At 45.1% G+C, this 230,686-nt stretch carries 192 protein-coding genes and 10 tRNA genes (2 of these 202 only partly in view); 127 read left to right on the top strand and 75 right to left on the bottom strand.

Annotated elements, in window-relative coordinates:
* The 20 genes from alaS to luxS all read left to right on the top strand — a co-directional run.
* Window positions 1-1,633: the 3' portion of an alanine--tRNA ligase gene (gene alaS / locus L3V31_RS06690; RefSeq protein WP_237315326.1), read on the top strand. Its footprint begins 950 nt before the window's first position; only the last 1,633 of its 2,583 coding nucleotides appear in the window; its start codon lies off the left edge, out of view; its stop codon occupies window positions 1,631-1,633.
* A 196-nt stretch (window positions 1,634-1,829) separates the two neighbouring features.
* Window positions 1,830-3,017 carry an aspartate kinase gene (locus L3V31_RS06685; RefSeq protein ID WP_237315325.1) on the top strand — a complete coding sequence of 396 codons (1,188 nt, stop codon included), beginning with the start codon at window positions 1,830-1,832 and terminating at the stop codon, window positions 3,015-3,017.
* A 91-nt stretch (window positions 3,018-3,108) separates the two neighbouring features.
* Window positions 3,109-3,306, top strand: a complete 198-nt coding sequence (gene csrA / locus L3V31_RS06680; RefSeq protein ID WP_237315324.1) for a carbon storage regulator CsrA — start codon at window positions 3,109-3,111, stop codon at window positions 3,304-3,306.
* 243 nt (window positions 3,307-3,549) lie between these two features.
* Window positions 3,550-3,642 (top strand) — tRNA-Ser (locus L3V31_RS06675).
* A 28-nt stretch (window positions 3,643-3,670) separates the two neighbouring features.
* A tRNA-Arg gene (locus L3V31_RS06670) sits at window positions 3,671-3,747 on the top strand.
* A gap of 20 nt (window positions 3,748-3,767) precedes the next feature.
* Window positions 3,768-3,860: transfer RNA gene (locus L3V31_RS06665), tRNA-Ser, on the top strand.
* A 67-nt stretch (window positions 3,861-3,927) separates the two neighbouring features.
* Window positions 3,928-4,004: transfer RNA gene (locus L3V31_RS06660), tRNA-Arg, on the top strand.
* Between the two features lie 81 nt (window positions 4,005-4,085).
* Window positions 4,086-4,162, top strand: a tRNA-Arg gene (locus L3V31_RS06655).
* A 63-nt stretch (window positions 4,163-4,225) separates the two neighbouring features.
* Window positions 4,226-4,302, top strand: a tRNA-Arg gene (locus tag L3V31_RS06650).
* Window positions 4,303-4,364: 62 nt separating this feature from the next.
* Window positions 4,365-4,441 (top strand) — tRNA-Arg (locus tag L3V31_RS06645).
* A 62-nt stretch (window positions 4,442-4,503) separates the two neighbouring features.
* Window positions 4,504-4,580, top strand: a tRNA-Arg gene (locus tag L3V31_RS06640).
* A gap of 552 nt (window positions 4,581-5,132) precedes the next feature.
* Window positions 5,133-5,390 carry an oxaloacetate decarboxylase subunit gamma gene (locus tag L3V31_RS06635; protein WP_237315323.1) on the top strand — a complete coding sequence of 86 codons (258 nt, stop codon included), beginning with the start codon at window positions 5,133-5,135 and terminating at the stop codon, window positions 5,388-5,390.
* Between the two features lie 31 nt (window positions 5,391-5,421).
* Window positions 5,422-7,209, top strand: a complete 1,788-nt coding sequence (oadA, locus tag L3V31_RS06630; protein WP_237315322.1) for a sodium-extruding oxaloacetate decarboxylase subunit alpha — start codon at window positions 5,422-5,424, stop codon at window positions 7,207-7,209.
* 9 nt (window positions 7,210-7,218) lie between these two features.
* A complete protein-coding gene (locus L3V31_RS06625) occupies window positions 7,219-8,349 on the top strand; it encodes a sodium ion-translocating decarboxylase subunit beta (protein WP_237315321.1) in 1,131 nt (376 codons plus the stop codon).
* A gap of 137 nt (window positions 8,350-8,486) precedes the next feature.
* On the top strand, window positions 8,487-9,437 hold the full coding sequence (locus L3V31_RS06620; protein ID WP_237315320.1) for an NADP-dependent oxidoreductase: 951 nt from the start codon (window positions 8,487-8,489) through the stop codon (window positions 9,435-9,437).
* A complete protein-coding gene (locus L3V31_RS06615) occupies window positions 9,431-9,892 on the top strand; it encodes a YqaA family protein (protein WP_237315319.1) in 462 nt (153 codons plus the stop codon). The genes L3V31_RS06620 and L3V31_RS06615 overlap by 7 nt, the downstream gene beginning before the upstream one ends.
* A gap of 9 nt (window positions 9,893-9,901) precedes the next feature.
* Complete coding sequence (locus L3V31_RS06610; RefSeq protein ID WP_237315318.1) at window positions 9,902-12,745, top strand: pitrilysin family protein; 2,844 nt, start codon at window positions 9,902-9,904, stop codon at window positions 12,743-12,745.
* Between the two features lie 156 nt (window positions 12,746-12,901).
* Window positions 12,902-14,467 carry a glutamate--cysteine ligase gene (gene gshA / locus L3V31_RS06605; RefSeq protein WP_237315317.1) on the top strand — a complete coding sequence of 522 codons (1,566 nt, stop codon included), beginning with the start codon at window positions 12,902-12,904 and terminating at the stop codon, window positions 14,465-14,467.
* A gap of 16 nt (window positions 14,468-14,483) precedes the next feature.
* A complete protein-coding gene (locus L3V31_RS06600; RefSeq protein ID WP_237315316.1) occupies window positions 14,484-15,089 on the top strand; it encodes a hypothetical protein in 606 nt (201 codons plus the stop codon).
* 68 nt (window positions 15,090-15,157) lie between these two features.
* The gene (gene luxS / locus L3V31_RS06595; RefSeq protein WP_014232962.1) at window positions 15,158-15,676 is read left to right on the top strand and encodes an S-ribosylhomocysteine lyase; all 519 of its coding nucleotides are present in this window, start codon (window positions 15,158-15,160) and stop codon (window positions 15,674-15,676) included.
* A gap of 84 nt (window positions 15,677-15,760) precedes the next feature.
* Here luxS and L3V31_RS06590 read toward each other — a convergent pair whose 3' ends face one another.
* Window positions 15,761-17,038 carry a CNNM domain-containing protein gene (locus tag L3V31_RS06590; RefSeq protein ID WP_237315315.1) on the bottom strand — a complete coding sequence of 426 codons (1,278 nt, stop codon included), beginning with the start codon at window positions 17,036-17,038 and terminating at the stop codon, window positions 15,761-15,763.
* Window positions 17,039-17,157: 119 nt separating this feature from the next.
* Window positions 17,158-17,952: an inner membrane protein YpjD gene (locus L3V31_RS06585; RefSeq protein WP_237315314.1), complete on the bottom strand. Its 795-nt coding sequence runs from the start codon at window positions 17,950-17,952 to the stop codon at window positions 17,158-17,160.
* A 224-nt stretch (window positions 17,953-18,176) separates the two neighbouring features.
* On the opposite strand from L3V31_RS06585, the gene ffh reads away from it, so the two are divergent.
* The 5 genes from ffh (at window position 18,177) to rplS (ending at window position 21,779) form a co-directional block, all read left to right on the top strand.
* Window positions 18,177-19,559, top strand: coding sequence for a signal recognition particle protein (gene ffh, locus L3V31_RS06580; protein WP_237315313.1), 1,383 nt, complete (start codon window positions 18,177-18,179; stop codon window positions 19,557-19,559).
* A 208-nt stretch (window positions 19,560-19,767) separates the two neighbouring features.
* Complete coding sequence (gene rpsP, locus L3V31_RS06575; protein WP_005379962.1) at window positions 19,768-20,016, top strand: 30S ribosomal protein S16; 249 nt, start codon at window positions 19,768-19,770, stop codon at window positions 20,014-20,016.
* 30 nt (window positions 20,017-20,046) lie between these two features.
* Window positions 20,047-20,595 (top strand): ribosome maturation factor RimM, encoded by a 549-nt coding sequence (gene rimM / locus L3V31_RS06570; RefSeq protein ID WP_237315312.1) that lies wholly within the window; start codon window positions 20,047-20,049, stop codon window positions 20,593-20,595.
* A 27-nt stretch (window positions 20,596-20,622) separates the two neighbouring features.
* A complete protein-coding gene (gene trmD, locus L3V31_RS06565) occupies window positions 20,623-21,384 on the top strand; it encodes a tRNA (guanosine(37)-N1)-methyltransferase TrmD (protein ID WP_237315311.1) in 762 nt (253 codons plus the stop codon).
* A gap of 41 nt (window positions 21,385-21,425) precedes the next feature.
* Window positions 21,426-21,779 carry a 50S ribosomal protein L19 gene (rplS, locus tag L3V31_RS06560; protein WP_038870475.1) on the top strand — a complete coding sequence of 118 codons (354 nt, stop codon included), beginning with the start codon at window positions 21,426-21,428 and terminating at the stop codon, window positions 21,777-21,779.
* A gap of 445 nt (window positions 21,780-22,224) precedes the next feature.
* Here rplS and yacG read toward each other — a convergent pair whose 3' ends face one another.
* From yacG to nadC, 8 genes are all read right to left on the bottom strand, one after another.
* Complete coding sequence (gene yacG / locus L3V31_RS06555; RefSeq protein ID WP_237315310.1) at window positions 22,225-22,419, bottom strand: DNA gyrase inhibitor YacG; 195 nt, start codon at window positions 22,417-22,419, stop codon at window positions 22,225-22,227.
* Between the two features lie 85 nt (window positions 22,420-22,504).
* Window positions 22,505-23,245 (bottom strand): cell division protein ZapD, encoded by a 741-nt coding sequence (gene zapD, locus L3V31_RS06550; protein ID WP_237315309.1) that lies wholly within the window; start codon window positions 23,243-23,245, stop codon window positions 22,505-22,507.
* A 26-nt stretch (window positions 23,246-23,271) separates the two neighbouring features.
* Complete coding sequence (gene coaE, locus L3V31_RS06545) at window positions 23,272-23,886, bottom strand: dephospho-CoA kinase (protein WP_237315308.1); 615 nt, start codon at window positions 23,884-23,886, stop codon at window positions 23,272-23,274.
* A complete protein-coding gene (locus L3V31_RS06540; protein WP_237315307.1) occupies window positions 23,887-24,756 on the bottom strand; it encodes an A24 family peptidase in 870 nt (289 codons plus the stop codon).
* A gap of 67 nt (window positions 24,757-24,823) precedes the next feature.
* A complete protein-coding gene (locus tag L3V31_RS06535) occupies window positions 24,824-26,047 on the bottom strand; it encodes a type II secretion system F family protein (RefSeq protein ID WP_237315306.1) in 1,224 nt (407 codons plus the stop codon).
* Between the two features lie 30 nt (window positions 26,048-26,077).
* Entirely contained in the window at window positions 26,078-27,763 is a 1,686-nt protein-coding gene (pilB, locus tag L3V31_RS06530) for a type IV-A pilus assembly ATPase PilB (protein ID WP_237315305.1), read from the bottom strand.
* The gene (locus tag L3V31_RS06525; RefSeq protein ID WP_237315304.1) at window positions 27,763-28,224 is read right to left on the bottom strand and encodes a prepilin-type N-terminal cleavage/methylation domain-containing protein; all 462 of its coding nucleotides are present in this window, start codon (window positions 28,222-28,224) and stop codon (window positions 27,763-27,765) included. The genes pilB and L3V31_RS06525 overlap by 1 nt, the downstream gene beginning before the upstream one ends.
* Before the next feature lie 258 nt (window positions 28,225-28,482).
* A complete protein-coding gene (nadC, locus tag L3V31_RS06520; RefSeq protein WP_237315303.1) occupies window positions 28,483-29,370 on the bottom strand; it encodes a carboxylating nicotinate-nucleotide diphosphorylase in 888 nt (295 codons plus the stop codon).
* Window positions 29,371-29,742: 372 nt separating this feature from the next.
* On the opposite strand from nadC, the gene ampD reads away from it, so the two are divergent.
* The 5 genes from ampD (at window position 29,743) to lpdA (ending at window position 37,812) form a co-directional block, all read left to right on the top strand.
* Entirely contained in the window at window positions 29,743-30,288 is a 546-nt protein-coding gene (gene ampD, locus L3V31_RS06515; protein WP_237315302.1) for a 1,6-anhydro-N-acetylmuramyl-L-alanine amidase AmpD, read from the top strand.
* Window positions 30,289-30,696: 408 nt separating this feature from the next.
* Window positions 30,697-31,464, top strand: coding sequence for a pyruvate dehydrogenase complex transcriptional repressor PdhR (gene pdhR, locus L3V31_RS06510; protein ID WP_237315301.1), 768 nt, complete (start codon window positions 30,697-30,699; stop codon window positions 31,462-31,464).
* 49 nt (window positions 31,465-31,513) lie between these two features.
* The gene (aceE, locus tag L3V31_RS06505) at window positions 31,514-34,174 is read left to right on the top strand and encodes a pyruvate dehydrogenase (acetyl-transferring), homodimeric type (RefSeq protein WP_237315300.1); all 2,661 of its coding nucleotides are present in this window, start codon (window positions 31,514-31,516) and stop codon (window positions 34,172-34,174) included.
* 19 nt (window positions 34,175-34,193) lie between these two features.
* A complete protein-coding gene (gene aceF, locus L3V31_RS06500) occupies window positions 34,194-36,104 on the top strand; it encodes a pyruvate dehydrogenase complex dihydrolipoyllysine-residue acetyltransferase (protein ID WP_237315299.1) in 1,911 nt (636 codons plus the stop codon).
* 277 nt (window positions 36,105-36,381) lie between these two features.
* The gene (gene lpdA, locus L3V31_RS06495) at window positions 36,382-37,812 is read left to right on the top strand and encodes a dihydrolipoyl dehydrogenase (RefSeq protein WP_237315298.1); all 1,431 of its coding nucleotides are present in this window, start codon (window positions 36,382-36,384) and stop codon (window positions 37,810-37,812) included.
* A 145-nt stretch (window positions 37,813-37,957) separates the two neighbouring features.
* Here the strand turns inward: lpdA and L3V31_RS06490 are convergent, their stop codons facing one another.
* The gene (locus tag L3V31_RS06490) at window positions 37,958-38,572 is read right to left on the bottom strand and encodes a LuxR/HapR/OpaR family quorum-sensing transcriptional regulator (protein ID WP_237315297.1); all 615 of its coding nucleotides are present in this window, start codon (window positions 38,570-38,572) and stop codon (window positions 37,958-37,960) included.
* 316 nt (window positions 38,573-38,888) lie between these two features.
* Here L3V31_RS06490 and hpt point away from each other — a divergent pair, with 316 nt between their 5' ends.
* Window positions 38,889-39,419, top strand: a complete 531-nt coding sequence (gene hpt / locus L3V31_RS06485) for a hypoxanthine phosphoribosyltransferase (RefSeq protein WP_014232942.1) — start codon at window positions 38,889-38,891, stop codon at window positions 39,417-39,419.
* Between the two features lie 88 nt (window positions 39,420-39,507).
* Here the strand turns inward: hpt and can are convergent, their stop codons facing one another.
* A complete protein-coding gene (can, locus tag L3V31_RS06480) occupies window positions 39,508-40,176 on the bottom strand; it encodes a carbonate dehydratase (RefSeq protein WP_237315296.1) in 669 nt (222 codons plus the stop codon).
* A 280-nt stretch (window positions 40,177-40,456) separates the two neighbouring features.
* On the opposite strand from can, the gene L3V31_RS06475 reads away from it, so the two are divergent.
* The 3 genes from L3V31_RS06475 (at window position 40,457) to L3V31_RS06465 (ending at window position 44,123) form a co-directional block, all read left to right on the top strand.
* A complete protein-coding gene (locus L3V31_RS06475) occupies window positions 40,457-42,127 on the top strand; it encodes a SulP family inorganic anion transporter (RefSeq protein WP_237315401.1) in 1,671 nt (556 codons plus the stop codon).
* A 307-nt stretch (window positions 42,128-42,434) separates the two neighbouring features.
* Window positions 42,435-43,352 (top strand): ABC transporter ATP-binding protein, encoded by a 918-nt coding sequence (locus L3V31_RS06470; RefSeq protein ID WP_237315400.1) that lies wholly within the window; start codon window positions 42,435-42,437, stop codon window positions 43,350-43,352.
* Window positions 43,353-44,123: an ABC transporter permease gene (locus L3V31_RS06465; protein ID WP_237315295.1), complete on the top strand. Its 771-nt coding sequence runs from the start codon at window positions 43,353-43,355 to the stop codon at window positions 44,121-44,123.
* Between the two features lie 121 nt (window positions 44,124-44,244).
* On the opposite strand, the gene panC is transcribed toward L3V31_RS06465, so the two are convergent.
* The 7 genes from panC to sfsA all read right to left on the bottom strand — a co-directional run bounded on the left by panC (window position 44,245) and on the right by sfsA (window position 50,162).
* Complete coding sequence (gene panC / locus L3V31_RS06460) at window positions 44,245-45,147, bottom strand: pantoate--beta-alanine ligase (protein WP_237315294.1); 903 nt, start codon at window positions 45,145-45,147, stop codon at window positions 44,245-44,247.
* An 11-nt stretch (window positions 45,148-45,158) separates the two neighbouring features.
* The gene (gene panB / locus L3V31_RS06455) at window positions 45,159-45,953 is read right to left on the bottom strand and encodes a 3-methyl-2-oxobutanoate hydroxymethyltransferase (protein ID WP_237315293.1); all 795 of its coding nucleotides are present in this window, start codon (window positions 45,951-45,953) and stop codon (window positions 45,159-45,161) included.
* 24 nt (window positions 45,954-45,977) lie between these two features.
* A complete protein-coding gene (gene folK, locus L3V31_RS06450; RefSeq protein ID WP_237315292.1) occupies window positions 45,978-46,463 on the bottom strand; it encodes a 2-amino-4-hydroxy-6-hydroxymethyldihydropteridine diphosphokinase in 486 nt (161 codons plus the stop codon).
* Entirely contained in the window at window positions 46,460-47,824 is a 1,365-nt protein-coding gene (pcnB, locus tag L3V31_RS06445; protein ID WP_237315291.1) for a polynucleotide adenylyltransferase PcnB, read from the bottom strand. Before pcnB ends, folK begins: the two co-directional genes overlap by 4 nt.
* A 100-nt stretch (window positions 47,825-47,924) precedes the next feature.
* Complete coding sequence (gluQRS, locus tag L3V31_RS06440; RefSeq protein WP_237315290.1) at window positions 47,925-48,788, bottom strand: tRNA glutamyl-Q(34) synthetase GluQRS; 864 nt, start codon at window positions 48,786-48,788, stop codon at window positions 47,925-47,927.
* Window positions 48,789-48,862: 74 nt separating this feature from the next.
* Entirely contained in the window at window positions 48,863-49,309 is a 447-nt protein-coding gene (gene dksA, locus L3V31_RS06435) for an RNA polymerase-binding protein DksA (protein ID WP_014232932.1), read from the bottom strand.
* Window positions 49,310-49,433: 124 nt separating this feature from the next.
* Window positions 49,434-50,162, bottom strand: a complete 729-nt coding sequence (sfsA, locus tag L3V31_RS06430) for a DNA/RNA nuclease SfsA (RefSeq protein ID WP_237315289.1) — start codon at window positions 50,160-50,162, stop codon at window positions 49,434-49,436.
* A 67-nt stretch (window positions 50,163-50,229) separates the two neighbouring features.
* Between sfsA and hrpB the strand changes: the two genes are divergently transcribed.
* The 4 genes from hrpB (at window position 50,230) to acnB (ending at window position 60,384) form a co-directional block, all read left to right on the top strand.
* On the top strand, window positions 50,230-52,698 hold the full coding sequence (gene hrpB, locus L3V31_RS06425; RefSeq protein ID WP_237315399.1) for an ATP-dependent helicase HrpB: 2,469 nt from the start codon (window positions 50,230-50,232) through the stop codon (window positions 52,696-52,698).
* Window positions 52,691-55,063 (top strand): penicillin-binding protein 1B, encoded by a 2,373-nt coding sequence (gene mrcB, locus L3V31_RS06420; RefSeq protein ID WP_237315288.1) that lies wholly within the window; start codon window positions 52,691-52,693, stop codon window positions 55,061-55,063. Before hrpB ends, mrcB begins: the two co-directional genes overlap by 8 nt.
* 137 nt (window positions 55,064-55,200) lie before the next feature.
* Window positions 55,201-57,519 (top strand): patatin-like phospholipase family protein, encoded by a 2,319-nt coding sequence (locus L3V31_RS06415; RefSeq protein ID WP_237315287.1) that lies wholly within the window; start codon window positions 55,201-55,203, stop codon window positions 57,517-57,519.
* Between the two features lie 267 nt (window positions 57,520-57,786).
* Window positions 57,787-60,384 (top strand): bifunctional aconitate hydratase 2/2-methylisocitrate dehydratase, encoded by a 2,598-nt coding sequence (gene acnB / locus L3V31_RS06410; RefSeq protein WP_237315286.1) that lies wholly within the window; start codon window positions 57,787-57,789, stop codon window positions 60,382-60,384.
* Between the two features lie 79 nt (window positions 60,385-60,463).
* On the opposite strand, the gene L3V31_RS06405 is transcribed toward acnB, so the two are convergent.
* The 3 genes from L3V31_RS06405 to L3V31_RS06395 form a co-directional block, all read right to left on the bottom strand.
* A complete protein-coding gene (locus L3V31_RS06405; protein ID WP_237315285.1) occupies window positions 60,464-61,597 on the bottom strand; it encodes a glycerate kinase in 1,134 nt (377 codons plus the stop codon).
* Between the two features lie 17 nt (window positions 61,598-61,614).
* Window positions 61,615-62,880, bottom strand: coding sequence for a GntP family permease (locus L3V31_RS06400; protein WP_237315284.1), 1,266 nt, complete (start codon window positions 62,878-62,880; stop codon window positions 61,615-61,617).
* A gap of 102 nt (window positions 62,881-62,982) precedes the next feature.
* Window positions 62,983-64,158 carry a sugar diacid recognition domain-containing protein gene (locus tag L3V31_RS06395; protein WP_237315283.1) on the bottom strand — a complete coding sequence of 392 codons (1,176 nt, stop codon included), beginning with the start codon at window positions 64,156-64,158 and terminating at the stop codon, window positions 62,983-62,985.
* A gap of 119 nt (window positions 64,159-64,277) precedes the next feature.
* On the opposite strand from L3V31_RS06395, the gene L3V31_RS06390 reads away from it, so the two are divergent.
* The 6 genes from L3V31_RS06390 to L3V31_RS06365 all read left to right on the top strand — a co-directional run bounded on the left by L3V31_RS06390 (window position 64,278) and on the right by L3V31_RS06365 (window position 70,447).
* Window positions 64,278-64,646 (top strand): YacL family protein, encoded by a 369-nt coding sequence (locus L3V31_RS06390; RefSeq protein ID WP_237315282.1) that lies wholly within the window; start codon window positions 64,278-64,280, stop codon window positions 64,644-64,646.
* Window positions 64,647-64,834: 188 nt separating this feature from the next.
* Window positions 64,835-65,173, top strand: a complete 339-nt coding sequence (locus tag L3V31_RS06385) for a P-II family nitrogen regulator (RefSeq protein ID WP_005386570.1) — start codon at window positions 64,835-64,837, stop codon at window positions 65,171-65,173.
* A 28-nt stretch (window positions 65,174-65,201) separates the two neighbouring features.
* Window positions 65,202-66,431, top strand: a complete 1,230-nt coding sequence (locus L3V31_RS06380) for an ammonium transporter (RefSeq protein WP_237315281.1) — start codon at window positions 65,202-65,204, stop codon at window positions 66,429-66,431.
* A 154-nt stretch (window positions 66,432-66,585) separates the two neighbouring features.
* Window positions 66,586-67,599 (top strand): Fe(3+) ABC transporter substrate-binding protein, encoded by a 1,014-nt coding sequence (locus tag L3V31_RS06375; protein ID WP_237315280.1) that lies wholly within the window; start codon window positions 66,586-66,588, stop codon window positions 67,597-67,599.
* Between the two features lie 191 nt (window positions 67,600-67,790).
* The gene (locus tag L3V31_RS06370; RefSeq protein ID WP_237315279.1) at window positions 67,791-69,416 is read left to right on the top strand and encodes an iron ABC transporter permease; all 1,626 of its coding nucleotides are present in this window, start codon (window positions 67,791-67,793) and stop codon (window positions 69,414-69,416) included.
* Window positions 69,416-70,447, top strand: a complete 1,032-nt coding sequence (locus L3V31_RS06365) for an ABC transporter ATP-binding protein (RefSeq protein ID WP_237315278.1) — start codon at window positions 69,416-69,418, stop codon at window positions 70,445-70,447. The genes L3V31_RS06370 and L3V31_RS06365 overlap by 1 nt, the downstream gene beginning before the upstream one ends.
* Window positions 70,448-70,551: 104 nt before the next feature.
* Here L3V31_RS06365 and L3V31_RS06360 read toward each other — a convergent pair whose 3' ends face one another.
* The 14 genes from L3V31_RS06360 to hemL all read right to left on the bottom strand — a co-directional run bounded on the left by L3V31_RS06360 (window position 70,552) and on the right by hemL (window position 93,404).
* Window positions 70,552-71,964: a phosphoglucomutase/phosphomannomutase family protein gene (locus L3V31_RS06360; protein WP_237315277.1), complete on the bottom strand. Its 1,413-nt coding sequence runs from the start codon at window positions 71,962-71,964 to the stop codon at window positions 70,552-70,554.
* A gap of 53 nt (window positions 71,965-72,017) precedes the next feature.
* A complete protein-coding gene (locus L3V31_RS06355; protein WP_237315276.1) occupies window positions 72,018-74,423 on the bottom strand; it encodes a N,N'-diacetylchitobiose phosphorylase in 2,406 nt (801 codons plus the stop codon).
* Between the two features lie 85 nt (window positions 74,424-74,508).
* A complete protein-coding gene (locus L3V31_RS06350) occupies window positions 74,509-76,428 on the bottom strand; it encodes a family 20 glycosylhydrolase (protein ID WP_237315275.1) in 1,920 nt (639 codons plus the stop codon).
* An 8-nt stretch (window positions 76,429-76,436) separates the two neighbouring features.
* Window positions 76,437-77,327, bottom strand: a complete 891-nt coding sequence (locus L3V31_RS06345) for an N-acetylglucosamine kinase (protein WP_237315274.1) — start codon at window positions 77,325-77,327, stop codon at window positions 76,437-76,439.
* A 5-nt stretch (window positions 77,328-77,332) separates the two neighbouring features.
* Window positions 77,333-79,069, bottom strand: a complete 1,737-nt coding sequence (locus tag L3V31_RS06340; RefSeq protein ID WP_237315273.1) for a glycoside hydrolase family 9 protein — start codon at window positions 79,067-79,069, stop codon at window positions 77,333-77,335.
* A gap of 62 nt (window positions 79,070-79,131) precedes the next feature.
* A complete protein-coding gene (locus L3V31_RS06335) occupies window positions 79,132-80,127 on the bottom strand; it encodes an ABC transporter ATP-binding protein (protein ID WP_237315272.1) in 996 nt (331 codons plus the stop codon).
* A gap of 48 nt (window positions 80,128-80,175) precedes the next feature.
* On the bottom strand, window positions 80,176-81,159 hold the full coding sequence (locus L3V31_RS06330) for an ABC transporter ATP-binding protein (protein WP_237315271.1): 984 nt from the start codon (window positions 81,157-81,159) through the stop codon (window positions 80,176-80,178).
* A 2-nt stretch (window positions 81,160-81,161) separates the two neighbouring features.
* On the bottom strand, window positions 81,162-82,187 hold the full coding sequence (locus tag L3V31_RS06325) for an ABC transporter permease (protein WP_237315270.1): 1,026 nt from the start codon (window positions 82,185-82,187) through the stop codon (window positions 81,162-81,164).
* A gap of 2 nt (window positions 82,188-82,189) precedes the next feature.
* Entirely contained in the window at window positions 82,190-83,176 is a 987-nt protein-coding gene (locus L3V31_RS06320; protein ID WP_237315269.1) for an ABC transporter permease, read from the bottom strand.
* A gap of 170 nt (window positions 83,177-83,346) precedes the next feature.
* Window positions 83,347-85,029 carry an ABC transporter substrate-binding protein gene (locus L3V31_RS06315; RefSeq protein ID WP_237315268.1) on the bottom strand — a complete coding sequence of 561 codons (1,683 nt, stop codon included), beginning with the start codon at window positions 85,027-85,029 and terminating at the stop codon, window positions 83,347-83,349.
* 776 nt (window positions 85,030-85,805) lie between these two features.
* Entirely contained in the window at window positions 85,806-89,192 is a 3,387-nt protein-coding gene (locus L3V31_RS06310) for a response regulator (RefSeq protein WP_237315267.1), read from the bottom strand.
* Window positions 89,193-89,418: 226 nt separating this feature from the next.
* Window positions 89,419-90,444, bottom strand: coding sequence for a 16S rRNA (guanine(1207)-N(2))-methyltransferase RsmC (gene rsmC / locus L3V31_RS06305; protein ID WP_237315266.1), 1,026 nt, complete (start codon window positions 90,442-90,444; stop codon window positions 89,419-89,421).
* Window positions 90,445-90,520: 76 nt separating this feature from the next.
* Entirely contained in the window at window positions 90,521-91,606 is a 1,086-nt protein-coding gene (locus L3V31_RS06300; RefSeq protein ID WP_237315265.1) for an AI-2E family transporter, read from the bottom strand.
* Window positions 91,607-92,108: 502 nt separating this feature from the next.
* Window positions 92,109-93,404, bottom strand: a complete 1,296-nt coding sequence (hemL, locus tag L3V31_RS06295; RefSeq protein WP_237315264.1) for a glutamate-1-semialdehyde 2,1-aminomutase — start codon at window positions 93,402-93,404, stop codon at window positions 92,109-92,111.
* Window positions 93,405-93,645: 241 nt separating this feature from the next.
* Between hemL and erpA the strand changes: the two genes are divergently transcribed.
* The 3 genes from erpA (at window position 93,646) to L3V31_RS06280 (ending at window position 98,401) form a co-directional block, all read left to right on the top strand.
* A complete protein-coding gene (gene erpA / locus L3V31_RS06290; protein ID WP_014232903.1) occupies window positions 93,646-93,987 on the top strand; it encodes an iron-sulfur cluster insertion protein ErpA in 342 nt (113 codons plus the stop codon).
* 203 nt (window positions 93,988-94,190) lie between these two features.
* Window positions 94,191-95,273, top strand: coding sequence for an efflux RND transporter periplasmic adaptor subunit (locus L3V31_RS06285; RefSeq protein ID WP_237315263.1), 1,083 nt, complete (start codon window positions 94,191-94,193; stop codon window positions 95,271-95,273).
* Between the two features lie 11 nt (window positions 95,274-95,284).
* On the top strand, window positions 95,285-98,401 hold the full coding sequence (locus tag L3V31_RS06280) for an efflux RND transporter permease subunit (protein ID WP_237315262.1): 3,117 nt from the start codon (window positions 95,285-95,287) through the stop codon (window positions 98,399-98,401).
* A gap of 26 nt (window positions 98,402-98,427) precedes the next feature.
* On the opposite strand, the gene L3V31_RS06275 is transcribed toward L3V31_RS06280, so the two are convergent.
* Window positions 98,428-99,717 (bottom strand): peptidoglycan DD-metalloendopeptidase family protein, encoded by a 1,290-nt coding sequence (locus L3V31_RS06275; protein ID WP_237315398.1) that lies wholly within the window; start codon window positions 99,715-99,717, stop codon window positions 98,428-98,430.
* 129 nt (window positions 99,718-99,846) lie between these two features.
* Between L3V31_RS06275 and tyrS the strand changes: the two genes are divergently transcribed.
* Window positions 99,847-101,034 carry a tyrosine--tRNA ligase gene (gene tyrS / locus L3V31_RS06270; protein WP_237315261.1) on the top strand — a complete coding sequence of 396 codons (1,188 nt, stop codon included), beginning with the start codon at window positions 99,847-99,849 and terminating at the stop codon, window positions 101,032-101,034.
* 71 nt (window positions 101,035-101,105) lie between these two features.
* On the opposite strand, the gene dacB is transcribed toward tyrS, so the two are convergent.
* Window positions 101,106-102,527: a serine-type D-Ala-D-Ala carboxypeptidase gene (gene dacB / locus L3V31_RS06265; RefSeq protein ID WP_237315260.1), complete on the bottom strand. Its 1,422-nt coding sequence runs from the start codon at window positions 102,525-102,527 to the stop codon at window positions 101,106-101,108.
* Window positions 102,528-102,721: 194 nt separating this feature from the next.
* Entirely contained in the window at window positions 102,722-103,738 is a 1,017-nt protein-coding gene (locus L3V31_RS06260) for a porin (protein ID WP_237315259.1), read from the bottom strand.
* A gap of 535 nt (window positions 103,739-104,273) precedes the next feature.
* Here L3V31_RS06260 and greA point away from each other — a divergent pair.
* The gene (greA, locus tag L3V31_RS06255; RefSeq protein WP_237315258.1) at window positions 104,274-104,747 is read left to right on the top strand and encodes a transcription elongation factor GreA; all 474 of its coding nucleotides are present in this window, start codon (window positions 104,274-104,276) and stop codon (window positions 104,745-104,747) included.
* A 76-nt stretch (window positions 104,748-104,823) separates the two neighbouring features.
* On the opposite strand, the gene yhbY is transcribed toward greA, so the two are convergent.
* Entirely contained in the window at window positions 104,824-105,120 is a 297-nt protein-coding gene (yhbY, locus tag L3V31_RS06250) for a ribosome assembly RNA-binding protein YhbY (protein WP_005380066.1), read from the bottom strand.
* Between the two features lie 138 nt (window positions 105,121-105,258).
* On the opposite strand from yhbY, the gene rlmE reads away from it, so the two are divergent.
* The 16 genes from rlmE to L3V31_RS06170 all read left to right on the top strand — a co-directional run bounded on the left by rlmE (window position 105,259) and on the right by L3V31_RS06170 (window position 122,980).
* Window positions 105,259-105,888: a 23S rRNA (uridine(2552)-2'-O)-methyltransferase RlmE gene (gene rlmE, locus L3V31_RS06245; protein ID WP_237315257.1), complete on the top strand. Its 630-nt coding sequence runs from the start codon at window positions 105,259-105,261 to the stop codon at window positions 105,886-105,888.
* 108 nt (window positions 105,889-105,996) lie between these two features.
* Window positions 105,997-107,976 carry an ATP-dependent zinc metalloprotease FtsH gene (ftsH, locus tag L3V31_RS06240; protein WP_237315256.1) on the top strand — a complete coding sequence of 660 codons (1,980 nt, stop codon included), beginning with the start codon at window positions 105,997-105,999 and terminating at the stop codon, window positions 107,974-107,976.
* Window positions 107,977-108,028: 52 nt separating this feature from the next.
* The gene (gene folP, locus L3V31_RS06235; RefSeq protein ID WP_237315255.1) at window positions 108,029-108,862 is read left to right on the top strand and encodes a dihydropteroate synthase; all 834 of its coding nucleotides are present in this window, start codon (window positions 108,029-108,031) and stop codon (window positions 108,860-108,862) included.
* A 20-nt stretch (window positions 108,863-108,882) separates the two neighbouring features.
* A complete protein-coding gene (gene glmM / locus L3V31_RS06230) occupies window positions 108,883-110,223 on the top strand; it encodes a phosphoglucosamine mutase (protein ID WP_237315254.1) in 1,341 nt (446 codons plus the stop codon).
* 225 nt (window positions 110,224-110,448) lie between these two features.
* Window positions 110,449-110,787 carry a preprotein translocase subunit SecG gene (secG, locus tag L3V31_RS06225; protein WP_237315253.1) on the top strand — a complete coding sequence of 113 codons (339 nt, stop codon included), beginning with the start codon at window positions 110,449-110,451 and terminating at the stop codon, window positions 110,785-110,787.
* Between the two features lie 16 nt (window positions 110,788-110,803).
* Window positions 110,804-110,887, top strand: a tRNA-Leu gene (locus L3V31_RS06220).
* A 56-nt stretch (window positions 110,888-110,943) separates the two neighbouring features.
* A tRNA-Met gene (locus tag L3V31_RS06215) sits at window positions 110,944-111,020 on the top strand.
* Window positions 111,021-111,246: 226 nt separating this feature from the next.
* A complete protein-coding gene (rimP, locus tag L3V31_RS06210) occupies window positions 111,247-111,702 on the top strand; it encodes a ribosome maturation factor RimP (RefSeq protein WP_005456065.1) in 456 nt (151 codons plus the stop codon).
* A 36-nt stretch (window positions 111,703-111,738) separates the two neighbouring features.
* On the top strand, window positions 111,739-113,226 hold the full coding sequence (gene nusA / locus L3V31_RS06205) for a transcription termination factor NusA (RefSeq protein ID WP_237315252.1): 1,488 nt from the start codon (window positions 111,739-111,741) through the stop codon (window positions 113,224-113,226).
* A 20-nt stretch (window positions 113,227-113,246) separates the two neighbouring features.
* A complete protein-coding gene (gene infB / locus L3V31_RS06200; RefSeq protein WP_237315251.1) occupies window positions 113,247-115,964 on the top strand; it encodes a translation initiation factor IF-2 in 2,718 nt (905 codons plus the stop codon).
* 114 nt (window positions 115,965-116,078) lie between these two features.
* Window positions 116,079-116,474: a 30S ribosome-binding factor RbfA gene (rbfA, locus tag L3V31_RS06195; protein ID WP_237315250.1), complete on the top strand. Its 396-nt coding sequence runs from the start codon at window positions 116,079-116,081 to the stop codon at window positions 116,472-116,474.
* The gene (gene truB, locus L3V31_RS06190; RefSeq protein WP_237315249.1) at window positions 116,474-117,418 is read left to right on the top strand and encodes a tRNA pseudouridine(55) synthase TruB; all 945 of its coding nucleotides are present in this window, start codon (window positions 116,474-116,476) and stop codon (window positions 117,416-117,418) included. Before rbfA ends, truB begins: the two co-directional genes overlap by 1 nt.
* A gap of 148 nt (window positions 117,419-117,566) precedes the next feature.
* Window positions 117,567-117,836, top strand: coding sequence for a 30S ribosomal protein S15 (gene rpsO / locus L3V31_RS06185; RefSeq protein WP_005380094.1), 270 nt, complete (start codon window positions 117,567-117,569; stop codon window positions 117,834-117,836).
* Between the two features lie 332 nt (window positions 117,837-118,168).
* Entirely contained in the window at window positions 118,169-120,304 is a 2,136-nt protein-coding gene (gene pnp, locus L3V31_RS06180) for a polyribonucleotide nucleotidyltransferase (protein WP_237315248.1), read from the top strand.
* Window positions 120,305-120,501: 197 nt separating this feature from the next.
* The gene (gene nlpI, locus L3V31_RS06175) at window positions 120,502-121,419 is read left to right on the top strand and encodes a lipoprotein NlpI (RefSeq protein WP_237315247.1); all 918 of its coding nucleotides are present in this window, start codon (window positions 120,502-120,504) and stop codon (window positions 121,417-121,419) included.
* Window positions 121,420-121,633: 214 nt separating this feature from the next.
* On the top strand, window positions 121,634-122,980 hold the full coding sequence (locus L3V31_RS06170) for an MATE family efflux transporter (protein ID WP_237315246.1): 1,347 nt from the start codon (window positions 121,634-121,636) through the stop codon (window positions 122,978-122,980).
* A gap of 54 nt (window positions 122,981-123,034) precedes the next feature.
* Here the strand turns inward: L3V31_RS06170 and L3V31_RS06165 are convergent, their stop codons facing one another.
* The 3 genes from L3V31_RS06165 to L3V31_RS06155 form a co-directional block, all read right to left on the bottom strand.
* Entirely contained in the window at window positions 123,035-123,913 is an 879-nt protein-coding gene (locus tag L3V31_RS06165; protein WP_237315245.1) for a U32 family peptidase, read from the bottom strand.
* Window positions 123,914-123,933: 20 nt separating this feature from the next.
* Complete coding sequence (locus L3V31_RS06160; RefSeq protein WP_237315244.1) at window positions 123,934-124,947, bottom strand: peptidase U32 family protein; 1,014 nt, start codon at window positions 124,945-124,947, stop codon at window positions 123,934-123,936.
* Window positions 124,948-125,065: 118 nt separating this feature from the next.
* Window positions 125,066-127,105 (bottom strand): bifunctional diguanylate cyclase/phosphodiesterase, encoded by a 2,040-nt coding sequence (locus L3V31_RS06155; RefSeq protein WP_237315243.1) that lies wholly within the window; start codon window positions 127,103-127,105, stop codon window positions 125,066-125,068.
* A 352-nt stretch (window positions 127,106-127,457) separates the two neighbouring features.
* On the opposite strand from L3V31_RS06155, the gene L3V31_RS06150 reads away from it, so the two are divergent.
* The 12 genes from L3V31_RS06150 (at window position 127,458) to deoD (ending at window position 138,968) form a co-directional block, all read left to right on the top strand.
* Window positions 127,458-127,985, top strand: a complete 528-nt coding sequence (locus L3V31_RS06150; RefSeq protein WP_237315242.1) for an SCP2 domain-containing protein — start codon at window positions 127,458-127,460, stop codon at window positions 127,983-127,985.
* Window positions 127,969-128,472, top strand: coding sequence for an N-acetyltransferase (locus tag L3V31_RS06145; protein WP_237315241.1), 504 nt, complete (start codon window positions 127,969-127,971; stop codon window positions 128,470-128,472). The genes L3V31_RS06150 and L3V31_RS06145 overlap by 17 nt, the downstream gene beginning before the upstream one ends.
* Before the next feature lie 222 nt (window positions 128,473-128,694).
* A complete protein-coding gene (locus tag L3V31_RS06140) occupies window positions 128,695-129,093 on the top strand; it encodes a DNA polymerase III subunit psi (protein WP_237315240.1) in 399 nt (132 codons plus the stop codon).
* Between the two features lie 71 nt (window positions 129,094-129,164).
* A complete protein-coding gene (gene rimI / locus L3V31_RS06135; RefSeq protein ID WP_237315239.1) occupies window positions 129,165-129,620 on the top strand; it encodes a ribosomal protein S18-alanine N-acetyltransferase in 456 nt (151 codons plus the stop codon).
* 165 nt (window positions 129,621-129,785) lie between these two features.
* On the top strand, window positions 129,786-131,375 hold the full coding sequence (gene prfC / locus L3V31_RS06130; protein WP_237315238.1) for a peptide chain release factor 3: 1,590 nt from the start codon (window positions 129,786-129,788) through the stop codon (window positions 131,373-131,375).
* 153 nt (window positions 131,376-131,528) lie between these two features.
* Complete coding sequence (locus tag L3V31_RS06125; protein ID WP_237315237.1) at window positions 131,529-131,711, top strand: DUF5363 family protein; 183 nt, start codon at window positions 131,529-131,531, stop codon at window positions 131,709-131,711.
* Window positions 131,698-132,471: a TatD family hydrolase gene (locus L3V31_RS06120; RefSeq protein ID WP_237315236.1), complete on the top strand. Its 774-nt coding sequence runs from the start codon at window positions 131,698-131,700 to the stop codon at window positions 132,469-132,471. The genes L3V31_RS06125 and L3V31_RS06120 overlap by 14 nt, the downstream gene beginning before the upstream one ends.
* Before the next feature lie 204 nt (window positions 132,472-132,675).
* The gene (locus tag L3V31_RS06115) at window positions 132,676-133,959 is read left to right on the top strand and encodes a NupC/NupG family nucleoside CNT transporter (RefSeq protein WP_237315235.1); all 1,284 of its coding nucleotides are present in this window, start codon (window positions 132,676-132,678) and stop codon (window positions 133,957-133,959) included.
* Window positions 133,960-134,473: 514 nt separating this feature from the next.
* Window positions 134,474-135,250: a deoxyribose-phosphate aldolase gene (deoC, locus tag L3V31_RS06110; RefSeq protein WP_237315234.1), complete on the top strand. Its 777-nt coding sequence runs from the start codon at window positions 134,474-134,476 to the stop codon at window positions 135,248-135,250.
* 239 nt (window positions 135,251-135,489) lie between these two features.
* The gene (deoA, locus tag L3V31_RS06105) at window positions 135,490-136,818 is read left to right on the top strand and encodes a thymidine phosphorylase (protein WP_237315233.1); all 1,329 of its coding nucleotides are present in this window, start codon (window positions 135,490-135,492) and stop codon (window positions 136,816-136,818) included.
* A 67-nt stretch (window positions 136,819-136,885) separates the two neighbouring features.
* Window positions 136,886-138,106 (top strand): phosphopentomutase, encoded by a 1,221-nt coding sequence (locus L3V31_RS06100; protein WP_237315232.1) that lies wholly within the window; start codon window positions 136,886-136,888, stop codon window positions 138,104-138,106.
* 142 nt (window positions 138,107-138,248) lie between these two features.
* The gene (deoD, locus tag L3V31_RS06095; RefSeq protein ID WP_237315231.1) at window positions 138,249-138,968 is read left to right on the top strand and encodes a purine-nucleoside phosphorylase; all 720 of its coding nucleotides are present in this window, start codon (window positions 138,249-138,251) and stop codon (window positions 138,966-138,968) included.
* Between the two features lie 84 nt (window positions 138,969-139,052).
* Here the strand turns inward: deoD and L3V31_RS06090 are convergent, their stop codons facing one another.
* Entirely contained in the window at window positions 139,053-139,658 is a 606-nt protein-coding gene (locus tag L3V31_RS06090) for a YtjB family periplasmic protein (protein ID WP_237315230.1), read from the bottom strand.
* 91 nt (window positions 139,659-139,749) lie between these two features.
* On the opposite strand from L3V31_RS06090, the gene serB reads away from it, so the two are divergent.
* Window positions 139,750-140,730, top strand: a complete 981-nt coding sequence (serB, locus tag L3V31_RS06085; protein ID WP_237315229.1) for a phosphoserine phosphatase — start codon at window positions 139,750-139,752, stop codon at window positions 140,728-140,730.
* 63 nt (window positions 140,731-140,793) lie between these two features.
* Here serB and L3V31_RS06080 read toward each other — a convergent pair whose 3' ends face one another.
* Entirely contained in the window at window positions 140,794-143,142 is a 2,349-nt protein-coding gene (locus L3V31_RS06080) for a PilZ domain-containing protein (protein WP_237315228.1), read from the bottom strand.
* A 121-nt stretch (window positions 143,143-143,263) separates the two neighbouring features.
* Here L3V31_RS06080 and radA point away from each other — a divergent pair, with 121 nt between their 5' ends.
* Window positions 143,264-144,643 (top strand): DNA repair protein RadA, encoded by a 1,380-nt coding sequence (radA, locus tag L3V31_RS06075; RefSeq protein WP_237315227.1) that lies wholly within the window; start codon window positions 143,264-143,266, stop codon window positions 144,641-144,643.
* Window positions 144,644-144,848: 205 nt separating this feature from the next.
* Window positions 144,849-146,936, top strand: a complete 2,088-nt coding sequence (fusA, locus tag L3V31_RS06070) for an elongation factor G (RefSeq protein WP_237315226.1) — start codon at window positions 144,849-144,851, stop codon at window positions 146,934-146,936.
* Window positions 146,937-147,028: 92 nt separating this feature from the next.
* Here the strand turns inward: fusA and L3V31_RS06065 are convergent, their stop codons facing one another.
* Window positions 147,029-147,955, bottom strand: a complete 927-nt coding sequence (locus L3V31_RS06065) for a LysR substrate-binding domain-containing protein (RefSeq protein ID WP_237315225.1) — start codon at window positions 147,953-147,955, stop codon at window positions 147,029-147,031.
* Window positions 147,956-148,053: 98 nt separating this feature from the next.
* Here L3V31_RS06065 and L3V31_RS06060 point away from each other — a divergent pair, with 98 nt between their 5' ends.
* Window positions 148,054-148,263: a DUF1127 domain-containing protein gene (locus tag L3V31_RS06060; RefSeq protein ID WP_237315224.1), complete on the top strand. Its 210-nt coding sequence runs from the start codon at window positions 148,054-148,056 to the stop codon at window positions 148,261-148,263.
* 55 nt (window positions 148,264-148,318) lie between these two features.
* Here L3V31_RS06060 and L3V31_RS06055 read toward each other — a convergent pair whose 3' ends face one another.
* On the bottom strand, window positions 148,319-150,013 hold the full coding sequence (locus tag L3V31_RS06055) for an AMP-binding protein (protein ID WP_237315397.1): 1,695 nt from the start codon (window positions 150,011-150,013) through the stop codon (window positions 148,319-148,321).
* A gap of 146 nt (window positions 150,014-150,159) precedes the next feature.
* Window positions 150,160-150,888, bottom strand: coding sequence for an AraC family transcriptional regulator (locus L3V31_RS06050; RefSeq protein WP_237315223.1), 729 nt, complete (start codon window positions 150,886-150,888; stop codon window positions 150,160-150,162).
* A gap of 398 nt (window positions 150,889-151,286) precedes the next feature.
* Here L3V31_RS06050 and L3V31_RS06045 point away from each other — a divergent pair, with 398 nt between their 5' ends.
* The 14 genes from L3V31_RS06045 to L3V31_RS05980 all read left to right on the top strand — a co-directional run bounded on the left by L3V31_RS06045 (window position 151,287) and on the right by L3V31_RS05980 (window position 163,967).
* On the top strand, window positions 151,287-151,493 hold the full coding sequence (locus L3V31_RS06045; protein ID WP_237315222.1) for a hypothetical protein: 207 nt from the start codon (window positions 151,287-151,289) through the stop codon (window positions 151,491-151,493).
* 21 nt (window positions 151,494-151,514) lie between these two features.
* Complete coding sequence (locus L3V31_RS06040) at window positions 151,515-152,000, top strand: A24 family peptidase (protein ID WP_237315221.1); 486 nt, start codon at window positions 151,515-151,517, stop codon at window positions 151,998-152,000.
* Window positions 152,001-152,101: 101 nt separating this feature from the next.
* Window positions 152,102-153,409, top strand: coding sequence for an AAA family ATPase (locus tag L3V31_RS06035; RefSeq protein ID WP_237315220.1), 1,308 nt, complete (start codon window positions 152,102-152,104; stop codon window positions 153,407-153,409).
* Between the two features lie 15 nt (window positions 153,410-153,424).
* Window positions 153,425-154,162 carry a Flp pilus assembly protein CpaB gene (gene cpaB, locus L3V31_RS06030; protein ID WP_237315219.1) on the top strand — a complete coding sequence of 246 codons (738 nt, stop codon included), beginning with the start codon at window positions 153,425-153,427 and terminating at the stop codon, window positions 154,160-154,162.
* 7 nt (window positions 154,163-154,169) lie between these two features.
* Complete coding sequence (locus L3V31_RS06025) at window positions 154,170-155,636, top strand: type II and III secretion system protein family protein (protein WP_237315218.1); 1,467 nt, start codon at window positions 154,170-154,172, stop codon at window positions 155,634-155,636.
* 13 nt (window positions 155,637-155,649) lie between these two features.
* Window positions 155,650-155,871: a hypothetical protein gene (locus L3V31_RS06020; RefSeq protein ID WP_237315217.1), complete on the top strand. Its 222-nt coding sequence runs from the start codon at window positions 155,650-155,652 to the stop codon at window positions 155,869-155,871.
* Window positions 155,872-155,897: 26 nt separating this feature from the next.
* On the top strand, window positions 155,898-157,271 hold the full coding sequence (locus L3V31_RS06015; RefSeq protein ID WP_237315216.1) for a Tad domain-containing protein: 1,374 nt from the start codon (window positions 155,898-155,900) through the stop codon (window positions 157,269-157,271).
* 1 nt (window position 157,272) lies between these two features.
* Complete coding sequence (locus L3V31_RS06010) at window positions 157,273-157,758, top strand: TadE family protein (RefSeq protein WP_237315215.1); 486 nt, start codon at window positions 157,273-157,275, stop codon at window positions 157,756-157,758.
* Window positions 157,755-158,312, top strand: coding sequence for a TadE family protein (locus tag L3V31_RS06005; protein WP_237315214.1), 558 nt, complete (start codon window positions 157,755-157,757; stop codon window positions 158,310-158,312). Before L3V31_RS06010 ends, L3V31_RS06005 begins: the two co-directional genes overlap by 4 nt.
* Before the next feature lie 2 nt (window positions 158,313-158,314).
* On the top strand, window positions 158,315-159,538 hold the full coding sequence (locus L3V31_RS06000; RefSeq protein ID WP_237315213.1) for an AAA family ATPase: 1,224 nt from the start codon (window positions 158,315-158,317) through the stop codon (window positions 159,536-159,538).
* A gap of 12 nt (window positions 159,539-159,550) precedes the next feature.
* Complete coding sequence (locus tag L3V31_RS05995) at window positions 159,551-160,996, top strand: CpaF family protein (protein WP_237315212.1); 1,446 nt, start codon at window positions 159,551-159,553, stop codon at window positions 160,994-160,996.
* Window positions 160,997-161,004: 8 nt separating this feature from the next.
* On the top strand, window positions 161,005-161,973 hold the full coding sequence (locus L3V31_RS05990; protein WP_237315211.1) for a type II secretion system F family protein: 969 nt from the start codon (window positions 161,005-161,007) through the stop codon (window positions 161,971-161,973).
* A gap of 2 nt (window positions 161,974-161,975) precedes the next feature.
* Window positions 161,976-162,917, top strand: a complete 942-nt coding sequence (locus L3V31_RS05985) for a type II secretion system F family protein (RefSeq protein ID WP_237315210.1) — start codon at window positions 161,976-161,978, stop codon at window positions 162,915-162,917.
* Window positions 162,918-162,950: 33 nt separating this feature from the next.
* Window positions 162,951-163,967 carry a tetratricopeptide repeat protein gene (locus L3V31_RS05980; protein ID WP_237315209.1) on the top strand — a complete coding sequence of 339 codons (1,017 nt, stop codon included), beginning with the start codon at window positions 162,951-162,953 and terminating at the stop codon, window positions 163,965-163,967.
* A gap of 78 nt (window positions 163,968-164,045) precedes the next feature.
* On the opposite strand, the gene chrA is transcribed toward L3V31_RS05980, so the two are convergent.
* Window positions 164,046-165,176: a chromate efflux transporter gene (gene chrA / locus L3V31_RS05975; protein ID WP_237315208.1), complete on the bottom strand. Its 1,131-nt coding sequence runs from the start codon at window positions 165,174-165,176 to the stop codon at window positions 164,046-164,048.
* Between the two features lie 115 nt (window positions 165,177-165,291).
* Between chrA and L3V31_RS05970 the strand changes: the two genes are divergently transcribed.
* A complete protein-coding gene (locus L3V31_RS05970) occupies window positions 165,292-166,209 on the top strand; it encodes a LysR family transcriptional regulator (protein ID WP_237315207.1) in 918 nt (305 codons plus the stop codon).
* 6 nt (window positions 166,210-166,215) lie between these two features.
* On the opposite strand, the gene ebgR is transcribed toward L3V31_RS05970, so the two are convergent.
* The 3 genes from ebgR to L3V31_RS05955 all read right to left on the bottom strand — a co-directional run bounded on the left by ebgR (window position 166,216) and on the right by L3V31_RS05955 (window position 169,047).
* Window positions 166,216-167,208 carry a transcriptional regulator EbgR gene (gene ebgR / locus L3V31_RS05965; RefSeq protein ID WP_237315206.1) on the bottom strand — a complete coding sequence of 331 codons (993 nt, stop codon included), beginning with the start codon at window positions 167,206-167,208 and terminating at the stop codon, window positions 166,216-166,218.
* 62 nt (window positions 167,209-167,270) lie between these two features.
* Complete coding sequence (locus L3V31_RS05960; RefSeq protein ID WP_237315205.1) at window positions 167,271-168,269, bottom strand: substrate-binding domain-containing protein; 999 nt, start codon at window positions 168,267-168,269, stop codon at window positions 167,271-167,273.
* A gap of 226 nt (window positions 168,270-168,495) precedes the next feature.
* Entirely contained in the window at window positions 168,496-169,047 is a 552-nt protein-coding gene (locus tag L3V31_RS05955) for a gamma-glutamylcyclotransferase family protein (RefSeq protein ID WP_237315204.1), read from the bottom strand.
* 186 nt (window positions 169,048-169,233) lie between these two features.
* Between L3V31_RS05955 and L3V31_RS05950 the strand changes: the two genes are divergently transcribed.
* On the top strand, window positions 169,234-170,418 hold the full coding sequence (locus L3V31_RS05950) for an NnrS family protein (RefSeq protein WP_237315203.1): 1,185 nt from the start codon (window positions 169,234-169,236) through the stop codon (window positions 170,416-170,418).
* A gap of 56 nt (window positions 170,419-170,474) precedes the next feature.
* Here L3V31_RS05950 and L3V31_RS05945 read toward each other — a convergent pair whose 3' ends face one another.
* The 5 genes from L3V31_RS05945 to L3V31_RS05925 form a co-directional block, all read right to left on the bottom strand.
* Window positions 170,475-171,434: a CorA family divalent cation transporter gene (locus L3V31_RS05945; protein ID WP_237315202.1), complete on the bottom strand. Its 960-nt coding sequence runs from the start codon at window positions 171,432-171,434 to the stop codon at window positions 170,475-170,477.
* Between the two features lie 149 nt (window positions 171,435-171,583).
* Window positions 171,584-173,143: a glycerol-3-phosphate dehydrogenase gene (gene glpD / locus L3V31_RS05940; protein WP_237315201.1), complete on the bottom strand. Its 1,560-nt coding sequence runs from the start codon at window positions 173,141-173,143 to the stop codon at window positions 171,584-171,586.
* Window positions 173,144-173,323: 180 nt separating this feature from the next.
* The gene (locus L3V31_RS05935) at window positions 173,324-174,115 is read right to left on the bottom strand and encodes a DeoR/GlpR family transcriptional regulator (RefSeq protein ID WP_237315200.1); all 792 of its coding nucleotides are present in this window, start codon (window positions 174,113-174,115) and stop codon (window positions 173,324-173,326) included.
* A gap of 189 nt (window positions 174,116-174,304) precedes the next feature.
* Window positions 174,305-175,822 (bottom strand): glycerol kinase GlpK, encoded by a 1,518-nt coding sequence (glpK, locus tag L3V31_RS05930; RefSeq protein WP_237315199.1) that lies wholly within the window; start codon window positions 175,820-175,822, stop codon window positions 174,305-174,307.
* A 59-nt stretch (window positions 175,823-175,881) separates the two neighbouring features.
* Window positions 175,882-176,733, bottom strand: coding sequence for an MIP/aquaporin family protein (locus L3V31_RS05925; RefSeq protein WP_237315198.1), 852 nt, complete (start codon window positions 176,731-176,733; stop codon window positions 175,882-175,884).
* Between the two features lie 752 nt (window positions 176,734-177,485).
* On the opposite strand from L3V31_RS05925, the gene glpT reads away from it, so the two are divergent.
* Both glpT and glpQ read left to right on the top strand, forming a co-directional pair.
* The gene (gene glpT / locus L3V31_RS05920; protein WP_237315197.1) at window positions 177,486-178,850 is read left to right on the top strand and encodes a glycerol-3-phosphate transporter; all 1,365 of its coding nucleotides are present in this window, start codon (window positions 177,486-177,488) and stop codon (window positions 178,848-178,850) included.
* A gap of 56 nt (window positions 178,851-178,906) precedes the next feature.
* Entirely contained in the window at window positions 178,907-179,962 is a 1,056-nt protein-coding gene (gene glpQ, locus L3V31_RS05915; RefSeq protein ID WP_237315196.1) for a glycerophosphodiester phosphodiesterase, read from the top strand.
* Window positions 179,963-180,040: 78 nt separating this feature from the next.
* Here glpQ and dapD read toward each other — a convergent pair whose 3' ends face one another.
* From dapD to L3V31_RS05900, 3 genes are all read right to left on the bottom strand, one after another.
* Window positions 180,041-181,072, bottom strand: a complete 1,032-nt coding sequence (gene dapD / locus L3V31_RS05910) for a 2,3,4,5-tetrahydropyridine-2,6-dicarboxylate N-succinyltransferase (RefSeq protein ID WP_237315195.1) — start codon at window positions 181,070-181,072, stop codon at window positions 180,041-180,043.
* A gap of 468 nt (window positions 181,073-181,540) precedes the next feature.
* A complete protein-coding gene (locus L3V31_RS05905; RefSeq protein WP_237315194.1) occupies window positions 181,541-181,837 on the bottom strand; it encodes a YebG family protein in 297 nt (98 codons plus the stop codon).
* A 128-nt stretch (window positions 181,838-181,965) separates the two neighbouring features.
* Window positions 181,966-182,871, bottom strand: a complete 906-nt coding sequence (locus tag L3V31_RS05900) for a LysR family transcriptional regulator (protein ID WP_237315193.1) — start codon at window positions 182,869-182,871, stop codon at window positions 181,966-181,968.
* Window positions 182,872-182,980: 109 nt separating this feature from the next.
* Here L3V31_RS05900 and L3V31_RS05895 point away from each other — a divergent pair, with 109 nt between their 5' ends.
* A complete protein-coding gene (locus L3V31_RS05895; RefSeq protein WP_237315192.1) occupies window positions 182,981-183,955 on the top strand; it encodes a TDT family transporter in 975 nt (324 codons plus the stop codon).
* A 102-nt stretch (window positions 183,956-184,057) separates the two neighbouring features.
* Here L3V31_RS05895 and L3V31_RS05890 read toward each other — a convergent pair whose 3' ends face one another.
* Window positions 184,058-185,368 carry a mechanosensitive ion channel domain-containing protein gene (locus tag L3V31_RS05890; RefSeq protein WP_237315191.1) on the bottom strand — a complete coding sequence of 437 codons (1,311 nt, stop codon included), beginning with the start codon at window positions 185,366-185,368 and terminating at the stop codon, window positions 184,058-184,060.
* Window positions 185,369-185,679: 311 nt separating this feature from the next.
* On the opposite strand from L3V31_RS05890, the gene recC reads away from it, so the two are divergent.
* The 3 genes from recC to recD all read left to right on the top strand — a co-directional run bounded on the left by recC (window position 185,680) and on the right by recD (window position 195,336).
* On the top strand, window positions 185,680-189,183 hold the full coding sequence (gene recC, locus L3V31_RS05885; protein WP_237315190.1) for an exodeoxyribonuclease V subunit gamma: 3,504 nt from the start codon (window positions 185,680-185,682) through the stop codon (window positions 189,181-189,183).
* A 319-nt stretch (window positions 189,184-189,502) separates the two neighbouring features.
* Complete coding sequence (gene recB, locus L3V31_RS05880) at window positions 189,503-193,177, top strand: exodeoxyribonuclease V subunit beta (RefSeq protein WP_237315396.1); 3,675 nt, start codon at window positions 189,503-189,505, stop codon at window positions 193,175-193,177.
* Window positions 193,177-195,336, top strand: coding sequence for an exodeoxyribonuclease V subunit alpha (gene recD / locus L3V31_RS05875; protein WP_237315189.1), 2,160 nt, complete (start codon window positions 193,177-193,179; stop codon window positions 195,334-195,336). The genes recB and recD overlap by 1 nt, the downstream gene beginning before the upstream one ends.
* A gap of 39 nt (window positions 195,337-195,375) precedes the next feature.
* Here recD and argA read toward each other — a convergent pair whose 3' ends face one another.
* On the bottom strand, window positions 195,376-196,713 hold the full coding sequence (argA, locus tag L3V31_RS05870) for an amino-acid N-acetyltransferase (protein WP_237315188.1): 1,338 nt from the start codon (window positions 196,711-196,713) through the stop codon (window positions 195,376-195,378).
* A gap of 264 nt (window positions 196,714-196,977) precedes the next feature.
* Here argA and L3V31_RS05865 point away from each other — a divergent pair, with 264 nt between their 5' ends.
* The 5 genes from L3V31_RS05865 (at window position 196,978) to L3V31_RS05845 (ending at window position 201,253) form a co-directional block, all read left to right on the top strand.
* Entirely contained in the window at window positions 196,978-197,334 is a 357-nt protein-coding gene (locus L3V31_RS05865) for a DUF2850 domain-containing protein (RefSeq protein ID WP_237315187.1), read from the top strand.
* A gap of 238 nt (window positions 197,335-197,572) precedes the next feature.
* The gene (gene mltA / locus L3V31_RS05860) at window positions 197,573-198,676 is read left to right on the top strand and encodes a murein transglycosylase A (RefSeq protein ID WP_237315186.1); all 1,104 of its coding nucleotides are present in this window, start codon (window positions 197,573-197,575) and stop codon (window positions 198,674-198,676) included.
* A 102-nt stretch (window positions 198,677-198,778) separates the two neighbouring features.
* Window positions 198,779-199,588 carry a tRNA cyclic N6-threonylcarbamoyladenosine(37) synthase TcdA gene (gene tcdA, locus L3V31_RS05855; protein WP_237315185.1) on the top strand — a complete coding sequence of 270 codons (810 nt, stop codon included), beginning with the start codon at window positions 198,779-198,781 and terminating at the stop codon, window positions 199,586-199,588.
* Window positions 199,589-199,609: 21 nt separating this feature from the next.
* Window positions 199,610-200,038 (top strand): cysteine desulfurase sulfur acceptor subunit CsdE, encoded by a 429-nt coding sequence (csdE, locus tag L3V31_RS05850; RefSeq protein ID WP_237315184.1) that lies wholly within the window; start codon window positions 199,610-199,612, stop codon window positions 200,036-200,038.
* Window positions 200,039-200,335: 297 nt separating this feature from the next.
* Window positions 200,336-201,253, top strand: a complete 918-nt coding sequence (locus L3V31_RS05845) for a sensor domain-containing diguanylate cyclase (RefSeq protein WP_237315183.1) — start codon at window positions 200,336-200,338, stop codon at window positions 201,251-201,253.
* Between the two features lie 35 nt (window positions 201,254-201,288).
* Here L3V31_RS05845 and csdA read toward each other — a convergent pair whose 3' ends face one another.
* The 4 genes from csdA to L3V31_RS05825 all read right to left on the bottom strand — a co-directional run bounded on the left by csdA (window position 201,289) and on the right by L3V31_RS05825 (window position 204,887).
* Complete coding sequence (gene csdA, locus L3V31_RS05840) at window positions 201,289-202,500, bottom strand: cysteine desulfurase CsdA (protein WP_237315182.1); 1,212 nt, start codon at window positions 202,498-202,500, stop codon at window positions 201,289-201,291.
* Window positions 202,500-203,099 (bottom strand): DJ-1 family glyoxalase III, encoded by a 600-nt coding sequence (locus L3V31_RS05835; protein ID WP_237315181.1) that lies wholly within the window; start codon window positions 203,097-203,099, stop codon window positions 202,500-202,502. The genes csdA and L3V31_RS05835 overlap by 1 nt, the downstream gene beginning before the upstream one ends.
* Window positions 203,096-203,986: a 2-dehydropantoate 2-reductase gene (gene panE, locus L3V31_RS05830; protein WP_237315180.1), complete on the bottom strand. Its 891-nt coding sequence runs from the start codon at window positions 203,984-203,986 to the stop codon at window positions 203,096-203,098. Before panE ends, L3V31_RS05835 begins: the two co-directional genes overlap by 4 nt.
* 109 nt (window positions 203,987-204,095) lie before the next feature.
* On the bottom strand, window positions 204,096-204,887 hold the full coding sequence (locus L3V31_RS05825) for an outer membrane protein OmpK (RefSeq protein ID WP_237315179.1): 792 nt from the start codon (window positions 204,885-204,887) through the stop codon (window positions 204,096-204,098).
* 323 nt (window positions 204,888-205,210) lie between these two features.
* Here L3V31_RS05825 and L3V31_RS05820 point away from each other — a divergent pair, with 323 nt between their 5' ends.
* The 4 genes from L3V31_RS05820 to L3V31_RS05805 are packed head-to-tail and all read left to right on the top strand — an operon-like array spanning window position 205,211 to window position 208,446.
* Window positions 205,211-205,807, top strand: coding sequence for an LON peptidase substrate-binding domain-containing protein (locus L3V31_RS05820; RefSeq protein ID WP_237315178.1), 597 nt, complete (start codon window positions 205,211-205,213; stop codon window positions 205,805-205,807).
* Entirely contained in the window at window positions 205,804-207,162 is a 1,359-nt protein-coding gene (locus L3V31_RS05815; protein WP_237315177.1) for a DUF4397 domain-containing protein, read from the top strand. The genes L3V31_RS05820 and L3V31_RS05815 overlap by 4 nt, the downstream gene beginning before the upstream one ends.
* A 43-nt stretch (window positions 207,163-207,205) precedes the next feature.
* Entirely contained in the window at window positions 207,206-207,790 is a 585-nt protein-coding gene (locus tag L3V31_RS05810) for an RNA polymerase sigma factor (RefSeq protein ID WP_237315176.1), read from the top strand.
* Window positions 207,787-208,446, top strand: a complete 660-nt coding sequence (locus L3V31_RS05805; RefSeq protein WP_237315175.1) for a ChrR family anti-sigma-E factor — start codon at window positions 207,787-207,789, stop codon at window positions 208,444-208,446. Before L3V31_RS05810 ends, L3V31_RS05805 begins: the two co-directional genes overlap by 4 nt.
* A 74-nt stretch (window positions 208,447-208,520) precedes the next feature.
* Here L3V31_RS05805 and L3V31_RS05800 read toward each other — a convergent pair whose 3' ends face one another.
* The 4 genes from L3V31_RS05800 to L3V31_RS05785 form a co-directional block, all read right to left on the bottom strand.
* Window positions 208,521-209,873 carry an MFS transporter gene (locus tag L3V31_RS05800; RefSeq protein WP_237315174.1) on the bottom strand — a complete coding sequence of 451 codons (1,353 nt, stop codon included), beginning with the start codon at window positions 209,871-209,873 and terminating at the stop codon, window positions 208,521-208,523.
* 68 nt (window positions 209,874-209,941) lie between these two features.
* Window positions 209,942-210,487, bottom strand: a complete 546-nt coding sequence (locus L3V31_RS05795) for a peptidylprolyl isomerase (protein ID WP_237315173.1) — start codon at window positions 210,485-210,487, stop codon at window positions 209,942-209,944.
* On the bottom strand, window positions 210,487-211,056 hold the full coding sequence (locus L3V31_RS05790) for a YajG family lipoprotein (RefSeq protein WP_237315172.1): 570 nt from the start codon (window positions 211,054-211,056) through the stop codon (window positions 210,487-210,489). Before L3V31_RS05790 ends, L3V31_RS05795 begins: the two co-directional genes overlap by 1 nt.
* A gap of 42 nt (window positions 211,057-211,098) precedes the next feature.
* The gene (locus L3V31_RS05785) at window positions 211,099-212,253 is read right to left on the bottom strand and encodes a methyltransferase (protein ID WP_237315171.1); all 1,155 of its coding nucleotides are present in this window, start codon (window positions 212,251-212,253) and stop codon (window positions 211,099-211,101) included.
* A gap of 277 nt (window positions 212,254-212,530) precedes the next feature.
* On the opposite strand from L3V31_RS05785, the gene bolA reads away from it, so the two are divergent.
* From bolA to dinB, 11 genes are all read left to right on the top strand, one after another.
* The gene (gene bolA / locus L3V31_RS05780; RefSeq protein WP_237315170.1) at window positions 212,531-212,839 is read left to right on the top strand and encodes a transcriptional regulator BolA; all 309 of its coding nucleotides are present in this window, start codon (window positions 212,531-212,533) and stop codon (window positions 212,837-212,839) included.
* Between the two features lie 469 nt (window positions 212,840-213,308).
* Window positions 213,309-214,649 carry a Na(+)-translocating NADH-quinone reductase subunit A gene (locus tag L3V31_RS05775; RefSeq protein WP_237315169.1) on the top strand — a complete coding sequence of 447 codons (1,341 nt, stop codon included), beginning with the start codon at window positions 213,309-213,311 and terminating at the stop codon, window positions 214,647-214,649.
* Between the two features lie 5 nt (window positions 214,650-214,654).
* On the top strand, window positions 214,655-215,899 hold the full coding sequence (locus tag L3V31_RS05770) for an NADH:ubiquinone reductase (Na(+)-transporting) subunit B (RefSeq protein WP_237315168.1): 1,245 nt from the start codon (window positions 214,655-214,657) through the stop codon (window positions 215,897-215,899).
* Entirely contained in the window at window positions 215,889-216,674 is a 786-nt protein-coding gene (locus L3V31_RS05765) for a Na(+)-translocating NADH-quinone reductase subunit C (protein ID WP_237315167.1), read from the top strand. The genes L3V31_RS05770 and L3V31_RS05765 overlap by 11 nt, the downstream gene beginning before the upstream one ends.
* Window positions 216,674-217,306, top strand: a complete 633-nt coding sequence (locus L3V31_RS05760) for an NADH:ubiquinone reductase (Na(+)-transporting) subunit D (RefSeq protein ID WP_237315166.1) — start codon at window positions 216,674-216,676, stop codon at window positions 217,304-217,306. The genes L3V31_RS05765 and L3V31_RS05760 overlap by 1 nt, the downstream gene beginning before the upstream one ends.
* Window positions 217,307-217,313: 7 nt before the next feature.
* Complete coding sequence (gene nqrE / locus L3V31_RS05755) at window positions 217,314-217,910, top strand: NADH:ubiquinone reductase (Na(+)-transporting) subunit E (protein WP_053396733.1); 597 nt, start codon at window positions 217,314-217,316, stop codon at window positions 217,908-217,910.
* Between the two features lie 33 nt (window positions 217,911-217,943).
* Window positions 217,944-219,167, top strand: coding sequence for an NADH:ubiquinone reductase (Na(+)-transporting) subunit F (gene nqrF / locus L3V31_RS05750; RefSeq protein WP_237315165.1), 1,224 nt, complete (start codon window positions 217,944-217,946; stop codon window positions 219,165-219,167).
* Between the two features lie 144 nt (window positions 219,168-219,311).
* Complete coding sequence (locus L3V31_RS05745) at window positions 219,312-220,316, top strand: FAD:protein FMN transferase (protein WP_237315164.1); 1,005 nt, start codon at window positions 219,312-219,314, stop codon at window positions 220,314-220,316.
* 22 nt (window positions 220,317-220,338) lie between these two features.
* Window positions 220,339-220,572, top strand: coding sequence for a (Na+)-NQR maturation NqrM (nqrM, locus tag L3V31_RS05740; RefSeq protein WP_005436655.1), 234 nt, complete (start codon window positions 220,339-220,341; stop codon window positions 220,570-220,572).
* A 120-nt stretch (window positions 220,573-220,692) separates the two neighbouring features.
* A complete protein-coding gene (locus L3V31_RS05735) occupies window positions 220,693-220,926 on the top strand; it encodes a DUF2789 domain-containing protein (RefSeq protein WP_237315163.1) in 234 nt (77 codons plus the stop codon).
* A 123-nt stretch (window positions 220,927-221,049) separates the two neighbouring features.
* Window positions 221,050-222,123: a DNA polymerase IV gene (gene dinB, locus L3V31_RS05730; protein ID WP_267135899.1), complete on the top strand. Its 1,074-nt coding sequence runs from the start codon at window positions 221,050-221,052 to the stop codon at window positions 222,121-222,123.
* A 44-nt stretch (window positions 222,124-222,167) separates the two neighbouring features.
* Here dinB and L3V31_RS05725 read toward each other — a convergent pair whose 3' ends face one another.
* Window positions 222,168-224,093 carry a RecQ family ATP-dependent DNA helicase gene (locus L3V31_RS05725; RefSeq protein WP_237315162.1) on the bottom strand — a complete coding sequence of 642 codons (1,926 nt, stop codon included), beginning with the start codon at window positions 224,091-224,093 and terminating at the stop codon, window positions 222,168-222,170.
* A 76-nt stretch (window positions 224,094-224,169) separates the two neighbouring features.
* On the opposite strand from L3V31_RS05725, the gene L3V31_RS05720 reads away from it, so the two are divergent.
* From L3V31_RS05720 to L3V31_RS05710, 3 genes are all read left to right on the top strand, one after another.
* On the top strand, window positions 224,170-224,649 hold the full coding sequence (locus L3V31_RS05720) for a GreA/GreB family elongation factor (RefSeq protein ID WP_237315161.1): 480 nt from the start codon (window positions 224,170-224,172) through the stop codon (window positions 224,647-224,649).
* Window positions 224,650-224,710: 61 nt separating this feature from the next.
* Window positions 224,711-225,454 (top strand): YggN family protein, encoded by a 744-nt coding sequence (locus L3V31_RS05715; protein WP_237315160.1) that lies wholly within the window; start codon window positions 224,711-224,713, stop codon window positions 225,452-225,454.
* Window positions 225,455-225,753: 299 nt separating this feature from the next.
* A complete protein-coding gene (locus L3V31_RS05710; RefSeq protein WP_237315159.1) occupies window positions 225,754-227,118 on the top strand; it encodes a sodium-dependent transporter in 1,365 nt (454 codons plus the stop codon).
* Window positions 227,119-227,198: 80 nt separating this feature from the next.
* Here L3V31_RS05710 and L3V31_RS05705 read toward each other — a convergent pair whose 3' ends face one another.
* The 4 genes from L3V31_RS05705 to tsaA all read right to left on the bottom strand — a co-directional run bounded on the left by L3V31_RS05705 (window position 227,199) and on the right by tsaA (window position 230,517).
* Window positions 227,199-227,390: a DUF4250 domain-containing protein gene (locus L3V31_RS05705; RefSeq protein ID WP_015297152.1), complete on the bottom strand. Its 192-nt coding sequence runs from the start codon at window positions 227,388-227,390 to the stop codon at window positions 227,199-227,201.
* The gene (locus tag L3V31_RS05700) at window positions 227,390-227,596 is read right to left on the bottom strand and encodes a YaeP family protein (protein ID WP_237315158.1); all 207 of its coding nucleotides are present in this window, start codon (window positions 227,594-227,596) and stop codon (window positions 227,390-227,392) included. The genes L3V31_RS05705 and L3V31_RS05700 overlap by 1 nt, the downstream gene beginning before the upstream one ends.
* Before the next feature lie 383 nt (window positions 227,597-227,979).
* Window positions 227,980-229,695, bottom strand: coding sequence for a proline--tRNA ligase (locus L3V31_RS05695; RefSeq protein ID WP_237315157.1), 1,716 nt, complete (start codon window positions 229,693-229,695; stop codon window positions 227,980-227,982).
* A gap of 111 nt (window positions 229,696-229,806) precedes the next feature.
* Complete coding sequence (gene tsaA, locus L3V31_RS05690; protein ID WP_237315156.1) at window positions 229,807-230,517, bottom strand: tRNA (N6-threonylcarbamoyladenosine(37)-N6)-methyltransferase TrmO; 711 nt, start codon at window positions 230,515-230,517, stop codon at window positions 229,807-229,809.
* A gap of 123 nt (window positions 230,518-230,640) precedes the next feature.
* Between tsaA and L3V31_RS05685 the strand changes: the two genes are divergently transcribed.
* Window positions 230,641-230,686: the 5' portion of a type B 50S ribosomal protein L31 gene (locus L3V31_RS05685; RefSeq protein WP_237315155.1), read on the top strand. It continues 209 nt past the right edge of the window; the window shows 46 of its 255 coding nt (coding positions 1-46); its start codon is at window positions 230,641-230,643; the stop codon falls past the right edge of the window.

Genomic DNA, 230,686 nt, shown 5'->3' with positions numbered 1-230,686 from the left:
TCGTCACGGTAACAAGCTAGGTGCACAAGGTACTTTCTTCTACAAACTGGTTGGCGTGCTTGCAGAAGTCATGGGTACCGCTGGTGAAGAGCTGAAACGCCAGCAAGCGGTGGTAGAAAAAGTTCTGCGTATCGAAGAAGAAAACTTCGGTCGTACGCTTGATCGCGGTATGACGATCCTGAACGAAGCTTTGGATAACTTGGATGGCAAAGAGCTAGACGGTGAAACCGTATTTAAACTTTACGACACCTACGGCTTCCCTGCAGATTTAACTAACGACGTCGCTCGTGAGCGTGAGTTCACTATCGACGAAGAAGGTTTCGAAAAAGCAATGGAAGAGCAGCGTCAACGTGCTCGTGAAGCTGGCCAGTTTGGTACAGACTACAACGCGACAATCAAAGTGGACGCGGAAACTGAGTTCTGTGGTTACACAGGTACAAACGGTTCAAGTTCAGTAGAAGCAATGTTCGTTGAAGGTAACGAAGTTGAATCACTGTCTGCAGGCGACAAAGCAATCATTGTATTAGGTGAAACGCCATTCTACGCTGAATCAGGTGGTCAGTGTGGCGACGCTGGTGAGATTCGTACTGAATCAGGTGTATTCCGCGTAGAAGATACTCAGAAGCTGGGTAACGCAATCGCACACTACGGTGTCATGGCTGAAGGTGTACTGGCGAAAGGTGATGATGTTGCAACTATCGTCGATGCTGAGCGTCGTGCCGCAACTTCATTAAACCACTCTGCTACGCACTTACTGCACGAAGCGCTTCGCCGAGTGTTGGGTGAGCACGTGTTACAGAAGGGCTCTCTAGTTCGACCTGAAAGCCTACGTTTTGACTTCTCGCACCTTGAAGCGGTGACCGCAGCAGAGCTAAAAGAAGTGGAACGTTTGGTTAACGCTCAAATTCGTCGTAACCATGTCATCGAAACCAATATCATGGACATCGAATCTGCGAAGCAGAAAGGTGCGATGGCGTTGTTTGGTGAGAAATACGACGATGAAGTTCGCGTTCTGTCGATGGGTGACTTCTCTACGGAGCTTTGTGGTGGTATCCACGCTTCAAGCACTGGTGACATTGGCTTGTTCAAGATTACGTCGGAAAGCGGTATTGCAGCGGGTATCCGTCGCATTGAAGCCGTAACTGGCGAAGCGGCTCTAGACGTGATCGAAACTCAAACGGCTAAGTACGAAGAGAAGCTGGCTGAGTCTGCGCAAAAATCGAAAGCGCTTGAAAAAGAAATTCAAAAGCTGAAAGACAAGATGGCTGCGGCAGAAAGTGCAAACATCATGGGTAAAGCGGTAGAAGTTAACGGTACAAAAGTATTGGTTGCGGCTCTCGAAGGTGCTGACAGCAAAAACCTACGTACTATGGTTGATGATATCAAGAACCAAATGGGTTCTGGCGTTGTACTTCTGGCTAACATCACGGGTGACAAAGTTGGTTTGATCGCTGGTGTAACTAAAGATCTGGTTGGCAAAGTCAAAGCGGGTGATTTAGTTAAAATGGTTGCAGAGCAGGTTGGTGGTAAAGGCGGCGGTCGTCCAGATATGGCGCAAGCTGGCGGTACTGATGTAGCGGCACTTCCTGAAGCAATCAAAACGGTTCAGCCTTGGCTGGAAGAGCGCTTATAACAAGCAATAGATAACAAATATACGCTCAATCAATTTGTTTTGATTGGGCGTAATTTTTTTACGTTGACCAAGTGGTTTAATGGACCAGAGATTAAGCTGGCCCTCTAAGCTGCTTGGTTTTTCTTGTAACTACCACTTATATAAACAGAATGTATGTGGTCCGAATGAGACTTTGGTCTTGGGAAGGTGAAGACTGGTGAAAAAGCCCCTTATCGTGCAAAAGTTTGGCGGAACCTCTGTGGGTTCAATTGAAAGAATCCACCAAGTTGCTGAACACATCATTAAGGCGAAAAATGATGGTAATCAAGTTGTTGTAGTTGTGTCTGCTATGTCAGGCGAAACCAATAGGCTTATGGACCTAGCTAAACAGGTAGATAGCGTTCCTACAGCCCGAGAACTTGATGTTTTGCTCTCTGCTGGTGAGCAAGTGTCGATGGCACTGCTGGCGATGACACTCAACAAAATGGGTCATCCTGCACGCTCACTTACCGGAGCACAGGCGAACATTGTGACGGATAACCAGCACAATGACGCAACGATTAAGCACATTGATACCACGAGAGTGATGGCATTGCTTGAACAAGAGCATGTCGTTATCGTCGCGGGTTTTCAGGGTGTGAATGAAAATGGGGATATCACCACATTAGGTCGAGGAGGCTCAGATACGAGCGCAGTGACACTGGCTGGTGCACTACGCGCAGATGAGTGTCAAATCTTTACCGACGTTGATGGTATTTATACTTGTGACCCACGTGTAGTAAAAACGGCAAAAAAAATGGCAGTGATTGACTTTCCTTCAATGGAAGCAATGGCAAGCCGTGGTGCTAAAGTTTTACATTTACCTTCGGTGCAATATGCATGGAAGAACAATGTACCGCTACGCGTGCTTTCTACATTCGATGTGAATGAAGGTAGTTTAGTTAAGGGAGAGACGGGCACACAAGCCATCTCTGGTATAGCTATTCAACGAGACCTTGCCATTATTGAAGTAGATAAAGAACATTTGTCCAGTGCTACAAAGCAATGCCAGATGCTAGGTATCGACATCTGGAATGTGATCGAGGATACAGAACGGACAGGTATCATGATAAAACAAGATGCATGTGCCAAGTTCGATCTGGTGTTCAGCGATAAAATCCGTAATAGTGAAATGGTAAGCCTGTTGACCGCAGTAGGGCTGGAGGCCAATGGAATGGTAGAGCATGCATGCGATTTGCTGGCTGAGCAAGATATTGCGATCAATTTCTGCGCAACGAATGCTCTCACTATGATGCTCGTATTATCACCTGACTGTGTGGATTTAGCGGCAAACATTCTTCATGATGCTTACATTACGTCTAATGAAGCGTTAAGCATCCAACAAAAACATGCCCTATTAGGGTGATTTCGCTAACAAGGTAGTTTACGAAAATATAACTTTTGTTGGATAATAGCGTGATAGCAAGAAAATTTAGAGATTACTCAAGGAGCATAGAATGCTAATTTTGACTCGTCGCGTAGGCGAAACACTGATGATTGGTGATGAGGTAACTGTAACTGTACTAGGTGTTAAAGGTAACCAAGTGCGCATCGGCGTTAACGCACCGAAGGAAGTGTCAGTTCATCGCGAAGAAATCTACATGCGCATTCAAGCTGAAAAAGGTAGCGGTAACGTTGCTTCAGGTAACTACTAAGTATCATCTGTTTACAGAGCTTAGTTTGAATGAAAAAGGCTAGCCAAAGGGCTGGCCTTTTTAGTTTATGATAAATGTCTTTTTTTCCGCGAAGATTCTCTTTTTTTCATCATAATAGGGTGATAAAGTTCGTTTAATAGTCACTTTGATTAAATCGACAACGGTTAAGTGTTTTTAGCGGATTTTTTCAAAGAAAGTGTTTGACATATTTTCGGTAAAACGTAATATGTGCCTCCGCAAGACGGTGAGGTGGCCGAGAGGCTGAAGGCGCTCCCCTGCTAAGGGAGTATACGGTTTGTAGCCGTATCGAGGGTTCGAATCCCTCCCTCACCGCCATTCTTGCGACACAACTAAAGTGTATTGCGCGTCCTTAGCTCAGCTGGATAGAGTACCTGGCTACGAACCAGGCGGTCGGAGGTTCGAATCCTCCAGGACGCGCCACTCTTTAGAACAAATAAAACGGTGAGGTGGCCGAGAGGCTGAAGGCGCTCCCCTGCTAAGGGAGTATACGGTTTGTAGCCGTATCGAGGGTTCGAATCCCTCCCTCACCGCCATTTATTGACGTAGCTGTCAATTTTTTTGTTCTTAAAGAAAGTCAATGTGATACGCTTCACAAATTGTGCGTCCTTAGCTCAGCTGGATAGAGTACCTGGCTACGAACCAGGCGGTCGGAGGTTCGAATCCTCCAGGACGCGCCACTTTCAAATAAGTCTGACTTTTTTGAAAAAAGAATTTAGGGTATTGCCCTGATATTGACTAAAGTTGATATCGAAACGTGTGCGTCCTTAGCTCAGCTGGATAGAGTACCTGGCTACGAACCAGGCGGTCGGAGGTTCGAATCCTCCAGGACGCGCCACTTATTGAAGGGTAATGCCCTGATATTGATAACCTGTTTACAGGTATTGATGTCGAAAACTGCGCGTCCTTAGCTCAGCTGGATAGAGTACCTGGCTACGAACCAGGCGGTCGGAGGTTCGAATCCTCCAGGACGCGCCACTTATTGAAGGGTAATGCCCTGATATTGATAACCTGTTACAGGTGTTGATGTCGAAAACTGCGCGTCCTTAGCTCAGCTGGATAGAGTACCTGGCTACGAACCAGGCGGTCGGAGGTTCGAATCCTCCAGGACGCGCCACTTATTGAGGGTAATGCCCTGATATTGATAACCTGTTACAGGTATTGATAATCGAAAACTGCGCGTCCTTAGCTCAGCTGGATAGAGTACCTGGCTACGAACCAGGCGGTCGGAGGTTCGAATCCTCCAGGACGCGCCACTTATTAGAAAGCCTCGCTTATGCGAGGCTTTTTTGTATCTGCTATTTCACTCTTTCTTCGATCGCGATTCACCGCGATTTGGTTTCTGCTTTTACTGATTTATTCAAAAAATTGCCTATACTGACTGTCTTGTTCTTTGACGCATTTCTAGCGCTGAAAATGAAACTTTTGTTCTGATTAACCTATCGGTCACTTCTTTACTATTCTCGCGTAAACGTCTTGTTTTATTTATGTTTATTAAATGTTAAATTAATATATCTTATTGTTTCTTTTTAATTTTTCTAACTTTGTCTATTTCGGTTTTGAAATCCTAATCGCGGTTTTTATATTTGCTTTCATTTAGTCTGTTTATGAATTTATCATTCACGTTGCCTACATTAATTACATACAAACTGTGATCTAGGTAGTGAATGAATAATCATTTGTAAGGATTACGACAAACCTTCCTTAAACAAAATTGACAAAGTTTAACCAGTCGAGATAATCCTTTGGTCGGGATATAACACAATTAAAGTCCTGCGCCTGTCAGGATGACAAAGAAAGGAAGCAACATGACTAATATAGGAAGCCTGCTAGTAGATGCGGCCACTCTCATGATTACTGGGATGGCGGTCGTGTTTATTTTCCTCACTATTCTTGTTTTTCTCGTTCGGCTCATGTCGAGATTAGTACCAGAAGAAGTACTAGAGCCGATCGCTGCACCAAAAATAAATACCAATAATCAATCAACCTCTTCCGCTGTTAGTCCACAAGTAGTGGCGGCGATATCAGCTGCGATTCATAAACATCGCACCTCTGTCGCGAAGTAGCCGAAATAGGATTAAAAAGGAGTTTAAGAGTATGTCTAAACCACTAGCGATTACAGATGTGGTCCTTAGAGACGCCCATCAATCACTGTTTGCTACGCGTATGCGTATCGACGATATGCTGCCTATTGCAGCTGAACTGGATAAGATTGGTTATTGGTCTCTAGAGACTTGGGGTGGGGCAACGTTTGATTCGTGCATTCGATTCCTCGGAGAAGACCCGTGGGAGCGTTTGCGAGAGCTGAAAAAAGCGATGCCAAATACACCAATGCAAATGCTACTGCGTGGTCAGAATCTTTTAGGATACCGCCATTATGCTGATGACGTAGTAGAGAAGTTTGTTGAGCGAGCACATGCAAATGGTATGGATGTTTTCCGTATTTTTGATGCGATGAATGATGTGCGAAATTTCCAAAAAGCGGTTAAAGCGACCGTGGATGTAGGCGCTCACGCACAAGGGACGTTGTCTTACACAACTAGCCCTGTACACAACGCAGATACGTGGGTTGATCTAGCAAAACGCCTGGAAGACTTAGGCTGTCATTCGTTATGTATTAAGGATATGTCAGGTCTTCTAAAACCTTATGAAGCCGAAGAGCTGATTACTCGTATCAAAGCATCGTGTGATGTGCCGCTTGCACTGCACTGTCATGCAACTACGGGTCTATCAACTGCCACTGCAATTAAAGCGGTTGAAGCGGGTATAGACATTCTTGATACTGCGATTTCATCAATGAGTAGTACCTACGGTCATACGCCAACAGAAACTGTGGTAGCGATGCTTCAAGGTACAGAGCGTGACACTAACCTGAAACTGGAAGAGATAGAGCCAATTGCCGCGTACTTCCGCGAGGTTCGCAAGAAATACGCGAAGTGGGAAGGTCAATTGAAAGGCGTGGATTCTCGTATCCTGATTGCTCAAGTGCCAGGCGGTATGTTAACCAACATGGAAGGCCAGCTTAAAGAACAGGGCGCTGCTGACCGTCTTGATGAAGTACTAGAAGAGATCCCTCGTGTTCGTGAAGATCTTGGCTTCATTCCATTGGTAACACCAACTTCGCAAATTGTTGGTACTCAGGCTGTTATCAACGTGCTAACAGGTGAGCGCTACAAGAGCATTACCAAGGAAACGGCGGGTCTGTTGAAGGGAGAGTATGGTCAAGCACCTGCTTCAATCAACGCAGAGCTACAAGCTAAAGTGCTTGAAGGCAAAGAGCCAATCACATGCCGTCCAGCTGATTTGCTAGAGCCAGAAATGGAAGCCCTGACGGTTGAGTTGATGGATAAAGCGCAATCAGAAGGCATTAAACTGGCGAGTGAACGAGTTGATGACGTATTAACTTACGCACTATTCCCTCAAGTTGGTCTTAAGTTCCTGAAGAACCGTGGTAATCCAGAAGCGTTTGAACCAGCGCCTACCTTAGAATCCGCTAAACCAGCTCCGGCACCAGCGACTCAAACACCTGCAGGCGGCGTGGAAACATATAGTGTTCGTGTTGACGGACAAGTTTATGAAGTAGAAGTTGGGCCTCAAGGTGAGTTGACGTCGGTTACACCATCAACATCGCCAGCAAAAGCAGCGGCTCCTGCTGCACCAGCCAACACTTCTGCGGAGTCAGTTCCTGCTCCACTTGCGGGCAACATCTTTAAAGTCAATGTACAACCTGGTGCTGAAGTGGCTGAAGGTGACGTACTGCTGATCTTAGAAGCGATGAAGATGGAAACGGAAGTTCGAGCTGCGCGCGGTGGTATCGTTCAGGAATTAAATGTGAAAGAAGGTGATGCCGTGACCGTAGGCGCACCTCTTCTTAGCCTGGCATAAGGGAGTATCATGGACGGATTGATGACCCTATGGTTAGAAACAGGGATCGCTAACTTTGAGTTTGGCCAAATCTGTATGATGTTGGTTGGTTGTACTCTGTTGTTCTTGGCGATCCGAAAGGGTTTTGAACCACTACTGCTACTGCCAATCGGTTTTGGTGCCATTTTAGCCAACATTCCTAATGCAGGTTTCACAGAGCCGGGTGGTTTGCTGTACTACGTCTATTACATCGGGATTGAGTCGGGTGTATTCCCGCTGTTGATCTTTATGGGCGTCGGCGCAATGACGGACTTTGGCGCGTTGATTGCGAACCCCAAAACGCTTTGGTTAGGTGCTGCGGCGCAGTTTGGTATTTTTGCAACGCTATTTGGTGCGATTTTGCTTAACTATGTGCCGGGCATGGAGTTCTCCATGGCAGATGCATCGTCAATTGCGATTATCGGTGGTGCTGATGGCCCAACCGCTATTTTCCTGGCAAGTAAACTGTCTCCAGACTTACTTGGTGCGATTGCGGTTGCGGCATATAGCTACATGGCATTGGTGCCGATTATCCAGCCACCTATCATGAAAGCGTTAACCACTCAGGAAGAGCGTCAGGTGAAAATGGCTCAGTTACGCCATGTTGGTAAGTGGGAAAAAGTGATTTTCCCGCTAGCTGTACTGCTGATGACGATTCTATTTTTGCCTTCTGCAACGCCTCTGGTAGGGATGTTCTGCTTGGGTAACTTGATGCGTGAAGCGGGTGTTGTCGATCGTTTATCGAAAACAGCACAGAACGAGCTGATCAATATCGTGACCATCTTCCTTGGTCTTGGTGTTGGCTCTAAGTTACAAGCGGATCAGTTCCTAAACTTGGAAACGCTTGGTATTTTGGCTTTGGGCGCGGTTGCTTTCAGTATCGGTACGGCAGCAGGCGTTCTAATGGCTAAGTTACTCAATAAGTTCTCGAAAGAAGACATCAACCCACTTATCGGCGCAGCTGGGGTTTCTGCAGTGCCTATGGCGGCGCGAGTGGTGAACAAAGTAGGCTTGGATGCCAATCCACAAAACTTTTTGTTGATGCACGCTATGGGTCCTAACGTGGCTGGTGTTCTTGGCTCTGCAGTAGCGGCAGGTATTCTACTTGCACTGGTCGGCTAGTGTGTCAGTAGCCTACGAACGCAGTGACTGTGCTAGGGATTAAATTATCCACTTACAGCCATTAACTTCGCTAAACAAAATGGTTTATAGTCAAAGGGATGCTTCGGCATCCCTTTTTGTCTTTCAAGGAATGGTTTATGGAACACAAACAAATAGTTATCACGGAATTTGGAGACGCAAGCGTACTTGCGATTCAACACGCCCCAACACCGTCACCAAAGTCAGGTGAAGTGTTAGTTAAGGTCTCTTTTTCCGGCATTAATCCTATTGATGTCAAGACTCGTGCAGGTCTGGGCTGGGCTGCGGCGCAAAACAAAGATAACCTGCCTTGGGTTCCGGGATATGACATTTCGGGCGAAGTCATATCATGTGGCGAGCAAACTTCCCGTTTTGCTGTTGGAGAGAAGGTAGCTGGTTTCATTGGTTTTCCTGTAAAAGGTGGCGGATACAGTCAGTATGTCTGTGTGTCTGAATCAGAACTGAGCCACGTACCAAGTAATGTTCCTTTGGAATCGGCTGCTGTCCTTCCTCTTGCCGGCCAAACCGCGGCTCAGGCACTGGAGAAAGCCAATGTCACAGAAAGCGATCGTGTTTTAGTGCTTGCTGGTGCTGGTGGTGTCGGTCACATCGCGGTGCAACTGGCTGTCGCAAGCAAAGCTGAGGTTTTTACAACTTGTAGTGAGCGAAATGTCGATTATCTCACCTCACTTGGTGCCCATGCAGTGAACTATCAATTAGGACCAGTGTCAGAACGTGTTGAAGATATAGATGTTTTAATTGATTTAGTGGGTGGAGATGCGGCTTTGGACGCTCTCAAATGTCTAAAGCCTAATGCAAGGATTGTTACTATTCCTACGATTACTGCTGAGAAGATTTGCGAACAAGCAAAACAGTTGGGCTTAGAAGCGAACGGTATGTTAGTTGAGCCTAAGCCAGAGCAGCTGGATTCTTTACTGTATATGGCTGATGTAGGTTTACTAAAAACAGAGGTTCAACATGTCTACCCAATGGACGAGGTTGTCGCAGCTCACGAACAAGTGGAATCGGGGCGCACTCGAGGCAAGGTTTTGCTTGATATGACATGTTAGAAACATTCAATGCTGGCTTTGAGAACATCGCGCTTTTGTTTTCTGGGTCAGCATTGTGGGTGCTTTTTATGACCGGCTTTCTCAGTGCTACCTTACTTCCTGGTGGCTCTGAGGCTGGTCTCATAGCGACCCTCTCTCTAAATCAATATTCCGTCTTTTCCATCATCACCGTAGCGACCATTGGTAATACCCTTGGAGGTTTGACCAATTACTGGCTTGGATTATGGATCCCAAATAAAACCCAGGATGAAAAACATGGCCATACCGCGTTAAAGTGGTTATCAAAATATGGTTACTGGGCTTTATTTTTCAGTTGGCTACCTATAATTGGTGACCCGCTGTGCTTAGCGGCAGGATGGTTACGGATGAAATTCCTGCCGTGTGTAATGTTAATATTTTTTGGAAAGGCCGCTAGATACAGCCTTCTAGCAGCCATCTATCTCGGATTATTTTAAGGAAAGTTCATGAGAATGTTTTGGGTAGGCGCGTGTTCACTGCTAGTGATCACGGGTTGTGCATCACAATCCCCTGTTTCTTCATTGCCAGAGGGGATCACTTTCGTAGAGTCATCACAAGCGGAAGAAGGCAAAGTTAAAATCCCATACCAAAAATACAAACTTGATAACGGATTGACCGTCATCCTCGCGCCAGAAGATTCAGATCCGCTGGTGCACGTTGATATGACTTATCATGTTGGTTCTGCCCGTGAAGAGATCGGTAAGTCTGGGTTTGCGCACTTCTTTGAGCACATGATGTTCCAAGGGTCGGAGAATGTTGGTGATCAAGAGCATTTTAAAATCATCACTGAGGCTGGTGGTACACTCAACGGGACGACCAACCGAGACCGCACTAACTACTTTGAAACTGTACCTGCCAATCAGCTAGAAAAAATGCTTTGGCTCGAATCTGATCGTATGGGTTTCTTGCTTGATGCTGTTTCACAGCATAAGTTTGAAATTCAACGTTCTACGGTTAAAAACGAACGTGCTCAACGTTACGATAACCGCCCATATGGTTTGATTTGGGAGCGCATGTCAGAAGCGTTATACCCTGAAGGTCATCCATACTCATGGCAAACAATCGGTTATGTGGAAGATTTAGATCGCGTTGACGTGAATGATCTGAAGGCGTTTTTCTTACGATGGTATGGCCCAAATAACGCAACTCTGACGATAGGTGGCGATCTGGATGTTGAAAAGACGCTGAGTTGGGTTAACAAATACTTTGGCTCTATTCCTCGTGGCCCAGAAGTTGAGAACGCCCCAAAACAACCAGCAACGCTGACCGAAAGCAAATACATTACGTTAGAAGACCGTATTCAGCAGCCAATGGTGATGATCGCGTGGCCAACGACGTACGATGGTGAAGCAAGCCAAGCGTCACTGGATACCTTATCCGAAGTGCTTGGTGGCGGAACCAACAGCTTACTTTATCAAGACCTGGTGAAAACACAGAAAGCGGTTGATGCGGGTTCATTCCATGACTGTGCGGAGCTGGCATGTACATTCTTTGTCTATGCGATGGGAGATTCTGGCGACAAAGGCGATTTATCTAAGTTGTATGATGACGTTATGCAGTCTTTGAATAAATTTGCTGAAACGGGTGTAACGGAAGATCGTTTGGAGCAGCTTACAGGTAAGGCTGAAGCCGACGCGATTTTTGCGCTGGAAAGCGTAAAAGGCAAGGTGACACAGTTAGCCTCCAACGAAACTTTCTTTGGTCAACCCGATTTAATTGAAAAGCAGCTAGAGCAAATTCGAGCTGTGACCCCCGATTCTGTCGATAAAGTGTACCGTGATTTTATTCAGGGTAAATCAAAAGTGACCTTAAGTGTGGTGCCAACGGGTAAAACTGATCTGGCCGTTAAACCTGCTACCTTTGTAACGCCTGAGCGCACACTACCTGAATACAAGAAGATCACTGAAGATCAGCTTGCTTACCGCCGAGCAACTGATAACTTTGATCGTTCAGTTCAGCCACCAATTGGTGATCCTGTGAAGGCCACTATGCCGGATTTGTATGATGTGCATTTTGACAATGGATCTGAGCTCTTAGGCGCAGTTAGCAATGAAACGCCAACCGTTATGATGCAGTTCAGTTTGCCAGCAGGCACTCGTTTTGTTGAAAAAGGTAAGGAAGGACTAGCACAACTAACCGCTTCGATGCTTCAGGAAGGCACGACCAAACGCAGCACGGAAGAGATTCAGGCTGAGCTAGATAAACTCGGTAGTGTTATTTCTGTCGATGCAACGGGATATACGACCAACATCAGCGTCTCGGCATTGGAAAAAAACTTAGAGCCAACCTTGAAGATTGTCGAAGAGATGTTGTTATCACCTGCGTTCAAACAAGAAGACTTTGAACGTGTGAAAGAGCAAGCTCTGGAAGGGTTGGTTTATGAGCACCAAAGCCCAAGCTGGATGGCTTCTCAAGCAAGCCGCCAGGTACTTTACGGTGATTCCATTTTCGCTCGCCCTAAAGATGGCACACAAGCCGGAATGAAAGCACTGACTCTAAATGATATCCGTGAGTTTTACGCAACACACTACACGCCACAAGGTGCACAGATCACCGTGGTAGGTGATGTGAGTAAACAAGATATCGAGCAAAAGTTAGCGTTCTGGGCTAACTGGCAGGATGACGCTGCTCCTCTGTATGCACCGCAAAATATTCCTGCATTGGGTAAGCAAAAAGTTCACCTTGTCGACAAACCGGGAGCGCCGCAAAGCGTGGTGATGATGGTTCGCCAAGGGGTGCCATACGATGCTACGGGAGAGTTCTTCCTTGGTCAGTTGGCTAACTTCAATCTAGCAGGTAACTTCAATAGCCGTATCAACCAAAATCTGCGTGAAGACAAAGGTTACACTTATGGCGCATATGGTTACTTCTCTGGCAATCCGGAAACAGGCTCGGTTGTATTCACCGCACAAGTGCGTGCTGACGCAACTATTGCTTCAATCATGGAAATGAAGACTGAACTGAATGAATTCTCTCAAGTTGGTATAACGGACGATGAATTGAAGTTTATGCGCCAGGCGGTGGGACAAAAAGATGCTCTGAAATATGAAACTCCAACTCAAAAAGCGGAGCTTATCAGCAATATCTTTAAGTATAACCTCGATAAAGACTATATTCAGCAGCGTAATGCGATTGTAGAAACAGTGGACAAGCAGACGCTTAACACGCTGGCACAAAAGTGGTTTGACCCTAATGACTACCAAATCATTGTGGTTGGCGATGCAAAATCACTTCGCCCTCAATTAGAAAAATTGGGGAAAGACGTAGAAGAGCTTGAAATCATTCGATAGAGTACACATCTAATAGCGGAGGGCGTGCTCTCCGCTATACATCTAGATAAGTGACTTTTCATGGGTTCTTTATCTAGATGAACTAAATATCAACAACTTAGCTTTCACTTGCTTCGGATGGCAAGTGGCCTGCTCCTAATATAAGCGAACCTCATTTTGACTGATTTTGCTGCGCGACTGGAAAAAGTTGCATCAAACCCGGAAGTATTTAAGCAGTTTGGACGCGGTGTTGAGCGTGAAACTTTACGCTATCGTCAGGATGGACAGCTAGCAACAACACCTCATCCAGAGGGGTTGGGCTCAGCGTTCACAAACCAGTGGATTACCACGGACTTTTCAGAGTCGCTACTGGAATTCATTACCCCGGTTTCTCATGATGTTCCGGAGCTAATGGCCCAACTGAAAGATATTCATCACTTTACTCAAACGAAAATGGGTGAAGAAAAAATGTGGCCGCTTTCGATGCCATGTTATGTAGCCAGTGAAGACAATATTAATCTGGCACAGTACGGGTCGTCTAACGCAGCGCGAATGAAAACCCTCTACCGAGAGGGGTTAAAACGCCGTTACGGTAGCTTAATGCAGATTATTTCGGGCGTGCACTTCAACTTTTCATTCCCTGAATCGTTTTGGGATGCCCTATATGGCGAGCAGGATGAAGAGGCTCGTCAGGAAACGAAATCCGATGCCTATTTTGCCCTTATTCGTAACTACTACCGTTTTGGTTGGATGATTCCCTATTTCTTTGGTGCATCGCCTGCGTTGTGTGGTTCGTTTATTCAAGGCCGAGAAACGAGTTTACCTTTCGAGAGCTTGGGGGGAACGTTATTCTTACCGAAATCAACGTCTTTGCGTCTGAGTGACCTTGGTTACACGAATCATGCCCAGAGCTCGCTAAAGATTGGCTTCAATAGTATTGGCCAGTATCTAGAAGGTTTAAGTGATGCTATTCGTCGTCCGTCAGAAGAGTTCGCAAAAATTGGTGTGAAAGTGGATGGCGAGTACCGTCAGCTTAATTCGAATGTTTTGCAAATAGAAAACGAATTGTACGCGCCAATTCGCCCTAAACGCGTGGCTAAAAGTGGTGAGAAACCATCAGAAGCGTTAAAGCGTGCGGGTGTGGAATATATTGAAGTTCGTTCATTGGACGTGAACCCATTCAGCCCGGTAGGCATAACTGAAGAACAAGTTCGCTTCCTCGACCTGTTTCTCACTTGGGCAGCATTGTCAGACTCAGAACCAATGGATAACTGTGAACTGGAGTGTTGGCGTGATAACTGGAACAAGGTCATTGTGTCTGGTCGTGAAAAAGGCTTGATGCTTCAGATCGGTTGCCAAGGTGAACGCTTGCCTCTACAAGAGTGGGCTCACCGCGTGTTTGCAGATCTACGCCAAATTGCTGTGGTGATGGATGAGGTGAACGGTGATAATGCTTACCAAGAGGTTTGTGATAAGTTAACTGGCTGGATTGACGAACCTGAATTGACGACTTCTGGTCAATTGTTGGAACTGACTAAAGAGCTGGGCGGTTTAGGTAAAGTAGGTTGTTCACTAGGTATAAAGCATCGTGAAGATAATCTTAATCACGGCTACCAGCATTACTCACAAGAAGTGATGGAGCAGGAAGTGTCAACATCTATTGAGAAGCAGAAACAAGCAGAGCTGAGTGATACGATGTCTTTTGATGACTTCCTAGAAGATTATTTTTCTTATTTAAAATAATAAGGATTGGGTGGGATTGAATATTAAGCCTCTAGTCGTATCGGTGTTAGGTAGTGTGTTGCTCTCTGGATGTGCGACGGCACCACCGCAGCAGCAAGATAATCTATGCGAGATATTCCGAGAAAAATCTGGCTGGTATGATGATGCTAAAGATATGGAAGAAGAGTGGGGAACTCCGATCCATGTCGCAATGGCCATTATCAAGCAAGAGAGTTCATACCGACACGACGCAAAACCACCCAAAGATTATGTGCTGGGTTTTATCCCTTGGGGAAGAGTCAGTAGCGCATATGGCTATGCCCAGGCGCAAGATCCCGCTTGGGACGATTTTCAGGATTCGACCGGGCAAGGTGGCTCGCGTACTAACTTTGACGACGCTATGATGTTTGTCGGTTGGTATACCCACGAAACCCGTCGTCAGCTTGGTATCTCTTTATGGGACCCATATAACCAATATCTTGCCTATCATGAAGGGAGAGGTGGATATCAGCGTGGAACCTATAAAAGGAAGCCTAGCTTAGTTAAAGTCGCAAGACGTGTAGAACAAACCGCGAAGAATTATGGCTGGCAGCTGAAACAATGTCGTCAGGAACTGGAAGACAACAGCAGCTGGTTCTTTTAACCCAACAGGGATAAACAGAAATCAAACCAATACCGTAAGGTGTTGAGATTACAATCAGGAGAGATGTAATGCCTTTACTCGATAGTTTTACTGTGGATCACACTCGTATGAATGCACCCGCTGTGCGAGTTGCGAAAACCATGCAAACCCCTAAAGGGGACACCATTACTGTCTTCGATTTACGCTTTACTGCACCAAACAAAGATATCCTTTCAGAGAAAGGTATCCACACACTAGAGCACCTCTACGCAGGCTTTATGCGTAGCCACCTAAACGGTGACAGTGTTGAGATCATTGATATCTCGCCAATGGGATGTCGTACAGGCTTTTACATGAGTCTGATCGGTACGCCTTCAGAACAACAAGTCGCAGACGCTTGGATTGCATCAATGGAAGATGTGCTGAAAGTAGAAAGTCAGAACAAAATTCCTGAGCTGAATGAATACCAATGTGGCACAGCTGCAATGCACTCATTGGATGAAGCAAAACAAATTGCGAAAAACATTCTGGATGCGGGTGTGTCAGTGAATAAAAATGATGAGCTAGCTCTGCCTGAGTCGATGTTAAAAGAGCTTCGTATCGACTAAGCCCCTGAGCTATCTCACAAACGCTGTAAATAAAATAGCCTGACAATGTCAGGCTATTTTTATAGGTCAGTAAACAGATTGGTGTTAGTTACTGCCTTTCTTTCGTTTCGGATAAACGCGAACTAACTTAATTCGGTTCTCTTCAATCTCGACAATTTCCATCGGATGTCCGGACACTTGCACGCTCAAGTGGCTTTCAGGAATGTCTTCTAAGTGCTCCAAGATCAATCCATTTAGTGTACGAGGTCCATCAGTTGGCAGATGCCATTTCAGACCTTTATTGATGTCGCGAATGTTTGCGCTACCCTCGATTAAGAAACTGCCATCGCCTTGTGGGCTAATTTCATCGGACAAACTAGGTGAGATGGACGTCGTAAACTCGCCAATGATTTCTTCCAAGATATCCTCAAGCGTTACCAGACCAATAATGTCACCATACTCATCAACGATAAGACCAATACGCTGTTTGTTGCGCTGGAACTTCAACATCTGCACGTTCAGAGGTGTGCCTTCGGGAATGTAGTACACTTCGTCAGCGGCACGCAGTAATGTCTCTTTCGTGAACTCGTTCTTTTCAAGCATCAGACGGTAAGCTTCTCGCAAACGTAGCATGCCTACCACTTCATCTATTTGGTCGCGGTAAAAAACGATACGTCCATGCGGTGAGTGCGTTAACTGACGAACGATAGACTTCCAGTCGTCGTTGATGTCGATACCGGTAATTTCATTACGTGGCACCATAATATCGTTTACGGTGACGTGCTCGAGATCCAAAATGGACACCAGCATGTCTTGGTGGCGACGAGGTATAAGGCCGCCAGCTTCATTTACTACCGTGCGTAATTCTTCTGAACTGAGGTGATCTTCAACAGAGTGATCGGCTTTTACGCCAAGCAGACGAATAAAGCCATTGGTAATGAAGTTAACTAACAGCACAAGTGGTGAAAGTAACTTCATCAGAATGGTTAACAGAATGCTACTTGTATAAGACACGCGTTCTGGATACAGAGCGGCGATGGTTTTTGGCGTCACTTCTGCGAATACCAACACAACCATGGTGAGAGCACCTGTCGCAATAGCGACACCCATGTCACCGTACAGACGCATACCTAAAATAGTAGCGATCGCCGAAGCGAGAATGTTCACAAGGTTATTGCCGATAAGAATAAGACCAATCAGGCGATCTGGACGGTCTAATAACTTTTCGACACGCTTCGCACCCTTATGCCCATTTTTGGCTAAGTGTTTCAAGCGATATCGGTTCAGTGACATCATCCCTGTTTCTGAACCGGAAAAGTAACCTGATATGACGATAAGACACGCGAGTAGCGCAAATAAGATACCCGTAGATATGTCGTCCAAAACGTTGCTGTTCCTTGTAAGTATTGGGTTATTTTTAACAGCTATGTATAACTGTTAAGTCATAGATTTTAAGGTACTGTATTTGATTTGACTTTGAATATAAAGGGCTTGTGGACGCCTTAATTCAAAATGATCTCTTTTACAAAGCGGCTACCGAAATAAGCCAGAGTGAGTAACGTGGCTCCTGCAACTGCAAACCAGGTTACTTTTCTTCCACGCCAACCTTTTTGATAATGGCCCCACAGTAATATTGAATAGACCACCCAGGCGATGAAAGAAAGAATGGCTTTATGCGCTTTTCCTTCCGCGAACATATCTTGAACAAACACATAGCCTGTAATAAGCGTAGCTGTCAGAAGTAAATTACCAATCAAAATAATTTTAAACAACTGACGCTCAACCATGAGTAGTGGCGGTAAATTAGGGTTGATTGCTAGGGACTTTTTGGTTTTCAGTTTGTGGTCCAGCCAAGCTAGTTGCAACGCATACAACGCGCCAATACTTAGTGTGGCATAAGAAAATAAAGCAAAAGAAATATGAATGAGTAGCTTAGGATCGTTTTCTAAATGCTTAATGAAGGTGCTTGGTAAAAAAGCCGCAGCAGATAAGTTGATGGCAGCAAAGCTATAAATGACGGGCAACAGAAACCAAAGCCGATTCTTTAGCATCGCAACACTCATCACCAGCGAGATGATGAAACTGATAAGAGAAGCGACATTAAGAATACTAAAGTTCTGACCCGAACCATCAAGGATCAGATCACTCAATAACCACGCATGGAAAACAAGCGCACAGGCAGCGCTGGCAAATACGGTTTTTGCTTTGATGACTGACTGTTGTGAAAGTCCGGGTATGATCGTCGCAATCGCCAATATGTAAAGTATGGCGGCCGCGATGGCAATTACGCTATCCATGAATCCTAAATGATGTTGTGCACAATAGAGAAATTATACCTTGCATTACTCTTTGCGGCTACGCTCTATACGACAACAATCGCGATAGATGAGATATTGAAATTAATAAGTTACCCCACCATATAGAAATAGAGATAAGAATAGAGCAGCGGTACGGGTATGACTCAGACCTTGGCTAAGGTATACTCACCCTAATTAATCGCCATTTTAGCGAAGAGACAAAGATGTTTGAGAATTTAACGGATCGATTATCCAAAACGCTGAAAAATATCAGTGGCAAAGGTCGTCTGACAGAAGACAACATAAAAGAAACCCTACGTGAAGTACGAATGGCACTTTTGGAAGCGGACGTTGCGCTTCCTGTTGTTCGTGAATTCGTAAACCGCGTTAAAGAAAAAGCAGTTGGTGTAGAAGTTTCTAAATCTCTGACTCCGGGTCAAGAGTTTATTAAGATCGTTCAAACCGAGCTTGAGGCGGTAATGGGTGAGTCTAACGAGGCTCTTAACCTAGCCGCTCAGCCGCCAGCAGTACTTTTGATGGCAGGTCTACAAGGTGCGGGTAAAACCACATCGGTAGGTAAGCTATCTAAGCTTTTAAAAGAGCGTGATAAGAAGAAAGTACTGGTTGTGTCTGCCGACGTTTATCGTCCTGCGGCGATCAAACAGCTAGAAACTCTCGCATCAGACATCGGTGTCGATTTCTTCCCGTCGTCACCAGACCAAAAGCCAATTGATATTGCGAATGCAGCAATCGATCACGCGAAGAAGAAATTCTACGATGTTCTGATTGTCGATACCGCTGGTCGTTTGGCGATTGATGAACAGATGATGGGTGAGATTAAAGAACTTCACGCTGCGATTAACCCGGTTGAGACGCTGTTTGTTGTTGATGCAATGACAGGTCAGGATGCGGCGAATACCGCTAAAGCCTTTGGTGATGCACTGCCACTTACGGGTGTGGTTCTAACCAAAGTTGACGGTGACGCACGTGGTGGTGCGGCGCTATCGGTTCGCCATATCACGGGTAAACCAATCAAATTCCTAGGTGTTGGTGAGAAAACTGACGCACTGGAACCATTCCACCCAGACCGCGTAGCATCACGTATTCTTGGCATGGGTGACGTTCTGTCTTTGATTGAAGACCTGCAACGTAACGTTGACCAAGAAAAAGCAGAAAAACTGGCGAAAAAGTTCAAAGAGAAGAAAGGCTTCGATTTGGAAGACTTCCGTGAACAGTTGGGCCAAATGCAAAACATGGGTGGCATGATGGGCATGATGGATAAACTTCCAGGCATGTCTCAGCTACCTGACAATGTCAAAGACAAAGTCGATGACAAGATGTTTAAGCAGATGGAAGCGATCATCAGTTCTATGACGATGAAAGAGCGTCAACGCCCTGAAATCATCAAAGGTTCGCGCAAGAAACGTATTGCAGCGGGTTCAGGTGTGCAGGTTCAGGACGTAAATCGTCTGCTCAAACAGTTCACCCAAATGCAGAAAATGATGAAAAAGATGCAAAAAGGCGGCATGAAAGGCATGATGCGCAACATGCAAGGCATGATGGGTGGCATGGGCGGAGGTGGTGGTTTCAACCCATTTGGTCGATAATCACCCGCTCACACTATAGTTTCAGGGTGTTAGCTACATCACAAACTTTAATTTCAATTTATGTTGGTGAAAAAGTAACTAAATCCCTTGCATTGCTCCGGTATAAGAGTAAAATTCCGGAGCTTTATTTTGGCACGAGCCCCAAATTGTTCATTTACTGAATGGTTCTTGGGGTTAATTTTATTTTTGAGAAAGCAAAGAGGACGACATGGTAACCATTCGTTTGGCACGTCACGGCGCTAAAAAGCGTCCATTTTATCAAATCGTAGTAGCGGACAGCCGCAACGCTGCAACTGGCCGTTTCATCGAGAAAGTTGGTTTCTTTAACCCAACTGCTAAAGGTCAAGAAGAAGGTCTACGTCTAGACCTAGACCGCGTTAACCACTGGGTTGGTCAAGGCGCGTCTGTATCTGACCGCGTTGCTAAGCTAGTTAAAGACGCTCAAAAAGCGGCTTAATTTTTTTACTTTAGAAGTAGAAACTAGTTTATGTCGATGAAAGGTAAAGAAACAATGAGCAACGAAAAGATTGTTGTAGGCAAGTTTGGTGCTACTTACGGCATTCGAGGTTGGCTTAAGGTTTTTTCCTACACAGACAATGCTGAAAGCATTTTCGATTACAGTCCTTGGTACATTAACCAAAAGGGCACATGGGTTGAGTACAAAGTAGAAAGCTGGAAGCGCCATAACAAAGGTATGGTGGCTAAGCTGGAAGGCATGGATGTTCGTGAAGACGCGCATTTAATGACTAACTTTGAAATTGCTATTGACCCTGCGGTACTACCTGAATTGTCAGAAGATGAGTTCTACTGGCGTGAATTGTTTGGGATGCAAGTGGTAACCACTAAAGGTTACGATCTGGGTGTCGTTACTGACATTCTAGAAACTGGCTCAAACGATGTTCTGGTGGTTAAAGCAAATCTTAAAGATGCTTTCGGGCAAAAGGAACGATTAATTCCGTTCCTTGAAGAGCAAGTGATCATTAGTGTTGATCGCGAAGCTCAACGGATCGAAGTTGACTGGGATCCTGGATTCTAATCTCCAAAATTACAGAGCGAGATAAACATGTGGGTTGGCGTTATTAGCCTTTTTCCTGAAATGTTCCGTTCTGTTACTGATTTTGGAGTAACAGGTCAAGCGGTTAAAAAAGGTCTTTTGTCTATTGAGACATGGAATCCTCGAGATTTCACTCACGACAAACATCGAACTGTCGATGACCGACCTTACGGTGGTGGTCCTGGTATGTTAATGATGGTTCAGCCTTTGCGCGATGCCATTCATACCGCTAAGCAAGCATCACCGGGTAAGACGAAAGTCATTTACCTTTCTCCTCAAGGTCGCAAGCTCGACCAAAAAGGGGTTGAAGAGCTGGCAACAAATGAGAATTTACTTCTTATCTGTGGCCGCTATGAAGGGGTGGATGAGCGCATCATTCAATCTGAAGTCGACGAAGAATGGTCGATTGGGGATTTTGTGATGACGGGTGGTGAGATACCAGCCATGACGTTAATTGATTCTGTCTCTCGGTTTATTCCGGGGGTACTAGGTGATTTTTCGTCAGCAGAAGAAGACTCTTTTGCCAATGGCTTGTTAGATTGCCCTCACTATACGCGTCCGGAAGTGTTGGATGACAAAGAGGTACCTGCGGTACTGATGTCAGGCAATCACAAGGACATTCGTCGATGGCGACTCAAGCAGTCGCTGGGCCGAACTTGGTTAAGAAGACCAGAGCTCCTGGAAAACCTAGCTCTGACTGACGAACAGGAACAATTACTTGCCGAGTTTGTTAATGAGCATAAAGCCGTTAACGAACATAAAGCAAAGTAACCTAATTTATTTAGTATCAGTTTATTCTAGGAATTTTAAAAATGAGTAATATCATCAAAGCTCTTGAAGAAGAGCAAATGAAATCAGACCTACCTAAATTTGCACCAGGTGACACTGTTGTTGTTCAAGTTAAGGTAAAAGAAGGTGAACGTGAGCGTCTACAGGCTTTCGAAGGCGTTGTAATCGCAATCCGTAACCGTGGTCTACACTCTGCTTTCACTGTACGTAAGATCTCTAACGGTGAAGGTGTTGAGCGTACGTTCCAAACACACTCTCCAATTGTTGATAGCATCGAAGTTAAACGCCGTGGTGCAGTACGTCGTGCCAAGCTGTACTACCTACGTGAGCGTTCTGGTAAGTCTGCTCGTATCAAAGAGAAACTTGCTAAGAAGTAATGCTATAACTAGCGTTCTCATTAAACGGAGTCCTATGGGCTCCGTTTTTTTATGTTTGCTCATAACTGGCTATTTTCCTTTCTACCGTTGTCATCGGTGCTCATTTACTGGCGTAAACTCCGCGCCTCTTCCTAGATAGAAAGGAAAATATCTGCGTTATGAGCTAAACATATTGCTGATGTGTGTGAAACTTTCAATTCACTTAACCGTCGGAAAATAAGCCGAATCTTAAATGGATTGGCTCTTAACCCGAGAGTGGTAGAAAAGCGACAGAGGGCTCATTTTCGACAGACAATAAAAAAGTTGACACTCTCACGCCAACTTCCTCAATCTTTAGAACCTAGAACCTAGAACCTAGAACCTAGAACCTAGAACCTAGAACCTAGAACCTAGAACCTAGAACCTAGAACCTAGAACCTAGAACCTAGAACCTAGAACCTAGAACCTAGTATGGATCTTCTGACCAGCCGTCACTGTCCGACATATCCGGTGCACCTGGAATGGTATTCTCTTCATCTGCCCATTCTCCAAAATCAATCATCTGGCATTTCTTGCTACAGAATGGTCGATTAGGGCTCTGTTCTCCCCATTCTACGTCGGCTCCACATTGAGGGCATTGAACGATAGTAAATTTAGACATGGATGGTTCGTCCCTTTGTATTCTAGTACTAACAAATATCTGGATGATAAGAAGGGTATAAAAATTGTAGTAGAGTGAGTTGCGGCTAGCTACAAACCGCTAATTCAAACTCGACATCTTGGGTGCAGGCTTGACCACTTTCAAACGACATAAACTTAATCGCAAAACGGTTTTTATGCCCTGAAATCATTGGGTAAACACCGTGTTCCATAGGGATATGGAGCCTCAGGATATTAGCTTCATCAGCATCGCTTTGGAAGAAGCCAGCACGGCCGATTTGAGCTTTAAACTGCCCGGTTTCACGGGTTAACTTTAGCCATAAGTTCAACGCATCAGAAAGCGGCTTCAGGCTTTCCAGCCATTTTTGCGCATCCTGCTTTTTACGCTCAAGCGGTAAATGCAGCCAGTAATGTAATGCTGGTAAATCAAAGCAACAAGAACCACCAGGCAGATTAAATCTTTGTCTGATCGAACTTAAAAATCGATCATCTTTTAGTGCCTGACCAAATCTTTCCGCTCGCATTAACTGTTTGTGCACAGCATCGATATCATTGAGTAAGGATGTCAGTGCATCTTGGTCTACGCCTTCCACATTCAGCCAGTGTCGATAAGTCAGACGTTGCTTTTCAATATCTTTGGCGAGTTCACTTTTTAGCTGTAGCTGCTCGAAAATCTCGACCATATCAAACAACGCACGGAAAAATAGTTGGTACTGGTGATTTTCAGCAAAACCAGAGGCCAAGTGAGCCTGACGCATTAGAGACTCTACTCTTAGATAAATACGAGTTTTCTCATTTAACGGATGTTCAAATTTGTGCGTGGTCATCGACATAAGCCTTGGTGAATTTCATTCTAATTTTGCAGATTTTTCTTACACATGGCTAGGTACTTTTCATGCAAATCTGTGATTTGAAGCAAAAGATCTTGGTCATCCGGGTTATTTTTAACCACATCGTCTGCCATATCGAGTCTTTGCTGTCTTGATGCCTGGGATACAAGTATCGCACGGGCTTGTTCTTCGCTGACATTATCACGTTTCATCGTACGGGATATTTGCGTTTCAGGATCGACATCCACCACCAGAACACGGTCGCACAGGCTTTCCAATTGGTTTTCTACCAGTAGCGGCACAACCAGAAGCGCATAATCAGAGGTGACTTGCTGTAAGTCTTCTACCATTTTTTCGCGAATGATCGGGTGTAATAGTTTATTAAGCCAGTCTTTTTCATCTGGGTTTGAAAAGATCTTTTCTCTTAACTTCGCCCGATCGAGCATTTGATCGTCACGAACAATATCGCTACCAAAGTGCTCAATAATCGCTGCCAGTCCCGGTGTTCCGGGCTCGACGACTTCTCTTGCAACAATATCTGCATCAACGATGTCGATTTTAAATTGCTGCTTGAACAGATTCGCCACGGTGGTTTTACCGCTGGCGATACCGCCTGTTAAGCCAATAACCAAAGCCATTTACACTCCTAGAATTGATGTGAAATACCAATTTAGAATTTGATCACCCCAGAGCAAACTTACCCATCCGGCAATCGCTAAGTAAGGACCGAAAGGGAAAGCCTTTTCGATCCCTTTCTTCTGCAATCGTAGCTGAATTATTCCAAATATGACGCCTACGATGGAAGAAAGCAAAATGATCATTGGTAAAGCTTGCCAACCCAGCCATGCGCCAAGCGCTGCGAGTAGCTTAAAGTCGCCATAGCCCATGCCTTCCTTGCCAGTAAGCAGCTTAAAGCCCCAATAAACAGACCAGAGACATAAATAGCCAGCGATTGCACCGATTACGGCATCTTGCAGACTAACAGGACTGACTTCGAACAATGCTAGAGCAATGCCAGCCCAAGTTAATGGCAATGTTAATTGATCGGGCAGAAGCATGGTATCGAGATCGATAAACGTCGCAGTAATCAGAATGAAAGTAAAGAATATCAGCGCAATAGTGAAATAGCTGAATCCAAAATGAAACGCAACATAGCCGGAGCAGGCAGCAGTCAGTATTTCTACAAGTGGATATCTGGCGCTAATCGGTGTGCTACAGTTGTGGCATTTACCTTTTAGAAGTAGCCAACTGATAACTGGGATGTTATCGCGAATGCGAATCGGAGTACCACACTGTTGGCAAGAGGAGCGAGGTACGCTTAATGTGAGTACTTCTTTGGGTGGAGCAATATTGTATTCAGGAAATGACTCAGCACATTCACGGCGCCATTCCAGCTCCATGATTTTTGGTAGTCGATAGATAACGACATTGAGAAAACTTCCCACGATCAAACCAAAAACCACGGCGAATACAACGAATAACCATGGGTAGTACTGAAATACTTCCATATTTGTCTCTTGAGCGGTGCATCAAACGGCAAGGTGCTGTTTTAATGATTAATTTACAGCCTCCATTTTAGCCTAATACACTCATTAAGTTAAAGATTGGCAGGTACATTGCTGTCACTAATCCACCAACGACCACACCAAGAAAAACGATAATCAGCGGTTCAAGAATCTTACTTAAGTTATCGACGGTATTATCTACTTCGAATTCATAAATGGTTGCGACTTTATTGAGCATCTCATCGAGCCTGCCTGACTCTTCTCCAATCATCACCATTTGTAGCACTAATTCAGGGAAAACATCACAGTTACGCATCGCGACATACATTGGCATACCAGCGGCGGTATCACGATAGACCTCTTCTACTGCCAGTTGATAGTGCAGGTTTCCTGACGTCTTGGAGGTGGTTCTTAAACTGGTCAGGATTGGAATGCCAGCACTAAAGCTGGTGGCCAGGGTTCGGCTAAATTTAGCAATTGCTGCCTTGGACAACACTGAGCCAAGTACGGGAATCCTCAATATGGCTCGATCCATCATCAAGCGAAAGGAATCAGAACGTTTTACCAGAATTCTTGCTGATATAACAAGACTTAGTGTCCCAAGAGCAATGAATGAGCTCCAATTTTGCATCCACGCAGACAAGTCGAGTACTTGTCGGGTGAACCAAGGTAAGTCAGCACCAAATCCGGAAAACATTTTTTCAAACTCGGGGATAACTTGTGTGAGCATGAGATAAGATACGCCAAGCGCAACCAGAATGACCATGGCTGGATAGATTAGGGCTTTAATTACTTTTGCTCTGAGCTCTTCGCTTTTTTCTCGATAAGTGGCCAGTCGTTCAAACACTTCTGCCAGATTACCTGACAGTTCTCCGGTTGCAATGAGGTCCGTATAAAGTGCGTCAAAATGTGTGCTGGCGGTGCGCATTGCTTTCGACATCGGCGTGCCCGCTTCAACCGCTCGAGTTACGCTCATTAAAATAGACTTCATCTCGGCTTTTTTATGGTTATTGGAAACCAATTTTAAAGCCTGAACGAGTGGGACGCCTGTAATAAGCATGGTAGAGATCTGGCGAGTAAAAACGGTGATGTCTTTACCTTTTACGCGATGGCTCAGTTTGGTCAGAAAGGAAATACTGCCTTTTTTGAGCTTTTTTATTTTTATGTGCTGAGCGTTGAGTCGTTCGCGTACTTCCACTTCGCTCATGGCCAGAGTTTGTCCTGAGGTTTTTTTTCCTGAGCTATTAATGCCTTTCCAGCGGAAGTTTTTTAGTTGTGGGGTCGTCGTTTTCATAGGCTAAATGGCTGCTAGTTCAAAGTGAAATTAAAAGTAAAGCACGCGCTGCAGTTCGCTAAAGCTTGTGACGCCTTGCTTAAGTTTTTCAATACCTGACATTTGTAGTGTGCTCATCCCGTGACGGATGGCGAGCTTTTCCAGTTGATGTACCGAGGCACCCTTAATCAGTGCTTCGGACAGCGATTCATCGAAACGCATCACCTCATAGATGCCAGTTCTTCCCGAATAGCCGTGTGTGCAATGGTTGCAGCCATTAGGATTGGCTTGATAAACCTGGTCTGTCGCGCAGATGCCAATATGTTGTAATGGTGCAGTAAGTTCTTGAGGCTGTTTACAGTGGGGGCAAAGTTTACGAGCCAAGCGTTGGGCAATAATAAGGCTGAGCGAAGAGGCGAGGTTAAAGCTTTCAACCCCCATATTCGTTAAGCGGATAACGGTTTCAGCGGCTGAATTAGTGTGCAGTGTCGAAAGGACTAAATGTCCGGTTTGTGAGGCTTTAATCGCGATTTCTGCCGTGTTCAGATCGCGGATTTCCCCAACCATCACCACATCAGGGTCTTGGCGTAAAAAAGAGCGCAGTGCCTCAGCGAAACCAAAGCCTATCTTAGGCTGAACCTGAACCTGATTAATTCCGCAGAGGTTGATTTCGACCGGATCTTCAGCCGTGGAAATATTAATCTCTGGTTTATTGAGAATACTTAGCCCAGTGTACAACGAGACGGTTTTGCCGCTGCCGGTAGGGCCTGTCATTAAAATCATCCCCTGTGGTCGACGCAGAGCATCTAAGTACAACTGCTTTTGCTGTTCGCTATAGCCCAGTTTATCGATGTCCAGAGAGGCCGAACTGCTGTCGAGCAGTCGTAATACGATTTTTTCACCAAACAGAGTTGGCAAGGTTGACACTCGCATATCAATCGCTGTGTCTTGATTAAGCTTTAACTTTATTCGACCGTCTTGCGGCATACGCCTTTCGGCAATATCGAGCTTTGATAGAATTTTGATTCGAGCAGATAAACGTCGACTTAAATGGCTTGGTGGTTGTTGGGTTTCAATCAAAATACCGTCGCAACGCAGTCGGACTCGGTACATCTTTTCATAAGGCTCAAAGTGGATATCAGATGCCCCTTTACGGACCGCATCGAGCAAAATCTGGTTGATATAGCGACTAACCGGTGATTGGTCCTGACTTAAATCTTCGATGTTATCGATTTCATCAGCACCTACGTCGACAAGGTTGGCGAGCTCTTCTTGGTTGATTTCTTTTAAGCCCGATCTCTCCTGACCTAACGTGCGACCGTATAAACGGCGAATCGCAGCATCAAGTTCAGAAAAATCAGCGATAACTAAGTCGACTTGTAATCCGGTAGCAAAGCGAAAATCATCTTCAGCTTGTTGGTTCGTGGGGTCGGCAATCGCCAGAGTTAACGTCGAAGGCGTTCGCCCCAGTGGCAGGGCATGGTGACTGGTGATCAGCTCACGCAGTCCCATCTTCTGGCACAGGGCGGTGTAATCATTGTTTGATAATGATTCGCAGGGTAAACCAAAGATTGAACTAAGGTGAGTAGCGAGTTCACTAGAGGTGAATATGCCAGAGTTAACTAACGCTTCCGGCATCGAAATACCGGAAGCGTTGACTTGCTCTATTAACGATTCTTCTTGGGAAGGCTTAATCAATCTTGCTTGACGAAGAATCGTTGGGAGGTTGGTATACATTAATTTTTAGGACACCAATCTGCGACGTTAGCTGTCTGACTGGAGCCATTAGTACAAGCAATAACCCAAGTTACCCCGGCAGTTGTTAGGGTTGGGGTAATTTCAATTGTGTCACCTGCGACTAGTTTTCCTTTTGTCTGATCTGTATCTACGCTTGCTTTTATTGTCGGTAAAGCATCGGCGCTCCCGCCGTCCGCTTTAACTGTAAAGCTACCTAGATCTTGCTGTGAAGGTACTCCACCATTGCCAGAGTTACAGTTTGAACTTCCATTGATAATACAGATCCCTAACGAAGTTTTCATTGCTGAGGAAGCACTTAGCATTTCGCTCGCATGTGCTTTCATAGTGTAGTTTTGATACGCAGGAACAGCAAACGCTGCCAAAATCCCAATAATCGCCACCACAATCATTAATTCAATCAGCGTAAAACCTTGTTGTTTTTTCTGTTTATTTGACTTCATTTTTCTTCCTTCTCATAACATAGATAATGCTTTTGCATTGGCACAAGATTATGGAGAGTCGGAAGTGGTGAAAACTGGTTGGCAGCGGGTGATCGAGTCAGATAGATATCTTTAATGCTCAATTACATTTTATATGCAACGAATTGCGATAGGTTTGGCTTTTTATAGATAAAAATAAAGGGCCCCAAAGGCCCTTTATTTAATGTTTTTTCTGTAAGTAACTTAAACAACAAGCTTATCTTGTATTTGTTCAGTTAGCTATTTGAAGCGCATCGAAAGATCCATTGCTTTCAAGTGCTTGGTCAGCGCGCCGACAGAGATGTAATCTACGCCTGTTTCCGCGTATTCCGCGATAGTCTCTAAGGTGATGTTGCCAGAGTTTTCTAATGCTGCACGACCTGCGTTGATTTCTACTGCTTCACGCATCATCTCTTTGCTGAAGTTATCCAGCATGATGATATCCGCACCGGCTTCAATCGCTTCTTTTAACTCGTCTAAGCTTTCTGTTTCCACTTCGACTGGTTTGCCTGGGTTTAACTCTTTTGCTGTTGTGATCGCTTGCGTAATGCCGCCGCAGGCAATGATATGGTTTTCTTTAATGAGGTATGCGTCGAATACGCCAATACGGTGGTTGAAGCCACCGCCACAAGCGACGGCGTATTTTAGAGCGCTGCGCAGGCCCGGAATAGTTTTGCGTGTATCTAACAGACGGCATTCAGTGTGCGCGATCTTTTCCGCGTACACTGACGTTGTGGTCGCGCAACCAGAAAGCGTCTGAATAAAGTTCATCGCGTTACGCTCGCCAGTGAGCAAGTCACGGGCAGGTCCTGACAATGTACAAAGTGTCTGGTTTGGTTCAACCTTGTCACCGTCTTGTACATGCCACTCGACAGTGACTTTACCGCCCAACTGTTTAAAGACTTCATCTGCCCAAGCTTGACCGCAGAACACACCGTGCTCACGAGTGATGATCGTCGCAGTATTCACGGCATCTGCAGGGATAAGAGATGCGGTGATATCGTTGTTGATATCCACTGTGCCGCCGAGGTCTTCTTTTAAGGTATCGGCGACGGAGCGAGTGATCTCCAAAGGAAGTTGTTGTTTCAGGTATTCCAGGCGTTCTTGGCTGTTGTGTGTGTTCTTCATCGCAAATCTAGTCTTGAAAGGGAGATGGCAACGAATGATACTCTCCGATGTCAATAATTTCAGCAGTTAATTTAGGGTCTGTTGATCTTTTGAGCTGATTTTTGCAGCAGTTTGTGGGTTATTTATACAAGGCAGAGGCTTTGAAATGTAGTTGACCTACCTGATAAGCCGATAACGCAGTAGAAAGGAGCCACAAACGCTGCCCGGCGGGTTCGGCTAAAAGCGTTTTACTCTTTGTTGAGAGGTGTTTTGCTTAGAGTGACTAGGCTACAAACGACTAGCCGTCCGCCACTCGCCGCGATTAAAACGCTTTTATCTCGAACAAAATTTAACCGCAAAAGGTCAACAGACCCTACAACTATAGAGGTTGATATGTCCCCAATAATCGAGAATGGCTGGTTGACGCAAGCAAAGCATGTTCCGTCGCCTTTTTTTGATGCTCGTTCAGATACAAATGATATCTCTCTGCTTGTCGTTCATAACATCAGTTTACCGCCCGGCCAGTTTGGCGGTCCTTATATAGAGGACTTTTTCTGTGGCAAATTAGACCCGAAAGCACATCCATTTTTTGAAGTAATTCACAAAATGGGCGTTTCGGCTCATTGTTTAATCAAGAGAAATGGCGAGGTTGTTCAGTTTGTATCCTTTCTTGATAGAGCATGGCATGCGGGGCAATCAAGTTTTGCCGGAAGAGCTGGATGCAATGATTACTCAATAGGTGTTGAACTGGAAGGGACTGAGTTTGTCGCATACACAGACGAGCAATATCAGTCACTTGCGGATTTGTCTCACGCAATCATGTCGCAATACCCTAAGGTTACCCCCCAACGAATTACTGGCCACCAATACATCGCCCCGTTGAGAAAAAGTGATCCCGGCTTAAGTTTTGACTGGGTCAAGTATCGACGACTAATTTGAAATTAAGTTGTGATAAATATGTAAATTATAAAAGCTAGAATCAATAAGGCATGGTTTCAACCATGCCTTTTTGTATACAAAAATAATTACTTTTGTTGAAAATTAACTACATTTTTGTGTGTACCACGAGGGAAGTGGCCTATATTTGCCCTGATCTTTTTGTCATTTTATGTTTTTACTTTCAAAATGCTCAGCACGTCATTTCCCCACTTGTTTTGTTATTGTAATTGGTAAGACCAATTTTATTGCTGTTTTAACCGTCAATTGTTATCAGAGTGTTTTGGCTAGGCTTGTTCTATGATTTAGGTCAATTTTTGGCTGGACAGTGACGTTTTAATTATGTTAATTTCTGCACCAACTTAAAATTGGTATTACCAATTACCTGCAAGAGTAGAAGAATAATAAATTATGGCTTATCAAAGGATTCGTCAGCCAAAGCTCTCTGATGTTATTGAACAAGAGTTAGAAAGGCTGATTGTGGAAGGAACATTGGCTCCGGGGCAGCAGTTGCCACCAGAGCGCGAACTGGCAAAACAGTTTGATGTTTCTCGTCCGTCGATCCGTGAGGCAATTCAACGCCTTGAAGCTAAGCGTCTTCTTACTCGCCGTCAGGGTGGTGGCACTTTTGTTAGTGAGAACATCTGGAAAAGTTTTTCCGATCCTCTGCTAAATTTATTGTCTAGTCACTCTGAAACACAGCTGGATTTACTGGAAACGCGTCACGCGATGGAAGGTATTGCCGCTTACTTTGCAGCCGTTCGTGGTACCGACGAAGATTTTGCTCGAATCCAAGCCAGTCTTGAACGAATCAGCCAAGCACAATCCAATGATGATGTCGCAGCTGAATCGGCGGAAGTCATGCAATTCTTAATTGCTTTAACTGAAGCGGCTCACAACGTAGTACTCCTGCACATTGTGCGCAGCCTGGCACCGTTGCTTGAGCAAAATATTCTACAGAATTTTAAATTATTGCATCGCCGCCCTGAGGCGGTCGAGAAAGTAAGTAAACACCGAGCTAATATTGTGGATGCGATTGTATCTGGTCAGCCAGAAAAGGCGCGTGAGATGTCACATTCACACTTAGCTTATATTGAAGAAACATTGTTGGATTTGACCAGAGAAGAGTCTCGTCGTGAACGCTCTTTACGTCGAATGCAACAGGGCAATGACTCTTAAAGACGATTTGCTTGTTTTATAGATCCAACCAACAGAAGGATAGATCGCCATGTCTGATATGAAGCATGACGTAGATGCACTGGAAACTCAAGAATGGCTACAAGCACTTGAGTCAGTTGTACGTGAAGAAGGCGTAGAGCGTGCTCAGTTCCTACTTGAGCAAGTTCTAGATAAAGCACGTCTAGACGGTGTTGACATGCCAACTGGAATCAACACGAACTACATCAACACGATTCCAGCAGATCAAGAACCAGCTTACCCAGGTGACACAACACTTGAGCGTCGTATTCGTTCCATCATTCGCTGGAACGCAATTATGATCGTTCTTCGTGCATCGAAGAAAGACCTAGAGCTAGGCGGCCACATGGCGTCTTTCCAGTCTTCTGCTGCATTCTACGAAACATGTTTCAACCATTTCTTCCGTGCTCCAAACGAGAAGGATGGTGGCGACCTAGTTTACTACCAAGGTCACATTTCTCCAGGTATCTACTCTCGCGCATTCGTTGAAGGCCGTCTAACTGAAGAGCAGCTAGACAACTTCCGTCAAGAAGTAGATGGTAAAGGTATCCCATCATACCCGCACCCTAAACTAATGCCTGAATTCTGGCAGTTCCCAACCGTATCTATGGGTCTAGGTCCGATCTCTGCGATCTACCAAGCTCGTTTCCTTAAGTACCTTGAAGGCCGCGGCATGAAAGATACTTCTGAGCAGCGCGTTTACGCGTTCCTAGGTGACGGTGAGATGGATGAGCCAGAATCACGTGGTGCTATCTCTTTCGCTGCGCGTGAGAAGCTAGACAACCTATGTTTCCTAATCAACTGTAACCTTCAGCGTCTAGACGGCCCTGTAATGGGTAACGGTAAGATCATTCAAGAACTTGAAGGTCTGTTCAAGGGTGCTGGCTGGAACGTAGTGAAAGTAATCTGGGGTAACAACTGGGATTCTCTACTAGCTAAAGATACAACTGGTAAGCTTCTACAGCTTATGAACGAAACCATCGATGGCGATTACCAAACGTTCAAAGCGAAAGACGGTGCATACGTACGTGAGCACTTCTTCGGTAAGTACCCAGAGACAGCTGCACTAGTCGCTGACATGACTGACGACGAAATCTTCGCACTTAAGCGTGGTGGTCACGAGTCTTCTAAGCTATACGCTGCTTACAAGAACGCGGCTGAGACGAAAGGTCGTCCAACAGTTATCCTTGCTAAGACTGTTAAAGGTTACGGCATGGGTGAAGCGGCTGAAGGTAAGAACATCGCGCACCAAGTTAAGAAGATGGACATGACTCACGTTCTACAACTACGTGATCGTCTAGGTCTACAAGATCTTCTGACTGACGACGCAGTGAAAGAGCTTAAGTACCTGAAACTTGAAGAAGGTTCAAAAGAGCACGAATACCTACACGCTCGTCGTAAAGCACTACACGGTTACACGCCTCAGCGTCTACCGAACTTCACTCAAGAACTCGTCATTCCTGAGCTAGAAGAATTCAAGCCACTACTAGAAGAACAGAAGCGTGATATCTCTTCTACTATGGCATTCGTACGTGCATTGAACGTTCTACTTAAGAACAAGAACATTGGTAAGAACATCGTTCCTATCATTGCTGACGAAGCGCGTACATTCGGTATGGAAGGCCTGTTCCGTCAAATCGGTATTTACAACCCGCACGGCCAGAACTACACACCACAAGACCGTGACATCGTTTCTTACTACAAAGAAGCAACGTCAGGTCAGGTTCTGCAAGAAGGTATCAACGAGCTAGGTGCTATGTCTTCATGGGTTGCAGCGGCAACGTCATACAGCACAAACGACCTACCAATGATCCCGTTCTACATCTACTACTCTATGTTCGGTTTCCAACGTGTTGGCGACATGGCGTGGATGGCGGGCGACCAACAAGCACGTGGTTTCCTTCTAGGTGCAACTGCTGGTCGTACTACACTGAACGGTGAAGGTCTACAGCACGAAGATGGCCACTCTCACATCATGGCTGGTACGGTTCCTAACTGTATCTCTTACGACCCAACATTCGCTTACGAAGTTGCGGTAATCATGCAAGACGGTATCCGTCGCATGTACGGTGAGCAAGAGAACGTGTTCTACTACCTAACGCTAATGAACGAGAACTACGCAATGCCAGCAATGCCAGAAGGCGCTGAAGAAGGCATTCGTAAGGGTATCTACAAGCTAGAAACTTACACAGGTTCTAAAGGTAAAGTTCAGCTAATGAGCTCTGGTACTATCATGAACGAAGTACGTAAAGCAGCTCAGATCCTTAGCGATGAGTACGGTGTTGCATCTGACGTTTACTCTGTAACGTCATTCAACGAAGTAACTCGCGACGGTCAAGCTGCAGAGCGTTACAACATGCTACACCCAGAAGCGGAAGCGCAAGTACCATACATCCAAAAGGTAATGGGTACTGAGCCAGCTATCGCAGCAACCGACTACATGAAGAACTACGCAGAGCAGGTTCGTGCATTCATCCCTGCTGAGTCTTTCAAAGTTCTTGGTACTGATGGCTTTGGCCGCTCAGACAGCCGTGAAAACCTACGTCGTCACTTCGAAGTGAACGCAGGTTACGTAGTAGTAGCAGCGCTAACTGAACTAGCGAAACGTGGCGAAGTTGAGAAATCTGTAATTGCTGAAGCAATTAAGAAATTCGACATCGACACTGAAAAAACAAACCCGCTATACGCTTAATTAAGAAGGTAGATAAGAAATGGCAATCGAAATTAATGTACCAGACATCGGTGCGGATGAGGTTGAAGTTACTGAGATTCTTGTAAGCGTTGGCGACAAGGTTGAAGAAGAGCAGTCTCTGATCACTGTTGAAGGCGATAAAGCTTCTATGGAAGTTCCTGCTTCTCAAGCGGGTATCGTTAAAGAAATCAAAGTTGCAGAAGGCGACAAGGTTTCTACTGGTTCTCTAATCATGCTATTCGTTGAAGAAAATGTCGAAGCCGAGGGTGCAGCTGACGCTGCACCTGCTCCTGCGGCGGAAGCAGCTCCAGCAGCGGCTCCAGCTCCAGCAGCAGCGGCAGAATTGAAAGAAGTTCACGTACCAGACATCGGTGGTGACGAAGTTGAAGTTACTGAAATCATGGTAGCTATCGGCGACAGCATTGAAGAAGAGCAATCTCTGATCACTGTGGAAGGCGACAAAGCTTCTATGGAAGTACCGGCACCATTCGCGGGTACGCTTAAAGAGATCAAAGTAGCAGCAGGCGACAAAGTATCGACTGGCTCTCTAATCATGGTATTCGAAGTAGCAGGTTCAGGTGCTCCAGCAGCAGCTCCTGCGGCAGTAGAAGCACCAGCGGCAGCAGCTCCAGCGGCATCTGCGGCAAAAGAAGTTAACGTTCCAGATATCGGTGGCGACGAAGTAGAAGTTACTGAAATCATGGTTGCAGTTGGCGACACAGTGGAAGAAGAGCAATCTCTAATCACTGTAGAAGGCGACAAAGCTTCTATGGAAGTACCTGCTCCATTTGCTGGTACGGTTAAAGAAATCAAGATTGCAGCTGGCGACAAAGTGTCTACTGGCTCACTAATCATGGTATTCGAGGTAGCGGGCGCAGCACCTGCTCCTGCAGCGGCTCCAGCTCCAGCTCAAGCGGCAGCACCTGCAGCTCCGGCTCCTAAAGCAGAAGCTCCAGTGGCAGCAGCTCCAGCAGCAACTGGCGATTTCAAAGAGAACGAAGAGTACGCTCACGCGTCTCCAGTAGTTCGTCGTCTAGCTCGTGAGTTCGGCGTAAACCTTTCTAAGGTTAAAGGTTCTGGTCGTAAGAGCCGTATCCTGAAAGAAGACGTTCAGAACTACGTGAAAGAAGCACTTAAGCGCCTAGAATCTGGTGCAGCAGCATCTGGCAAAGGCGACGGTGCAGCTCTTGGTCTACTACCATGGCCAAAAGTGGACTTCAGCAAGTTCGGTGAGACAGAAGTTCAACCGCTATCTCGCATTAAGAAGATCTCTGGTGCTAACCTACACCGTAACTGGGTAATGATCCCGCACGTTACACAGTGGGATAACGCAGACATCACAGCTCTTGAAGCATTCCGTAAAGAGCAAAACGCGATTGAAGCGAAGAAAGACACTGGCATGAAGATCACGCCACTTGTGTTCATCATGAAAGCGGTTGCTAAAGCACTTGAAGCATTCCCTGCGTTCAACTCTTCTCTATCAGAAGACGGTGAGAGCCTAATTCTGAAGAAATACGTGAACGTTGGTATCGCGGTAGATACGCCAAACGGTCTGGTTGTTCCTGTATTTAAAGACGTGAACAAGAAAGGCATTTACGAGCTATCTGAAGAGCTAATGGCTGTTTCTAAGAAAGCACGTGCAGGTAAGCTAACTGCGGCTGACATGCAAGGTGGCTGTTTCACTATCTCTAGCCTTGGCGGCATCGGCGGTACTGCGTTTACTCCAATCGTAAACGCACCAGAAGTGGGTATCCTAGGTGTGTCTAAGTCTGAGATGAAACCAGTATGGAACGGCAAAGAGTTCGAACCGCGTCTACAACTTCCACTGTCTCTATCATACGACCACCGTGTGATCGATGGTGCGGAAGGTGCGCGTTTCATCACTTACCTAAACTCATGTCTATCTGACATTCGTCGTCTAGTTCTTTAATAGAATTAGATGAATGAGAGGCGGCAATTTAGCCGCCTCTGTTTATAGCGAATAACGAATAAAAATTATCGACAATTTGGTTGCCCTCTCTATTTAGTTCAGGGTTTTCACAATCGAATTGTTGTCTAGCTCACAGGCTAAATTGATTTACTTTTCACACCATTAACATCTCTGTAAACTGTTAGCGGTCTGAAAGTCACTGTTTAAAAATCTTACTTAAACAAAAAGAATCAAAAATTACTCAGCCTGTTAGGGATAATGACTACAAGAGGTCAAAATGAGCAAAGAAATTAAAGCCCAAGTTGTTGTACTTGGTTCTGGTCCTGCTGGTTACTCTGCAGCATTCCGTTGTGCGGATTTAGGTCTTGAAACTGTACTTGTTGAACGTTACAGCACTCTTGGCGGTGTGTGTCTGAACGTGGGTTGTATCCCATCTAAAGCACTTCTTCACGTTTCAAAGGTGATTGAAGAAGCGAAAGCAATGGCTGATCACGGCGTTGTATTTGGCGAGCCGCAAACTGACATCAACAAAATCCGTATCTGGAAAGAGAAAGTTGTTAACCAACTTACTGGCGGCCTAGGTGGCATGGCTAAGATGCGTAACGTAACAGTTGTTAACGGTTACGGTAAGTTTACTGGTCCTAACTCTATCCTTGTAGAAGGTGAAGGCGAGTCAACCGTTGTTAACTTCGACAACGCGATCGTTGCTGCTGGTTCTCGTCCAATCAAACTACCATTTATCCCGCATGAAGACCCACGTATTTGGGATTCTACTGACGCTCTTGAACTGAAAGAAGTGCCAGAAAAACTGCTTATCATGGGTGGTGGTATCATCGGTCTAGAGATGGGTACGGTTTACCAATCTCTAGGTTCTAAAGTTGAAGTTGTTGAAATGTTTGACCAGGTAATTCCTGCAGCAGACAAAGATATCGTTAAGGTTTACACCAAGCGTATCAAAGACAAGTTCAAGCTAATGCTAGAAACGAAAGTAACAGCAGTTGAAGCGAAAGAAGACGGTATCTACGTTTCAATGGAAGGTAAGAAAGCACCTGCTGAAGCAGAGCGCTACGATGCGGTTCTTGTTGCTATCGGTCGTGTACCAAATGGTAAGCTAATCGACGGTGAAAAAGCGGGTCTTGAAATCGACGAGCGCGGCTTCATCAACGTTGACAAGCAAATGCGTACTAACGTTCCTCACATCTTCGCGATCGGTGATGTTGTTGGTCAACCGATGCTTGCTCACAAAGGTGTGCATGAAGGTCACGTAGCGGCTGAAGTTATCTCTGGTAAGAAGCACTACTTCGACCCTAAAGTTATCCCTTCAATCGCGTACACTGAGCCAGAAGTGGCTTGGGTTGGTAAGACTGAGAAAGAAGCGAAAGAAGAAGGCATCAAGTACGAAGTGGCAACATTCCCATGGGCAGCATCAGGTCGTGCAATCGCATCTGACTGTGCAGACGGTATGACTAAGCTAATCTTCGACAAAGAAACTCATCGCGTAATCGGTGGTGCTATCGTTGGTACTAACGGTGGTGAACTACTAGGCGAAATCGGTCTTGCAATCGAGATGGGTTGTGATGCAGAAGATATTGCTCTGACTATCCACGCTCACCCAACTCTACACGAGTCTGTGGGTCTAGCTGCTGAAGTGTTTGAAGGTTCGATCACTGACCTTCCAAACAAAAAAGCAGTTAAGAAGAAAAAGTAATTTTTCTTAAAGCTTGAAGAAAAACCGCTGACAAGTTCAGCGGTTTTTTTATATCTGAACAGTTATTTACTACGATTGTTATTATATATCGACACATACAAAAAAGCCCGGCAAGTCGCCGGGCTTTGTCATCTCTAGGTTGACCTTACTTATTGTGATCGTAGATACAAAGCATATCCAGATATGAACTGACCAGATTCTTCAGTCCATCTTCACCTTTAAAGCGGTTAGCCTGAACAAACAATGAGTAACAAATTCCGTGGAACAGGTTGGTCAAATGTTCAGGTTTGTGTGAGTTGCACACTTCACCACGTTCAATCGCTTTGATGAACATGTTCTGTACCAATAGTTGGTTCGTGCGGTTGGTTGACACAAATAGTGGCCAAACTTCGTCGCGCGTTGAAGCACTCCATTCAAACCAAACTTTCAGCCAGTGACAATCTTGGTTAACCAACTCAATCATTGCGCTGGTGATGTTAGCAATATTGTCACGAGCGTGTAGATCTAAATCGATGTTATCTGAAAGGAAGTTCGAGAACTGACGTACTACGTGGTTCAGCACTTCATCGACCAGGTCTTCTCGAGTTGGGAAGTAGTTAAAAACAGTTGCAACAGAAACCTGCGCGATTTCAGCGATATCTGCATGACCGCCACGGCCAATACCACGTCGTGCAAATACTTCTAATGCGATTTCCATCAGTTGTTGCTTACGCTTAATAGGGGAAAGCCTAGTACGGGCTCTCTTTGCAATTGAGTCCATTATATTTACCTTGCCATTTTCGTTGTATGGGGGGAAATCCCCCTAATTGATTATTTTAATAATTGCTTAAAGCAAGTGATGAGTGTAATGGTGCATATACTCAAGGTCAACATTTGTTGTGTGATTTGTAGACAGTAATTCTCTGATTGTTGATGCTTTTCGTCAGAATATTGTGAAATCAAGGCTAGACACCCAAGAAGCCCGAGCAATGGCTTGTGACTTTTAACGCATTGAGCGTGGTGATACACTACACGCCGTAAGATTAGGTGATCGTTTGCGCGATTGACCTTAACCCACCAAATAAATTGAGCAAAGTATGAAACATACAGTAGAAGTCATGATTTCTGAGGAAGTCGTTCAGGATCGAGTTCGTGAAATAGGCAAGCAAATTACTGAGCGTTACCAAGGTAGCGAAGATCTGGTTTTGGTTGGCTTATTGCGTGGTTCATTTGTTTTTATGGCCGATTTAGCCCGTGCCATTGACCTGACTCACCAAGTTGATTTCATGACGGCATCAAGTTACGGCAATACGATGGAAAGCTCGCGTGATGTTCGTATTCTGAAAGACCTAGATGACGACATCAAAGGCAAAGATGTTCTGCTTGTTGAAGACATTATTGATACGGGCAATACGCTGAACAAGATTCGTGAAATCCTGTCTCTGCGTGAGCCAAAGTCTATCGCAATCTGTACCCTGTTGGATAAACCATCTCGTCGTGAAGTCAATGTACCAGTTGACTGGATTGGCTTCGAAATTCCAGATGAGTTTGTGGTTGGTGTAGGTATCGATTACGCTCAGAAATACCGTCATTTGCCATTCATCGGTAAAGTAGTGCCTCAAGAATAATTGAAGCCTCATTATCGAATAGATAAAAGATTGGATAGAAAGAAACGCCCACTTTGAAGTGGGCGTTTTTTGTTTAATCAATTTCGCATTAGCGACACAGGAGGGTGTTATCGGTGTTTAAAATTGTCGATAAGGCTTTCTGGTATGATTCTTCAACCGTTTCTTTAGAGTTGGAACGAATACCTAGGTACTCTAAACGGCCATCTTCTATACCATAAACAAAACCGTGAACCTCAACGTCTTGTCCGCGCTCCCACGCGTTTTGCATGATAGTTGAATTGCCCAAGTTATAAACTTGCTCGGCAACGTTAAGTTCACCTAGCTTATCGGCACGGTCTTCCAAAGGCATTTGATCCAGATAAGTGCGATGCTTGAAGTAAATATCACGAATGTGCAACAGCCAGTTATTGATCAAACCGAGTTGTGGATTATCAATGGCAGCGTTAACACCACCACAGCCATAGTGACCACAGACAATGATGTGTTTTACTTTGAGTACGTCAACGGCATACTGAACGACTGAAAGGCAGTTGAGGTCAGTGTGGATGACTTGGTTTGCAACATTACGGTGAACAAATAACTCACCGGAGTAAAGGCCGGTTAATCGTTCTGCCGGCACACGGCTGTCTGAACAACCAATCCAAAGAAAATCGGGTTTTTGGCCCTCTGCGAGCTTAGCGAAATATTCAGGGCGATCAGACTTAATTTCTTCTGACCATTTTGAATTATTCTCAAATAATTGTTTAATTTCCGGCATCTTGCAAATAACTTCCCTTAAATGACAAAAGCTCTGACAGCTGAGCTGCTCGAATATAGCAAGCGATCAGAGTTTCAACTATACACAATGTTACAATTTCGATCCCGTTAAATATTCGTCAGATAGGACTCATCTGACGTGTTTTTCTCAATAAACTCGTACAATTAATTCCGTTTATTTATCTCCCTCGAAACCCATGAAATAGTTATGGTTTAAGAGGGAAGTATTACTGGTTAAAGTGATGAAGTTTGGTTTGATATTAATGCAAGGGAATTAAGTGTTGTTCGGGAATCGATTTGAGGGTATCAATTTCAAAGGGGACATCTTTGGTGGTGTCACTACGGCAATTATCTCGCTACCTTTGGCTTTAGCATTTGGTGTTGCTTCAGGAGCTGGCGCAGAAGCTGGCTTATGGGGTGCGATCATGGTGGGTTTGTTTGCTGCTCTGTTTGGTGGTTCTAATACGCTTATATCAGAACCGACCGGACCGATGACCGTCATTATGACCGCTGTATTGACGAGCATGATGGCGAAATACCCGGAAACAGGGATGGCGATGACGTTTACCGTCGTCATGATGGCCGGTGCATTTCAGATTTTGCTGGGGACACTTAAGCTGGGTAAATACGTTACCTTAATGCCTTATAGTGTGATTTCCGGGTTTATGTCAGGGATTGGCGTCATACTGATTATCCTGCAATTATCCCCTCTGCTGGGGCATGCTGCGCCTTCAGGCGGTGTGTTAGGGACACTTTCCGCATTACCAGAGACCATTTCTAACTTGAAGTTTAGTGAGCTGTTTTTAGGCTTGCTGACGTTAGGTATTCTGTTTTTCTTCCCGAAACAATATCGCAAGTATGTACCTGCTCAGTTGGTAGCACTGGTTGCTGTAACGTTGTTGTCCGTGATGCTGTTTGATACGGATGATATTCGCCGTATTGGTGAAATCCCAGCTGGTCTGCCTTCGTTGGTTGCACCACACATTAATCCGGACATGTTTGTTGAGATGGTTATCGATGCATTGGTGCTGGGTACCCTTGGCTGCATTGATACGCTACTAACTGCTGTTATCGGCGACTCGTTAACGCGTAAAGAGCATGATTCTGACAAAGAACTGCGTGGTCAGGGGCTGGCGAATATGATTTCCGGATTGTTTGGTGCGTTGCCAGGTGCGGGTGCGACGATGGGAACCGTGACCAACATTCAGGTCGGTGCGCGCTCACCGTTATCTGGTGTGGTACGTGCGCTGATGCTGGCTTTAGTGGTCTTGGTTGCTGGTGGGTTGACCGAGCCAATTCCAATGGCGGTACTGGCTGGTATTGCGGTGTATGTCGGATTTAATATTCTCGACTGGAGCTTTATTCAGCGTGCTCATAAGGTAAGTTTTTCAGGCATGGCTGTGATGTATGGGGTGATGCTGCTAACCGTATTTGTTGATCTGATTGTAGCTGTTGGGCTTGGGGTGTTTATTTCCAACATTATTATTATCGAACGTCTCAGCCGTGAACAGGCTCGCCAAGTCAAAGCCATCAGTGATGCTGATGAAGATGACGTACCTTTAACGGACAGTGAAAGAGGGCTATTGGAGCGAGCGAATGGTACGGTTTTGTTCTTTTACCTTTCAGGGCCAATGATCTTTAGCGTATCAAAAGCGATTTCACGTCAGCACTCAAGTATTGCCGATTATGAAGTGATGATCCTAGATCTCACGGATGTACCAATGATTGATGTAACCGTGGGACTGGCGTTGGAAAACGCGATTAAAGATGCTCTGGATGCGAATTGCGAAGTTTATCTGTTGTGTCCAAATCAACATACGCGTGAACAACTGGAAAAATTCCACGTGATCGACCTAGTACCGGCTGCCAACATTTATCGATTCCGATATGAAGCTTTAAACGCGGCGGTTGCGCATGTTGAGGACGCACAATACCAGCGCATTACTGCGTAATCACTCAGTAGTGACATTCAGCTCTGCTAAGCCTGCTTGGCAGAGCTCGTTATTTCGCTGCCTGTTCTGGGTATCCCATTTCCTCCAGATACCTACTCCCTGAAGTCCAAAAACCATAAACGTACTGCGGATAACACTATTAAGTTTATATAAAGGTTTAATTGTAATCATCGTTATTCAACGATAAACTAATTATCCTTCACCGCAATACCGAAAGATGTTTCAGGAGCACCGGCTCTCAATCATTCAAATACTCTCACTTGGTATCAGCAATCACGAATTACAACAGACGGCAATCAACTACGCTATGTACGCATTAGAAATCGAACAGCTACGTAAAACGTACGCAGGCGGCTTTGAGGCGTTAAAAGGCATCAGTCTTCAAGTTAAAAAAGGTGACTTTTACGCGCTTCTCGGTCCAAACGGGGCAGGGAAATCAACCACAATCGGTATTATTGCTTCGCTTGTCAACAAAACTTCCGGAACCACCAAAGTTTTTGGTTATGATATCGACACAGACTTGGAATTAGCGAAACAGAATTTAGGTCTGGTTCCTCAGGAGTTTAATTTCAACCAATTTGAGACGGTTGAGCAAATCGTTATTCAGCAAGCTGGATACTACGGAGTATCAAAAACACTAGCAAAAGAACGAGCTGAGAAATACTTGAGGAAGCTTGATCTGTGGGAGAAACGTAAAGAGCGAGCTCGCAACTTATCTGGAGGCATGAAGCGCCGGTTGATGATTGCACGCGCCCTAATGCATGAGCCAAAGCTGTTGATCCTCGATGAGCCAACCGCAGGTGTGGACATCGAGCTGCGTCGTTCAATGTGGGACTTCCTGAAAGAGATCAATAAAGAGCAGGGGATCACGATTATCCTGACGACGCACTACCTAGAAGAGGCCGAAATGCTGTGTCGTAATATCGGCATTATCAATCGTGGAGAGTTGATTGAAAACACGACGATGAAAGCATTACTTGGCAAGCTGAGTGTTGAAACCTTTATTCTTGATCTTGAGTATGAGGGGGAAGTACCAGAACTGAGCGGTGTCATCTCTCAAATTATGGTCGAGGGCTCTCTTGAGATCGAGTTGGATAAAAGTCAGGGCTTGAACTCAGTGTTTGCCCAACTTACTGAGCAAGGTATTAAAGTCTTATCGATGCGAAACAAAGCTAACCGACTGGAAGAGCTGTTCGTAAACATTGTTAGAGAAGGGAATAAGTAAATGTACCAACTATACTGGACTGCATTTCGTAGTTTGCTAGGGAAAGAGGTGACGCGATTCTCCCGAATTTGGGTGCAAACTCTGGTACCGCCAGCAATTACGATGACACTTTACTTTATCATCTTTGGTAACTTGATCGGTTCGCGCATCGGTGAAATGAGCGGGTTCACTTACATGGAGTATATTGTTCCCGGCCTTATCATGATGTCGGTGATCACCAACTCATATTCCAATGTGGCTTCGTCATTTTTTAGTGCTAAGTTGCAGAAAAACATTGAAGAGCTGCTTGTTGCGCCAGTGCCAAACTATGTGATCATTATGGGTTACGTAATGGGTGGGGTCACTCGTGGTTTGTTAGTCGGCGCACTGGTAACCTGTGTTTCGCTATTGTTTGTGGATCTGCAGGTGGAACACTGGGGCATTATTGTCGCGACGGTATTCATGACCTCGGTGGTATTTGCACTTGGCGGCTTGATTAATGCGGTATACGCGAAAACCTTCGATGATATTTCTATTATCCCGACCTTTGTGTTGACGCCGCTGACTTATCTGGGTGGCGTTTTTTACTCTATTAGTCTTCTGCCTGAGTTTTGGCAGGGAGTATCAAAAGTTAATCCGATTGTTTACATGGTGAATGCATTCCGCTACGGATTCCTTGGTGTTTCTGATGTGGGGATCGTGACTTCTTTCAGCGTTTTGGCTGTGTTTGTTGTGGTGCTATACGCCCTTGCACACTACTTGGTAACGAAAGGAATTGGTCTGCGTTCGTAACATCCAATCATATAGAGTTGGCAAACTATCAACGCTATTTTGAACCAACCTATTTCAGGGCGGTGCTATTGAAACAAAAAAGGTCGACTCGAAGTCGACCTTTTCTTTTTACTTTTGCTTACTAGGCATCACTTGAGCTGCCATCGTTTGATTCTGAACTATCTTTAGCTTCAATTGCCATATCGACGGTTTGATTGTCGATCAGACGAACGTTACCTAAAAATGCTGACATCAGAATCACGGCTTGTTTGGTGTCTGCGGTGATCGCATCTAAGGTGCGAGCATCACGGATAAATATTTCATCCGGATGCAACCCTGCAGCTCTGAGCTGATCACTTGCATCTTCAATGATTGAAGCGTAATCATCACGCCCGCCACGCATTGCACTGCTGATCCAACGCATAGTACGCGCGAGTACGGGTGCCCGTTGGCGTTGATCAAGCGTAAGTAGCCCATTGCGGGAGCTCATCGCAAGCCCGTCCATTTCTCGAACTGTTGGTACGCCTACGATTTCAATATCCATTGCCAAGTCATCAACCATCTTGCGAATAACAGCTAGTTGCTGGAAGTCTTTTTCGCCGAAACAGGCCAGATCTGGCTGGACAATGTTAAATAACTTATTGACGATAGTCGTTACGCCACGAAAGTGACCTGGACGAGAGGCACCTTCTAAAATGGTCGAAAGACCTGGTACATCTACAATCGTCTGCTTATCTAATCCTTCAGGGTAGATAATCTCCGGTGTTGGAGTGAACACTAGCTCAACACCTTCAGCGGTGAGCTTGCTGAGGTCTTCATCCAGTGTTCTTGGGTAGTTACTTAAATCGTCGGCACGTTCAAACTGCATCGGGTTAACAAAGATGCTTACGACAACAACATCAGCGTATTCGCGAGCTTTACGAACGAGCGTTAAATGACCGTCATGAAGATTGCCCATTGTTGGGACAAATGCGACTTTACGTCCTTCACGCTTATAGGTTTTTACCTGTTCACGAACCGCTGAAATTTCCGCAAAAGTTTGCATTCACTTATCCTCTAAGCAATGGTATGTGCGTCGTCTGGGAACACACCGTTTGCAACATCTTCCATATATTTTGCAACGGCTTTGCGCATATCACCTGTTTCAGCAAGAAAGTTTTTGGAGAATTTAGGCATGTAGTTGGCAGAAATACCAAACATATCATGCATTACAAGAATTTGACCGTCAGTCACATTACCTGCACCGATACCAATCACTGGTACGTCAAGCAATTGAGTGATGCGTTCTGCCAAAGCTGCAGGAACACACTCGAGTAGGATGATTTGAGCACCAGCTTCTTGTAGTGCCAGCGCGTCTTTGACCATGCGATCCGCGTTTTCCTGCTCTCGGCCTTGTATCTTATAGCCACCAAAGATGTTCACTGACTGAGGCGTCAGACCTAGGTGAGCACAGACTGGAACCGCACGCTCAGTGAGCATTTTGACGGTATCTACTAGCCATTCACCGCCTTCGATCTTCACCATGTTGGCGCCAGCACGCATGATTTTTGCTGCATTTTCGCAGGCTTGCTCTGGCGTTGCGTAGCTCATGAATGGCATATCAGACATCAGCAAACAGTTTGGGCTACCTGCACGAACGCAGCGAGTGTGGTAGACGATGTCTTCTACGGTGACAGGCAGCGTATCGTTTTCGCCCTGAAGTACCATGCCTAGTGAGTCACCCACTAGCAGGACTGGCATTTCCTGGCTTTCAAAAAGTTGGGCAAAGCTTGCATCGTAAGCGGTTGAAGTAGCAAATTTACGACCTTCTTTCTTGCACTTGATAAGGTCGTTGATGGTCATTTTTTTCATTGTTTTATCCTTACTAGGAGTTGGCTATGACTGCCAAATATTGAGGCCGTTTCTATCTACTTGATTCAGTAGTGAAGAGACCTCTGTCCCATCAGGGAGTTGTAAACTTGGTGCAATTTCCGCAAGAGGGTAGAGAACGAACTCGCGTTCTTTCATTCCGTAGTGAGGAATGGTCAGTCTTTCGGAATTAATCACCTCATTGCCGTAAAGTACAATGTCGAGATCCAGTGTTCTTGGCCCCCAACGTTCATCTTTGCGGACACGTCCTTGCTCTTGCTCGATCGCTTGGGTGCAATCAAGCAGTTGCAAAGGCGTCAAATTGGTTTCAATCGCCACGACCGCATTAATGTAATCCGGCTGATTTTGTGGCCCCATTGGTGTGCTGCTGTAAAGCTGTGAAGCTGCCACAAACTTAGATTCAGGCAGTGTTTTTAGTGCTTCGACCGCTTGTTTTGCTTGGCTGACAGGGTCAGCCAAGTTGCTGCCTACCGCAATGTACGCTGTGATCATGACTTAGGCTTACTCTTTTTCTTGCGATAGGTTTTACGGCGACGCTGGCCTTTCGGAGCTTGGTCGTCGAGATCGGCAGCCATTGCCTGACGCATTTCTCGGCCTGCATTTTGGAAAGTTTCCCACCACTTGGCAAGTTTCTCTGTCTCGCCGCCTTCAATTTCGCCACGCATTTCAAGAAAGTCGAATCCCGCGCGGAACTTGTTCAATTCCATAAGACGGGAGGCGCGCTTACCGTTGCGTCGTGGCAGGCGTAATTGCAGTTGCCAAATCTCGCGAATAGTTGCAGTGTGACGTCGAGGGATCGCAATCGTTTTAACTTGATCATCAAGAATGATGTTACTTGCTTCCATGATGGCATCGTAATGACCAAGATTGCGTTGTTCCATCAGTTTCTCTGCAACGGCACACAGTGGGTACCAAAGCATCGCTGCGAACATAAATGCAGGATTGATGCGTTTACCTTCTTCGATTCGCATATCTGTGGAATCGAGGACTAAATCCAGCATCTGTTCTGTGTGTGATGAGTAATCTTCAGTGAAGTGCTCAGCAATGGTCGGGAAAAGCTGTTGGAATAAGTTGTATTCGCGCAGCAGGTGATAGGTTTCTAAACCATGCCCAGACTGCAATAGCTTTAATGACTCTTCGAACAGGCGTGCTGATGGGATGTCACGCAGTAGAGTCGACATTTCTTCGATTGGCGCTGCAGTGTCTTCTTCAATATCAAAGTCGAGCTTCACTGCGAAACGAATAGCACGCAGCATGCGTACCGGGTCTTCACGGTAGCGAGTTTCTGGATCACCGATCAGGCGAATCAGACGATCTTCTAAGTCCTCGATACCACGGGCGTAATCGTGAATCGAGTAATCAGCGATGTTGTAATACATTGAGTTGATCGTGAAATCGCGCCGCTCAGCATCTTCATCGATGGTGCCATACACGTTATCGCGTAGCAGCATGCCTTCTTTTGATTGCTGAGAAATACTTTTGTTTTTCTGCTCTTGATGGTGGCCACGGAAGGTCGCGACTTCAATGATGTCTCGGCCAAACATGATATGCGCCAAGCGGAAACGACGGCCAATCAAGCGGCAGTTTCTGAAAAGCTGTTTTATTTGCTCTGGTGTTGCATTCGTCGCAATATCAAAGTCTTTTGGTCTCTGTCCAAGCAGTAAATCTCGAACCCCGCCACCCACAAGAAAAGCATCGAAACCAGCACCATTGAGGCGGTACAGTACCTTCAGTGCATTGTCACTGATCTGCTTACGCGAAATGTTGTGCTCTTCACGAGTTATTACATTGAGAGCGAGCTCTGGGATTGTGGCAGGTTCGCTTGGTGTATAGTCGTTTGTATTCATGTGCATCTGGCAATAACTGGGTTTAATCCAATCTTGCTTTGGTTAGTTTTGGTGCCCTCGGGCAGATTTGCGGCTAATGATAGCACTACACAGCGCCATTTGAGAATCATGCTGTGATTTCGATCTCTGTTGGTAGCTGTTCTAACTGCCAGTTCTCGCTGCCCCAGCGAAGAATATTCGCAATATCTGAGGCTCGTATTTCTTCTGGTATATCAAAGCCCAAAAACGTCATAGCCTTTAATAGTGCTGGCTTCGGGTTGTCAATATCAATAGCCGTCGCGTGATTTTGTTTCGACAGTTTATTGCCGTTGTTATCTATCGCCAATGGTAAGTGCAAGTAACTGACTTCGGGTTGCCCTAGAATTTGGTACAAGCTGATCTGACGCCCTGTCGGTTCAATTAAATCAGCGCCACGAACAACTTCAGTTACCCCTTGGTCGATATCATCCAATACTACCGCAAGATTATAAGCAAATAATCCATCTCGACGTTTAATAATGAAATCTTCATTAACCAGTTGTTCAGGAATCTGAATGGTTCCATGTTTCAGGTCGATGAAACTGGCGATAGGCTTGGTCATTTTTAGGCGTATTGCGCCTTCTTTCAAGTTTTTATCTCGGCAAGTTCCCGGATAAAACCCACCATGCTGCTTTATTTGCTTGCGTGTACACTGGCAATAATACGCGTCCCCATTTTCTAGCCAAGTATCTATTTGAGCTTGGTAGAGATGATGACGCTGACTCTGATAAACCACCTCGCCATCCCAATGCAATTGATAAGCTTGCAGTGCTTCCAGAATCGCTTGTGTTGCGCCGGGCATTTCCCTTGGAGGATCGAGGTCTTCTATGCGAACTAACCATGCTCCATGGTTGGCTTTTGCTTGAAAATAACTACCAAGGGCGGCTACCAGTGAGCCAAAATGCAATGGCCCTGAAGGAGATGGGGCGAATCGGCCAACATAGCTTGTCATGTGTAAATCTCGAACAGATAAGCCAAAACAAAAAGGGAGCCAGAGCTCCCTTCCATAATCAAAATGCGTGGTGGTTAGCCTTGCATCTGCTTTTCTTTGATTTCTGCAAGCGTTTTACAGTCGATACAAAGATCGGCAGTTGGGCGTGCTTCAAGACGACGAATGCCGATCTCTACGCCACAAGACTCACAAAAGCCGAAGTCGTCTTCTTCGATTTTGTCTAACGTCTTTTCAATCTTCTTGATCAAACGGCGCTCACGGTCACGATTACGCAGTTCTAGGCTGAACTCTTCCTCTTGAGAGGCGCGGTCCACTGGATCAGGGAAGTTTGCTGCTTCGTCCTGCATATGGTGAACAGTACGGTCCACTTCAGATCTTAGCTGATCACGCCAAGCTGTTAGGATTTTCGTAAAGTGTTCAACCTGCTCTGGTGACATGTATTCTTCACCAGGCTTTTCCTGATATGGCTCCACGCCTGCAATGGCCAGGATGCCAATCGTTTTTTTCTTTGATTCTGGCATACAGCATCTCCTACTTACACCTAGTCAACTGCTTCGCAGTCTATTTAAGGCGGGTATCTATAGCAAAAAGAGGCGGTGCAGGCAATTACTGATTTGCAATCTTATCGTCAATGTGAAGATAACATCATTTTTTCTCTAAATTGATGAAATCAACAGCGGAAATTAGCGATATGTCAGTACTGCTTAGTTCAGCTTTATAGCAGAGAACTTCGACTCCAGCATCTTGTGCTTGTTTGAGTAATTGTGAATATTTTGCGTCTATATGGTGTGCCGCAGATACTTTTTCAATACCCGAATGTAAAACAGTAAATAAAAGTATGGCTCTACTTCCATTTTGTGCCATTTCTGTGAGCTCTCTCAGGTGTTTTTGTCCTCGAGTGGTGACTGCATCGGGGAAGTACCCTTGTCCATCCGAGTGAGTTTCATCAAGAAGAGTGACGCTTTTCACCTCTATATAGCACTTCGGTTTATCACTTGCGCTGAGCAAGATATCAATTCGGCTATTTTCATTGCCATATTTCACTTCAGTTTGAAGTGTGTCGTAACCGCAAAGCTCTGAAATGATATTGTTTTCAATTGCCTCAATCGCTAATTGGTTGGCGCGCGCGGTATTGATACAGATACGATGGCCGATCTTGGTTTCACTGATCTCCCAGCTATTGGGGTATTTGCGTTTAGGGTTATCGGACGTTGAGTACCAAATTTTATTACCTGGCGTGGCGCAGCCTGTCATCGCGCCAGTGTTGGCGCAGTGGATGGTGCGAACTTCACCGTTATCAAGTTCAATATCGGCAAGGAAGCGTTTGTAGCGTTTGAGTAGAGTCGCTGACTCTAAAGCGGGTTCGAAATGCATTTTGCTTATTTAGACAGGAATGTTTTTATGTACAATGTTGCCATCATTACACCATAAGGTATTTCCTTTGTCACAATTGCCGATTGAAGCCGTGATGCCTCAGTTACTTACCGCGGTCAAAAACCAACATCAGGTCATCCTTAAAGCAGCGCCAGGTGCGGGTAAGTCGACGTACTTTCCTCTCCAACTACTTAAGCATCAATTGGTGACTGGCAAAATTATTATGCTGGAGCCAAGACGACTGGCAGCCCGAAATATCGCTCGGTATTTGTCTGAGCAATTAGGGGAGCACGTAGGACAGAGAGTCGGGTATCGCGTTCGCGGTGAGACAAAGGTAAGCGCTGTAACGCAATTGGAGATTGTGACGGAAGGGGTCATGACACGCATGATTCAAAATGACCCTGAACTGGATGGGGTCGACCTACTGATTTTTGATGAATTTCATGAGCGTAGTCTTCATGCGGACACAGCGTTGGCATTCAGTTTAGAAGTACAGGAAGCGTTGCGTGATGATCTCAAACTGGTGGTGATGTCGGCAACGCTCGATCAAGATGCGTTGCAAACTTTGCTCCCCGCAGCGAGTTTTATTGAATCAAAAGGGCGCAGTTTTGATGTGGAAACGCGCTATGCACCTCTGGCCGTTAATGACCATCTGCCAAATGCGATGGCAAAAACGATAGAGAGTTTGATCAATAAAGAATCAGGCTCATTATTGGCCTTTCTTCCCGGCGTTGCTGCAATAAAGCAGGTAGAAGAACGATTATCTCATCTGCCTGATGAGGTCGAAGTTTGCCCTCTATACGGCCAGCTTAGTTTTGCTCAGCAGCAAAAGGCAATTTCTCCTGCGGTAAAAGGGAAACGTAAAGTCGTGTTGGCAACCAATATCGCGGAAACTTCCCTGACTATTGAAGGCATTCGCCTTGTTGTTGATTCTGGTTTAGAGCGTATTGCGCGTTTTGATCTAAAAAATGGTCTCACTCGCCTAGAGCAGGTTCGTATTGCCCAGTCTTCCGCAATTCAGCGTATGGGACGGGCAGGTCGAATAGAAGAGGGGATTTGCGTCCGTCTCTATTCTGAAAGTCAGTTCAAACAGCAACCAGCGGTGCCACAGCCAGAAATTCTGCATTCGGATCTGGCGAGTTTGGTTATGGAGTTAGCGTTCTGGGGCGCGAGCGATATCCAGGATCTCAAATGGCTCAATATTCCTTCGCTGGCGGCTTTAAATCAGGCCAAGCAACTTCTGGTGTCTCTTGAACTGATAAACGAACAAGGTCAATTGACGGCTGGTGGTAGGCAGGCGCATGTACTTGGTGTTGAGCCTCGCTCTGCCGCTATGTTGATTAAATCTGCGCAGCACAGTGAAAAGATGTTAAATACTGCGCTTGCAGCGGTCGCCCTTATTGAAGAGCCAGAAAGAAACGTCACCAATATTGCCCATAGCTTGCATCGCTGGGTAACAGGGACACATCCGAAAAAGTCACTGCTGCTTAAACGCGTGCAATCTTTAGCTCACAAACTGGATAGTGCCTTTTCTCTTGGCGATATTGATGAGAGTGCACTGCCACTGGTCCTGAGCCTGGCGTTTCCGGACCGTATTGCGCAGCAACGCAGCAATCAATACGGTCGATTCACGTTATCGAATGGTCATGGTGCGGAATGTCGCCCTGAGGATAGCTTGGGTGCGTGTGAGTATTTGGTTGCGATTGACTTGATGCGTTCACATTCTAATTCGAGTCAAATTCATTTGGCATGTGAATTGGATGTCAACATACTGCAAACAACGTTCAAGTCGCTATTTTCAGCTGAAGAACTGGTTGACTGGGATGAAAAAAGAGGGCGTTTAATCGCTGAGCGGCAACAAAAACTCGGTCAGTTGGTGATAGAGCGTGAGTCGTTGCCAAGTCCGGGCAAAGAAAAAATGACACAAGCTTTACTCACTTATGTCCGCCGTCAGGGGTTGAGCAGTCTAAACTGGTCGCCAGCAGCAGAGAGTTTGCTCGAACGTATTCGCTGTGCAATAGATTGGTTACCCGAGCAATCTTGGCCAAACTTTGATGACGCGAGTTTACTTGAATCATTGGAAGAGTGGCTAGAGCCGTATATGGCTTCCGTATCGTCGGTAAAAGAGCTTAATAAAGTTAATTTGACTGAAGCGTTGAATGCGCGTCTAGGCTGGCCATTAAACCAGAACCTTGGTGAGTGGTTACCTGAGTACTATCTGCTACCTACGGGAACAAAGAAACGCATTCGATACCAATACGGTCATGAACCTGTGTTATCAGTCAGAATGCAGGAAGTATTTGGCGAAAGCACATCGCCAACCGTTGCGTTAGGGCGCAAGCCTTTGGTACTGGAGTTACTTTCTCCAGCGCAGCGTCCCCTGCAAGTAACAACTGACCTCGCTGCCTTCTGGAAAGGCAGTTATAAAGACGTGCAAAAAGAGATGAAAGGGCGCTACCCAAAACACGTTTGGCCAGACGATCCTGCAAACCATGTAGCGACAACGAAAACAAAAAGACAATTGAAGAATGACTAACTCTAAAAAGCCAAGCACAAAAAAAGCGCCAGCTAAGAAAAAAACAGCGGCGAAAAGTACGGCAAAACGTACCAAACGTACCTCGGGTAAGAAGCCAAGTAATGGGAAACGTTCGTGGCTCAAAACGTTGTGGTCGTTTGGCTGGAAAGCGGGTATTGCGCTGGCCACGGTATTAGTGTTTGTCGGGATTTATTTAGATAGCGTGGTAAAAGAACGCTTTGATGGTCAGTTATTTGAACTGCCAACTGTTGTTTACGCGCGAATTCTTAATTTGAATCCGGGTGAAAATATCACCATCAAAGAGCTGCGTAATGAATTGGATGTACTTAGTTATCGAAAGGTGAGCACGCCTCGTTATCCGGGAGAATACTCTTCGTCTTCTACCCGCATTGAACTAATTCGTCGTCCATTTGAGTTCGCCGATGGCCCTGAGCCAGATCGCCACGTGATGCTGCATTTCTCTGACGGTGGTTTACAACGTATTCAGTCTTTGGAATCTAGAGGAGATCTTGGGTATTTACGTCTTGAACCTAAGATGCTGGGTATGCTAGAAAAAGATCAGAACGAGCAACGACTTTTTCTACGTCGAGATCAGTTCCCGGAAATCTTGGTTGATGCGTTACTGGCTACCGAAGACCGAAACTTTTATCAACATGACGGTGTTTCTCCGCTGGCTATTGGGCGCGCGCTCGTTGCTAATATTAAGGCGGGTCGCACCGTCCAGGGCGGAAGTACCCTGACTCAGCAGTTGGCGAAAAACTTATTTCTCACCCGCGACAAGACTTTGTGGCGTAAGCTTCGAGAAGCCTATATTGCGTTGATTCTGGATTATCGCTACAGCAAAGATCGTATTCTGGAAGCATATTTAAACGAAGTGTACTTAGGGCAAAGTGGTGGTGAAGCGATCCATGGTTTTGGTTTGGCTTCTCGCTACTACTTTGGTCAGCCGATCAGTGAACTTCGTGTCGATCAACTTGCGATGTTAGTCGGTATGGTAAAAGGGCCGTCTTATTACAACCCTATTCGCTATCCTGAGCGTACCAAAGATCGCCGCGATTTGGTGTTACGTCTGTTGATGCAACAAAATCTACTGACGGCTCAAGAGTATGATCAAGCCGCCAGTCGTCCGCTCGACACACAAAGCAACCCGCGTATCGCCAGCCGTCAGCCCGCTTACTTCCAACAGTTGAGCATCGAGCTTAAAGAAAAAGTCGGTGAACGTTTTAAGGCGGAAACGGGGTTAAGAGTTTTCACCTCTCTTGATCCGGTATCACAAAGCAAAATGGAACAGGCCATCGCGAAAAAGATCCCCGATTTGTCTAAGCGAGGTGGTAAAGAACTCGAAGCCGCGGCGGTTGCCGTGGATCGCCATAGTGGTGAAATCCGCGCGATGGTTGGCGGGAAGCGAGCGGGTTATGATGGCTTTAACCGAGCACTAAATGCGAGCCGTCCTATTGGTTCTTTAGTGAAACCCGCTATTTACCTGACAGCACTGGAGCAACCGGAAAAGTACAACTTGGGCACAACGCTGCATGACACGCCGCTAAGTTTGAAAGGCAGTGAAGGCTCGGTTTGGACGCCGCGCAACTACGACCGTAAATATCGTGGCGATGTTCCGCTCTTCATTGCATTAGCGAAGTCGCTTAATGTACCAACCGTGCGTTTGGGTATGGAGCTTGGTATACCAGAGGTGACGGCGACCTTAGAGCGCTTAGGCGTAAGCAAAGACGAAATCCGCCCAGTGCCTTCCATGTTCCTTGGGGCATTTTCATTGACGCCGCTTGAGGTGGCTCAGATGTATCAGACTCTGACAAACTCAGGTAAACGAGCTAGGTTAACAGCACTTCGCTCGGTGATTGATATGGAAGGGAATGTTTTGTACCAATCACTTCCTCGCGCCTCTCGTGAGGTGGATGAACAAGCTGCTTGGCTCACCACTTACGCGATGAAACAAGGCGTTGTGCAGGGAACGGGTCGCTTTTTGCAGAACCAATTTGCTTGGGCTGCGCTGGCTGGCAAAACCGGTACCAGTAATGACACTCGTGATAGCTGGTTTGTGGGAGTGGATGGCAGAGAAGTCACCACGATCTGGCTGGGGCGTGACGATAATAAACCCACCAATTTAACGGGTGCGAGTGGGGCTCTACGTGTGTACGCAGAATATTTGTCTCAGCGTATTCCAGAACGTTTAGCGCTACCTTGGCCTCGAGAAGTGACGACATTGGGATTCAAACAAACTACCAAGGGTGGGTTGGAAATGAACTGCCGTAGCGAATATAAACTGCCTGTATGGGATAAAACAGGTCAGGTAAAGCAGCTGTGTGAGAAAAAATCTAACTGGATTAATGATTTATTTAATTGGTAGTGTCGCTAAACTGCAAGTATAAACTTGTTTCACTAGTCAATTCTTAGTACATATTAGGGCCTATAAGCTGGGAAGTGAGGTTGACCAACATTGCCAACCAACTTCCTAAAGCCAGAGATTCGATAAAGGAAAAGTGAATGTTCAAAAAGTTGTCATTTGGCCCGTTAACTCGCTACTTCGCGCTTTGGCTGAGCTTCTTTTTGATCGCTATGCCTTCGGCTTCCCTGGCTCAGGAAGAGGCTTCTGCATCGCATCCTAAAATCGCTGTGGTTCTCGCTGGTGGTGGTGCAAAGGGTGCTGCACATATTGGTGTACTTAAAGCGCTTGAAGAGATGCAAATTCCGGTTGATATCATCACTGGCACGAGCATGGGGGCGTATGTTGGCGGCTTGTATGCGACTGGTATGAGCGCTGATGAGATTGAGAGCTTTATCTACACAGTGGATTGGAACGGCGGTTATCGAGATCGCGTAGACCGAAGCCAGCGCCGAGTTCGTGATAAAGAGTATGAAGACCGTTACCAGATATATACCGATCTTGGGCTACGCTTGACCGAAGTAAGAGCGCCAACTGGTGTGGTGCAAGGACAAAACATGCTGCGTATCCTGCGTGAAAGCACGGGTAATTTGGGACGTTTTGATTCTTTTGATGAACTGGCCATTCCGTATCGCTCTGTTGCGACTGATATCTTAGAGCTTGAAGAAGTCGTCATTGGTAACGGTTACCTAGTGGATGCGATGATGGCCAGCATGTCTGTACCAGGTGCACTCCCACCTTATCAGTTAAATGGTCACATGCTGGTTGATGGCGGCGTGGTAAATAACATGCCAGTTGATGTGGCTCGTGCGATGGGAGCGGACGTTGTTATCGCTGTAGATATCAGTACCGATTACAAAACCAAAGAAGACTTTACCGGGTTGTTTACCGTAGCCGATCAACTTTCCAATTATCTTGTGCGTCGTAGTACCCAAGAGCAAGTTGAAGCGCTCCATGAACAAGATATCTACATTCGTCCCAATGTTGGCCAAATGGAAACCGTTGAGTTTGATAAGATGCCTTCGGCGCTTCAGTCGGGATATGAAATCACGAAAACGTTGTCGGCGAAATTAAAAGGTTTGAGTCTCTCCAGTGCGGATTACCAAGGTTACATCGACCGTAAACAAGAAGCCCGTAAAACCTTAGTTCACGGTGATGAGCGTGTTGTTGATGACGTTGTGATCATAAATAACACACACTACAGCGATGTGCTGTTGACCAACCGTCTGCATTTAGAGACGGGGCGTACAATCCCAACGCAAGAAATAGAAAAAGCGGTTGAAAACCTCTATGCGCTTGATCGTTTTGAGTTGATCACTTACCACTTTGAGGAAGAAGATGGCTCCTCACGGTTAGTTTTTACCGTCAACGAAAAGTCATGGGGCCCAAATTACCTAAATTTTCGATTTTTCCTTGAAGATGACTTCGACACTGACAGCCAGTATGGCATTGGGTTGTCGACCAATTTTACCAACTTAAACTCACATGGTGCAGAGTTGGCATTTAATGTCGAAATGGGGACGGATAAGCTGATTGAAGCGGAACTGTACTCACCAGTTATGTCGAGCCAACAGCTTTTCGTTTCCGGACGACTGACCTACAGCAACGAGAGTAGAAACTTACCGCTGAGTGACTTCAAAAACCCTGATATTAGCGCCGTAGATGATTTCCTTCCTGTGTCGTACAGCGACTTTACATCTGAGCTTTCTATTGGCCTTCAACCGACGTTATGGCAAGAATTACGAATGGGGGCCCGCTATTCAACCGGCAGCATTGAACTTTCCACATTGGCATCGGCGGGCAATCTGGATTTTGATCGACTCGGCCTATTTGCAAGTTATCGGTTAGACACGCTTGATGACTTTGCTTTTCCTACTCGTGGCTTATTGGTTGACTTGGAGTATTTTGTCTCCCATGACAAAAGCCCTGAGGGTGATAATTTCTTAGATTCTGAGACGTCCGTTGAAGATACGGTGTATGAAATTTCAGCCCGATTTAAAGGTGCAGTCAGTCATCAGCGTCATACTTTAGTCGGACATGCTGAATACAGCTTTGTTGAGAGTAAAAATTCCACCATCCCACTCGATCCGCGAGAGTTAGGGGGCTTTTTAAACCTTTCGGGCATTCCGAGAAATAGTCTGATTGGGCAGGATTTATTCTTTAGCAGCCTAGTTTACCGTTACAAGTGGTTCGATAATGACTTCGGACTGTTCGAAGCTCCGGTATATATAGGCGCGTCACTGGAGTATGGTGGGGTTTGGTCTGATAACGACCTCCATTTGGATGAGGCTCCACTGTATAATGCGGGCTCAGTATTCTTTGGTGTCGATTCCCCAATCGGGCCTATAATGTTGTCTTACGGTCGTACAGAGCAGAACTTAGATGCTGTGTACTTAATCGTAGGAACTTCGTTTAATTAATTGGCACAAGATGGCATAACCTAAGCATATTTGCTCAAAATTAGCAGAACTTTAGTCGTAAGTTGCTATGTTGGTCAAAATGATGAGATTTTAATTGAAGGTTAAATTTGCTATTCTTTGGCCCACAGTTTGGCCTCTACGGCGCTGTTTCTCAATCATTATTGAATGAAAACAAGGGCAATGGAGAGCCAAGTTTCCAAGGATGTTCACTCCTTTACTTTAACAATAGTAATAATAAAGGAGGAACCGCAATGAGAGGAAAAAGTCGTGCTTGAAGCCTACCGTAAACACGTCGAAGAGCGTGCTGCCGAAGGAGTTGTACCTAAACCACTAAACGCCGAGCAAGTTGCAGGCCTTGTGGAACTTCTTAAAAATCCCCCTCAAGGTGAAGAAGAATTCCTTCTTGACCTACTAGAGAACCGTATTCCACCAGGTGTTGATGAAGCCGCGTATGTTAAAGCTGGTTTTCTTACCGCAGTCGCAAAAGGTGAGGTATCTTCTCCGCTAGTAAGCCGTGAAAAAGCGGCACAGTTGCTAGGTACTATGCAAGGTGGTTACAACATCGAGCCACTCGTTACTTTACTGGACGACGATGCTCTAGCGCCAATCGCTGCAAAAGCACTGTCTCACACACTGCTTATGTTTGATGCTTTCTACGATGTGGAAGAAAAAGCGAAAGCAGGCAACACGTTTGCACAGCAAGTTCTACAATCTTGGGCTGACGCGGAATGGTTCCAGTCTAAGCCTGAGCTGCAAGAAAAAATCACTCTGACTGTATTCAAGGTTACTGGTGAAACAAACACCGATGATCTGTCTCCAGCACCAGATGCTTGGTCTCGCCCTGATATCCCAGTTCATGCGTTAGCGATGCTGAAGAACGAGCGTGAAGGCATCACTCCAGACCAACCAGGTAGCATCGGTCCAATCAAACAGATCGAAGAACTGCAATCTAAAGGCCATCAACTTGTTTACGTTGGTGACGTAGTTGGTACGGGTTCTTCTCGTAAATCTGCTACTAACTCAGTGCTTTGGTTCATGGGTGATGACATCCCTAACGTTCCAAATAAACGAGCTGGTGGTTACGTACTAGGTGGTAAGATTGCACCAATCTTCTTCAACACAATGGAAGACGCGGGCGCACTACCGATCGAAGTTGACGTATCGAAACTGAACATGGGCGACGTGATTGACGTTTACCCATTCGAAGGTAAAGTTTGTAACCACGAAACTGGCGAAACTCTGGCTGAATTTAAGCTAAAAACAGACGTACTTATCGACGAAGTACGTGCTGGCGGTCGTATCCCACTGATCATCGGTCGTGGTCTGACTGACAAAGCTCGCCAATCTCTGGGTCTAGAGCCAGCAGATTTCTTCCGCAAACCAGGTGACGTTGTTGATACAGGCAAAGGTTACTCGCTTGCACAGAAGATGGTTGGTAAAGCGTGTGGCGTAGAAGGTGTTCGTCCAGGTACTTACTGTGAGCCTAAGATGACCACAGTTGGTTCTCAGGATACTACGGGGCCTATGACGCGTGATGAGCTTAAAGACCTTGCGTGTCTTGGCTTCTCTGCAGACCTAGTGATGCAGTCTTTCTGTCACACATCGGCATATCCAAAACCAGTTGACGTAAACACTCACCACACACTTCCTGATTTCATCATGAACCGTGGTGGTGTATCACTACGTCCGGGTGACGGTGTTATCCACTCGTGGCTAAACCGTATGCTTCTGCCTGATACAGTAGGTACAGGTGGTGACTCGCATACTCGTTTCCCACTAGGTATCTCATTCCCAGCAGGTTCTGGTCTGGTTGCATTCGCAGCAGCAACAGGCGTTATGCCACTGGATATGCCAGAGTCAATCTTGGTTCGCTTTAAAGGTGAAATGCAACCGGGTATCACGCTACGTGACCTAGTACATGCAATCCCTTACTACGGCATCAAGCAAGGCCTACTAACGGTTGAGAAAGCGGGTAAGATCAACGAATTCTCTGGTCGCGTTCTAGAGATCGAAGGTGTTGAACACCTAACGGTTGAGCAAGCGTTTGAACTTTCAGATGCATCGGCAGAACGTTCAGCGGCAGGCTGTACCGTTAAGCTTTCTCAAGAGTCGATCGAAGAGTACCTAAACTCAAACATCACTATGCTTAAGTGGATGATCTCGGAAGGTTACGGCGACCGTCGTACTATCGAACGTCGTATCACTGCAATGCAAGAGTGGCTAGACAACCCAGAGCTAATGGAAGCAGATGCGGATGCAGAATACGCGCACGTAATCGAGATTGATCTAGCGGAAATCAACGAGCCAATCCTATGTGCGCCAAACGACCCTGATGACGCTCGTCTACTTTCAGAAGTTCAAGGTACACAAATCGATGAAGTGTTTATCGGTTCATGTATGACCAACATTGGTCACTTCCGCGCAGCAGGCAAACTGCTTGAGCAATGGGGTGGTTCACTGGATACGCGTCTATGGGTGGCTCCGCCAACTAAGATGGACCGTGACCAGCTAACTGAAGAAGGTTACTACGGTATCTACGGCCGTGCTGGTGTTCGTATCGAAACTCCGGGATGTTCACTATGTATGGGTAACCAGGCTCGCGTAGCAGACAAAGCGACAGTCATGTCGACCTCAACGCGTAACTTCCCGAACCGTCTAGGTACTGGTGCGAATGTTTACTTGTCTTCTGCGGAGCTAGCAGCAGTAGGTGCAATTCTAGGTCGTATTCCAACTAAGGAAGAGTACCTGGAGTACGCAGCGAAGATCAACGCAACAGCAGCTGATACTTACCGTTACCTGAACTTCCATAAGATGGATCAGTACACTCAGAAAGCAGATACGGTTATTTTCCAAGAGCCAGCATAAGCTTTATAGGTGAAATACGAAAACCGCAGACAATGTCTGCGGTTTTTTTTTGACTAACGACTTAGGCAGATACTATCTTTTAAAGCTTTAACTGCAACATCGCAGCGATATTGCGTGCTGTGAGTTCAATGTTCTGTGCCGCTTCAGCGAATGCCGTTGGCATGTCTACCGAACGATTTACAATTGAAAAAACCGCATCGATGCCATGATCATGGACGACGCCACAATCTTGAGACAAACAACCAGCAATGCCGATCACTGGTACGAAATGTTTGTTAGCCACACGAGCAATACCAACTGGCGTTTTGCCATGAATGGTTTGGCTATCAATACGGCCTTCACCAGTGATGACCAGATCAGCATGTTCGATGGTTTCTTCCAGATTAATCGCATCCATTACGATCTCAATTCCAGGACGTAGTTCAGCATTGAGCAGGCTCATAAGTGCTGCGCCTAAACCTCCTGCAGCGCCAGCGCCTGGGCGATTGAGAGCATCTTGACCTAGCTGCGTTTCGATTATCCTGGAGTAGTGCACTAGGTTACGATCGAGTTGCTCAACCATTTCAGGTGTCGCGCCTTTTTGTGGACCAAACACTTGTGATGCACCTTGAGGTCCACATAAAGGATTGTCTACATCACATGCTACCTCTAAACGCACTTGTGCAAGTCGGGGGTCGAGACCACTCGTATCGATACTGTGAAGCTTGGAAAGCTCACCACCACCAAAGCCAAGTGATTCACCCGTTTCGTCTAAAAGGCGAATACCAAGTGCTTGTGCCATACCTAAACCCCCATCGTTAGTGGCACTACCGCCAATACCGACGATGATGTGCTCTACACCTTTGTCGAGCACGGCTGCAATCAGCTCACCAGTCCCAAAAGTTGTGGTAATCATCGGGTTACGTTTATCAGGATCGACTAAGTGTAAACCAGATGCTGCAGCCATTTCGATGATGGCTGTTTTGCCATCGCCCATTAGTCCATAGAAGCCAGTAACAGGCTCGCCAAGTGGACCGGTTACTGAGTGCTCAATAATTTCACCACCAGTAGCATCAACAAGAGACTGGACGGTTCCTTCACCACCGTCAGCCATTGGCAGTTTGATATACTCTGCATTTGGCATGACGTGTTTAAATCCTTTCTCGATAGCGATAGCCACATCCATCGCGTTTAGACTTTCTTTGTAAGAATCTGGAGCAATAACAATTTTCATAGTGACACCTAAACGCCTTAAATAAATAAACCAAACACACCAAATATCATGGTAGAGACAAACGCGATCGTCAGGCCAACTGCTGACTCATAAGGGATGAGCTTAAAACGCTCACGGATATCCATGTTGAGTGCACCACCAGTTGCGTGAAAGAAACTACCATGAGGCATGTGATCCAGTACGGTTGCACCAGAGTGAATCATTGCTGCGCCAGCAAGTGCAGGAACGCCAAGTTCTAGAATTGTGTGACTAAATACGCTGGCTGCTACTGCTGTCCCCGCGGTTGTTGAAGCGGTTGCTAGTGACATCAATGCGCCAGAAATTGGTGCAAGTAAATAAGATGGCAAACCAGACGCAGTAAGGATTTCAATCATACCTCCTTTAAGATCGGAGTTAGCGATAATGCCTGCGAGTGTACCTGTACCCAATAGCATCACCGCTACTGGTGCCATACGGGTGAGACCTGATAATGCAAAGTGGTTAGTGTCGCTAAAACGTCCCATGACAACGGTGCCGATAAGGCCACCAAGAGGCAAAGCGATAAGAGGGTCAACGTTGATGCCAGCGATTGGGCGTAGTGCAAGTAGCGCGATAGCCACAAGTGGAGCAACGATAGCAGCGCCAAAGGTTGGTAATTTTCTGCGCTCAACAGTAACAACTTCGCTTGCTTGTACCACACTTCCTTTATTGCTCAGTCGCTTAGCTAAAAAATAAGCGAGAGCAAGACCAAATAAGCCTGGAACAACACCTGCAAGCATTACGGAAGTCAGTGGTACGTCAAAGGCGTCAGCGGCTGCGATGGCATTTGGGTTTGACGACATTACGTTGCCGGCTTTACCACCGCCCACCATCGCCAATAGGATCGCAGCTTTTGAAATGGAAGCTCGCTGGGCAATAGCTAAAGCAATTGGAGCAACCGTAATAACGGCAACGTCAACGAATACACCAACTGAGGTTAAAATGAGAGTCGCTAGCGCTAATGCAAGTAGTGCACGTGTTTCTCCTACTTTTTTGACAATCGTTTCTGCAATAGAAGTTGCCGCGCCAGATTCTATCAGTACACCAGCTAATATTCCGGCAGCAAGAATACGAAGTACCGCTGTCACGATACCTTGAGCACCACCAATCATTAGAGAGACGGTATCAGTTAATGATACACCGCCAATGACACCACCAATTAAGGCTCCGATGATCATACCGTACGCTGGTGGAACTTTCTTTAGAATTAAAGATATGGCCACAATTAATGCGGCCAAGGCTCCAAGAGCAGATACTTCAACCATTTTATATTATCCAAGCTAGTGATTAAGTTTGGCCAATATAAAAGGCACGATTCAGTCAGTCTTTGGACGATCAAACAATCTTTCTTTTGAAAAACAACTCAATTACTGTGCGTCTGCATATTTTTCGTCTTTTAAGTGGCTAAACGAAGAACCAAGATACAATTGAATTATCGAATCTAAATTATTGATATCTAATGATGTTATTTGTGATATTTTATCAAGGCGATAGCGCAGAGTATTACGGTGAATATGAAGCACGCAACAGGTTTGATGTGCATCGCAATTTTGTTCAAAATACACGTTGAGCGTCTTTATGAGAGTACCCTTGGAGTCGCTGAGCTGGAGCAATTGATACGGATGACACAATTGCTGTAGCTGCCAAGGTTCATCTTTTACCGCGCTGAGTAGTACCGGAACCCGGTAGTCTTGACTGAAGAAAACTTGCCCGGGCTGGTTTTGAGTCAACTCCATGGCCCGTTTGGCCGTTTGATAAGACTGGGCTAAACCTTGCAATGAAGGGAAATAATCGCCCAGTGTAACCCGGATTTTAAACTTACCTTGTGTTTTTACCCGGCGTAACAATTGGTTGGCACTCTTTTTTTCGTTCTCTTTCGACCAACTATTCGCCGTTAGGGTAATGGGCTTGAGCACGACGACTTCAAGATCTGATACTGAAATAATCCCGACTAAGTTGTCGCGTTCTGGATACTCGAGTAGGTGCACCAGTTGTTGCAAGTGCTCCAGAAGCATTGGAGTATCATCACTAGGTATTACTTTGACTACAGCGGCTATTCTCGGTTGAGAAAGATCGAGATCAAGGCGCTCGGCGATCGACGTCAGTTGACCATCATTTAAAGTTGAACCTTGGATCAGTTGAAGAACAAGTTCTTCCCGGTGACGTTTGTTCCATTGAACCTGTGACATAAGATCGGCTTGTTCGATGATCAACTCTGCGGTCATTTTCACCAACTCACCATAATGGTGAACCTCTTCTGGTGCACCGGATATACCAATAACACCGATTACCTGATTGCTATAGATAATTGGCAGATTAATACCGGGCTTGACTCCTTTGAGGTTATTAGCCGTGGCTTGATTAATCTCGACAATACGTCTCTCATTGATCGCTAGAACAGCACCTTCATGTTTCTGTTGTAAGCGACTACTGTCACCTGAGCCAATAATGCGCCCCTTTTCATCCATTACGTTGACCGAATGAGAGATAATCGTCATGGTTCGCTCAACGATTTGTCGGGCGATGTTTTCGTTTAACTGCATACTCGTTTTATAAACCCAGCTCTAGTGGTGGTTTAGCGGGGCATATTAACTGATAATAATGAATATCAATATTGATTTAACTTATATATTTATCAGTTAAAATAAATGAAGGAAATAGGATGGACTACGAATTTAAGAAAAACACCTTAGATGGTAGTTACTATTGTCACTGTTCTATGGAGCACGAAATTATTGGGCGTTGGTTACAAGAAGAAATTGGCAAAGAACGCCATCACATCGCAGAAGTGGATGCACTTATTTCATCGGCCATAAGTAAGCCTACTCAAGAGTATTCACTTTTGGGGAGAGAAATCAGTTTAATGATTTGTGGTGATGAAGTAACGGTACAAGATAATGCATTGCTGCATCATTATGAACAAGACAAAGACAGCGAGTTCGAATTGTACGACTGTGAAAGCACGGCTAGCTGCGGTCTCGAAGACTTTATGACTCTTATAGAGCAATGGAAAGATTTTTTGAACATTTAATGCACAATTTTGGGTAATCAATTGTAGGTTGCTTTATATTTGGGAGAAAGGCGCACTGTTATGGTGCGCCTTTTTTGTTTGTATTGTAATCGGTCGATTTTAATTGTTTTAAATCAATGATTTAAAAACTTGGCACGTAGATTGGATTATAAGAAGTGTTTCAGGATGAATGCTTCGGAGAGAATTTAATGAAAATAATCAATGCCATTATTAAGCCATTTAAGTTAGACGATGTACGTGAAGCGTTGGCTGACGTAGGCATCGAAGGGATGACGGTATCAGAAGTTAAAGGTTTTGGTCGCCAAAAAGGTCACACCGAGTTGTACCGCGGCGCGGAGTACCAAGTTGATTTCCTACCAAAAGTAAAAATAGAAATCGCAACTCATGCAGATAATGTCGATCGTGTGGTAGAAGCCATCACAAAAGCGGCGCAAACAGGAAAAATTGGTGACGGTAAGATTTTTGTATACGACCTGAATCAAGCTGTTCGCATCCGTACTGGTGAAATGGACGCAGAAGCACTTTAAAAGTATTCAAGGGATTGGAGACACTATTATGGAATTAGCAACAACAGTAACAGAGTTACGTTACGCACTAGACACTTTTTTCTTCCTCATTTCCGGTGCATTGGTCATGTGGATGGCAGCGGGCTTTGCCATGCTTGAAGCAGGCCTCGTTCGCTCTAAAAACACAACAGAAATTTTGACTAAGAACTTTTGTCTGTACGCGATTGCTTGTACGACTTACCTAGTTGTTGGTTACAACATCATGTACGTTGATAACGGCGAAGGTGGTTGGTTACCGTCATTAGGTGCCCTTATTGGTTCTCAGGGGGAAGGTGCAGACCATTCTCTAGAATCTGACTTTTTCTTCCAAGTAGTATTTGTTGCGACAGCGATGTCTGTTGTTTCAGGTGCGGTTGCTGAGCGAATGAAGCTATGGTCATTCCTGATCTTCTCTGCAATCTTGACTGCATTCATCTACCCAATGGAAGGCTACTGGACTTGGGGCGGCGGTTTCCTATCAGAAGCGGGCTTTAGTGACTTTGCCGGCTCAGGTATTGTACACATGGCAGGTGCTTCTGCTGCACTAGCTGGTGTTCTGTTACTGGGTGCTCGTAAAGGTAAGTACGGTAAAAATGGTGAAATTCACCCTATTCCAGGTTCAAACATGCCGCTTGCTACACTTGGTACGTTCATTCTATGGTTTGGTTGGTTTGGCTTTAATGGCGGTTCTCAGTTAATGGTGTCTGACTTTGAAAATGCGACTGCAGTAGGTCAAATCTTCCTGAACACCAACGCAGCCGCAGCCGCAGGTGCAATTGCTGCACTATTCGTATGTAAAACCACTTGGGGTAAAGCAGACTTAACGATGATCCTCAACGGTGCGCTAGCAGGTCTAGTAGCAATCACGGCAGACCCTCTATCTCCGTCACCACTATACTCAGTGGCAATCGGTGCGGTTTCAGGTGCGCTAGTAGTGTTTAGCATCATCGGCCTAGATAAGCTGAAAATCGATGATCCAGTCGGTGCTATCTCAGTACACGGTGTATGTGGCTTCTTCGGTCTAATGGTGGTTCCTCTAAGCAATGGTGACGCTACGTTTGGTGCACAGCTTCTAGGGGCGGGCGTAATCTTTGCTTGGGTATTCGGTGCAAGTTTGGTTGTTTGGGCAATTTTGAAAGCAACGGTTGGTATCCGAGTGTCGGAAGACGAAGAGATGGAAGGTATGGATATGCACGACTGTGGTGTTGGTGCTTACCCTGAGTTTGTCACTGCGAAGTAAATCAATAGCATTGCAATCAGTTACGCTTAGCGAGATCAAAAACCTGCCAACTAAGGCAGGTTTTTTGTTATTTGGAGATTGTTTTTGAAGTCGACATGAATATAATAACGCTACTGATAAATATTATCATTACGAATACTTAAAGGATTGAACCATGAAAAAAGTGCTAACTCTTTCTGCTTTAGCTTGTGCAACACTGGCTCCAACGGCAATGGCTGCTGAAGAAGTGAACGTTTATTCATACCGCCAACCATTCTTGGTTGAGCCTATGTTTAACGAGTTCACTAAAGAGACCGGCATTAAAGTAAACGTTAAGTTTGCTAAAGAAGGTATCGCAGAAAAATTAGTTCAGGAAGGCGAATACAGCCCAGCTGACGTTCTTCTAACTGTTGATATTGCGCGTCTAGCAGAGTTAACAAAGAAAGGCGTGGTTCAGTCTGTTGATAGCCCAGTTCTAGAAAAGAACATTCCAGCTCAATACCAAGACACAGCGAACGAGTGGTTTGCACTAACAACTCGCACTCGTAGTGTTTACTCTTCTCGTGACCGTGTGGGCAAACTAGGTGAGGACTTTACTTACGCTGACCTAGCGAAACCTGATTTCAAAGGCAAAATCTGTACACGTAGCGGTAAACACCCATACAACGTGTCTCTAGTTTCTTCTATGATTGCTCACCAAGGTGAAGCTGCGACAAAAGAATGGCTAGAAGGCGTAAAAGCAAACCTAGCTCGTAAACCTCAAGGTAACGACCGTGCACAGGTTAAAGCGATCAAAGAAGGTCTATGTGACGTTTCTCTTGGTAACAGCTACTACCTAGGTAAGATGGTTAACGACAAAGAGCAGAAAGCTTGGGCTGATGCGGTATACATTAACTTCCCTAACCAAGAAACAACAGGTACTCACGTAAACATCTCTGGTATGGCAATGGCGAAATACGCGCCAAACCAAGCGAACGCACTTAAGCTTATGGAATTCTTAGCTGGTGACAAAGCGCAAAGCATGTACGCAGAAGTGAACTTTGAATACCCAGTTAAAGCTGACGTTAAGCCTTCTGAGCTTGTAGCATCTTGGGGTGAGTTCAAAGCAGATACTCTTTCTCTAGACGAGATTGCTGATTACCATGAAGCTGCAATCAAACTGCTAGACGAAGTTAAGTTCGATCTTTAATCGTTAGTTTGATTTTGCTCGGTGAGAAGTCAGTTCACCGATGATAAATTTACAGCCTCAAGTCGCTCTTTTACCAGGGCCACTTGAGGTTGTTTGTTTATAAGGGTATAACTAGCCCTCATCGATTAAAAGGATATGAGATGTATTTGCAGATGCATTTATTTCTCGCTCAGCCTGGCTGTAAATAGGCGATGAAAGAAAAAAATTATTTATGGAAAACCAGTAGTGGAGTTTTGGCTTCGCTACTGGTTTTACCGATCTTAGCGATCTTCTACACCGCAATTGGTGAAACGGATGAACTGTTTGCGCACTTGATGTCGACGGTCATGCCGACTTATATCTATAACACCGTTACTCTAACCATTGGTGTGATGGTATTGTCTTTAATTTTTGGCATACCATGTGCGTGGCTTATGGCGATGTGTAAACTGCCCACTGAGAAGTGGTTGCAGTGGGCACTAGTTTTACCGTTAGCGATGCCAGGATACATCATCGGGTATATTTTTACTGACTGGTTTGACTTCGCCGGACCGATACAAATCTTTTTACGAGAGATAACAGGATGGGGACCTAGAGAATACTGGTTCCCGGATATTCGTACTCTGTCTGGAGCGACCTTTGTTCTTTCTCTTGTTTTGTATCCGTACGTATATTTGCTTTGTCGAGCTGCGTTTATGGAGCAAAACGTCTCTTTGTTGCAAAGTGCACGTCTTCTGAAATGCTCGCCACGGGAAAGCTTTTGGCGTATTTCTCTTCCTTTAGCGCGTCCCTCTATCGCTGTTGGCTTATCACTTGTTGCGATGGAGACCATCGGTGACTTTGGTACCGTCAGTTACTTTGCGGTGAATACGTTAACGACAGCGGTATACGATACTTGGCTTGGGTACTCTAATCTCAATGCTGCCGCCAAAATTTCCGCCATCATGCTGGTGATAGTCGTGCTGCTGCTAAGTTCAGAACGCTATAGCCGCAGAAAGCAGAAATTATTCCAGAGTCAGTTTAACAGCCATGAAGATTTCCGCTATGAACTGACAGGCTGGAAAAAATGGGCTGCACTAATTTGGTGTTGGGGTTTGGTTTTAATCGCGTTTATCATGCCGCTGCTACAGTTGATCGATTATTCAATTACTTACTTCGAGCAAAGTTGGACGCCACAATTCCGTGAGTATGCCTGGAATAGCCTGGTCGTATCGGTTATCGCAGCCATAGTTGGTGTCACTGTTGCACTTCTGGTGAATTTTACTTACCGAGTCAATAGCAAGAGAACAACGCTTGCATTTATGCGCTTATCCTCAATGGGTTATGCCGTGCCCGGAACGGTGTTGGCGATTGGTGTCATGGTAGCGGTTTTATTTATGGATCACCGAGTCAATGATGTCGCAAAAGCGATGGAGTGGGGTAGACCAGGGCTGATTTTTTCAGGCTCTATGTTCGCGTTGATCTTTGCTATGGTTGTGCGTTTCTCTGCTGTCGCAATTGGTAGTATCGAGAGCAACTTAAACAAAATCTCACCGTCCTTGGACATGGCTTCACGTACCATGGGATGTACACCAAATACCATGTTGTGGCGTGTACACTTTCCGCTGGTCAAGCGTGGGGCGCTTATCGCTGCTCTATTAGTTTTTATCGAGTCAATGAAAGAGCTCAATGCGGCGCTTCTTCTGCGTCCGTTTAATTTTGAAACACTAGCAACGTACGTTTATAACTTTGCTTCCGATGAGCATCTAGAGTTGGCAGCTTTACCTGCTGTGTTGTTGGTTTTTGTTGGGTTGATCCCACTTATTGTCGTTAACCGTTCACTGGAGCAAAATCACTGATGAGCTGCGCATTATCCATTAACAATCTGACCTGCCAGTACGATGATCAAACCGTTTTAGAGTCGTTGTCTATTGAGGTGGAACAAGGACAGATTGTGTGTCTGTTAGGCGCTAGCGGCTGTGGTAAAACAACATTGCTAAAAGCGGTAGCTGGATTGTTGCCTTTGTCTTCTGGACGAATGAGTCTCAACGACATAGTTATCGATGATGGTGAAAACTGGATGCCACCAGAGCAGCGTAATATTGGGATGATTTTTCAAGACTACGCGTTGTTTCCTCACCTTACCGTGGCAGAGAACATCTCTTTTGGCTTAAAGAATGAAACGCCTCAGCAAAAGTTTTTGAAAGTTGAAGAGATGTTGGAGTTGGTGCACCTACAAGGCTATGGTGATCGCTATCCTCACCAATTGTCAGGTGGTCAGCAACAACGTGTAGCTATTGCTCGGTCATTAGCTTACAAGCCGGATCTACTGCTACTGGATGAACCGTTTTCCAACATCGATACTCAAGTGCGACACGAGTTGATTAGCGAGATCCGTAAGATCTTTAAACAACAAGGTGTTACAGCGATCTTCGTAACTCACAGTCGAGAGGAAGCCTTTGCTTTTTCTGATAAAATGGCAGTGATGAACAATGGTGTGATTGAGCAGTATGGTACGGCTTCAGAGTTATATTACCGACCTTCAAGCAAATTTGTTGCTGACTTTCTAGGCGGCGGTAGCTACTTGGTTGCAACCAGAGTGTCTCAAAGTGAGTTTGAGACGCATCTAGGCGTGATAGAAGCAATTGCTCAGCAAGATATTCAACTGGAGGCTGAATGTGCTTTATTGCTGCGCCCACAGCATGTTCAGGTTCAGGTGGATGAAGAAAGTGCAGTGAAAGTGCTGGAGCAACACTTTATGGGCGATCACTGCCGCTATGTGATTGATGTGAACGGAGACCGATTACTAGCCACTTCCTCGCAGGCGTTGAATATCGGTGACAGCGTTGCAGTAAAAGTCGATACTCAGGGGGTATTGGCTTTCTCTTAACTTGTTTTGTATAGATATAAAAAGGCCCGGCGGTGATGCCGGGCAAGTGTTCCTCTACCTTCGACTTAAGTGACTGCCATCTGCTTGAAGCCAGACAAGGTTAGTTAAAGAGATAAGAAATCTTTAAACTGTTGAAGAACACGTTCCGCAGTGTCTTTATCTTGCATCTCGGCAAAAATACGCAGTAACGGCTCAGTGCCGGAGAAGCGAGCGATAATCCATCCCCCGTTTTTGAAGTAGACCTTTGCCCCATCTTCGTAGCTGACTTTTTCGATTTCAAACTCAAAGTCAGGTAGTTGCTTCTCAACGTAGATGCGGTTGTGCAGGATCGCTTTCTGCGCAGGTTTGAACTTGCAGTCACCTTCTGCCATGTAGGCGTAACCGTATTTGGCGTAGATTTCGTCCAGTAGCTCAGAGAGTTTTTTACCCGTGACAGAAATCATTTCTACCAATAGGCTTGAGGCAAAAACGCCATCTTTGCCTTTAATGTGGCCACGAATGGTTAAACCGCCCGAACTTTCACCGCCGATTAACGAGTCGTCTGCTTCCATCTGCGAACTGATATGCTTAAAGCCTACCGGTACTTCAAAGCACTTCTCACCGTGGTCCTCTGCAATCTTGTCCAACAGGTGGGTGGTGGCAATGTTACGAACTACAGAACCAGACCAGCCTTTGTACTCAAGTAAGTAGTAGTACAACAGGAGCAATACTTCATTTGGATGGATAAAGTGACCTTTCTCGTCGATGATACCGAGTCGGTCCGCGTCACCATCGGTACCGATACCAATGTCGTAACCTTGCTCCGCGACGAGATGCATCAAGCGGTAAAGTGTCGCAGCGCTCGGTGACGGCATTAAGCCGCCAAAATCTGGGTTTTTGCCATCGTTGATGACGTCTACGTCACAACGGCCGTTGATCAATACCGTTTGCAGAGCGTTTTTCGCTACACCAAACATTGGGTCGATCAACACGCGCAGGTTGGCCTTTTTGATCGCTTCGATGTCGATAAAATTAATGATGGAATCGACGAACTCGTTCATTGGATTGATCACTTTGATCAGCTTGTCTTCTACCGCTTGATCGAAGTCGACGCTTTGAACTTTCTCTGCGTTCAATGCCGCAATCTGTGTTTCAATTTTCTGTGTGATCACTTCGTCTGCATCGCGGCCGCCTTCGATGAAGACTTTGATGCCGTTGTAATCCGCAGGGTTATGGGAAGCGGTAATACACGCCGAATAAGCACAGCCCATCTCTTTTGCCTTGAACATCACAATCGGTGTTGGGACAAACTTATCGATAAAGCTCACGGATACTCCGTTTGCTGCGAGTACTTCAGCAAACCAACGTCCGGCTTTATCAGACAAAAAGCGGCGGTCATAGCCGATGACAAAGCCTTTTTGTGCAACGTTTTCAGCGTTGATGATATTGGACACTGCCTGAGCGACAAGACGTACGTTATCTTTGGTAAATTCCTCACCAATAAATGCGCGCCAGCCACCTGTTCCGAATTTGATCATATTTATAATCCTTAATTCATCGCTGGAGCCTCACGAGGAGGCTCCGAGCTTAATTAGCCAAGAACAACGACAACGTCGTTAACACTGCCTTCCGCTTGTACAGGCACCACGCCAGATACCGCTTCACCGTTGATGGTGATAGATTTTACGCCTTTGCTGACGGAATTCGGGTTCTCTACTTTGATGTTGTAAGTCGCGCCAAGCCATTGGCGAGTGACTTCAAAACCAGGCCAGTGAGTCGGAATACATGGGTCGATTGTCAGGCCGTCGAAACCAGTACGAACTCCCAAGATAAAGTTAGTCACCGCAAAGTAAGCCCAACCTGATGTACCGGTTAACCATGGGTGGTTTGCACGGCCATGGTCTTGGTGGTCACGGCCCATGATGAACTGCACGTACGAGTAAGGTTCTGCGATACGTTTTTCGATGATGTCATTTTGGTTGTATGGGTTGAGTGCGTCGTAGAACTTCATCGCACGGTCACCGCGACCCAGTTTCGCTTCTGCTACCCACGCCCAAGGGTTTGGATGAGAGAAGATAGCACCGTTCTCTTTTACGCCCTGGTATACGCGAGTTACGAAGCCGATATCGTCATTTGGAGTGGCAAACGACGGGGAGTTGAGGTGTAGTCCGTACTCAGAGAATAGGTTTGCATTGACAGCGTCCATCGCTTTCTCACCACGTTCTTGAGATACTGCACCAGACAGAACTGCCAGCGTGTTCGACTCCAGGTGTACACGACCTTCTTTTTGCTGTGCAGTACCTATCTTGTCGCCATCTTTGGTTAAACCACGGATGTACCAACCGCCGTCTTCGTCCCACAGGTGAGTTTCACACGCTTCGCGAACGTTTGCCGCCATCTCGGTGTATTTCTTAACGTCAGCGTCTTTACCTAGGTATTTTGCTAGGTCGATAAACTCTTGCAGCGCCCAGAAATGTAGGAAAGACACCATTGATGACTCGCCACCACCTAGGTTTAGACAGTCGTTCCAGTCTGCACGTAGGCCTTTACAGATACCGGTTTGACCTACGTATTCTGCAGAGAAGTCTAGCGCTGCTTTCATGTGGTCATATACGGTTGCGTCGCCACCATCAGCGTAAGGGATAACTTCGTTGAAGAAGCTGTGCTCTCCCGTTTCCATCACGTATTTACAGATAGTTGGCACTAACCATAGATGGTCATCAGAACAGGTGTCTTCGATGCCGTGGATCTTGTCTTCATCAGAAGGCGTAGGAACCACCGTTGGAGATTTAGACGGTTTAACGTCAGCTTTCTCTGGATCGAACCAATCTGGATCGAATAGGTGTAGACCGTAACCCGCTTTCACCTGACCGCGTAGTAGGTCAACAATGCGCTTACGTGTCATCGCTGGGTTTGCATGTGGTACTGAAATCGCGTCCTGCGCGGTATCACGGTAGCCAAGGCCTGTACGCCCGCCAACTTCGATGAATGATGCAAAACGAGACCAAACCACACACGTTTCTGCTTGGTATAGCGTCCAAGCGTTGATCATGGTATCCAGACCTTCGTTTGGCGATTTTACTTGGAACTTGCCACAACGCTCATCCCAGTGTGCTTTGATGCCAGCAAACGCGTTATCCACTTCTGCTAGGTCTTGGTACTTCGCACGTAGACGCTCACCATTGCCTTTGCCGATACCTAGGATGTAAGCGAAACGAACTTCTTCGCCTGGCTGGATAGTAAATTGCTTGTGCAGAGAGCCACAGTGGTTGTAACAAGTCTGCGCAGTGTTGAAGCAACTACCTTGTTCGACCGCTAGTGGGTTAGCCTCATCACGGTATAGGCCGAGGAAGCTGTCACGTTGACCATCGTATGAGTCTGGATCAAACGTTGACGCTAGGTAGTAGAAACCTTCAAAGTCGTTGGTGTTGTAGTACAAGTCGTATTCAATTACGCCATCTTTGTACGCTGTGCCTGCTGAGTACAAAGACATCTGGTGGTTTTGGTTGTCTGACTGAATGTGGCTGAACGAGAACTCAACGAATGAGAATGCACTGATAGTACGTGGTTTGTCTGAGGTGTTTTTAATCACTACATCCCAGATCTCAGCATCTTCACCTTTTGGCACGAAGAGCGTTTTCGTCGCGGTGATACCGCTGTATTCACATTTAAATTTAGAGTAAGACAAGCCGTGACGAACTTCGTAGTTCGCTTCGTCTAGGCTTTTCGCTACCGGTTGCCAAGAGATTGACCAGTAGTCACCAGTCTCGTCATCGCGTAGGTAAACATAATGTCCTGGGCGATCAAACGTCGCGTTTGGACGAAATTTGGTTACACGGTTGTATTCTGGTGAGTTGTAGAATGAGTAGCCACCCGCATTGTGTGAAATAACCGTACAGAACTTTTCAGTACCCAAGTAGTTAGTCCAAGGGGCAGGTACATCTGGACGAGTAATGACATATTCACGATTTTCGTTATCGAAATAGCCGTATTTCATTTGTGTAGTTCCTTTTTACAAAGCTGCTGAGCAGCCAAAAATTAAAAAAATTCTTGAAAGCGCGATGTCGTAGCGTAGCTTTACGTTACTTCCACGGCTGGCGGTAGTTCACTCCCTGCAGGTCGAGCAGTGGAAGGTGTCCTTTCAAACGTGATAGGTAATCTGTCCAGTCCCGGTGCTGTTTATCGGTCCAACATGCTTCTGCTAATGCCGTCAGGCGAGGAAAGATCATGTAGTCCATACGTGGCTGGTTATTGATGATTTCGCACCAAAGCGCGGCCTGAATGCCCCGAATACGTTTTCGAACCGGATCGTCATCTGGCACTTGTGCTAATGGTTCGTAGCTATAGGCTGTTTCCAGTGGTATCGGGTTTGCCCAATCCACTCCGGGCTCTTCTGGTGCGTAATCTTGCGTCATATCCAAGTAAGTGGTTTGGGCGGGTTGAAGCACCACATCGAAGCCTTGGCGAGCACAATTAAGTGCTGCTTCTTCACTTAGCCATGAATAGATAACGGTATCTTTACTCACTTTGTTGCCATGCTGCGCTTCTTCCCACCCCAACATTCGTTTACCAAGCTCGCGAAGTTTATCTTCCGCATGACGTAAGAAATGGCCTTGTAGCTCTTTGTAGTCGCTATAACCATTTTGCTCCATCAAAGCTTGACAGGCCGGGCTTTTCGACCAGACTCCATGTGGTACTTCATCGGCACCAATGTGGATATACGGCGCTGGGAACAAAGCGGCGACCTCTTCCAGCACTTTGTCGATAAATTCGTAACTGCCCGGTAGCGCTGGGTTAATGACGTTGTCGTTGTAATGCTGAATACTGCGATATTCGGTGGTATCTTCTGCTTCTACAAGCAGGTGAGGCAGTGACTTAATGGCTGCACGGCAGTGACCTGGCACATCAATTTCCGGTATGACGGTAATACTGCGTAGCGCTGCATAGGAAACCACTTCTTTTATTTCTTCTTGGGTATAAAACCCACCGTAACGCTGAGACAAGTGCGTATATTGCGGCTCTACGGCTTCATCTAACCCACGCCATGCGCCGATGTTGGTCAGCTCTGGCAGTGATTTAATCTCAATTCTCCAGCCTTCATCGTCCGTAAGGTGCCAATGGAAGGTGTTAAATTTGTAGTGAGCCAGTTGGTTGATGAGACGTTTCACTTGCTCTACAGAATGAAAGTGGCGTGCACAATCAAGCATCATTCCACGATATTTGAAACGAGGTCTGTCTTTAATTGAGCAGCAGACAACTTCCATAGAATTGTCTTCCAAATTTCGTCGGATAAGTTGCAGTAGGGTCGCGCTAGCATGGGTGAACCCCGACGTTGAACCCGCCTCTATTTTTATCGACTCTTCGGTTACTTTGAGACGATACGCACCTTTATCTAAGGTTGGGTTACTTTTAAAGATAACCTGGCTGTTATTCGATGGCGTAAGCTCAAATTGGTGAATACGTTTTAGTTCATCGAGCAACCAATTTTTTGCTGATACGGCTAAATCTGAGTAAGTACCGATACCAACAAAGCGATGAAGAGAAAAGTAACTGTCTTTAACTTCAATCTGATTTGGCTTTGGTAAGAGAGGCTGAGCTTGAACCTGGCTCGATGGGATAGCACTGCGCTCTCGGTATGGCGAAGCCAGAACGATAGGTGTTACGTCAACCTCGACTCGCTGCTCATTACCATTGACGACAAAATCAACCAGAGCTTCTTTTAATCCGTCTGAATAATAGCGAAATGGATCTGAACCAATACTGAACTCACAATAGAAATTGTGATTTGCCGCCAGCACCATACCTTCGGGCTTTAATGTACAGAAGCTACCAGTTTGGGTAAGCACACCGTTAGATACACTGTCAGGTAAAATGTAGCGATCGAAAGCAAACGTCAGGTGCCAGTCATGAAGATCCTGGTCACTTAGGTTATGAAACGTCAGTCCAAAGCGACAATTTTGCTTTAGCTCAGATAGGACAACGAGGTCAACGCGATATTCCATATCTCCTCCTATTCTACCGATAGCGAGTAAAGGTTATGTTCAGGCTTTCCAGCAAACATAATGGCGCCTTCAATCGCATCAAATTGAGGTTCAACGATCCATTTTTGAACGGGCGGAGATAGCCATTGGAGAATGCGTTCAGCAATGCCTCCCATTAAACAAATACGGGTCGCTCCACGCCTGTTAAGTGCCATGAGAAACATTTCTATATCCGCAGCAGTCTGTTTTAACATTTCAATAGCGAGCGTATCGCCTTGTTGTGCATGCTGGAAAATAGCCGGAGAAAACTGACCGTAATCACGAGGTAGTGCTTGTTTTGACCAAGCCACGACATTGTCTACGTTGTTTTCGAAGTGCGCCATAACGTGCTGGGCAAGCGGTGTTTTCTCTCGGATATCATCTTCCGCCAGTAAGACCTGCTGAATTAAGCGCAGCCCCATGACAGCACCACTACCTTGATCTGAGATCGGAAACTCTCGACCCCCGACAACATGCTGTTCCAACCCTTTGAGGTAGATGCCACAAGATCCAGTACCAGCAATCATGATGGCACCGTCTTGCCCATTATGTGCGCCGATACAGGCACCATAGGCATCTGTGTTTAATGTCATGCTGGCAAAAGGGTGGGAGAGAGACATAAAAGCATTCCAAGACGCTTTGTGTTCAGCCCCTGCTAGTGCTAGCCCAACATGCATAGATGAAAAGTCTTGCTGAGATAATCCGCTTTGCTTAGCTGCTAATGTAATTGACTCTATGACAGAAGCCATCGCAACTTCAGCGCCAAGCATGATGTTGGCGCTGCCGGTTTTCGCTTCACCAAGAAAATTACCCTCGGCATCTTTAATGCGGGCGCGGCAAGAAGTACCGCCACCGTCAATACCGACAAAATATATAGCCATGGTGATTACTCCGTAACTTCTTTGGCTTTCGCCATATGTGATAGATGGTGAGCTTGGCTCATGATAGCGAGTAAGTACCATGCGCCATGTGGGATCCATTGTTCACCCCAACGCCAGTTTTGTAGGGTGTCGTCTTTTTGTGCTGGTGGATTAAAGGCGATGTCATCTTCGTCTTCAAAACCGCCAGTGATGCCATTGCAGATCCCGCCTTTTGCGTTAAAGAACCCATACTGAGGGAGGTAGTCTGGGTTGTTTCGCCCATGGCCATCGAGCATGCACATGTCGTATGGATTCAAACCTACGATCCAGTTGAGTGCATCTTGCCCGAGACATATCAGCTGTTGTTGTATTTCCTGGGATTCGATATAAGGTTGGGCAAGGTATGCCATCGTTGCTAATGAACCCAAGCGTGCATTCTCTCCTTGCCACCAATAGCCAGATTCGTTGTTGTGGGCGACAAAGAATGCATCACGTTTCTCTTCTTCAACGCCTTTGACATATTGACGAGGATAGCCAAATGGGTTGGCGACACTATTGGTGATTCCCAATTCAAATTCGCATGCCAGATTGACAGACTGTTTAATGGACGCTGCCAACTCGGAGTTGTCTTCTATAGATAGGTATTCACACAGCGCAATAACTGGCAATCCAGCTTCCGATGCATGGAAGTAAGGGCGGCTACCATCTTGGTTGGCTGACCAATAGTGATTGAATTTATCATCACTCATTTGACGTCCAGCCAGACGTGAAGCCCACAAACGACTTTCGTTCAAGTAACGGCTTTCTTTGGTGGTTTTAAACAGTTCAACACTGGCAAGCAGAGCACAGTACTCGTCGATGATATTCTCTTCACCATCATTGAGATATTGTTCGTTATGCTCTTTTAAGTGCCAGTAACCATTCTCTGCAGTATTAAGGTATTGCTGTTGATCGAATTCTCCATGAATATCTAAACGAGATGCAGTGGCAAGAGCTGCAATCGCCACGCCGCCACCTTGTCTGAACCCCGCTTGATAATCCTCGAACTTGTGACCAAGTTGAGTTTCGAAAGCACAAATCTCCCGCTGGGCGGTATCTTTGCTCCATTTATCAAATACCGTCATGTAAAAGAAGCCTTTCTCGTTTTGCATGCGAACAAGGAAGTCTGCACCAAATAATGCTTCTTCAATAAGGCGCGTGCGAGTGAATGCGGCAATACTTTCGCTAGTTTGGAGCAGAGAAAGTCCTTTCAGCATGTTCCAAACCACCATTGGGGTTTGTTGAGGATTAAGGTAGTTTGCGTACGAAAGGTGACTCAGATATTTGCTTACGTCACCAGACGCATCGTACCAACCGCCATGGACATCGGCCGTCTGTTCGGAGTTCAATAGCGTAGCCTGACGATCGGCATGATCGAAAATGCCGCCGCAACGCTGAGATTTAAAGTAATGGATAACGTCGGATAGTGTGCGATCCAGAAGGATATGTTCAGCAATTTCTAGCTGAGAAGAACATACGTTATCAAAGCGAAGGTAATAGTGGCCGGGAATCTCAAAGGACGAAAAGTCGATAAGATAAAAATACCCCTGATGCCAATTCGCTACTTTCCCTTGCTCTTTTACCGAAAAGGTAGCAACGATTTGCTCGCTTTTGGCACACACCAGTGTGGCAGTATCAGAAGACAAGTGTGATTGTTCTGTCTGTATCACCGCTTTTTTCGGCCCCAGACGCTCATAACCAATGTGATTAGTCAGTAGCAGCATTTAATGTCTCCGCGAAACAATAAAAATGGAAATGGGCCAGCTTTATCTGGCCCTAGTTATGCCTAGTCTTCAAATAAGTAACAACGGACAAAGTGGTTTTCAGATAGTTGGGTAACGCCTGGTAATTGTTGGCGACATTTATCTGTTGCGTGCACACAGCGTCCCGAAAATGGACAACCGACTGATTCTGGCGTCCAGAGTGGGATTTCTCCTTTGTTTCCTTTGAGTTTCTCGTGAATTGATTTAGATGGATCGGGTACTGCAGAAACCAACAATTGGGTGTATGGGTGTTGAGGATCATGAATGATTTCTTCTGTGTCTCCCCATTCCACCATGTGGCCGACGTACATCACTGCTAAATCTTCAGCGATGTAGCGCGCTGTTGCGATATCGTGGGTGATGTAAAGCAGAGACATTTGTTTCTCGAACTTCATCTCTTCCATCAGGTTAAGAACACCAGCTCGAATCGATACATCTAACATTGAGGTTGGTTCGTCTGCTAATACGACTTCAGCACCAACAGCGATGTTACGCGCTAGGTTTACACGCTGACGCTGACCACCGGAAAGCTGGTGGGGGAACTTCTGCGCGGTCTCTTTAGGCGGAATAAGACCCACTTGTTCCAGTAAGTCATATACGCGTTCTTCGAGTTCTTTCTTATTGCTCGGTGGCACCTTTTTATGAATAAGCAGTGGTCGTGCAATGTGGTGGAAAATGTTGTGTGTCGGGTTGAGTGAGCCAAACGGGTCTTGCCATACCATTTGTACTCCTTCTCGGTAAGACATTAAATCATGTCTTGATTGAATGTCTTGAATATCACGTCCTTTGTATTCAATGACGCCTTCCGAAGGGGCATACATTTTCGCAATCATTTTTGCGGTTGTAGATTTACCTGAACCAGATTCACCTACAACAGACAAACCGCGGCTTTTATACATTTTGAATGATACGTCGTTAATCGCACGCATCTTGGACTGCTTGATAGAATTGCTATTTAGCGGGAAGTCCTTAACGACATTTTTACCCTCAATCAGCAACTCGCCGAGTTGTTTGCTCATAATTCTCTCCAGTGTAATTTTGTTCGTAGCTAACGTGATTTCGGGGTGTTAAACCTTAGCCTGAGCAATGGTTTCGCCGTACAAGTGGCAGTTTGAGAAACGACTTGGCTCTATCTGACGCAACTGCGTTGGTATTTTCGTGCAAGCTTCGTGGACACGGTCACAGCGAGCCTGAAAACGACAACCTTGCGGTATTTCAAGCAAGTTCAAAGGGTTTCCCGGGATACCCGTCAGTTTGGTCTTTGGACCTGTTAGTGGAGGGAAAGAGCTACCCAAACCTTTCGTGTATGGGTGGTAAGGACTTTCCAAAATTTGCTTTGAAGGTGCGACTTCAATCAGTTCACCTGAGTACATGATTCCGATGCGATCGGAAAACTCAACCATCAACGATAAGTCGTGGGTAATAAACAGAATTGAGAAGCCAAACTCTTCTTTAAGAGCGTAAATTTTTTGCAATATTTCACGTTGAACCACCACATCAAGTGCGGTTGTTGGTTCATCCATGATGATCATTTTCGGATTCAGAGCCAAAGCGATAGCAATCACCAAGCGTTGACGCATGCCACCAGAAAACTGGTGAGGGAAGTCACTCAGTCGGCTAGGGTGAATATCGACGATTTCCAGTAAACCTTCTGCGCGTTTTTTTGCTTGTTCACGGGTCAGGTTGGTATGGCGCATAATGACATCGCAGAACTGCTCTTCCATTGTCAGAACAGGGTTCAGTGCATTCATCGCGCTTTGAAACACCATTGACATTTCACTCCAGCGGAATGATTGCATGCGGCTATCACTGTATTGAAGGATGTTTTCACCATTGAAGATGACTTCGCCTCCGGAGATGAATGCTGGCGGCTTATGTAGACGCATTAGCGAGAAAGCAACGGTTGATTTACCACAGCCAGATTCTCCGGCCAGACCAAAAACTTCGCCTGGTGCAATGTCAAAGCTGACGTTATTACAAGCACGGACGTCGCCCGCATCTGTAATGTAATCTACGCATAGGTTACGGATAGAAATTAGTGGTGCAGTCATGATTATTTATCTCCGCTCCATAGTGCATTTTGTGGTGCCAATTCAGGCTCACGCTCTTTCTTGTCTTTTGCTGCTAGTTTCTTCCAGCGTTTCATACCTTTGTGAGAGCGAAGCTGAGGGTTAGCAATCTCGTCGACCGCAAAGTTCAGTAGAGCAAGGCCAGTCACTAGTACAGTCAAAGCAATACAAGGTGCTAATACTTCCCACCATGCACCGATCAGCATGGCTGACGAGGTTTGAACGTTGTAAAGCATGATGCCCCAGCTGATGGTGTTTGCATCGCCTAATCCCAAGAATGAGATAACGGCTTCTGTGTTAATGGCCAGCATGACGGAACCGATAAAGCTTGCACCTACGATAGGAATTAGGTTTGGCAAAATCTCAACAAAGATAATTCGGAATGAAGACTCACCCAGAACTTCTGCTGCTTTAACGAATTCTTTTTCGCGTAGAGCCATAGTTTGTGAACGGACAACACGCGCCCCCCATGCCCAGGAAGTTCCTGCGATAATTAAGGCTATGGTGAGTGGGCCTGCTTCACCGATAAAGGCAGCGAGAACGAACAGCAATGGGTATTGAGGAATCACCAGCATGATGTTCATGGCTGCACTTAAAACATCATCGACTTTGCCGCCAAAGTACCCAGCAGAGATCCCGATAACCGTAGCTAAGAAGCAGACAATAATTCCCGCGCCGAAGCCCACACCGAGTGATACGCGAGCACCGTAAGCAACTTGTGACCAGATATCGCGACCCATACGGCTGGTGCCTAAGACATGGTCAGCCTTTTTCGACATAAGCAGGGTACGACGGTCATCTGCTAGATTATTTGCAACCCAGCCATCAGGGTTGCTCTGTGCCTGCTTTACAACAAATCCAGGGTATTCATGTGGGTTGCCTGTGCGTTTGTCTGGCGCATGCTTAGTAATTAAAGGTGCTGCGATAGCGACGAAAATGAATAGGGTAACGATGCCAAGGCCAATACGTGCGAATGAGTTACCTAAAATAAGTTTAAAGAGTTCTTTCATGATTATTTGCCTCCGGTACGTAAGCGAGGATCTAGAATCATGTACAGCATGTCAGCCATCAGGTTGAAGCAAAGCATGAACATCGTCATGATAATTAACTGACCTTGAAGTACTTGGTAGTCACGAGCGTGGATCGCATTCAGTAGGACGGTGCCTAAGCCTGGATAGTTGAAGATCATTTCGATGATTAGCTGACCACCGATCGCCATACCCAAAGACATCGAAAGTGCCGTTACGCTTGGAAGTAACGCGTTACGTGCTGCGTAATTGAATACCACACGGTTTTCACTTAATCCCTTACCCTTAGCCATTGTGATGTAGTCTTCAGCCAACAGGTTGATCATGTTGTTACGCATGTTGACGAGGAAGCCACCAATTTGAACGATGGTTGCACAGAATAGAGGAAGTATTGCGTGGTAACCGACATTCTTAATGAATTCCCAGTTTGTCCAGTCCGGAATGGTACCTGGAGTGTACGCGTAACCAGATGGGAACCACTTCAAGCCAATCGCAAAGGTAAATAGTGCTAGCATTGCGATAACCATTTGCGGAATAGCTTGAATAATAAGAGTACCCGGCGTAACAAACGCATCGTATTTGCTGCCACGTTTCCATGCTGCAAAAATGCCTAGCACAGATGCGATAGAAAACGAAAGTACAACCGCAGTACCGGCTAAGAAAAGTGACCAACCAAAGGCACTACCAAGCAAAGAGTTGACTGAAAGTGGGTAGAACTGAATTGAAGTACCGAGCTCCCAGCTCAGAATGTTTTTGATGTATGACAGGTATTGGATATAAATAGGACCATCAACAAAACCTAGCAGTTCTTTCATCGCTGCGATTCGTTCTGGCGTTACCTGTACTGAAGCGTTAGCAAACATCATGGTAACTGGGTCACCAGGCATTGCTCTCGGAATAATAAAGTTTAACGTCGCTGCAACTAAGAGCGCGACAAGATAGAACGACAAACGTCTTAAAAAATAACCCATAACTTACACCTTACTCACCCAGATATTTTTTTCTGTTTCTGGTTACAGGTCGCTCCTAGCGAAATTTAGAGCGAGAAATCCCCTGACGACGAGCGCCATAAATTGGTTCCGTAATGAGGGGATTTTTATAGGCGGCATACAGGTGTATGCCGCTAGAAATGAACTTCTACTTATTTAACTGGTTTTAGGTCCAGTACGTGAAGTAGACGCTCAGGGATACCAGCCCAAATGTTTGGACGGCCCTTAGGATTTTCTTCGTTCCACCAACCAGTGAAGCGTTTGGTGTTGTATTGGTACATGTAAGCACCAGACAACACAGGGATAGTTACTTGATCTTTCGCGATGATTTTTTGGATACCATGTGCGATTTCTAGCTGTTCTTGCTTATCAGCCGTTTTGTAGAAGCTGTTAAGTAGTTTGTCTAGATCTTCGTTTTTGTAGAAGTGCATCGCGAAACGAGGCATACCGTCGCCAGACTGTAGCTCTGAGTTATAAGAGCTGTTCCAGTATAGGTGTGGATCGGCACCGTGGAAGTAGTTTGTGTATGCTACGTCGTAAGTACCTTCAAGCATCGCTTGGTTGTATACCGAGAAGTCTGGAGTACGAGCACGTGCTTTGATGCCAACTTCTGCTAGTTGCTCAACAGCCAGTTGTACTGTGTTGTTAAAGTCTGTCCAACCATTTGGAGATTGAATCAGAAGCTCAAAAGACTTACCTGATGGTGTGTCTACAAAGCCATCTTTGTTTACATCTTTAAAGCCAGCTTTAGCTAGAAGTTCTTTAGAACCTTCAACATTGTACGTGTTGTAGCCTTTGTATTTGTTGTGGGTTGCTTCGTCAGACCAAGCTTCGAATGCGTAGCCTAGACCTGAAGCAAAGTCATTCACCGTACCACCACCGTAGAAAGCGATGTCAATGATAGTTTGACGGTCAAGTGCCATAGAGAACGCACGACGGAAGTCGACGTTGGTCAGTGCTTCGCTCTTCGCCGCATCTGGGTTTTTGAAGTTCACTACGAACGCTTGTGTACCTGATGGCGGATACCAGTAGTGGTGGCTAGGGCTAGCTGCTGCGTATGTACGATCGATGTCTGGTACGAAAGAAGAAGTCCAGTCCATTTCACTGTTTACGATTTTGCCCAGGAATTGGTCGTTGTTCGCGATTTGCGGTACACGTAAACAATCAACCTCTAAGTTATCAGCATCCCAGTAGTTCGGGTTTTGACACTGGATGTAAAGCTGAGGCGTGAAAGTATCAACTTCGGTAAATGGGCCAGTACCTACAGGGGTTTCATTCGTGAACGTTGATGGATCTTTCACTTTGCTCCATACATGCTTAGGTACTACAGGTACTTTAACAATTTCGTAAGGAACGTTTGAGTTTGCTTCTGTTAGGCGGAACTTAACTTGGTAGTCATTCAATTTCTCTACGCTAGTAACCCAAGAGTTGATACCTGATTGGTCTAGTTCAGGTTTCTCTTTTACTAGGTTGAAAGAGTAAACTACATCATCAGCAGTGAACGCCAGACCATCAGACCATTTCACGCCCTTACGAATATCGAAAGTCACGCTCATTAGGTCGTCAGCCATTTGGAAGTTTTCTGCTAGACGAAATACTGGTGTGTTACCGTGCATTTCGTTGAAAACAACAAGAGGCTCGTAGATAAAGTCGGTTGTTGTGTGCAGGTTAGTTGCACCCAAGAAAGGGTTAAAGTTACGGACAAACGTTGTAAACTCTTTAGGGTGGATAGTCAGTTCACTGCGTTCTGCCGCAGTTGCTACCGATGCAAAACCTGTAGTAGCTGTAGCAATTATTGCTGTTGCTAGTGCTGTTTTTTTAATATTGGCAAGCATAGCTGTTCCTTACTGTTTGCTTCATTTCACTATATGGAATTGAATGTCATCAATTGATAAACACTCGCCAAGACCTACCTCTAGTGTTACTGCAACTTAAGCTTTTTCACCTTTGTCACGTATAGAGTGGCCTGTAGGGCTTAGGCAGGAGTAAGAAAACACCTTATCCTTAAAATAATCAAACTCGTATCCCGTTAAAAACGTCAAAAAGAGTGAGTATCACGTTACAAACGTCATTTTGTTTGCTTTTAAACCAACTTTGGCTGAAAACTAAACCTTGATATGCGTCGCAGCTTGTATCCATACATACACTTATTGTTAGTGGTTACTTACCTGTTAGTTGTTTAATTATGGATGTTGAGGTTGATTTCTTGAGCTTCGTGATCTATCTCACTTGCAGCGTTCATGTTAATTTATAAGGTGAAATTTAATCTGCCGTTCTGTTGTGATTGACTTCGCAATCTGTGCTATTAGTTTATAAATCTATGCTTTTAATGGTGAAGAATTAGCCTGATTTTCGTTGTGAATAGTTGATTAATATACTTTGTTTACTTTGAAAATAAAGTGGATGGGGATGCTATCAATTTATTTTCCTACCTTGATGATTTGAAGTATTGCTTCGCTAATGAGATAGGTTACAGGCCACTAAAACCCTGCTTAGCTTTGAGTTGAAATGAAGCGATAGAACGTTCGACTTTACTTGGATATAAAAAGCCCCCAATAATCTGTATCGAATTATTAGGGGCTGTGAAACGGAGCGTTATTACCTAGTGTTTCTAGCTGGTAAGTAACTTTTGCAATTTATCGCGCTGTGCTTCAATGTAAGCACGCTCCGGACTTTGTTCTTTACAATGCTCAAGGATGAACTCGATAGAGCTTAAAACTGTTCTCCAGCGCGGAGTTTTAGGTAAGGTTTCAATGCGCATGTATTTATCTAGAGTACGGGTTTGTAGCGTACTTCTATCTAGGTAGACACGCCAAAGGCCACTTTGCTCGGCAAAGGTAAACTTACTTTCGCCAGTCACAGACTCCCAGTATTCCAAAGCATGAGTCATCGCCTCGACCAGTACTTCACGCATCACTTCCTGCTTGTCTTTTTGATTACCTAACGCTTTATCTGCCAGTCGAGTGAACTCGCCTCCAAGTTCTTTAAGCTTCTGTAGCTGCTCTTTGTCGCCGTCAAACGCATAGCGAGAAAGCACTTCTACTGCCGTTTCCAGATTGTGAGTACGGGCTGTATTTACGCCACCGCCAACATTGAATATGTACATAACGTCTAGGCCAGAACCTTCAGGGAGCTTGAGAATATCGGCTTCAATATTTTGGCGAATGTCCTCTATATAAATATCAATTTTCCCGCAATAGTGTGGTTGCTTAACGGTCAGAAATTTTGGAGCAATAAGTTCGTCAGCTGAAGAACGTTTAATTTGCTCTAAGCTACGCTTAAAGAGCTTACATGCAGCTTCGTTGGCAAATCGAATGCGCTGATCTTCGCGTAAGCAGATGATGGCCTCAGGAGCGGATTCAAGTTGTTCTAGCAAACGACCCTGAGTTTCAAGTAAGCTCGCTTCAACTTCAGCTCTTTGACGAAGTTCCGACTCAAGTATCTTATTCTCAATATGACGCATCTCTGCTTTGCTTGCGGTTAAATGAGCTTTAATTCTGGCTGCAAGCTCTTGTTTGTTAAAAGGCTTCGACAAATAATCGTTTGCTCCCGCTTCAAAACCTCTAACACGGTCTTCGGTTTGACTTAATGCTGTTAGCATAATGATTGGCAGCTCAGCATGATCATAGGTTTGACGCAGTTCACTACATACTTGATAGCCACTCATTCCTGGCATCATGATATCGAGCAGTAACAGTTCCGGCTTTTCTTGTTCGACAAGAGCTAAAGTTTCTGGGCCATCAGAAACGGTTCGTACACGGTAGCCTTCTAAGCGTAAAAAGCTTTCAAGTACTCGCAGGTTGACTGGTTCGTCGTCTGCTACATAAAGCAATGGGCCATCCGGGTTCTCTGGCAGCGATAGGTCATCGGTGTTGTCCAAGTTGATTTCAGGCGCCTGGAAATGCCCGCAGGCAGTCAGTGTCTGCGTGGCCAGAATCTCTTCTTCACTGGCGAGAGGTAAAGTGAAGCTGAATGTGGTCCCTACCATTGGTTGGCTACTTACGTATAACGAACCTCCCATTAGCTCAATCAACTGGCGGCTGATTGATAAGCCTAATCCAGCACCTTGACGATAGCGACTTTCATCCTGTCCAGCCTGAATTAAAGGTTCAAAGATGTGTTCAAGGTGTTCTGCAGGAATACCTTGTCCGGTATCGACCACTTGAACGCGGACTAGATCGTCAACAACTCCTGCTGAAATAACGATTTTACCTTCAGATGTGTACTTAATTGCGTTACCTATCAGGTTGTAAAGCACCTGTTCAAGTCGTTGCGGATCTGCTGATACTGCTTTGAGATCATTAGGTACCTGGTTGATGATTCGGATGGTCTTGTTGCCAAGTAAATGACTGGACAATTCCAGAACCAGTCGGGTTGAACTCGCTAGACTGACCGCCGACTTTTGGATATCCATGCTACCGTAACGCATTTTATGGTAGTCCAGTAAGTCGTCGACTAGGTTAGCCAAACGCTGGCCACTTTTGATGATAATATCAAGCTGATACTTCTGGTTTGCCGGAATCGTACCGTTGGCTCCGGATATCAAGGACTCGGCAATACCAACCATACCGTGTAAAGGAGTACGCAGTTCATGAGAGGTCGTTGCCAGAAACTCATCTTTTAGCTTGTCTGCGAGTTGTAATTCGTCATTTTGTTTTTGAATCAAACGGATGTTGCTTTCCAGCTCTTCATTTTGCGTCTTGATCGTCTGAATTTTTTCACGAATGGAACGTTGCATACGCTCAAAACTGATGGCTAAGCGACCAATTTCGTCTTTTCTGACGGTATCAAATGTTGTCTCGTCCAAGTCGCCTGCTGATACTCGCTCTGCTGCCCAGGTTAGCTTGAGCAGTGGCGAGGTAATAAAATTCGATAAATAGTGCGAGGCAATCACAACCAATATGATCGCCGTGAGCATCGCAATAACGAAGAGTTTTTCCAACCGGTGAATACGAGAAAAGGCGTCTTTCTCTGGTAATTGCACGACCAACGCCCAGTTCACGCCACGAGTCTTAACTGGTGCATAGGCGGCGATAATCGCTTCATCGAGCCCGTTTGTATAAGTGCCTACGTTTGTTTGACCAGAAAGCGCCTGACTGATGACTTCCATACTGTTTTGGATATCACCTAGTTTGGTGTTGATTGTACGAGGTTGTTGATCGCCTCCGACTAACAGTGTCTCAATCGGTGACTCGCGGTTTTTGTCTGCTACTAATTTAGTGATGCCGTTGTTTGACAACCGGAACATGGCATAGCTGTGTAGATATCCTTGTTGAACGATAGGAGCACCAAGCCAGGCAACTTGCTTGCCATTTTCCAGTTCAAAGTCAGAGATAAGGATTGGAGTGTAGTCTTCGTTCACTTTACGGCGCTCACTGACATCGTCGGCCAAACGCTGAAACGCTTTACCTAGCGCGGAATCTTTATAGCGACCAGTGAGAAGATTCGTACCGTAATTATCATCTTTGTTAATTGAGTAAGTAACGTTGCCGTTAATATCGATTAACAATATGTCATTGAATTCAGAGCGTTTAAGAAGTTCTAAATACGCCCAATGATAGCGTTTGTGTAGCAGGCGATAGCGCTCACTGCCTACATAGTTAGATGACTCTGGCAATATTGACGTTTTTATCTGATCGCCACTGCCTTGTATGTAACGTTGCTGTGCATTTTGCCGTGACTCTTCAATGTCATTGCCTAAGCGACTGAATGCATTAACTAAACCATAGAAGCGTCCACCGCTGGCATAGGCTAACTCCGAACGGACAAAGCCCATCACTTCGGTTTCGCGTGCTTCAAAGTAATCAACAATCTGCTGCTGTTTGGTATCTCTAACTGACAAAAGGTGTGACGTGCTCTGTTCTTGCAGATCTTGACTGTGTGACTGCAGGAAAAAAAACGCGGTAATGGTTAGAGGCGTAAGGCTGAGGACAAGAAACGCAGTCATCAGCGTGCTTTGTAGACGCTTAAACTTCTGTTTTTTGTAGAATTTGAACATGGATAAGATTGCAACTCATAAAGGGCAGCAAAAAAATATTTATTGCTGCCAAGGTTCTCGTTAAAAACGGTTAAGGCGTTAAATTCGATAGAAATAACAAAATTAACGAGTTTTTTTTCTTTGACAAGAAAGTTGATTGCAAAGCGTGCAGAGTCACGCAGTTTTTCTTATGTGTGATGAATTTTTAGCAGGAAATCGCGCAGATTGTCGCCTGCGCGGAGGAGGGTTACGGTTTTTTAGCGTAATAAATTGAGAATTTTTTCGTCTTATTTAGCGTCACGCAATTATTGAAAGCACTTTCAATAATTGGCGGGTACTTCAGAAAACTGTTCGCCACGATAACCATTTCCCCCTGCTTTTGAAGGTATCTTGGTGCATCACCAAGTAAGCTTTCTGCTGCATTGTAATTCGTATCCAGACCACTATGGAAAGGCGGATTACTGATGATAAATCGGTAGTCGTTTGCCGTATCTGAATAAATGTCAGAAGCAAATACTTTACCTTTTAATTCATTAGCTTGCAGTGTTGCTTGGCTGGAGGTGATTGCGTAGGCATTGATATCGCACATCTCAATTTCTATTTCAGGGTTGGCTTTCGCCATAAATGCGCCAAGCACTCCTGCGCCACAACCAAAATCGAGCACTTTACCGGACAATGGCGGTAATGTTTCCAGCAACAACTGGCTACCTAGATCGAATTCGCCATGGCTGAATACCCCAGGCAAGCTTTTAACCAGCAGTGTTTGGTCTCCTAAGCTGACAGTGTAGGACTTAAACCAGTCGAGCTGATTAAATGGCGCGGGTTCATTTACACACTGCCCCCAGTAAAAAGAGCAGCGACGTGCTGAGTCGTATTTATTGATCGGACCGTAGTCTTTGAACATCTTTTCGATACTTTTGATACCGGATCGATTCTCACCAACCACAACGATTTCAGTATCGACGCCAAGTTTCGCCATGAGCATAGCGAGTAAATATTCAGCTTCAGCTTTGGCTTTTGGCCAGTAAAGTAAAACCATGTCTGCTTGGGTATCTATGTCAAACTCTGAGCCAAAGTGGCTTTTGATTTTGTTAGATGTACGAATTTGGCGGTAATAGCTGTAGTTAGAAGTAAAAACTTCCACAGATTCACAGTGGGAGGTCAGCTCTACAGGGAACAGATCTTCAACTTCACCCGCGACTAAAACATGCTTTCCTTGGAAGTATTCCAGTTGGCGTTGTGCTATTTGACTTGGAGCGATATAAGCAGACATAAACTTGGTTCATCAGAAATAATTAGGGCCAGATTTTCTCACAATCTGGCCCAAGCTTGAAGTGATTAACGATTGACTAGCTGTTGTCTTGTTGATTTAGGAAGTCTTGAAACTCTTCTTCATAAATATTAAATAGCACCATGGTGATGGCAAAAATCAGCGGTCCATAAATCAGACCGATTAAACCAAACAGGTGCAAGCCCCCTAATAGTGAGAAGAAAATCATTAAGGTATTCATTCCCGCACTGCCTTGCATCAGTAATGGACGCAACAAGTTATCAATTGAGCCGACAATAACCACACTCCATGCGGTTAGGAATATTGCCCAAGTGGTGTCACCCGTTAGGAAAAGGTAAGCCGCAGCTGGTATCCAAATTAAAGCAGTACCCACGACAGGAATGAATGAGGCAAAGCCCATGATTGTGCCCCAGAATAGCCCCGGGAAACCTGCTAGCCACATACCAATCCCACCCGCCATACCTTGTGCAATGGCGGTAAGAAATGATCCCATTACGGCTGACTTTGATACCTGCTCAATTTCGCTCAGGATTCTGTCTTCCTGGCTGCGTGAGAGGGGAAGAATGTGTCGAATGGCAGAAATTATTTTGTCGTGATCACGCAACAAAAAGAACAGGACAAACAACATAAGGAAGAAGTCCATTAAGAAGCTTGTCGCATCACCGAGTATTTTTGCGCTGATGGTGACCAAGTTTGAGCCAAATGATGTGGCGAACTGGGCAATTTTTTCCGCAATGGCTTTGGGCTCAACTTTATCGAAAGGTAAGTACTCATTAACTAATGCTAATGCCTTGACCACTAAAGGGTGTTGGAAAATATCCTGAATACCGCCATTCGTTACCCATTTATAGGTGTTTTGCGAAAACAAGGAGCCTTGCTGAACGATAGCTGCAAAAACAAACAGCAGAGGAATCACAATAATAAAGGTCAGTACTACACAAGACAGTAACGAAGACGTGTTCTTATGATTAGGCATTTTTTGCTCAAACCATTCGTGTACAGGGAACATGAGTAATGAAATGATGAATGCCATTACGATCGAGTTGATGTAAGGTTCGACTAATAAGTAGCAAGCAAAAGCAGCGGCGAGTAGAGCGATCATTAGGACGCGATGACTCGACGTGATCTTCAGATTGTTTGGCATAAGATAAGTCCAAATTACGGATGACATTGACGGTTTCTAGCTTATAACACGGGCTTTGAACCTTTATTACGGCATGCACTACCGATCTTATAATACCGTGGAATTAGAGCCTAGTAGCATACCTTGTTATAATGACGACAAATCAGTCGGTTATCAATCAGGAGATCTAAAATGGGTTGTTGCAATGGTGACAAGTCGTGTCATAACGAGAAAAAAGCCAAGCGCACTCCTTGGTTAGGTATAGTGGTTGGTGTATTCGTTATCTTAGTTATTTTGAATTGGCGATAATACCAATCGTAGTAAATAACTGCTCATTCTAGCTGGTTAATATGCTTGATAACTTTGTTAAAAATTTTGATTGTAGAGTAACTACTTATCGAAAAATTTTGCCTTGTTCTCAAGCATTTTTTCTACGCTATTTCTGAACACTTATTTACTGTGATGGGTATAAAAAAGGACCGAGAAGGTCCTTTTTAAATTGGTTGTTACTGTCTCGGCAAGATTATTGCGCTTCAGCAGCCAGTGTCGCAAAACAGCGGTCCGCCGCTTCTAGCGTGGCATCGATTTCTTTGCTGCCGTGAGCCAGAGATGTGAAGCTTGCTTCAAATGCTGAAGGCGCAAGGTAAACACCATGGTCCAGCATCAGGTGGAAGAAACGCTTGAAGCGCTCAACGTCACATTTTGTCACGTCTTCGTAGCAGGTTACGCTATCTTGGTCAGTGAAGAAGAAGCCGAACATGCCACCCACTTGGTTTACTACTAGTGGAATACCATGCTTTTCTGCCAGAGATTTAAAGCCATCCGCTAGCTGCTTAGTTTTTTCAGCCAGACGTTTTTCATTGCCTTCTTCTTTCAGAATATTCAAACAGGCAAAACCTGCCGCCATCGCTACTGGGTTACCAGATAGAGTACCCGCTTGGTATACAGGACCTGTTGGAGCGACATATTGCATTACTTCTTTACGGCCACCGAAAGCACCAACTGGCATACCGCCACCGATCACTTTACCTAATGTTGTCAGGTCTGGTTTGATGCTGTAGTACGCTTGAGCGCCGCCAAGTGCGACACGGAAGCCTGTCATTACTTCATCAAAAATCAGTAGAGCACCTTCTTGGTCACAGATTTCACGCAGGCCTTCATGGAAGCCTTCTACTGGCGGGATACAGTTCATGTTGCCTGCTACAGGCTCGACGATGATACAAGCAATTTCCCCTTTATTTGCAGCAAATAGTTCACGAACTGAATCCAGATCGTTAAATGTTGCTGTTAGGGTATGTTTAGCAAAGTCTGCAGGCACACCTGGAGAACTTGGTTGGCCAAGTGTCAACGCACCAGAGCCTGCTTTTACAAGTAAGCTGTCGGCGTGGCCATGGTAACAACCTTCGAACTTCATGATTTTGTCGCGGCCAGTGAAACCACGCGCAAGGCGAATCGCACTCATGGTTGCTTCGGTACCAGAGCTAACCATACGGAGTTGTTCCATCGATGGCACAAGTTGAGAAACCAGCTCAGCCATTGAAATTTCCAGTTCTGTAGGCGCACCAAAACTTAGGCCGCGTTGTGCAGCGCCGATTACCGCTTCGCGAATCACTGCATGGTTGTGACCAAGGATCATTGGCCCCCAAGAACCGACGTAATCAATATACGCCTTACCATCGGCATCAAAAATCAGAGCACCGTCTGCTCGTTCGATAAATAGCGGAGAACCGCCTACGCCGTTGAATGCACGAACAGGTGAATTTACACCGCCTGGAATGGTTTTCTGGGCTTTGTCATACAGTTCTGATGATTTGGTCATGGGGTTATCCTCTTTTGATTGCTCGGACCAAGTGGTGCGCATTGTACCTAGCTATAATCAACTTAGAAACGTTTTGCTTAATTTATGTGTTGTTTCGCAATGTAATATTAACTATCCAATATAAAGAATCAGCGGTGAATACTTGAACGAGTTGGTCAGGTATTAGATAATCGTACCCAATAAGCACAAATTGACGTCTTGCTTCAGGCTCGACGCATTACACGAGTGAGAGAGGTTTTTCGTGAGCGAAGTAAACGTACCATTATCATTTTCTGATGCTGCTGCATCTCGCGTTAAAGCGCTGATTGCAGAGGAAGAAAACCCAGCATTGAAATTACGCGTATACATTACCGGTGGTGGCTGTAGCGGTTTCCAATACGGCTTCACTTTTGATGAGAATGTGAATGACGGTGACACAACCATCGTAAACAGTGGTGTTACACTGGTTGTTGACCCTATGAGTTTACAATATCTTATCGGCGGCATTGTGGATTACACTGAGGGCTTAGAGGGAGCGCGCTTCTTCGTTAACAACCCGAATGCAACAACTACTTGTGGCTGTGGTGCATCATTCAGCGTTTAATCTCTGATAAGTTATTCATAAGGCTGCATTTTTGCAGCCTTTGTTTTATTTACTGATAAATTTCCTGAAATTGCGACCTAGTTAAGAATCCAAGCCGCTATTATTTTCTTTTAAGAAGTTAATTCGTATCATAAATTATTCGACTAAGATTGATTTGTATATTGAATTAATTCTCGCATCATTGCTTATTGCAAGAGATTATTATGGCTAGTTTCTCATTCACGCGATTTTTCGCTGAACGACCTTATATCGTGTCGTTGTTCATCATTTTATTGATCTCTACTTGGTTAGGGCTTGGCGCACTACAAGCCGACGACTTGCCACCACAGAGTTCATCGCAAGATATTCCTCTGGCAAAAGTCTCCTACCAAACTTTTACCGCGCAAAATACCTATAAAACGATCGAACTGTACGGTCGCACCGCGCCAGACAGACAGGCGAATCTAGGTGCAGAAATTGCCGGTAAAATCATTGCACTCAAGGTTGAAAAAGGTCAGTCGGTTAAGCAAGGACAAGCGATAGCGCAAATTGATAAAGGCGATCTCGATATCCAACTGGAGCGCGCGCGTTCACTGCTTAAAGTACGTGAAAAGGAATTCAACGCGGCCCAGTCGTTAAAGAATAAAGGCCTGCAAGGGGAGGTCGCGTTCAGTAATGCAGAAGCTTCTTTGGTGGAAGCAAGAGCTCAAGTAACAAACGCTAAGATTGCGTTGAGAAACACTAATGTAACCGCCCCCTTCAGCGGTATTATCGATCATCTATTTATCGAAACGGGCGATTTTGTCGGTATTGGCGATCCGGTTGCGACCATTATTGACCTAGCCAACCTAGTGATTGAGGCGGATGTCAGTGAGCGCCATATTCAGGAGTTGTCGTTAAATCAACCTGCAAAAGTCAAGTTTATCTCTGGTGAAATGGTGGAAGGCACGGTGAACTATATTTCACGGGTCTCCTCGCCAGCAACCAACACTTTCCCGATTGAAATCCTATTACCAAACCCTCAACAGTTGATTCCTGCTGGGATCAGCACCGAGGTTGATTTAAACCTCAAACAACAACCAGCGATCAAGTTAACCCCAGCAATGCTTGCACTCGATGAGGCGGGCAATTTAGGTGTAAAAACCATAGAAAATCAAAGGGTAAAGTTCATCCCTATTCAATTAGTTAAAGCAGAGCAGGACGGTGTTTGGCTAACTGGGCTGGGGGAGCAAGTCGACATTATCACTACTGGTCAGGGCTTTGTGCGTGATGGTGATGAAGTAATTGCCGTTAAGCAAGAATTGTAAGTGGGGACGATATGTTAAGTTTGATCGACGCCGCTTTATCACGCACACGCACCATGATGGTGTTGCTGGTCTTTGTTCTGATTTCTGGCGTACTAACCTATTTGACGATTCCGAAAGAATCGAGTCCAGATATCACGATCCCAATTATCTATGTATCTGTAAGTCACCAAGGTATCTCACCTGCCGATGCTGAGCGTTTGCTCGTTCGCCCTATAGAACAAGAACTGCGCTCTATCGAAGGGGTCAAAGAGATGACCGCAACGGCATCTGAAGGGCACGCGTCGGTAGTGCTGGAGTTCAGCGTTGGCGTCGATCTTGACCGAGCCATGGCTGAAGTCCGTGATGCGGTTGACTTGGCAAAGCCTAAATTGCCAGCCGATAGTGATGAACCTACCGTCAATGAAGTCACTTTAGCTTCTGAGGAGCCGGCTTTATCGGTGGTGCTTTACGGAACCGTGCCGGAGAGAACCATCGTACATCTTGCACGCCAATTAAGAGACAAGTTGGAGAGCTATAAACAGATCTTGGAAGTGGATATTGCTGGTGACCGAGAAGATATCGTTGAGATCATCGTCGATCCGTTGTTGATGGAAAGCTATGGTCTGGATCAGGCGAATATCTACAACTTGATCGCATTAAACAACCGAGTGGTGGCTGCGGGGTTTGTTGATACTGGTTACGGCCGATTTTCCGTCAAAGTGCCGTCGGTGTTTGAGTCGCTAAAAGATGTGCTTGAATTGCCAGTTAAAGTCGATGGCAAGCAAGTCATTACCTTTGGTGATGTAGCGACGATAAGACGTGCATTCCGTGACCCAGAGAGTTATGCACGTTTGGATGGTAAGTCTGCGATTGTCCTCGATGTGAAAAAGCGTGCGGGCGAAAACATCATCGAGACGGTAGCGTTGATCAAAGCGGTGATGACCGAAGCGCAAAATCAAGAACAATGGCCGGATAACCTACTGGTGAAATACACCAGGGACCAGTCAGATGACGTCAAGATGATGCTCAACGACCTGCAGAACAACATCTTGTCGGCAATCATTTTGGTCGTCATTGTGATTATTGCGATTCTCGGTGTTCGCACTGCAGTGCTGGTCGGTATTTCGATTCCTGGCTCATTCCTTACTGGCTTGCTGGTGCTGGCTGTGTTTGGCCTGACAGTGAACATTATTGTCTTATTCTCGCTGATCATGGCGGTTGGTATGTTGGTTGATGGGGCGATTGTGGTCACCGAGTTTGCCGATCGGCGTATGCAAGAAGGAGTGCCGCGCAAAGAAGCGTATCGCGATGCTGCAAAGCGTATGGCTTGGCCGATCACGGCTTCGACGGCGACGACGTTGGCTGCCTTTGCTCCACTATTATTCTGGCCGGATGTTACTGGCGAGTTTATGAAGTATCTTCCGCTGACATTGATCGCGACGTTGGCCGCTTCGTTGGCGATGGCGCTGTTATTCGTGCCTGTGCTAGGTAGTCTGATCGGTAAACCTCAAAACGTCTCGCCTATCCAACACGAGAAAATGCTTGCTCTACATGAAGGCGATTATGACAAAGCTACGGGTATCACTAAGCTGTATTACCAAACGCTGAATGTGGCGCTGCGTCATCCGTTAAAGATTTTTCTGAGTGCAATCTTACTCTCGGTTGGCGTCGGCTTTACTTACGTTAAAGCGGGACTAGGTGCGGAGTTTTTCCCCGAAGTAGACCCACCATTTTTTACCGTTAAAGTGCGTTCCTACGGCGATTTATCTATCGATGAGAAAGACCGAATCATGCGTAATGTTGAATCGGTGATGTTGGGGCATGACGAGTTTGAAAGCGTCTATACCAAAACTGGTGGTGATGATGAGATTGGTTTAATCCAGATCACACCTGTGGATTGGCAGTATCGTCGTAAGGTGAAAACCATTATTGATGAACTAAAACAAACCACAGACCAGTATGCTGGAGTGGAAATAGAGTACAAGTTTCCGGAAGCGGGTCCACCAACCGAGCACGACTTGGTAATTGAAATGTCTGGTTCAACGCTCATTGGGCTAGATGAGGGAGCTAAAATCGTTCGTCATTGGGCGGATGCTTACCCAGCCTTTACCAATATCAGTGATAACTCGAGCAAAGACGGTATCGACTGGCAGATCGATATTCGCCGTGACGATGCCGCCCGCTTCTTAGCAGACGCCACGCTGGTTGGTAACACAGTGCAGTTTGTTACCAACGGCTTAAAACTGGGGGAGTATCTGCCGGATGACTCGTCTGAGGAAGTCGATATATTAGTGCGCTACCCAGAGGATAAGCGTGATATTGGCCGCTTTGATCAGTTGCGGGTTAAAACCGCTGCTGGACTGGTTCCGATCACCAATTTCGCCAGCATTATTCCTGAACATAAACAGGACACGATCCGTCGTGTTGATGGGCACAGAGTGATCAGCGTGTTTGCGGATATTAGAGAAGGTTATAATCTAGCGCTTGAACTGCCGAAAGTAGAAGAAGCGCTGAAAGGTTTAGCCTTGCCTGAGGGAGTCGAGTTTAAAATCCGAGGTCAAAACGAAGAGCAGGAAAACTCCTCTGCGTTCTTATTCAACGCATTTATCGTGGCGCTGGTTGGTATGGCGTTGATCTTAATCACCCAGTTTAACAGCTTCTACCAAGCGTTTCTTATTCTAAGTGCGGTATTGTTTTCGACGGTTGGTGTTTTTGCGGGCTTGTTGATATTCCAGAAACCTTTCGGTGTGATTATGTCGGGTATCGGCGTGATTGCATTAGCGGGAATTGTAGTGAACAACAACATCGTCTTAATTGATACGTACAATCAGCTACGCAAACGCGGGTTGGATAAGCGTGATGCGATCCTAAGAACAGGTGTGCAGCGTCTACGCCCGGTATTACTTACTACGATCACGACGATTCTTGGCCTGCTGCCAATGGTGCTGGAGATGAACATCGATTTGATTAATCAGAAAATAGAATTCGGTGCGCCAAGCACCCAGTGGTGGTCTCAGTTAGCAACCGCTGTTTCAGGTGGGCTTGCTTTTGCTACATTGCTGACGTTGGTGTTAACTCCCTGCCTACTTATGTTGGGGAGAGAGCATTTATCTGATGAGGTGATTGGATCAGAGAAAGAGGTGATATAAATCGCCTCTTTCTCTGTTCGAGCTGCTTACTTCATGGTTAAAAGCTCGCTGTATCGGTCGAGCTTAGCCATGTTGATTTTCGCATTCGCTAAGAAGGTTTGTCTTGCTTGCCCAGTTAACGATTTTGATTGAGGTAAATTAACCGTGCGCGGGTTTTTGTGCACGCCGTTAACTAGGAACTCGTAGTGAAGGTGAGGGCCTGTTACTCGGCCTGTACCACCTAATGTACCAATAGTTTGGCCTTGTTTAACGCGTTGACCAGTTTTAACGGTACGTTTGGTTAGGTGTAAATACTTCGTAATGTAGGTATTACTGTGTTTGATGAACACATAGTTACCATTAAATTTGTTGTATGACGACTTTTGTACGACACCATCACCGGCAGCCCAAATAGGCGTACCTACGGGGGCGGCATAATCCGTGCCTCGGTGAGGGCGAACTTTGCCGGTGACAGGATGCAGACGGCGAGGGTTGAAGTTCGAGCTTACACGACGGAAATCCAGAGGCGCGCGTAAAAATGCTTTCTTCATTGCTCGACCATTTTCATCGTAATACTTACCCGATTTTTCATCCAGAATCGCAGTGAAGGTATCCCCCTGGTTTTTGAAAACGGCGGCGATAATTTTCCCGCGTCCAATCACTTCCCCTTCGACAACCTCTTCCTGATACAGCACTTTGAACGTGTCGTTCTTACGAATATCTAACGCAAAGTCGATATCCCAGCCAAAAATACCGGCTAACTCCATTATTTGGTTCGCGTTTAAGCCCGAAGAAATGCCCGCATTCCAGAAGTTAGATTTTATGGTTGCTTCGGCAAAGTTGTATTGATAATCGACCTCTTTTTTATCGATTTCAGAAACGTACTTGCCATTTTGTAGCTTAATTCGGAAGGTTTCGAAAGCACTCAATGTTCGTCGTAATTGAACTAAGTTGTTGTTTTCATCAAAACCGAATTGCAGCCTGTCACCTGGTCGAAGGCGTGTTAATTGCTTTTCCACTTCTTTGTCTGAGGAAACCAGCTCATGCAGAACACGCGCAGATAAACCGACTCGACTAAAGAGAATGGCCGCACTTTCACCATTTTTAACTTTGTAGGTCTCCCAGCGTAAAATCGAAGAGGTGGAAGAGGTCCTGTTTAATGTCGTCAATTCCAAAGAAATTGGCACAGGATAAGATTGCCCTACTTTTAAGCGGCTTTGCTGTGGGTTAAGTTCTTGCGGATCGGGTAAAAAGAACAGTGCGAAGATGATCAGCGCACTAAAAAAACCGATCAATACTTTGTGCAAGAGTGGAAGTCGGACAAAAATCGAATGCATGACGTACTTGTTTGCTAAATTAAACATAAAAAATGACAACTACCTAGTCTAACGTGTTTCAAAATGCATCGCTATTCAAGTAATATGTCCAGCTATTATATTTTGCCAAATCTGTGGGAGTGAACAAGAATGGCGAGCATTGAAGCTGCACTAGCCGAGATTAAGCGCGGTGTTGAAGAGCTGATTCCAGAAGAAGAGCTGATCGCAAAACTAAAAGAAGGTCGTCCTCTACGTATTAAGTTGGGCGCGGATCCAACGGCACCTGACATCCACCTGGGCCATACGGTTATTTTCAATAAGCTTCGCTTGTTCCAAGAGTTAGGCCATGAAGTGACGTTCCTGATTGGTGACTTTACTGCAATGGTTGGTGACCCGACAGGTAAAAACTCAACTCGTCCACCACTTAGCCGTGAAGACGTACTGCGTAATGCAGAAACGTACAAAGAGCAGGTGTTTAAGATTCTAGACCCAGCAAAAACCAAGATTCAATTTAACTCAGAGTGGTTATCTGAGCTTGGTGCTGAAGGCATGATTCGTCTAGCAGCCAACCAAACGGTTGCTCGAATGCTAGAACGCGATGATTTTAAAAAGCGTTACACAGGTGGTCAGCCAATCGCTATTCACGAGTTCATGTACCCATTACTGCAAGGTTGGGACTCAGTGGCAATGGAAACAGATGTTGAGCTTGGCGGTACCGACCAGAAGTTCAACTTGCTAATGGGCCGCGAGCTACAAAAATCTCACGGTCAGAAGCCTCAGGTCGTACTGATGATGCCTCTTCTTGTAGGTCTGGACGGCGAGAAGAAGATGTCTAAGTCTGCAAACAACTACATTGGTATCAGTGAAGCGCCAAGCGAGATGTTTGGTAAGATTATGTCGATCTCTGATGACTTGATGTGGAGTTACTACGAACTTCTGTCTTTCCGTCCGCTGGAAGAGATTGCCCAGTTCAAGGCCGATGTTGATGCAGGCAAGAACCCTCGCGACATCAAAGTGCTACTGGCGAAAGAAATTATTGCACGTTTCCACAGTGAAGCGGACGCTGATGCTGCGGAGCAAGAGTTTGTTAACCGTTTTGCTAAGAACCAAATCCCTGATGAAATGCCAGAATTTGAGTTCGAAGCAGGTCGTCCGGTAAGTAACCTACTAAAAGAAGCGGGTTTATGTCCATCATCTTCAGATGCGATGCGTATGGTCAAACAGGGCGCGGCTAAGATTGACGGTGAGAAAGTGGCAGACAGCAAATTCACACCAGAAGCAGGCACTTACGTATTCCAAGTTGGTAAACGTAAATTCGCTCGTATTACGATTCAGTAATGATTAACTGAGCAAAATGAAAGCGCCGAATAGGGCGCTTTTTTTGTTTAGCAGTGACTAACGGTGTCAAACTACTTTTTAGGCATCGCCTGACTAAAGTTCACCACATCGTTATAAAACAATTTCTCAAAGCTTGTAATCGGGGCGACAGCTGGTTTGCCACCCTCTTGTTTCTCTGGGAAGTAATCAGAGACAAACTGAACAAAGATGGTATTCGGTTTGCCATTTTTATCCAGCCCATATCCCGCCATATTATAAGTCCCGTATAAAGATCCACTTTTGGCAATCAGTTGTCCTTTAATCGGTGCATTACGCATGCTTTGTCGATATTGAAGCGTACCCGATTCCCCTGACTTTGGCATAATTGCAATAAGGTTGAGATGTTTCTCATTCTTCCAGATGTAGCGCAGTATCTCTGCCATTTTGGTTGCGGATATTCGATTGTTTCTCGACAGCCCAGACCCATCCTCCAGGCGTGCTTGTCGAATGTCGACCCCCGTATTCGCGAAGATGATTTGTTTTATGGCTTCTGTGCCATTGGCGAAACTGCCGGGTTGAACAAAAAATTTCGCACCAAGCGTTTTCGTCAGCGTATCGGCGATCAGGTTATCAGAACGTTTTAGCATCTGATCCAGCAAAACAGGCAATGGCTGAGATTGATGCAGTGCGAATAGTTTACGCTGTTTCTTAGGGGCAGAACCTACCTTTATTCTGCCTTTAAGTTCAATATTGAGTTGAGCAAGCAGCGTTGCGATCTTTTTGCTGGTATACATTTCAGGATCTTGGACCGCGAACTTAAGAGGTAACGGTTTTTCTCTCGCGACGAGGCAACCATTTAGCTCATAGCGATTGTCTGGATTAGGTAGAAGATCTAACTCACAGTGCCGACTTTTCTGAACCGCACGTGTTACCGTCTCTACCGAGCTTTTTACATGGATCGGTTGATGTTCGGGGACAAACACCCGAGTTCCGCCATCTTTCTGTGTGTAAATGGACGCTTGCACACAGTTTTTATTCAGTGTGATGGCGGACGCCGGAGCGCTATAACACACACCAAGAATATCCCATGGCCAACCGACAGCGCGGTTATAACCAGTAAACACGCTGTTATCGAGCCACAAGTCGCCGTCAATGCGTTTTAAGCCATTCTTTTTAGCTAGGGTAAGAAGATCTTCTAAATCTTTCGTCAGCAGTGTTGGGTCACCAACAAAAGTGATCACTGCATCTGATTTAGAGGCTTCAAGCTTAGTACGAAATTTAAAGTTATCACCCAGCTCCAACTTGGCTGCTAAAGCGGTTACTATCTTTAGCGTACTTGCTGGTGGAAATAGTTGCTCTGTTGGGTGAATACCGGAAAGTTCTGCATTATCAGTGAGCTTTTCAGCAACCAGACTTATCCGTGCGCCTTCAGGCAGCAGCTCCTGATGTGGGTATGCTTGCGTTGCTAATGGGCTGAGCAGGGAAAGGAAAAATAGGGACCAACGTATACGCATAGAGATACTTTCTAACGTGAGTTATGTAGTTGAGTATACCCAAGTTCCCCCAAGATGCTAGGTGGAGGATAAATGGTTTTCTCACCAATTATTAATGAGACCATAATAAGGAAATGAAGAGTACGACTTGTTAACTGAGGATAAAAAATGCCCGCAAGATGCGGGCACTTAGTATTCACGTCTAAAGACAGGAATTAGAAGTCGTAACGTAGACCTAGAGCTAGTTCGTCTTCTGCATCGATCTTAGTCGCTGGGCCATTAGCTTTAGTTGAGCCTAAGGTGTCACCCGCATCGATTAGGTTAAAGTTGTACGAAACGTAACCACGGAAGTTAGGCTTGAAGTAGTAAGAAGCATCAATCGCGATGTTGTCTGCAGAAGTTTCGTCGTTTGTCTCTGCGTTGTTGTACGTTGTTGTGAATACAGTTTGACCTACAGTGTAAGCACCTGCTAGTTCGTAACCTGTGTAGTCAACAGTACCAGCAAAGTCATCAGTCATCTTCTCACCGTCAGTGAATACACCAGCGAAGTATAGATCACCCATAGTGTAAGATGCTGCTAGCATGTATTCGTTAGCTTCGTCTTGATCTGCGTAACCAGCACCTAGCTCAAGGCCAGTGTCTGCTAGACCGTAGATTGCAGATAGAGAGTAACCATCTTGGTCATTGTCTGAGTAGTGACCATTTTGCTCTACACGGTCTGCGAAGCGGTAGCTTGCTTTCACGCTTAGGTTATCGAATTGACCTTTGTAAGACATCATGTTGTCTGAACGGTCAGCTACTGCTAGTTTGTCAGCTGCTGAGTTACCGTGGTATGCCATGATATCTGTGAAATCTGTAATAACGCCTAGTGCACCTTCGTTTTTACCGTAAGTGAACTCACCCCATGCGCCGCCAAGACCAGCGTAAGCGTAACGAGTGTCTAGAGAGTCTTCACCGCTGATGTCTTTGCCATCTTCGTCAAAGTCCGCTGTAGTGAACTCACCTTCCCAGAAGCCAACGCCGTATAGTTTGTCGCTGATTTCTTGTTTGCCAAGGAAGTTTAGACGGATGCGAGAGTTGTCTTGAGCGTCGCCATCTTTCATAGATAGACGAGCTTCGGCGCGGCCACCCATTTCTAGAGAAGTGCCATCTTGGTTGTAAAGTTCAGCTGCGTTTACGCCAGTTGCCATTGCTGCTGCAGATACAGAAAGAGCAATTAGAGTCTTTTTCATCTTATTTGTCCTAGTTAGCTGTCCATAATTCATTGTTGTATGGGGGAGAGTTTTTCTCTCTGAAGCTATTGGTCTCAAAGAAGTGCCAGGTACACGAAGACATCGCGCTGGTAAGTCTTTGATCAAACAACTTGCTGGAGACGTTTTACAGCTAAAGTTTCATTGTCAGTTAGTAAAATGATATAAATTTGGGTAATGAACGCTGTTCGATTGTTTTTGTGTTCTATATATGATTATGATATTTAAATGCTTTTTGTTTTTGTCTAATTATTGTGAATTGATTAGATTTTATGTTTTTTGAGGTTTTTTCTTTAATGGGCAGTGTTGTTTTTCAATAAATTACAACAATAATTAAGCTAAACAGTGACAAGCATCATTATGCGTGAGTTGCATAGCGATACTTGATATCGAATTAGGGTGATTTCGCCCCTGAGTTTGTTTAAACTAGATAAAACACATCTTCAAACGCACTCCCCAGTCAACTGACAGGGTAGGGTTTTTTTGTCCAAAATAGACTTGGGCATGAGGTTATATAATGGAAAAAGTTCCAATGACACTACGTGGTGAACAAATGCTACGTGAAGAATTAGATCGTCTACTTAAGCTACGTCCTCAAATTTCAGCGGCGATTGCAGAAGCTCGTGAACTAGGTGATTTAAAAGAGAATGCTGAATACCACGCCGCGCGTGAAGAACAGGGTATTTGTGAAGCGCAGATTCGCGATATCGAATACAAGCTTTCTGTCGCGCAGGTTATTGATGTCACTAAAATGGAAAACACTGGTAAAGTCATTTTTGGCACAACGGTGACTTTGATTGATATCGATACTGACGAAGAAAAAACGTACCAAATTGTCGGTGAAGATGAAGCAGACATTAAAGCTGGTCGTATTTCTGTTAGCTCCCCAATTGCTCGTGGCCTGATTGGTAAGATGGAAGGTGACGAAGTGGTTATCGAAACCCCTGGTGGTGCAAAAGATTTTGAAATTGACCGAGTTGATTATCTGTAATCAGAAAGTATTACTCTGTCTACAAACGTAAAAAGGTCGCCATTGGCGACCTTTTATTCAGCAACGTAAGTAGTGGTTACTTACGAGGGATTTCGATTTTACGTTCTTCAGATTGGCGGTACAGTACAAGTACTTTACCGATAGTCTGAACTTTTTCTGCGCCCGTCTCACGTACGATAGCGTCGATGATTAGCTGTTTTGTCTCACGATCTTCTGAAGCAACTTTTACTTTGATCAGTTCGTGATGGTTTAGAGCGATTTCAATTTCTGCTAGCACGGCTTCTGTAAGTCCATTTGCGCCCATTAGCACAACAGGTTTTAAACTGTGAGCCAGGCCTTTTAGGTGCTGCTTTTGTTTGGTGCTTAGGTTCATTACGCGGCCAATTTTCTTTAAAATAAGGGTTGAAAAAAGCTATTTTAACGCCATCTATTGCTGAAGACTATAATTTATTGAGTAATAGGTTGCGCCTATTAAAACAATAGCTCCTATTTGTGCCTTGTTAGGATTAAAATGAGTAAACAAAAACATTCGGCGAGTTCTGGTCGTTGGTTGAAAGAACACTTTGATGATAAATACGCGAACGAAGCTCGTAAAAAAGGTTACCGTTCACGTGCTTATTTCAAGATTGATGAAATACAAACCAAAGATAAGCTGTTAAAACCAGGTATGACTGTGGTCGATTTGGGTGCAGCTCCAGGTGGTTGGTCCCAGTATGCTGCTAAAATAGTAGGAGATAGTGGGCAAATTATTGCGTGTGATTTGTTACCAATGGATCCGATTGCTGGTGTAAGCTTTTTACAAGGTGACTTTCGTGACGATGCGGTATTAGAAGCTTTGTTAGAAAAAATCCAGCCATCAATGGTGGACGTAGTAATGTCTGATATGGCACCTAATATTGCTGGTAATAACTCTGTCGATCAACCTAGAGCTATGTATTTAGTTGAATTGGCCTTAGATATGTGTCGACAAGTTCTAGCGCCTAATGGTAGCTTTGTTGTAAAAGTTTTCCAGGGTGAAGGCTTCGATCAGTACGTGAAAGAAGTCCGAGACATGTTTAAAGTCGTAAAAGTCAGGAAACCAGACTCCTCGCGAGCTCGCTCTCGAGAGGTCTTTGTAGTAGCCACTGGTTACAAAGGTTAACCATTTTGCTCTATTAAGAGCGTGTTAACACTATGGCTACAGTGAATGAACTGTAGTACCCTACCTTTAATTACAATTAGTTATCGAGAGGCTTACACCTTGAGTGACATGGCAAAAAATTTAATTCTGTGGCTTGTTATCGCTGTCGTATTGATGTCGGTATTCCAGAGCTTTGGCCCTGGAGAAAGTAATGGCAGAACCGTGGATTACACCACGTTTGTACAGGAAGTTGGCCAAGGCCAGATTCAAGAAGCAACATTTAAAGACGGTGAGATTAGCTTCGTTCGTCGTGGCGGCGGTGCCAAAATGGTTACGTATATGCCTGTGTACGACCAAAAGCTTCTGGATGACCTAATTAATCAAAATGTGAAAGTGCAAGGTACGCCTCCTGAAGAGCAAAGCTTGCTAGGTACAATTTTCATTTCTTGGTTCCCAATGATCTTACTGATTGGTGTATGGATATTCTTCATGCGTCAAATGCAAGGCGGTGGCGGTAAAGGCGCCATGTCTTTCGGTAAGAGCAAAGCTCGAATGATGAGCGAAGATCAAATCAAAACTACGTTTGCTGATGTTGCTGGCTGTGACGAAGCAAAAGAAGACGTAAAAGAGCTGGTCGATTACCTACGTGATCCAAGCCGTTTCCAGAAGCTGGGCGGTAAAATCCCGACTGGTGTTCTAATGGTGGGGCCTCCAGGTACAGGTAAGACATTGCTTGCGAAGGCGATTGCCGGTGAAGCAAAAGTACCGTTCTTTACTATTTCTGGTTCTGACTTCGTAGAAATGTTTGTAGGTGTGGGTGCATCTCGTGTGCGTGACATGTTTGAGCAAGCGAAGAAAGCGGCACCTTGTATCATTTTTATCGATGAGATTGATGCGGTTGGTCGCCAGCGTGGTGCTGGTGTAGGTGGTGGTCACGATGAGCGTGAGCAAACACTGAACCAAATGCTGGTTGAAATGGATGGTTTCGAAGGTAACGAAGGTATTATCGTTATTGCAGCGACTAACCGTCCGGATGTGCTTGACCCTGCATTGTTGCGTCCTGGTCGTTTTGACCGCCAAGTCGTGGTTGGTCTACCAGACGTCCGTGGTCGTGAGCAGATTCTTAAAGTCCACATGCGTAAAGTGCCTCTAGCGGGCGATGTAGAGCCTTCTTTAATTGCACGTGGTACGCCGGGTTTCTCAGGTGCTGACTTAGCAAACTTAGTAAACGAAGCTGCGCTATTTGCTGCTCGTGGCAACAAACGCAACGTATCAATGGTTGAGTTTGAACTGGCTAAAGACAAAATCATGATGGGTGCAGAACGTCGCTCGATGGTTATGTCAGAAGAGACGAAAGCGTCAACAGCCTACCACGAAGCGGGACACGCGATTGTCGGTCGTTTAGTTCCTGAGCATGATCCTGTGTACAAGGTCTCTATTATTCCTCGTGGTCGTGCATTAGGTGTGACGATGTACCTACCAGAACAAGATCGCGTAAGTATGTCTCGTCAGCACTTAGAATCAATGATCTCGAGTCTGTACGGTGGGCGCCTTGCAGAAGAGTTGATTTACGGTGCGGATAAAGTCTCTACAGGTGCTTCTAACGATATCGAACGTGCAACAGAGATTGCTCGCAAGATGGTAACGCAATGGGGTTTCTCTGAAAAATTGGGTCCTTTATTGTATGCAGAAGATGAAGGTGAAGTATTCCTAGGTCGTAGTGTGACTCAGACAAAACATATGTCTGATGACACCGCTAAGCTAATTGATGACGAAGTTCGCCAAATCATCGACCGCAACTACGACCGAGCGAAGAAGATTTTGGAAGAAAACATGGATATCATGCATGCGATGAAAGATGCGCTAATGAAGTATGAAACCATTGATGCTCGCCAAATCGATGACCTAATGGAGCGCAAGGCAGAAATTCGTGAACCGGCTGGTTGGAGCGACAATCTGTCAAGCAAGCCTGAGGTTGATGATAAACCACAAGCTGCGCCTGAAGCGAAAGATGAAGAGAAAAAGGCTGATGCTGATAAAGATGCAGAGCAGTCCACTTCCGAAGACGCGGCTTCAACTGACGCTCCAGAAAAGAAAGATTCTGAATAACAACTGTTGATATTGATAAACCCCGAGTTCGCTCGGGGTTTTTGTATTTATTATGATTATTAAAGCAAAAAACAAATCTCTGGACCTTTCTCGTCCACACGTAATGGCCATCCTCAACGTTACACCTGATTCTTTCTCTGATGGAGGCAAGTACAATTCACTAGATTTAGCTCTTGCCCGCGTTGATAAAATGATAAAAGCAGGGGTTAGCATTATCGATGTTGGCGGTGAATCGACACGACCTGGCGCTCCAGAAGTCACTTTGGAAAATGAACTGGAACGCGTCATCCCTGTCGTCAGAGCTATCAGGGCCCACTACCCAGAAATATGGATTTCAGTTGATACCAGCAAAGCTGAAGTGATTCGTCAGTCCGTGGAAGCAGGGGCAGACCTAATCAATGATGTTCGTTCTCTGAGCGAGCCGGGCGCGTTGGAAGTGGCTGCACAAGCGAATGTACCGGTGTGCATCATGCATATGAAGGGTCAGCCGAAAACCATGCAGCAGAATCCGCAATATGATGATCTCCTGCAGGAAGTGGAGCAGTTTCTGGTGGAACGCTTGGCAGTGTGCGAAGCAGCAGGTATTGCTCGAGAAAATATTATTCTCGATCCTGGTTTTGGCTTTGGCAAAACCTTAGAACACAATTATCATATGCTTGCTCATCTTGAGAAGTTTCACAAGTTTGGCTTGCCTATCTTGGCTGGCATGTCTCGCAAATCGATGATTTTTAAACTGTTGGATAAGCCTGCGGCAGAATGCACAAATGCCAGCGTCGTTTGTGCCACTATCGCAGCGATGAAAGGTGCACAGATCATTCGAGTACACGACTTTGACGAAACGCTTGAAGCGATGAAAGTTGTTGAGATGACGAAGAACAATATTTAAAAAATAACAAAGGAAAGTTTATGTCTAATAAAAGACGTTACTTTGGTACAGACGGTGTGCGTGGCAAAGTTGGACAATATCCAATCACTCCCGATTTCGTACTGAAACTTGGCTGGGCGGCAGGTCGCGTATTAGCGAAACAAGGCACAAAAAAAGTAATTATCGGTAAAGATACTCGTATATCGGGCTACATGCTGGAATCTGCGCTAGAAGCTGGTTTGGCCGCGGCGGGTCTTAAAGCGACCTTTACTGGACCAATGCCAACACCAGCAGTTGCTTACTTAACACAAACATTCCGAGCAGAAGCTGGGATTGTGATCTCGGCATCTCATAACCCTTACTATGACAACGGCATCAAGTTTTTCTCTTCTGAAGGCACTAAGTTGCCGGATGATATTGAACTTGCGATCGAAGCGGAATTGGATAAAGAGATTGAATGTGTCGAATCGTCTGAGTTGGGTAAAGCAACTCGTCTAAACGATGCGGCAGGTCGATACATTGAGTTTTGTAAAAGTACTTTTCCTTCAACACTGAGCTTAGCGAGCCTTAAAATAGTGGTTGACTGCGCGCACGGCGCAACTTATCACATTGCTCCTAACGTATTTAAAGAGCTGGGTGCAGAAGTTGTTGCGATGGGCGTTGAGCCTAACGGCACCAATATCAACGATCAAGTTGGTGCGACTGACGTACGCGCACTTCAAAAGCGTGTTGTGGAAGAGCAAGCGCACCTTGGCCTTGCGTTTGATGGTGATGGCGACCGTATCATCATGGTTGATCACTTGGGTAATAAAGTAGATGGCGACCAGATAGCCTACATCATCGCCAGAGATGCTCTGCGTCGCGGTGAGCTAAAAGGCGGTGTAGTTGGTACTCTGATGACTAACTTAGGCATGGAAAATGGCCTGAAGAAGCTAGGTATTCCATTTGTTCGTGCTGCGGTAGGCGATCGCTACGTTATGGAACAATTGCTTGCGAAAGGTTGGAAGATCGGTGCTGAAAACTCTGGCCACGTTATCTTGTTAGATAAAGTCACAACGGGTGATGCTATTGTCGCTGCATTGCAAGTGCTTGCTTCGGTTGTCGGTAGTGATATGTCGTTGTACGATCTTTCTCAAGGAATGACGTTGTACCCGCAAGTGCTAGAAAACGTTCGTTTCTCTGGCGATGCAAATCCATTAGAAGCAAAAGCAGTATTGGACTCTGTCTCTGAAGTGGAAGCTGAACTAGGCGACAAAGGTCGAGTGTTGCTTCGTAAATCAGGCACTGAGCCACTCATTCGCGTAATGGTCGAAGGTGAAGATGCAGAACTTGTACAGAGCTCAGCGCTTAAAATTGCTGAAGCGGTAAAAGCAAGTTTTTAATTATTATCTTCACCCATAGCATGAAAAAAAAGGGCGTTTTTTGCCCTTTTTTTGAGCGTTCGGCTCAATGGTGTTGTTTTTTTACTAATTTTCCCTTGTCAGCGTTAATGGCTTTCGCTAGTATTGCACCGCCTCCCGTTAGGAGGTCGCTAGCCTTGTTCATTTAATAAGATTCATTATTTTTGGGCGGCGCTGGCTCAACAATTTGGAACATAGGTGGAAAAAATGTTTACAGTTCTACTTGTGATTTACCTGTTGGCGGCGCTTGGTGTGATTGGCCTTGTGTTGATTCAACAAGGTAAAGGCGCAGATATGGGAGCCTCGTTCGGTGCTGGTGCTTCAAACACAGTGTTTGGTGCTAGTGGCTCAGGTAATTTCTTAACCCGAACAACTGCTATTTTAGCAACTGTATTTTTTGTCGTTAGCTTATTACTCGGTCGCATGTCTACACACAAGACTGAGTCACAATGGGTAGACCCAACGTTAGGTCAACCAGTTGTTGAACAAGTTAAGGACGCAGTGAGTGAAGTTCCAGCACCAGCTGGTGATGAAATTCCTCAATAAGCTGCAAGGTTTTGATGCCGAGATGGTGAAATTGGTAGACACGCTAGCATGAGGTGCTAGTGCCTTTGGTGTGAGGGTTCGAGTCCCTCTCTCGGCACCATGTATTTACAAACTTGTAAATCACTTGTTTGCGAGTATAATGCTCAGCAAGTCGGACGCGGGGTGGAGCAGTTTGGTAGCTCGTCGGGCTCATAACCCGAAGGTCGTCGGTTCAAATCCGGCCCCCGCAACCAATCTCTTTCTTTTGATAAGAAATCGAGAGTTGGCAAGTTTGCGTAGTACTAACCACACTACGAGTTAAGAATGGCATTCTTTTCTATTCTTAACGTATCAGGGTCCAGCAGCATAAAACCCCGACTATCGGGGTTTTTTGTTATCTGAGTTTTTTAAATATCTCAGGTTGCTGCTTGGTTTTTTGATTGGGCTCTGAGCCCTTTTTTTGTTTCTGGAGTGGTTTAAATGACTGGTTTAGAAAGACAACTTACTGAAATGCTTGAAGCACCTGTTGAGGCGTCGGGCTATGAGTTGGTTGGATTAGAATTCATTCGTGCAGGCGCGCACTCAACGCTACGCATCTATATTGACCATGAAAATGGCATTAACGTGGACGACTGTGCAGAAGTTAGTCACCAAGTAAGTGCGGTACTAGACGTTGAAGATCCAATTTCGGTTGCTTACAGCCTAGAAGTGTCTTCTCCAGGTTTAGAAAGACCGCTTTTCAAAGCAGCACATTACGAGCAATTTATTGGTCACGAGGTCAGCATCGTTTTGAAAATGGCTGTAGCAAACCGTCGTAAGTGGAAAGGTATTATCCACGGCGTTGATGGCGAAACAGTGACAGTTACTGTTGAAGGTCAGCAAGAAGAGTTTGCTTTAAGTAATATTTCAAAAGCTAACCTGATCCCTAAATTTTAGTTCCCTAAAAAAGTTAAAGCTTAGAGGCTAAATACAATGAGTAAAGAAATTTTAGCGGTAGCAGAAGCGGTATCGAACGAAAAAGCGGTACCTCGTGAGCGTATCTTTGAAGCTCTTGAGATTGCTCTAGCAACTTCTACAAAGAAAAAATACGAAATCGAAATCGACGTACGTGTTGCTATTGACCGTAAAACGGGTGAATTCGTTACTTACCGTCGCTGGTTGGTGGTAGACGCTGTTGAACACCCAACGAAAGAGATCTCTATAGAAGCGGCACAATATGAAGATGATTCAGTTCAGCTAGGCGACTACGTAGAAGACGAGATCGAATCAGTAACGTTTGACCGTATTACGACTCAAACGGCGAAGCAAGTTATCGTGCAAAAAGTTCGCGAAGCAGAACGTGCACAGATTGTTGAGCAGTTCATCGACAATGAAGGTGATCTAATCACTGGTGTGGTTAAGAAAGTTAACCGCGAAACTGTCGTACTTGATCTAGGTAACAACGCAGAAGCGGTAATCCTACGTGATGATCAACTTCCTCGTGAAAACTTCCGTCCAGGTGACCGTGTTCGTGGTCTTCTGTACAAAGTTGCTCCAGAAGCACGTGGTTTCCAACTGTTCATCACTCGTTCTAAGCCTGAAATGCTAGCAGAGCTGTTCCGTGTTGAAGTACCTGAAATCGCGGAAGACATCATCGAGCTTAAAGGCGCTGCACGTGATCCTGGTTCTCGTGCGAAGATCGCAGTGAAAACGAACGACAAGCGTATTGACCCTGTTGGTGCGTGTGTTGGTATGCGTGGTGCACGTGTACAAGCAGTGTCTGGTGAACTTGGCGGTGAGCGTATTGACATCGTGCTTTGGGACGATAACCCAGCTCAATTCGTAATCAATGCAATGGCGCCTGCTGACGTAGCGTCTATCATCGTTGATGAAGATGCACACGCAATGGATATCGCAGTTGAAGCAGATAACCTAGCGCAAGCTATTGGTCGTAATGGCCAAAACGTTCGTCTTGCGTCCCAACTGACTGGTTGGGAGCTGAACGTAATGACAGTGGCAGATCTTCAGAAGAAACACGCTGAAGAATCACAAGCGTCTATTGAAAACTTCATGAAGTACCTTGATATTGAAGAGGACTTCGCACAACTACTTGTTGAAGAAGGTTTCTCAACATTAGAAGAAGTTGCTTACGTACCAGTTAACGAACTACTTGAAGTCGATGGCTTAAATGAAGAGCTAATCGAAGAGCTACGTGGTCGTGCGAAAGATGCATTAACCACAATTGCATTAGCGCAAGAAGAGTCGTTTGAAGGCCTGGAGCCAGCAGAAGATCTATTAGGACTTGAAGGTCTTGAGCGTGAAATGGCATTCAAATTGGCAGCAAAAGGTGTAGCAACACTGGAAGACCTAGCTGACCAAGGCATTGACGATTTAGAAGGTATTGAAGGCCTGACCGAAGAGCGTGCAGGTGAGCTAATTATGGCCGCACGTAACATCTGTTGGTTCGGCGAAGAAGCATAATTCAGCAAGGAGGAAGCGGCATGACACAATTAACAGTTAAAGCACTGAGTGATGAGATTGGTACGCCAGTCGACCGCTTGATTGAACAACTTGCTGACGCTGGCATTAAAAAGGCGAGCTCTGACAATGTTACTGATGAAGAGAAGCAGCAGCTTCTCTCTCATCTAAAAAAAGAACACGGTGATAAATCTGGCGATTCAGAGCCGACACGCCTTACGCTACAGCGTAAAACTCGTAGTACACTTAGTGTGAACGCGGGTGGTGGTAAGAGTAAGAATGTTCAGGTTGAGGTGCGCAAAAAACGTACATACGTGAAGCGCAGCACAATTGAAGATGAAGCGAAACGTGAAGCTGAAGAAGCAGCAAAACGTGAAGCAGAAGAAGCAGCAAAACGCGCAGCTGAAGAAGCCGCAAAGCGTGAAGCTGAAGAAGCTGCAAAACGTGAAGCTGAAGAAGCTGCAAAACGTGAAGCTGAAGAAAAAGCGAAACGTGAAGCTGAAGAAAAAGCGAAACGAGACGTTGATACGAATGCACAACGTGGAGCTGACGAAAAAGCGAAACGTGGTGCTGAAGACAAAATTAAGCAAGAAGCAGCGCGAAAAGAGGCCGACGAGCTTAAACGCCGTCAGGAAGAAGAAGCTAAGCGTAAGGCTGAAGAGGAAAGTCAGCGCAAGCTTGAAGAAGCTCGCGAATTGGCTGAAAAGAATAAAGAGCGTTGGTCTGCTGCAGAAGAGAAAAAGGGTGATATGGAAGATACAGATTACCATGTAACGACTTCACAATACGCACGTGAAGCCGAAGATGAAGCAGATCGCAAAGTAGAAGGTGGTCGTCGTAATAAGAAGAAGAAAAAACCTTCTAACAAAGATGATCAAGCACGTAACGGTAGCCGTGGCCAGCGTGGCGGTAAAGGCGGCCGTAAGGGCAAACTGGCTAAGCCAACATCAATGCAACATGGCTTCGATAAGTCAGCAACGGTTGCTAAGCAAGATGTTGTAATTGGCGAGACAATCGTTCTTTCAGAACTTGCTAACAAGATGTCGGTTAAAGCGACAGAAGTTATCAAAGTGATGATGAAGATGGGCGCTATGGCGACCATTAACCAAGTTATTGACCAAGAAACAGCACAACTTGTTGCTGAAGAAATGGGTCATAAGGTTGTTCTTCGCAAAGAGAACGAACTGGAAGAAGCAATACTGTCAGATCGTGACACGAATGCCGAAGCGGTTCCTCGTGCTCCAGTTGTAACTATCATGGGTCACGTTGACCACGGTAAGACATCAACACTGGACTACATCCGTCGTACACACGTTGCTTCTGGCGAAGCGGGTGGTATTACTCAGCACATCGGTGCATACCACGTAGAAACTGAAAACGGCATGATCACGTTCCTTGATACTCCTGGACACGCGGCGTTTACGGCTATGCGTGCACGTGGTGCTCAAGCGACAGATATCGTTGTTCTAGTTGTTGCAGCAGATGATGGTGTAATGCCACAAACGGTTGAAGCTATCCAGCACGCGAAAGCGGCGGGTGTACCTCTGATTATTGCAGTGAACAAGATCGACAAAGAAGGTGCTAACCCAGACAACGTTAAGAACGAACTGGCGCAGTACGATGTTATCCCTGAAGAGTGGGGCGGTGAGAACATTTTCGTTCACATCTCTGCGAAACAAGGTACTAACATTGACGCACTTCTAGAGTCAATCCTTCTACAATCTGAAGTTCTAGAACTTACAGCAGTTAAAGAAGGCATGGCATCTGGTGTTGTTGTTGAATCTCGACTAGATAAAGGCCGTGGTCCAGTTGCAACCGTTCTTGTTCAGTCTGGTACGCTATACAAAGGCGATATCGTTCTGTGTGGTCAAGAGTACGGCCGTGTTCGTGCAATGCGTGATGAAGTTGGCCAGGAAATCACAGAAGCAGGGCCGTCAATTCCTGTAGAGATCTTGGGTCTTTCTGGTGTACCAGCTTCAGGTGACGAAGCAACAGTAGTTCGTGACGAGCGTAAAGCGCGTGAAGTTGCAAACTACCGTGCAGGTAAGTTCCGCGAAGTGAAACTTGCTCGTCAGCAGAAATCTAAACTAGAGAACATGTTCGCTAACATGACGGCTGGTGAAGTTGCTGAACTGAACGTTGTTCTTAAGGCTGACGTACAAGGTTCTGTTGAAGCTATCGCAGACTCTCTAGTGAAACTGTCGACTGACGAAGTTAAAGTCAACATCGTTGGTTCAGGCGTTGGCGGTATCACTGAGACTGACGTTGTACTTGCAGAAGCTTCTAACGCAATCATCCTTGGCTTTAACGTACGTGCGGATGCATCTGCTCGTCGTGCAGTTGAAGCAGCAGCTGTTGACCTACGTTACTACTCAATCATTTACCAATTGATTGATGAAGTGAAACAGGCGATGGGCGGTATGCTAGCTCCAGAATTCAAGCAAGAGATCATTGGTCTTGCTGAAGTTCGTGACGTATTTAAGTCACCGAAACTGGGCGCGATTGCCGGCTGTATGGTTACTGAAGGTCTAATTAAGCGTAACAACCCAATCCGCGTTCTACGTGATAACGTTGTTATTTACGAAGGTGAACTAGAGTCACTACGTCGCTTTAAAGATGATGTTCAAGAAGTTAAGAATGGTTACGAGTGTGGTATCGGCGTTAAGAACTACAACGATGTTCGCGTTGGCGACCAAATCGAAGTATTCGAAATCGTTGAAATCAAACGTACTCTAGACTAATTGACTAAGATTACTCATATTGTCTTTGATAGATAAGTAGTAATTGGTTGTTGAATACACCATGGGGGGCTGGCTTAGACCAACCCCCCATTCTTTCTATATAAGAGAAAAGATATGTCAAAAGAATTTAGCCGCACGCAGCGAGTTGCACAGCAGCTGCAAAAAGAATTGGCCATGATCCTTCAACGTGAAGTGCGTGACTCACGTTTGGGTATGGTTACTATTTCAGACGTTGAAGTGTCTCGTGACCTTGCTTATGCAAAAGTATTTGTTACTTTTTTATGTGTAGGTGAGCAAACACCAGAATCATGTCTAGCAGCGCTACGTGAACATGAAGTGCATATTCGTATGATGCTAGGTAAGCGTATTCGTCTACGCCTTACTCCAGAAATTCGTTTCCAATATGACAACACACTGGTTGAAGGTATGCGAATGTCTAACCTTGTGTCTGAAGTTGTTAGTGCTGATAAGCAAAAGCAAAAAGATTCTGGTCGTGAGGACGAAGAATAATGGCTCGTCGTCGTAAAGGTCGTCCAATCAATGGCGTTATCCTGTTAGATAAACCGACAGGTATCTCATCTAATGATGCGTTGCAAAAAGTTAAGCGAATTTACTTTGCTGAAAAAGCGGGTCATACGGGTGCATTGGATCCTCTAGCGACGGGCATGTTGCCGATCTGTTTAGGAGAGGCGACAAAGTTTTCTCAGTTCCTATTGGATTCAGACAAGCGCTACCGAGTGATTGCGAAACTGGGTGAGCGTACGAATACATCAGACTCTGATGGTGAAGTTGTCGAAACTCGTCCGGTCGATGTGGATCTTGAGAAGCTAGAAGCGTGCATCGATCAATTCCGCGGTGAATCGGATCAAGTACCTTCAATGTTTTCGGCGTTGAAATACCAAGGTAAACCGTTGTATGAGTATGCGCGTAAGGGAATCGAAGTTCCACGTGAATCTCGTAAAATTACGGTCTACGAAATAATCCTTCATCGTTTTGAAGGTGCTGAAGTCGAGATGGAAGTACACTGTTCAAAAGGTACATACATTCGCACTATCGTCGATGACCTTGGAGAAATGCTAGGCTGTGGTGCTCACGTCACAATGCTTCGTCGTACCGGCGTGGCTAAGTACCCATACGAAAAGATGGTTACGCTTGAGCAACTTAACGAGTTACTAGAGCAAGCACATCGTCAAGAGGTTGCGCCGCGTGAACTTTTGGATCCGCTGCTAATGCCAATGGACACTGCGGTAGAAGACTTACCTGAAGTGAACTTGATACCAGAGCTTGCGGACATGGTTCAACATGGTCAACCAGTTCAAGTGAGTGGTGCTCCTACCGAAGGCTCTCTTCGCCTTACGATGGGGGATGAGCGCTTATTTATTGGTGTTGGCGAGATGAACAACGACGGAAAAATAGCACCAAAGCGCTTGGTGGTTTTTCGTGACGAAGAGTAATCTCGCACTACTTGAAAAATACCGGCCTTAATGCCGGTATTTTTTATTGCGTGAATGCAGAAACTTCCCTATAATTCGCGCTTCTCGTGTCGGCTGAATCAGAGATTGGCTGGCACAAATATTAACTTACTCTTATTAGGAGAGAATTATGTCTCTGAATGCAGAAACTAAAGCAGCAATCGTTGCAGAATACGCTCAAGGTGAAGGCGATACTGGTTCACCAGAAGTTCAAGTAGCTCTACTTACAGCTTCTATCAACCACCTACAAGGTCACTTCAAAGCGCACAAAGGCGATCACCACAGCCGTCGTGGTCTTCTACGTATGGTTTCTCGTCGTCGTAAGCTTCTAGATTACCTAAAAGGTAAAAATCTAGCTCGCTACCAAGACCTAATCAAGCGTCTAGGCCTACGTCGCTAATCAGCGACTGCATAGCAGTTTGTCGAAAAAGGGGCTTTATGCCCCTTTTTTGTTGCCTAAATTTAGCCAAATCATCCTTAAGCCGTTATAATACTGGCGGCTTAATCTTTTGATGCCGTTTTAGGTTCGTGAATGCTCACGGATAGAACAGTACATCAGATTTTTCACTAAACTCATTGCATTACAGTCAACCTCGTCGACCAAAAGGTCGCGGCTATTAAAAGGGAATTTGTATGAGTTTCTTTTCACTAGTCGCGATTCGTAGTGCCTTGAGTGTTTATTAACACACCTAAGCGGCTATTTATCGGTGCGCTTAGAAACAAGGAATAACAATGTTCGAAAAACCAGTTGTTAAAACGTTCCAGTACGGTAACCACACGGTTACCCTAGAAACTGGCGTTATCGCACGTCAAGCTACAGCAGCAGTTATGGTTACAATGGACGATACAGCAGTATTCGTTTCAGTTGTAGGTAAGAAAGAAGCAGTTGCTGGTCAAGACTTCTTCCCTCTAACAGTAAACTACCAAGAGCGTACTTACGCGGCAGGTAAAATCCCTGGTGGTTTCTTCAAGCGTGAAGGCCGTCCATCTGAAGGCGAAACGCTAACAGCTCGTCTAATCGACCGTCCAATCCGACCACTATTCCCGGATTCATTTAAAAACGAAGTACAAGTTATTGCTACGGTTGTGTCTGTAAACCCTGACGTTCAACCAGATATCCCAACAATGATTGGTACATCTGCGGCATTAGCTATCTCTGGTATCCCATTCAACGGTCCTATCGGTGCAGCACGTGTTGGTCACATTGACGGTCAACTTGTTCTTAACCCAAGCCAAACAGAGCTAGGTTCATCTCGTCTGGATCTTGTTGTAGCGGGTACAGAATCTGCAGTACTAATGGTTGAGTCAGAAGCTGACAACCTAACTGAAGAAGAAATGCTAGCGGCGGTTGTTTACGGTCACGATCAACAACAAGTTGTGATCAATGCAATCAACGAGTTCAAAGCTGAAGTTGCAACACCAGCTTGGGATTGGGTTGCTCCTGAAGAGAACACAGCGCTTAATACTAAGATTGCTGAACTAGCAGAAGCTAAGCTTGTAGAGGCTTACCAAATTACTGAGAAGATGGCTCGTTACGACCGTATCCACGCGATCGCTGCAGAAGTTAACGAAGTATTACTTGCTGAAGATCCTGAAGCGGACACGAAAGAAATCCACACTATCTTCCATGACCTAGAGAAGACTGTAGTACGTCGTAGCATCATCGCGGGTAACCCACGTATCGACGGTCGTGAGAAAGACATGGTTCGTGCGCTAGACGTACGTACTGGCATTCTTCCACGTACTCACGGTTCTGCGCTATTCACTCGTGGTGAAACTCAGGCTATCGTTACTGCAACTCTAGGTACTCAGCGTGATGCGCAAATCATCGATGAGCTGACAGGTGAGCGTAAAGATCACTTCCTACTGCACTACAACTTCCCTCCTTACTGTGTAGGTGAAACTGGCTTTGTAGGTTCTCCTAAGCGTCGTGAAATCGGCCACGGTAAACTGGCGAAGCGCGGTATTGCTGCAGTAATGCCATCTGTTGACGAGTTCCCATACACTGTTCGCGTTGTATCAGAAATCACTGAATCTAACGGTTCATCTTCAATGGCTTCTGTATGTGGTACGTCTCTAGCTCTTATGGATGCTGGTGTGCCAATCAAGTCTTCTGTTGCGGGTATCGCAATGGGTCTTGTGAAAGAAGGCGATGACTTCGTCGTCCTTTCAGACATCCTTGGCGACGAAGACCACCTAGGTGATATGGACTTTAAAGTAGCAGGTACTAATACTGGTATTACTGCACTTCAAATGGACATCAAGATCGAAGGTATCACTAAAGAGATCATGCAAATTGCGCTTAACCAAGCTCAAGGCGCACGTAAGCACATCCTATCTGTAATGGATGAAGCAATCTCTGGTGCTCGTGATGACATTTCAGAATTCGCTCCGCGCATTCACACAATGAAGATCAGCTCTGAGAAGATCAAAGATGTTATCGGTAAAGGTGGTGCAGTTATCCGTGCTCTAACTGAAGAGACAGGTACAACAATCGAAATCGAAGACGACGGTACGATCAAAATTGCAGCGACTGAAGGCGCTGCAGCGAAAGAAGCTATCCGTCGTATTGAAGAGATCACTGCTGAAGTTGAAGTTGGCCGCATCTACACTGGTAAAGTGGCTCGTCTGGCGGACTTTGGTGCGTTCGTAACAGTACTTCCAGGTAAAGATGGTCTAGTGCATATTTCTCAAATTGCAGAAAAGCGTGTTGAGAAAGTGTCAGACTACCTAACTGAAGGTCAGGAAGTTCAAGTTAAAGTTCTTGAAATCGACCGTCAGGGCCGTGTACGTCTAAGCATGAAAGAAGCAGTAGAAAAGCCAGCTGAAGAAGCAGCGGCTGAAGCACCTGCTGCTAAAGACGAGTAATCTAATACTCGACTTTCGGTCTTTTATTAGCTTAAGGGCCTGAAAGCATGCTATAAAAGGGGAGCATTTTTGCTCCCTTTTTTTGTTTTGTTTCGAGGCGTTTACCCTCAGGTGAGGCAATTTATTCTACTATTGCATATAAAGATAAGGCATAAGAGAAACAGACTCGGAGCAGTCCAAATTAGGAGTATCAATTAGTGAAATGGTTTCAAACCGCAAGTTTATGTGTTGCTATCGTGCTGACCGGTTGTGCAAATACTTCTCAGCAATCGGCCATGCAGTGGGTTTACCCACCAATGGCGGTACCGCTGCAACCTAGCGTGCAGCAAGAGGTGCAAATTGCGCGTTTATCTCAGCTTCTTCAGCGCCCAGACCTTAGTGATGAAGTTCGTGCAAAAATGCACTATGAGCGCGGCAATTACTATGACAGTGTTGGCTTACGTGACCTTGCTCGTTTGGATTTCAACCAATCTTTACAATTGAACCCTGCTCAACCTGATATCTTCAATCTATTAGGGGTTTACTTTACTCAGGTTGGAGAGTTTGATGCCGCTTATGAAGCTTTTGATTCAACCTTAGAACTGGCTCCTGATAACACGTATGCCGAAAGAAACCGTGCCATAGCATTGTACTATGGTGGCCGGATTGAACTCGCTCTGGAAGACATGAATAAGCACTATGAAGAGATGCCAAGCGATCCATTCCGTGCGTTGTGGCTCTACATTATTGAAGCTGATCAGGATCCGGAGCAAGCGAAAGCAAACCTGAAGAAGCACTATCAACGAGAGCGAAGTGAAGAGTGGGGATGGGTCTTAGTGGCCATTATGCTGCGTGACGTTTCAGACGAGCAAGCTCTGAAATTGATCATGGATGGCACACGAGAAAACTATCGTCTTGCTGAGCGACTCACGGAGACTTACTTTTACTTAGGGAAGCGTCATCAGCTTCAAGGTGACTTGGCGAGTGCAATATCACTGTATAAATTGGCGATATCCTTCAACGTTTATGATTACGTAGAGCATCGGTACTCATTTCTCGAATTAGCTCAGATTTATGAGCAGTTGCAGCAGGACAGGATGGCGAGGCTGAAAGCCGAGCAACAATCAGAGAACTAGTCTAAAGCCGCTCACTGAGCGGTTTTTTGATACTGGAGCGACTCGACGGATGTTCTCTTCGGGAAGTAAATTTGTGTGTCTTCTCTGGTTAGTCTTACGTGATTAGAACTCATCATATTAGCCGTTCGTGTTTTGTCATACATGTTTTTGTCCAGACAGAACAAAATAATTTTTAATATTAATTGGTTAGCTTTGCTAACTGCTGGTGGTTGTTATGCAAGGCTCGATATATAGACAGTTTTGGAAGTACACGATTCCAACCGTTGCTGCCATGTTGGTGAATGGTTTGTATCAAGTGATCGACGGCATTTTTATTGGCCGCTATGTTGGAGCTGATGGGTTGGCTGGAATTAACGTCGCGTGGCCTGTTATTGGTACAATCTTAGGCGTCGGTATGATGGTTGGCGTCGGCACGGGAGCACTGGTTTCTATCAAGCGTGGTGAACAAGACCAAGAAGGTGCTAAACGCATTTTATCTACCGGGTTATTATTACTCGCCGCATTGATGCCAGTTGTTGCAACGGTTCTTTTCTACTTTTCAGACGCGTTTATTCGTTGGCAAGGGGCGCAGGGCCCAGTGTACGAGTTAGGTCTACAGTACTTACAAATATTGATTGTGTCGTGCATATTCACGCTTGGCTCGATCGCTGCGCCATTTCTATTGCGAAACGATGATAGCCCTAACTTAGCCACGATACTTATGGTGACAGGTGCTGCGATAAACATCTTACTAGACTATGTCTTTATTGCTTGGTTGGGATGGGAGTTGACCGGTGCTGCCATTGCTACCGCATTAGCCCAGATGGTCGTGACGGTTCTCGGTATTGGTTACTTCTTCAGTTCCAAAGCTAAGCTGCGCTTACGTTTTAGTGATCTGCAAGTACAGTTTGATATCGTACCTAAGGTCGTGATGATCGGTAGCTCCAGCTTTTTTATGTACGCTTATGGCTCTATCATGGTAGCGCTGCATAATTCGTTGTTTGCTCAATATGGCAGTGCGCTATTGATTGGCGCTTATGCGATCCTCGGTTATATCGTCACGGTTTATTTCTTAGTCGCAGAGGGCATTGCTAACGGCATGCAGCCTCTGGTGAGCTATAACCATGGGACGCGTAATCCGCAAAATATTCGTAAGCTGCTTAAAATAGCCATGGGCACCGCGGTGTTGGGAGGCATTGGTTTTGTTACCTTGATGAACGTTTTCCCTTACGAGGTCGTTTCAGTCTTTAATAGCTCAGATCAGCAGTTAATTGAAAGTGCAGTCATGGGTATCCGACTGCACATGTTCGCTTTGTTCTTAGATGGCTTCTTAATGGTCTCGGCCGCGTATTATCAGTCGATGAACAAAGGCAGTAAGGCGATGTTCATTACGGTTGGTAATATCATGGTTCAGCTACCATTTCTGTTTATCATGCCTAAAATATTCGGCGTGGTGGGGATTTGGATTGCCTTCCCATTGTCTAACATTGCGTTAAGTTTGGTAGTGATGAGTATGTTGTGGCGTGATGTGAAGAAGTTGCTCAGTGAGAGCCCTGTAGAACCTAGCATGCAATCGTCTTGACAGAAACAAGCAAAATAAAGCGAGGCATTGACCTCGCTTTATTTATTTTTAGAGTCAGATATTTTTGACGTCCAGACCTGCTAGTTGGTGCCAGTAACCATTGCATTGACGGCTTTCCAGCTTCTGAGGCTTGTCGCCCTGTTCATTGGCACGGAATTGCTCTAATTCAGACAGGGTACTGATGCCTAGTGGGCTAAGCCGTACCACATCAACCAACCCCTGCATGCCTGGCAAGTCATTGATTAAGTTGTAACAGTAACCAGACTGAGTTTGGATACCATTAAGATTGAACACTTCTTGCCCCTCCTGACTGCTTACCTGAATACCAGTTGGGTATTTAATACAGCAGGTCTCGCAATCGTCTTTTGCACGGTTTTCAGCGCGAGCGGTAAAGCAACGAGCAGAGTAGGCCAGTGGCAGATAGCCATGACTGAATACTTCTACTTCAAATTTATTGCGGATACCAAGACTCTCACATTGCGCTAATGTATCACTTAACCAATCACGCGACAGTTCCACTGGCATACACCAGCGCGTCATGCCCTGTTTGAGAAATAGGTTCAGTGTATGTGCATTGTAAGTATTAATTGCCGGGCCAACGACAAACGGCACTCGGCGCTCTGCTGCTAGCTGAACCGCAGAGACATCATTGGCCTCAATCGCGAAATCACCATTATCGATGTACTTCTTCATAATGTTAACTTCACTTGGAGCTTCCAACAGCGCCATGGTTGAGAGTACTACCTGTTTGCCGGATGCTGAGAGCTCTTTCGCGATATCAAACCAATACGCTGGTTTCATCTCTCGTCGTTTAGAGCAGACCGTTTCTCCTAAATAGATGATGTCTGCTGTACTTTCTTTTGCTTGGTGATAGAACGCTTCCACATCTTGTTTTGGCCAGAAATAGAGTAATGGACCAAGTGCGTACTTCATTGAATTTTCCATGTTTACCTCTACTGCCATTGACGATGATAAGCGCCTAATGTGGTTTGCGTGCCTTCTGATACGTTAGCTAACGTTGTATTCCAGGCCTCTTCCACTTGGTACGCAGCAGGGTTTGCCTGGTAACGGTCAATCGCCGCTCTCCATGTGCGAGTCACTTGTTCTACGTAAGCGGGGCTTCGCTGACGGCCTTCAATTTTTACCGACGCAACATTGGCTGCAAACAATTCTGGAAGCATTGAAAGTGTATTCAGGCTGGTTGGTTCTTCTAGTGCGTGGTAGCGTTTTTTCTCACCTTCAATTTCCGCTTCAAAGCGGCCTTTACACAAGGTCGGATACCCCGCATTTTCCCCTTCGCTGTAACGGTCAATCAGAATGTTGTTGAGTCGCGATTCCAACCCTTGCTCGGTCTCTTGCCAGCGTACGTATTTTGCTGGCGAGCAAGCGCCAACGGTATTCGGCGACTCCCCCGTCATGTACGAAGATAAATAACAACGGCCTTCAGACATGATGCATAAACTACCAAAGGCAAACACCTCTAGCTCTACATCGCTGGTGATATTGCGCGATAACTGTTTAACCTGATGAATCGACAGGACTCGCGGCAGCACGACACGTTTAACGTTGAAGTTCTGTTTATAGAACTCAATGGCCGCGACATTGGTGGCAGAGGCTTGTACCGAGAGATGAAGCTCTAACTCTGGATATTTTCGTGCCGCGTACTCCAGTACCGCGATATCAGCGACGATCAGAGCATCAACACCTAATGACGCGGCGTTGTCTACGGCATTCGTCCAGCGTTCAAAACCATTTGGATGGGCAAATGTATTGAGCGCGACGTGGATTTTTTTGTTGCGGTCGTGAACGTATTGCACCGCTTTCTCTAGCTTCTTGCCATGAAAGTTTAATCCGGCAAAGTGACGTGCATTGGTATCGTCTTTAAAGCCGATGTACACGGCATCTGCTCCACAATCAATAGCAGTCTTTAATGCAGGCAGGTTGCCCGCAGGACACAAGAGTTCCATAGGCTCATAATCATTGAGAAAAAGGTGTCCGCATTTTATGAAGGATTATGAATAGCAAAATTGACCTAAGTTAGGTTTAGCTCAATAAACTCAACATTTACTCTTTGGGAGTAAAGAGTCAGTTCTTGTGACGACGATTTTGCACAAAGAGCTCTTCAATTTCGTGTTTAGGTTGCGGGCGGTAAAAGTGGAAGCCCTGAATAGAGTGACATTGCAGGTTAGAAAGCAAGGTCGCTTGCTGATGGGTTTCGACCCCTTCCGCGACAACGGATAAATCTAGGGATTTACCGAGATTGATGATGTTTTCTATAACGGTCACTTGCTTAGGCAGTGTGTCAATATCATTAATAAAAGCCCGGTCGATTTTAAGCTCATCAATAGGGAATCGGGCTAAGTAAGAGAGAGACGAGTACCCGGTTCCAAAGTCATCAATAGATAGGGCAAACCCCAGCTTTTTGATGGCGTTTAGCATTTGCAATGTATGTTCACTGTCGCTCATTACGGCGCTTTCAGTAAGCTCAAACGTAATACAACTTGGGTCAAGCTCTGTCGTACGCAGTAACTTTTCCATAAAGTCGATAAGTTGTGGGTTGCCAAACTGCTCGGGAGATAAGTTAATCGCGACGCGCCCTGGCAAAACGCTTTGCTGCTTCCAGCGTTTTACTGTATTAAAAACATCACGCATTACCACTCGTCCTAGGTGCTCGATTAACCCTGCTCGTTCGGCTACGGGAATGAATGCACCAGGGCTAATATAACCCTCGACAGGGTGTTTCCAACGCACTAAGGCTTCTGCCCCGTTGATACTGAAATCGCGCGCGTTTACTTTCGGTTGATACCACACTTCCAACCCATTTTGTTGCAAGGCTTTTTGTAGCTCAATTTCTAACCACAAACGCATTCGCGCTTCTTTATTCATCTGATCGTTGAATTTGATCAGTCGGTTTCGGCCGCGATCTTTTGCCTCATACATGGCAGTATCGGCGTTTTGCAGCAAAATGCGGGCATCTTGGCCATCTTCTGGATAGCGAACGCTACCAATTGAACAAGCAAGACGTTTGCTAAAGTGATGTAAGTCGAAAGGTTGGTTGATCAGCGAAATAATGCGATCCGACAGAATTTCAGCCATTCGCGCATTTTCAGGCTCAGGTAGCAGAATACCGAACTCATCACTGCCCAGATGCCCAAGGATTGCCTGACTTGGTAATAAACGCTTCAGACGTGCAGAGACCTCTTGGATTACTTTGTCACCAATATGATGACCAAGAGAATCATTGATATTTTTAAAGTTATCGATATCCAGATAGAAGAGCAGTAGTGGAGTCTGCTTTTTTATAAGTTGCTCCAGACGTTTGGTAAAACCAAAACGATTGTACAGCTTCGTCAGGGAGTCAATATTCGCATCTTCACCCAAAGACGCAGATAAACTCTTTGGCGCATTGTCGGCATCCTGAATCAGAATGATTTTTGAGGCACTACCCAGTATGGCGGTTGAATCTGCATGAAGTTGTACTTTGCGCTCAAATCCACATCGCGCGCTGGTTAAGCAAACAAAAGGTTTGTCAGAAATCAGTGTACTTAAAGGGTGACCGAAGACTTTTTTGGTATTTTCATCAATGAATAAACGGCTGAGCTTTTCTCCAAGCAGATCGTGGGGGGAGTTTATCCCGAGTAACCTTGCCGATGCTGGATTCGCCGAAATAATGATATCTTCTTCTATAAGCAATAAACCATCGGGCAAAAGTTGGGTTAGTTTGGCAAACTTGCTCTCTGACTCTTCTAGGGAGCGGACAAGGATGTGTTTCTCTGAGGTATCGACAGCATGAAAAACCACAAACCGGATATCATTTCCTTCATAAACCGGAGACAAACTAAAATGAAGGCTGGTTTCTAGATCCGTTTCATCCAGAGTAATCTCCGCTTCTACATGCTTACCATCGAAAGCACGTTGATAATAAGGGGAAAGCTTTTTGTAGAACTGTTCTCCCAACACGTGAACATCGTTGAGCCCAATGAGCTCTGCATTACACAATCCGGCGATATCACAATAGCGATCGTTCACCATTCGATAATTGTGTTTTTTATCAAGGATGGCGAAGAAGAAAGGGCTATTTGAGGTTAGCGTGGCAAACCAATGTTGTAATTGCTGGGAAGGCATTAAGTTGTTACCGATCTCCGATGAGCCAGATTAGTCGTCCGTTTTAAACGTGCTAGTTGAGAAAGTTCGCTCCGGTGAAGTTCAACGCGTGAATCTATCAAAGCTTGTTAAGTCATTGACTTATTTGAATTGCGTTGCTGACAATCACCAAAATACGGTCGATCACTATAACTTTGAAAATAGAGTTATTAAAGTGTTTATCTCATTGTTCTCATCAATAATACACGTAAGGTCAAAAAACTAGGCATTTATGGTCATCTGAAAACAAGCTGTTTATTGATGCATAACAGGTATCAGATTTACACAATTGCGTAATATGGTCGCCCTGATGATAAAGTAACGGATAATGAACGTGTTAAACAAGATTCGCAGTCAACTAGTCAAGAACGCAGCCAATATCTTGCGCTCTCCAGTCCAGTTATTACCTCAAACGGTTCAGAAAAAAGCCTTACTTGAAGGTCTGAAAATGATATTCAAAGAAGCGCTGGAAGATGGCGACTTTGAATTTCTGGAAGATAAGTGGTTAAAAGTTGCGATTAAAGACTTGAATTTAGCATGGTATATCAGCTATCAAGATGAAAACTTGCTTGTTGCTGAAAAACCAGTTCAGGAAGATGTGAGTTTTAGTGGTAATCTAAACGACCTAGTATTAATTGCTGGTCGTAAAGAAGACCCTGACACGTTGTTCTTCCAACGTCGCCTTTCTATTGAAGGAGACACTGAGCTTGGCTTAGAAGTGAAAAACTTAATGGACAGTGTAGACTTAGAGCAGTTACCAAAAGCCATGCAAGTCGCTCTGAATCAATTGGCAGATTTTGTCCAAAAAGGGGTTCATGAGCCTGCACAACAACCCGGAGTAGCGAATGCTTATTCGAACTGAAGCCCCTGCGGACATTCTAACCATTGACCGCTTATTGAAACACGCTTTTCCAACTGACGCTGAAGCTAATTTAGTGATGCGTTTACGTGAAAATGGCAAGCTGACCTTGTCGTTGGTGGCGTGCACGGATGAGGGGGAAGTGATTGGTCATGCTTTATTTAGCCCAGTTACGTTAAATGGTGAAGATTTGTCATGGCAAGGATTGGCGCCATTAGCGGTACACGAAGACTATCGACGTCAAGGTATCGGTGCTGAGTTGATTAAAGAAGGCTTCGAGTTTTTACGTGATTTTGGTTATCCGGTATGTGTTGTGCTCGGTTCACCTGAATACTATGCTCGTCAGGGATTTAAATCTTGTGCAGAAATGGGGTTTGAATGCGAGTGGGAAGCGCCTCAAGGGGCGTTCCGTATTGCTGAAGTTATTGAAGGCCAATGTGTAGGACGTTCTGGTCGCATTGATTATTCGCCTGAGTTCGACGACTTATAAGCCTCTGAGCAGCTGGTGGTTATGAACTGGCTGCTTTAAACCATCACATCAGTAACTAGCAAAGTGATGGCTTTGTTATCCGCATTGACGTCGAATCCTAGTTAAATCTTTCCCTTTCTTCTCATTTCCCTTATTCCCTCATCAATACATCCAATGTCTTTGGTTGTTAGGTATCGTCACTATAATTTGATAGTATTACCTGGTTCAAACAGGTGACGAAAAATGTCGATTAACGAGAAACAGTACTTACATGAAATGGGAATCAGCACTTGGGAGTTGATTCATCCAGATAGATTAGCGGGCTATCAATCACCAGTGATTGATCTGCCAAGTGCTTGCAAGCTTCTACTGGTTTCCCCAATCTGTCCTGTGAATGAGTCAGCTATCCTATTCGAGAAAATACTCAAGAGTATGAAGTTAACACTCGATCAAGCCATGCATCTGGAACCTGAACGCTTCTCTTTGCTAGGGAAACATCAGTTGGAATGGGTATGGTTCTCTGGGTGTGATGTGACGGGGGAGCCAAACATCAAGCAACTAACTTCCCCGTTACTTGAGGAAATTGATGGGAACAACGAACAAAAAAGAGCACTTTGGCAGCAAATTTGTTCTTATTCGTAATGCTGATAAAAGTCTTAGTGTGCGATACGAATCTATGTATATAGCAAGCTAAGCGTTAAATAGGTTAAATCATGACGATTGAAATTATTCCGATGTGTGAAGCGCATTTGGAGCAAGTTTGGCAAATCGAACAGCAAGCGCATTCTCACCCTTGGGCTGAGTCATTGGTTCGTAACTTATCAAGCCGAGGTGCTTGTCACCATGTGATGTTAGAAGGTGACTCTGTCCTTGGTTATTTTTATGCACAGAACATTGTCGGAGAAGTAACACTGCTGAATATTGCCGTCGATCCTTCGCAGCAAGGCAAAGGCTATGGTCAAAAGTTGTTGGATGCATTTCTACATCACTGTGAGCAAGTCAAAGCAGAAAGTGCTTGGCTGGAAGTGAGAGAAAGTAACCACGCTGCCATCCATATCTATGAACAAGCCGGTTTCAATGAATTGGACCGCCGATATAACTATTACCCTGCCAAAACAGGGAATGGTAAAGAAGATGCGATCATCATGAGTTATATCTTCTTCCATTAGTCACCCACAGACTTCATTAGGGATGTTGCCCCTAGAGCAATCAGTTGCCCCTAAAGCGATCTGTTGCCCCTAAAGCAATAATAAGCGAGAATACCGCGCAAAATTGAATCTAAAATGTGTGTTTGCTTTTCAGCAAGCATGCAGACATCAAAGAAGACCAGTTTCATGTCAAATACACCTTTTCTAGGCGAAGTCTCTAAACGTAGAACATTCGCTATTATTTCTCACCCGGATGCGGGTAAAACAACCATTACCGAAAAAGTACTTTTATTCGGAAATGCGATCCAAAAAGCAGGTACCGTTAAAGGTCGTGGTAATGCTCAGCATGCCAAATCTGACTGGATGGAAATGGAAAAGGAACGTGGTATCTCGGTAACCACTTCTGTGATGCAGTTTCCTTACAACGATTGTCTGGTAAACCTGCTAGATACACCGGGGCACGAAGACTTCTCTGAAGATACCTACCGCACACTAACTGCGGTTGACTCTTGTTTGATGGTTATCGATGCAGCGAAAGGTGTCGAGGATCGTACTCGTAAACTGATGGAAGTTACGCGTCTTCGTGATACGCCAATTGTCACCTTCATGAACAAACTTGACCGTGATGTTCGCGATCCAATGGAAGTATTGGACGAAGTTGAAAGCGAACTGGGTATGATGTGTGCGCCAATTACTTGGCCGATTGGTTGTGGTAAAGAGTTTAAAGGTGTGTACCACATTCACCGTGACGAGACGATCCTTTATGAATCTGGCCATGGTCATGAGATTCAGGAAGTTCGCATCATCAAAGGTTTGGATAACCCAGAACTGGATGAAAAAGTCGGTGCAGATCTGGCAGAAAGCGTACGTGAAGAGCTTGAACTCGTAATGGGTGCTTGTCCAGAGTTCGAACTGGAATCATTCCTGACTGGTGAGTTAACACCAGTTTACTTCGGTACGGCATTAGGTAACTTCGGTGTTGACCACATGTTGGATGGTTTGACTGAGTGGGCGCCTGCGCCGAAGACTCGTCAAGCGGTTGAGCGTGATGTTGAAGCGACAGAAGAGAAGTTCTCTGGTTTCGTTTTCAAAATTCAGGCAAACATGGATCCAAAACACCGCGACCGTATCGCCTTTATGCGTATTGTATCGGGTACTTACACGCAAGGCATGAAGATGAACCATGTTCGCCTAGGTAAGCAGGTAAGCATCTCAGATGCGGTAACCTTTATGGCGGGTGATCGTGCTCGTGCAGAACACGCTTACGCAGGTGATATTATCGGTCTACATAACCACGGCACTATTCAGATTGGTGATACCTTCACGCAAGGTGAATCGCTTAAGTTCTCTGGTATTCCGAACTTTGCACCGGAGCTGTTCCGTCGTATTCGTCTGAAAGATCCACTGAAGCAGAAGCAGCTACTGAAAGGTTTGGTTCAGTTGTCTGAAGAAGGTGCGGTGCAGGTGTTCCGTCCACTGCAAAACAACGACCTGATCGTTGGTGCGGTTGGTGTACTTCAGTTTGACGTGGTTGTCGCTCGTCTGAAGTCTGAGTACAACGTAGAAGCGATTTACGAAGGTGTAAACGTCGCGACAGCTCGTTGGGTTGAGTGTGGCGACGCTAAGAAACTAGACGAGTTCCAACGTAAGAATCAGAGCAACTTAGCACTCGATGGTGGTGACAACTTAACGTACATTGCACCGACAATGGTTAACTTGAACCTAGCGAAAGAGCGTTTCCCGGATATTGATTTCCGCGCGACTCGTGAGCACTAATCGACGTTAATTAAAGCTCACTTACACAGTGACTGGATTTTAAAACGCCCTTGGCTATAGACTTAGTCAAGGGCGTTTTTATATCAGTAAAAATGACTTGGATTGGATGATGCCAATCTGAGTAAATAAGTGATTAGAGATAGCGGAGGAAATATGAATTGGTTGAAAAGAGGCATCAAGCGCTACGACGATTGGTGCAAAGAGATGGGACTGACGCCAGATCAAAAACGCAGTTGTGTGCCTTACAGAAAAGATCCTGCTCATCAAAGTGAGGAACAAAACGCAGCGCTTAAATCCTCTGAGAGCAATAGAAAGTCGCAAGATGAAGCTCTTTGACACGCACTGTCATTTTGACTTTGACGTGTTTCAAGATGACTTTGAGCACAACCTGACTCTTGCTCAAGAACAAGGGGTGAGCAGAATCCTGATACCCTCTGTTGGACCCTCTAATTGGTTCCGTATTCAAACGTTGGCCAATCAATATTCCCACTTATATTATGCGCTGGGGTTTCATCCGTATTTTCTGGAAGAGAATTTTGAGCGGCACCTCTCTGAACTGGAACATTATCTAAAACAAAAAGCTCCACAGTGCGTTGCGATCGGGGAGTGTGGATTAGATTTTGCGATTGACGTAGATCCTCAGTTGCAAGAAAAGGTGCTTCAAACTCAATTTGAACTCGCCAGACGTTTCGATCTTCCTGTCATTTTACATAGCCGAAAAGCACACAATCGACTTATTCAAATGGTCAAAGCGGCGAAGCTGCCTAAAGGTGGTGTCGTGCATGCTTTTGCTGGTAGTTATCAGCAAGCAATGGAGTGGGTCAGATTAGGTTTTTTCATCGGTGTAGGTGGAACGATTACCTATCCACGAGCCCAAAAAACCCGCGACGCAATTCAAAAATTAGACCTTGAAAACCTACTAATCGAAACAGATGCACCAGATATGCCTATACTTGGATATCAGGGGCAACCAAACCACCCAGCTAAACTCATCCAAGTATTAAATGTGCTCGTAGAGCTGCGTAGAGGAGAAAAGCAATCGATTGCGTCTCAACTGTGGAAAAATAGCAATTTTGCCTTCTCAATATGTGAATAGAATTCAAAGAAAGTGTTTAGATTCGAAAACGTTTTCCTTTTTATTGTGAGTTTTATCACAAAGATTGGTGAATCAATCATGAATCTTATGGGAAAGTGTGAGGGCGGCATTACTTTAATTGATGATGCATGAGTATAATTGCCCCGCTTTTATAGCTCCATTTTGTTACACGCCAATAAATAACTTATAAGGAAGTCATAAACTATGAGCCTGTTTATGAGCCTGGTTGGTATGGTAGTGCTACTTGCTATTGCATTCGCATTCTCATCTAACCGCAAAGCTATCAACTTTAGAACTGTGGGTGGTGCATTCGCTATCCAATTCGCATTAGGTGCATTTGTTCTTTATGTACCTTGGGGCCGTGATCTACTGAACGGTTTCTCTAGTGGTGTATCTAACGTTATCAACTACGGTAACGATGGTTCATCATTCCTATTCGGTGGTCTTGTGTCTGACAAGATGTTCGAAGTATTCGGTGGCGGTGGCTTCATCTTCGCATTCCGTGTTCTTCCTACACTGATCTTCTTCTCTGCTCTGATCTCAGTTCTGTACTACATTGGCGTTATGCAATGGGTTATCAAGATTCTTGGTGGTGCACTACAGAAAGCGCTTGGTACTTCTCGTGCAGAATCAATGTCAGCAGCAGCTAACATTTTCGTAGGTCAAACTGAAGCACCACTTGTTGTTCGTCCATTCGTTCCAAAAATGACTCAGTCAGAGCTATTCGCGGTAATGTGTGGTGGTCTAGCTTCTGTTGCTGGTGGCGTACTCGCTGGTTATGCGTCAATGGGGGTACCTCTAGAATACCTAGTTGCAGCATCATTCATGGCGGCACCAGGTGGTCTATTGTTCGCTAAAATTCTTCACCCTGAAACTGATCAGCCTCATGAAAGTATCGAAGAGGCAATGGACGGTGGTGACGACAAACCTGTTAACGTGATCGACGCAGCAGCGGGCGGCGCGGCTTCTGGTCTACAACTAGCACTAAACGTAGGTGCAATGCTAATCGCATTCGTAGGTCTGATTGCGCTAATCAACGGTATGCTAGGTGGCATCGGCGGTTGGTTCGGTATGCCTGAACTAACTCTTGAGCTAATCCTTGGTTACGCGTTCTCTCCACTAGCATTCCTAATCGGTGTTCCATGGGCTGAAGCAGTAACTGCTGGTTCATTCATCGGTCAGAAAATTGTAGTGAACGAATTCGTTGCATACTTGAACTTTACGCCTTACATCGGTGAAAACGCTCAAGTAATCGCAGCAACTGGTGAAGTAATGTCTGAGAAGACTACGGCTATCATCTCATTTGCACTGTGTGGCTTCGCGAACCTTTCTTCTATCGCGATCCTACTAGGTGGTCTGGGTAGTCTTGCTCCAAACCGTCGTTCTGATATCGCTCGCATGGGTATTAAAGCAGTACTTGCTGGTACGTTGTCTAACCTAATGGCAGCGACAATTGCAGGCTTCTGCTTAAGCCTAGCAGCTCTGTAATTTAGAACTGGTTTTTAATATATAGACGCCACATGAAATCATGCCCTGTAGCAAGAAATTGCTGCGGGGCTTTTTTCGTTTTCAGGGCTGAAAATTTTTAGTGCGTCATATGTAAAGTCTCTTACCTGACGAACTAGAGAAGAGAAATCTGGAAATTTTGAGATACAAACCGTTTGCGCTCTATTTGGTGCTACAGTTTTGCGGTGAATATCTATAATGTAGACATCACAAGGTGGATACAACCTAATCGAGGGGTAAATGAATTACCCTGAAATTTTAGATAACACCGCAATCATAGATTGTTTTGCCATAGGCCAAATTGGTACTGTGCGGTGACAAGGATAGCAATTGGCATAAGAAATTTTCGCTGTATATGCCGAGTCTTCATGGAACCAAGTCCGTTCATAAATAGACTACTGAGTCATTTTTTACACAATCTCAACTCGTTGATTAAAGTTAGAGTTGCGATGCCAGGCTGAGTAGTGAATTTTTTGAATATTGATCGGAGATAGAAATGAGCGATTTAAAAGCAGCAGCACTACGTGCACTAAAACTTATGGATCTAACTACGCTGAATGATGATGACACTGATGCAAAAGTGATCTCACTATGTCATGACGCGAAGACAGCAGTAGGCAACACAGCTGCAATCTGTATTTACCCTCGCTTTATTCCTATTGCTAAGAAGACACTTCGTGAGCAAGGTACGCCAGAAGTTCGCATTGCAACAGTAACGAACTTCCCACACGGTAACGACGATATTGAAATCGCAGTTGCTGAAACAAAAGCGGCGGTTGCTTACGGTGCAGACGAAGTTGACGTAGTGTTCCCATACCGTGCGCTGATGGCAGGTGATGAGAAAGTGGGCTTTGAACTGGTTAAGCAATGTAAAGAAGCTTGTGGTGATATTCTTCTTAAAGTGATCATCGAAACAGGTGAACTCAAAGAAGAGGCGCTAATCAAGAAAGCTTCACAAATCTGTATCGAAGCGGGTGCAGACTTTATTAAAACTTCAACAGGTAAAGTGCCTGTGAACGCAACACCAGAATACGCGCGAATGATGCTCGAAGTGATTCGTGATATGGGTGTAGCAGAAAGCGTTGGTTTCAAACCTGCTGGTGGTGTGCGCACTGCTGAAGACGCAGCGGCGTACCTGGCAATGGCAGATGAAATCTTAGGTGATAACTGGGTTGATGCGCGTCACTACCGTTTCGGTGCATCAAGCCTGCTAACGAACCTATTAAATACATTAGAAGTGACAGACGAGACTGCTGATCCAGCAGCTTACTAATTCTCTCTTCCTATTTGACGCCGCAGCGTTGTTGACTGCGTAAGTTCACCGGGGCGCCGGCCGTCCTAACCACATAGAGCCTCTATGCTCATAGGAATGAACTTACTTGTCGCCTAGCTGCAACGCCAAATAGTTTGAGAGTCGATAAAAATAAAGTCTGTTTGGTGGAACGGTGATATGCCGTTCCACACTACCTCTTTACCTTATAACCATCGCTATCTTTAGCGTGGGAGGCACTAATGTACTTACCGCAAGAAATCATTCGTAAAAAACGCGACGGCGAAGTTCTTTCTGCTGACGAAATTAACTTCTTTATTCAAGGTGTAGCAAACAACACTGTATCTGAAGGTCAGATCGCGGCGTTTGCTATGACTATTTTCTTCAATGAAATGACAATGGATGAGCGTATTGCCCTGACTTGTGCAATGCGTGATTCAGGTATGGTTATCGATTGGAGCCACATGAATTTTGACGGCCCTATTGTCGATAAGCACTCAACTGGTGGTGTGGGTGACGTGACTTCTCTCATGCTTGGTCCAATGGTGGCGGCATGTGGTGGTTTTGTTCCAATGATCTCTGGGCGCGGGCTTGGCCATACTGGCGGTACGCTCGATAAATTAGAGTCAATCCCTGGCTACAATATCACACCGACGAATGACGTGTTTGGTCAGGTGACGAAAGACGCTGGCGTTGCGATCATCGGACAAACAGGCGATTTAGCTCCAGCCGATAAGCGTGTGTACGCAACCCGAGATATCACGGCTACCGTTGATAACATCTCGCTAATTACGGCATCCATTCTTTCTAAGAAACTGGCTGCGGGCTTGGAATCGCTTGTAATGGACGTAAAAGTCGGTTCGGGTGCATTCATGCCAACTTACGAAGCATCTGAAGAGCTCGCAAAATCTATTGTAGCGGTAGCAAATGGTGCTGGAACTAAAACAACAGCAATCCTGACTGATATGAACCAGGTATTAGCATCATCAGCCGGTAATGCTGTTGAAGTTCGTGAAGCGGTTCGTTTCCTAACTGGTGAATATCGAAACCCACGTCTACTTGAAGTCACCATGGCTTCATGTGCGGAAATGCTGGTGCTTGGTAAGTTGGCAGAAAATACAGATGACGCGCGTGTGAAACTCATGGAAGTGCTCGACAACGGTAAAGCGGCAGAATGCTTCGGCAAGATGGTTGCCGGCCTAGGTGGCCCTGCAGACTTCGTCGAAAACTATGAAAACTATCTAGAAAAAGCAGAAATCATCAAGCCCGTGTATGCGACGGAAACTGGCATCATCTCTGCGATGGACACTCGTGCTATCGGTATGGCTGTAGTTGCTATGGGCGGTGGTCGCCGCGTAGCAACTGATGAAATCGACTACGCGGTTGGTTTTGATGAATTCATCCGTTTGGGTGAGGTTGCTGATAGCGATAAGCCTCTAGCCGTTATCCACGCTCGCACAGAAGAGCAGTGGGAAGAAGCGGCAAAAGCACTACGCAGTGCAATCAAAGTAGGTGGTGAATACACACCAACCCCAGAGGTTTACCGTCAAATTCGTGCAGAAGACATCTAATCGATTAAATTATTACAAAAGGCCTACTCAACCATAATAATTCGCGAGTGGGCCTAAGGAACGAGCAATGAAAAGAGCATTTATTTTAGTACTAGACTCATTCGGTATCGGTGAAACCGCTGATGCTAACGAATTTGGTGATGTAGGTTCAGACACATTAGGCCATATCGCGGATCAGTGTGAAAAAGGCTTAGCCGATAACGAAAAGCGTCAAGGCGCACTTCGTCTTCCAAACTTATCTAAACTTGGTTTGGCGATGGCACACAAAGAATCAACAGGTCGCTTTGCACCTGGTCTAGACGCCGATGCAGAAATCATCGGTGCTTACGGCCACGCTGCTGAGCTTTCTTCTGGTAAAGATACTCCGTCTGGTCACTGGGAAATCGCTGGTGTACCTGTTCTATTTGACTGGGGCTACTTTACGGACAAAACCAACAGCTTTCCTGAAGAGTTGACGAATCGCATCCTTGAACGCGCTGGCTTAGATGGCTATTTAGGTAACTGCCATGCTTCTGGTACTCAAGTACTTGATGACCTGGGTGAAGAGCACATGAAGACGGGTTTGCCTATCTTCTATACGTCAGCAGACTCGGTATTCCAAATAGCGTGTCACGAAGAGACATTCGGTCTGGAGCGGCTGTTAGATCTTTGCCAAATCGCTCGTGAAGAGCTAGCTGATTACAACATCGGCCGTGTTATCGCTCGTCCATTCATTGGTCCGGGCAAAGGTCAGTTTGAACGTACAGGTAACCGCCGCGACCTTTCTGTTGAGCCACCGTCAGCTACAGTGTTGCAAAAGCTGGTTGAAGAGAAACAAGGTAACGTCGTTTCTATCGGTAAGATTGCGGATATCTACGCGAACTGCGGCATCACTAAGAAAGTTAAAGCAACGGGTATTCCAGCGCTGTTCGAAGCAACTCTAGAGCAGATCAAAGAAGCGGGTGATAACACCATCGTATTCACTAACTTTGTCGATTTCGATTCAGCTTATGGCCACCGCCGTGATGTAGCGGGTTACGCTGCGGCTCTTGAGTATTTTGATGGTCGTATCAACGAAGTGCTAGAGCTGATGGATGAAGACGACGTGCTTATCCTAACAGCAGACCACGGTTGTGACCCAACATGGCCGGGCACAGACCATACTCGTGAGCACATCCCAGTATTGGTTTACGGTCCAAAAGTGCCAGCTGGCTCTCTTGGCTGCCGCGAAACGTTCGCAGATATCGGCCAAACGTTAGCGAGCTACTTCGGTACTTCACCAATGGAATACGGTAAGAACTTCCTATAATTATTAGGTAACTGAAAACTAGGAGCATTTGGCTCCTAGTTTAATGTTTTGCAGTATAAAAGTACTGCTTGTCGTAAATGAGAATACTCTGGCTTACATCGCCTTAAGCGCGGAGCGCTAGAGAAAGGTTAAGGAAAAGAAAATGGCAACTCCACATATCAATGCTGAAATGGGTGCATTCGCTGACGTAGTACTAATGCCGGGTGACCCGCTACGTGCAAAATACATTGCAGAAACTTTTCTTGAAGACGTTGTTCAAGTGTGTGATGTTCGCAACATGTTTGGTTATACAGGCACATACAAAGGTCGTAAGATCTCTGTGATGGGCCACGGTATGGGTATCCCATCATGTTCGATCTACGCGACTGAACTTATCAAAGACTTCGGTGTGAAAAAGATCATCCGTGTTGGCAGCTGTGGTGCTGTAAATGAAGACATCAAAGTACGTGATGTTGTGATTGGCATGGGCGCTTGTACGGATTCAAAAGTAAACCGCATCCGTTTCAAAGGTCATGACTTTGCTGCAATCGCAGACTACAAAATGGTTCGCGCAGCAGAAGATGCAGCAAAAGCCCGTGGTATTGATGTGAAAGTCGGTAACCTATTCTCAGCAGAACTTTTCTACACGCCAGATCCAGAAATGTTCGACGTAATGGACAAGTACGGCATTGTTGGTGTTGAAATGGAAGCGGCTGGTATTTACGGTGTAGCAGCAGAATACGGTGCTAAAGCACTAACAATCTGTACGGTTTCTGACCACATCAAAACCGGCGAGCAAACCACGTCAGATGAGCGTCAAACCACGTTCAACGATATGATGCTGATTGCACTTGATTCTGTATTGCTTGCTGATAAAGAGTAAACTCTCGTAATCGCAGTTAAGTATGCAAAAAAACAGCCCGCACAATGCGGGCTGTTTTTATATTGAGTTCTGAATACTGATGAATTATTTGGTCAGAAGAAGGTTTTCCGCTTTCTTTCTACGAATTGGTTGTCTGCGTAAAATCATAATGAACAGCATGCCACAGACAAAACTCATCAGAACCATCATATACATGTAGCGATCACTTTTACGATAGTGGTGGTCAGAAATCGCGGTAACGCGGCCTGTTTCGAAAGTAACCCTGACAAAGCCGACAACAGAATCGTCAGCAACTATAGGTTCAACCAGTTGTTGGCGGCCAATTGAAGCGGTTGCCAATGGGGTATCTAAACCCAGCACCTCTCGTACTGATAACGCCTCTTCACTGGAAGCCAAACGCACACCTTGTGCATCATAAATGCTTGCATCAAATACCAAGCGATCCTGTGCGAGCTGATTAGACAACTGCAGTAATCGCTCTTGGTCATTGTTCACTATCATTTCACTGGCAGACAATGATGCCTGTGAGATCAAAACCTTGGTGAGTGTCTCAAGCTGATGGGCTTGAATTTTCTCGTTGCCCTTACTGATAACCACACTGTTTTTTATCGTGATAAATAACATTACACACAGTAGTATTAGCGCCAGAATTCGTAGGGCATTCCTTACTGAGAACAAGGATTCACTCATGCTCTTTACTCATCCATTTAAAATAAAACAAAGCCTTGCCTTTTTAGTTTGTTGAGGTAACGTTTTAGCAAAGTCATCAAGGATTATATACATGGACGCGTTAAAAAGCTTGCCTATAAGAAAACATACGACACTTTTAAATCGATTGCCTGAAACGCGCTTTGCCTCACAGTTGGATAGAGCCAAAGCAAATTGGATTATTTTTTCTACTTACCTTTCACCGAGTCATTTTGAAGACATTGACTTTTTTACTGGTTTTTACAATCCGGTCCTAGAAACATGGAAGGTAGGCCAATACGAAGTTGCATTGATGTCAGGCGAACTTACGTCTCAGCACGAAACCATTTTAAAAAGCCTTAACTTAGATTATGCATCACTAAATGAAGTCCCTGACTTGTCAACCACAGGGCTTATTGTGTTTGATATGGACTCGACAGCCATTCAAATTGAATGCATTGATGAAATCGCGAAGTTAGCCGGTGTTGGCGATGAAGTCGCTGAAGTAACAGAACGTGCGATGCAAGGAGAATTGGATTTTGAACAGAGTCTTCGTCAACGAGTTGGCAAACTAAAAGGTGCTGACGAATCTATCCTTGAACAAGTACGCTCGCAGCTTCCATTCATGCAAGACTTTGAAGCACTGATTGCGACAATGAAAGCGTTAGGCTGGAAAACGGCGATTGCTTCTGGTGGTTTCGACTACTTCTCTGACTACATCAAAGAAAAGGTGGGTTTAGATTTCGCTCGCTCGAACAAGCTTGAGATAATTAATGGAAAACTGACTGGTAAAGTGCTTGGTGAAGTTGTAAACGCGCAAGTAAAATCAGACATCTTGGTTGAATTAGCGGATGAGTACGAAATCGAGCAGCATAATACGGTTGCGGTAGGTGACGGCGCGAATGATTTGGTGATGATGTCTGCTGCCGGTTTGGGCATTGCGTACCATGCGAAACCGAAAGTAGAGGCACAGGCTCAATCTGCGATTCGTTATTCTGGTTTAGGTGGCGTGCTTTGTATACTGTCAGGAGCGCTGGTTAAACAACAGAAAATTAGCTGGAAGTCTAAGCCGTAGTCTATTGGCAAAAACAGCTAATTGGGTTCAATATTAAAACACCGCCGAACTGAGCGGTGTTTTTTATTCGGTTAGTTCTAGCCTAACGAGTACTTCTTCCGTGATATCTTCAAACTCACTGTACCCGATAAGCGAAGTGAGCTCCTTCTCTAGTTTACTTGCCTGATGCACACTAAACTGGGTTAACTCACTTAAATCTCTTTGCAAAAGAGAGGTCATTGGCTCAAAAATTGGCGCGGTGGAGAGACGAAGAACATAGAAATCGCCCATCATGCGTGCTTTTTTTACAAACTGAATGCGTTCTTTTAGGCTACTAAAATTCTGATATAGCTTTGACTCTATACCCGTAACTTTGTTACCGGTTTTTGATGCGCTGATGTAAATGTCTTCATGTTTCTCCTGTGTGCCATCTACACGTTTGATTCGATCTGCGATCAGAGTGCTGGTACGGCCTTTAAATATGGGGTCCAGCAAAAGTTTATTGTCATGACCTATCTGAGCAAAAATCTCAACATGTTTGGGTAAAGGCTGGTTTACACCGATAACCGGTGTTTTAAATGAGCCCGTTGAAGTTTTACTAATAAAGATCGGAGAACTTAGGCTTCTGGAAAGAAGCGTACTATTCAGTCTCTCCAGTAGATCATGGCTTGGCAGCACATCTTCCTGCGGAACCAACTTGTTCTTATTATGTTCGATGACTTTATTGAGAAAAGCGATCACACGACGTGCTTTGCTGTTTTGACCAATAACCAATTGAACCCTGTGACCATCGGGGCTGACTCGCACAACGCGGTAAGGGACGTCGGACAGCGGCAAATTGTTATCGTACAATTGCAGCTCACGAAAGTTAATGGTGACCTCTTGACCAGCGCGTAAGGAGGCAGGATTTTCTAGCCGAATTCCGAGTCCTCGCTTGGAAATATCAACACTGTATCCCGGACTATTTAATTGCCCCGACATTAACGCGAGTGGTGTTTTAAATCGATAACGAGGCTCTTTGCGTCGAGATTGAGCATCAAAATACATCCCTTTTGGGTTGCCGGTTATTCGCCTTGGATGTCGAAACGCATTTAAGGTATTTGAAGGTAAGCGGGGCTTTTCGGTTAACAGGTAGTCTTGTCCTGAATCATCGTCCGAGATTTCTTGCAAAATCCCTACGTGAGTGAGTAAATTAGAAGTTTCAGCTAACTCTGATGAAAATGAGGCGAGTTCTTCTTTTTCTTGCTTGGACAGTTCAAAGATAGATACGCGAAACACTCGCCAGCTTTTTCGCTTTGCCCCCAAATGCCAGAATAGTTGGCGTTGCTCTCTGGTTGCTTCAGGTCTCAGCATCGAGTAGAAATAAGTTTTGTTATCGTGCTCGTGAGTAAATGAATAGAGAACGTTGGTGGTGCCTTTTACACCCGGTGTAATCAGCGATGTCATTCTTTCTTCATGGAACAGGGAGCCAAAGACTTGTTGGTTACGTTCATCGTGCCAGTATTGCCATAGTTTTTGATTATTCGGCGTTAGCATGGCAAGTTTTAGCTCGCTGCCTTGAAAGAACAGTGGCAAGTTGCTGGTGTGTTTCAGAGTCAAATGCTCATATCCGCGAGTACGAGCCCGAATGATTTTATCCTGATTATCATGACGTGTACGTTTTGCCTCATTGTTTAGCACTTCATCAATGACTCTGTCGATCACATTGGTTTCAGTTAGAATAATGGTTCTTAGGTAGCGAACTGCATCATTTTCGTAGCAGTCTTCAACAGCCAGGATCCGATAAGTCAGGGGCTTTTCAATTCCGGCTAATTGAGATTTACTGGCAAAGTCGGTAAAAGTAACCTCAATGATTTCTCCAAGGTTGTATTTAAATGCGCTGGGTACTTTGAATTTTGCGCCAGAGCTGGATAGGTCAATGCTCAAACCGTGGAGTAGCTGGCCTTTTGAACGATGTATCTCGACTTGTGATTGGACTTTTAAACGCTTTTCTTGACGCTTCAAGTCAAAACCTAGTTGAATAGGCACGGCACCAAATGGGCTTTGAGTCCCTGATAGAGACGGATGATGTTCTTCGGCTGCTTGTTTGCCCATGACTCGAAAATTGTTTCGGGTGCTAATAAGCGTTTCCCAGACGCCTTCGGTATAGCCACCATACTTTCTGATGCTTTTGTGGTAAGCATTAAATGCTACGTCATCTAACCAGTGTGGAATTCCATCGAATATGTACTTTCTGCACTCCCCGTTAACACGGCCGCGTAAATCAATGCTTTTTTTGCACGGCGCCATTAATCGGTTCAATTCAATCTTGACCAAAATTTTGGCTGAAGGTGGCGCTTCCTCGGTCAGTTGGCCAAGGACAAAATCAAAGTCTACAGAACCATAGACCGGGATGAGCCGTTCCGCGAGCGAGAGAATTTCAGATTGCAGCATTATTTCTGTTAGAGTATGTCGTTATTAGAATTGTATCGGCTAAGCACAGCAAAACTTGAGTATATTCAGTTCTGGAGTCAGTTGGCAGTGCTTGGTCACATTTGTTAAAAATTGAGGCATCATGGCGAAAGCAAAACGAGCGTATGTTTGTAATGATTGCGGCGCAGACTTTCCGCGTTGGCAGGGGCAATGTAATGCGTGTGGTGCATGGAATACGATTACGGAAGTACGAATTGCCGCTTCGCCAACTGTTGCTCGCAATGAACGCTTAAGCGGATATGCAGGTTCTGCGACAGAAGCTCAGGTACAAACGTTATCAGAAATTGACTTACAAGAAGTACCACGCTTTACCAGTGGCTTTAAAGAGCTCGATCGTGTGCTTGGTGGCGGTGTGGTTCCCGGCGCCGCAATATTAATTGGTGGTAACCCCGGTGCAGGTAAGTCGACACTACTTTTGCAAACTATGTGCTCTTTATCGGGACAAATGCCGACTTTATATGTGACGGGTGAAGAATCGTTGCAACAGGTGGCGATGCGTGCTTCTCGCCTTGGGTTGCCAAAAGAGCACCTAAAGATGTTATCCGAAACTAATGTAGATAAGATCTGCCAAATTGCTGAGAAAGAGCAACCTCGCATTATGGTTATTGACTCGATTCAGGTGATGCACGTTTCTGATGTTCAGTCATCGCCGGGTAGTGTCGCGCAGGTTCGTGAATCCGCGACAGCGCTTACGCGATATGCGAAGCAAAACAATGTTGCGGTATTTATCGTTGGTCACGTAACGAAAGATGGTACGCTTGCGGGGCCGAAAGTTCTTGAGCACATTATTGACTGTTCAGTGTTACTAGATGGTGGCACTGATAGCCGGTTCCGTACTTTACGTAGTCACAAAAACCGCTTTGGTGCGGTAAATGAACTCGGTGTCTTTGCGATGACAGGGCAGGGGCTTAGAGAAGTGAGTAACCCATCGGCGATTTTCCTTTCACGTGGTGAAGAAGAGACGTCAGGGTCTTCGGTTATGGTCGTATGGGAGGGGACTCGTCCTCTATTAGTTGAGATACAAGCGCTGGTCGATTACTCACAGCTCGCCAATCCACGCCGAGTAGCGGTGGGGCTGGAACAAAATCGTCTGTCGTTGTTATTAGCTGTGTTGCATAAGCATGGTGGGTTGCAAATGGCGGATCAAGACGTGTTTGTCAATGTCGTTGGTGGTGTGAAAGTAACCGAGACCAGCGCCGACCTTGCATTAGTGATGGCGTTACTATCGAGCTTTCGTGATCGCGCCTTGCCAAAAGATGTCGTTATCTTTGGTGAGGTTGGCTTAGCGGGTGAGATTCGTCCTGTACCGAGTGGGCAAGAGCGATTAAATGAAGCGTTTAAGCACGGCTTTAAAAAAGCAATAGTTCCTGCAGCGAATATGCCCAAAGGTGGAATTCCGGGTATGCAAATTCATGGGGTTAAGAAGTTATCAGAGGCAATAGAAGCATTTGATGAGCTATAACGCGCTAAAATAAGCGTTTCAAAAATGTAAAATCCATTCTCAAATTGAACGAATAAAGCACATAAATCGTTATACTTGGCTATCATTTGAGGATGGAAAATTTACGTTAAAAATATTTTTCGTCCATCTGCACGCAAGGGTATCAGTCTTGACAGATTGTGTTATACTCTGCGCGCAATTTATACCTTATAAACAGAGTAAGACAATGGCAGATTTATCAAAGTACAGAAACATTGGTATTTTCGCGCACGTTGATGCGGGTAAAACTACCACCACTGAGCGTATTCTAAAGCTTACTGGTAAAATCCACAAAACTGGTGAAGTACACGACGGTGAGTCTACAACTGACTTCATGGAGCAGGAAGCTGAACGTGGTATTACAATCCAATCAGCAGCGGTAACTTGTGAGTGGAATGGTCACCGCCTAAACGTTATCGATACTCCGGGACACGTTGACTTTACTGTAGAAGTATACCGTTCACTAAAAGTTCTTGATGGTGGTATCGGTGTATTCTGTGGTTCTGGTGGTGTTGAGCCTCAGTCAGAGACTAACTGGCGTTACGCTAACGAATCAGAAGTATCTCGTCTGATCTTCGTTAACAAACTGGACCGTATGGGTGCAGATTTTTACAACGTAGTTGATCAAGTAAAGAATGTTCTAGCGGCTAACCCACTAGTTATGGTTCTTCCAATCGGTCGTGAAGATGACTTCGTTGGTGTTGTTGATCTGCTATCTCGTAAAGCATACGTATGGGATGACACAGGTCTTCCAGAAAACTACGAAGTTCAAGACGTTCCAGCTGACATGGTTGACGACGTTGAAGCTTACCGTGAAGAGCTGATTGAAACTGCGGTAGAGCAAGACGACGACCTAATGGAAGCTTACATGGAAGGTGAAGAGCCTTCTATCGAAGATCTAAAACGTTGTATCCGTAAAGGTACTCGTGACCTAGCATTCTTCCCAACATTCTGTGGTTCTGCGTTCAAGAACAAGGGTGTTCAGCTAGTACTAGACGCTGTTGTAGATTACCTACCTTCTCCAACAGAAGTTGATCCTCAGCCTCTAACAGATAAAGAAACTGGTGAGCCAACAGGTGAAGTAGCGACTGTATCTGAAGATGAGCCACTACGTGCTCTAGCGTTTAAGATCATGGACGACCGTTTCGGTGCCCTAACATTCATCCGTATCTACTCTGGTGTAATGAAGAAAGGCGACACAGTACTTAACGCTGCGACAGGTAAAACTGAGCGTATCGGCCGTATGTGTGAAATGCAAGCTGATGACCGTAACGAGATCACTGAAGCTCAAGCTGGTGACATCATCGCTGTTGTTGGTATGAAGAACGTTCAAACAGGTCACACTCTATGTGATCCTAAACACGAATGTACTCTAGAACCAATGATCTTCCCAGAGCCAGTAATCTCTATTGCTGTATCTCCAAAAGACAAAGGTTCAACTGAGAAAATGGGTATCGCGATCGGTAAAATGGTTGCAGAAGATCCATCATTCCAAGTTGAAACTGACGAAGATTCAGGCGAAACCATCCTTAAAGGTATGGGCGAACTTCACCTAGACATCAAAGTAGATATCCTAAAACGTACTTACGGCGTTGAGCTAGAAGTAGGTGCTCCTCAAGTTGCTTACCGTGAAACTATCACTCAAGCAATCGAAGACAGCTACACGCACAAGAAGCAGTCTGGTGGTTCTGGTCAGTTCGGTAAGATCGACTACCGTATCAAACCAGGTGAGCCAAACTCTGGCTTCACGTTCAAATCAACAGTTGTTGGTGGTAACGTACCTAAAGAATTCTGGCCTGCAGTAGAAAAAGGCTTCGCAAGCATGATGGAAACTGGTGTTCTAGCTGGCTTCCCAACGCTAGACGTTGAAGTTGAACTATTCGACGGTGGTTTCCACGCAGTTGACTCTTCAGCTATCGCGTACGAAATCGCTGCTAAAGGCGCATTCCGTCAGTCTATGCCTAAAGCGGGTGCACAGCTTCTTGAGCCTATCATGCACGTTGACGTATTCTCTCCAGAAGATAACGTTGGTGATGTAATCGGTGACCTTAACCGTCGTCGTGGTATGATCAAAGACCAACAAGCTGGTGCTACTGGTGTTCGTATTAAAGCAGACGTTCCTCTATCAGAAATGTTTGGTTACATCGGTCACCTACGTACTATCACTTCTGGTCGTGGTCAGTTCTCTATGGAGTTCGCACACTACGCACCTTGTCCAGCAAACGTTGCTGAGCAAGTAATCGCAGAAGTTAAAGAGCGTAACGCTAAGAAGTAATTCTTAACTTAACTCTATGATTTCAAAGCCCCGCCAAGTGCGGGGCTTTTTATTCATCTCGCAACAGAATTTTGTTATCCAATTAAAACTCTTCAGTCTGTTAGCGCGATGGTTTTAAAGTCTCGATTAACCGATTTTTCAAAACTTTCGATTTCTTCCTTTAGCCACTGTGCAAACAATTGTGCCTTGGGTCGCTGAAGATATCCCTTTGGTGCACATAAGTAATAGGCGAATTTAGGCTTGATGGCGATGTCTCCAATACGAACCAACTTGCCAGTTCGAAAATACTGATACGCCAAACTGTGCTTCACTAGAGCTACACCTTGTAATGATAAAGCTGCCTCAAGCACGAGATGGGAGCCGCTGTATTTTAGAGCCGGTTTTGCTGCACGTTGTCCCAGCCTTTCTAACCACATATTCCAATCGAGATCAGGCCAAAGATCTTCGATAAGTTCAGCTTTTCTCAAGTCTTCGATGCTATAAATGCCGTGCTCTTTTTGATAAACCGGATGACAGGCAGGATAGAAGGCTTCATCCATCAACCATTGTGAATCTAAATTTGGGTAGTTTCCCAAGCCGTAACGAACGCATAGATCTATCTGACTATCCTGAAAAGAAACCAGTTCATTAGTTGGCTCCAGCAAAAGTGATAGTTCAGGATGGCGCTGTCGAAAAGCTGTGATTTTGGGAACTAGCCAATGATGAGCAAACGAAGGAAGTGTAGAGATAGAGAGTTGGTTTGGGTTGGGATCTTGGCTAATCAGACGAACACCTTGTTGTATGTGGCTAAATCCTCTTTCTGCTTGAGCAAATAGCAATTCACCTTGCGGTGTTAAGAGTATCTTCCTATGTTGGCGAACAAAAAGATCCGTTCCCAGAAACTCTTCTAACTGGCGGATTTGTTGGCTAATTGCTGCGGGTGTAACAAACAAGTGTTTTGCTGCGGTTTTAAAGCTTCCTTCTTTTGCTGCGATGAAGAAATAGTATAAGCCTTGCAATGGAGGCATTCGATCTTTCACATTAGTTTTCCTTAACTCAATGGCAGATTCTATCGTTTGAGAATATTAGGGTAGTCGTTGATTATTAAGTGGTCAACAGAACAATAGGAGTTGGGGAGATGGACAATACTATTCACAATGATCAGCAAGCTTTATTAACGAGACAACAAGCTTGGATTCAGTTAACTTTTTCTAAACTCTATTTGTGGCGACGGAATTCTCGAACTCGTCGTCACTTAAGAGAGTTACCTGAACATCTTTGGAATGATATTGGTTTGGAAAAGCATGAGGTGTTAAAAGAAAGCCACAAACCATTTTGGAGGCCGTAGTTTGAAGCAAGGTTGAGTGGCACTCCCCAACCGCTATTGAGGAGTGCTGGCCTAATTATAAGTCTTCTTCCCAGAGTACTAATTGGCCTTTAGGCCAGTTATGGCCAAGTTCGTGGTACTTTTGTTCAAGTACGTGGCGCTTTATTTTCAGAGTTGGGGTAAGAACGCCATTTTCGATATTCCATGGCTCTTTTATCATCAAAACGCCTTTTATTTGCTCGTGAGATGCCAGCTCTTTATTCATTCGCTCAATGACTTTACGAGTGGAACGCTCATAACGCTCTTTGTCGAAGTGAGGGAAATCATGAGGTACGACCAACAATATTGGGCCTGGTAAGCCAAGACCAATCAGGCACATCATTTCTATACGACTGTATTCGAACAATTTCTTTTCAATTGGAACGGGAGAAACGAACTTCCCTTTTGCGGTTTTAAACGTGTCTTTTTTGCGGCCTTGAATGGTAAGGTAACCATCCGAATCAATTGCTCCAATGTCACCAGTATGCAGCCATCCCTCTGAATCAAAAGATTCTTGAGTCGCGATATCATTTTTATAGTAACCAGAGAATAGGCCTTTACTGCGAACCATGATTTCACTGTCATCAGCAATTTTCAGTTCTATGCCAGGGCCTGCGTTGCCGACAGTGCCAATTTTATCGGCTCTAAAAGGATAATTAATGGTGCTGTAAGCAAAGGATTCGGTCATCCCCCACGCTTCGGTAATATTGAGCCCAACGCTGTGGTACCACTCTAACAGTGCCGGTGAAACAGGAGCGGAGCCACAACCCAATACTCGGGCTTGATCCAAACCCAGCCCGACCGCGAGCTTCTTCTTAATCAGCGAGTTCACAAACGGTATCTTGAGAAGAATATTCAGAGACTTTTGTGGTAACTTATCTTGAATACGCTGTTGGAATAGCGTCCATAACCTTGGTACTGAGATGAACAAAGTAGGGCGGTGCATCTTTACATCTTCAATAAAGGTGTCGAGTGACTCTGGAAAGGCGGTGGGAACACCACCCATAATTGAAGAACCGAATATATATACACGTTCAGTAATGTGCGCGAGTGGTAAGTAGGAGAACAATCGGTCGTTTGGTTGTATACCAATGTGATTGATCAACTGTTGTACAGACCAACTGAATGCGCCGTAGGTCAGCATTGCACCTTTTGGTAAGCCAGAAGTACCGGATGTATATACCAACGACATCAGTTTTTCATCGTAGTGCTGGGGACGCTCTACACTCGGCGTTTCATTCGCAATAAGCTCTGCATATTGATGCTGGCACATGGGTGCAGTGTTATATGGCAGTGCGATACTTATCAGATCGCCCATTTCATTAATCACTTGCTGAGTTGCCTTGGAGTCGTCTAATTTACCTCCGATGAGCACCTTACTTTCGCTGTGCGTGAGGCAGTACTCGATGGTGTCTACGCCAGCCGTTGGGAAGATGGGCACACTAACGTAATCCCCCAGCATCATAGCCAGATCACAGATAAACCACTCTGCGCAATTTTTGGAGATTAACGCTACCTTATCACCGGGATTAACACCAAGGTTGTGTAATGCGCTAACCAGCCTGAGAGCTTGGTCTGCGACTTCAGCGTAAGTGAATTCAACGAATTCCCGATTGATGATTTGCTTTAAGTAAACCTCATTTGGACGCTCGTCTGCCCATTTTAGAATCATTTCATTTGGCGGAGGGAGAGCGCAACCAGCAGAGGTGTTGGTTACATTCGGCTGATGCATCATAAGTGACTCCATGTCTTCTCGTTTTTATAGTTGTTAATATATTGTTAACTTTAGCATGTGAGTCACTGTTCGGGAATGTATTTTGACGAAATACGTGGCTAAGATAGTGCTATATCTTTTCTAAACCTACATAAAAATAATAGCTAAAACTGTTGTCGGTAGCTGGCTGGAGAGAACCCCGTCTTCTTCTTAAAAATACGAGAGAAATAAGAGACATCATGATAACCGCATTGGTAAGCAATATACGCAATTTTCATCGAATCGTCCTCGGTGAGCATCTTTTTGGCTAATGCAATACGCTTGGCGGTGACATAATCACGAAAGCACATACCAACCTTGCGACGAAACACTTTCGAAAAGTAGGTGGTAGAGTAATGACAGAGCGCAGCCGCATCTTCTTCACGCAACTCCCGGTGAATATTATTTGCGATATAGTCAACGACCTCAGAAAAGTTGGCTTTACCATTCCTCGGAGGTGATTTATGCGGTATTAAGTTAGCGCCTTCAAGGCTATGATTAAAAAAGTATTTGAGCTTTATTTGAGATAACCAGTGTGATAAATAGTTATCGCTTAATGGGTAGTACTCAGCGGTTATGTGTTTTGGTGGTAGTTTGCCGCCACCGATGTCAGTCGTGTGCACGACAATAAGTTTTTTATCCAGATTTTCACACAGTGTTGTCACGCTTTTTAACGTACTGTTCGGCTTTCCTGTGGCATAGTAAAAAAAATAACCGAACTCTTTGTCACTGATCACTGATATGTCATTGCTGTGATCAATTAATTCAAAGTATTGCGTAAATACCCATCGGAGCTGCTCAGGCAGAGATACTAGGGGATCTCCCATCCAACACGCTTTAACAAGCCTATCCATATAAAATCCATTTAACTCATGCTTAGACAACATTTGAACCTGGACTAATCCCTCTAATCTCAATCCTTGAGTGTTTAGATTAATCCTTTCGTTTATTAAATTTTGGTTAAATCATTTTTTAGTTTTATCAATTAGATGATTATGGTGAGGATTTTAACGATTAAGTGTGATGTCTCTCCCATATTTCATAGCCACCAATCTCATATTTAATACAGCATACTGATAAATACATAGATAGCAAAAAAGTACCAATGAATGGCAAGAATATCCTAACGTTCTAACACTTTTCTAACCTAAATTGACATCGAAACCCTTGCATATGTAGGGACGTTTCAGAGGGGTTAAACACTAAATCAATATTAAAGATCTCTAAAACGGATCTTTAGGGGGCATTTAAAATGGATAAGTTTACACAAGTTCTTAAAGACTTTTGGAATGATGAAGAAGGCTTGACGCTTCTAGAATATATTCTTGGTGCGGCGCTGATTGTTGCAGCAGCTATTGGTTCTGGTTTCTGGGATATTATCCAAGCTAAGTTCACTCAGGTCGGGGGATGTGTTAGTGACACAGAAAACTGTCAAACAGGCGCAGTTACTGTTCCATAGTAGAGCACGGTAGATTAAAACATGCTAACTGTTGTCCTTTGGAGTGTGCTGTTTGTTATTGGTGTCTCTGATGCACAGAGACACCGAATTCCTAACCAATTAGTCGGTGTGTTGTTTCTGGTTGTAGTAGTTAATCTGTACCTAGAGTCCGATGTAGAGTGGATGATTCATTTGAAAGGTTTGCTCGTTACTTTCACAACATGTTTTTTGTTGTATTTGGTTCGAGTTATGGCGGGAGGTGACGTCAAACTTTTAGCTGCTATCGGTTTTTGGTTAGGAGCTGAAACTATGTGGCAAGTAACACCTTATATCGTTATTGCCGGAGGTATAATTGGTGTGTTTTATCTTGCTCTACATTTGGCATCTTCGGTCGAGCCCATTGGGCAGCAAGTTAAAGCTTACGCAGTACAGAAAGTGACTCCTGGCTGGAAAAACAAACAGCCTTTAGTGATTCCTTTTGCTCCGACAATAGTGATTGGTTTGGCTTACTATTTTTATATTCAATAAATTAACATACATGAATCCGCTAGGTTGCGGCTACAGTGATTTGTTAGGTTTGGCAGGGATTTGCCACTACAACCGTGCCAAACGTTAGGAGGGCACAGCCCATGTCTACAATACCTAAAATAAATTTAGTGCCACAGATCTCACCGCCACCGACGCCTACGTCAGAAGATGATTTAGGCATACCGAGTGCGGTTATTGAGCATCTTCTTATCAAGCATATTTCTGCCTATCCAAAATCCAATTTGGTTGAGTTATCCTGCCGAATGTGTGTGGTTTCATCTATTGTGGAAAATTCACTTGCACAACTTCGTGCTCGCAGTTGGGTTGAAGTTTATCAACCGTTAAATGCGACCAGCTCGTACTCTAACGTTCGTTATGGTTTAACAGAGTTGGGTATGGCAGAAGCTGAGTTGGCGTTTCGTCGCGAGGCGTATATTGGTCCGGTACCTGTCTCTTTGGAGCAGTATTGGGATGTGGTTGAGCGGCAAAATCTGCGTAATCAACCCATTGCTCGAGCGGATGTGGAACGAGCACTTGATGACGTTTATGGAGCTGAGCGTTTAATACCAGTGCTGGGTCCAGCAATTAACTCTGGTCGAGCGCTATTGTTATACGGGCATGCCGGTACAGGTAAAAGTTATGTTGCAGCGCGCGTTCTCAATGCATTGAACACGTCTGTCTTTATTCCTCATGCGGTCTATGCTGACGGCAATATTATTAAAGTCTTTTCTGAGCACCATCACAAACGGGTGGATAACTCTGAGAGCAAAACGTTTGTTAAATTGGGTGACCATTATGATAAGCGCTGGGTGTTGTGTGAAAGACCGAATATTCAGGTTGGCGGCGAGTTGACCATGGACATGTTGGAGGTCAACCACACCGAGCATAATCGTGTCTGGAATGCACCACTGCAAATGATGGCCAATAATGGCATTTTTGTAATTGATGATTTAGGGCGTCAATCTATGCCGGTTGCCGCCGTGCTCAACCGCTGGATTGTTCCGATGGAATATTTTGTTGATCACCTTGGTTTGCCAAATGGACAACAGATATCGGTACCGTTTTTGCTGACACTTGCTTTTTCATCCAACCTTCCACCAAGTTCTATTGCTGATCCCGCATTTTTACGACGACTTGGCTACAAGATTGAATTTAATCCTCTAGAGTTAGATGAGTACCGTCAGTTGTGGATGGATTTATCAGATGCTTATCAACTGATTTTAGAGGAAGGATTTTTTGACCGATTAAAGCAACTGCATGATGAGACGGGTACGGGGTATTTCCCATGTTTACCAAAAGATATTTTAGGGATTAGTCGAGATATTTTGAAGTTCGAGGAAATAGGGGAGCAGGTGTCAACCGAGATTCTGGCGCGTGCTTGGGGGCTCTATTTTACCGTTGATGAATAAAAATGAGGGGATGTCATGAGCAGGACACAAATTGTCATGCTGCTATTGCTATCAATTGCGTTTGGTTTGGGGGCCGTGATGATTGCAAAGCAGTGGTTAGATAGTCAGACGCAGCCCACAGTGAAGCTTGAAGAAGTCGAGCGACACCCGGTCCTTGTGGCTGCAATGGAAATAGAACCAGGCGTTATTATTGAAGAGAAGCACCTAAAAACGAGACTAATGGAAGTCGATTGGATAGAAGAAACAACGCTTACGGAGCCATCTCAAGCGATTGGCAAAGTAGCTTCCAACTCGATTTATGAAGGCGAACTAGTAAACCCAAACCGGATAGCCGTACTTGGTGAAGGGGTGACATTAGCCGCCATGATACCTGAAGATAAGCGGGCTCTTACGATTCGAGTCAACGATGTAATTGGCGTTGCAGGTTTTCTACTCCCTGGTAATAAAGTTGATGTGCTAAATACAAAAGGTAACGGAACCAGTACCGTATTGAAGAATATTAAAGTGTTGGCGGTGGACCAAACGGCAAGAACCAAAGATAACAAGCCAGTGATTGTTCGAGCGGTTACCTTAGAAGTGTCGCCAAAAGAAGCTGAAAAGCTGTTAACGGAAAAAAGTAAAGGAAGTATTCAGTTAGCATTAAGAAACCCGCTAACCGTCGATAAAGCGCCGCCAAAAAGAACGTATACACCACGTCCAAGTGTGACCGTGATTAAAGGTTCTCAAACTTCCAATGTACGCGTGAGCAATTAGGTGAATTATGAAAATAACAATATTAATTTTAAGCCACTTAATCATGGTATTAGCCAGCGTTAATGTTTATGCCGCTGCTCAATCGGGGCGTGTCGTCGCTGTACCTCACCACCAGTCTACTCAACTGATGATTTCAGGTAGTGCTAAAAAAGTGACCTTAGGTGATCCCAGCATACTGGATATCTTGGTGCTGAGATCTAACGAGTTGTATTTGATTGGTAAAAAGCTCGGTACTACTAATGTATCGGTCTGGGATCGTAGCGGCCGAATTATTGAATCGTTTAACGTCGAAGTGACGCATGATCTTAATACGTTGAAATCAAAGCTTCATCAGTTTTTGCCTGATGAGAATATTGAGGTGCATAGTACTCAAGACAAAATCGTACTCAGAGGTTTAGTCAGTAGCCAGCAAAATATGGATGTGGCGATTAAAGTTGCAGAGACCTTTGCGGCTGGTAATGCCGCTGATGAAAGTGAAGATGAAGAGAATGACAGCCCAGTTATCAATTTGTTGTCCATCGGAGGCGCACAACAAGTGACGCTTGAAGTGACAGTTGCAGAAGTACAACGATCTTTAGTTAGGACTTTTGATTCTAATTTTCATTTCTTTCAAAAAAGTGGCGACATTACCTGGGGAGCGACAACAATAGGCAGTGCGATTGATGATATTGGGCCGATCTTGAGTGGTAACGCTGGTGTTAACGAGTTTGGTTTCTTAGGCTCTTTTCTCGACAGCAATACGCTATTTACGTTTGCTCTTGATATCGCAAAACAAAATGGAGTGGCTAAGGTATTAGCTGAACCGAGCTTGACGGCATTGAGTGGCACCAAAGCCGAGTTTGTTGCTGGTGGTGAATTCCCAATTCCCGTTCCGAACGAAGATGGCATCACCATCGATTATAAAGAATTTGGCGTAACACTGGATTTTATACCCTATATTCTTAGTGATAAAAAAATCAATTTAAAGCTCAATGTCAGCGTGAGTGAGCTGGCGACTTCTGGTGTAGTGACCTTTAGCGTTGGTGATACAAATGCTGCGTACTACATCCCACCACTGACTAAGCGTAGCGCTGGCAGTACCTTAGAGTTGGCTGACGGGCAAACTATAGGTATTGCAGGGCTACTGAGTGAAAACGCTCGAAATGTCGATGAAGGTTTGCCGGGCGTTTCTGATTTACCGGTATTAGGGCGTCTATTTAAGAGTGAGCAATTTACTTCAGGAGAGACGGAGTTAGTTATTCTAGTTACGCCGCGTTTAGCGAGGCCGGTAGACCGACGCAGATTTACACTGCCAACAGATGGTTTCGTTAGCCCGAACGATGTGGAGTTCTATCTGCTTGGTAAGGGAGCGAGTTTAGACTTTGATAAGTATAAGCTAGACGACAATTCCAATGCTAGTGTTCAAGATCAAACCGAGTACCAGTTTACATCAGGTGAAGGTGGGACAGATGGCCAGTTTGGCCATAGTCTTTAAGAGGGAGAGCAGAATGAAAAACTTAATAAAATTAGCAATTTGTTTCTTTACTCTTATCTTAACAGGTTGCGCGAATGATCCTGAATTGGGTGTTGCTTTAAATCAACTGCAAGCAGAACAGACACTTAACCCGGACGCATGGTATGAAAACATAGATTACCTACCAGAGGGTAGTGGTGAACGTACACAAACCAGTTTGGAAGTGTACAACAATAATGGTGACAAGAAAGATTAAGTGATGCTATCACTTAGGAGGCGGCTATGAGCTCCAGAAATCCAATAAGGCCAAAGCGATCTCAGCAAGGGATTACTTTGGTTTTGATTAGCGTAATTATGCTGATTTTAATTGGCATGGGCGCTTTTGCGATAGACCTGAATCACCAGGTGCTCAATAAAGCTCGTTTACAAAATGCTGTGGATTCTGCGGCTTTAGCATCCGCAGTTGTAGCTGATGATGCTGAAGATGCTTCTTTGGTTGTTGAACTCGCTGAAACTGCGGCTATAGATGCTTTGAAAAGCTTCGCCGAATCTATGGGTAACCAAGAACTGGCTGCTGAAGAAGAAGGAATGGCTGGCGATATATCCATCACTTTCTCTAATACTAAAGAAAAAGGTTCATTTCTTCCTGCCGATGAATTCACGCCGGACAGTGACGGTGACATCTATGTAAGAGTGGCTGTCAGTGATATCTCTTTAACCCAGTTTTTAAGCCGCATTTTTGGTGTCGGAAAAAGTGTATCTGCCAGCGCTGTTGCTGGCCCAAGCGCACCTATCAATCGGACATGCAACATATCGCCAATTGGTATGTGTGCAACCACCACTTCAACTGATTTAGCATGGGGATATATTCCGGCGGATAATCCTAACTACGATGCGGAGAATGACAAAGATGCCGATACGGTGCACGTTTTAAAACCGCCTAGTCATAAAGAGAGCGGAATTGGAGCTGGTAACTATAACCTTTTAGATTTTGGTCAAGGTAAAGACACGGTAAATGAGTTATTGGCCGGTAATTCAAGTACTTGTATCACGGTTGGGCAAAGCATTTGGACGGAGCCTGGGGTTGGTGCTGGTCCTGTCGCAAAAGGGCTGAATACAAGGTTTGATGGCGACGACCCGATAGTTGTTGAGGGAGAAGTTGAAGGAGAAGTTGAGACGATACCGATTAATCCTGACAAGTATCTGGAAGAATCCAATGTTACTTATGAAAACTATAAGACTGAGTATGAGCAGGCCGAGATTGCGGATAATAATGGTGAGGACCCTGGTAATACAGCGTTTTATTACGCTGATTACTATAACTCGTTACAGTCCTGTGAAGGCATGGGAGGTGAGAGGGCGTGTAAACCTGAATATTATGAACAATCTGGCGAGGAAGGAAGAAGAGTTCTACGAGTGCCAATAATTGATTGTGATAGTACGACGAAAAGTGGCGGTAAAATGGAAGTGAAAGTACTAGGGTTAGGTTGTTTTTTTGTAACTCAAAGGGTTGATATAGGCAATTCAATTATATTTGGTCAATTTCTTGAGAATTGCACAGTACAAAACGCCTCAACGGGAATAGATCCTAGTACAGAGAAAATTGGTCCATATAAAATTCAACTCTATAAAGACCCGGAAAGCGGAGAGTCATGATATGAACACGCTTAAAACTCCTCCTTTATTTACAGGCAGTCGCAATAATCAAACTGGTCTAGCGATGCTTGAATTTATTATTTGTTTGCCTGCGTTGCTTATGCTTGCCGTTTTGTTGATTGATGTTGGTAGGGCGTTTATCCAGTACACCGAAATAAATAAAGCGCTGCAAAATGGCGTTCGGTACGCCGTAGTGGATACGTACGGTACGCTTAACTTCAGCGGTATTGCGGATAAACAGCATATCAGAAATATGGTGGTATACGGTAAGCCAGAACTAGACCTAGCAGGTGGTGATGAAAAAGTTCTCAGCTATCTTGATGCGACAGAAACAGATGTAAAGATTACTGAACCTACAGTCGAATCAAAGGAGGTGACGGTATCAGCCAGTTACACCTATGTACCATTCTTTAGCCGTCTTCCTTTTTCTGATACCTCTTTGGAGTTCACTATCGATGCATCCAGTAAAATGAGGACTTCACCATGAAAAGGTTGATAGTGAAACAGAAGGGAGTCACTCAGGTTGAATTTACCTTGATAGCATTAGCTGTATTGTTGGTCATTTTCGCGATTATCGAATTTGCTCTTTATTTTTATTCCATACAGATGGCCAATGAAGTCACGCGCAGAGCGGCTCGTTTAGCAACGGTATGTTATATCGCTGACCGAGATGACATTCCGGAGTTACCTGCGCTAAAAAGTCTATATCCACCAGGCTTCTCTTCTGAGAATTTGAAAATTAGTTACATTAAAGCGGAGAAAGATGATGATGGAAACCTTCAGATAGAAGCACTAACTGACGCAGAGGTTGCTGAATTTTCGTCAGCTACAGCTGATATCGAGACACTTAATGAACTATTTTCTCATATTCGTTTTGTTAAAGCCGAAGCTGATTATGAATTCAAATTTTTTGTTTTATCGGCTTTAATCAACGCGGTTGGTATTAGCCCGAAATTTCAGACCATTTTACCTGCTGAAAGCTTGGGAGTTTTGAGGCCGGAAGGTGAAGGTTTGCCTGAAAGAGAAGATTGCGGGGAGTAGTTATGTTGAAACCAGTAGAATTAAATAAAGAAATTAAAACAAACAGCATCCATTCCCTAAAAACTAATATCAATATTTGGGTGATTTACGCAACCGATGAGTTCAAAAGTACTATGGAATCAGAGTTGTCCAAATGCGTAAATGTTAATATTGAGTGGTTGGATTTAAGCAAGATAGCCGTGACTGCCTTAGGTGATAGACGAGTACCTGATGTTATTTACATTGAAGCGGGAAGTAGTTGGGCACAAAAGATATCGCACATTTATTCCAATGAAGGAAATTTGCAACGCAATCAGACCGCATTGGTGGTTTTTGGTGATGAGCATGACACCACATCACTGAAGTTAGCGCTAAAATTAGGTGCCTCAGATTACCTTCATCGCGAAGTCGGTTTTTATGAGTTGCTACCACTTTTAGAGGATATCGCAAACGAAAAGGCTTCAAGCAGCGAGATAGGTGAATTGTCTCTATTTATTAATACTAAAGGCGGCTCTGGAGCAACAACAGTGGCATTGAATACTGCCATTGCGTTATCTGAGTATTCAAAAGGCAAAGTCCTATTGATTGATCTCGGTATGCAGTTTAGTGACGCTGCGGATTATCTGAATAGTAAGCCCAAGTACAGTATTAATGATGTCATTGATGCGATGAATGATCTTGATGACTTATCATTAGATGGCTTGGTTTATAAGCACTCTTCAGGTGTAAACTATTTGTGTTTTAGTGCTGATAATATTAAAGATAATTATGATCGAGCGACAAAGGTTAGTGCTTTAATCCCTTTGTTACGTCAATACTATAAACATATTATTGTCGATATGTCTCATGGCGTTGAGCATGTGTTCCAACATGTTGTTGCGCCGGCCTCTTATGTTTATCTGGTTATGCAGCAAAACGTGACGTCAATTAAACATGCAGCGAATTACTTGAAGTCTCTTCAACTGGACTATGGTTTAACCAGTGGACAGGTAAGGTTGGTTGTTAATCGTTACGAAAAGAAAACATCGATAACGATTAAAGACATTGAACAAGCGTTTCCAAACCAAGACCTTCTTTTGGTACCTAACAACTATTCTATTGCGATGGAGTGTTCCAACCTAGGGAAGCCAATCGTGCAATCAAAGAAAAATAGTGCGATTAAGTCGTCTCTGATTGATATATCACACCAGTTGGAAGAGCCAGCAGATAAGCAAACACAAAGTTGGTTAGGTAAATTATTTTCTTAGCAGGGAGTCGCTATGTTTTTTAAAAGGAAAAATGTCGGCAGCAATTTTTCACAAGCTGAACTGCTGAATACTAAATCTGAAACTCACGCGGAGCCTGTTTCCAAACCCAAGCGTAGTGTTAATAGTGTCGTGCAATCTTCAGCTATTGAAGAAAAGGTCCGCAAGATGGAAGCTGAACGAAAGCAGCTAGAGCATGACCAGACCATAAAACACTACTATCACAGTAAGTTACTGGATACCTTAGATTTAGGTTTGTTATCACATCTTCAGGAAGATAGAGCCAAAGAAGAATTACGTGAAGCCGTTGTTCACCTAATCGCGGAAGATCAAACTCATCCGTTGAGCTCGGAAGCGCGTAACCGAATGATTCGTCAGATTGAGGATGAGATTTTTGGGTTGGGGCCTCTTGAGCCTTTATTGGCGGACTCCACGGTATCCGATATTTTAGTTAACGGTCCGAAAAGTATATTTGTTGAACGGTTCGGTAAACTGGAAAAAACACCACACACATTTTTAGACGACCGACATCTACGAAGTATTATTGATCGAATAGTCAGCCAAGTGGGTCGACGAATTGACGAGTCTTCTCCTATGGTGGATGCTCGCCTTAAAGACGGTTCTCGTTTTAATGCAATTATCCCACCGCTTGCTATTGATGGTGCATCTGTGTCTATCCGGCGCTTTGCTGTCGAACGACTTAATATGGATAACTTATTGCAACTTAACTCTCTTTCAGAAGAGATGGCCAAGTTTCTTAATGCGGCAGTTGTTGGTGAATTGAACATTCTTATTTCTGGAGGTACGGGTTCAGGTAAAACCACCACACTGAACATTTTATCCGGCTTTATTCCTTCTGACCAACGTATCGTTACCATCGAAGATTCCGCCGAGTTGCAGCTTCAGCAGCCTCATGTGGTTAGACTGGAAACTCGCCCCGCAAATATCGAGGGTAAAGGCGAAATATCTCAGCGTGAGTTAGTAAAAAATTCCCTGCGTATGAGACCAGATCGAATAGTCGTTGGTGAGGTGCGGGGTAGTGAAGCAGTAGACATGCTATCTGCAATGAATACGGGCCATGATGGCTCTCTGGCGACCATACACGCGAATACACCAAGAGATGCTTTAAGTCGCGTGGAAAACATGTTTTCAATGGCAGGCTGGAATGTCTCGACGAAAAACCTCCGTTCTCAAATAGCTTCAGCTATAAATCTGGTAGTGCAGATGGATAGGCAAGAAGACGGTAAGCGCCGTATGGTCAGTATTCAAGAGATTAACGGTATGGAAGGTGAAGTGATCACCATGTCAGAAATTTTTAAATTTCAAAGACAGGGTGTGGATGAAAATGGCAATGTGATTGGTGATTATATTGCCACGGGGATTGTTCCTGATTGTCATGACCAACTCATCAAAAGAGGTTTGGACGTTCCATTTGAAATATTCAATGAGAAGGTTCGCTAGGAGGCTTTATGGAAGGTCAATTACCGCTCTTTTTGCTCTTATTGTTCTTATCTGTATTTTTTATCAGCCAAGCGTTGATAATGCCTTCTGCGGGTAAAAAGGTAAAACATCGACATTTAATTCAACGCATTAAAGAAAGCCATAAACATATCGATCAAGAAAGTATTTCGTTATTAAAGGAAAACTCCCTTAAAAACTTATCAGGGATTGAGCGTTTTTTAGTTCAGTTTTCTTTATTTGAGGTATTTAAAAAGAAACTAGAACTTGCAGGTATAGACATGACCTTCGGTAAGTTTTTGTTTTTATCCTTTATTTCCGGCGTTATTGTCGCGTTACTGCTGATGTATATAGGGCAACTTTGGTATATATGTATTGGTATGGCTTTAGCTATCTGGCTTATGGAATACTTCGTTATTCAAAAACGCATTGGCGATAGGTTGATGAAGTTTGAAGAGCAACTTCCCGAAGCTCTCGATATTATCAAGCGTGTACTCCAGGCTGGGCAACCTATAAACCAGGCATTTGGTGAAGTAGGTAAAGAGATGCCTGCTCCAGTCGGGCCAGAGTTCCAACACACGTTTAGTTTACTTAATTACGGCTATGATATTCGTCTTTCTATTATGCAATTGACAGAACGCGTGCCAACTGTATCAATGATGGCTTTTTCCAGCGCTGTTCTGTTACAAAAAGAGACAGGTGGTAACCTAATAGAGAATATTGAGAAGTTATCTCGTGTGTTAAGGGAAAGGTTTAAGCTCGCAAGAAAAATTAAAACTATATCTGCTGAATCGAGAATGTCTGCTTGGGTACTTGTTTTAGCTCCATTCGCGATGTATATAATTATTTCTATATTGGACCCAGAATATGTTGCAATCCTACATAATCACCCTACCGGTGTAAAAATGATTATAGGAGGGATGATATCACTATTTATCGGCTCGATGTGGATTCGCAAGATCGTCAATTTTGAGGTGTGATTATGGATATAATCAATAACTTCCTTGTAAATTTCAATATCAGTCAAGATATGCTCTTTATGTTGTTTATTTTAATAACAACAGTACTTTTTGTTTTGACGGTTGGATATATAATTATTGGGGTCAACTCCCCTGTAAAACGAAAGTTATCAGAGATATCGACAGGGGAAAGTGTTCAAAGTTCTTCTAGAAACGAAAAAGTGATGAACACATTAGAGTCTCTAGCACCTCTTACTGCCAGTGGTAATGAAAAAGATCGTCAAACCAATAGAATGCTATTAATGCATGCGGGATTCCACCAGAAAAATGCTCTTTCACTTTTTTATTCGATTAAATCTTTGACAACAATTTTAGGGTTACTAATAGCGTTTGGTCTTTACTTATCATTATCAAAGTCTAATAACCTATATATTCTGATGGCTGCATGTGCGTTTGTTGGACTAGTTTTGCCAGACTTCATACTCAAGAGAATGGGGAAGAAACGTCAAAATCGCATTCGTTCTGGTGTCGCTGACATGTTGGATCTGTTGGTTGTGTGTACTGAGTCTGGACTTGGCTTTAATGCCTCTTTACGCCGTGTTGCTGACGAAATGGTGATATCCCACCCTGACTTAGCCGATGAACTTGATACTGTTTGTATGAAAATTCAGGCAGGGAAGTCTATGCCAGATAGTTTGAGAGAGTTTGTTGTGAGGACCGGTTTAGAAGAGTTCATGGGACTTGTCAGTATGTTAAGTCACGCGTCTCGAGTTGGTGGGAGTTTGGTTGATTCTTTACGAGAATATACCGAAGATTATAGAGACAAGAGGCAGCAAGCCGCGGAAGAAATTGCGGCCAAAATTCCGGTAAAAATGATGTTTCCAATGGTGTTATTCATTTGGCCTTGCTTTTTTATCGTTGCAATAGGGCCTTCATTGATTCAACTAGCAGAAGCATTTAAATAATAAATTAATATAAGAACATAGAAAGGGAATATTATGTGGAACGTTTATACGCTTACATTTTGTGCGCTATTGATTTCTGGATGTGCAAACAATGAAACAAAACAGGCGGCTTTCGATCAAAGTTTATATTCTGGAAAACCTGTTGAGGCTTTGACCAATGATGAACCACCAGTTAACGAAGAAGAAGCAATATCTCGTGGTGATGCTGCATTAACGAGTAATAATACTGACCTTGCCTTGTATGAATATATACGCTCTCTTACGTTTGAAGATGGCGTTCACAAAGACAAGACACTTTATACTATTGGACGAATACATGAGTCACGAAATGATTTTGAGTTAGCCGATAAGTCATATCGAGCTTCTCTAACTGAAAACCCAAATCATATTGGTTCACTTGAAGAGCTTGGAAAACTCAACACCAAGCAAGGCCGTAAAGATGTTGGGCTAAGTTATTATTTACGTGCTCTAAATGCAGATCAGTTGCGTCTTGGAGGCCAGGGAAATATAACAGTCAGTAACATATCTAGCGAGGGTATTCTACCTCTAAGGTATGACGAAAAATCACCTGTCAATGCGTATGTAGGTTTAGGCGTTCTTTATGATATCAATAATAAGCATGAAATAGCTCAAGCATTCTTACGCAAGGCACTAGACATTAAACCTTATAATGCAAGGGCTCTTGTAAGCCTTGGTTATTCTTATTATATGGTTGGTGATTACGGAAAAGCATCTTATTTTACTAATGCCGCTTTGAACTTAAATAATAGTAATGAAAAAGCGATTAATAATTTGGGTTTAATCGCTATAGCTCAAGGGGAGCCACGTAAAGCGTTAGGTATTTTTGGACAGCACATGTCTACATCTGAAGCATTAAACAGCGTAGGCTATTTCCTAATTCTAAGGGGACAGCCTGGAGAAGCGATTCCTTACCTACAAGAGGCTATCGATCAGAGTCCATCCTACTATGCAAAAGCGAATGAAAACTTAGAACGTGCATTAGCTATGGTAAGGGCTGATAGAGATACGTCTAAAGCATTCCTACAGTAAAGAGTATCTCCTCGACAGTTAAAATTGTTACTTGAACCTATATTGATGAGCACCGTTAGGAATAATGGTGCTCAATTTTTAGTTAAAAATCGAACTCCCAACAAAAAACACTATCATCCACAGTATCGAAACGTTCAACTTTTTAAGCAAATAGAAGCCAACGATAACCAAAGCAATATCGATTGGTGCTGCGACGGCACTGGTAAATACGGGTTGGTAAAGTGCTGCTAGTAGCAGGCCAACAACAGAAGCATTGACACCACTTACAACGCCGGAAACTGCGGGTTTCGCTGCCAGTTGTTGCCAGTTTTTTAATACGCCAAGTAATAATAAGAAGCCTGGTAGGAAGATACCCAGTGTAGCAACTAATGCGCCAATCACGGGTGTATCCGATAGTTGATAGCCTATATACGTAGCGAACGTAAACATAGGTCCAGGTACGGCTTGTGCAGCTGCATAGCCGGTTAAAAATGCATCCTGGCTGATTTGGTCGCCAAGGATATTTTCTAATAGGGGAAGTACCACGTGACCGCCACCGAATACTAAACTCCCTGCTTGGAAGAAGTCGTTAAACAAACCTAACATCGGTACTGTATGGGTAATAAGGGGTAACCCTAAAAGCAGCACGGCAAAGATCACCAAGGGTGTGAAGCTTGGTTTAAATGGTTCTTTTGGTACATCAGAGCTTGTTTTTAAGTGGCGTACGCCGATCACACCAGCGATAAGTAACACCAGCATCTGAGTAGTGACGCCCGGCACGAGCAAAAGTGCGATCGCAGTTGCGACACATAACCCAGCCGTAAGCTTAGTTTGGCAAAAGTTCCTGTACATTCCCCATGTTGCATCGGCCACCACCACAACGGCCATCAACTTTAAGCCGTGTACGATGTTTTGAAACAGAGCCGTATCGGTGACTTGGCTACTCACCATGGCTAATACCAGCATGATGAGCACTGAAGGCAATGTAAAGCCAACGAAAGCCGCGCACGCTCCTGCTAAACCGCCACGTTTATATCCCAATGCAAATCCCACCTGACTTGAGCCAGGACCGGGCAAGAATTGGCTCAATGCAACGATTTGGGCGTATTCGCTGTCATCCAGCCATTTGAGCTTTTCGACGAAAGTCTGCCGAAAATAACCAATATGAGCAGCAGGGCCACCGAAGCTAAACCAACCCAGCAAGAAGAAAGTTTTAAAAATGGTGAACATGTGGAGCCTATTTATCTGAATAGAATTTTTATGTTGTTAGTTTATCGAGTGGTTTAAAATGACTCAAATTGATAATCTGAATTTAATTTATGAATGAAGTGGGATTGGTGTTCTAGTGAAAGACGAAGTCCAATGGCGCAATATTGACTTAAATTTGTTGGTGACATTTTCTTACCTATATCGCTATCGGAGTGTCAGTTTAGCGGCTGAGAATAGCTGTGTTAGCCAATCCGCGATGAGCCATAGTTTGTCTCGTTTACGGTTACTTTTTGATGATCCTCTATTCGAGCGTAAAGGTCACAAAATGGAACCTACAGAGCATGCACACAATATCGCGCCAACCGTACATACGCTGTTGGATTCCATCGCCAAAGAGCTGCTGACCAAGCCAGTATTTGAGCCGGAAAGTTACTCGGGTGTGTGTCGCATAGGCTTAACTGACTACGCCGAATTCATCTTTGCTCCGTTCATTTATGATGAAATTCACAGGCAAGCACCTGACGCGAAAATCAGCTTTATTAATGTGGATCGAAGTAATTACATGCAACGAACGGAGCGAGATAAGTTAGATCTTGTGATTGGTAGCATACCTGCTCTTGAAGAGGATTTTTCTAGTCAGTACCTCTATACCGAGAAACACGTTTGTTTATGTGACAAGCAGGTGTTGAACGGTAAGGCTGAGTTATCTGTCAACGAGTTTGCCAACATCAAGCAAGCATTGGTTAGTCCAGACGGAAGCTTAAAGACACAAGTAGACCAAAAGCTCGCAGAGCTTGGTTTGAGCCGTCAGGTCACCGTGGCTTCGCGTAACTTTCTTACTATTCGTCATTTACTTAAACAGCGAGACCTCATCGCGATAGTGCCGGAAAAAATGGCGCTGGCTGAAGGTATTTCTGATGATTTAGTGAAGGTTCAGCCACCTATTGTGGTGGCGGATTTTGATATTTCTATGCTGTGGCATACCAGTCGTGCAAATGATGAGAAAGGCACCTGGTTGAGAAAGTTAGTAGCAGAAACGATTACTTCTCGGTGAGAATGTTTACCCTGGTTTGGTCGTGTCGCGTAAAATTAGCTCGCTAGGAACATAGACTTGAAGAGGTAACTTACGCTCATCACGTTGTTTTTCAAATAATAAGTTAACGCCTTGAGCCCCCATCATTTCAGAGTGAATACGTACGGTTGACAGAGGAGGGAAGGTAAAACTGGCGGTTGGAATATCGTTCATACTGATCACAGCAATATCCTGCGGAATGCGTAATCCGAACTCATGGATAGCGCGTAAAACCCCGATCGCAATCGTGTCTGAGGTGATAAATATGGCAGTAGGAAAATCACCTTTAGCCAACATTTCTTTACCTAAGTCATATCCGGACTGGCTTGAACCTTCGCCGCAATAGATATCAGAATCTGCGACTAAACCTTTTAGGCTGGCGTATTCGACAAACGTATTTTTTCGGCTATCAGTCGAATCTATTTGGCTCTGACCACCTATAAATCCAATTCGCTCATAGCCTTGATTTACATAAAAATCGACAACTTGTTTACTTATCCGAACGAGATCGGCACTAACACAGTCATATGGACAAGTTTGCTCTAAGACATCGACACGACAAATGAAGTTTTCTAAACGCTTGGGTAACTTATTGATAATCCTTTGTTCTATGTCGCCAACCAAAAGGATTCCCGTGACTTTCTGAGTATCGAGTTCCAATTCACTGTTATAGCAGTTGGTAATAGTAATACCGAGCTTCTCGCACTGGCGTTCAATACCGTGACGAATAGACAAATAGTAAGGGTCAGTACCTTCTGTTCCCTGTGAGTAAGCGTACAGGGCTAAGAAATGATGCCTTAGTTTACTCTCTCCGGCAGAGTTCCTTGAACTTTTGACCCGATATTCGAGTCTTTGCGCAATGTCTAAGATACGACGTTTGGTTTCTTGTTTTACATTTAATGTCGGATCATTATTTAAAACACGCGATACCGTCGCGAGCGATACACCAGCCTCGTTTGCAATGTCTTTTAATTTTGCCATGTACCATTCCCGTAGACACAACGCGCGACCTTAACCTAGTGCGGTAAGTTCTTGTTGCTCAATTATAATTTTGCCACTGAATCTCTGCGAACCAACGTAGGGCTAAAAATGATCGTCTCATCTTCAACTTTTTCGTTACGAGAAAGCGCTAATGCTAAACGAGTAGCGCGCTCTGCCATCATTTCAATAGGATAGCGGATGGTGGTTAAGCTTGGATGGACAAAACGAGCAATTAATCCGTCATCAAATCCCACCATTGAGACTTGTTGTGGGGTCTCAATACCGTTTTGATCCAATGTCGCTAAAGCTCCTGCGGCCATGTAGTCGTTATAGGCGACAACCCCCGTTATTTCGAGCGACTTAGTCAGCAGGTTGGTCATTGCTACTTCGCCACCATCACTGTTTGGCTCACCATATTCGATGTAGCTTTTTGACAGCTCAATGCCGTGTTCTTTTAGTGCCGTTTGATAACCTTGCAGGCGTTCGTCGGTATCTTCGATGTCGTGAGAAGAGGCGATACAAGCGATCTTGCGATGCCCGTGACGGATCAAATATTCAGTGGCCAAGAAGGCACCTTTGCGGTTATCGAGTGAAATACAGCGTTCGGCCAATTGTGGAATATGGCGATTGATGATAACCATCCCTTTTACTTCCTGAGCGTAGGCGATCAATTCCTCGTCAGAGAGGCCTTTGGCGTGAATGACAAGAGCATCACAGCGGCTGTTGACCAATAAATCTAAAGCCCGGCGTTCGTCGTCCGCATTATGGTAACCATTGCCAATCAAAATGTGCTTTCCGTTGTCACGTGCTACGTTGTCGACTGACTTTACTAAGGTACCGAAAAACGGATCGGATACATCGCTTACCAGTACACCAATAGTATTGGTGCTCTGGCTAACTAATGCTCGGGCTGCGGCATTAGGGCGATACCCTAATTTGCTCATAGCTTGTGTCACAGCATCAATCGAATTTTGGCTCGCTTTTGGTGATTTATTGATTACGCGAGAGACGGTGGCGACCGATACACCGGCTTCTTTTGCAACATCTTTGATGGTTGCCATATTTGACCTTTATGGACGAGAACATTTGACTGAAAGTATTAAACACCCGATGTGTAACCAGTGCAATTTGGCCTTGTGTTTTATGTGTTGTTGAACGTTTACTTTATGTAAATATTGAATTTATTACACTGTAAACGTTATACCCATCTGAGAGGTAGTAGATTCCTGACCAAGAGCTTCATCTTTATCGAGAGTTAAAAAAGCTTTGCACTATTAGGTACAGAAACTAAGCATGTTGAGCGATTAGCGCGTCAATCAACTCATAGTGATGATCTTGGACACCCGCGAGATTGCCGTACTTTGGTTGATGGCGATCATTCTCTTTTGCGTGTTGCCAACCCAGGGTATGCCTAACAAAGTGCTCAGCAAAAGCGTGGGAAACCTCCAGACAACCCGCCAAAACGGTATCGACGTAACTTTGCATTATTGGGCTATTTGAACAGGGTGGCAGTGGTTCATCTTTTATATAGACCCAAATAGTGTGTTCGGGATTAAATGGCAAGTCTGTTTCAATTTTATCGGGGCGAAGCTGAATGCGGTGATAGCCACGTTCTCGGCGATCAAATTCTGCTAAAGCTTCATCATTGACTTCAAGTAACACACCATTGACCTGCCCTTGGCCTTCGTTAACGACCAATGGAGACAAGGTGTAAGTGTCATCGATTTTGCCCCAGTAGCGAACCAGTCCGTGAGCGATGACTGGAATCGCTGTTCCGGTTTGTCCTGTCAACTTTCGCGAGGCAGAATTGATCAAGCTGCCATAGCCAAATATGTACATCTTATTGCGTTCCTGTCTTTATTTCTTTCGGTCACTATTTGCTTTATACCTAACCTTACGCTGAAGCACAAATTTACCCCTAAAGTATAATCCTGTTTATAAACATGTATTTTTAATGTATGTTTATGGTAGCATCAATTCTGTAGTTGAATCACCCAGCATCGAAACCAGCTTGAGGGCAATATAATGCTGAATATCACCGATAAAAAAGTGGAAGAGAAAATCCCTGCATGGCTGCGCTTAGGGTTTCGACCGTTTTTCCTATTTGGCGCAATGTACGCCATCGTCGCGATTGCCTTGTGGGTGTGGATGTTCCAGACCGGGCAGCCAAGTGCACTGCGCGTTCCTGCACTTTGGTGGCATGTCCATGAAATGTTGTTTGGTTTCTCAATGGCGATCGTTGCTGGCTTTGTATTAACAGCGGTACAGAACTGGACGGGAATAAATGGTACGAAGCACTACACACTTTTGGCTATTTTTGCTTTGTGGCTTATGCCTAGGATCTTACTTTGGACGCCCGTCCCTTTGTGGTTAACGAGCACGATCGAAGCGTTATTTTTATTGTTTGTGGCTTATGAGGTAGGGATTCGAGTATACCGCTCTAAAGGTTGGCGAAACCTGTTTTTTGTCCCGCTGTTCTTATTGGCGATCTTTGCTAACTTTGCCAGCTATGCGACGGTGAAGGGCATGCCACCATTTTCTTCTGCGGCGGTTTGGCACGCGATGCTGTGGTGGTTTACCTTGCTATTGTCGGTGATGGGCGCAAGAGTCATTCCATTTTTTACTGCACGTCGCTTTAATTTCGAAAAAGCGCAACCTTTGGTGTGGCTTGAATGGCTGGCTAACTTGCCATTGGTAATGCTGTTTATCTTAAGCTTCTTCCCTGTAACGTTTTCTGAACTTGGTCAACCTTTGATGGTGTTCGCAGGTCTGGCTCAGCTTGTTCGCTTCTTACGCTGGAAACCATGGCTAACTTTAAGTGAACCACTGGTTTGGTCGCTGCATGCGGCGTATTTATGCTTGCCATTGAGTTTGCTATTACGCGGTATTTGGGACGATGCCTTTGCGACCCATAACTTGATTCACTTATTCGCGATAGGTGCCTTAGGCGGTTTGATTTTAGCGATGATTTCGCGTGTTACCATGGGGCATACGGGGCGTATGATTTACAAAGGACCAAATATGAGTATCGCCTTCGCTGCGATTATTGCCGCAGCAGTAGTTCGCAGTTTTGGTATGATATTAGACCCTGCCAGAATGATGTTGTGGATAGACATCAGTGGCGGGTTGTGGATATTAGCGTTTGGGATGTTTGTGTGGCGATTTGGTTTGATGTTGATTACGCCACGTGCTGATGGCCACCCAGGATAAAAAGGTAGACCGATAAAAGAGGAGGTGTGATCTCCTCTTTGTGCATTTTGAGCAAATTACTCGTTGTCGTTTTTGTTTGTTAACCCAAAGCGTTTCAACAGCAGCCATTCCAGACCAAATATAATAATTAACGCAACGCAGAACCAAATGAAGGCGGTAGAGGAGTCTACGCCAGGCATGCCGCCAATATTAATACCCAACAGGCCAGTCAGGAAACTGGTTGGTAAGAAAATGGTGGCCACCAACGTAAACAGATAGCTGTTTTTATTGGTTTTGTCATCACGGTTATGTTTGATCTCTTCCTGGAATAAGGCCACTTCGCCCAGATAAAAATCGATGGTTTCGTTAATACGCGTAATGTTGTTGTGCGCGAATCGGTACTGATGTGGTCTGGAAACCACGAGATCAGAGTTAGATTCAAGCAAATCGCGGATCGCGTACTGTTGAGGGCGAATAAAGCGCTTGATGGAGATAAGCGCCTTTTGAGCAGAGATATGCTTATAAGTCGACTCATCATTAACGTCGAAGTGGTTCAGGGTTTCTTCAATTGTATCCAAATAAAGGTCGATCTTACCATTTAACCCTTCGATAATTTGGTTGAGCAGACTTGCCAAACTCTTCGGTCCCTTCTGTTCAGCCAAGGCTTGGCGAATCTCCATAATCGCACGCGATGGGATCTTTCGTGTTGAAATCAACGCACCTTGGAAATACAAAATCCGAATACTGAGCATATCTTCAGGGGACGCATTCTCATTCATATTGATGCCGCGAAGAATCAACATGAAGTTTTCGTCGTCCAAAGGATGGAAAGATGGGCGGCTCTCATCGGCGAGTAAATGATCGACGGTTGCTTTAGGGACTTGATTTTGCTCCAGCCAGCCACGAATATCTGGATGTAGTCTTTCGCAGTGATACCAATGTTTCGCTTTGATGTCTTGTGATGTCGTCACTTCTGTCGTCACTTCTTGAGTTGCTATTGGCGTTGAAAAATCCCAATGCTCAATCATAAACCCCATATTCTTTTCCTTATCATGAGATTACTTGCCGTAAACGTCTTTTAAATGAGTATGATTGCATTTCAAGCGAAAAGTCTACGAAAAGTTTTCGTAAGGGCAAAAACATCAAAGCCTGCATAAAGCAGGCTTTGTTCACGGGATATAAGTCATTAGCTCACTTGTGAGAGGTTCACGACTTTTTGTTGTAACTTCTCTTTTAAGTATTCAGCCAGAGATAGTTTTTCTTCGTCGCTCATGTAGAGCCCAAGCTTGGTTCGGCGCCATAAAATGTCTTCGTCAGTCAGTGCCATCTCATGGTTGATCAAGTAATCAACTTCACGTTGATATACACCACCAGCTTGTGTTGAGAAGGTTCGGCCTAAATCGGCTTCACTTGTCGCGCCCTTCATTAGCTCCCATGTTTGGGTACCAAACTGAGTTACGTAACGCAGAATAAGCGATTCTGGTGCCCACGCGAACTTGGAGTGAATTTGTTTCGCTAGTTGTTCACGACTACAACTGAAATTCCCGCCTGGCAGGGCTTGGTTTGCTGTCCAGTTACTGCCCATTTGTGGCAGGAATGGCGATAGTTTTTTCATCGCTGCTTCACCCAGTTTACGGTAAGTCGTCAATTTGCCGCCAAAAACTGAAAGCAGTGGTGCCTGGTCTAATTCGGCATCGAGTTCTAGCGTGTAGTCTCGCGTGATCGCTTGTGGCGAATCTGACTCATCATCGCATAGTGGACGTACGCCGCTGTATGTCCAAACCACATCTTCACGCCCTAGCTGGTGGACAAAGTGCTGGTTAACAATGTCGATCAGATAATCGACTTCGTCATCAGTGATCGCTACTTCGCGTGGATCACCTTTATATTCCACATCTGTTGTACCGACTATCGAGAACTTATCCAAGTACGGGATCATAAACACGATACGATTATCTTTATTTTGCAGAATGTAAGCTTGTGGCTCGTTATGGATACGAGGAACAACAATGTGCGAGCCTTTGATCAAACGAATGTTACGAGGGGAATCTTGCTCTAGCCCTTCATCAAAGAACTGTTTTACCCATGGACCAGCTGCGTTAACCAGCGCTTTCGCTTTACGTTCGAAGCGTTGATCAGTCATTGTATCGTGGATCGTGACATGCCAGATGCCACTTTCGCGGTGGGCTTTTTCTACTCGGCAGTAGTTACGAACTTCCGCGTGGTTTTCACGTGCGGCGAGGACGTTAAGTAAAACTAAGCGAGCATCATCCACCCAGCAGTCGGAGTATTCAAAACCTGTTTTAATTTCTGGTTTTAACAAGCCAGACTTTGCCAGGTTAACGGTTTTACTGCCTGGTAGAGTTGTGCGTTTCCCCAAGTTATCGTAAAGGAACAAACCACAACGGATCATCCACGCTGGACGTAAAAATGGACGATGAGGTAAACGGAAACGCATTGGCAGTGCAACATGAGGTGCTTTGCGAAGGATTACTTCACGTTCTGCGAGCGCTTCCGAAACTAAACGAAACTCGTAGTGTTCAAGGTAGCGTAATCCACCATGAATAAGTTTGGAGCTTGCTGAAGAGGTTGCAGACGCAAAGTCGTTAGCTTCATACAAACCAACACTCAATCCACGGCCTGCAGCATCAGCAGCGATACCAGCCCCATTAATGCCGCCACCGATAATGATCAAGTCTAAAGTAGTGGATGAGTCAGTTGTGGAAGCATTTGTTTGTATACTCATAAATTTGACCTCTTTGGTGAGCGAACGAGCATTTTAGAACATGATGTAATCCTATCTTAGGTTTCGTTTGTGGTCATCTGTTATTTTCGTTTTTGAGCGTTTTGTGTGATTTGGGCACAAAAAAACCTCTGTCTAATTAAGGCAGAGGTCATTTAAAGGTTCAAGCTTGAGTGGAATTATTTACTCTTTTGCTTCTGTCGCCACATTTGCGTCGACGACTTCGAGAGGTATGGAGGCTTCTTTTAAGATGGACAGGATTTCTTCTGGTGGCTGCTTGTTGGTAAATATCATGTTTAACTGCGCGATATTGCCCAATTTCACCATTGCATTGCGGCCAAACTTAGTGTGGTCTACGGCTAGAAATACGCTGCGACTGTTATCGATGATGACCTGCTTTACTCGTACCTCATGGTAATCGAAATCCAGTAAGGAACCGTCGAAATCAATGCCACTGATTCCGAGAATACCGAAATCGAGGCGGAATTGTTTTACGAAGTCTAGAGTGGCTTCACCAACAATACCACCATCGCGATTACGAACTTCTCCGCCAGCCAGTATCACTTTGATTTCTGGGTTAGGGTAAAGAATGGTCGCAACGTTGATGTTGTTGGTGACCACTCGAAGCTGTTTGTGGTTTTTATTGAGTGCTCGTGCAACGGCTTCCGGCGTTGTACCTATATCGATAAAGAGGGTCGCGCCATCCGGTATGTGTTTGACTACCTCTTCCGCAATTACATCTTTTTCATTGAAGTTAAGTGCTTTACGAGTGTTGTAAGAGGTATTTTCTGAGCTGAGAGGGATGGTAGCACCACCGTGATAACGGCGAATTCTGTTGTCGTCGGCGAGTTCATTGAGATCGCGTCGGATGGTTTGTGGACTGACATTGAATCTCTCCACCAACTCATCCGTGCTGACATAGCCTTGTTTTTTTACCAATTCGACAATCTGCTGGTGTCTGGGTATTTGCTTCACTTGTCACTCCATCGTGCACTGGCTACTTCCAATGCTTAATATTCGAAATATTTATACCCAAGTATTTTGAGTAATTTGGGAATATTGTGCTCGAATTTGCGCGTAGTGAGAAGTAAAGGTGTCAAGGAATCGGGTACAAGACGCAAAAAGAGCGCTCGAATGGCGCTCTTTGTTCGCGTTGGTAGGGGATTAATCGTCTTCGTCGTGAAGCTCTGACCAGGTTTGAGCACATTTCACTGCACGCTTCCAGCCTTTATAGCGACGATTACGTTTCTCTTCGTCATCATGAGGTTCAAATGTACGATCTATAACCGCTTTGCCTTGCAGTTCATCAAGACTATCCCAGAATCCCACAGCTAAGCCAGCCAGATACGCCGCACCCAAGGCGGTGACTTCAGTGACTTTTGGACGATGAACTTCTGTGTTTAGCACGTCAGATTGGAATTGCATCAAGAAGTTGTTCGCTACTGCACCGCCATCAACCCGAAGGTTCGCCAGTTTAATTCCAGAGTCGGCTTGCATTGCGTCCAATACATCACGCGTCTGGTAAGCGATACCTTCCAATGTTGCACGAATAATGTGGTTTGAGTTAACGCCTCGAGTCAGGCCAACAATAGTACCTCGTGCGTACGCATCCCAGTATGGAGCACCAAGACCAGTAAAGGCTGGAACGACGTAAACACCGTTAGATGTGTCTACTTTTGTCGCGAAGTATTCTGAGTCTTCAGCACCATTAAGAATCTTAAGCTCGTCACGTAACCACTGAATGGATGCGCCACCCATAAATACTGCACCTTCGAGTGCGTATGCTGGTTCTCCTTTTGGACCACATGCCAACGTCGTCAACAGACCATGTGTAGAAGTGACTTTTTCTTGACCAGTATTCATCAACAAGAAACAACCAGTACCGTAGGTGTTTTTCGCCTGACCTGCTTCAACACACATCTGGCCGTACAGCGCGGCTTGTTGGTCACCAGCAATACCAGCGATAGGGATACGAGTACCACCCTTACCACCAATATTGGTTTTGCCGTATATTTCAGAAGAACGTTTTACTTCTGGCATCATTGATGCAGGAATACCCAGCTCATCCAACAGTTTTTGGTCCCAACATAAATCGTTGATATTAAAGAGCATCGTGCGCGAAGCGTTGGTGTAGTCTGTTACGTGAACGCGGCCTTGAGTCATCTTCCAAACCAGCCAAGTATCAACCGTACCAAATAACAGCTTGCCTGCTTCGGCGTCTTCGCGGGCACCTTCGACGTTATCTAGAATCCACTTTACTTTGGTACCAGAGAAGTAAGGGTCAAGCACCAAGCCTGTGTTATCACGAACGTAACCTTCTAAGCCGCGGCTTTTTAAGTCTTCGCAGATTTCTGCGGTGCGTCGACATTGCCAGACAATAGCGTTGTAAACCGGTTTGCCCGTTTCTTTGTTCCAGACAACGGTGGTTTCACGTTGGTTTGTAATACCGATAGCTACTAATTGGTCGCTGCGGATGCCTGACTTAGCTAGCGCTTCAACTAAGGTTGAACTTTGTGTTGCCCAGATTTCCATTGGATCGTGCTCAACCCAACCAGCTTGTGGGTAAATCTGAGTAAATTCGCGCTGAGCGACGCTGACGATATTCGCGTCATGATCAAGAATGACAGCGCGAGAGCTTGTCGTACCTTGGTCTAGGGCAACAATGTATTTTTGCTCAGTCATGGTAAGAATCCTTTTATTTCGTTATTTATATTTTAGTAAATGTTCGGGGTGCGATAGTGTTAAGCGCGAGCTTGTTCGGTTTCTTCTGTTTCACACTGGTTAGGTATGGTGCATCCGTGACCTTGTTGTGGAAGGTAGGCGGCAATCGCTTTCGGATATAGCCAACCACCAAAGCAAGCACCTGCAATTGGGGCGAGAATTGGAACAATAAAGTAAGGGATATCTTTCGCGCCCGTCAGTGCGTAATCCCAGCCAGCAAAGTAGGCGAACAGTTTTGGTCCAAAGTCACGTGCAGGGTTCATTGCGAATCCGGTTAGTGGGCCAAGTGAACCACCGATAACAGCAATAAGAATACCAATCAGTAGAGGGTTCATTGCACCGCGTGATGCACCGTTACTTTCATCACCCAGCGCAAGAATGGCAAACATTAACACCGCGGTAATAACGAACTCGACAGCAAAAGCCCCCATGAAAGACAGAGAAGCGTGTGGATAGGTAGAGAAAATTCCTGCCGTTGCTAAGGCCTCTTGGCTACTACGAACGAAATTGTGTGCGATTTCATAATCAGTAAAGAGGTTGGCGTACAAGCTGTAGACCAAAGCGGCGGAGCAAAATGCGCCAAGTAGTTGAGCGATGATATATGGCAATACTTTAGCCTTATCGAAGCCATGGAACATGGCAAGTGCGATGGTCACCGCTGGGTTAATGTGTGCGCCTGAAACGCCGGCAGTACAGTAAATAGCGATGGCAACACCTAAGCCCCACACTATGCTGATTTCCCATTGTCCAAAAGAGGCACCTGTTAACACTAGAGCTGCAACGCAGCCAACGCCGAAGAATATGAGTAGTCCTGTGCCGATAAATTCGGCCAAACATTCTCCTAGTAGAGAGGGGTGTTTGTTGGTTGTCATGTTAAGAGTCCTTTAGTTAATTTTGCTTATCTAGCACGATAGTATTGTGCACAATAATTCCATTTCGAAAATAAACGAGCGTTAAAAATGAGCGTTTGAGCGTGAAATTGTTAATTAAACTCTTAACTTTTGTTAAATGGCTCATCTTTTAATAATAAAGGAAACCTTGTAGCCATCCTTTTTTGACGCTTAAGATGTGATTCATCGTTTAAGGTACCGATGTAAAAATGAATGCACAACTGGTAAGAGGAGTTTTGTGAGGCCGCCACTTCAAAGATGATTTGTTGCACAGTTTATGCGTAACAAGTAATCCTAAGTGATTAGGCTCTATAAGGGGTTACAAAGGTTAGAGAGGGGAATGAAATAAACATAATTTTTGTCGTTGCCCTTAATAAGCGCTAGCGAGATTTCTGTTTCGTTTGAAACTCAACGTCTAATTTTCCGCACCCTCCACCCTAGCTGGCGCTTCTCACTTTATTCACTCTGTATTTGTATTCTTAATTTCTTCACTTGGCGAGTGAATGCTCTTTTGCAAACATCCAAACATTAACGAAATATGAGTAAAGTTGAACGAAGTTCTAACTAATGAATTCTAATTTGCTGTATTTACTATAATTTAATTCTTATGCAACATTTATCACAGAAATAGAGCTTTAACTTCATACAATGCGGTTGGTTTCGAACGAATGTTTGTTTTGTTTCGTTTTTGTTTTTAAGTTACTTACCATCGCATAATAAATAATGAGGTTCCTATGTTTGGAATATTCAAACCTAAGGCGCACATCGATCGTCTATCCCCAGACAATATTGATAGCACCTACTCTCGTCTACGTTGGCAACTTTTCATTGGTATTTTTGTCGGCTATGCGGGCTATTATCTGGTCCGCAAAAACTTTAGTCTGGCAATGCCGTACTTAATTGAACAAGGCTTTAGTCGTGGTGATCTTGGGGTTGCGCTTGCGGCCGTGTCTATCGCGTATGGACTGTCTAAGTTCCTGATGGGCAGTGTTTCTGACCGTTCTAACCCTCGTTACTTCCTAAGTGGCGGCCTGTTAATGTCTGCGTTTGTCATGTTCTGCTTTGGGTTTATGCCATGGGCGACGGGCAGTGTAACAGCGATGTTTATTCTGCTGTTTTTAAACGGTTGGTTCCAAGGTATGGGATGGCCTGCCTGTGGACGAACCATGGTTCACTGGTGGTCACGTAAAGAGCGTGGTGAAATTGTCTCTGTTTGGAACGTTGCACATAACGTGGGCGGCGGTTTAATTGGGCCACTATTTATCCTTGGTCTTTGGGCATTTAACGACGACTGGCGTACCGCATTTTACGTTCCTGCTTTTTTTGCCACGTTGGTCGCTGTCTTTATCTGGATGACAGTTCGAGATACACCTCAATCTTGTGGGCTTCCGTCTATTGAAGAGTACAAAGATGACTACCCAGATGACTACGATAAATCACACGAACAGGAAATGACGGCGAAGGAAATCTTCTTCAAGTACGTGTTCAATAATAAGTTATTGTGGTCGATCGCAATCGCCAACGCGTTTGTTTACCTAATTCGCTACGGCGTATTGGACTGGGCGCCTGTATATCTAAAAGAAGCGAAGGGGTTCTCGGTAGACAAATCTTCTTGGGCTTACTTCCTGTATGAGTGGGCAGGTATCCCTGGCACGCTATTGTGTGGTTGGATTTCGGACAAGCTGTTCAAAGGCCGTCGTGCTCCTGCGGGTATTTTGTTTATGGCCCTTGTTACTGTTGCTGTTCTAATTTATTGGTTCAATCCAGCAGGCAACCCGACAGTTGACATGATGGCGCTGATTGCAATCGGCTTCTTAATTTACGGCCCGGTAATGCTGATTGGTTTGTATGCACTTGAGTTAGCGCCTAAGAAAGCGGCGGGTACAGCAGCTGGCCTGACAGGATTGTTTGGTTACTTAGGTGGTGCCGTGGCAGCAAATGCAATTCTTGGCTATACGGTTGACCACTTTGGTTGGGATGGTGGTTTTATCATCCTAATCGGATCATGTATTACTTCTATTGTGTGTTTGACCTATGCATTTATAGGCGAACGCGCACATCACGAGCAGAAAGCGCGCGAAAAGGAAGCACTAGCGTAATAATTATTTAAAGAGGCAGTGCAATACTGCCTCTTCGCTTTATCAAGGAAATATCAATGAAAACAACGTCAGTATGTCTTACTTTTTTGGCTCTGAGCTTATCGGCTGGAGCGATTGCGAAACCACTAGTGATTGCTCACCGAGGCGCCTCCGGTTATCTACCGGAACATACATTAGAAGCCAAAGCCCTTGCTTACGCAATGAAACCTGATTACATCGAACAAGATGTTGTGATGACAAAAGATGATCAGCTGGTGGTATTGCATGACCATTATCTCGATCGCGTTACCGATGTTGCTGAACGTTTTCCGGAGCGCGCACGTAAAGACGGTCGTTACTACGCGATTGACTTTACATTGGCAGAAATCAAATCGTTGAGAGTAACTGAAGGGTTCAACATCGACGACAACGGCAACAAAGTCGCAGGGTATCCAACTCGATTCCCAATGTGGAAATCTGATTTTACTGTCCCTACGTTTGCTGAAGAAATTGAGTTAATTCAGGGGCTCAACAAAACTCTGGGTTACGACATCGGTATCTATCCCGAAATCAAAGCACCTTGGTTCCACCGTTATGAAGGGAAAGACATTTCAAAAGCGGTGTTGAAAGTGTTGAAACAGTATGGGTACGATTCGCAAGACGACAACGTGTATCTGCAATGTTTTGACGCCAATGAACTACAACGTATCAACAGCGAGTTGATGCCGGAAATGGGGATGGATCTGAAGCTTGTTCAGTTGATGGCCTACACCGACTGGAATGAAACGATGGTCTACAAGGGCGATACTGCAACGCCATATGACTACGATTGGATGTTCGAGGCGGGTGGTATGAAGAAAGTCGCCGATTATGCAGAGGGGATTGGCCCTTGGAAACCGATGTTGGTGGATGATAAATCAACCCAAGATAACATCATTATCAAACCATTGATGAAAGCAGCAAAAGACGCTGGTTTACAGGTACATCCTTATACTTTCCGTGCCGATCCGGGTCGTATTCCTGCTTACACCGATAGCTTCGAAGGTATGATGGATATCTTCTACAATCAGGTGAAAGTCGATGGTTTATTTACAGATTTCCCAGACAAAGCGGTAGGTTTCTTGAATAAGTAACCGATATCGCAAAGTGACAGAAACAAAAATCCCCCAACCGTTTCCAGCTGGGGGATTTTTTAATTCTAATTCAAAAAATTAGTTGTTTGAGTGCAGTTCGCTGTTCAGTTCAACCGCGCTCTTGTTCGCAAGACACTCAACCTGACCAGTTTGAGAGTTACGACGGAATAGTAGGTCAGATACGCCAGCAAGGTCGCGAGCTTTAACGATTTCTACTTCGTTACCATCTTTATCCAGCATACGTACTTTAGTACCGGCTGTTACGTATAGGCCTGACTCAAGAGTACAACGGTCACCTAGTGGGAAGCCAAGGCCAGCATTCGCACCTAGTAGTGAGTTTTCACCAATAGAAACAACCACGGTACCGCCACCTGATAGCGTACCCATGATAGATGCACCACCACCGATGTCTGAACCGTTACCAACCAGAACACCCGCTGAGATACGGCCTTCAACCATGCTCACACCTGTTGTACCTGCGTTGAAGTTGATGAAACCTTCGTGCATAACCGTTGTTCCTTCACCCACGTGCGCGCCAAGACGTACGCGAGATGTGTCAGCGATACGAATGCCAGTTGGTACCACGTAGTCCACCATTTTAGGGAACTTGTCGACACAATCTACGCTTAGCGTACGGCCAGCTAAACGAGCTTCGATTTGACGATCAGCCAGTTCAGGCAAGTCGATTGGGCCTTCGTTTGTCCACGCGATGTTGTGTAGCAGACCGAAGATGCCATCCAGAACGGTACCGTGTGGCTTAACCAGACGGTTAGAGATAAGTTGTAGCTTTAGGAAACCTTCAGCAACAGATTGTGGCTGCTCGTCAGTCGCTAGAATAACCAAAACAAGTGGTTGTGCAGATTCTGCTGCTTTAGTTGCGAAAGATGCGTTTGCAGCATCACCGTTAGCTTCAAATGCCGCCGCTAGATCTGCGCTTTGTGCAGCAGAGATCTCGATAGCTTGGTTGCCTTGCTCGTAACCAGCGACTGCTGCTAGTGCGTTTACTAGTTCGTCACTTGGGTTAAGAATTGGGTTTGGGAAAAACGCTTCGATGATTTTACCGTCACGATTTTTAGTTGCCGTACCAAAGGCTAGAGAAAAGAAAGCCATAGTTGATCTCCATCTGTTGAGTCTTGGTCTCGTCGTTCGCTGACAAGAAATTAATTATGCCAATCTCAGTAAAAAAGGTCTCAGAGATAGCGCTGGAAAAATACTTGAGGACAAGGCAAAAATTTTTGATAAGTAGTTACTCTACAATCAAAACTTCTAACGCAGTTATCACGCATTTTAACAAGCTAGAACGACCGATTATTTACTACGATTGGTATCAGTTGATAGTCATCATAAAGACACTATTGGGGAGTTTAAAGAGGTGAAATACAGAAAGTCTGTAGATGGATACCTTTTGTCTTTTAAGAGATATGTCCGTCTGATGAGAAATGCGACCTAACTAACTGAAGTTCGATACGTTGTATATTCAAAATCGTTAAGTGTGTGATGCAGCAATTCGCGAATGCCTATAGTTCAGATATAAAAAACGCCGCAATATGCGGCGTTTTTTTGAAAAGCTTGGCAAGCTTATGCGGCGTCTTCGTTTTTGTCTTCTTCGACAGCCTCAAGCTTCTTTGCTTTCTTTGGCGCAGGTTTACGTTTTGCACCTAAAGCATAAAGTACTTCTTCTTTGTTTTGAGCAAGGAACATGGCAAGATCTTCCTGCTTACCTTCGTCTTCAAGAAGTTCACTCTTACCTAGCAGCGAGAATAGCTCGTCCGCCATATCCAACATTTTGTCATATGCGTCAGCTTCCGCTTTAGAGGTAAAAGTCATTTTCTCTTCTCCATTGCGTTCTACCACGTACTTGACTATTACAGCCATGGTTAGTCCCCTAATTTGGTGAATTGATACTGGCTTTTTATACAGTTTTTGACCAACTAAGTCTAGAGCAGTAGAGCCTAGTGAGCTAAGAATGCGAAGCTGGTAGAGCTAACTGACCAGCTATTGAACTATTTATTATTTATAGGAGGCTGCCAACTCTGGCAAAACTCGATAAAGGTTTTTAGCAGTGGACTTTGATATTTTTCCTTGTGCACTAACAGCCAGAATCGGCGTTTCATATCTAGTGGCATTTCAAGAACCTTTACACGGCCCTCACGAATGGCGGGATCGGCCGACAAACGTGACAAACAGCCAAGCCCCAAGCCCGCAGATACCGAGTTGATCAGTGATTCGGTGGTATTGAGCTGAAATGACTCATGCCATTGCTCTAGACGAGGTGCTATGACGCGCAGAAAGAACTCACGCGAGCCAGACCCGGCCTCCCGCAATATCCATTCGCTGTTTTCTAGTTCTGCCAGATTCATCAGGCCTTCGTGCGTCAAGGGATAATCTGGCGAGCATATCACGCACATTTCATCTTCGCTAAATTGTGAGGAATGAAGCTCAGGGTGCAGCGTTTTACCTTCGATCAGGGCGATATCCAGCTCGTAGTCAGTCAGCTTGTCACATATTTGCGCGGAGTTGGAAATAAACAGGCTTTGTGAGCGGTGATTAGTGTGCTGGCGAAATGCGCTCAGAAGGTAGGGTGCGACTTGATTTCCGATAGTATCACTCGCCCCGATTCGTAGCTGACCGAATAGCGCATGGTCGCCTTCAAAGATACTCTCTATATCTTTGGCTCGGTTTAACAGTTCATCCGCCAAAGGCAGCAGTTTTTGTCCTTCTTGATTGAGAATTAATCGGTTATTAACCCGATCGAACAGGTGATGCCCAATCTGTTTTTCCAGTTCAGACAGCGCCATACTGACCGCAGCTTTAGAAAGATAGAGACTCTCAGAGGCGGCGGTCAGCGTTTTGTGCTGAGTGATGGTGGTAAATACCTTGAGTTGTTTGAGAGAGATATGACTTGCCATAGATCAATGTTTAGTAAATCTGAACGTGTGTTCTAAATAATTAGATAGTTTGGAACGAAGTGCAAGCGTATTATTAGCGACCTCGAGACTGGCTCTGATAGAGGTTGTTATGATTCAGCAAACAAAAGCAAAACTAAGCTCAGCACCAACGCCGATGGCGGGGTTAGCACTTGGTATTGCAAGTTTGGGTTGGAGTTGGGAAAACTTCGCTGAATTACATGGCTACGGACAGTGGATGAGTGCAGGTATTGCCAGTGTGCTACTGACCATTCTGGCGATTAAATTCATTCTACATCATCCTCTGTTGAGGCAGGATCTTGCTCACCCAGTCGTGGGGAGTGTTGTACCGACTTTTGCAATGGGAACGATGGTGGTTTCTAACTCGCTCGGTCAGTTATTCGCACTCGCGGGTGACACTCTTTGGCTAGTCGCCGTTGTTCTACACATCGTGTTTTTGGTTAGCTTTGTTTACCACCGAGCAAAAGAGTTTGAGTTACACCACATGGTACCGAGCTGGTTTGTACCACCGGTAGGCATTATCGTTGCGGATGTCTCTTTTTCGGGTAATCCATTATTGGCACCCGTCGCACATGGTACATTGATGTTCGGTATGGTGGCGTACGCCGTGATGCTTCCGATGATGATTTACCGGTTTATGTTTACCCATGAAATTCCAGATGCAGCGAAGCCTACTATGGCGATCTTGGCTGCGCCTGCGAGCTTATCATTAGCAGGATACTTAACCGTAGCCGCCACACCATCACCGGTAATCATTGCTATGCTGTTTGGCATTGCGGTACTGATGACGGCCATCATCTACTTGGCTTTCTTTAAACTACTCAGATTGCCGTTCAGTCCAGGTTATGCGGCGTTTACTTTTCCAATGGTGATTGGTGCCACGGCGTTGTTCAAAATGGCAAACTGGATGGAAGCACAAAGTTTAGCTGCGGACTATGTTCAACAAGTTAGAAGCTTGGCGGGCTTAGAGCTCATCGTTGCAACTTGTGTTGTTGTGTATGTGACATTGCAGTACATCAGCCATTTATTGATTAAGCCACATTTTCTGTCGGCACAGAACGCTTAATCAAACCCTTACTCCAAGTCTGGATAGTAAGCCTCTTGAACAAAACATCAAGAGGCTTTTGTGTTTCGCTTGAGCGCCAGAGGATAAATGGAAACGCGGTATTTAACGCTTGCGCTGAAGCTCGTCTGTATCGTCCGTAGAAACCACGCGGATATCTCGTTGCGGGAATGGGATTTCAATACCATTGTCTTGCAGTGTTTCGAGAATGATCAGCAGCAAGTCTCCTCCAACCCGATTGCGACCGTCGTCAATGCCCTCCATCCAGAATTCGACAAACATATTGATCCCAGAATCACCAAAGCTATCGATTTCACAGTCCGGGCGCTCTTCAAAGGGGACCTTAGGGCCACTTAATACCTGTGGATGGGATGCGACTGCGTTTTTAATCAACTCAACCATACTGCGTACATCTGTTTTATAGGCGACGGAGAAGTCAACGCGGTAACGCTGTTTGATATTCTTGTGAGTCCAATTGGTAAATGAGCTGGATATGAATTTTTCGTTCGGAACGACTATATCTTTACCGTCATAGGTTTCTAAGGTCGTTGAGCGCATATTCAGTTCGGTAACCATTCCGGTCCGGCCATCTTCAAGTTCTATATAATCGCCTACTGAAATCGAGCGGTCGAAAATAATGATTATCCCGGAAATGAAATTGGAGGCGATGGTCTGCAAGCCAAAACCAAGCCCAACGCCTACCGCACCGCCAAACACGGCTAACGTAGTCAGGTTGATGCCCATAAGTTGCAGGATCAGCAGGATGACAGTGAAGAACAATGCAACTTCAAAAACTTTAGCGACAATTTCACGAGTACGAAAATCTAAAGATTGTTGCTTACGGATGATGGTTTGGCCTGTTGCGTTGGAAACGCGTCCAAGCCAGAAAAGTAATGAACCAAAAATTAATGTTCTGGCTAGGCCATATGCTGATATATGTATATTTCCGAGGTCTATCGACATCGATTCAAGCACATTTATGATGTCGTCGAGTACGCCTATGCCGTAAAAAATAATAATCGGCATACCAATCCATCGAAAAGCTCTTCCAACCAATGGGTTGGTGATAACTAGGCTAATGAAAGAGTTAAACAGAAGCAAAACAGCGACGGCGAACGCGATTTTTATTATCCATCCATCCTCAATATAGAGCTGGCTGAATTCGAGTGAAATCCGTAATAGTAATATTGCGAATACAGGGAATAACAGCTTCCCACAACGGTAGATTAAGTGGCGAATAGGAAAATGACTTGCTGGCGACGGGGGATTTCTCAGGATGGGAGCATACTTATAAACACGATTAGCGATAATAAAAGCCAGTAAATAAATGCATAAGATAATAGCGATCTGGCTGTAAGTTTCTGCGCTGGACACGGAATCAAGAAAAGAGTGGTAGTAGTCAGTAATGTAATTCATCGTCAATTCCTTACTTTCTTATCCAGTGTTTATCTGATTCCCGTTAGATACACATAATGTCTGGTAAGGTTATATTTGAGTCTATTTAAATTTTCTAACAAACCACTAATAACTTAATAATTGTTGTTGTAATTGCGCCATTCGTCCAGACTGAATGCTGCATCTGCCGTGGATGTAGTCCTGCTTGAAGAGAAGTCTCATTTTGAGTGATAACTAACCTTTTGTTATATAGAGTCACGAGAACGCTGCGGGTTTAAATAGGGCTGTGCTAAGCTAGCTATCAGTTTCAATCGGCACTCGGTGTTCCCAATTTGTTTACTGTTTATCACTCCAACCAAGTCGACGTTCTTAAATCTCTTCTTGTTGAACTGATTCGACTCAGTCCGCTAGAAAACCCGTTCGAAAAAGAACAAATTCTTGTTCAAAGCCCGGGCATGTCTCAGTGGCTAAAAATGGAACTGGCCAAAGAGTTTGGTGTAGCCGCGAACATCGATTTTCCGCTGCCAGCCACGTTTATTTGGGAAATGTTCACCAAGGTTTTACCTGATGTGCCAAAGCGCAGTGCATTTAACAAAGAAGCCATGACATGGAAACTCATGCACTTGTTGCCAGGACTTTTAAAACAAGAGGCGTTTTCACCGTTAGCGCAATACCTCAAAGATGACAGTGACAGCTCCAAGCTGTACCAACTGGCAGAGAAAGTGGCCGATATTTTTGATGGTTATCTGGTATACCGACCAGAATGGATCGCTAGTTGGGAAGCAGGGCAAAGTGTACCTGAGCTGGAAGATGAACATCCGTGGCAGCCGATTTTGTGGCAAGCGTTGTACGATCACACGGTCTCGCTGGGGCAATCTCCTTATCATCGTGCCAACCTTTATGAACACTTTATCGACACAATAGAGAACTTTAACGGCAACTTCGACCATTTACCGGAGCGTTTGTTTGTTTTTGGTATCTCCTCTTTACCGCCACGTTACATGGACGCGCTAAAAGCGATTGGCGAACATATTGATGTGCATTTGATGTTCACCAACCCGTGTCGGTACTACTGGGGTGAAGTTCGTGACCGCAAATACCTGGCTCGCCTGGCAGCTAAACACCGTCAACATGTTGTGTGGCAGGATGATCATTCCGAAATGCACGGTGAAACGGAGCAATTGAAAGGGTCGCTAGAAGACAATGTGATCGATGAACTGCACACCGATGTGGTAGGAAACAGTCTGTTAGCTTCGATGGGCAAATTGGGGCGCGATAACATGTATCTGCTTTCTCAGCTTGAGTCTCATGAGATTGAGGCTTTTGTTGATGTTGAGCGCGACAGTCTGCTCCATCAACTGCAAGCGGATATTCTGAATCTGGAAGAGCATCAAAACGATCAACAGATAGAAAATAGCCATCACAAGCAGATCGTTAGCTTGGGTGATAAATCGCTGAGCCTGCATGCGTGCCATAGCCCAATGCGTGAAGTCGAAGTATTGCATGATCAACTTCTGGCTATGTTCGATGCTGACCCAACCTTAAAGCCGCGTGACATTATTGTCATGGTCGCCGACATCAACGCCTACAGCCCAGCGATTCAGGCAGTATTTGGAAATGCGCCGGGTGAGCGTTTTATTCCGTATTCGATTTCAGACCGGACTGCCGATCAAGAGAGCCCGATTCTTGCGGCATTCATGCAATTGGTGAACTTGCCGAATACGCGCTGTTTGGCTTCAGAATTACTCGAGTTGCTGGAAACTCCGGCGATATTAAAGCGTTTTGAACTCAGTGAAGACGACTTCTTACAAGCCAAACAGTGGGTTGAAGAGTCGGGTATTCGTTGGGGATTGGATGCGAATACCGGACGAGAATTTGAACTGCCGGAAACGCGTCAAAACACTTGGCAGTTTGGTATTCAGCGGATGTTGCTAGGCTATGCGATGCCAGATTCAGCGGGCTTGTTTGCAACCGAGCAAGGCAGCTTATCTCCCTACAATGAAGTGCAAGGCATGGGCGCAGAACTTGCTGGTAAATTGGCGCACTTTATCCAAAAAATCAGTGAATATCGCAGTCAGCTTGCTCATGTTCAGACTATCGATGGCTGGCGTGAGAGGCTGGTATCGTTGCTGGATGACTTCTTCTTGGTCGAGTTAGAAGGCGAAATGGCCCTCAAGTCCATTCGCGATACGCTCAGTCAGCTCAAAGAACAGTTGGCCGATGCGGCATTCGAAGAGGCGTTGTCACCTGCGATCATCAGCCAGTATTTACAAGATAAACTGTCTGGCACTCGTGTTAGTCAGCGCTTCCTTGCTGGGCAAGTGAATTTCTGTACCTTGATGCCGATGCGTTCTATTCCATTTAGAGCCGTATGTCTGCTTGGGATGAATGACGGCGTGTACCCGCGCTCCATGCCGCCTGAAGGCTTTGACCTGATGACGGGCAGGACTAAGCCTGGTGACCGTTCACGACGAGATGATGACCGCTACCTGTTCTTAGAAGCGATGCTGTCTGCACAGCAAACCCTGTATATAAGTTATGTCGGTCGTTCGATTCAAGACAACACTGAGCGCGTACCCTCAGTGCTGGTTTCTGAATTGATGGAATACTGTCACCAAAACTATTGCTTAGGCGGCGATGAAGATTTACCTGTCGATGAGTCTGGTGACAATTTATTGAAAGCGTTGGTCAATGCTCATGCCATGGTGCCGTTTAGCCCAAGTGCGTTCCAAGGTATGCATTCCAGCTACGCCAAAGAGTGGATTCCGGCGGCATTAACGCAAAGTAGCCAGTCTCAAGGCCACGTTCGCCGTGATTTCAATCGAGCATTGGATGATTACCTGCTGGGGGCGACATTCCCGCTTGAGCTTGATTTGGTGGAGCTGCAACGTTTCTGGCGTTTACCCGTTCAGTACTTTTTCAACCGCCGATTAAAGGTGACCTTTGAGCCACCTCTGCCAGTTATGGAAGATGATGAACCGTTTGTACTCGGTGGTCTGGAAAGCTATCAAATGCGTGATGAGCTATTAGAGACCTTACTCGAAACGACATTGACACAACCAGAGCAAAAAACTGATGTGCTTAAGCACTTTATGAGTCAACAACGTGCTCAAGGCAAGCTGCCAGTGGGGGCATTTGGTGACATAGAGTTTGAGACCAATCGAGTTCAGGCTGAAGAGTTGGTAGACAAACTGGCGTTTTTATCTGGCGCACCTCAAGACGATTTAGAAATCGACCTGACCTTCGACTCTTTATTTGATTCCTCATTTAAAGTAAACGAGGGCGAAGAGAAAAAAGTTCGTCTGACAGGCTGGCTTACTCAGTGTCATCAATCTGGTTTGATTCGCTACCGCAGCGGCAGAGTTCGAGCACAGGATTACCTTTCGGCATGGATAGATCATCTCGCTATGTCAGCATCGGGACACACCAAGAAAACCCATCTTATTGGTTACGATCGTAAAGAGGGGGCGGTACATCTCATTTACCCAGAAATCGCCGATGCGCAGTACGCCAAGCAATTACTTACTGAGCTGGTGCGGTTGTACTTCGAAGGTATGACCAAGCCGCTACCTTACTTTCCGAACACCGCGCTCGCATGCGTAGAAGCAGGCTTTAGTCGTGGGCATTGGGCGGATGACGAAGAGAAATCTTTGAAGAAAATGGCAGATACATTCAATGATGGTTACATGAGTACAGGTGAAGGTAACAACGCTTATATTGCGCGTATTTGGCCTGCTTGGAATGATGATTTGGCTAAAGAAGTACGTTTGTTGTCGGCTTTGGTGTTACAAGGCGCGCGTTTAGCCGTTCAAGATGCGGATGACATAAAAGCGTAATTAATAAAGACAGTTGGATATCTAAAAGGGAGAGTAGGGTGGCCGCCAGAAAATCATTATTTTGTGTAGGGCGTTCGCTGTACGGCCACAAGGTCAGAGGGACCATGATCCTTTTGCTTAATTCATTTGAGTGTTGCCGCCTGAAAGGCTTGGCTTATCTCGTGAGGCGCATACTAACGGTACACTGGATGGATAACCGTGAGAAAGATCCCACAAAGTTCTAAATTATCCAACATGTTAAATATATAAATAGAATTTTTTACGATAGATCACACTTCTATCAGTTGATAATCCGGAGAGATTCAGCGTTATGGATCAAATGTCAGGTGCAGAACTACCTAACCATAAGCTAGAAGCCTGTGCGCAACCACGACCAACGTCACTAGAACCGATGACGTTTCCCTTGCATGGTGCGAGGCTAATCGAGGCATCAGCAGGTACGGGCAAAACCTTTACCATTGCGGGTTTATACCTGCGTCTTCTGCTTGGCCACGGTAATGCTGAGACAAAGCATCGCGTCCCGCTTACCGTCGATCAGATTCTGGTCGTAACCTTTACTGAAGCGGCAACCGCGGAATTGCGAGACCGTATCAGGGCGAGAATTCATGATGCGCGTATCGCTTTTGCTCGCGGACAGAGCTCTGATCCAGTCATCCAGCCTTTGCTTAGTGAGTTCGATGATCACAAGCAAGCCGCTGAAATACTTCTGCAGGCAGAGCGTCAAATGGATGAGGCTGCGGTCTACACCATTCACGGTTTCTGTCAACGTATGCTGACGCAAAATGCTTTTGAATCTGGCAGTCGATTTAATAACGAGTTCGTGACGGATGAAAGTCACCTTAAAGCTCAGGTGGTCGCTGACTACTGGCGTCGAAACTTCTACCCGTTGCCGTTTACTTTAGCTGGAGAAGTTCGTCAGTTGTGGGGTTCACCTGCTGCATTATTGTCTGACATCAGTAAATATCTAACAGGTGCGCCGTTAAGTTTGTCGGTACCCGCAATGCAAGGTGACCTGGCTGATTTGCATTCTGAGAACCTGAAAAAAATCGATGAGCTGAAAACGCTGTGGCGAGAAAGTCAGGATGATTTCTTAGCGCTTATTTCGGATTCCGACATTAACAAACGCAGCTACACCAAAAAATCTCTGCCGACCTGGCTAGAGGTCGTGAACGCTTGGGCAGCAACGGAAACCACAGGTTATGATTATCCAGATAAACTGGAGAAGTTTGCTCAAAATATTCTGTTGGAAAAAACACCCAAAGGCAATGCACCGCAGCACGCTGTTTTTGCAGCTATTGAAGCTTTTCTTGCGAACCCAATCAGCTTAAAAGCTCCATTACTTGCCCATGCGATAGAGCATTGCCGGGTGATGCTAGCCAACGCGAAAAATCAGAAGCAGTGGCTTTCGTTCGATGACCTGCTGACTCAGCTTTCCGCCTCTATCGATACCGATGAAAGTGAACTTCTTGCCGAGCGAATTCGTACCTTGTATCCCGTCGCGATGATTGACGAATTCCAAGATACTGACCCTTTGCAGTACAGTATTTTCAGTCGTATTTATTTGGATAACCCAGAATGCGGTCTGTTTATGATCGGCGACCCGAAACAGGCGATCTATGGTTTCCGTGGCGCAGACATTTTTACTTATATCAAAGCGCGAAACCAAGTAAGTGCCCACTATACGCTAGGGACTAACTGGCGTTCTAGCGCCGATATGGTTCAGGCGGTGAATCAAGTGTTCACCTTACCAGACAGTCCGTTTATCTATGACTCGGACATTCCGTTCTTACCAGTAAACTACAGCCCAAATGCCGAAAAACGCATTTGGACCATGGGTGGTAAAAAGCAACCAGCACTGACCTACTGGCTGCAAAACGCTGACGATAAACCGTTACCAAAAGGCGAATATTTGACTCGAATGGCGGAGGCAACAGCGAGCCAAATCCAAACGATTTTGACTCAGGCTCAGCAGGGGCAAGCGTGTCTGGTGAATGGAGAAAAGCACAAAGCCGTTCAAGCCGGTGACATTGCGGTACTGGTTCGTACTGGTAACGAAGGTCGAATGATTAAACAAGCGTTGGCAGATCAAGGTATTGCCAGTGTGTATTTGTCTAACCGAGACAGCGTGTTTACTAGCTCGGTAGCTCAAGATCTGCAGCGCCTTCTACAAGCGGTGCTGACTCCAGAAAATGACAGAGCGTTGCGTGCGAGCCTAGCATCAGAACTGTTTGCGCTGGATGCCGCCAGTCTGGATGCACTCAATAACGATGAAATTGTATGGGAAAACGCGGTTAATGAGTTCAAAGAGTATCGCAAACTCTGGGTTCAGCGTGGTGTACTACCTATGCTGCGTGCGGTGATCAGCAAACGTCATATTGCCGAACGATTGCTAGAAGAAGGTGCAAGCGCACAAGGAGAAAATGGTGAGCGAGTACTTACCGATTTAATGCACATTGGTGAGCTACTTCAGCAAGCCAGTAATGAACTGGACAGCGACCATGGCCTGCTGCGCTGGCTGGCTCAGTCTATCAGTGATGCGGAAAATGGTTTGGGTGGCAGTGATGATCAAATCCAACGTTTGGAATCTGAACGTAACTTGGTACAGATCGTGACTATTCACAAATCTAAAGGACTGGAGTACGACCTGGTTTTCCTACCATTTGTATTCAGCTACCGAGAAGCCAGTGAAGCTAAGTATTACGATGCGGCCAATGATCGTACCGTACTGGATATCACTGACAATGATGCATCAATGCAGCAAGCAGACAAAGAGCGCCTCGCTGAAGACTTACGCTTGATTTACGTTGCGTTAACGCGCGCCGTGTATGCCTGCTTTATCGGTGCTTCACCTTTGCGAAACGGACGTTCAACCAAAGAACCAACCGGCGTTCACCGCAGCGCGATCGGCTATTTGGTACAAAACGGTCAAGAGGGTGGCATCAACGAGTTGCACCAAGGTTTAACAAAGCAACAAGACAATCTCGAGTACGTCGTTGTGACTGAACCGCCGCAACAGCTGGATGACATGTACGTGGCACCACAAGAAGAAGTGCATGACCTGACGGCTAAAGAGTTACAAAACCCAATCGACAGAAACTGGCGCATCACCAGTTATTCTGGCTTGGTAAAGCAAGGTTCTCATCATGCCCAGCACGACGCCACGATTGAGATAACTGGTTTTGATATCGACTCTTCTGATGAGCATGACGACGCGGATTTGGTTGAACCAGATCGCTCTATTTTTACTTTTCCGCGTGGCGCTCGTCCGGGTACCTTCCTGCACAGCTTGTTTGAGGAAATTGAGTTTACTCAGCCAGCAACGACCGAAGAGAATACGCACATCATCCTTGAGTTGATGGAAAGTGAACAGTTGGATGAAGAGTGGCTGCCAATTCTGCAGCAATTGATTGATACTGTGCTTGCCACACCGCTAGATGGTAAGTCTTTGCTACTTAATCAAAAAGCACCATCACAGCGCCTAGTGGAGATGGAATTTTTGCTGCCGATTGAAGTCTTGTCAGCACCAGCCCTGAACCGCGTGATTCAGCGCCACGATCCATTATCTGCAAAAGCGGGGGATTTAGGCTTTCAAACCGTGCAAGGCATGCTAAAAGGCTTTATCGACTTGGTCTTTGAACATCAGGGCAAGTACTACGTACTGGACTGGAAATCGAATCATCTTGGCGACGATGTGACTAATTACCACGGTGAAGCACTGAAATCTGCCATGGCGGATCACCGCTACGATTTACAATATCAGATTTACGCTTTAGCGCTGCATCGTTTCTTACGCAGCCGACTGGCCAATTACCAATATGAACAACACTTTGGCGGGGTGTATTACTTGTTCTTACGTGGTATGGACGGGCAAAGCGATCACGGTATTTTTGCCGCCAAACCAACGCTAGAGTTTTTACAGGAGATGGATCGTTTGATTGATGGTCAAACGTTGGAAACGCGATCCACTCAAGCTGGGCAGATGGAGCTACTTTAATGACGATCAATCACAATCTTCACTCTGACCATGAAAGCCTGATAACAACGCTTGAACGTTTGGCACACAAAGGTGCTATTCGTCAGCTCGACTACCAATTCGCACGTTTTCTTTATGCTCAGACTGATGATGCGCAAGGTGAGAAGTCAACCGATGGTCAGGCATTGGCGTTTATTGCAGGTGTCGTCAGTAGTGAGCTCGGTAAAGGTCATATCTGCTTGCCTCTGTTTGATGTGCAAGGTCAGCCTACTGATTTTGCTAGTAAGTTAGGGTTGTTCGGTGAGGCAGCATTAACGCTCAACACCCAATTGCAAGGTATTGACTGGATCCAATTATTGCAAAGCTCAGCGCTAGTCGGAACTCAGGGAGAAGCTTTGCCGCTAATGTTCGATGGTGAACGTCTGTATTTGCACCGTTATTGGCACTATGAAGTGACACTGGCGGAGAAACTCAATCAGTTGGGTGCTGCGGTTAGCTTACTGCCCCAAGAGTTTGCGCGATTATCTGAGCTGCTTAACCATTTGTTTGCGCGGCAATATCATTTTCTTTTTAATGCGTTAGTGAAAGCCAATGAAGCGGGGAGTAACAACCAAGTTCTGCGCCAGCAATTGGTGTGTGATCATCTTGATATTGTCGCAAGCGATGCGTTGGATTGGCCAGCGATTGATGCGATTTTAAACCAAGCTAATAAAGTTCAGGACTTACAATTTCTGGATGACCTAGTTCCTCTATCTGCTTGTGTAAACTGGCAAAAAGTTGCGGCGGCGGTAGCGTTAACCCGTCGCTTTGCAGTGATTTCTGGCGGGCCGGGAACTGGTAAAACGACCACGGTAACCAAATTGCTTGCCGCTTTGATTGAGCAGGCTGCGCAAGAGAAAAACCTGACCATAAAGCTGGTGGCCCCAACGGGTAAAGCCGCAGCGCGGTTAACGGAGTCGATTGGTAAAGCGGTGCAAGAACTACCGGTTTCTCCTGAGTTGAAAGCCAAAATCCCGACTGAATCGAGCACATTGCATCGCTTGTTGGGCGCGATTCCAAACAGTGCGGAGTTTCGTCATAACAAGCAGAATCCACTGCATCTGGATATCTTAGTCATAGATGAAGCGTCGATGGTCGATTTACCCATGATGTACAAAGTGGTCGATGCATTACCGAAACATGCCCGGCTGATTCTGCTTGGGGATAAAGATCAGCTCGCCTCGGTAGAAGCAGGGGCTGTGTTAGGCGATATTTGTTCGTTCCACGCTTTGGGTTATGGCAAAGAGCAGGCTTCGGCCATCGCAAAGCTGACCGGTTTTGACACCTTGGCCCACAGCAGCAATAGTGCACCCAGCATTGCTGATAGTCTGTGTATGCTGCAAAAGAGTTATCGATTTGATGCGCGTTCGGGGATTGGTCAGCTAGCCAAAGCGGTTAATTTAGGATCTGCTGCAAAGGTCGACAATGTCTGGGCCCGTGACTATTCAGATATTGAACACTTTCCTCTGAGTAGTGAAAACTACAATCAGATGATGCAGACGTTAGTACAAGAATACGGTCGCTATCTGAAGCGCATCAGCCAAACCGAGATCGATCTAAATACCGGAGAGTCTGAATCGTTAACCCGAAAAGCAAAAGCAGTATTAGATACGTTTAACCAATGCCGCCTTCTGTGTGCGATTCGCGAAGGTGACTTCGGTGTGGCAGGGTTAAACCAGCGTATAGAGAAAGCACTTGCAGCGCGTAAGTTAATTAAGGTGCAGGATGAGATTTGGTATCACGGCAGGCCAGTGATGGTCACGCGCAATGATCACGGTTTGGGCTTGTATAACGGTGATATAGGTATTTGCATGCGAGATGACAGCGAAGAAGAACCACGCTTAAAAGTGTTTTTCGAGCTACCAGATGGCAGTGTGAAATCGGTATTGCCAAGCAGAGTGCCTGAGCACGAAACTGCCTACGCCATGACGATACATAAATCGCAAGGCAGTGAATTCGAGTACACCCTGATGATTTTGCCGCCAGACTTTAGCCCAATTTTAACCCGCGAATTGATTTACACAGGAATAACCCGTGCCAAGAAACGGTTAGCGCTGTACGCGGAGCTGAACGTGCTTAAACGAGGAATAAAGGTTAAAACCACTCGAGCCAGTGGATTAGTGCAGCGACTAGCCAACTAAAAACTAAAAGACCGAGTATGCACTCGGTCTTTTTAATGTTTATAAATCCAAAGCTAAGATTTTTGATTTACGCTGGAAGTTGTATAAGCCTTGCTTGGCCCCCGGTAAGTAATCGACACTCACTTCGTAGAAACCCTGTTCTCTGAACCAATGCAGGCTGTGTGTGGTCAGCACGAAGATCTGATTGATGTTCTCTGACTTTGAACGGTGCTTCATATAGTTCAGTAGTAGTAACCCGCGGTTGCCGTCGCGGTAATCAGGATGAATTGCGACGCAGGCCATTTCCGCTTTGCGCTCTTCGACGTATGGATATAAGGCGGCGCAACCAATGATCAGCCCATCTTTTTCGATGATGGTGAATTTACCAATCTCTTGTTCCAGTTGCTCACGAGAACGTCTTACTAATACACCTTGTTCTTCCAGTGGACGGATTAAGTCTAAAATCCCGCCAATGTCGTCGATATTGGCTTGGCGCACTTGCTCTGCGCTCGCCATGACCACTTGAGTACCAATACCATCGAAAGAGAAGAGTTCCTGAATTAATGCGCCGTCGACTTTATAACTGATCAAATGGCTACGCGGCACGCCAGCACGACAGGCTGCAATCGAGCCTTTCAAGAAACGCAGAGTACCTGTGTTGTAGTCTGAATCTGGTGAGCTGTTTTCCGTTAAGGTTTTGATGACATGCTCGGCCTCGATAGGAAGTAGTTCAGCGACCGCATTGCCATTGTCATCAATAACACCTTGCTCAGAGCAGAAGCCTATCAACTTGTCCGCGCCTAATTTAATCGCAAGCTGCGTGGCGACTTCTTCAGAAAGCAAATTGAAACACTCACCCGTGACGGAACTAGCGATTGGGCCAAGCAGAACAATTGAGCCTTGGTCCAGAGTGCGATTAATCGCGTCGGTGTCAATGCGGCGAATACGCCCACTGTGGCAGTAGTCGACACCATCATCGACGCCGAGAGGTTGGGCGATAATATAGTTACCAGATACAACACTTAGCTCTGTACCCGCCATAGGTGTATTGTTCAGGCTCATGGAAAGGCGTGCAGTAATCGCCAGCTGCAGTTGCCCTGCGGCTTGCATAACTACTGATAAGGCTTCTTCATCAGTAATTCGGATGTCTTTGTGGTATGGCGTAGTAAGGTTTTGTTTTACCAATAATTGGTTAATTTGCGGACGTGCGCCATAAACCACCACCACTTTAATGCCAAGACTATGCATTAAAGCAATATCATTGATAATGTTTCCAAAGTTGTTGTGGGCGACCGCTTCTCCACCGAGCATGATCACCATGGTTTTACCACGGTGTGCATTAACATAGGGGGTTGATTGGCGGAACCCTTTAACGAGTGCGGTACTACGAATTTTCACTACAGCCATTCCTTGTGTTTATTTATGCTTAAATAATGTCTTTTTATTCACCTTATGGCAAGGTGAATTTTTTGGAATAAAGGACAAATATATGGAGAGTGCTCCTTTGGGGAATAATAGGATGGGGGATAAAATGCTTCAATATTTCCGCTAACAGTGGTCATCACTTCTTTAGCCCTAGATAGGAATGCTACGATTACTACTCAGCCCCAATCAGACTCATCAAAAAAATCCAAACTTCGGAAAGGAGCAGAGCGCTTTCTGATGCTTACCGTAGTGGTTGGTATAATCATCGCTGGTATGTTGTACAGTGATTTGATTTCTCGTTATATCAATCCGCCTGTTGGAAAATCAATTATATATGGCAAATGGGTAGAGCAGGAGGTTGCACCGTACGCTCGTGAGGTTTTTGAGTTAAGTGAAAGGGGCGTTACGGTTAATGGTTCTACAGTTGCGACTGATTTTGAATTCGATGGTGATGCTTTGTCTTATAAGCTTGGCTCGAGTGTTCGCCGATTTAGGTTTACTGGACAGCAACACACAGAAATGAAGTTAGACGCTAACGTGCATTATCTGCCAACTTTTCGTTTAGAAGGAAGCGCCAACAGAACCCTGCATTAAATGCCAGATTCACGCTATTTCAATTTTAGTACGGCTCAAATAACTTATTTTCAAACACTTTCTGGACAAATGTGTATTCATTCCCCTGCTATCATATTGTTAATTCGAAACTAATTGGATGAAATGGCAGCAGGTAGAATCATTGACCTAGTTTTGAAACACTTTGACGCGGCTTTTCAATTGCGTTGCCTGTCTTTGTTTGCCATCCTTTTGCTATCTTTTATTACGGAATAATCACGTGCTAAAACAACTCCTTCCTATTGTTACTTTAAGCCTACTGTTTGGTTGTGCGCAAAAGAATGATCTTGCTCAGCAATACATTGATGGTGAGTTTCCTCAAATCCTCAATAAAGTAGAGGTGGTTGAGTCGAACAAACCTCGCGATTTTACCGAGTTCAATAAGCAAGTTGAGCAGGTTTTGATTAAATCTCCCTCTATGGCGAAGATGTACCAACCTCTATATCACAGACTCAGTGAGTGGGCTCAGCAAAGTGGTGACACTAGTGTGCTTAGCGCTTATGGTATTCAAGCGGCGCAACTTGGTGGCGGTGACAAAAAAGGCAACGTGTTGTTCACGGGTTATTTCTCTCCGGTGATGGAGTTGCGTCATCAGCCAAACAACATCTTTAAATATCCAGTCTATGGTAAGCCTAATTGTTCTTCTGATTGTCCGACGCGTGCCGAGATTTACGATGGTGCATTAGACGGTCAAAATCTGGTACTTGGCTACGCCCCAAATCGTATTGATCCATTTATGATGGAAGTGCAGGGCAGTGGTTACGTGCATTTCGAAGATGATGATACGTTGGAGTACTTTGCGTATGCAGGGAAGAACAACAAAGCTTATGTGAGTATCGGGCGAATTTTGATTGAGCGTGGTGAAGTACCACGCGAAGAAATGTCGATGAAAGCCATCAAAGATTGGGTCATGAACAACGATGAAGCGACTGTGCGTGAATTGTTAGAGCAGAACCTGTCTTATGTGTTCTTTGCTCCTAAAGCTGAAGCGCCAGTGACAGGGGCGGCGGGCATTCCGTTACTGCCAATGGCATCAGTGGCTGGCGACCGTTCAATTCTTCCAATGGGAACCCCCGTTCTAGCAGAAGTACCACTGCTTAATGCTGACGGAACCTGGAGCGGCGCACATCAACTTCGCATTCTGCTTGTCCTCGATACTGGTGGTGCGGTGAAACGTAACCATCTGGATCTTTATCATGGTATTGGTGCAAGAGCGGGAATCGAAGCCGGACATTACAAACACTTTGGCCGTGTCTGGAAACTAGGTTTGGAAAACACGCCGACGCAAGCGCCTTGGGCTTTATCACCAGAAAAGATACAATAGCCGATTGATAAGAGAGGCGAGCGTTCTCTTGTCTAGACATTTTCTCAAAGAGTGCGTATAAATCGCACTCTTTGTTTTTCTATCGATCATCTGGATTTCAATATGCGCGAACTCGATACTCCGGCCTCTGACAACTACAATCAACGCTTCGGCGGCACTCGTCGTCTTTATGGTAACAGCGAAGTCGAAATTCTTCGTGCTGCGCATGTGTGCGTGATTGGTATAGGTGGCGTTGGCTCTTGGGCGGTAGAAGCACTGGCGCGCACAGGGGTTGGCGAGCTGACGCTGATTGATATGGATGATGTGTGTGTGACGAATATTAACCGTCAAATCCATGCCATGTCTGGCACGGTTGGTCAAAGCAAAATTGAAGTGATGGCTGAGCGCGTTAAGCTGATCAACCCAGAATGTAAGGTGAATCTGATTGATGATTTCATCACGCCAGACAACCAACATGAATACTTGAGCAAAGAGTATGATTACGTGTTGGATGCGATCGACAGTGTGAAAGCAAAAGCTTCTCTATTGGCTTACTGCCGTAGTAACAAGATCAAAGTAATCACGACCGGTGGTGCGGGTGGTCAGGTTGACCCAACGCAAATCATGGTCGCAGATCTGACGAAAACGATTCAGGATCCACTGGCCAAAAAGATTAAAGACACCTTACGTCGTCATCACAACTTTCCAAAGAATCCTGCACGTAAATTTGGCATTGACTGCGTATTCTCTACCGAGCAGCTAAAATACCCTCAGGCGGACGGTTTGGTATGTGGCGTTAAGTCCACTGCAGAAGGGCCTAAGCGAATGGACTGCGCTAGCGGATTTGGCGCGGCAACCGTGGTGACAGCAACGTTCGGTTTTGTTGCGGTTTCACGCATTGTAGAAAAGCTGATTCAAAAGTATAAGAAGTAATAGCAAAGAGAAGTAGGCATCATGACTGATTTTCCAGTTTCACCATTTGGTTCTGAGATAACAAGTGACGATATTGTCGCGACAATGCAGCAGTTTAAAGGCTGGGAAGATCGCTACCGCCAAGTTATCCAATGGGGAAAGAAACTGCCGCAAATGCCTGACGAGCTGAAATCGGAACAAGTCACGGTATCAGGCTGTGAAAGCTTAGTTTGGCTGGTTAGTCTGGAGCAGGATGGCGTTTGGCATTTCTGTGCGGATTCTGATGCGCGTATCGTCCGCGGCTTGATAGCCTTGGTGATGGCTGCGTTTGACGGAAAAACAGCGGAGCAGATCCAAGCGTTCGACATCGATGCGTATTTTGAGCAGCTCGGATTGATTGCACACTTAAGTCCATCTCGTGGTAACGGTCTGAAAGCGATTGTTGAGCAGATTAAACAAACCGCTAAATAAAGGTTTGGTTGGTTCCGAAAGGCGCTGAGTAGCGAAAGTTACTCGGCGCTTTTTTATCTGATCGAGGGGATGTATTGAAGTAGGAATATACGCCGTCGTACTACGTCGGTTATTTTGGCTTTAATTATTGTTGCTTATTGATCTCGCTTCCTTGCTCACTGTCGAGTTTTATACACAACATTTGTAGTTACAATTTGTCTGCATTAGCTGATAGATATATTCTTAAAGTGGTTTTTAATTTCCCGTTGTAGAAGTACTTATAGGCATAGTTAGTACAAATACTAGGAACCTCTTTTTATGCAATTCTCTTTGGAACATGCGCAAGTCGTGTTATCCGGAATACCTGACCCCACTTTTATACTGAGTGAAGATGGTCTCTATATTGATGTTTTTGGTGGTATAGATAGAAACGCCTATCATGATGGCAGTAGTTTGGTCGGTGAAACGCTGCACAGTGTGCTTGAAAAAGAACAAGCGGATTGGTTTATTAAGCAGATTAATCGCTGCCTGACTGAAGACAGTATTATTACGATAGAATACAAGATGTCCGCCGACAACGTTCAGGGCATTGATGCCAGCACTGGACCAAAGGGAATGCTTTATTATGAGGGAAAGATATGTCCTCTTGATTTAAAGTATCAAGGCCGCAGAGTCGTTCTTATCCTTACCCGCAATATTTCTAACCGTCATCGAGTTGAAACCCTTCTCCGTCATCAAAGCCAAATCGACGAACTAACAAACATCTATAATCGCCGTGTTTTCTTCGAAAAAGTGTCCGAAGAAATCACTAAGTGCGAAGCGCAAAGTTATCAAGCCGCTTTGTTATTTTTTGATCTCGATTTCTTCAAATGTATCAATGATAACCGAGGTCACGATGCCGGTGACTATGTTCTAGAAACTTTAGCGAAGTTAGTTTCCAATCTATTAACGAAAGATGAAACCTTCGCGAGAGTGGGAGGGGAAGAGTTTGCGATTATCTTGCCTGATGTTTCATTGTCGTCGGCAACCGAGATCGGCGAGGAAATTCGTTCACAAATCCAAAAAAATCAGTTTGAGTTTGACAACGTTCAAATCCCGGTAACTGTCAGTGTTGGCGTGGTGAATATTACCGGTTATGAATCGACAAAGCGATTGTATGCAAGGGCAGACAAGGCACTTTATATGGCAAAACGAAATGGTAGAAACTGCGTGATAACGATTGAGAATGAATCGTAGCAACCAAACCAGTTACTACGATTGAGTGGTCTGGGTTACAGCATGTCGACGGCTTTTTCTACTGCGGCGATGAGTCTGTCAACGTCTTCTAGGGTGTTATAAATACCAAACGAGACTCGCACTGTTCCTTTCACTTTCAGTGCGTCCATTAAGGGGTGGGCACAATGGTGTCCGGCTCGTACTGCGATACCTTGCTGGTCGAGCAGTGTGGCGATGTCCTGATGGTGTACGCCGTCCATTACAAATGTCAGCACCGATGCATTTGGTTGGTAGCCAAGAATGTGAATATCATCCAGCTGACTAAGCGCTTGATAGGCTTTGTTTTGTAAAGTGTGCAGGTGCTCTTCCACTTCTTGATGATCAAACCCCTGATACCAATCAATCGCCTTTGCGAGTGCGATAGCCCCAGCGACGTTCGGTGTGCCCGCTTCAAACTTTCCGGGTAATGCAGAAAAGGTGGTTTTTTCAAACGATACTTTCTCTACCATTTTCCCACCACCATGCCATGGCGGCATCGCTTCCAGTAAGGCTAGTTTGCCATAAAGCACGCCAATCCCAGCTGGGGCATAAAGTTTGTGTCCGGAGAAAACGTAAAAATCGATATCCAGTTCAGTAAGGTTCAGTGGTTCATGCACGATACCTTGAGCACCATCCACTACGACAACGGCACCAAACTGATGCGCCAGGGTGGTAATTTCTTCAATAGGTTGACGAGAGCCAGTGACGTTAGTGATTTGTGCACACGCCACGATCTTACAGCGCTTAGAAAGAAGCGACTTAAACGCCTCTAAATCAAACTGACAGTCGGAAGTCATCGGAACCTTGACGACTTTAGCTCCGGTCTGCTCAGCAACAATTTGCCATGGCACAATGTTGGCGTGATGCTCCATTTCGCTGATCAATATCTCATCACCCGCTTGTAAATTACTTCGGGCATAAGTTTGCGCGATTAAATTGAGCGCTTCGGTGGCACCACGTGTCCAGATGATCTCTTTTGAGCTGGCAGCTCCGATAAAGCGGGTGACGGTTTCACGAGCCGCTTCGAACTGACTGGTTGCATTAGCGGTTAAGCTGTGACTGCCACGATGCACATTGGCATTTTGAGCACTGTAATAGTGACTGATGACATCAATCACACATTGAGGCTTTTGGGTGGTTGCGGCGCTATCAAGATAAACCAGAGGCGTGTCATTGATTGACTGCTTTAAAGCGGGAAACTGCTGACGAACCGCATTGACATCAAACATTATTCTTCACCAATCTTGTGATAGTGCAAAGTCGGGATGGTCACCATAGGCTCGGCGATGGTCCATGCGTGCTTTTTGCCTGAGAGCTTGATGATCACTTCCATCGCGAATTCTAACGCTGTGCCCGGCCCCTGACTGGTGATCACGTTATGGTTTATATCGATAGTGACACGTTTGCTCCGCCAGTTCGCTTCAGGAATGTGTGACTGGAAACTTGGGTGACAGGTCATTAGGGCGTTAGGGAAAAGATCATGATGTTGTAGCACCAACGCTGGAGCTGCACAGATAGCCGCAACCAGTTTTCCTTCATAAATATGTTGTTTGAGGATTTCTATCATGACTGTGCTGTCGCGAAACACTTCCGAACCACCGACACCACCCGGTAGTGCAATGACATCAAACTCGTCATCTGCGATATCGACCAGTTTGCAATCTGCGGTTAGCGTGACGCCACGAGAAGCTTTCATCGTTAAAGCCCCATCGAATGCTGCACTGGCTACCGTCACGTCATATCCAGCTCGAACCATCATATCGATGATGGTCACGGCTTCCATTTCTTCGGTACCTGGAGCGATAGGTACTAAGATTTTTACACTCATTGTTCTGTCCAGCTTTTTTCTATCTGTTTAATGCGTTGGTAAAGACTGAGGTTCTCAGGCGTCTCGATGTGGTGTTTCTCTGCAGTTTGCAATAAATAACCAGTAATAAAGTCGATTTCGGTACGTCGCTGGTGGTAAACATCCTGTCTCATCGAAGAATAATTCTCAGCGGTCGCATTGACGACTTGCATGATCACCGCGAACAAATTGTCGAACTCGGTATCGATCCCTTCTTTATTCATTACCTCAACCAATTCGCGCGTAATGTTTCGCAGCGTATCCTGAAACTCCTGCTGTGCGAGCGCACCATTCTTGCATTGATGGATAGCGGTTAATGGATTAATTGCACAGTTGATAGCGAGTTTAGTCCACAATGCCACATGGATATTTGGGTTCCATCTCACTTCAGGTAGGGCATGATGCATCACTTCCTGCAAAAACTGACATTGCTCGCCTAAATTATTGAATCCGCCTAGCTGCGTGTTGCCATGACCTGTATGTAACACTTTTTGTTTGCAAGGTTTGTAGGCACCGTGAGTCGTAGTCGCTAAAACGATCGGGTTGTTTTTAAGCGTTTCAGAAACGCGTTGTGCGGTACCCATACCGTTATGCATTAACATCACGATGGTGTCGGGGTTGATATGCCCAAGCAGAGGAGAAATGGCTTCTTCGACCTGCCACGCTTTGACTGTCACCACAATCAAGTCAGCGCTTTTTACTGAAAGAAGGTGATTATTTAGGAAAGTGTGACCGACTGAATCATCAAGTTGCAACGAAAGCTGGGTTTCCGAACTTGTGCTCCAAAGAGACACATTGTGTCCTGCTTGCTTTAATTTTGTTGCCCAAAGTGAGCCGATAGCTCCGGGACCTAAGATGACAATATTCACCAAACGCTCTCATTAAAAAGGTTTGCTGCAAGGATAATGAGGGGAAAAAGGAAAGCAAATAAAAAATGGCGCCAATGGGCGCCATTTCTGAAGAAACTTATTGGTTCTATTAGAACTTGTAAGTTACCGCTACGTAGTGACCAAAACCAGTAGAGTCTACGCCACCGCCGTCTTTGATACCGTAGATGTTTTTGAAACCTTTTAGGCCGTAACCAACTGCAAAGCGGTCTGAGTGCCAGTATAGGCCGTTGAACATAGTGCCGCCGTAGCTAGAGCTTGCGTACTCATCTTTCATACCAAATTGCCAGTCGATATAACCTTGGTAAGAAATGAATGAACCGTTTTCGAAGAAGTAGAATGGTTTGAACCAGTTTGTTGCAAAGTGGTAACCGTTCCAGTCTTTATCGTTGCCGCTGTAGGTTCCGTATAGGTTTACGCCTACTTTACCAAGCCATGGAACCATAACATCAGAGCCAAGACCGATTTTCTGATTGTTTACACCAGAGTTACCACCCCACTCAATGAGAGATGCAACGTAAAGCTCTTGCACAGGGCCGAAAGACAGATCTTTGCCCGTTAATGCGTCCAGAGACATACGTGGTGCGAACTTCATGAACATCTTTTCAGCGCCAGCTTTGTCACTGCCTGGATCTGACGTTAGGTTGAATACGTCAACGTAACCGTAAAGATCGAAGATACCAGAGCGACCGCCAAATTCCATTTCTAGGTAGTCATGGTTTGAGCCATCAGGGAAACCTGGAAGTTCGTTAAATGCACCCATCAGGTTGAACTGCATCCACTTGTAATCGTTTTTGTGGATATCGCCGTCAGAGTAATCAGCCGCCATAACTGGAGCTGAAGTAGCTGCTAGAAGACTAAGAGCTAAAAGTGATTTACGCATATGGGGACTCTCTATGTTTGTAATATTTCAGAATAAGCAATCTATGTTGCGTTTTCCAAGTGGCGGGAATAATAGCGATAATAATCCCAAAAGAAAGTGATAAAAGGTGCAAAAATAAACCTTTTTAGTGATCGATATCACAAAGGTGTCTTTATTTACGGAACTTTTTATTTATTGCATTTTATTGCAATAAATATGTGATTTAGATCGTTTGCGTGGCGATTTTCGTGACTTTTTAAGCCAGTCGATTAACCAACAGAAACTGTTAGTGATCGGAGTGAACAGTGCTTCGTACTATTCGATGAACTAAAGAGGATTTATTGATGAACGAAGTTATGTTATTTCCACTTACTTCAGTTGTACTCCCTGAAGGAAAGATGAATCTGCGTATTTTTGAGCCTCGGTACATACGGATGGTGAAAGAGTGCAGTTCGAAAAGCCAGGGTTTTGGCGTCTGTCTGGTAGGTAACGACGGCGATCCGAGAGAAGTTGGGAATGTTTCTTCGATAGGCTCATTAGTACGGATTGTTGATTTTGAAACATTAAGTGATGGGCTTCTAGGAATCACAGTGGTTGGTGAAAAGCGCTTTAAAATACTGCGCGTTAGAGCAGACTCCGATGGTTTAAGGCATGCGGAGGTTGAGTGGATGGAAAACTGGGCTGTTCCAAAAGGGCTGTACAGCTTTGATTGTTTAAGTCAACAGCTAGCTTACGTTTATGAGGAGTTCCCTCAGCTTGGGTCACTTTATGAGCACCGCTTTTATGATGACCCAACTTGGGTTACCCAGCGTTGGCTTGAGCTATTGCCTTTGGAATGCCATCTATTTGATCGATTGGCTGGTTCAGAGGATTGTCTGCCAGCATTGCGTTTTCTACATCAAGCACTTGAAGCCCCTAAAAACAAAGAGGCAGGGTTATGAAACTAACAAGTAAAGCGTTTCTGGTCTTAATAGGATCTCTGGGACTAGCTGCGTGTGGTTCAGACAGCGACACCATAGAGTACTCCAATCTTCAGGCTGTACATGCATCATCTGATGCGCCAATGGCGAATGTTTGGATTAACGACAAAGCAACGCTAACCGGCGTGGACTATGGCGTTGGCTCAGGGTACATGATGGTGCGTGAGGGCAGTAACTCAGTTCAGGTCGATGTGCAGTTGCCGGGCAGTGAAGTCGCGACTGTCGTGCCAAGGACAGTGCTGGACCTCGATTCCGGTCTCAATTACACCATATTTGTTGTGGGTGATGCTGATGGGAGTCCAAACCCTGTTGAACCACTCATTGTGACACGCAGTACTGAATCTATGGCTGATGAAAGCAGTCTAGATGTTCAAGTTGTACATGCTGCTTCTGGTGTGCCAGCGGTGGACCTTTATGTTACGGAGCCAGGGGCTGATTTATCGACAGTCATACCTGTGACAAACCTTGCCTACAAAGCAGCAACAGACACGCTCAATATTCCTGCTGGTGATTATCAAGTCAGGTTAGCAGTAGGGAATGATGTCGTGTTTGATTCTGGAACGCTTTCACTGGCGGGGAATGCTAACTTAACCATTGCCGCGATTAAAACTGGTGACTCCAGTAGTTCTTCTCCCGTCAAATTAATCGTTTTAGATGGTTCGGGATCTTCTATAATTCAGGATGCGGGCAGCCAAGCTGAAGTTCGGGTTGGGCATGTCGTGGACGGTGCGCCAGTTGTAGACGTACATGTAGATGGTACCCCGTTCTCGCCACTTGCAGATTTAGCCTTTAAAGAAATTCGTGGGTATTTGGATCTCGCTCCGAAATCCTATGACATTGACGTTTTTGTTGATGGTACCACCACAGCCCCCATTTTTAGTGTTGACGATTTATCTGTTGAAGGAGGCATGGATTACAGCATCTACGCGGTTGGCGTCGTAAGTCCGTCGGTAGCTATTGAATCTTTAGTTGTTGCGGATATGAGAAGAGCGGTGGCAACCAGTGCGACGTTAAATATTACTCATGCAGCGGCAAATCCAATTGCTGAAAAGGTCGATATTTACCTCACTACCAGCGCTGGTATAGATGATAGTGATCCAACCATTTCTGATTTTACGTACAAAGAGAGTCTGAAAGGACTTTATGTTGAGGAAGGAACCTACTTTGTCACTGTCACGGCAGCAGGCGACCCTAATACCGTTGCGATAGATTCAGCTCCTGTGGATCTGATGAACGGTGTGGTCTATCAAGTCGTAGCGATAGACGATGGCAATAGTGGCGGTTTCAACTTGTTAGTTAATGACATCACAGACTAGGACGGAGTGGGAGGGGGAGACTCCTCCCTACGATAAGGCCGATATGATGAGTGATAGCCGACAAAAACTGGGACGGCAGGAATGGAACGCATATATGGACAAAGTCAAAGCGCGAGATAAAGACGCCTTTTCTTTTGTGTTCCAATTTTATGCTCCCAAATTAAAACAGTTCGCTTATAAGCACGTAGGGAATGAGCAAGTCGCAATGGAAATGGTACAGGAGACCATGGCCACGGTTTGGCGCAAAGCTCACTTGTACGATGGAAAGAAGAGTGCGTTATCAACGTGGATATACACAATCATCCGCAATTTGTGTTTTGACTTACTACGAAAGCAAAAGGGCAAAGAGTTACACATTCATGCTGACGACATTTGGCCTTCTGAATATTACCCACCAGATTTGGTCGATCACTACTCTCCCGAGCAAGACATGCTGAAAGAGCAGGTGGTGAAATTTTTAGAGATATTGCCAAAAAATCAAAGAGACGTTTTGCAAGCGGTATACCTTGAAGAGTTGCCGCATCAGCAAGTGGCAGAACTGTTTGATATCCCGCTTGGTACGGTTAAGTCTCGTTTGAGACTTGCGGTAGAAAAATTAAGACATTCAATGCATACGGAGCAACTATGAACAATCATCCAGATAACAAATTGCTAGAAGCTTATGCTTTGGGCAGCATTGATGCGGTTTCTGGTCTTGTGGTCGCTACGCACTTAGAAACATGCTCCAAGTGCCGAGACTACGTCAATCGGGTAGAAGCAGAGCAAGCTAATGTCGTCAGTGATGTTCCTTGTGTCTACGTGCCTGAATTCGACGAAATGTTTAATGACATTGTTACTGCTCCTCCCATGCGAGACAGTGTCATTATTAGAGACTCAGCAAAAGTGTCCGTGGCAGGTAAAAGCTTTGAATTACCCAAAACTTTGAGCCGTTTCTCTGATCTGGTTGGATCATGGAGAAGCTATGGCGGCAAAGTATATAGTGCCCAAATTGATTTGGGTGAAGACGTTAGAGTAAATTTAATGTATATCAGTGAAGATGTGCAAATACCTCAACATACGCACAAAGGCACAGAGTCAACCTTGGTTCTACATGGCGGCTTTAGCGATGAGGATGGTGAGTATGAAGAGGGGGATCTGATGATCCGCGATGCGTCTGTGAAGCACAGCCCATATACGAAAGTTGGGGAAGACTGTTTGTGTCTTACTGTCTTGACTGAGCCAATGATATTTACCCAAGGTGTGGCAAGAATCTTCAATATGTTTGGTAAGGGCCTTTACCCTTAAATCTTAGCTTGATGACAATGCTGTCTTACAAAGAACCACCGTATTGCAGTGGTTCTTATGTTTTTACTAATTACTTAGTGTTTAGAGCGTGCTTTGTCTAGCAGGTCATCAAAGTAGTGGCGTAGAGAGTACAGCATGATCAAGCTCGGTATCACCATAACCGCAGTCAGGATGAAGAAGGTACTCCAGTCATTAAGATAATCGACCAACTCGCCACTGAACGATGCCAGTGTGGTTCGTCCAAAGTTACCTAAAGAAGCCAGTAAAGCATATTGGGTCGCTGAAAATGCTTGCCCGGTCAGTAAGGTTAAGAAAGAGACAAACGCCACGGTAGAGAACGCTGTAGTAAAGTTATCGACAATAATGGTGGCTAAATACAGGTGCTCATTAGGACCCACTGAAGCAATCCATGCAAACATCAGGTTGCTTGCCGACATGGCAATACCACCAACCATCAGGCCTCGGACAAGACCAAACCTCACGTTGAACATACTGCCTACCAAGGTAAAGAATATCGTCGCACCCCAACCGATTAACTTAGAGTAGTAGCCAATTTGCTCATTACTAAAGCCAATGTCTTTGTAGAACGCAATCGACATTCGGCCTAAGAAGGCTTCGCCAATTTTAAATAAGAACACGAATAACAATAAGGTTATCGCGACACGTACACCGTTTCGATTGAAGAAATCAAGAAATGGCTCGACGACGGTCACGGTAAACCATGCAACAATTTTTGAACCTACCACCTCTTTGTGACGTTGTTCTGCTTCAGACTGCAACTGATCACGTTGTGTTTTTGGCTCACCGACTAATAGCGTAAACACCATTAAAATAACAACGATAAACGCCATTCCGTAGTAAACACCATTCCAGCCGATACTATCGGCATTAATAAACGCTAAATAGCCAGGCAGCGAGTAACCAGTCCACCATCCAATGACTGCCATTGCAGACGCCTGCGGCAGTTTAGATGCTTCAGATTTTGGAAAGGTATCAATACGAAAAGCGTCGATGGCGATATCTTGCGTTGCTGATGCGGTCGCAATACACAGGGCTAAAACTGACGCAAAAGCCAGATTATCGGCAGGGTTTACATCCGCAATGAGTATGGTGGCGACAAGCACGATGCTTTGACAAAAGAAAATCCAACTGCGTCGCTGCCCAAGAAAACGATACAACAACGGGAGCTTGACTCTGTCTACTAGCGGAGCCCAGAGAAAGTTAATCGCGTATACGGCAAAGACGCTACCAAAATAACCAATGGCAGAAAGTGTTAAGCCTGCATCTTTAAGCCAGCCAGACATGTTAGAGCCGATCAATACCCATGGGAAACCGCTTGAGCATCCCAGCATAAAGACCCATAACAAACGTTTATCGAGGTAACTTTTTACCGTTTCCAACCAAGTGATGGAAGGTAATGAAGACATAGATTAATCCAATAAAATGACGCCGTTGAAAGAGAAAACCCTTCGAATATTCAAAGGGTTTGTGATGGCTATTTGAGTAATGTTGCTTTAGTGATGACGATTTGAGTTTCTGGTACGTCACGCATTCGGCCCGATGAAGATGTTGGCTGTTTTGCCATGTTTTGGATAACTTCAAAGCCTTCGGTAACCAGCCCAAAGACTGCATAACCCGGTGGTCGAGCCGCATAGTTGAGGAAGTCGTTATCCGCCAAGTTAATGTAGAATTGACGAGTTGCAGAATCAGGGGCATTGGTTCGAGCCATCGCGATGGTCGCTTGGTCGTTTTTTAAGCCATTGTTGCCTTCATTCTTGATTGGCTCATAGGTATTAACCTTCTGCATCTCTTGGTTGTAACCGCCACCTTGCGCCATAAAGCCCGGTATCACGCGGTGGAAAATAGTGCCTTCGTAGCTGCCGTCTTCGACGTATTTAAGGAAGTTAGCCACCGTTATTGGCGCTTTCTCTTCATTTAACTCAACCGTAAATGAGCCTAGTGTTGTTTCAAACGAGACCTTAGGTCCGGCCCAAACGCTACAACTGAGTAGTGCCAGTGAAAGAATAGCTTTGCGTATCATTAGAATCGCTCCTGCATATAGTTGCGAAGTTCTGGATCGTTGGCGATTTCTTTCAGAGTCAGGTCAATAACATCATTTAACGTTTGTTCAATATCAGAATCTGAAGCACTAAAAGTACCGGAACGCTTTGCACTGCCGGTGTACGTTTTCACTAGTCGCCCTTGTGGGTTTTCGGCGGTAATTTCTAAAACAACTTTAGCATCCATTTCTTTGTCCATTACCGAATGCTTTACGTTCACTAGGGCTTCCTGCACTTTAAGCTCAATCACATTGTTACTGTTTAGATCTGAGTGAAAACCTTGAGATGAGAACTGTTGATCCAAAGCTTGTTCCAGAGTGATACGTAAGTTCTGCTTCGCGTGGAGAGGAAGGATATTCGAGCGACCATTGTCCACCAACGCAACGTATTGAGCGGCACGTACATCTTTACTGATTAAGCTGTAGGTTTTGCCTTGTACAATAGGATTGGTGCTAAGTGTGCTTTCAGGCATCAGGTTCAGTTGTACCTGTTGTGGGGCTGAACAAGCAGCCAGCAATGCAACGGAAGCCGCGAGTACCAATTTCTTCATTTGATTGTTCCTTGTAAATATTTTTCTCAGTAAAGCGCTGTATTAATTTGCGTTTAATTTAGCAGGATTTTTTGTTGCCTGTAAAATCACGAACTTATTGTTAGACGCGACAAGTTTCACATTGTTAGCACCAAATAAACGTTTGAGCTTCGCATCGTAGCCAAGGTGTCGATTTCCTATGACAAGTAACCGACCACCTTTGTTCAACACTTGTTGTGAATCACAAAACATCTGCCAGGCGATGTGGTCGGTGATGGTTTGTTGCTGATGAAATGGTGGGTTGCACATGATCAGAGAGCAGCTATCGTGTTCAAAGCCATCCAAGCAGTTGTTAGCGATGCATTGGATATCACGTCCTTCTCCTAAGTTATCCAACAAATTTTGTTTAGCGGATTCCAGTGCCATAAAGCTCTCATCGACACAAGTCAGGCGAGCATTTGGGTTTAACTGGCCAGCTTTCACTGAGAGTACGCCGTTACCACACCCAAGATCGACAATATGACTGATATTAGGGTCTTGAGGGATATGCTGCAGCATAAATCGGGCACCCAAGTCTAAACTTTCGCCTGAGTATACATTTGGCAGGTTTTTGAGCTGAATGGTCTCGCCATCTACATTCCATGCAGTAATAGGATCTACGTCGACAATTGGTTGTGCATTAGCTTGGGAGAAAACCAGACGGTGCTTTTTCCAGGCGAGGGAAGTTTTCGTTTCGCCTAAATACTTTGCGAAAAGTTTGAGCGTCGAAGTATGGATCTCTTTTACTTTATTGACGGCAATAATCGGGCATGACTCAGGGAGCACTTTTCTTAGCTGGCTGAGTATCCATGTCAGGTGACGATTGCTTTTGGGAAGTTGCAGTAGAACCAAATCAGCATCTGCTGGTATCTCGTCCATCGTGCTAAGAAACGTCACTTCTCTGCATTGATTGATTTCAAGGTTCTGCTGAGCGCCTTTATGAGAGATAAAGGAGTCACTCATCAACGTCACACGATGTTTTTCAGAAAACCAGCAAGCCAACGCGCCAAAGCTGTCATTGATTACCACAATATGTTGATTATCGGCTAGCGCCAGTTCCTCAACATGATTAATCAGATATTCATCACCAGCGTCCCAAGCTTGTAGTGTTTCGTTGGAGCGTAAAGGGAAACGATGAAGCGTTAGGCTTCTGCCGTGAAGGTTCAATTCGGTTTTCATAAGTAAACGTAGGTTGATTCGATAAACTAGGGATTATTGTCGCAAATGATGGCAAGCGTAGATACAAAAAGCTGTTAAATTTTGAGTTTACTTGCATTTGCGTTACTCAGAAGTTCAGGCACGACTCAACTCTGAGTTTTAACCTATTGCGTTGATTGAGGTTAGGAGTTGATTTTTCAGACTAATAGCTTAACAGTGTGAGTTTGTATTTATGGATACTGCAAGTTACGGTGAGTTGGGTATATACTTAGGAAATTCGAATCGATGAGGAACGAATATGATCCAAGAAATCATAGAGAAAAAGTTGCATAGCGAGCTGCAACCGAGCTATTTAAAAGTGATCAATGAAAGTTATATGCACAACGTGCCGCCGGGTTCTGAAAGTCACTTTAAAGTGATTGTTGTCAGCGATTCGTTTGCTGGACATAGACTGATTGGAAGACACCGACAGGTTCATCAAATTCTCGCGGATGAGCTAGATAATCACATTCACGCCTTAGCGATTCATACTTATACCGATGAAGAGTGGAAGAGTGAGCAAAATGGCGCGCCAGATAGCCCTATGTGTGTCGGTGGTGGTCACTAGAGCCATTTACAATAGATTTTAGAAAGATGGTGAAAGCCATCTTTTTTCGTTTTATCAAGCGTAAAGCTACAGATTAGAGCAGGCTAGGTTAAAGAAATTACGTTAACAGTGTTTCAACATATGAATGAAAATCAAAGATTGTTTCAGACGGTGAATGTTGTTTTACCATACGGTATATGTGGAATATTGTATTTGTGCGATTGGTCAAAGTTATGAGTATTCTTTGACCTTTTAGACCTTATTCCACCTAAATAACCGCTCTATTCTTTGGATTGGTCATGGCATCAAGTTCCTAAAAAATGCTAGAATATTGCACCTGAGAAATCTCGACCATTTCCTGTAACGAGATTTTTAATAGGATGTTGCGATTTTAGTGTTTAAAACAACACTGAAACCGGACACTAATGTCGTGTCTAAAAGTTACGCAATCAAAAGAATCTTTTTCCCGATAAAAGTAGTGCAAGTGCGTATGATTACAATAAAGAAGGGCTTGGATCTTCCTATCGCAGGAACTCCATCCCAGGTGATTAATGATGGTAAGACCATCAAAAAAGTCGCCTTGCTTGGCGAAGAGTACGTTGGCATGCGTCCAACCATGCATGTCCGCGTTGGTGATGAAGTGAAAAAAGCGCAAGTTCTTTTTGAAGACAAGAAGAACCCTGGCGTTAAATTCACTGCACCAGCAGCCGGTAAAGTGATCGAAGTTAACCGTGGCGCTAAACGTGTCCTTCAATCTGTAGTGATTGAAGTGGCAGGTGAAGAGCAGGTGACATTCGATAAGTTCGAAGCCGCTCAACTTTCAGGTCTAGATCGTGAAGTGATCAAGACTCAACTGGTTGAATCTGGCCTATGGACCGCTTTACGTACTCGTCCGTTTAGCAAGGTTCCAGCAATCGAGTCATCAACTAAGGCGATTTTCGTAACTGCAATGGATACTAATCCACTAGCAGCTAACCCTGAGTTGATAATTAACGAGCAACAAGAAGCATTCGTTGCTGGTCTAGACATTCTTTCAGCCCTGACAGAAGGCAAGGTTTACGTATGTAAATCTGGCACTAGCCTGCCGCGCTCTTCCCAGTCAAACATTGAAGAACACGTCTTCGATGGCCCTCACCCAGCAGGTCTTGCTGGCACCCACATGCATTTCCTATACCCAGTAAATGCAGAAAATGTGGCGTGGAGCATCAACTACCAAGACGTTATTGCGTTCGGTAAGTTGTTCCTCACTGGTGAACTTTACACTGACCGCGTTATTTCTCTGGCTGGCCCAGTAGTAAATAATCCTCGTTTAGTTCGTACGACACTAGGTGCTAGCCTAGACGACGTAACAGACAACGAGTTAATGCCAGGTGAAGTTCGTGTGATTTCTGGTTCTGTACTAACTGGTACGCATGCAACTGGTCCTCACGCATACCTAGGCCGTTACCACGTACAAGTTTCAGTATTACGTGAAGGCTATGAAAAAGAGCTGTTCGGCTGGGCCATGCCTGGTAAGAACAAGTTCTCTGTAACTCGCTCATTCCTTGGTCACGTGTTCAAAGGTCAGTTGTTTAACATGACAACGACGACGAATGGTAGTGATCGTTCAATGGTTCCAATCGGCAACTACGAACGCGTAATGCCTCTAGATATGGAACCTACTCTGTTACTTCGCGATCTATGTGCGGGCGACACTGACAGTGCTCAGGCACTTGGCGCTCTAGAGCTAGACGAAGACGACGTAGCATTGTGTACCTTTGTTTGTCCAGGTAAGTACGAGTACGGTGAACTACTTCGTGAATGCCTAGATAAGATCGAGAAGGAAGGGTAATTTTCATGGCTCTTAAAAAGTTTCTTGAAGACATCGAGCATCACTTTGAGCCTGGCGGTAAACATGAAAAATGGTTTGCCCTGTACGAAGCTGTAGCGACAGTTTTCTACACGCCGGGTCTAGTAACAAAGAAAAGCTCACACGTTCGTGATAGCGTTGACCTAAAACGTATCATGATCATGGTTTGGTTCGCGGTATTCCCAGCAGTGTTCTGGGGTATGTACAACGCGGGTGGCCAAGCTATCGCAGCACTGACTCACCTACACGCTGGTGACCAACTAGCGGCAGTAGTAGCAGGCAACTGGCACTACTGGCTAACTGAAATGTTTGGCGGGACCATCTCCGCTGATGCAGGCGTTGGCAGTAAGATGTTACTTGGTGCGACTTACTTCCTACCTATCTACGCAACGGTGTTTATCGTTGGTGGTTTCTGGGAAGTACTGTTCTGTATGGTGCGTAAGCACGAAGTTAACGAAGGTTTCTTTGTAACTTCTATTCTATTCGCACTTATCGTTCCACCAACACTTCCTCTATGGCAAGCAGCGCTAGGTATTACCTTCGGTGTTGTTGTTGCGAAAGAGATCTTTGGTGGTACAGGCCGTAACTTCCTAAACCCTGCATTAGCAGGCCGTGCATTCCTATTCTTCGCTTACCCAGCGCAAATCTCGGGTGACTTAGTCTGGACTGCCGCTGACGGTTTCTCTGGTGCGACTGCGCTTAGCCAATGGGCTCAAGGTGGTAACGGTGCTCTTGTAAACACAGTTTCTGGTGCTCCTATCACTTGGATGGACGCTTTCATCGGTAACATCCCTGGTTCAATTGGTGAAGTATCGACTCTTGCTCTGATGATTGGTGCAGCGATGATCGTGTACATGCGAATCGCTTCATGGCGCATCATTGCGGGTGTAATGATCGGTATGATCGCGACATCAACGCTGTTCAACGTGATCGGTTCTGAGACGAACCCAATGTTCAACATGCCATGGCACTGGCACCTAGTTCTAGGTGGTTTTGCATTCGGTATGTTCTTTATGGCGACAGACCCTGTATCTGCTTCATTTACCAACAAAGGTAAGTGGTGGTACGGCGCTCTAATCGGTGTAATGTGTGTTCTAATCCGTGTAGTTAACCCAGCGTACCCAGAAGGTATGATGCTGGCGATTCTATTCGCGAACCTGTTTGCACCTCTGTTCGACCACTTAGTTATCGAGAAGAACATCAAGCGGAGACAAGCACGCTATGGCAAGTAATAACGACAGCATTAAAAAGACGCTGGGTGTTGTTGTCGGGTTGAGCCTTGTTTGTTCAATCATCGTATCAACAGCAGCAGTAGGTCTACGCGATAAGCAAAAAGCTAACGCTGTACTAGATAAGCAATCTAAGATCGTTGAAGTTGCGGGCATTGATGCTGCAGGTAAGAAAGTGCCTGAGCTATTTGCACAATACATTGAACCACGTCTGGTTGATCTAGAAACGGGTAATTTTGTCGAAACGGCTGCTAATGGCTCGACCGCTGCTGAGTTTGATCAGCGCGAAGCGGCTAAAAAAGCAGACCTATCTACCGCTTTATCTGCAGATGAAGATAAGGCTGACATTCGTCGCCGCGCTAACACCGCCGTGGTTTACCTAGTTAAAGATCAAGATGAAGTCCAAAAAGTTATCTTGCCTATGCACGGTAAGGGGCTTTGGTCGATGATGTACGCTTTTGTTGCCGTGTCAACCGATGGTAACACTGTGACTGGTTTGACTTACTACGAGCAGGGTGAAACTCCTGGACTTGGTGGTGAAGTTGAAAACCCATCTTGGCGTGCTCAGTGGGATGGTAAGAAGCTGTTTGACGAAAACCACAAACCAGCTATCAAAGTTGTTAAAGGTGGTGCGCCAGCAGGTTCTGAGCACGGTGTTGACGGCCTATCAGGTGCGACACTAACTAGTAACGGTGTTCAACACACATTTGACTTCTGGTTAGGCGATATGGGCTTTGGTCCATTCCTAGCAAAAGTTCGTGACGGAGGTCTGAACTAATGTCTAGTGCACAAAATGTTAAAAAGAGCATTCTAGCGCCGGTATTGGATAACAACCCAATCGCGCTACAGGTTCTTGGTGTATGTTCTGCGCTTGCAGTAACAACTAAGCTAGAGACTGCGTTTGTTATGACGCTGGCAGTAACGTTTGTAACTGCTCTGTCTAACTTCTCGGTATCTCTAATCCGTAACCACATTCCTAACAGCGTACGTATCATCGTTCAGATGGCAATCATCGCATCGCTAGTAATCGTGGTAGACCAGGTGCTTAAAGCTTACCTATACGATATCTCTAAACAGCTATCGGTATTCGTAGGTCTTATCATCACGAACTGTATCGTAATGGGTCGTGCTGAAGCATTCGCAATGAAATCTGCGCCAATTCCATCTCTTATCGATGGTATCGGTAACGGCCTTGGTTACGGTTTCGTTCTTATCACTGTTGGCTTCTTCCGTGAGCTATTCGGTTCAGGCAAACTATTTGGTATGGAAGTCCTACCTCTAGTGAGCAACGGTGGTTGGTACCAGCCAAACGGCTTGATGCTTCTAGCGCCATCAGCATTCTTCCTAATCGGCTTCCTTATCTGGGTAATCCGTATTCTGAAACCAGAACAAGTAGAAGCGAAGGAGTAAGGACGTCATGGAACATTACATTAGTCTGTTAGTTAAATCGATTTTCATCGAAAACATGGCTTTGTCTTTCTTCTTAGGTATGTGTACGTTTCTTGCAGTATCTAAGAAAGTTAAGACCTCTTTTGGTCTAGGTGTTGCGGTTGTAGTAGTACTTACTATCGCTGTTCCAGTAAACAACCTTGTTTACAACCTAGTATTGAGAGAAAACGCTTTAGTTGAAGGTGTCGATCTTAGCTTCCTAAACTTCATCACCTTTATCGGTGTAATCGCAGCACTTGTACAGATCCTAGAAATGGTTCTAGACCGTTTCTTCCCACCTCTGTACAACGCGCTAGGCATCTTCCTACCGCTGATCACAGTAAACTGTGCGATCTTCGGTGGCGTATCTTTCATGGTACAACGTGACTACAACTTTGCTGAATCTGTTGTTTACGGCTTTGGTTCTGGTGTGGGTTGGATGCTAGCCATCGTTGCTCTTGCAGGTATCCGTGAGAAGATGAAGTACTCTGACGTACCTCCTGGTCTACGTGGTCTAGGTATCACATTCATCAGTGTAGGTCTAATGGCGTTAGGCTTTATGTCTTTCTCTGGTGTTCAACTGTAAGTCGGGTAAACCGCAACAATTAAGGAATAGTCAATGGACATTATTCTTGGTGTAGTGATGTTTACTCTGATCGTACTGGCTCTAGTACTAGTGATTCTTTTCGCTAAGTCTAAGCTTGTACCAACAGGTGACATTACAATTTCTGTGAACGACGACCCTAATTTGGCGATCGTTACACAACCAGGTGGTAAACTACTTAGCGCTCTTGCTGGCGCTGGTGTATTCGTTTCTTCTGCCTGTGGTGGCGGTGGCTCATGTGGTCAGTGTCGCGTAAAAGTTAAATCTGGTGGTGGTGATATTCTACCTACTGAGCTTGACCATATTACTAAAGGTGAAGCTCGCGAAGGCGAACGTCTGGCATGTCAAGTTGCAATGAAAACGGACATGGACATCGAACTTCCAGAAGAAATCTTCGGCGTTAAGAAGTGGGAATGTAGCGTTATCTCTAACGATAACAAAGCGACGTTCATCAAAGAGCTTAAGCTACAAATTCCAGATGGCGAATCAGTACCTTTCCGTGCTGGTGGTTACATCCAGATTGAAGCACCTGCTCACCACGTGAAATACGCTGACTTCGATGTACCTGAAGAGTACCGCGAAGATTGGGACAAATTTAACCTGTTCCGTTACGAGTCTAAAGTAAACGAGGAGACAATCCGCGCTTACTCAATGGCTAACTACCCAGAAGAAGAAGGTATTATTATGCTGAACGTGCGTATCGCTACGCCGCCGCCTAATAATCCTGATGTACCACCTGGTATCATGTCTTCATACATCTGGTCTCTTAAAGCAGGCGACAAGTGTACGATTTCTGGTCCATTTGGTGAGTTCTTCGCCAAAGATACTGATGCTGAAATGGTATTCGTTGGTGGTGGTGCTGGTATGGCGCCAATGCGTTCGCACATCTTCGACCAGCTTAAGCGTCTAAATTCTAAGCGTAAGATGTCTTTCTGGTACGGTGCGCGTTCTAAGCGTGAAATGTTCTACGTAGAAGATTTCGACGGCCTACAAGAAGAAAACGACAACTTCGTATGGCACTGTGCTCTATCAGATCCAATGCCAGAAGATAACTGGGATGGTTACACAGGTTTCATCCACAACGTACTGTACGAAAACTACCTGAAGGATCATGAAGCTCCTGAAGATTGTGAGTACTACATGTGTGGTCCACCTATGATGAACGCAGCGGTTATCGGCATGCTGAAAGATCTAGGTGTAGAAGATGAAAACATCCTTCTAGATGACTTCGGTGGTTAATCCATCTAAGTGATTGAAACTTATGGCTGACTCTTACAGGGTCAGCCATTGTTTTTTCTGAATATAAATTGATATAGAAAATCGGTTCATATCGATACAACTTATTCTCTATATCCATTTCAATTTTCCATAGGAGTTAAACAAGTGAAAAAGTGGCTTGTTGCTTTCGTTTCTCTTTTAGTTCTTGCTGGTTGTGAACAGCCTGCGGAGCAAGTACATCTAACTGGCCCTACAATGGGGACGACTTACAACATTAAATACATCGCTGCTGAAGGTATTCCAGCAGCGGCTGAGCTACAAAAAGAAGTCGACCGTTTACTCGAAGAAGTGAACGATCAAATGTCGACTTACCGCAAAGATTCAGAGCTAAGTCGTTTCAACCAGTACACAGACTCTGATGCGTTTGAAGTATCGCCTCAAACAGCGACCGTTGTGAAAGAAGCGATTCGATTGAACAAACTCACCATGGGCGCGCTGGATGTGACGGTTGGTCCACTGGTTAACTTGTGGGGCTTTGGTCCGGAAGCTCGCCCGGATGTGGTTCCTTCAGATGAAGAGCTCGCGGCTCGAAAAGCAAATACTGGAATCCATCACTTAACCGTCGATGGGAATAAGTTGTCGAAAGATATCCCACATTTGTACGTTGATCTCTCGACCATCGCTAAAGGTTGGGGCGTTGATGTTATTGCTAACTATCTGCAATCTGAGGGCGTTGATAACTATATGGTTGAAGTTGGTGGTGAAATGCGCCTAAAAGGGGTTAACCGAGAAGGCGTTCCTTGGCGTATTGCTATTGAAAAACCGACGGCCGACGAACGCTCAATTCAAGAGATTATCGAGCCAGGTGATATGGCAATTGCAACAAGTGGTGACTATCGTAATTACTTTGAGAGCGATGGTGTGAGATACTCTCACATTATAAATCCGCAAACAGGCAAACCGATTAATCACAAAGTTGTGTCTGTTACGGTATTGGATAAATCGTCGATGACTGCTGATGGTCTCGCAACTGGCTTAATGGTGCTGGGTGAAGAGAAAGGCATGGCTATCGCGAATGAAAATAACATTCCAGCCTTCATGATCGTTAAGACGGATGATGGCTTTAAAGAACTGGCTTCAGAAACCTACAAGCCATTTATGAACAAATAACAACAGAAGTGAGCATGTTTGTATGAGTACATTTCTAATTACATTTGCTGTGTTTGTCGCTGTGATTGCGGCAATGGCAGTCGGCTATATCTTTCAGAAGAAAGTGGTGAAGGGCAGCTGTGGTGGTCTTGGTGCTGTAGGTATCGAAAAAGTGTGTAACTGCCCAGAACCTTGTGACGCTCGTAAAAAGCGTGAAGCTCGTGAAGCCGCGCGCGCAGAGAAGCTTGCTGCTTGGGAAAAAGACCGTATTGCATAATTCGGCAATGTTGTAACGCAATCATTGGATTTAAATAACCCAGCTTCTGCTGGGTTATTTTTTTATCGACTGCCAGACAGAGTATATACTCTTGATAAGTATTCCTGTTAGGAGGCAGATATGGAAATGCATCAACACGGTATGACGGAATTGTTTGAGCAACTCGGCTTGGGCAGTTCACCAAGGGAAATTAAAGACTTCGTCAATAATCATCGACACAAACGGGACTCTGCGCCGATATATGAAGCGAGCTTTTGGACAAGATCACAGTCAGACTTCTTGAGGCAGGCAATAGAGCAAGATGCTGATTGGGCGGAGTTAGTGGATCAATTGGACGTTATGCTGCGGGACTAGCTGATACAATAATCGGTCAGTCAATGGGTTATCTGGTTTTATGGGGTTGGCGGTTAGTTAACCAGCTAAACTTTCATTTTCTTCGGGCATTAATTTAACTATACTGTATTTTTAAACAGTGTAATGTGGGTTATGTCAGAGCGAATCAGGAAAATTATTCATGTCGATATGGATTGTTTTTATGCTGCCGTAGAGATGAGAGATAACCCAAACTACAGAAACATTGCACTGGCTGTGGGTGGCCATGAGAAGCAGCGTGGGGTCATTAGTACCTGCAATTATGAAGCGCGTAAATATGGAGTGCGCAGTGCAATGCCCACCTCCCGAGCTTTACAATTGTGCCCCAATCTTGTGGTTGTACCCGGACGGATGCATATTTACAAACAAGTGTCTCAGCAGATCCGGTCGATTTTTGAGCGTTATACTCCCATCATAGAACCTCTTTCCCTCGACGAAGCGTATTTAGACGTGACTGTTGCAACAGCTTGTCACGGCTCCGCGACATTAATTGCTGAAGCCATTCGAAGAGATATCTGGAATGAGCTTGGCTTGACCGCTTCTGCCGGTGTGGCACCAATTAAATTCCTCGCGAAAGTCGCATCAGATATGAACAAGCCCAATGGCCAGTTTGTGATTCCTCCTGACAAAGTTCAGGAAGTCGTGGATAAATTACCACTGGAGAAAATTCCTGGAGTAGGTAAGGTCAGCCTGGAAAAACTGCATCAAGCGGGATTCTATCTTTGTGAAGACATCAAAAAAAGTGATTATCGAGAACTGCTACGTCAGTTTGGTCGCCAAGGTGCTTCGCTATGGAAACGGAGTCAGGGGATTGATGACAGAGAAGTGATTGTTGAACGGGAACGAAAGTCTGTCGGAGTCGAACGCACGTTTAGCCAGAATATATCCACTTACGACGAATGTTGGCAGGTCATTGAGAGCAAGCTTTATCCGGAACTTGAAAAGCGCCTTGAACGCGCCAGCCCTGATAAGTCGATAGTCAAGCAGGGTATAAAAGTGAAGTTTGCCGATTTTCAGCTTACGACCATAGAACACATCCACCCTCAGCTGGAGTTAAATGACTTTAAGATTCTGCTCAAAGACATCCTAAAACGCCAGCAGGGGCGAGAAATCCGCCTTTTAGGCTTGAGTGTGATGCTCAAGCTTGAAGTACAAGCCCGTCAGCTTAGTTTTTTCTAAGCGAGGTTTCTTCTAAGGCCAGCTTCTATTAACAACTGTTTCTTTTAAGTTCGAGCTTTACTGACCTGCTCGATGACTTTATCAAAGGATACATTTTCCATCGCGCCATAGCCGGATTTTTTTGTCGCTTTAAGCTGGCTGATAAGTGGGGTACTTATCCCGCACAAGAACCGGGCAACCGCCTCATTACTGATGGTTGTTGGAGACAATTGCACAAACTCATTCACCCAAGACACTATCTGTTTGTGCTCGGGCAGTTCATTTACCTGAGTTGGAAACGCAGCCACTTGGCCTCGACAAACCGAGCAATGACCACATTGAGTAGGTGCGTTGTGATCCGCAAAGTAATGTGCGAGCTGATAACTTAAGCAATCTGACGATTGGAATAAGCTCAGCATGGTATGAATTCGCTCGATGTCCTTGTGTTCTTTGGATTGGAACAGTTCGTAAAGATGTTGTTCCAGATTCTCAGAGCGTTGTTGATTTGGAAGTACAGTATACACGTCGGTTAATTGTTTACTCTCCAATTCAATCCAGCCGTTTTGATGAAAGTAATCCAGTGCAGCGACCACACGGCTTCGTTCTGATTGATAGTGCATCCAGAGTGCGTCTAAATCTACCTGACACCATACTTTGGCTTTTGTCGAGCAAGTGAAGATGGCTTCTACAAACTGGCGTCGTTCACCTTGAAACTGATTGAGGATAAATTGCTGGTCTTGGAGAAACTTAAAGCGATACTCGGCAAAGTAGCTGTATTTCGCCTTGATGACTTTCTCTAACTCCAAATACACTAGCAGGGTTTTAAGTGGTAACTGACGTATATTACTTTCACGAGACAGGCGCAGCGGTACGATTTCCCACTGTGGAGCATGTTCACGAGCTTGCTCTAAAACATACTTGATAGAGGTACGTTCAGGTGTATCACCATAAACAAAGTTCTCTAGTACGGTTAAGCCAGATGAATTGCCAAGGAGAATACATTCAGAGCGTTGACCGTCACGTCCTGCCCGGCCAATTTCTTGTGCGTAGTTCTCAATTGATTTCGGCAGATTGAAGTGAATCACACGGCGGATATCCGACTTGTCTACTCCCATACCAAACGCGATTGTCGCCACGATGCAGTCAATTTGGTTACCCATAAATTGCTGTTGGATTTGTTCTCGAACGTCACTCTTCATCCCTGCATGATAAGCATGGGCGTTAATGCCGATGTGAATCAGCGATTTTGCCACCTGCTCAGCAGTTTGTTGTTGAGTGACATACACAATGGTTGGCAGAGTAGGCTGCTTGGCAACGATGCTGTTAAGCTGAGTCTGTTTCTCTGACTCTGTGCACGGAATGACAGAAATATCCAGATTAGGACGGTAAAAGCCCGTGACGGTAATATTCTCACTGGCGATATTGAATTTCTGCTGCATGTCGTTAATAACAGCAGGTGTTGCCGTAGCGGTAAGCAACAGCGTTTGAGGAATATTCAACTCACTCTGATATTGCGGTAGCTTCAGGTAGTCGGGACGAAAGTTATGTCCCCATTCGGAGATACAGTGTGCTTCGTCCACGACCATCAATGATATAGGGATCTGACGGATAAACTCACGGAACCGTTCGTTCTTGAGCCGTTCAACTGAAATCATCAGAATTTTTATCTGGCCGTTTTTCACCCCTGCCATCACTTGCTGAGATTCTTCTCGACTTTGGCTACTGTCAATGGATGCCGCCGCAATGCCTTTACTTTGTAAAAAGCTAAGCTGGTCTTTCATTAACGCAAGGAGTGGCGAAATCACCAAAGTCAGGTTTGGCAGCTGCGTGGCGGGCAATTGATAACAAAGTGATTTTCCTGATCCGGTTGGAAAGATTGCCGCTGCAGAGTCTCCATTCATGACAGCTTCAATGACTGGCTGTTGACCTGAGCGTAATGAGTCAAAACCAAACACAGATTGAAGTGTTTGCTGCAATGGTAGACTTAGCATAATAGGGAAACCTTTCTTTGATGATAAACTAGAGCACATTAACATATCCTGATTGTATAACGCGCGTCCAAAAAGTATGAACAAAGCAGAGTTAGTCCAAATTATCATTCAGCAGTTGGAAGAAAAGCTGCAAATTGCGCACGCTTCTACCCAGAGAGCGATCGATGCCGCGACGGATGAAGAGACGGTTCCTGAACACAAGTATGACACGCTGGCGTTAGAAGCCTCTTACCTTGCTCACGGTCAGGCAATGCGCGTTCAGGAAAGTGAACAAGAGTTACAGCAGTACCGTTCTCTTATCATTAGAGACTTTACAGACGCACCGATTGGTGTCGGGGCTTTTGTCTTGTTGGAAGATGTTGATTTGAAAGAAAAGTGTTTTTTCATCGGCCCTTGCTCTGGTGGTTTAACGGTTGAGTGGCAAGGTAAACAAGTCTTTGTCTTAACGGCGAAATCCCCACTTGGTCGAGCACTAGTTGGGAAAGAGGAAGGGGATGAAGTTGATGTTAAAATTGGTAATAAAACAATGGGTTATTCGGTGGTGATGGTTTTCTGACATCAAATATATAACCCAGTGTTATGTTTAACGATAGTAAAGTTGGATAAAAGAGAAAGACATGAAGAAACTGCTTACACTTTCATTGCTGGTAGTGAGTGCTTCTGGCTATACAGCGCAGTGTCGTGTGGACATCAATAATGAAGTTCGTATGGATGGACAGAATTTGGAAATTCATCAATCCACTGGTGATACAGCGGTTGTCGATGAACAAAACAACCTGTTTATTAAAGGGGAGCAAGTCCAACTCGATGCCGATCAGAAAGCGGCGATTGAAGGTTACCGAGAGAAAATGAATGCGTACATCCCCCAGGCTAAACAATTGGCGAGTGATGGTTTAGAGCTGGCAACTGCCATCATCGATGATGTCGCTGCGAGTTTGGATGCCCCTGGTGCGTTTGACAATGTGAAAGCTTCAGTACAAACGTTTTTTGCAGACGTCGAATCACGCTACTACAAAGACGGTGATTTTATTCTGCCTGCTGAAAGCTTTGAGTCGATGACACAAAGCTGGACGGACGATTTTGCTAAAGCTCAGGAGATCTTCAACAAAGAGTTCTTAGCAAGTGCGTTTGAAGCATTATCCAATAAGATGCAAGAAGAAGACGGTCTTAACCTGACAGCACTGTCTGAAAGTATGGCGGAGCTAAGTGCTAAAGTTGAACAACGTATTAATGAACACTCGAGCGGCTTAGAGCAGAAAGCAGAAGAGTTGTGCGACTCTCTGGATGATATGGTTGTCCAGGAAGATAATGTCCTGAAGAAAATTCCAGAGTTGAAAGATTATCGAGTCTTTACGATTTAATCTCTGCACATCAACAAACAAAGAGAGCGCCAACGTGCGCTCTCTTGCTAACAGTAAACGTCTAAATCATCTCATATCCCCGATGCCTTATTGAGCATTCACCGATGTGATCTCAGAGAACTTAAAATACAGTAACTCGTATTTCGATGACCAAATTTGAGATGTACGTAATATTTTACAATCTGAATCTCTGCTGATTGTTCTTGTTGTCGAATAATTAACCTGCTTACTCTTGCTGATTAGTTGATATTTCTATAATGTACTAGTCAGCTAGTTCATTGATATTCTGTGTGAGTGGTATGACACAACAAAATTCTTCTCAGCCTCGTGAGCATTTTGGCTCTCGTCTCGGATTCATTTTAGCCGCAGCAGGTGCGGCAGTGGGTCTGGGAAATATTTGGGGCTTTCCTACGCAAGCTGCCAGTAATGGTGGTGGTGCGTTCTTGTTAGTTTACTTAGTGATGATTCTTATCGTTGCTTTTCCTATGCTCGTGGTTGAAATGGCGATTGGTCGACATGGTCAGGCGAACCCTGTTGACAGCATGCGTGCGTTGACCCATAACTCTGTCGGTAAAAAGTTTGGCGGCATGGTTGGTTGGATCGGTCTGAGTGTACCAAGTGCGGTGCTCGCGTTTTACTCCATTGTTGGTGGCTGGTTGATCTGCTTTTTGCTCGGTGCGATCACTGACATCATGGGGTTGGAAGCTATTACCGCTTGGTTTAAAGGGTTCAGTGTAGAGCGCAATCTGTTTGGTACGATTACTTTTTATGTTCTCACGGTTTTGATCGTACAAGGTGGAGTTAAACAAGGTATTGAAAAGTGGTCAACACGTTTGATGCCAGCTCTGTTCGTTTTGTTTGCATTGTTGTTCGTTTACATCATGACGCAAAGCGGTGCGATGGAAGGCCTTAAGCATTACCTGGTACCTGATTTTGAAAAGATTTGGGACAGAAAGCTTATCTTGGCTGCAATGGGGCAGGGTTTCTTTTCACTGACCATTGGTGGCTGTTCAATGCTGATCTACGGTTCTTACTTAAGCAAAAAAGAGAACCTGCCTAAAATGGCGATGAACGTAACTTTAGTGGATACTGCAGTGGCCTTTATTGCTGGTTTGGTTGTCATGCCAGCGATGTTTGTGGCGATGCAGAAAGGCGTTCAGATTTACGCGGAAGATGGATCGCTTCTCAGCTCAGATACGTTGGTATTTACGGTATTACCTCTGATGTTTGATAGCTTGGGTTTACTTGGCCAGTTATTCGCGATTGTGTTCTTTTTACTACTTACTATTGCCGCGCTGACATCATCAATTTCGATGCTTGAGTGTCCGGTGGCTCTGGTTAGTGAGCGTTTTAATACTCCACGTAGCGGAACCAGTTGGGTGCTGGGTGGTTTGATTGCTCTGTTCAGTGTGGTGATCGTATATAACTTTGGCGCAATGTTTGGCTTGGTGGCAACCGTGGCGACTCAGTACTTACAACCAATGGCGGCGCTACTGTTCTGTCTGTTTGGTGGCTGGGTATGGAGCCGTAACTCGAAGATTAAAGAGCTTGAGCAAGGCTTCCCAGAGTTTACTCAAGGCTGGTTTGGTAAACTATGGCCAGCGTACGTGAAGTTTGTTTGTCCGGTGCTTGTGGCTACCGTTATCTGGGCTTCATTCGGATAATTACCGGGCACAGAGATAAAAGAAAAGGGCTTGATGAGCAATCATCAAGCCCTTTTTGTATTCTTGTTCGAAAAAGAGAATTAACGGAATTGACCGGCTTCCGGAAGGAAATCAAATCCTGCGGTTGCTAGTTTCGCTTCCAGCGCTGTGCGGTCAATATCAAAGAAAGCCACTAGCTTATCCAAATCACCACCAAAGTCATCACGCAGTTTCATGTTGACGATGCTCATCAGCATCACGGGATCCATAGATTCAAAATTCGCCAGATTCATTACTTATCCTCAAAATCAGAAATCAGTAAGTTTGCTGCGGCAAATGCTGCCGCTTCACGAGTTTCTCGTGGTAATGACTCGTTTGCAGCAACGTCATTCAGAGCTTTTAATGCACAAGAAATTGCTTGAGGCACATAAGCTTGATCGCCACTGCCGATTTGAGCGTAAAGCTCACGAACTAATTCACAACAGCCGTATACTTGCATTACATAATCCTTAAAAGTGATAACTGCTCTCAAATATACACATAGCGGATTTGAAACTCAAAGCAGAGACTTGTCTTACCTCAATTTGTGGTTTGAATTGAACATGGATTAATCACATCAGAAGTTATCGTTGTACGTGACTTATTTTTAATTATTGATGTCATTCCGAGGAGCCTTGGCGACATCAGGAATCTAAAATCAGCGAGCTGAGAAGTTTTGGGTTTCCTTAGCAACATAGAACTTGAAAAGTAGATTCTGAATCACACTCGTACCTCGCTGTTCGACGAGTGGTTTGAACATGTCGCTTTCTGTTCGGTGAGTGGTATACGTAAAAAAGGGCTGACCGAAGCCAACCCTTTCAAGCAATAAGACCCGTTTAGTACTTATTGAAGTTGAGCTTTAATGTGCTCAACGATATCAGCCATTGCTACGGCTGTTTTCTCACCAGAACGACGGTTCTTGTACTCGAAGTTACCTTCTTTCATTGAACGATCGCCGATAATGACCGTGTGCGGTACGCCTACGAGTTCCATATCCGAGAACATAACGCCTGGACGTTCTTTACGATCATCAAACAGGACTTCGATACCCATTGCGGTCAGTTCTGCGTACAGCTTCTCAGCCGCTTCTTTCACTTCTTCTGACTTATGCATGTTCATTGGTACGATTGCTACCTGGAACGGCGCAAGCGCGTCTGGCCAGATGATACCGTACTTATCGTGGTTCTGTTCAATAGCAGCAGCAACTACGCGAGTAACACCAATGCCGTAACAGCCCATCTCCAGAATAACGTTCTTACCATCTGGACCAAGCACGCCACAGTTCATCTTCTCAGAGTAGTTCTTGCCTAGCTGGAAGATGTGGCCAACTTCGATACCACGTTTAAGCTGTAGGGTACCTTTACCGCATGGGCTTGGGTCACCTTCAACCACGTTACGTAGGTCTTCAACTTGGCCAAGCTCAACGTCACGGCCCCAGTTGATACCGAAGTAGTGTTTGTCGTCGATGTTAGCACCACCACCGAAGTCACTCATTACCGCTACGCTGCGATCAACGATGAACGGTAGTTTAAGGCCTACTGGACCAAGTGAACCTGGACCTGCGCCGACAAGAGCACGAATCTCTTCTTCTGTCGCCATTTCTAATGGTGCTGCAACTTGTGGGAGGTTCTCTGCTTTTACTTCGTTCAATTCGTGGTCACCACGTACGAGCAAGGCAATGATCGGTGCATCCACTTCATCAGACGCTTTAACAAACAGTGTCTTGATGGTTTTCTCAATCGGAAGACCGTGTTGTTCTACCAACTGCGCGATTGTTTTCGCATTTGGTGTATCTACCAGTGTCATCTCTTGAGTTGGCGCTGGAGCAGAGTCGGCAGGTGCTAAAGCTTCTGCTTTTTCAAGATTCGCTGCGTAGTCTGATTCCGTAGAGAAGGCGATAAGATCTTCACCACTTTCTGCCAGTACGTGGAACTCTTGAGAGCCGCTACCACCAATTGCACCGCTATCGGCAAGTACAGGGCGGTAATCCAGACCCATGCGATCAAATGCTTTGCAGTATGCATCGTGCATCGAATCGTATGTCTTTTGTAGACCTTCTTTGTCGATGTCGAAGCTGTAAGCATCCATCATCGAGAACTCACGAGAACGCATGACGCCAAAGCGTGGACGTCGTTCATCACGGAATTTCGTCTGGATTTGGTAAAGGTTCAGAGGAAGTTGTTTGTAAGAGTTTACCTCGTTACGCACCAAGCTGGTGATCACTTCTTCAGCGGTCGGGCTAAGAACAAACGGACGTTCATGACGGTCAGTAAAGCGAAGTAGCTCAGGTCCCATTTTTTCGCTGCGGCCTGTCTCTTCCCAAAGTTCAAACGGCTGAACAACGGGCATCAAAGTTTCGATAGCACCTGCATTGTCGATCTCTTGACGAACGATGTTTTCGACTTTACGCAGCACACGTAGACCAGTAGGTAGCCAGGTGTATAGACCTGAAGCCAGCTTACGGATCATACCTGCACGTAGCATGAGCTGGTGGCTCACTACTTCTGCGTCGTTTGGAGTCTCCTTCAGAGTAGAAAGAAGATAATTACTGGTACGCATTAAATTTATCCGTTTATTTAAGTTGATTACTCAAGTCGGTGCCGACGAGAGTATGGAAATCCCACAATGGGAAATTTGTTAGCCGCCTATAATATCAGCCAATTGGCTTTGTCAAAAGCTTTCGATCGCGGTAACCGTTATTAAGTTGCCCGTAACGATGAACTTCACGTTTAAATCGAACAAATTTACTGCATATTCTTTATTGTCCGGCTTGTTTTTCTTATAGGCGGGACGAGGATCTTGCGCTAACACTTGTTCGATCACGGACAGAACATGATCAGTATCGGATCGATTTTTCACCATCGCCAGCGATTGCGATGAAAGTGCTTGCGAAGAAAAAGTTACTTGTGACTTTTCTGGCTCTTCCCCCGCATAGCCTCCTTGCGCATCTGGAATCGAATCCGAGTAGGGGATGTAAGGCTTAATGTCGACAATCGGAGTGCCATCAACCAAATCGACACTACCTAGATCTATGTAGATTTGGTCACCTTGCTTGGTCACGCCCTTTACTTCCACTGCTGACATACCGATACCATTTGGCCGAAAAGTGGAGCGAGAAGCAAACACACCAATTCTTTCATTGCCGCCTAAACGTGGTGGTCTGACTGTTGGTTTCCAGCCTGCCTCTAAATTTTGATCAAACATAAACAGTAACCACATATGAGAAAACTGTTCTAAACCTCTGACCGCCTCGGGGCTATTTGCTTCGCCCAAAAGTTTTACTCTTGCTTTTGCTGCGGGAACTAGTCGCGGTTGACGAGGAACCGCGAACTTTTCTTTATATGGGGTTTCAATGATGCCAATTGGCTCAATGGAATACATAGTGATCATCTTTAAGAGTGTATGTAACGCAAAAAGTATCACAAATTTCTCTTGCTTTTCTTGTTGATAATTATTATTAATTAAAATGTTATAACATAACATTAGCATCAAAAGGAAAATATGATGAAGCCAGGTATCCACCCTGAGTATCGCCCAGTGGTATTTCACG

The sequence above is a fragment of the Vibrio sp. J1-1 genome (assembly GCF_021728395.1).
Lineage (GTDB): Bacteria > Pseudomonadota > Gammaproteobacteria > Enterobacterales > Vibrionaceae > Vibrio.
This window is presented reverse-complemented; position numbering and strand designations above follow the sequence as displayed.

Excerpts from the sequence above, each read along its gene's own strand:
- L3V31_RS05725 (WP_237315162.1), bottom strand. The coding sequence starts at position 224,093 with ATGCTAAGTCTACCATTGCAGCAAACACTTCAATCTGTGTTTGGTTTT.
- L3V31_RS05810 (WP_237315176.1), top strand. The coding sequence starts at position 207,206 with ATGATGAGTGATAGCCGACAAAAACTGGGACGGCAGGAATGGAACGCA.
- L3V31_RS06350 (WP_237315275.1), bottom strand. The coding sequence starts at position 76,428 with ATGGAATATCGCGTTGACCTCGTTGTCCTATCTGAGCTAAAGCAAAAT.
- hemL (WP_237315264.1), bottom strand. The coding sequence starts at position 93,404 with ATGACCAAATCATCAGAACTGTATGACAAAGCCCAGAAAACCATTCCA.
- deoD (WP_237315231.1), top strand. The coding sequence starts at position 138,249 with ATGGCAACTCCACATATCAATGCTGAAATGGGTGCATTCGCTGACGTA.
- L3V31_RS05765 (WP_237315167.1), top strand. The coding sequence starts at position 215,889 with ATGGCAAGTAATAACGACAGCATTAAAAAGACGCTGGGTGTTGTTGTC.
- L3V31_RS06615 (WP_237315319.1), top strand. The coding sequence starts at position 9,431 with ATGTTAGAAACATTCAATGCTGGCTTTGAGAACATCGCGCTTTTGTTT.
- L3V31_RS06315 (WP_237315268.1), bottom strand. The coding sequence starts at position 85,029 with ATGCTTGCCAATATTAAAAAAACAGCACTAGCAACAGCAATAATTGCT.
- L3V31_RS06010 (WP_237315215.1), top strand. The coding sequence starts at position 157,273 with ATGAACACGCTTAAAACTCCTCCTTTATTTACAGGCAGTCGCAATAAT.
- L3V31_RS05820 (WP_237315178.1), top strand. The coding sequence starts at position 205,211 with ATGAACGAAGTTATGTTATTTCCACTTACTTCAGTTGTACTCCCTGAA.
- yacG (WP_237315310.1), bottom strand. The coding sequence starts at position 22,419 with ATGTCTAAATTTACTATCGTTCAATGCCCTCAATGTGGAGCCGACGTA.
- L3V31_RS05835 (WP_237315181.1), bottom strand. The coding sequence starts at position 203,099 with ATGAGTGTAAAAATCTTAGTACCTATCGCTCCAGGTACCGAAGAAATG.
- L3V31_RS06340 (WP_237315273.1), bottom strand. The coding sequence starts at position 79,069 with ATGCTGCTACTGACTAATCACATTGGTTATGAGCGTCTGGGGCCGAAA.
- L3V31_RS05960 (WP_237315205.1), bottom strand. The coding sequence starts at position 168,269 with ATGGCAACCATCAAAGATGTTGCAAAAGAAGCCGGTGTATCGGTCGCC.
- L3V31_RS05995 (WP_237315212.1), top strand. The coding sequence starts at position 159,551 with ATGTTTTTTAAAAGGAAAAATGTCGGCAGCAATTTTTCACAAGCTGAA.
- L3V31_RS06400 (WP_237315284.1), bottom strand. The coding sequence starts at position 62,880 with ATGGTTGAAGTATCTGCTCTTGGAGCCTTGGCCGCATTAATTGTGGCC.
- L3V31_RS06470 (WP_237315400.1), top strand. The coding sequence starts at position 42,435 with ATGTACGCATTAGAAATCGAACAGCTACGTAAAACGTACGCAGGCGGC.
- tcdA (WP_237315185.1), top strand. The coding sequence starts at position 198,779 with ATGCGCGAACTCGATACTCCGGCCTCTGACAACTACAATCAACGCTTC.
- L3V31_RS06585 (WP_237315314.1), bottom strand. The coding sequence starts at position 17,952 with ATGGATAGCGTAATTGCCATCGCGGCCGCCATACTTTACATATTGGCG.
- L3V31_RS06320 (WP_237315269.1), bottom strand. The coding sequence starts at position 83,176 with ATGGGTTATTTTTTAAGACGTTTGTCGTTCTATCTTGTCGCGCTCTTA.
- secG (WP_237315253.1), top strand. The coding sequence starts at position 110,449 with ATGTTTACAGTTCTACTTGTGATTTACCTGTTGGCGGCGCTTGGTGTG.
- L3V31_RS05890 (WP_237315191.1), bottom strand. The coding sequence starts at position 185,368 with ATGAATTACATTACTGACTACTACCACTCTTTTCTTGATTCCGTGTCC.
- L3V31_RS06035 (WP_237315220.1), top strand. The coding sequence starts at position 152,102 with ATGTCTACAATACCTAAAATAAATTTAGTGCCACAGATCTCACCGCCA.
- L3V31_RS06055 (WP_237315397.1), bottom strand. The coding sequence starts at position 150,013 with ATGCATCAGCCGAATGTAACCAACACCTCTGCTGGTTGCGCTCTCCCT.
- L3V31_RS06160 (WP_237315244.1), bottom strand. The coding sequence starts at position 124,947 with ATGGAACTCTTGTGTCCTGCGGGCAACCTGCCTGCATTAAAGACTGCT.
- pdhR (WP_237315301.1), top strand. The coding sequence starts at position 30,697 with ATGGCTTATCAAAGGATTCGTCAGCCAAAGCTCTCTGATGTTATTGAA.
- L3V31_RS05980 (WP_237315209.1), top strand. The coding sequence starts at position 162,951 with ATGTGGAACGTTTATACGCTTACATTTTGTGCGCTATTGATTTCTGGA.
- bolA (WP_237315170.1), top strand. The coding sequence starts at position 212,531 with ATGATCCAAGAAATCATAGAGAAAAAGTTGCATAGCGAGCTGCAACCG.
- truB (WP_237315249.1), top strand. The coding sequence starts at position 116,474 with ATGGCTCGTCGTCGTAAAGGTCGTCCAATCAATGGCGTTATCCTGTTA.
- folK (WP_237315292.1), bottom strand. The coding sequence starts at position 46,463 with ATGATCACAGCGTACATTGCGGTAGGCAGCAACTTGGCTGACCCTGTC.
- oadA (WP_237315322.1), top strand. The coding sequence starts at position 5,422 with ATGTCTAAACCACTAGCGATTACAGATGTGGTCCTTAGAGACGCCCAT.
- L3V31_RS05990 (WP_237315211.1), top strand. The coding sequence starts at position 161,005 with ATGGAAGGTCAATTACCGCTCTTTTTGCTCTTATTGTTCTTATCTGTA.
- L3V31_RS05735 (WP_237315163.1), top strand. The coding sequence starts at position 220,693 with ATGGAAATGCATCAACACGGTATGACGGAATTGTTTGAGCAACTCGGC.
- pcnB (WP_237315291.1), bottom strand. The coding sequence starts at position 47,824 with ATGCACATGAATACAAACGACTATACACCAAGCGAACCTGCCACAATC.
- L3V31_RS06045 (WP_237315222.1), top strand. The coding sequence starts at position 151,287 with ATGGATAAGTTTACACAAGTTCTTAAAGACTTTTGGAATGATGAAGAA.
- L3V31_RS06300 (WP_237315265.1), bottom strand. The coding sequence starts at position 91,606 with ATGCCAAACAATCTGAAGATCACGTCGAGTCATCGCGTCCTAATGATC.
- deoA (WP_237315233.1), top strand. The coding sequence starts at position 135,490 with ATGTACTTACCGCAAGAAATCATTCGTAAAAAACGCGACGGCGAAGTT.
- L3V31_RS06370 (WP_237315279.1), top strand. The coding sequence starts at position 67,791 with ATGAAAGAAAAAAATTATTTATGGAAAACCAGTAGTGGAGTTTTGGCT.
- aceF (WP_237315299.1), top strand. The coding sequence starts at position 34,194 with ATGGCAATCGAAATTAATGTACCAGACATCGGTGCGGATGAGGTTGAA.
- rimP (WP_005456065.1), top strand. The coding sequence starts at position 111,247 with ATGACTGGTTTAGAAAGACAACTTACTGAAATGCTTGAAGCACCTGTT.
- ftsH (WP_237315256.1), top strand. The coding sequence starts at position 105,997 with ATGGCAAAAAATTTAATTCTGTGGCTTGTTATCGCTGTCGTATTGATG.
- mrcB (WP_237315288.1), top strand. The coding sequence starts at position 52,691 with ATGACTAACTCTAAAAAGCCAAGCACAAAAAAAGCGCCAGCTAAGAAA.
- rpsO (WP_005380094.1), top strand. The coding sequence starts at position 117,567 with ATGTCTCTGAATGCAGAAACTAAAGCAGCAATCGTTGCAGAATACGCT.
- L3V31_RS05770 (WP_237315168.1), top strand. The coding sequence starts at position 214,655 with ATGGCTCTTAAAAAGTTTCTTGAAGACATCGAGCATCACTTTGAGCCT.
- glpD (WP_237315201.1), bottom strand. The coding sequence starts at position 173,143 with ATGAGTATACAAACAAATGCTTCCACAACTGACTCATCCACTACTTTA.
- lpdA (WP_237315298.1), top strand. The coding sequence starts at position 36,382 with ATGAGCAAAGAAATTAAAGCCCAAGTTGTTGTACTTGGTTCTGGTCCT.
- L3V31_RS05945 (WP_237315202.1), bottom strand. The coding sequence starts at position 171,434 with ATGGGGTTTATGATTGAGCATTGGGATTTTTCAACGCCAATAGCAACT.
- L3V31_RS05950 (WP_237315203.1), top strand. The coding sequence starts at position 169,234 with ATGCTGAATATCACCGATAAAAAAGTGGAAGAGAAAATCCCTGCATGG.
- L3V31_RS06540 (WP_237315307.1), bottom strand. The coding sequence starts at position 24,756 with ATGGAAGTATTTCAGTACTACCCATGGTTATTCGTTGTATTCGCCGTG.
- tyrS (WP_237315261.1), top strand. The coding sequence starts at position 99,847 with ATGGCGAGCATTGAAGCTGCACTAGCCGAGATTAAGCGCGGTGTTGAA.
- sfsA (WP_237315289.1), bottom strand. The coding sequence starts at position 50,162 with ATGCATTTCGAACCCGCTTTAGAGTCAGCGACTCTACTCAAACGCTAC.
- L3V31_RS06375 (WP_237315280.1), top strand. The coding sequence starts at position 66,586 with ATGAAAAAAGTGCTAACTCTTTCTGCTTTAGCTTGTGCAACACTGGCT.
- L3V31_RS06620 (WP_237315320.1), top strand. The coding sequence starts at position 8,487 with ATGGAACACAAACAAATAGTTATCACGGAATTTGGAGACGCAAGCGTA.
- zapD (WP_237315309.1), bottom strand. The coding sequence starts at position 23,245 with ATGACCACGCACAAATTTGAACATCCGTTAAATGAGAAAACTCGTATT.
- glmM (WP_237315254.1), top strand. The coding sequence starts at position 108,883 with ATGTCTAATAAAAGACGTTACTTTGGTACAGACGGTGTGCGTGGCAAA.
- L3V31_RS06025 (WP_237315218.1), top strand. The coding sequence starts at position 154,170 with ATGAAAATAACAATATTAATTTTAAGCCACTTAATCATGGTATTAGCC.
- L3V31_RS06610 (WP_237315318.1), top strand. The coding sequence starts at position 9,902 with ATGAGAATGTTTTGGGTAGGCGCGTGTTCACTGCTAGTGATCACGGGT.
- L3V31_RS05895 (WP_237315192.1), top strand. The coding sequence starts at position 182,981 with ATGATTCAGCAAACAAAAGCAAAACTAAGCTCAGCACCAACGCCGATG.
- L3V31_RS06060 (WP_237315224.1), top strand. The coding sequence starts at position 148,054 with ATGGACAATACTATTCACAATGATCAGCAAGCTTTATTAACGAGACAA.
- radA (WP_237315227.1), top strand. The coding sequence starts at position 143,264 with ATGGCGAAAGCAAAACGAGCGTATGTTTGTAATGATTGCGGCGCAGAC.
- L3V31_RS05795 (WP_237315173.1), bottom strand. The coding sequence starts at position 210,487 with ATGATACGCAAAGCTATTCTTTCACTGGCACTACTCAGTTGTAGCGTT.
- L3V31_RS05845 (WP_237315183.1), top strand. The coding sequence starts at position 200,336 with ATGCAATTCTCTTTGGAACATGCGCAAGTCGTGTTATCCGGAATACCT.
- rpsP (WP_005379962.1), top strand. The coding sequence starts at position 19,768 with ATGGTAACCATTCGTTTGGCACGTCACGGCGCTAAAAAGCGTCCATTT.
- L3V31_RS05710 (WP_237315159.1), top strand. The coding sequence starts at position 225,754 with ATGACACAACAAAATTCTTCTCAGCCTCGTGAGCATTTTGGCTCTCGT.
- L3V31_RS06525 (WP_237315304.1), bottom strand. The coding sequence starts at position 28,224 with ATGAAGTCAAATAAACAGAAAAAACAACAAGGTTTTACGCTGATTGAA.
- L3V31_RS06310 (WP_237315267.1), bottom strand. The coding sequence starts at position 89,192 with ATGTTCAAATTCTACAAAAAACAGAAGTTTAAGCGTCTACAAAGCACG.
- L3V31_RS06355 (WP_237315276.1), bottom strand. The coding sequence starts at position 74,423 with ATGAAATACGGCTATTTCGATAACGAAAATCGTGAATATGTCATTACT.
- nqrM (WP_005436655.1), top strand. The coding sequence starts at position 220,339 with ATGAGTACATTTCTAATTACATTTGCTGTGTTTGTCGCTGTGATTGCG.
- ebgR (WP_237315206.1), bottom strand. The coding sequence starts at position 167,208 with ATGGCAAAATTAAAAGACATTGCAAACGAGGCTGGTGTATCGCTCGCG.
- L3V31_RS05790 (WP_237315172.1), bottom strand. The coding sequence starts at position 211,056 with ATGAAGAAATTGGTACTCGCGGCTTCCGTTGCATTGCTGGCTGCTTGT.
- L3V31_RS06275 (WP_237315398.1), bottom strand. The coding sequence starts at position 99,717 with ATGCATTCGATTTTTGTCCGACTTCCACTCTTGCACAAAGTATTGATC.
- luxS (WP_014232962.1), top strand. The coding sequence starts at position 15,158 with ATGCCTTTACTCGATAGTTTTACTGTGGATCACACTCGTATGAATGCA.
- nqrF (WP_237315165.1), top strand. The coding sequence starts at position 217,944 with ATGGACATTATTCTTGGTGTAGTGATGTTTACTCTGATCGTACTGGCT.
- L3V31_RS05800 (WP_237315174.1), bottom strand. The coding sequence starts at position 209,873 with ATGTCTTCATTACCTTCCATCACTTGGTTGGAAACGGTAAAAAGTTAC.
- csrA (WP_237315324.1), top strand. The coding sequence starts at position 3,109 with ATGCTAATTTTGACTCGTCGCGTAGGCGAAACACTGATGATTGGTGAT.
- L3V31_RS06330 (WP_237315271.1), bottom strand. The coding sequence starts at position 81,159 with ATGACTGCACCACTAATTTCTATCCGTAACCTATGCGTAGATTACATT.
- prfC (WP_237315238.1), top strand. The coding sequence starts at position 129,786 with ATGTCAAATACACCTTTTCTAGGCGAAGTCTCTAAACGTAGAACATTC.
- L3V31_RS06405 (WP_237315285.1), bottom strand. The coding sequence starts at position 61,597 with ATGAAAATTGTTATTGCTCCAGATTCTTACAAAGAAAGTCTAAACGCG.
- rplS (WP_038870475.1), top strand. The coding sequence starts at position 21,426 with ATGAGTAATATCATCAAAGCTCTTGAAGAAGAGCAAATGAAATCAGAC.
- yhbY (WP_005380066.1), bottom strand. The coding sequence starts at position 105,120 with ATGAACCTAAGCACCAAACAAAAGCAGCACCTAAAAGGCCTGGCTCAC.
- L3V31_RS05720 (WP_237315161.1), top strand. The coding sequence starts at position 224,170 with ATGAACAAAGCAGAGTTAGTCCAAATTATCATTCAGCAGTTGGAAGAA.
- can (WP_237315296.1), bottom strand. The coding sequence starts at position 40,176 with ATGCCGGAAATTAAACAATTATTTGAGAATAATTCAAAATGGTCAGAA.
- L3V31_RS05865 (WP_237315187.1), top strand. The coding sequence starts at position 196,978 with ATGCTTACCGTAGTGGTTGGTATAATCATCGCTGGTATGTTGTACAGT.
- L3V31_RS06415 (WP_237315287.1), top strand. The coding sequence starts at position 55,201 with ATGTTCAAAAAGTTGTCATTTGGCCCGTTAACTCGCTACTTCGCGCTT.
- L3V31_RS06120 (WP_237315236.1), top strand. The coding sequence starts at position 131,698 with ATGAAGCTCTTTGACACGCACTGTCATTTTGACTTTGACGTGTTTCAA.
- gluQRS (WP_237315290.1), bottom strand. The coding sequence starts at position 48,788 with ATGACAAGCTATGTTGGCCGATTCGCCCCATCTCCTTCAGGGCCATTG.
- csdE (WP_237315184.1), top strand. The coding sequence starts at position 199,610 with ATGACTGATTTTCCAGTTTCACCATTTGGTTCTGAGATAACAAGTGAC.
- L3V31_RS06000 (WP_237315213.1), top strand. The coding sequence starts at position 158,315 with ATGTTGAAACCAGTAGAATTAAATAAAGAAATTAAAACAAACAGCATC.
- L3V31_RS05705 (WP_015297152.1), bottom strand. The coding sequence starts at position 227,390 with ATGAATCTGGCGAATTTTGAATCTATGGATCCCGTGATGCTGATGAGC.
- pilB (WP_237315305.1), bottom strand. The coding sequence starts at position 27,763 with ATGTATACCAACCTCCCAACGATTCTTCGTCAAGCAAGATTGATTAAG.
- L3V31_RS06115 (WP_237315235.1), top strand. The coding sequence starts at position 132,676 with ATGAGCCTGTTTATGAGCCTGGTTGGTATGGTAGTGCTACTTGCTATT.
- L3V31_RS06005 (WP_237315214.1), top strand. The coding sequence starts at position 157,755 with ATGAAAAGGTTGATAGTGAAACAGAAGGGAGTCACTCAGGTTGAATTT.
- L3V31_RS05825 (WP_237315179.1), bottom strand. The coding sequence starts at position 204,887 with ATGCGTAAATCACTTTTAGCTCTTAGTCTTCTAGCAGCTACTTCAGCT.
- L3V31_RS06395 (WP_237315283.1), bottom strand. The coding sequence starts at position 64,158 with ATGCAGTTAAACGAAAACATCGCCCGACAAATCGTTGAGCGAACCATG.
- L3V31_RS06390 (WP_237315282.1), top strand. The coding sequence starts at position 64,278 with ATGGACTACGAATTTAAGAAAAACACCTTAGATGGTAGTTACTATTGT.
- rimI (WP_237315239.1), top strand. The coding sequence starts at position 129,165 with ATGACGATTGAAATTATTCCGATGTGTGAAGCGCATTTGGAGCAAGTT.
- L3V31_RS06280 (WP_237315262.1), top strand. The coding sequence starts at position 95,285 with ATGTTAAGTTTGATCGACGCCGCTTTATCACGCACACGCACCATGATG.
- glpT (WP_237315197.1), top strand. The coding sequence starts at position 177,486 with ATGTTTGGAATATTCAAACCTAAGGCGCACATCGATCGTCTATCCCCA.
- L3V31_RS06345 (WP_237315274.1), bottom strand. The coding sequence starts at position 77,327 with ATGGCTATATATTTTGTCGGTATTGACGGTGGCGGTACTTCTTGCCGC.
- ffh (WP_237315313.1), top strand. The coding sequence starts at position 18,177 with ATGTTTGAGAATTTAACGGATCGATTATCCAAAACGCTGAAAAATATC.
- hpt (WP_014232942.1), top strand. The coding sequence starts at position 38,889 with ATGAAACATACAGTAGAAGTCATGATTTCTGAGGAAGTCGTTCAGGAT.
- L3V31_RS05700 (WP_237315158.1), bottom strand. The coding sequence starts at position 227,596 with ATGCAAGTATACGGCTGTTGTGAATTAGTTCGTGAGCTTTACGCTCAA.
- L3V31_RS05805 (WP_237315175.1), top strand. The coding sequence starts at position 207,787 with ATGAACAATCATCCAGATAACAAATTGCTAGAAGCTTATGCTTTGGGC.
- chrA (WP_237315208.1), bottom strand. The coding sequence starts at position 165,176 with ATGTTCACCATTTTTAAAACTTTCTTCTTGCTGGGTTGGTTTAGCTTC.
- L3V31_RS06385 (WP_005386570.1), top strand. The coding sequence starts at position 64,835 with ATGAAAATAATCAATGCCATTATTAAGCCATTTAAGTTAGACGATGTA.
- nadC (WP_237315303.1), bottom strand. The coding sequence starts at position 29,370 with ATGAAGAACACACACAACAGCCAAGAACGCCTGGAATACCTGAAACAA.
- L3V31_RS06020 (WP_237315217.1), top strand. The coding sequence starts at position 155,650 with ATGAAAAACTTAATAAAATTAGCAATTTGTTTCTTTACTCTTATCTTA.
- L3V31_RS05955 (WP_237315204.1), bottom strand. The coding sequence starts at position 169,047 with ATGTACATATTTGGCTATGGCAGCTTGATCAATTCTGCCTCGCGAAAG.
- L3V31_RS06050 (WP_237315223.1), bottom strand. The coding sequence starts at position 150,888 with ATGGATAGGCTTGTTAAAGCGTGTTGGATGGGAGATCCCCTAGTATCT.
- L3V31_RS06170 (WP_237315246.1), top strand. The coding sequence starts at position 121,634 with ATGCAAGGCTCGATATATAGACAGTTTTGGAAGTACACGATTCCAACC.
- dinB (WP_267135899.1), top strand. The coding sequence starts at position 221,050 with ATGTGGGTTATGTCAGAGCGAATCAGGAAAATTATTCATGTCGATATG.
- csdA (WP_237315182.1), bottom strand. The coding sequence starts at position 202,500 with ATGTTTGATGTCAATGCGGTTCGTCAGCAGTTTCCCGCTTTAAAGCAG.
- nqrE (WP_053396733.1), top strand. The coding sequence starts at position 217,314 with ATGGAACATTACATTAGTCTGTTAGTTAAATCGATTTTCATCGAAAAC.
- L3V31_RS06140 (WP_237315240.1), top strand. The coding sequence starts at position 128,695 with ATGTCGATTAACGAGAAACAGTACTTACATGAAATGGGAATCAGCACT.
- L3V31_RS06100 (WP_237315232.1), top strand. The coding sequence starts at position 136,886 with ATGAAAAGAGCATTTATTTTAGTACTAGACTCATTCGGTATCGGTGAA.
- L3V31_RS06365 (WP_237315278.1), top strand. The coding sequence starts at position 69,416 with ATGAGCTGCGCATTATCCATTAACAATCTGACCTGCCAGTACGATGAT.
- L3V31_RS05925 (WP_237315198.1), bottom strand. The coding sequence starts at position 176,733 with ATGACAACCAACAAACACCCCTCTCTACTAGGAGAATGTTTGGCCGAA.
- greA (WP_237315258.1), top strand. The coding sequence starts at position 104,274 with ATGGAAAAAGTTCCAATGACACTACGTGGTGAACAAATGCTACGTGAA.
- L3V31_RS06465 (WP_237315295.1), top strand. The coding sequence starts at position 43,353 with ATGTACCAACTATACTGGACTGCATTTCGTAGTTTGCTAGGGAAAGAG.
- dksA (WP_014232932.1), bottom strand. The coding sequence starts at position 49,309 with ATGCCAGAATCAAAGAAAAAAACGATTGGCATCCTGGCCATTGCAGGC.
- L3V31_RS05785 (WP_237315171.1), bottom strand. The coding sequence starts at position 212,253 with ATGAAAACCGAATTGAACCTTCACGGCAGAAGCCTAACGCTTCATCGT.
- rbfA (WP_237315250.1), top strand. The coding sequence starts at position 116,079 with ATGTCAAAAGAATTTAGCCGCACGCAGCGAGTTGCACAGCAGCTGCAA.
- L3V31_RS06635 (WP_237315323.1), top strand. The coding sequence starts at position 5,133 with ATGACTAATATAGGAAGCCTGCTAGTAGATGCGGCCACTCTCATGATT.
- L3V31_RS05985 (WP_237315210.1), top strand. The coding sequence starts at position 161,976 with ATGGATATAATCAATAACTTCCTTGTAAATTTCAATATCAGTCAAGAT.
- aceE (WP_237315300.1), top strand. The coding sequence starts at position 31,514 with ATGTCTGATATGAAGCATGACGTAGATGCACTGGAAACTCAAGAATGG.
- deoC (WP_237315234.1), top strand. The coding sequence starts at position 134,474 with ATGAGCGATTTAAAAGCAGCAGCACTACGTGCACTAAAACTTATGGAT.
- panC (WP_237315294.1), bottom strand. The coding sequence starts at position 45,147 with ATGCAAACTTTTGCGGAAATTTCAGCGGTTCGTGAACAGGTAAAAACC.
- L3V31_RS06165 (WP_237315245.1), bottom strand. The coding sequence starts at position 123,913 with ATGAAGTACGCACTTGGTCCATTACTCTATTTCTGGCCAAAACAAGAT.
- L3V31_RS06625 (WP_237315321.1), top strand. The coding sequence starts at position 7,219 with ATGGACGGATTGATGACCCTATGGTTAGAAACAGGGATCGCTAACTTT.
- L3V31_RS05900 (WP_237315193.1), bottom strand. The coding sequence starts at position 182,871 with ATGGCAAGTCATATCTCTCTCAAACAACTCAAGGTATTTACCACCATC.
- L3V31_RS05715 (WP_237315160.1), top strand. The coding sequence starts at position 224,711 with ATGAAGAAACTGCTTACACTTTCATTGCTGGTAGTGAGTGCTTCTGGC.
- L3V31_RS06260 (WP_237315259.1), bottom strand. The coding sequence starts at position 103,738 with ATGAAAAAGACTCTAATTGCTCTTTCTGTATCTGCAGCAGCAATGGCA.
- panB (WP_237315293.1), bottom strand. The coding sequence starts at position 45,953 with ATGAAAAAAATGACCATCAACGACCTTATCAAGTGCAAGAAAGAAGGT.
- glpK (WP_237315199.1), bottom strand. The coding sequence starts at position 175,822 with ATGACTGAGCAAAAATACATTGTTGCCCTAGACCAAGGTACGACAAGC.
- L3V31_RS05905 (WP_237315194.1), bottom strand. The coding sequence starts at position 181,837 with ATGGCTGTAATAGTCAAGTACGTGGTAGAACGCAATGGAGAAGAGAAA.
- tsaA (WP_237315156.1), bottom strand. The coding sequence starts at position 230,517 with ATGTATTCCATTGAGCCAATTGGCATCATTGAAACCCCATATAAAGAA.
- trmD (WP_237315311.1), top strand. The coding sequence starts at position 20,623 with ATGTGGGTTGGCGTTATTAGCCTTTTTCCTGAAATGTTCCGTTCTGTT.
- L3V31_RS05775 (WP_237315169.1), top strand. The coding sequence starts at position 213,309 with ATGATTACAATAAAGAAGGGCTTGGATCTTCCTATCGCAGGAACTCCA.
- L3V31_RS05815 (WP_237315177.1), top strand. The coding sequence starts at position 205,804 with ATGAAACTAACAAGTAAAGCGTTTCTGGTCTTAATAGGATCTCTGGGA.
- L3V31_RS06015 (WP_237315216.1), top strand. The coding sequence starts at position 155,898 with ATGAGCTCCAGAAATCCAATAAGGCCAAAGCGATCTCAGCAAGGGATT.
- ampD (WP_237315302.1), top strand. The coding sequence starts at position 29,743 with ATGTCCCCAATAATCGAGAATGGCTGGTTGACGCAAGCAAAGCATGTT.
- L3V31_RS06490 (WP_237315297.1), bottom strand. The coding sequence starts at position 38,572 with ATGGACTCAATTGCAAAGAGAGCCCGTACTAGGCTTTCCCCTATTAAG.
- L3V31_RS06380 (WP_237315281.1), top strand. The coding sequence starts at position 65,202 with ATGGAATTAGCAACAACAGTAACAGAGTTACGTTACGCACTAGACACT.
- L3V31_RS06080 (WP_237315228.1), bottom strand. The coding sequence starts at position 143,142 with ATGCTGCAATCTGAAATTCTCTCGCTCGCGGAACGGCTCATCCCGGTC.
- rimM (WP_237315312.1), top strand. The coding sequence starts at position 20,047 with ATGTCGATGAAAGGTAAAGAAACAATGAGCAACGAAAAGATTGTTGTA.
- recB (WP_237315396.1), top strand. The coding sequence starts at position 189,503 with ATGTCAGGTGCAGAACTACCTAACCATAAGCTAGAAGCCTGTGCGCAA.
- dacB (WP_237315260.1), bottom strand. The coding sequence starts at position 102,527 with ATGCGTATACGTTGGTCCCTATTTTTCCTTTCCCTGCTCAGCCCATTA.
- L3V31_RS06325 (WP_237315270.1), bottom strand. The coding sequence starts at position 82,187 with ATGAAAGAACTCTTTAAACTTATTTTAGGTAACTCATTCGCACGTATT.
- rsmC (WP_237315266.1), bottom strand. The coding sequence starts at position 90,444 with ATGTCTGCTTATATCGCTCCAAGTCAAATAGCACAACGCCAACTGGAA.
- L3V31_RS06535 (WP_237315306.1), bottom strand. The coding sequence starts at position 26,047 with ATGAAAACGACGACCCCACAACTAAAAAACTTCCGCTGGAAAGGCATT.
- L3V31_RS06360 (WP_237315277.1), bottom strand. The coding sequence starts at position 71,964 with ATGATCAAATTCGGAACAGGTGGCTGGCGCGCATTTATTGGTGAGGAA.
- folP (WP_237315255.1), top strand. The coding sequence starts at position 108,029 with ATGATTATTAAAGCAAAAAACAAATCTCTGGACCTTTCTCGTCCACAC.
- rlmE (WP_237315257.1), top strand. The coding sequence starts at position 105,259 with ATGAGTAAACAAAAACATTCGGCGAGTTCTGGTCGTTGGTTGAAAGAA.
- coaE (WP_237315308.1), bottom strand. The coding sequence starts at position 23,886 with ATGGCTTTGGTTATTGGCTTAACAGGCGGTATCGCCAGCGGTAAAACC.
- nusA (WP_237315252.1), top strand. The coding sequence starts at position 111,739 with ATGAGTAAAGAAATTTTAGCGGTAGCAGAAGCGGTATCGAACGAAAAA.
- L3V31_RS06040 (WP_237315221.1), top strand. The coding sequence starts at position 151,515 with ATGCTAACTGTTGTCCTTTGGAGTGTGCTGTTTGTTATTGGTGTCTCT.
- serB (WP_237315229.1), top strand. The coding sequence starts at position 139,750 with ATGGACGCGTTAAAAAGCTTGCCTATAAGAAAACATACGACACTTTTA.
- infB (WP_237315251.1), top strand. The coding sequence starts at position 113,247 with ATGACACAATTAACAGTTAAAGCACTGAGTGATGAGATTGGTACGCCA.
- L3V31_RS06155 (WP_237315243.1), bottom strand. The coding sequence starts at position 127,105 with ATGCCTTCCCAGCAATTACAACATTGGTTTGCCACGCTAACCTCAAAT.
- dapD (WP_237315195.1), bottom strand. The coding sequence starts at position 181,072 with ATGGCTTTCTTTTCTCTAGCCTTTGGTACGGCAACTAAAAATCGTGAC.
- L3V31_RS05760 (WP_237315166.1), top strand. The coding sequence starts at position 216,674 with ATGTCTAGTGCACAAAATGTTAAAAAGAGCATTCTAGCGCCGGTATTG.
- L3V31_RS06125 (WP_237315237.1), top strand. The coding sequence starts at position 131,529 with ATGAATTGGTTGAAAAGAGGCATCAAGCGCTACGACGATTGGTGCAAA.
- L3V31_RS06090 (WP_237315230.1), bottom strand. The coding sequence starts at position 139,658 with ATGAGTGAATCCTTGTTCTCAGTAAGGAATGCCCTACGAATTCTGGCG.
- L3V31_RS05695 (WP_237315157.1), bottom strand. The coding sequence starts at position 229,695 with ATGCGTACCAGTAATTATCTTCTTTCTACTCTGAAGGAGACTCCAAAC.
- fusA (WP_237315226.1), top strand. The coding sequence starts at position 144,849 with ATGGCAGATTTATCAAAGTACAGAAACATTGGTATTTTCGCGCACGTT.
- L3V31_RS06285 (WP_237315263.1), top strand. The coding sequence starts at position 94,191 with ATGGCTAGTTTCTCATTCACGCGATTTTTCGCTGAACGACCTTATATC.
- glpQ (WP_237315196.1), top strand. The coding sequence starts at position 178,907 with ATGAAAACAACGTCAGTATGTCTTACTTTTTTGGCTCTGAGCTTATCG.
- L3V31_RS06145 (WP_237315241.1), top strand. The coding sequence starts at position 127,969 with ATGCTTATTCGAACTGAAGCCCCTGCGGACATTCTAACCATTGACCGC.
- recD (WP_237315189.1), top strand. The coding sequence starts at position 193,177 with ATGACGATCAATCACAATCTTCACTCTGACCATGAAAGCCTGATAACA.
- pnp (WP_237315248.1), top strand. The coding sequence starts at position 118,169 with ATGTTCGAAAAACCAGTTGTTAAAACGTTCCAGTACGGTAACCACACG.
- cpaB (WP_237315219.1), top strand. The coding sequence starts at position 153,425 with ATGAGCAGGACACAAATTGTCATGCTGCTATTGCTATCAATTGCGTTT.
- L3V31_RS06335 (WP_237315272.1), bottom strand. The coding sequence starts at position 80,127 with ATGAGCAAACAACTCGGCGAGTTGCTGATTGAGGGTAAAAATGTCGTT.